This window comes from Bacillus chungangensis, from assembly GCF_030812995.1.
Taxonomy (GTDB): domain Bacteria; phylum Bacillota; class Bacilli; order Bacillales; family Bacillaceae_C; genus Bacillus_CF; species Bacillus_CF chungangensis.
In genome coordinates, this window is record NZ_JAUSTT010000001.1 from 115,343 (window position 1) to 346,028 (window position 230,686).

Sequence of the window (230,686 nt, forward strand, 5' to 3'; positions counted from 1 at the left end):
CAAATAATTGCCATTCTGAAACAGCGATATCCTTTAAAAAAATTTGTGGTTTTTTAATATTGTTCCATTCATTCACAGCTAATTCGCCAATGACGGAAGCTTTTGCTATCGGGGATAGATGGTCGGCATATTCCCCCATTCCAAAACCAACGGCGTCTAAAACATGATCATGTTGTTTCAACATTAGCTTTAAATGATTCCGATTACTGCCGATTTTGCGAATTTGGTCAAGGTGAAGCTGCTCAATGAAAAAGATTGGCTTTGGGTTATGCATTCCGAAAGGAGCAAGTAATTCTAGCTGCTGGATACTAGCTAAATCGATTTCTTCCAAATCAATCTTTGCATCTAGTTCTGCTATTGGCACATAGTCCTCTGCTTGCAATTGTGAAGCTGCTAGTTCATTTAGCTGCTCTCTTAGTGCATCAACATCTTTAATAGATAATGTCATGCCTGCCGCCATCGTATGCCCACCAAAATGGGGGAGTATTGACCGGCATTTTGATAGGTTAGCAAACATGTCAAAGCCCTTTATACTGCGAGCAGAACCTTTCGCAGTCTCTTCATCACGATTATAGCTAAGAATAATAGTAGGGCGATAATAGCGTTCTACTAGTTTAGAAGCTACGATTCCAATGACACCAGGATTCCATCCTTCTTTGCCAAGTACAATAACATGTTGTTCTTCCATTGCAAGTGATTCAACCATGTGAAACGCTTCATCAGCAATTGCTTGCACCATTTTTTGGCGTTCTTTATTCATTAAATCAAGATTCTCCGCTAAAGTCATTGTTGCTTCCACATTTGCTGCCATTAATAAATCAACAGCTGGAGCAGCATGATCTAAACGGCCAGGAGCATTCAAACGCGGACCAATCATAAATCCAATTGTATCTTCATTAATGTCTTCTATGTTTATCCCTATCACTTCACATAGCGCTTTCATGCCATGACAATCTGTCGTTTTTAATTTTTTCAGTCCCTTTTTCACGAGCAGACGATTCTCCCCATTCAATGGTACAAGATCCGCAATCGTTCCAATGGCAACCAATTCGGTCAATTGCTCAGGCTCTTTGCCAAGTAACGCATGTGCCAATTTATAAGCTACTCCAACACCTGCAAGCTCCTTAAACGGATATTGTCCGGCTGGATGCTTTGGATGAATAATAGCAAAGGCTTCTGGAAGCACTGGTCCAGGTTCATGATGATCAGTAATAATAAGATCAATCCCAAGCTCTTTAGCCACTGCCGCTTCATGAACAGCAGCAATTCCATTATCGACCGTAATAATCAAACGAAATCCTTGCTCCGCTGCTTTTCGAAAGGCTGCCTCATTTGGACCATACCCTTCAGAAAAACGATTAGGTATGTAAAAGTGAACATTTGCATGTAAGTATTGTAGAGCCTTCATCATCAGTGTTGTGCTTGTTACACCATCCGCATCATAATCGCCATAAATAAGAATCTCTTCTTCATTTTCAATCGCTTGTTTTATTCTTTTTACCGCCTTGTCCATATCAAAAAAAAGAAAAGGATCATGGACTTGTTGTTCCTCCATAAATAAAAAACGCCTTGCTTCTGAAGGCTCTTCAATGTTTCTATTTACTAATAGCTTGGCAATAAGCGGAGGAACTTGCAATTCATTTATTAATAACTCAACTTTTGCAGGCATTGCCGTTTGCACATTCCAGCGTGTCTTCGGCTTTAACATTTTCTCACCCCTCCATCACTTCATTATACAAAAGCCAAACGGCTGATTCAATCAATTGCATGAGAGGTTATTTTTCTTAAAATCTTGTAATCACTCGTTTATGTATGATAGCAGCCGCTTTCATTGTCATGCACTGCTTTTTTATCATGTAAGCTCAAATCAATCAGACATTTACTGATATAAGGAAGTGTGAAGTTAGAGTTGTGAAAAAGATACATTTCTTATTTCCCAACTCATAACTAAAGTGTTATTTATAGGATAAATACAAATTAAAAAAGGTATCTATACTTTCTGTTACAGCATCTTTATAGCGAACATCTCCTTATAGATTAGCTATCAAAGATAGTCTTTCTTTCATATTTAGGTTCACTTCTCCTCGGTATAAAAATTTTAACGATATACTGCTGAAATGTTTATTTAACGGTTGGCGGCTCTTCTATTGCTGATGGTTCTTCTTCCGTTTGCGGCAGTTTTTCAGCTTGACAATTCGCTAAATCTTTTGTTAATTGTTTTAGTGTTTTCTGCAAAGCATATATCCGTACTAAACCAACGGAGCCAATAATGATGCCTCCCATAAAAACGGATCCTAAGATGACAAGAATCAAAGGCCACTCTGCTTGTCCAAATAAATAGTTGACAGTAACAGGCTCAACGTTAATAACTGCAAAAATGGCTACGATTAACGCAAACAATATTCCAAATAACATCGTCCATTGAAACTTCATAATCATTCCCTTCCTTTCTACTTGATAGCTTATCGTTTTGACAGCATATGTTCAAATAATTCATCAATGCTTTGACAACTTTGCAATACGTGTCGTTCTTAGAAGCTTTGCTAGATCAACAAACTGATATAGTAAAGGAACCACAGTTCATCCTGTGGTTCCTTTACTTAGCGGCATCGAAAGTACGTCGTATTCGACAAAGTACTTATACTTGTGGTTCATCGGTCCATTTTTTCTTCTTCTTTTCCGTCTTAATCGGACCATGCTTTTTCAGCTGGCGATTTTTAAAGACGAGCCACAGTTGTGCTGCAATGAAAATAGAAGAGTATGCTCCTGCAGTCAATCCTACTAAAAGCGCGATTGAAAAGCTGCGGATCGATTCACTTCCGAAAATAAGCAATGCCACAACGGTGACAATGACAGTTAAAACTGTATTTATAGAACGAGTGAGTGTTTGTCTTAACCCTTGATTGACAACATCTGCGATATCCTGATACGTTTTAAAACGCCGTTTTTTCCGCATATTTTCACGGATTCTATCAAAAGTAACAATCGTATCATTAATGGAGTAACCAATAATTGTTAAAACCGCTGCAATAAATGTTAAATCAACCTCAATTCTTGTAGCACTGAAAAAGGCGATAATGGAAAAGGCAGCAAATAACAATGCAATAACAGCCGATAACCCCATATAAAACTCAAATCTAAAAGCGACATAAAGGATCAGGCCAATGGAAGCAATAGCAACTGCAAATAACGCATTCTTCGCTAATTCTTTCCCTACAGTTGGAGAAACGGTGCTAACATTTGGTTCAGATTCATATTTCTTAAGAAAATGAGATTTAAAGCCGGCAATTTCATCTTTTGTTAGCACGCCTTTATACGTGACAACAGCTACATCTTTATTGTTGCCAGATAAAATAATTTCGTCCGCATCCATATCAAGCGAGTCCAATTCACTTTTAATTTCTTCGGTCGTCAACTGTTTATTTGCCATAATCTCGACACGAGTTCCACTTGTAAAATCAATACTTAGATTCAAACGGAAAATCATTAGTAAAATACAACCAATGATCACGATGGCCGATGAAAGAATAAAGAATTTGTTTCGATGCTTTGCAAAATCAAAGCGATCCCAGCGTGTCGGAAGATCGTGGGTATCATAGTTCTCAGACAAGTCTTTTATGTCACTTTTCTTTACACCAAACCAGCCTGGTTTATTTTTAAATATACGGCTATTCACCCATAAACCTAAAAACAGTCTTGAGCCGAAAACTGCGGTCAAAAAGCTTAGTAAAATACTAACAATCAGCATGGTTGCAAACCCTTTTACAGAGCTTGTACCATACATAAATAACACAGCTCCAGCAAGCAAAGTTGTCACGTTCGCGTCTAAAATCGTTAAGAATGACGATTTATTTCCCGCATGGAATGCAGAGCGCAATGATTTTCCAACCTTTATCTCTTCTTTGATCCGCTCATAGGTGAGAATATTCGCATCAACGGCCATGCCAATCCCTAGTATAAGTGCGGCAATACCAGGTAGTGTAAGTACACCATTCATTAGGTCAAAAACAAGTAAAATGAGATAAATATAAATAGAAAGCGTGATGGTTGCAATAAACCCTGGGAAACGGTAGTAAACTAACATAAAGATAAAAATGATCGCAACACCAATGATCCCAGCAAAAATAGTTTTATCCAGCGCTTGCTCCCCAAACTTAGCACCAACAGAAGTAGAATAAATTTCATCTAACTTAACAGGGAGAGCTCCTGCATTTAACAGATTGGCAAGCTCTTTCGCTTCATTTACTGTAAAATTCCCTACGATGGAAACAGTTTCTTCGTGAAAAGCACGGTCAACATTGGCACTGGATATAAATTTAGGATTAGGGTTCTTTATTTCATTCACATAAGAATCTTTACCCTCTTCGAAATCAAGCCAAATCACCATTTGATTTTGTGGATACATACTAGCGATTTTTTGTGTTACATCGCGAAATTTGTCACGATCCTTTAATTTCAAAGAGATGCTTGGACGATTTTGATCATCAAAGGTTTGTTGTGCGCCACCTTCCACTAAATCAGAACCATTAAGCAGCAAGTTGTCGTTCACATCACGAAACGTCAGTTCTGCTTGCGTCGATAAGATCTCACGAGCTTGGTTTTGATCTTCAACACCAGCAAGCTGCACACGAATTCTGTTTTCTCCTTCAATTTGAAGGTTTGGTTCACTAACGCCAAGAACATTAATCCGCTTATCAAGTGCATCTTTAGTATTTAGCAGAATATCGTTGTTGATTTTTTGGCCATCTATTGGTTCAACTTCATAAAGCACTTCGAATCCGCCTTGAAGATCGAGGCCAAGCTTGATATCTTTTATAATCCCTTTGGTTGTTCCTCCCATCAAACTCGCAAATAAAATTACGATTAGAAAGAAGGCAAGTATTCGACTTCTTTTTACCATTATGTATGAAATCCTCCTTGCAAATTTAAACACGGAATGGCTTCGTTATTTAAAAAGAAACATCACCTTATTATGAATGACAAAAAAAAAGCTGTCAATTATTCTTAAAAAGAATGAATCACTTTCAGCTTAAAACAGTTTGCTTCAAAACTTGAAAGAAAGCAAAAGTGTAAGAAACGGAAATATTAATATATCTGATCTGCTCATTTTTGAGGGTTTAACAATTCTTGCATCTCTTCACTTTCAATATTAGCGAACAAATTGGGAGAGCGAAATGCTTCGACTGTTGCAAAATTCATATAATCTCCAATTTTAAGAGACAATATGTCCGCAACTAGCTGATAGAGCACAGGTGGGCAATCCATTTTTCTCCATTTTTTCTTCGTTAGATAGTCCCATAACTCTTCATGCTTCACTTTTCCATAACCTAAAAGTAAAAATTCCTCCGCTTTGCTGGCTAATGCAGGCTGCAGTAGTTCGTAAAATTCATCAGATGGATGTGTGCTTTCATGCTTCACAGTGTGCCACTCCTTCCCGATAAAATTCTTTCTAATAACTTTTGTTGATGAAGTAGTCTAATAACTTGTCATGCTTTGTCCTTCTTCATGCATATACTTTATTAAATAGCTTCGTTATCAGTTCATGTCTGTAGCGTTATTCATTTTCTCTAGCTGCATTGCCTATTTTACAAGCCCTTATAATAACATATTTCATTTCAATAAATTAATCATAGCACATGTTTTGACATTCAGCACGTCAAAAAATGTTGTTAATTGGGAGCCAATTGGTGCTAATCTTTCCAGTCTGCAAGCAGTAAACTCCTGTATATATAAAATAGTCAGCAAATGGAACAAAAAAGGGAGCTTGACGATAATGGGCTGATATGCTGTTTTTTTAAGCTGTTATATCAATGAGAGTAATGTTTGATTGTATATAGGTCTATTCTATTTTGAGAAGGCAGGGAATACAATGTCAAAGTTTTTAAAAGGAACGATGATATTAATTTTAGCAGGGTTGATTACACGTGTACTTGGTTTTATCAATCGCATTGTCCTTGCACGCATCATCGGAGAGGAAGGTGTTGGTCTATACATGATGGTTTTTCCAACGCTGATCCTTGTCATCACAATTACCCAGTTAGGCTTGCCAATCGCAATTTCTAAATGTGTAGCAGAAGCGGACGCAAAGGGTGATCAACAGAAAGTAAAAAAAATACTTGCAATTTCACTTGCCATCACCATCTCCCTTTCTATTATTTTTACACCAGTATTGATGGGAGCTGCGTCCATTTTGTCCAAAACTTTATTTACAGATCCAAGAACATATTATCCGCTCATCGCTATTACACCGATCATCCCAATCATTGCGATCTCTTCAGTTATTCGCGGCTATTTTCAAGGGAAACAGAATATGAAGCCTGCTGCATATTCACAAGTGTTAGAGCAATTAGTACGCATCGCACTTATTATTGTATTAACGAAATCCTTTCTGCCTTATGGTATTGAATTTGCTGCCGCAGGTGCGATGGGAGCCTCTGTCATAGGGGAGCTTGCTTCACTTCTTTATTTATTTACTGTTTTTAAAATCAAAAAAACATTTCGGGTGCGACGAAAATTTTTTAAGTCCTTGTACGGGGGAAAACGAATTTTACAAGAATTGATGACTGTTGCTTTGCCAGCAACAGGAGGGCGATTAATCGGTTCTATTTCTTGGTTTTTAGAACCAATTGTAGTCTCCCATAGTCTAGCGCTTGCTGGTTTGACTGCTGCCGCTGCTACTAAGCAATACGGTCTATTAACAGGATACGCTTTGCCGCTTTTAATGCTGCCATCATTTATTACACACTCATTATCCACTTCACTAGTCCCAGCTATTAGTGAAGCAAACTCACAAAAAAATGTTTACTTGGTAGAATACCGCTTACAACAAGCATTGAGATTTGCTTTATTAACTGGTGGTTTATCTGTAGTTGTTTTATACGTTTTTGCAGAACCATTAATGACTATCATGTATGGTTCTACAAACGGAGCACAATTCGTCAAGTTAATGGCTCCTTTTTTCATTTTTCATTATTATCAAGGACCGCTTCAAGCAGTATTACAAGCCCTTAACTTAGCACGTGCTGCAATGATAAACAGCTTAATTGGTGCAGCCGTGAAAATTGCCGTTATTCTTGCACTGGCTTCCCTTCCACAATTCGGTATAGAAGGAGCAGCGCTTGGAATTGTAACTGGAACATTACTCGTAACACTCTTACATTTTACAACCGTATTAAAACAGATTCAATTTACAGTTTACCTACTAGATTATGGGAAATTCTTTATAGCCATTTTGTTGACTGGATGGTTAGGACATATGTTTTTTACCCATTTTTACACAGAGCACTCGCTGATACTGCGATTACTTCATGCAATAATCTGGACAACACTGTTTTATCTTATTTTACTGTTTAGCTTTCGACTCATAAAAAAAGAGGACCTTTCAAGAATCCCCTTTTTAAAATCATTTTTTTAAAGAGAGAATTCCTGTTTCATATTAACAACCAATCCATTTATTATTTACTTTAGAATTGGCCTTATTTTTTAGACAAATGGACAAAAAACTTCCCATTTTCAAAACTACAAAACGAGATATCAGAAATTTGATGATAACCTAATTTCCTCAGTTCTCGTCTTAGCCATTGCTCTGTTTTATCTGTTAATTTCAAGTTATCATCTTGAATCCTTCCACCTAAAATAAGCGGCAGCGTATAGGATCCAGGTTTTCTTTTATTTCCTTTTTCAAAAACAGACAAATTACCAGTTGTTTCTAAAATTGCAAATTCGACATCACTGATATTTCGAATATTTTGTTGCCGCAATTGTGTGAGCAAGTCATCATAATTATAGCGCTGCTTTCGCATTTCTCTTTCATTAATTTTACCATTTCGGATAATGACGCTTGGCTTTCCGTCTACTAAGTAACGAAAAAATGTGCTTTTCAAAGATAAGTAAGCCATGCCAATTTGAATTAACAGTAGGACAATCATAGGAACAATTGTATTCAATAATGGATCGGTATGCTGTTCAATCGAAACGACAGCCATTTCACCTATCATAATAAATATGACTAAATCTAGAATACTGAGTTCTGCGATTTCTCGTTTTCCCATTAAACGAAAAATAATGAGTATAACGGCATATAGTAAAATAGTCCGAAAAATGATAATTAGAAATTTTTCCAACTTACTTCCTCCTAAAAAGTGTTGTTTATATGTAGTATGTGTAAAAAAAGAACGGTCAATAAGGTAAATTTTGTTATGAGCTTACAAAGTGCACTGTCCGTATCGTTTTAATGGTGGGGAAACATGAAAGAATCAGATAGAAATGTTTAGAATCCCCTTATTTTTTAAGGAAGTCGTTAGAAAAAAGAAAAAGATGCTTCTATATTGATCTACTGCTGCATATGCTTGGACAAAAGGGATAGAAGATAGCTCTAGTAGAGGTATTCGTAAAAGGGGGGGAAAATCATCGAGTCAAGAAATTTAGGAATCGCAATATTATACGGAATGGTGACTATTTTTGGTTTAATTATGATATCTAGTTTTATTTTTTCATTTATTCTGCGTTTTTCAAGTGTACAAGAAGATGCGATCCATTTGTTCGTCATGATTGCGGCCTTTGTAATAATGTTTGCAGGTGGCTTTATAGCCGGAGGGAAAGGAAAACAAAAAGGGTGGTTTCTTGGAGCAGCAACTGGCGTCATCTATACAGCGATTATTTTTCTTTTTCAATTCTTAGCGCATGACAGCCTCTTTTCTTTAGAACAGCTTTTATACCATGTCTGTTATATACTTACTATCATGATGGGAGCAATTCTAGGTGTAAATATACACGGGCATGAAAGAGGCTAAATTAGATGGTCTTACTGCAATTAGGATAAAAAAGAGCTCCAAGTGGATCACAGCAGCTTGCTCTACATCGCTGCCTCTATCGCTAGTATTTCTCGTCCCTCTTTAGTGTCTGGATGGTTGCTTTTAAGATTCAAATTTCGGGAAATTCAGGAGAGAGGCATTTGTTATTATATAATGAGAGATTCAAGTTCTTAGATAATGAAAAAATTACTTCGTTTAAATAAAGTGAAACTTCCATCAGTGGGAGTTTTCTCTCATCCCCTACTGATGAGAAGTAGAACAAAGGCTAAGATCGCAACGTCCTGTTGCAACGCCTTTGTGACCGACATCCTGTCGGCCCGAACCAATCGGACATTTACTGGCAGTATCCCCACCTAGAGTTCTTCGAGTCCTCTTACTCTGAAGGTGGGGGTCTTACTGCCAGTTAGATGTGGGATAAAAAGAAAAAGAAGCATGGTCACAAATTGTGAAATGCTTCTTTGCAATGTTTATTGAGTGCCTCCTGCTGATTCAAGGACATCGCGAATAGCAGCTCTATCATATGTAAGTCGAGTACTATCTCCGCATTTAATAACGACCTTGCCTTCATCTAAAGCGTCAACTAATCCGTGAAGTCCACCGATCGTGACAATTTTATCTCCTTTTTGCAAATTGCTTTGCATTTGCTGTACTGCTTTTTGACGTTTTTGATTCGGTCGAATAAGCAAGAAATAAAATAAAACAAACATCAATAAAATTGGTCCTAATGTTGCTAACATGCCATCCATTTATTTCCCTCCTTTGTATTTAGAAATTTTTTGCATTTGGCTTATTAAAACCATACTGCTCAAAAAAAGCTGCTTTGAAGTCACCGAGTCGATCTTCACGAATCGCTTGTCTGACTTGCTTCATTAATTTTAGCAGAAAATAAAGATTATGGTAAGTAGTAAGTCGAATTCCAAACGTTTCGTCACATTTAATTAAATGCCTAATGTAAGCTCTTGTATAGTTTCGGCATACGTAGCAATCGCAATTTTCATCAAGTGGACGAAAATCTCGAGCATAGGCAGCATTTTTTACTACTAGGCGCCCATTGCTTGTCATGAGTGTTCCATTTCTTGCAATGCGCGTTGGAAGTACACAATCAAACATGTCTACTCCAAGAATTGCGCCATCTATTAGGGAATCAGGCGAACCAACTCCCATTAAATATCGCGGCTTGTTTGTAGGTAGAAGCGGTGTTGTGTATGCAAGCACCTCATTCATCACATCTTTTGGCTCACCAACAGATAAACCGCCAATTGCATAGCCTGGAAAATCTAAAGAAGTTAAATCTTTTGCGCTTTGTATTCGTAAATCTTTATATGCACCGCCTTGAACAATACCAAACAGTCCCTGTTCTTTTGGCCTAGCATGTGCTTTTAAGCATCTTTCCGCCCAACGAGATGTTCGCTCGACCGATTCCTTCATATACGCATGTGTTGCTGGGTAAGGTGGACACTCATCGAACGCCATCATAATATCTGGACCCAGTGCATTTTGCACTTGCATTGATACTTCTGGAGATAAAAACAGCTTATCACCATTTAGATGATGACGAAAATAAACGCCTTCTTCTTCAATTTTTCTAAAATCACTTAAGCTAAAAACTTGAAAGCCACCTGAATCCGTTAAAATTGCTTGATCCCAGTTCATAAATGCATGAAGACCACCTGCCTCTTGTACAATTTCGTGACCTGGGCGAAGCCAAAGGTGATAAGTATTACTTAAAATAATACCAGCTCCAATTGCTTTTAGTTCTTCTGGAGACATTGTTTTGACAGTTGCAAGCGTCCCCACCGGCATAAACATTGGCGTTTCAAATGATCCATGTGGTGTATGAATCATTCCAAGTCTGGCGCCAGTCTGCTTACATGTTTTTATTAATTCATAAGTTATCGCAGCCAATTTATTCTCTCTGCTACTGAATGGACATCTGCTATTGACATACTTTACTGAAGCCGTGATGGAAAAAATTAACCTGATCATTAGGAAAAAGCTTCCTTACGCTCTTAACTCATAAAAAATACAATACATACAGATGCTTTATTATCTTCAGTAACAGATTCACCTCCTTATCAATTCTCATCATTTATTACGAAGAGGTTGTGTGAACTACTCACCACTTAATGACCTTGCGGTCTGATTGAAGTGGGAGCTTCTTGGGAACTAGATACTTTTGTTAGCTATCTATATTTACCAAGCTATAAGGGCAGTCCCTGCCCCTAGAGAAAATACCAACTACATGGCGAGTTTCAGCAAATTTTTACTTGCATTTACGTCTCTATCGTGATGGCTATTACATTTTGGACGAGTCCACTCACGAAGATTTAGGTTTTTTACTTCTTTATTTTGGTAGTCACATTCAGAACATAATTGACTACTTGCATCGTTTTTTGAGGTGGGGGTCTTCCTGCCAGTTAGATATGGGATAAAGCATCCAACATCCAAAGTTTATCCAATGTTTGTATTTTTCAACACTTATTAATAAATAAACATTGCATCTCCAAAGCTAAAAAAGCGATACTTCTCCTGAACAGCAATCTGATAAGCGTGCAGTACGTTCTCGCGCCCTGCAAAGGCACTGATCAGCATAATGAGCGTTGACATCGGCAGATGGAAATTTGTGATCATGCCATCAATCGCTTTAAATTCATAGCCAGGATAAATAAAAATCGACGTCCACCCACTTTGGGCGATAAATTTGCCTTCATGTTCAGAAGCAACCGTTTCTAGTGTTCTTGTAGAGGTTGTTCCTACGGTCACAATACGCCCGCCATTTACTTTAACGACATTTAGGGTTTGAGCAGCCTCTTCCGTCAGCTCATAGTACTCTGCATGCATCTCATGTTCTTCAACCTGTTCTGCACTTACAGGCCTAAAGGTTCCTAAGCCAACATGAAGCGTAATAAACACAATTTTAACACCTTTCTTCCGAAGCGTCTCTAACAATTCATCAGAAAAATGCAAGCCTGCCGTTGGCGCTGCAGCCGATCCCCGTTCTTTTGCGTAAACTGTTTGGTAACGGTCGCGATCTTCCAATTGGGCTTTTATATAGGGAGGAAGGGGCATTTCGCCCAATTTTTCTAGAACTTCATAAAAAATACCTTCATAGGAAAATGCCAATAGCCGTCCGCCACCTGCTTGTTCTTCCATACATGTGGCTTTTAGCTTTCCATCTCCAAAGATGATTGTCGCTCCTGGCTTTATCCTTTTTGCTGGTTTCACTAAAGTTTCCCATGTATCTTCATTTACTTGTTTTAAAAGCAGCACTTCTATTTTTGCTCCTGTATCCTGCTTTACTCCGAATAGTCGGGCAGGCAGCACTTTTGTATTATTTAAAACGAGGCAATCGCCTGCTTCTAAATAATTTGGAAGTGCTGAAAAACTTTCATGGGCAACAGCTCCTGTTTTCTTATCGAGCATCATTAAACGGCTGGCAGTTCTATTTTTCAGCGGTTTTTGTGCAATTAAATCTTGGGGCAAGTTAAAATCAAATAATTCGAGCTTCACGAGTGTCCACCTAACCATCCTTTATTATCATCTGTCACATTTCACTAGATTTTTTTAGATTAAAGTGACGGTATCCCATATCTGTGACCATTCTGCCGCGCGGCGTTCTCTGGAGAAAACCAATTTGTAGTAAATATGGTTCATATACATCTTCAATTGTTTCTGATTCTTCTCCGATGCTGGCGGCAATTGTATCAATGCCGACTGGTCCACCACTAAATTTTTCAATGATGCTTTTTATTAACTTATGGTCTATATGATCGAGTCCCAAGCGATCAACCTGCAATAGACCCAATGCTTCATCAGCTATCGTATGCGTAACAAAACCATCACTTCGGACCTGTGCAAAATCACGCACTCTTCTTAACAATCTATTGGCAATTCTAGGTGTTCCTCTTGAACGCCGAGCAATTTCAATCGCACCATTATTTTCAATTTCTGTTTCTAAAATGGCGGCCGTTCGAAATACAATATGAGTAAGCTGCTCTTCAGTATAATATTCTAATCTGCTTAAAACACCAAAGCGATCCCTTAAAGGTGCAGAAATAGCACCTGCCCTAGTTGTAGCGCCGATCAAAGTAAATGGCGGCAGATCAAGCCTTACAGAACGAGCGCTTGCTCCTTTTCCAATAACAATATCTAAACAAAAATCTTCCATCGCTGGATATAAAATCTCTTCAATTGTGCGATGCAAGCGGTGAATTTCATCAATAAACAGCACTTCACCAGGTTCGAGCGATGTTAAAATAGCTGCCAAGTCTCCTGGTCTCTCAATAGCCGGTCCTGATGTCGTTCGCAAATTAACCCCCATCTCATTAGCAATGACGGCTGCGAGGGTTGTCTTCCCTAGACCTGGAGGACCATATAAAAGTACATGATCCAATGTTTCTTCTCGCATTCTTGCTGCTTGAATGAAGATTTCTAAATTGCTTTTCACTTTGTCCTGACCGATATATTGTGTTAACGATTGGGGGCGTAGGCTATGTTCAAAAGAGAAATCATGCGTACTCGCTTCACTTGAGACGACTCTGTCTTCCACTTTTTCCCCTCCTCCCTCTTACTCAAAAGCAACATGACGGCAAAAATCAACTTTACTCAAACTTTTCTATGCAATGAAAATGAAGTAGATGTATCTGAACTTCCCTTTATGTAAGAGCTCATAGGTAATGCTTCTCTTGAGGCATTTATTATGTTAATAGTTTTTGCAATGCCCGTTTTATATATTGATCTGTTGTGGCAGTCTCTTTTTGCAGAGATGGCATTATTTTATTAATTTCTCTTTCTGAATATCCAAGTGCTTTCAATGCAAGGACGGCCTCCTCTAACTCCTTATGATTGTCATCCATTAGAAGCGATTCCTGTTTCGTTTTTTCCAGATTTTCACCATAAGCAGGGATAATATCTTGCAGCTTTCCCTTTAAGTCTAATATCATTTGGCGGGCAGTTTTTTTTCCGACACCTGGAAACTTCATTAGAAATGTTTCATCTTCAGTCTCGATTGCTTGAATTACTTGTCCAGGTTCTCCTGATGCTAAAATGGCTAATGCCCCTTTTGGCCCAATGCCAGAAACATGAAGCAGCTTTTTGAACATATTTTTTTCTTCTAGTGATTGAAAACCATAAAGCGCAAGCACATCTTCCCGAACGTGCTGATATGTATACACTTGAAGTGTTTCTCCTTCTTTACTTGAAAATACAAATGGATTAGGCGTTAATATTTGATAGCCTATTTGGTTGTTTTCTACCACAATATATTCTGGACAAACAAATGTAATCGTTCCCTTTATGTATTCGTACAACGTGTTTCTCCTCTCCTCCAGTCTTGCTAGCTTTCATTTTATCATATCAGGACTGTTTGGAGAAGAAACGAATGAAACATTTGTTCTTTTTTATAAGAAAGGAAGGGATCGCTCTGTTTTGGCGACCCCTCTTTCTGATTATTTTTTTGCATCTGGAAATGAATATGATTTCAAAGCCTCTAATACTTGATGATAGTCTGTCTTTGATTTTACTGGAATCCCTTTTTTAAGCTGTTCATAATTGCTGCCTTCTAGTTTTTTAACATCAATTTGAAAGAAAGACTGAATGATATGTGCTTTGTCAGGCGTTCCATTAAAAATAGATATTGTGCCATCCTCGCTTACTCCAAAATAGCCGTTCGTTTTCAATAATGGAGAAATATCATCTTCCATTCTGTGAAAAACAACCTCGGCTTCTCCCATCTCAACGAGCTGCCAGTCTACATACTTTTCCCAAAAATCCTCCATCGATAAAATCGTGTCTTCGATTACTTCTTCACTAGTCTCGCCATCAATATATTGTCTTTTTAATATTACTTTTACCTGTAATGGTGTGTTATCCGCTTCCTGTTTCATCATTGGCGATTGCTCCATTTTTGCCAAAGAAGGATGATAACAATAACTATAAGTGGAAACTAGCATCAAAACACCAGCAGCCATCCGCATTAATACTTTCATGTTTAGTCACCTCAAAAAGTGAATATATTGTCTATATTCATAGGTTGACCAATTTTTAACATGAGTATCCATTACTTTTTTATTGCTGCATTCGTGAATAGCATTCATAAAAGAAAAAACTACAGGGTTTTTATCTTCACAATTTTTACAAATAAGAATTATTCTTCCATATTATGAAAAGAGTCTTGAACATCATCATTATCATCTAGCATTTCGAGCATTTTTTCCATCTTCAAAGCCTGTTCACTACCCAATGCCACAGTGTTTTGCGGCACCATCGTTATTTCAGCAGTAATAAATTGAAAATCATTCTCTTCAAAATAAGTTTTCACTTCTAAAAAAGCATCTGGATCTGTATATATTTCAAATGCATCTTCGCTTGTTTCCAGTTCTTCAGCCCCTGCTTCAATCACTTCTAGTAGCATTTCATCTTCTTCGATTGAAAGATCCTCCCGAGAAATAACGAGGTATCCTTTGCGATCAAACATATAAGATACACAGCCAGTTTCGCCTAAATTACCGCCATTTTTAGAAAAGGCAAGTCTAACAGTCGAAGCCGTCCGGTTTTTATTATCTGTCAAACATGTAACCATTACTGCAGTACCGCCAGGACCATAACCTTCATAAGTTATTTCTTCATAGTTTTCCCCTGCTTGGTTTCCTGTCGCTTTTTCAATGGCTCTTTTTATATTATCATTTGGCATGTTTACTGCTTTTGCTTTATCGACAACAAGACGCAGAGACGGATTTGCGTCCAAGTCTACCCCACCTTGCTTTGCTGCCACATATATTTCTTTCGCTAATTTTTGAAAGACTTTTCCTCGTTTTGAATCCTGTGCATTTTTGCGTCTTTGGATGTTCTTCCATTTAGAATGTCCAGCCATTCTAATTCACCTCTCGTCTTTTTTCAATCCCAAATATATCATATAAATGGAGAAAGGAAAATATATCACGAGAAGATATTACAATGACTTCGAGATTGTTTTAAAAAACTGTTTTCGCTGTGCAAATTGTTGAAAGGTTAAGTTGCTTAGATAGTTCCAAATCAATTGTTGTTTTTTCTTTGAACTTTTTACAAAACGATTCCATTCACGAAAAATATCTGTTGGAAAAGCAAGTGCAATGAAAAACAGAGACGATTGCTCATAACGCTGAAATGCCTTATACGTCCATAATTCTTGTAAAGACCAATTCAAAAAAGGCAGCATGCGATTAGCAATTTGCAGCATATCTATCATTTCAGGCGCAATGCGAATTAAATCAAAATCGATCAAATATAAGCGCTGATCAGCTCCTAATAAAAAGTTATGATCTGCCAAGTCTCCATGAATCACACTTTGTTTTTCTTTTACAAGGTCGTCTTTCATCTGTTGCATTTTCTCCAAAGACCATTCAGCCCAATCTATGTATGTGAATAAATAATAACTGGGGAAATATGCTGTTATCATTGGAAGGTTTTGCTTAAACATGCTGAGCCGCTGCTGCCATTTATCCAGTTGATGAAAAGAAGACAGCTGGTTTTTGATTTTATCAAAAAAATGGCGTACCGTTTGATGATAATTTGTTAATAATAGCAGCGCTGCTGTCCGGTTTCTTTTTGTTTGATAATGAAAACTTTTTTTGTAATGAGGAGAAATATACTCGATTAAACCATAGCAAGTTCCTTCAAAAAAAACATTTACTCGCTGATGAATAGGATGAAATTGATAAGTATGATTAAAAGCAGAACTGCGAAGAAAATTCGTAAGCGTTACTTGGTTTTGTAAACTGCGGAGAGAGGAAAATGCTTTTAATATCCACTGCTGCTCTTCTCCCTCACAAAGCCAAACATTGTTTTTGAGTGGAACGATATTGGCAAATTTTTCGTCTGTCAGCTCATTTAAATAGAAGAGGAGACGACTGGTATGAACGTCTCCTCTTCCTTGACAATGGTCATTCATCGTTTTCCTCATCTTCAATCGGGAGTCGAAATGCTCCTTCAGGAGGTTCCATATTAGCATATGGTTGACCATATGGAGTTGTATAATAAGGTTGAGGAGTAGCTGGATATCCTTCCCGCATTGGCATCCCCATGCTTTGAGTTGGAAAATAAGGCATTGGTGCTCCTCCCATACCCGGCATCTGTGGTTGCATTGGCATCTGCTGTGGTTGCATTGGCATCTGTGGCTGCATTGGCATCTGTGGCTGCATTGGCATCTGTGGCTGCATTGGCATTGGTGCTTGCATTGGACCTCCTGGCATCAGATAAGGATTAGACGCCATTTCCCCAATCGGATTGCTCATCTCTGCATGCTGTTGGTGATGGTGATAATAAGGCATCGCCGGATAAGATGAGGATGAAGATTCATCCTCCCAATATGGTTGAGCACCATGATAACTTCCATCCATAGCAGCTGGCTGTACCTGCGGCATAACAGGTGAATACATCATTTGCTGTTGTGGTGCCATCGGTGCATACATCGCACCTTGCACCGATGGCATGCCAGGCTGCGGATACGGTGGGTACGGCATCGGCATGCAATAGCCAGATCCTGGCATGATTGGTGTTATTGGTGTACAGTGGCTCGGTTGTACCGGATACATCGGCTGCATTCCGACTTGCATGGGACTAACCATCTTACAAGAAGAGATGGAAGATTCTTCGCACTCCTCCTCTTTTTTCTCATACTTCGGCAACACATTTATCGGCTGTGGTTGATGGTGTGGCTGCATTTGTGGCTGCATTTGTGGTTGCATTTGCGACTGTACTTGCGCTTGCATATTGGCCATATTTATTGTGTTATAATTATTTATATCGATTTCTGGAATTACTGTCTGAGGCATTTTTGGTATAAATATTGGATGAGGTATTTCTTCCTTTTTATGTGCCTTCTTCATTTTTGGAGCTTCGGCAGGCTTATGGTGTTTATAGGGGTGTACAGCCTTGGGCATTTCTTTTTTATGATGCTTTACTGCACTTTCTTGTGGGCTGACTCCATGTTTTTTTACCACTCCTCCTGGCGCTGGTACTTTAATCTTCATTCCTGGCATAATCATATCGGGATTAGAAAGTTGAGCATTGAGCTTTTTTATTTCTTCGAATGAAACGTTATATTTCTTGGCAATTTTCCAAAGCGTATCGCCCTTTTGTACGATATGGATCTTCACTAATTTTCCCTCCTCAGGCATATGTCATTATCATTCTATGACAAAGTGGGCAATGTGCTAATGATCTACAGAAAAACTTATGTGAAATATGAATAAAATATGCCATTCCCTCGTGTAAATCTTTGCATATGGCCTGAAAGCAAAATGATCTGCTGCTTTCAGGCCATATGTCCCTAGTTTTGGCGCAGTTAAACTTTAAACATTCTTTCCAATGCAGTAATTGCTTCTTGTGCCGTCTTTTCATCTACTTGAATCCGATTAATTGGATCATTTAGCACTATTTTTTCTAAATTCCAAAGCAAATGCGGCAAATCGATGCGATTCATTGTTAAACACGGACACATATGAGGATTTAAGGAAATGATTTTTTTATCAGGGTGAGAAGCAATTAATCGATTGACAAGATTCATTTCCGTTCCTATAGCCCATTCACTTCCAGGAGGAGCTTGCTCGATAGTCTCAATAATATATTTCGTTGAACCATTATGATCAGCCAAAGCGACTACGTCGTGATGGCATTCAGGATGAACAATAACGCGCATGTTCGGATAATGCTGACGAACGGATTGAACGTTCTGGATTGTGAAATTTACATGAACAGAACAATGTCCTTTCCATAAAATTACTTTCACTTCATCTAAATTTCCTTCATACACCAACTCATCCTTGACCGGATCCCAAATTGCCATCTGAGATAACGGAATACCAAGATCAAAGGCAGTATTGCGGCCTAAGTGCTGATCGGGAAGAAACAAGATTCTCTCTTTTTGCCTGAATGCCCACTTGACCATTAAATGTGCATTCGATGAAGTAACAGTTGCTCCCTTATGTCTACCGACAAAAGCTTTAATTGCTGCAGTCGAATTCACATAAGTTAAAGGAATGATCGTATCATCAAAAAACTGCTGCAGATGATTCCATGCTCTTTCAGTTTGAAAAATATTTGCCATATCAGCCATTGAACAACCTGCACGCATATCTGGCAAATAAACATATTGCTTCACACCTGTTAAAATATCTGCTGTTTCAGCCATAAAATGAACACCACAGAAAACAATATGCTCTGCATCTTTGTTTTGAGCACAGATTTGTGCCAGCTGCAAAGAATCACCTGTTGCATCAGCAAATTTTATGACCTCATCCTTTTGGTAATGGTGACCTGGGATGAACAGCGCTTTTCCTAATGCAGCTTTTATCTCTCTAACTCTCTCTTCCATCTCTTCTATCTTTCTCCGTTTATAGCTTTCTGGTAAAAGTACATCTCTTCTCTCTTTTAGCATATATAGTCACCCCTCCTTATCCTGTTTGTTTGCTTTTACACTGATATCAAAAGCGGTTACAGAATGTGTGAGCGTTCCTAATGAGATATATTGTACTCCTGAAGCTGCATATTGATGCAAATTTTCAATTGTGATAGAACCAGAAGCTTCTGTAGTAATTTTTTTGGGAACGTACGTAATCCAATCTTTGATCTCATCAGGAGTCCTATTATCAAACATGATAATATCAGCTTGTGCTTCTACTGCTTCTTGAAGCTGTTCAAATGTTTCAATTTCTACTTCAATTTTTACAGTATGACCTAGCTTTGCTTTTACAGTCTCAACTGCATGTTTAATCGTTCCTGCAAAAGCAAGATGGTTATCCTTAAGCATAACTGCATCATACAGCCCCCCACGATGATTAAATCCGCCACCAGCTCGAACAGCATATTGATCAAGCATTCTTAGACCAGGCATCGTTTTTCTTGTATCACAAATTCTTGCCTTTGTTCCCGCAGCCTCCCTTACAGCTGCAGCAGTCATTGTTGCAATCCCACTCATTCGCTGCAGCAAATTTAAAATCACACGCTCGCCTTTCAATAAGCTTTGTACAGGACCTGAAGCAGCTGCCAGTACCATTCCACTTTCAACTTCCTCTCCATCACTAACAAAGCAAACAGTATCGACTTCACTGTCTAATACTTGGAAGCCTGTCTCCAATATATTTTTTCCACAAAATACCCCTGTCGCTCTTGCAATAAAAACGACTTCGCCAACTTCCTTTTTAGAAAATAATAACTCACTAGATAAATCACGCTCGCCAATATCTTCAATGAAAAACTGCTCAAGCATCGATTTTAACTTGAGGATATTCATTTTTGTTTCTCCCTCTTTCTAATAGTGCCCTTGTTTGGATTACATGCCGCTTCTCCCATTCCTGACTTGGAAACGGAAAATCTTCTCTAATATGAGCGCCTCTGCTTTCTTGACGGATAAGTGCAGCGTTTGCAACTAATAGTGCTGCTGTTAACATAAAAAAAGTTTGTATCTCATCAACAGACATTCTATCTAAATCAACTCTTTCATCAGCAGTTGGCATATACTGCTGCAGCCATCGTTGAAGCTGCAATAGTTTTAAATGTGACCGAACAATTCCAGCTGCCTGCATCATGCGTGCTTGAATCTCTTCCCTCTTAGGCAGCATCCATGTTCCCTGCTGTTTCGAAATATTAGCTGTTCTTATTTTTTTCATATTCATAGCCACTTTAGACGAAGAAGCATATTCATTTAAATATGCAGCAAGTTTCTTTCCAGCAAATAGGCCTTCAAGTAAGGAATTGCTGGAAAGGCGATTGGCGCCGTGAATGCCACTTGCAGCAGTCTCCCCTAGTGCAAACAATCCTTTTATTGATGTCTCGCCTACTTCGTTTACTGCAATACCTCCCATTAAAAAATGGCAGCCGGGAGCAACAGGAATTTTATTCGTTGATAATGAAATACTTTGCTGCTCACAAAACTTCGTAATTGTTGGAAATTTACTAGCAAACGACGTAATGCTGCTAATATCAAGATAAACCTCTTTACCTTGCAGCCGCTGCTCGTATATTTCTTTTGCCACAATATGGCGGGGAGCAAGTTCTTTCAATGGATGAATGTTTTCCATCACTCTTTTGCCATTATCATTAATGAGCTCTGCTCCTTCTCCTCTGACCGCTTCTGAAATAAGACCATGTGTTTCTCCTTTCCAATAAAGAAGTGTTGGATGAAATTGGATGAATTCCATATCTTTCAGCACTGCCCCTGCATGATAGGCCAAAGCAATGCCATCTCCTGTTACAGTTGGATCGTTTGATGTAAAGGAATATAAACCGCCAATTCCGCCAGTTGCAAGTACAATTGATCTGCCCATATATTGGTGGATTTGCCCATTAGCGGTCATTGCTTTTACACCGATGCAGCAATTGTTAATAGAATCAATTAGTAATTCATAGACAAAGGCATCTTCGATTATTTCTATCTGGGATGGAAGTTGTGCAATCAAATGGTTTATTAAATGTTTCCCTGTTTCATCGCCGCCGCAATGAAGTATACGCCTGCGGCTATGCGCCCCTTCCATTCCTAATAAGAGTTCTCCTTCCATTGTTGTGTCAAAGCGGATGCCAGCCTGCTGTAAATCACGGATAAGAAATGGCCCCTGTACTACAAGTTCATGCACAGTCTTTTCATGTTGAAAAAAACAACCTGCTTCTAAAGTATCTTGATAATGTATAGAATAATGATCATCTTTTCCAACAGCAGCAGCAATCCCTCCTTGAGCACGATAAGAATTACTATGATGTTTTTTTGACTTTGTGATAATTATCACATTAAGATCCTTTTTTAAGTTTCTAGCAAGCTGTAAGGCAGCGATTCCACTCCCTATAATAATAACATCATAAGTGATCAATCTACCTCCTCCTTTTTTACATGTGTCTTGACACCTATATTTACATATTCTTTTGTTTATGGCAAGATATTTTTAGAAGAATTATTTTTTATGCTCTTTTATTAAGAACTAAGATTTTCCATTTTAAATAGCAATTCATAAAGTGAAACTTCCATCAGTAGGGATTTTCTCTTATCTCCCACCCATAAGAAGTTGAACAAAAGCTAAGGTCGCGAGCATCCTCGAAAAAGAAACCGCTTTTTCTTCGAGCTGATTCAAGAAGCTTTCTTATCCTGTCGACCCGAACCAATCGGACATTTGACTTTCAGTTATCCCCCACATAGACTTCTTTGATTCCTCTTACTCTTGAGGTGGGGGGCTTACTGCCAGTTAGATGTGGGATAAACAAAAACGCTGCTGATCGGAAAGCAGAGCGCCTTGTAAAAATGGACAATTTTTTTGAAAGGAAGATCGAGATGAAGTATTTTGACTATGCAGCGACAACACCTATCAACTCTGATGCACTTCAAATGTATGCAGAGCTTTCTAAGCTTTGCTTTGGAAACACAAGCAGTTTGCATGATATTGGCAGCGAAGCAGCTCATTTTCTGAAGTCCTTTCGAAAAGAACTCGCAATGCAATTAGGAGTTGAAAGCGAAGGCATTTATTTTACCTCGGGAGGAACAGAAGGAAACTTACTTGCTCTTATTGCTTTAGCTCGTACGTATGCTAAAAAAGGGTTGCATATTATTACGTCTATGGGAGAGCATGCATCCGTTGACTCTGCGCTTTTATTTTTACAAAAAGAAGGGTTTGAAGTAACTGCTATTCCATTTACGAAAGATGGCTTCGTTGACCTTGACTTGTTAGAGAAGGCCATTCGGAAAGATACGATTTTAGTAAGTATACAGCATGTAAATCCAGAGATTGGAACAATCCAGCCTCTTGCTGACATTGCGAAAATCGTACAAAAACATCAAATTCTTTTTCATAGTGACTGTGTTCAATCTTTTGGTAAAATCTGTTTGAAAACAATTAGTTCTTTTGTTGACTGTCTTACTATTTCAAGCCACAAAGTCTATGGACCAAAAGGTGTCGGGGCTATATATCTTCGTCCTTCCAAATGGGTGCAGCCAGTCTTTCCAGGCTTTCATCATGAAAAAGGTTTTCGTGGGGGAACGATTAATGTACCAGCTATTGGCGCTTTTGTAACGGCAGCAAAAAAACAGCTGCAGAAACAATCAAGTCAACAGCTATATTATGAAAAATGCCGTGCTCTTTTCTTGGAAAACTTGTTTGAAACATTTGTCCCCTCCACTTCTTCCAAATGTAATAGCAGCGATCACATAATAATGAACACGATTCATTTTAGCTGTCCAACAAAAAATCATGTACAGTTAAAAAGAGAGAGATTGACCTGTCAACGGCCTGTATTTTCTCTTTATCAAGCAAAAGATGAGTCAAAGCAAGTGCCGCAAATTATTGGTCTTGGTCTTAAAGGTGTCGAAGGACAACTCACTATGTTAGAATGTAATCGCTATGGTTTTGCAATTTCTACTGGCAGTGCTTGCCAAGTAGGGCAGCAGAATGCTTCAAAAGCAATGCAGGCACTAAAAGTGAAAAAAAATCAGGCTAAAGAATTTATTAGAATTTCATTTGGAATGGATACATCGATAGAAGATACGATACAATTAGGAACATTATTAAAGGAAATCCAAGCTTCAAACAAATATAATGAAGACGGCATTCGGATTCCACCTAATGAATAGCTTGAGTGGGAGTGGAGGATTAAAATGAATAAGCCAAAGAAAATTCTTGGAGAAGAACGACGCCAATTATTGCTACATGTTTTAAAGGATTCAAAACAGCCTATCACTGGTGCTGAATTAGCAAAAATGACAAATGTAAGCCGTCAAGTCATCGTTGGAGATATTACTTTACTTAAAGCAAGAAATGAACCCATTATCGCCACGAGTCAAGGCTATTTATATATGCAGCAACAAGCAGCAACAGCTATCGAAAAAATAATCACTTGCTCTCATCCCCCTGAACAATCAGAGGAAGAGTTAAATATCCTTGTTGATCACGGCTTGACAGTAAAAGATGTAAAAATTGAACACCCAGTCTATGGGGACTTAACCGCTTCCATTATGGTTTCCAATCGCAAAGAAGTCCAGTTATTTATGGAAAACATTAAAAGGACAAACGCAGCATTTTTATCTGAATTAACAGATGGCATTCATCTCCATACGATTATTGCAAAAAACCAGCAAGAAATTACTGCTGCCGAAAATGCTTTAAAATCAGCAGGGATCCTCATTATTTGAACAAAAAAGCTGATCCTTTAAGAGGTCAGCTTTTTTACGATTTTATTATCCTTATTTTCTAGCCTTTTTTAAAGCCATTGCTCGGCGGCAAGGCATAAGAACAATAACTGCCCAGCACTTTAACAGTACAGCCAAGTGTCTCGATTTCCGTAATGGCATTTGGCAATAATACTTCATCCATTTTCTGATTAATATCGATGATGAAAAAATAATCTCCTAAACCTGTCTTTAATGGCCTTGATTCTATTTTGCTTAAATCGATGTTTCGCCAAGCAAAGGCTGAAAGCACTTGATGCAGCGCCCCTGATCGATTTTTTGGAAGGGTAAGCATCATTGTTGTTTTTTCTGTTTGAGCATCCAAAGCAATCTGGACATCTGTGGAAAGGTTGCTAAGGACAATGAAGCGAGTATGATTAAATGAATAATCATGAATATTCTTCTCGACAATGTCTAGTTGATATTTTTGAGCGGCGGCTTTATTGGCAATTGCAGCGATTTTCATTTCTGGATGTTCACTGACAAATTTAGCCGCGGCAGCTGTAGAAGTTGTTTGCTCCAATGTTGCATGTGGGAATTCCCGATGCAAATATTTATGACATTGGGCAATTGCATGAGAATGGGACAAAATCTTCTCTACTTGCTGCCAATTTAATGCATGATCACGATGAACCATTAAATGCTGTTGAATTGGAACAATGATTTCTGCAACGATCGGTAAATTTACTTCATGAAATAAATAGTCAATCGTTAAATTTACAGACCCTTCTAACGCATTTTCCAGTGGAACAACAGCAATATGTACTTCTTTGTTTTCAACAGCCCGCATACAATCCGGTATCGTCATATATGGCCGTGTCTCGATATACGGAAATGCAGATTGAACAGCCATATCAGTAAATGTAGCCTTTGGGCCTAAATAAGCAGCTTTCAAAATCCTTCCCCCTATTTTAAATAAGCCTCCATCGTAGACTCTAAACAACAAAATAGAACTACGTTTGTAAAACGCATTGTTCATTTATACGATGAATAAGCATCATCTTGCAAATATACTTAAACGGCAAACTCCTCTGCTCCAGAGATAGTTTAATAATTGTCTCTATAACAGTATAAGGAAAACCTATCCAGAAAACAATGCCCTAACGATTCCACTCTTGATGAACAGGTGAACTACTCACCACTTATCGACCTTGCGGTCTGATTGAAGTGGGAGAATTCTTTTCGGAAATCCAGTTAAAAGTCCAAATAATTCGCACTCATACAATGGGAAATGTTTCCATTCATAATTTTCTCTTATAATGCCAAACAAAGACTACAGTGCTTGAAACTTACGTCCTCAAAAGTCTAAATTTCTTTTCCAAAAATACCACACGCACATTTCCATGATCAGGATAAAATGAGCTTTCCATAGGAAATGTAGCTTCGGCGCTATCAGAAGAAGACTGGCCCCCCCCTAGTATAAATTCTAAGGGCTTAACTAATGAAACATAGCCTTTGAGAGATAGGGGATTGGCAGCATGAAAAATCATTGCTGCCGAAAATCTTAGACGCTATGCCAGCTAGCTGCTGGAGAAAACACGTCAGAGTGACGCAGGTGGAGACTTGTATAAGTTAAGTTGGTAAGATATGACCGGAAGTCATGCAGTTTTCATTTTTAATGGCGATGTCATTTAAGCGCCTGAACCTAAAACCTCCACTTTTTCAATAAATTCCATTCTTCTAAGTTTCGCTAACATTTCATCCATATTAATTTCCATATCGGTAACATCGACTGACAATGTGACGTTTGCACGTCCTTGAAGCGGGATCGTTTGGTGAATGGTTAATACATTACAGCGGAAAGTTGCTACTAATCGAAGCAATTCGGACAATGTTCCTGAGCGGTCTTCCAAATAGAAAAATAAAGAGATAATTTTTTCCTTCACAATGGTATGAAACGGAAAAACAGTATCACGATATTTGTAAAAAGCACTCCGACTAAGGTCAACTTGCTGGACAGCATCCCATACTGAAGAAGCTTTTCCTCGCTCCAACAACTCTTTTGCTGCCAACGTTTTTTGCATAGCTTCTGGTAAAATGTCCTCCCTAACTAGGTAAAACTTTTTATTTAATGGTTTTTTTCTTCCCAATTGGCCTCGCTCCTTTCTTAACATAACACTCCCATCAAAACCATTTTCCCTTTTATGCAACCATTCGGAGGCTTACCCTTTTCATCTTTTCAACGAATACTAATCCTGAAATAAGCATATAACAGCAGAAATCCATAAGTTGTTTATTACTGGTCAACAAATTCAAATTCATATTGGAGCAAACGTACTGTATCTCCGTCTTGAGCGCCTCGTTGTCGAAGTGCTTCATCAACTCCTAAGGAACGAAGCTGTCGAGCAAAACGTCGAATCGATTCTTCTCTTTCAAAGTTCGTCATCTTAAACAATCTTTCTACTTTGTCTCCACTTACTACAAAGGCTCCATCCGAATCACGAGTAATCGTAAAGGCTGCTTCTTGTTTTTCATGCTTGTACACAACTCGATTTACATCGTCTTGTTCTTCGATCGTATAAAGTTCGAATGTTTCTGTACAATCTAATTGATCAGCAATCGCAAAAAGCAATGCCTGTAACCCTTTTCTTGTTAAAGCTGAAATAGGAAAAATCGGAGCATCCACTGATAATTGCTGTTTAAACGCTTCTAAGTTCTCTTCTGCATCAGGCATGTCCATTTTGTTTGCCACAATTAACTGTGGACGCTCAGTTAAACGTAAATTATATTCACTTAGCTCGTTGTTTACTGTAAGATAGTCTTGATAAGGATCTCTGCCCTCTAATCCAGACATATCAATGACGTGAACAATGACCCGTGTTCTTTCAATATGGCGTAAAAACTGATGCCCTAAACCAACTCCTTGGTGTGCACCTTCAATTAACCCTGGCAAGTCTGCCATCACAAAGCTGCGGCTATCTTCCGTTTCCACAACTCCCAGATTAGGGACAATTGTTGTAAATGGATAAGCAGCAATTTTGGGTTTTGCTGCCGATACAACCGAAAGAAGTGTAGATTTCCCAACACTTGGAAATCCAACAAGCCCAACATCGGCAAGCACTTTCAATTCAAGCACTACATCTCTCTCTTGTCCCGGTTCACCATTTTCAGCTACTTCTGGAGCTGGATTAGCTGGAGTAACAAAACGATTATTGCCTCGTCCACCGCGTCCACCTTTCGCAATGACAGCTCTTTGCCCATGCTCTACTAAATCAGCAAGGATTTCTTCCGTTGCTGCATCGATTACTACTGTTCCCGGCGGCACTTTTACGATTAGATCCTCAGCCCCTCTACCGTGCTGGCTTTTTGACATCCCGTGTTCTCCTCGCGCCGCTTTAAAGTGGCGTTTATAACGGAAATCCATTAATGTTCTCAAACCTTCATCTACTTCAAAAATGACATCAGCACCCTTGCCGCCATCACCTCCTGCCGGTCCTCCTTTTGGCACGTATTTCTCACGGCGGAAAGCAACCATTCCATTTCCGCCATCGCCGCCTTTTACATAAACTTTAACCTGATCCACAAACATAATCTAAATCTCCTCACAAATTAGTCCTCGTTCATATAATTACATCAATAGCAAATTCAGTATCCTTCCATGATTTTATTAAAATGTTCTTCGCAAACTTTTCGCCTGTCCTATCAAGCCAAGCTTTTAATGATGCTTTCTCTTTCAGTTTGCCTTCAAATTCAAAAAAGAAACAGACTCCTTTTTCATGATGTGCAATTGATAAGAAAAGATGATTGTCAAACTTCGGCAAGACATTATTCTCTAATTGCTGAAAAAAAGCAGCTGTCCATTGATATAAAGCTATATCATCTACATTCTCTGGATGAAAATCATCTAAAATTTCATATTCCAAATAAAATGTGTGAGCTTCCCAATTAAACAACAGCAGCATTTTCGCAAATTGCGGAAGCTTTAAGTTACAGAGTCTGGACTCTTGCTGGGCTTCTAAAATAATGTCGTCAATGACTCGTTCTACTTGATCAATTTTACCTAAGGCAAGATTGCCTTTAATTAATTGTAAATTGTTCATCCAATCGTGACGTGCGTGCCTTAGTACTTCGACAATTGTCCAGTTTTCGTTCATTCCCGCACTCCTTCTTGCCAGTCAATATCTCTTTTCAGTATATCAGAAAATAACTTGTTTCATCATGAATACGTAAAAACAAAGGGAAAGTTTCACGTCTGTTCAATTTGATCTTCTTTCGTTCATCTATCAATACGTAAAAGAAAGGATTTAAAATTGAATATGTACTTCCTACTGAAATGAATCACTTCGACTTTCAGTATCAAAAGGAATGCTCAAACACAATACATCGCACGAAAAAAAAGGATTTACTTTTTCTTCGTGCGATGTATTGCTTCTTAAACCATTCATTACTTCTCTCTTGCCAATGATTGAGCAGAAAAAAACTCTAGCCGAAACTTCGGTTAGAGCTTTTCTTTGTTTATGCTTCTTGTGCTTCCGCATAAACACTTACTTTTTTCTTGTCACGGCCTAGTCGTTCAAAACGAACAACACCGTCCATTTTTGCGTAAAGTGTATCATCTTTGCCGCGGCCTACATTTTCACCTGGATGAATTTTTGTTCCACGTTGACGGTAAAGAATTGAACCACCTGTGACAAATTGACCGTCCGCACGTTTTGCACCAAGGCGTTTTGCAATTGAATCACGGCCGTTCTTTGTTGAGCCTACACCTTTCTTAGATGCAAAAAACTGAAGATCTAATCTTAGCATGTTATTCCACCTCCTATTGGAAAGTTATTTTTATATATTTACTATAATCCATTTCAATTGTTTGCAAAGATACGAACATACCTTGTAGCAGGAGTTGTACTTGATTATTGATCTCAAGTGGAAGATTGTCAGGAATGATACAGCGAAGATAACCGCCTTTCTTCCCTTGCTCTACTATTGGTTCGACCTTCGTTAATTCCATAATGGCATTAATCGTGCCGAAAACAACCGCAGATACGCCAGCACAAACGATATCTTTGCCTCTCTTATTGAAATCAGCATGTCCATCTAATGTGAATGAACAAATATCACCGTTTGCATGCTTATTAATTTCTACATGTATCATTGTCGCTAGCCTTATGCATTGATCTTCTCAATCGTTACTTTTGTGTACGGTTGACGATGACCTTGTTTTTTATGATAGTTTTTCTTAGGCTTATATTTAAAAACGACAACTTTCTTTTGACGTCCTTGCTTTTCGACTTTAGCTGTCACAGTAGCGCCTTCCACTAAAGGACTGCCAACTTTAACTTGGTCGCCACCAACGAAAAGTACTTTATCGAATGTAACAGTTTCACCTTCGGCAGCAGATAATTTTTCAATATAAACCTCTTGGCCTTCTTCCACCTTTAGCTGTTTTCCGCCTGTTTCAATAATTGCATACATTGCTTGCACCTCCTTCATTAACTCAGACTCGCCAAGGACAGGCGTTTTACGTATGTAAAAGCTTGCTACCTGCCATGTGCGGTTGTAGCACGGGTGCTACAAATACAACATAGAAATGTTATCACATTTGTATTGTTATGTCAACCCTCTTTTAGTCTTTGATATCCACTCATTTTATACAGTTGGTTTCTACTAAATATTATAGATCATCAAATCCGTTTAAATCGCTTGTTTTTGTATACTGACGACTTTTTTGTTCAAAGAAGTCTGTTTTATTGCCATCAAAGTTATCGACATACGCTCTAATCCATTTCATTGGATTTTCAATATGATCAGGATAAATTTCACTTAGCCCAAGCATTCGAAGCATTTTATTAGCGCGATATTTAACATATCCTTCCATTTCATACAAATCAATGCCATCGATATTAGCAAGCACGTAGCGACTCCAGCATGCTTCTTGTTCAACAGAGTAGCGGAACTGATCATATACCCAATCGGTTAGCTCTGTTGTATTTAAATGAGGGTTCTCAGCAAGAGTTGCACGAAATAATTCACTTATGAAACGACCATGCTGCAGTTCATCACGGTTAATGTAGGAAATCATCGTAGATGTACCAACCATTTTATTATGACGAGCTAAATTGTAGAAAAAAGCAAAGCCGCTGTAAAAGAAAAGTCCTTCGAGCAAAGCTGTGTAAATCATTACCTTCAATACATTCTCAATTGTAGGAAATGCCGCAAATTCATTATATACGTCCATTATCCGTTCATTTCGCTTTAGAAGCACTTCATCTTTCCGACCGGTTTCAAAAGATTCATTTTGCTTTGCAAGCGTTGTGACGGAGGAAAGAACATACGCATAACTATGATTATGTTCACTTTCTTGATCTGCAATTGTTGCCATAATCGACTTTACAGATGGATCTGTAGAGTAGTCTGATATTTTCGCAGCAATATCTGTTTGTGGACCGTCGAGCGTCGCCAACAAGCCAATGATCTTTAAGAAAGCGTCCTGTTCTCGTTCCGTCAGCGTGGGAAACTGTTTAATATCTTGCGTCATATCAATTTCACTCGCTCGCCAAAATAATGCACGAATTTGTTCACGATGGTCATAAAAGTGTGGATAGGCAATATCATTCCAATTAAGGATGCCGCTTGCTTTTCCACCAAATAACGCTGTCGATCTATTCGGATTTGCTGGTTCCAGCACTTTTGCTTTCGTTAATAAGTTCATCAATTTGTAAAACCTCTTTCGTCCATTTTCTTACTTTTTCTTCCTGTCCCCCACGTGGAGATTGTTCGATTTTCAAAACAGTATAAGGAGATTCATAAAAGACTGCAAGCCTGTCAACTGCTCGACAAAATAAATCATCGCCTCCAAATTGTGTATCTCCTGTTCCAAAAACAGCTATTTTTTCCGGCTTATATCCAACATCCGCAACAAAATTCTTCATAATCGCCGGTGTTACTCCTTTTCCCCAAGTAAAAGTACCCATCATGATCATATCGTATGGCGTTAAGTCGGGAGGCGGTGTGTTCCTATTAATCCGGTGCAGCACTGCGTCATGACCTAAATCAGCTAACGTTTGAGCAATTAACTCCGCCACTTCTTTCGTATTTCCACTAAAGCTTGCATAACAAATTATGATTGACACCATTCACAGTCCTCGACTGCCGTTGCCGTAGAACGGACATAGTAAGTCGTTTTCATTCTATTTTTCCATGCTTGCATATGCAGTTCTAGCAATACAGATGCACGAATAAAATTCGGTACATAAAAGTTGAAAGAAATGGCCTGATCAATATGTCTCTGTCTTGCCGCATTTTGTTTAATAGACCAAAATTGATCAATTTTATAAGCGGTTTTACGATATACGTCGTATGTTTCGTGAGATAAGTCAGGTGCTGTAACAGGAATGCGATAATCTTTCTTCTCTTCTGTATACATTACATCAAAAATTGGATCAATGCTCGCACTGCTGCCTGCAATAATAGAGGTGGAAGCGTTCGGAGCGATTGCTAATAAATAGCCATTCCGAATGCCTTCTTGCTGAATTGTATAGGCAAGTTGATGCCACCTTGTATTGTGTTCATTTTCTTTCCGTATTTCTTCTTTGCTGTTGATATACTGTCTAGAAACAAAATATTCTCCCGTCTGCCAATCACTTCCCGCAAACTTCGGATATGCGCCTTTTTCTTTAGCAAGGTCTACACTCGCCTTAATCGTTAAGTAGGCGATTTCTTCATACAGTTCATCAGCAAGCTGAACAGCTGCGTCCGATTCCCAAGCAATGCCCTTTAATGCAAGCAAATGATGCCAGCCAAATGTTCCGAGTCCAATCGCTCGATACTTGTTATTCGTTATTCTTGCTTGTTTTACATCAATTGTATTCAGGTCAATGACATTATCCAGCATTCGCACTTGGATTGGGATAAGCCGCTCCATCACATTGTCGGGAACAGCTCGTCCTAAATTAACTGATGAAAGATTGCATACAACGAAGTCGCCTGCCTTTTTGCGGATGATAATTTCATCCCCTTCGATCACTTCACTTAGCTGTTCAGTTGGTGTTTGGTTTTGGCTGATTTCTGTACAAAGATTTGAACAATAAACCATTCCTGCATGTTTGTTATTGTTTTTGCGGTTCACTTCATCACGATAGAACATAAATGGACCGCCTGTTTCCAGCTGTGAGCGCAGCAAGCGTTTCATAATATCGATTGCTGGCACCTTTGTTTTCTTTAAATCATTATTACGGACACATTCATCGTAGCGTTCACGGAAAGAGCCTTTGCCAATTTCTTCATCATAAAAGTCTTCCAAGGAGTAGCCCATCACACGTCTCACTTCATGAGGATCGAAGATATACCAATCTCCTCTTCGTTCCACTTGCTCCATAAACAAATCAGGAATACAGACGCCATGGAATAAATCGTGCGTTCTTTGGCGCTCGTCTCCATTATTTAATTTAACATCTAAGAATGACATGATATCTGCATGCCAAATGTCAAGGTAGACAGCAATTGCTCCTTTACGTGTTCCAAGCTGGTCAACGCTTACTGCCGTATTATTCAATTGTTTCATCCACGGAATCACACCAGATGAAGCTCCAACATACCCTTTTATTGCAGACCCACGAGCTCTTACTTTTCCTAGATAAACGCCGATTCCGCCGCCATCTTTGGATAAACGTGCTACATCGGTGTTGCTATTGTAAATGCCAATCAAGGAATCTTCGACAGTATCAATAAAACAGGATGATAATTGACCATGAGATTTTCCAGCATTCGCCAATGTCGGAGTAGCAACTGTCATATAGAGCTGCGACAATGCCCAATACGTTTCTTTTACTAAATCCAATCGTTTATTCTTCGGTTCATCTTGCATTAAATAAAGAGCAATAACTAGCCACCGCTCTTGAGGAAGTTCATATACGTGCTTATGATAATCTGTTGCCAAGTAACGGTCTGCTAAAGTGCGCAAACCAACGTATGTAAAGAGATGGTCGCATGAAGGATCGATAATTTTTGCCATTTCAACGATTTCTTCTCGAGAATATTTCGCAAGAATATTCGGTGAGTACACGCCTTTATCAGCAAGGATTTTCAACAATCCGTAAAAATCCCCATATTTTTTTGCTGCTTCATAGGCACGATTGCGGCTTGCTTGTTTGTATAGCGACTGCAAATAGACTTTTGCAGCAACATATGTCCAATCAGGGTCTGATATATCGATATTTTCAAGTGCTGTTAGAATAAGCAGGTTCGTGATTTCGGTTGCTTTATATTCTTCATACTGCGTTATCGTACGAACAATTTTAGCCTTATATGCATCCGTTTGAATATGCGGGAATGCAACAACTGCTGCGTCAATGAATTTCTCTAATCTTTTTTGATCAAATGGGAGTCGTCGTTTCCCTTCGTTTTTTGTGATAATTGTTGTCAATGCTAATCTCCTCCACTATAATTAAAATGAAACCTACACTAGCAAGGCTTCTTTCATTCCCCCTGCTAATGATAGATCCCAAGTAACCACTTGAGTAATTTACCCTCTCTCCGAGTTTAGAACTAATCGGAGTCTTAAAGCAGCTGCCCTATACAAACCATTTTTTGAGAAAGGTGCTGTCTGTCCATTTCTGGATTAAAAAACCGCTCAATCTTGAGCAGATCAAACGATAGCGTGAAAAACAAAGCAAAAAAAAAGCCAATACAATTTCAATCTATCATTTCATCTTCCCAATTCCTGAAGAATCTGAAACTACTGTAATGGAACAAAGATTTTTAACACCATCTATTTTGGATAGTATGTCAATGACAATAAAACGTTCCTGCACTGTAGGAATCTTTGTGAATAGTTTTTTCAGGTTTTCGATTCATCTTGACAAAAAAATTTGCATTCCCATTTCACAAATAACAATATATTGTGTTTTTTACAATAAACACTAACAATATGTTGTGTTTCATTCATCATAACATACTGTTTTTTGATTTTCAATCTCTATTTTTTTCACCTCAAACTATGAATAAAAACAATCAAAAACTAATTACTAAAGTCACAATAGGCAAAAAAATATCGGGCTCCGTTTAGAGCCCTTAGGTGAGGGATCACTTCCCGTCATTGCTCATGTCAACCTTCTTTCGAGCCGAATCTTACTATCCTATATTCAGGACGACAGGCATCAATTATATTAAGTTGAATGTTCATTTTAAGCATTTCTTCCCATTTTCGCAAATAACGATTATTTTCACCGCAAAATACATCTTTTACACTTTCCGTCATTTCGATTAGCACTTCCTCTTGATCTCGATGCATCCATTCCATTAATTCTCTTTCTAACCGAAATGCGATTGTTTCTGCGCTTTCAACTTTTCCCGTACCACTGCATACTGAACAATTGGTTAACATCGTTTCTATTAATGAATGCTTTGTTTTTTTTCGAGTAATTTGTAAAATACCCAAAGAAGTGAATCCGATGATTTTTGATTTCCGCTCATCTTTTATGAGTTCCTTCTCTAAACAATTGCTAACAAGTGCACGCTCATGTTCGTCTCGCATGTTGATAAAATCTATTAAAATGATTCCACTCAAATCACGTAATTTTATCTGTCTTCCAATTTCCTTAGCAGCCGCAAGATTAGTTTGTAAAACGGTTTCTTGTTGATTTTGTTTCCCAGTAAATTTACCTGTATTAACATCTATCACGATAAGAGCTTCGGTTTCTTCAATGAGAAAATAGGCGCCGTTATTAAGCCAAACAACCTTCTTGAGTGCTTTCATCAGCTCTTCCTCAAGATAAAGAGTTTGCTCATGCATCTCCCAATTCATTAAATCGTTTGCTGCCAATCTTTCTTTTATTTTTTTCATAGATGCGGGGTTATCAAAAAAAATTGTCCCAGAACCTAATTTTTTAACTGCTGCTAATAGGGCATCGTGGAAGTCCATCTTTTGAAGAAGAAGTGCAGGTGCTTTCATTCCTTGACATTTTATAAGCAATTGCTGATATTGTTGGCGAAGTAATGTGAATTCAGCCAACACATCTGCTTCTGAAGCCGAGAATGCTTCTGTCCGAACAATGACTCCTTCTCGTTCCTCTTTCACTGATGCTAACTTTTTTCTCCATCTCGTTCTTGTTTCATGATCACCCTTTTTCGAAACAGCACTATATCTGCCATCGGGAAGATAAACGAGATTATCGCCAGTGAGCTCAATTAGTGCTGTTAACAAAGCGCCTTTCAGCTCTGTCTCATCTTTTTTCACCTGTACCAAAATTTTCTCTCCTTCATGCAGAAAGCGAGTAAGCGGAAATAATTGTTTATTCTTCTCATCTGAATGAAGATAAGCAGGAATTTGATCACGATGCAAATAGCCATGCTTCCCAGCACCTAGATCAACAAAAGCAGCATCCATGCCGGTTTTCACTTGTGCAACCTTGCCTAAATAAATATTGCCAACTTTTGATTCACCTTCTGGACGCTGGATAAAAACTTCTGTTATTTGCTGATCTTGAAGAATGGCAAAACGTTTTTCCCTTGTTTTATCATGAACAATAATTTGATTCAAATCGTTCCCACCTGTCTGGAGTTTCTGTCTGTTATTTTAACACATTATAAATAATAACGTTACTTTTGCAGAGTGAACAACACGCCACCTTTATTACCCTTACATGCTTAACGTTTAGAGGTGGGTGCTTCTTGGGAACAGAGCACATACTCATTATAGTGGCGTACATTAGACAACAGCGGTTTCTCTTATAAACCAAGCTATCCCCTTAGTCCCTACGGTTCTTTTAGTTAGGATAATGTATGTATGTTTCAATAAGGAGAGAGAATATCTTTCACTTTTGCATGTAGGCGATTTTCAGCAAAACAGGCGAAAAGCAATTCATTTTCATCCAAAACACCTAGCTCTTTACCGTTTTCTGCAACAATAAGCGGGTGCTTATATCCACGGTGAAATTTCCTTACAACATCGTTGACTAATTCAAATGGGGCAACACGCAAAGGTTTCAAGTGTTGAAGTTCTGATTTTTTCCCATAATATCTTTCTAACAAAAATCTCATAAAAACGTAGTGCAGCTGTTTCCACTCCATCCAAAGAGAGATATATAAATATCCTAATACAATCCATATACTCAGTTGAAGTGGAGCCAAAATTAGCACGAACAAATGTAAACAAATTAAAAATATAAAAGAATACATCATGCTAAGTCGATATGCTTTTAAAAATGGAAAATAACAGGAAAATAAAAGATATAAAAGTTTTCCACCATCAAGCGGCCAAATAGGAAGAAGATTAAACAAAAGAACCATTAAATTGAATTCCATAAACATGTCGAAAGATGCTGCTGAAAGAAATGAAAATTGATGCAGAATAAAAGCAGCAGCAGCTAACAATAAATGCTGTAAAGGACCAGCCGCGACAACACATAATTCTTCTTTAAGCGGTCTATTTCCATGTTCGTCCATTTCTGCAACCCCGCCAAATGGTAGGATGATGATTTTATGGATGCGCCAAGAAAAAAGATGAGCTGCCATACTATGTCCCATCTCATGAATAAAGATGATGCAAAAAAGTGTGATCAGCTCGTAAAAGTATCCTGTCAAAACTGCCATTCCTGCAACAAGCCAAAAGAGTGGGTGAATACGCACTTTTTGCAAGAGTATCCAAAGATTATTCAAAGTTAATCACCTTATTCGGATCAATGAACTGATTATCTTGTTTAATTGCAAAATAAAAAGTTGGGGCCAAGTCTTTTTTATGATAAGAAGCAATTCCGATTTTTTCCCCAGCAGCCACTCGTTCATATTGCTTTACTGTCATTGTTTCTAAATATGCATACCAAGATTCAGATTGATCTGGATGCTGAATAATCACGGTGTTTCCAAGGTCCTCTTTTTGCCCTGTAAATATGACTGTTCCCTCTTTCATTGCTCCTACTACTGCATCATCTCCAGTTTCTATCAAAATACCGCGCTCATCTTTAGAAAAAGCTGTTAATACTTTTCCAGAAGCCGGAAGCACATAAGCATGATCCGTAAAAGAAGCATTTTTTTTCTCCTTGCTTGATGGCAAGATAGCCAACGGACTTCCAAATTGCCGCTCATACCAATCAGCAAGCATTGCAAATTGGAATTCTGACTCCATTGTTTTAACGATAAAAGCCCTTGAACTTTCAAAAGCTGTCGTTGGAGAGCGAAAAATAATAGCGGTCAATAGGACCAATACCGCGGATAATAATAATTTCAAAGTAAAAGCTTCACGATTTAAAAATCGTTGAGGATGATGTGATGTGGAGAAGGAATCATAAGTAATTTCTTCATTCGTTTCAAGTCCACTCCCCCCATATTCATGAAATAAACTTGCTTGTTTCTTTCTCTCGTAATCTCTCTGCTGTTTCCGCCTTGCCATCCTCCTCCGCAGCTCATCGGCACGATTTGTCATCACACACCAATCCCTTTTAAAGTTTGTATTCATTTTATGAATGGATTGAAACAATTATGACAAGCATGCGAAGATTCGCCTTCTGTATGCATCTCTCTCTTTTTAATTAAAAGAAAGGAAACATCAAGTTTTAAAATGTCATTTATAATTTCTACAGCTTACAAGAATATGTATTCCAACCTTAAAAAACTTTTGTAGCAAGAAGCGGAACGATCCAACAGCAATAAACAACAGGTGATAGATAGTCTCGTATTCCTTGAGGAAAATAATAAAACCTCCACTGATGGAGGCTTCATTTTATGCTTTTACACCAAAAAAGCGTTTCAATCGGGAAAACATCCCTGTTTTTTCATCTTCTAAAGATTGCAGCGGTACAGACTCGCCAAGAATACGCCTACAAATGTTGCGATAGGCAATAGATGCTTTACTGTTTGGATTCATTGCAATCGGCTCTCCTTGATTGGATGATTTAATCACCTCTTCGTCATCCATGACAATGCCAAGTAAATCTATAGATAAATGTGTCGTAATCTCATCAATATTTAACACATCACCGTTTTGCATCATTTGTTTACGAATTCTATTAATAATAAGCTTTGGCGGCTCTATTTTTTCTTTTTCCAGCAATCCAATGATGCGATCTGCATCTCGAACAGCGGAAATCTCCGGTGTTGTTACAACAATCGCTTTATCTGCTCCTGCTACGGCATTTTTATAGCCTTGCTCAATCCCTGCTGGGCAATCAATGATGACATAATCATAATCCTGCTTTAATTCGCCTACTAATTCTTTCATTTGTTCTGGATTGACAGCGGTTTTATCAGACGTCTGAGCTGCTGGAAGCAAATATAATAAATCCTCAAATCGTTTGTCTTTTACTAATGCTTGGTGAATTTTACAGCGTTTTTCAACAACATCTACTAGGTCGTAAATAATTCTATTTTCAAGTCCTAAGACAACATCAAGGTTCCTCAGCCCAATATCAGTATCCAACAAACATACTTTTTTGCCTTGCATTGCGAGAGCAGTCCCTAGATTTGCCGATGTGGTCGTTTTTCCTACTCCACCTTTTCCTGATGTAATGACAATAGCCTCCCCCATCGTTAGCGCCCCCCTTTAAATCTAGTAATATTAGGTCTAAGCTGTCTTAACACCTGCAATCGATCAATGACAATTTGCTCTGATTCATCTATGTAAGCACATTCCATTTCACGTTGTCCTTCTTTATCATAATAGTCTGGTGCCCGATTCATGTATTTGGCAATTCTAAGCTGGGATGGCGTCATGGAAGAAGCTACAATGACAGCATTGGTGTTGCCTTGATAACCTGCATGTGCGATTCCTTTTAACGCACCCATAATGAAAATGTTTCCATTTGCTCTCACAATGCCGCCAGGATTTACATCGCCAACAAGCAGCAAGTCTCCTGGCACTTCTAATATCTGGCCTGATCTAATAATAGCGGCTATCGAAGCAATTTCCCCTTCTTCCTTCCATCGTTTAGCTTCTTTCTTCGTTATAACATTCGAAGTGAATCCTTCCACAACAAGATTACTCTTCTTTTCGACCAAATCTTTTATCTCTTGTTCTTGACTTTCTGTCAGAAAGCGGTTATCCGATTGAATGCGAACAGAAATATGATGATCGTCACCATAACCGTTAGGATGAAGGGTAAGCTTTTCAAACAATTCTTCTTTCAATTCATTATAAGAGCATAAATCACTTAAATGGAGTGTTAAACCCTCTTTTGTGCCCTTAATAATCACATTTTGTTTTTTCTTCATGGCGGTCGTTCACCTCAATGGTTATAATTTCGACAATTGCCTAGTGTTTCCCTTTAAGAAAACTATTTTTACTGAGGATATCTCTTCAAAAAGCCCGTGAAAAATAACAGTGAAAGTCAGTATCGAATCGCTGCTGCATAACCACGAAGCATATAAATAGTACGTCCATATGAATCATTTGTCGGGCATCATGTGAACTACTCACCACTTATTGACCTTGCGGTCTGATTGAAGTGGGAGCTTCTTGGGAACTAGATACTTTTGTTAGCTATCTATAATTTACCAAGCTATAAGGGCAGTCCCTGCCCCTAGAGAAAATACCAACTACATGGCTAATTTCAGCAAGTTCTTACTTGCATTCACATCCCTGTCATCAACCTTTCATAGTGTATAGGTTGATTATAGAACAATATTTTGGCTTACACTAACCGAAAATTCATCTCCCACTTTCATTGGGCTATACCCTTCACATTTAGAAGTGGGAGAATTCTTTTCGGAAATCCAGTTAAACATGCCATTTGCTCCATGTTAGCTTGTTTCTTCTTTTTTCTTTAGAAATAGAAGTTGTTTTTTTATTGGATATGCAACAATGATAAAGAATACTAGATTCAATATCAAGGTTGGCCATAAGCGTAAATCTCCAAATTCTGTCCATTGCATTGGAACATTAAAAATAAGTTGATTCAGCTGGTATACCATCACTTCTATAAAAGCTATATTAATAATTGTTACAATAGAAACAATCAACAAATTCGACTGTAACATTTTCATTAATTTAGAAGTTAAATAGACAGATAAAGGAAAAAGACACAGATAAACGCCTAAAATCCCCGTATAATAAACATCGTAAAAAAGCCCAAAAAGAAAGGCTGCTGCGATCGTACGATTTCGAAAGTAATAAACGGTCATTAACAGCAAGACAACTAGCAAAAAATGGGGGACAATGATTCGATGTCCACTAAAAGCATCAAGAGAAAAATACTCTACAAATATGCTTTCACCAATAAAACAGCCAATCAAAAGAAGTGGGATTATCAGGCGCCTCATTTCGCCCCCACCTCTTTATCGGTTTCTTGATCTACTTCTACCATTGTCCGACTAACAATCATTACATGCTTAAGGCCATTAAAGTTTGCTGCTGGTTTCACATAAACTGTTTGTGTCAACCCATATTCCTCTGGTTCCGTTTCCTTAACCGTACCAATAGGCAAGCCGGCTGGAAATACACCGCCAAGACCAGAAGTGATGACTTTTTGCCCTGCTTTTAGCTCAGCCTCAATTGGAATTCTTTTTAAAATCAACATTTCCTTTTCCATGTCATAGCCTTCAATAATTCCTTTATCTATATCTTCAGCTTCCCCTTCTCCTTGAATAATAACGGATATCCTTGTTTTTGGATTATTTGCTGTTAATAGTTCTACCTTTGCAGTCATCGGCGCTGTTGATATAACCTTGCCAAGTAGCCCATTAGCCGTGATAACAGCCAAATTAGGTTTTATTCCAGCAACCTCGCCTTTATCAATCACGATATGCTCCTGCCAACGATCAGGATTTCTTGAAATGACAGTTGCTTGTACAGTCTCAAAGTCTCGCAAATCTTTTTCCTTGCCGCCGATGATAGCTCGGAGATCCTGATTGTCTTTTTTTAGATCATTTACTTCAATCTCCAACTTTGCTAATTCTTCAAGACGTTTTTTTAATTTTTTGTTCTCTTTATATGTATTTTTCAAATCAGCTACGTTCTCAAAGAAACCCGCTACACCGTTAGCGGGTTTAGAGACAAGGGATTGCCCGAAGCCGACGATATCCATAATAAATTTTTCTGGCCACGATATATTATCTTTGCCTTTAATAGAATATCCAATCAATGCCACTAATAGTATGATGCTGATTAATAAAATAATCAGACGCTTGTTCAGAAAAAATTGCGGCATGATTTACACCTCATTTCGCCGTTCCAGAAATATAGACAATGATGTGCACCTATTCACCTAAATGGATGCTTGCATCATTGGGGGTGTTTATCCCCTTTATAAAGGATTTCAAGCTAAGAACGCAGCAGTATGCTGCATTGCTTGAATACCAATGGCTGTAGAACTATACCAAACGCTAATTTAGTAAAATCTGCCGCTCACCTTTAAATTTTATAAACAATGCTTTTATGCCTGTAGGGTCATTGCTAAAGGTGGAGACTTTCTATGCAGGCAAAATTTACTTAGATATGAAGCAAAAAAATTTAAGTTTAAAACAACGTTAATCGAACGTCATAGAAATACTCAAAAATAGCCATTTATATTATCTTGTTTTGTTTTTGAAAAGGTGAATATGATCAAGTGCTTTGCCGGTTCCATTTGCTACACAATCAAGCGGGTCCTCCGCAATCAAGACAGGCATTTTTGTTTCATCACTAATTACCATATCTAGGTTGCGCAGCAGTGCACCACCGCCTGTTAACACGATTCCGCGATCCATAATATCAGCTGCAAGTTCTGGAGGGGTGCTTTCTAATGTATTTTTTACTGCATCGACAATAGCATTCACAGTATCACGAAGCGCCTCACAAATTTCGACTGCAGTAATCTCAATGGTTTTTGGCAAGCCTGTTAGTAAATCACGGCCTCGAATTTCCATTGATCCGATGTCTTCAGCATTACCAGCAGCACCAATCTCTACTTTAATCGTTTCGGCAGTTCGATCACCGATTAACAAATTATATTTCTTGCGTATATAATTAATAATGGCTTCATCAACATTATCACCAGCAATGCGAATAGAACGGCTTGTGACGATTCCACCTAAAGAAATAATCGCCACTTCGGTCGTTCCACCGCCGATATCTACCACCATGCTTCCCGTTGGCTCCCAAACAGGCAGGTTCGCACCAATTGCAGCTGCAAAAGGCTCTTCAATCGTGTAAGCATCCCGTGCTCCAGCTTGCCGTGTTGCATCAATCACCGCTCTTGCTTCTACAGCAGTAATTCCTGAAGGAACACAAATCATGACATAAGGCTTCCCGCCAAACATACCGCGATTTTTTAATGCTTGATTTATGTAATATTTCATCATTGTCGCAGTTATTTCATAATCGGCAATTACTCCTTCCTTCATTGGCCTCATTGCAACAATATTTCCTGGGGTTCTGCCGATCATGTTTTTTGCATCATTTCCTACAGCGACGATTTTTTTTATGTCGGTTTGCATCGCAACTACCGATGGTTCTCGTAAAACGATTCCTTTTCCTTTAACATATACAAGTGTATTTGCTGTGCCAAGGTCAATGCCAAGGTCTCTTGTGCCAATTCCGAACATGTTTTGTATCTCCCTTTCTGATACGAAGTACATTGCCAATGAATGTCCTACAAAGTAGACGTTATCTTTTGCTTTTTTGTTTCTGTATTTCCACAATAAATCTTTTCTGCCATTTTCAATATACAAAATTTGCATGTCTTTATAAAAATAGGAAGGAGTGCGAAATAAGTTGGTTCACTGCCTATTTTATATTCAATGCCCATTTGTTCATTCAAGACTTCTGCTTCATTAACAAAAGCTTTCAAATCTTTATCAAATCTTTTACAAAAACATAACCTTAATTATATCGTAATCTCGATTAAAATCATAGAGTCACATGTACCCTTTTTCTTTCAAACTTACAAATTGATTGTCACCAATAATAAGATGATCCAGTATTTCAATACCGATAATTCTCCCGCATTCAACAAGTCGTTTTGTCACCTCAATGTCCTCTCTTGAAGGCGTTGGGTCGCCGGAAGGATGATTGTGGCAACAAATAATGGAAGCAGCAGAGCGCCGAAATGCTTCTTTAAAGTAGGGTAAACAATTTCTATTCACTAGGTTTAAATTGCTCCCCTCCAAACCGTACATACTCCTCTCAAAGTATACGGCTTTCCATTTATCCGCCGTTTTCCATCCGTTTGGAGATTTCTACGCCTCCCGCATCTTCCATCGGATAAAAACGAGATAAACTACTCTCCTTTGCCATGTAATAGGCTTTCCCTATTTCAGACTACTACGAGAGTTCCGTTGCCATATTGGGGTTTTCAGCCAAATATTATCATATTCGGCTTTCCAACTTAGGCAATCCCCATTTAGCTAGGTAGAAAAAGCACTCTTTGGTATCGGATGTGACTTTCGCTCATTAATACTCACATAGAGATCGGCCAAGATGATACCACACGACACATCCCGAAGTATGAAGAATGCATCTCATCTTGCATAGCGAATCACTGCCTTAGCTATGGGTTCCACTCAACCACCTTGAGCTATCATTTAAGCAATCCAGCTTTCATCCTTGTCCATCGATTTCATTTCGCCCTTCTGTTGTGACTTGGCAGCTAGTCAACAGAATGACTTTACCAGCATGCTACACTCCCTAGTTGGTTTCCCTTCTAAATAAGCTGGTTTATGATAGGAGATCTGTGGTAATTTCCTACTGCTTTGCTAAAGCAGATTTCCTACCTTGCCTTATGGGCGCACTACTTCGCGTGGATGAACAATAGAGGCGTTTAGACTTCCGACAAAAACAGTTTGTTTGTGCAGCACTTGATTCTTGGTGCTGAGATAAAGGCATACGAAATTTTCTTGTGCTAAAAAGCGCATATCATTCATGACAAAGTTTGCACCATCTTCTGGACTTCGAATGACAAAGCGGTCATCATAAGAGAGGTTGGCGATTCGTCTGCCAATTTCAACTGCTGTCTTGATTTGTACAGCTTTTGCATATCCTATTCCTTTAATAGAGATGATTTCATCAATTGAAGCGTCTTTTAGAAGCATGAGTCCTTCAAAGTGTGCTAAGAGTCGATTAGCTAATTGAATAACCGATTCTGATTTTGTGCCAGTTCTTAATAAAATTGCTAAGAGCTCTTGGTTTGAAAGACTTTGAGGACCGTGTTGGATAAGTCTTTCTCGTGGGCGTTCATCAGTGGGGAAATCTTTCATCATCAATGATTTCATGCTTTTTTTCCTCCTTCAGGACATTTTGAAGAATCCCATGAGGAGAGAAATATTTTAAATCATCGTTTAAATGCCCATTTTCCGAAGCAGACGACGCAAGCGAGAAATAGGTAAGCCCATCACTGCATAATAATCCCCTGTAATTGATTTGACAAAAAAGGCTCCTATTCCTTGAATACCATATGCTCCAGCTTTGTCATAGGGCTCATCATTGTCTAAATATTCCTCCATTTCGTCATGTGATAACTTCCAAAATGTCACATCTGTTTTCTCGCAAAAAGTGTGGACGTCCTGCTCATGTATGATCGCAACACCTGTATAAACAGTATGGGTCTGATCAGAAAGCATCGTAAGCATTTCTTTTGCATGAGAGCGATCGGCAGGTTTCCCGAGGATGCTGTTCTGACATGCTACAATCGTATCAGCTCCAATGACAATCCGATTTGGATATTGCGCTGCAACAGCTCTAGCCTTTCTGATAGAAAGTTCGATAACAATTTTATCTGGAGCCATCGATTGATCAATTTCTTCTGTTGCTTCACTTGTGATTACTTCAAAAGGGATATTTAACTTTTCAAATAATTCTTTTCGACGAGGCGACTTGGAAGCTAATATAATTTCCGACATGTTTTCACCTACTTTTTATCATCAAGGGAGATACAAGGCTATCGTATCAAATACATCATTATTTTACAAGATTCCACGTATTGTTCCCCCTATCATGAGAGAAAAGCAAAGTTTTATTATAGAGATATAAGCTGTTTTAAATAGTTAAGCTGAGCTTGTTGAGCAGCAATCCACTCTGTTTCGGTTTTTGCTTCAAGATATTGTTTAAAGGCTTGATAGCTTTTCAGCTGTTCGGTTTGCAAGCTTTTTATTCCTTTATTTTTTATCTGATCAATGTTTTTAATTTTGTTGATTTTTTCTTCAATAGCTGTTAATTTTTCTTGATTTATAGGACGTTTGAAATAACCGGCTGTCTCCACTTCCAGCATTGTAAGAAACAAAGAATGAGTTAATTGAAGAAATTCCGCTTCCGCCTTCGTTTCTACTTGAATGTTTTTTTCTGCGATGGCGAGTTCCTTCGCATAAACTTCAACATTTTGTGCTGCTATTTTATCTCCTAATTCTTTTGCAGTCTCCAGATTTTCCGCACCAATCATGTACAAATAGTACTGGCCGTTCATTTCGACAACCATTGCTGGCAATCCTTTTCCCTTCACAACACTAGCAGTAGTTTCTGCCGCCTCTGCACTGCTAAAAACCCCCCCTTGCACAACGGCTACGCTCATCGATTGAATCGCCGCTGTTTGCTGCGGTGTAGGAGTACCATTTTCTTCTTTTTTATGCTGGACAACTTTTTCTTTCTTCACCGCTTGTTCTGCAAAAAAATCCCCAGGATATATAGCGATTTTAAGCATCACAAAACCAAATATTAGTCCGATCACAATTGCAGTAACTGCAGCTTTCCACGATAGAAGGAAACCTGTAAGCATTTCATGGCGATTTCCTAATAGAAAGTTTACCTTCTTTTTTTTTGGCGGAACGTAATGAATTCTCTTAAACGTCTCCAGCTTCTCATTAGAACTATCAGTACTTGCAGATGTAACAAATGGCTGCTCTAATAATTCTTCTTCAGCTGCTGCTGATTCTTTTTCTACTTGCCAATGATGAACTTTCATCTCCTCTGATATTGGCATTTCTTTTCCGCTAATTTTAATGGTGATGTTATCACAAGTTGTTTTCGAATGCTTGTCCATTGTCGAACCCCCTTGGTGCTTGATTTTGCTTTATGCTAACATAATCAAAAAAAAAAAGAACAAGACTTTTGTCGCCTCGTTCAAGAAGATTTCGTCAACATTTTTACTTTTAATAAAGTGAGATTTCTATTGATAGGGGGCTTCTCTTATTCATGTATACAGGACAAACTAAAAACTCGACGTCCCTTCGCCGCTAATTCCCTTCTACTGAGCGCTTCTAATGCTTCATGTTATTAAGTTTTACTAGAGTTAGATACGAGATAAAGTGAAACTTCCATCAGTGGGGGTTTTCTCTCATCCCCCACTGATGGTTAGTTGAACCAATCGGACATTTACTGGCAGTTATCCCCCACCTAGACTTCTTCGATCCCTCTTACTCTTGAGATGGGGGTCTTACTGCCAGTTAGATGTGGGATAAATTACCATGGTATTTCGTATCTAAAAATATCTATCTATGAAAAAAGAGAAATATACCAATTCATGATCTCCAGATGATAAAAGTAAGTGATTAAAGTACCAAGGCCGATAAAAGGGCCAAAAGCAATCGGTTTCTCTTTTTTTAAAAATCCACAAACAAGTCCTATAAGTCCAAAGAACGCGCCTAAAATAACCGATACAATAAAAGATAAGAGGACAAGCTTTGTACCGAGGACAAAGCCAATTAAAGCAAAAAGCTTCATATCTCCGCCCCCTAAGCCGCCATCACTTAAACGTTCTATTAAAAGCAACAAAACAAATGCACTAATAGCTCCAAGTAGTGAATCCCACCATGGCTGAAGGGGAAACAAGATTCTTTCTATTAAAAAAATGCCTCCAAAAAAAAGCAAAAGTTTATCGGGAATTAACAAATAGGTGATGTCAGATACAAAAATAATCATGAATAAAGAAATAAGCGTCCAAGCGATCATTAATTCTACATTCCAGCCAATCTGTAAAAAGGCAAACACAAATAAGAGTGGCGTCATCGTCTCAACGAGCAGATATAGTGGAGAGATAAGGGTTCGACAACCTCTGCATCTCCCATATTGTATCAGATATGAAAGAACTGGAATTAGCTCTCGTGGGGTTAAATTCCGCTGACAGTTAGGGCACGCTGATCGAGGTCCTGCAATAGACTGTTGGAGAGGAATCCTTAAACCGACGACATTAAAAAAGGAACCTAAAACAAGGCCAAAAATGATTACTACGTACATTTTTTCTCATTCCTTACTTCATTCTAATTTTGTATAAAACTGGCATATTAGCTGCTGTCTCAATCCGACATAAGGTGTTAGAATTCTAAGGTGAGAAAAAGACACTCCCCGTATCCAATCTTTACCTCAAAAAAATCTTAGCGCTTCTAATGAATTTTGAGTGGGAAAAAAGCTGTGAAACATTCTCGTAATGGGCAACGCGATTTCGCCCTGCTTGCTTCGCACCAATATACAATGCGCGATCAGCGTGGCGGATAAGTGCTATGCTATCTTCCCCATCCATTGGCGCTGTTGCTACACCAATGCTTACTGTTATATATATATCCAGCTCTCTGCTTTTAGAAGCTAAATCACGTTGAATTGCAAATGGATGTGCATATGCAGAGCTTTTTATCGAACAATGGGTTATAACTAGAAAGAGCAGCAACTACATGTACAAGTTCTTGATTTTTTGTCACAAAGTGTAAAAGTATATATAGGAAAATCGGAAATAGAAATGAACGGTTTCATACTGGATTTGTCCGCCACTAACGATGAATTCGCAAACAAAATGATGGAATTGATGAAATAGTGATATAAACGGGGCTTATCTAGCTTTCGTGATAATAATAAGCAAAGAATTGGCAGCTGAAAAAGGAGCATCTCAACAAATAGTCCATAAGATAGAAATGCGGGAATTGTTATCCAATGCAATAAGATACATGGCGTTCCATGGATGTAAATGGGGAGAAAAGTACAAATGAAAACAAACATAAAAAAAGGGAGAAGATCCCACATACTGTCGAAAAGCGGGTGAAAAACATAGTAAACACAACAATTGTAAAGGATAGTCCCGATCAGCAAAACTGGCAGCAGTTTTTGCATCACCTACTCCCCCTTTAGCAATAATAGCATTGTCATGTCTTATGCATATATTACCAAATTGTTCTTGTCATGTCACTTTATTTTTTTCTCCCCCTCATTCAAACATGCTGCATTTTCAATTTTAATCCGGACTGAGCTCCAATATATAGAAGAAGCCAAGCGGCACACTGTCCACCTGACTCCCATTTCAATCGATATGATGAATTAGATTCTTTAAAAATGGCTTGCATTGAGAAATAAAATAAAGTGATCCTGTCACAAGCAATACTTCGTTCTTTGCAAGGTTTTGATATAAGGCAGTAAGCAGGTCTTGCCAATTCTCATTTATTTTTGCTGTTTTTGTTTGAGTGAGCTGCAAAAGTGCTTCTGCTTTCGCAGCCCGCGGAAAATCAAACTGCGTAAAATACAAATCGCCGGGGAAGGTCTCTAATGAAGCTAGCATTTCACTCGCATCCTTATCAATAAGCGCAGCAAAGACTACTTTGATCGACTTTTTTGAATAGCGCCTATTAACTGTTTCTACAAGTGCTTTCATACCTTGTTCGTTGTGAGCACCATCTAAGATGACATAAGGTTCCTGACGAATGATCTCCAATCGCCCTGGCCAAAAAGCATGTTTTAATCCTTTTCTTACATGCTCTTCTTTTATTACATATGAACCTTGTTCCTGTAAAAGCTGAATGGCCATAATAGCTAAAGAGGCATTATCGATTTGGTGGCGGCCTAACATAGAAATTTCTACATCCTCAAAGACAGCAGCTTTCGAGGAAAGAGAAAAGCGCTCACCTGCCTCCAACGACTCTATCTCTCTCGTATGCCAGTCCTCTCCAAGAACCCAGATTTTCGCATGTTGTTCAGCAGCTTTTCGCTTAAAAATATCCCGTACTGTTTTCTGCTTAGCTGCTGTAATAAGTGGAACATGTTCTTTAATAATGCCTGCTTTTTCATTCGCTATCTCTTCAATCGTTTCACCAAGAATTTGCATATGATCCATTCCAATTGTTGTTATGACACTAATGATTGGCTGTAACACATTGGTAGAATCAAAACGCCCTCCTAGTCCTACTTCAAAAATAGCTATATCAACTGGTTGAATGCGGGCAAAATAGTAAATTGCCATCGCAGTGATTACTTCAAATTCAGTCGGTGAACCAAGCGGAGTTTTTTCCAATGCTTCTGCTAATGGTTCCATTAACCGTACAAGCTCCACTAACTCTTTATTAGTGATTGGCATTCCATTCAAACTGATTCTTTCATTAAAATGCTCAATATATGGAGATGTAAATGTACCAACTGTTAATCCAGCCTCATTTAAAATGGAACGGATATAAGTGACAGTCGAACCTTTGCCATTTGTTCCGCCAACATGAATGGCCTTCAAAGCTTTTTCCGGGTGATCGAGTTTCGCCATTAGCCATTCCATTCGTTTTAATCCTGGCTTGATCCCAAGTCTGAGTCGGCCATGTATCCAGCTTAACGCTTCATTATAGCTTTTAACCATCATCTCACCTCTTTATTTTTGCGATGGCAAGATAAAACACCTCATTTTGATCAGAAAATTGTATCGGCCTCGAGTCTCTGCCTCTATAGTAAGGCTTCTCCGATTCCACTCTCTCTTATGAAGCCACCCAATAATGGGAACATATAATTCTTAAAACAACGTAAAATTCTCATGCTCCCATTATAAGTGTGAGTTTAAACTTAACCTTTTAATTCCTTGATTCTTGCTTCCACTGTTGCACGTTTTTCGAGATAATCTTTTTCTTTAGCACGTTCTTCATCGACTACCTTTTTTGGAGCATTATTTACAAACTTTTCATTTTGAAGCTTTTGTTGAACTCGCTTCACTTCTTTCTCCCATTTTTCCCATTCTTTTTGGAGACGAGCCAACTCTTCCTCAATGTTAATTAGCCCTTCTAATGGCAAGATCAATTCCGCACCTGTTACTACCGCTGTCATTGCTTTGTCTGGAATTTGCATTTCTAAAGCCATTACAAGTTCCTCTGGGTTGCAAAAACGTTCAAGGTACGACTTATTTTTCTCCAAGACTGTAAGCGTTTCATCATCCTTTGCTTTCACTAGCAGCTTAATTTTTTTACTAAGCGGCGTCTGTACTTCCGCACGAATATTACGAACAGATCGGATGATTTCCATTAGCAGTTTCATCTCGCTTGCAGCTTTCTCATCACTTAGTGATTGATCAACTTGCGGCCATTGTGCAACAGTAATGGATTCTCCATTATGAGGAAGGTTTTGCCAAATTTCTTCTGTTAAAAATGGCATAAATGGATGTAATAAACGCATCGTTTGATCAAGTACATATGCTAAAACTGAACGCGTCGTTTTCTTTGCTTCCTCATTCTCTCCATATAGTGGAAGTTTTGCCATTTCTATATACCAGTCGCAAAAATCATCCCAAATGAAGTTGTAAAGGGCTCTGCCAACTTCTCCAAATTCATATTTATCAGCAAGCTTTGTTACTATAGCGATTGTTTCGTTTAGGCGTGTCAGAATCCATTTATCTGCTACAGATTTTTCGCCGCTCATGTCGATTTCATCATAACCCATCCCGGCCATGTTCATTAAAGCGAAGCGAGATGCGTTCCAAATTTTATTAGCGAAATTCCAAGTCGCCTCAATCTTTTCCATGCTAAAGCGCAAATCTTGGCCAGGTGCGCTTCCAGTTGCTAAGAAATAGCGTAAGGAATCGGCTCCATATTTGTCGATCACATCCATTGGATCAACGCCATTTCCAAGGGATTTACTCATTTTCCTGCCATCTTCTGCACGAATAAGACCATGAATTAATACATCTTTAAAAGGACGTTGGCCGGTAAATTCAACACCTTGAAAAATCATTCGTGAAATCCAGAAGAAAATAATATCGTAGCCTGTCACGAGGCAGTCTGTCGGATAATAACGCTTGAAGCTTTCCGACTCTTCTGGCCATCCCATCGTTGAAAACGGCCATAATGCAGAGCTGAACCAAGTATCCAGTACATCCTCATCTTGTTCCCAATTTTCAATATCGGTTGGCGGTTCATGATGGACGTATACCTCACCTGTTTCTTTATGGTACCAAGCTGGAATACGATGTCCCCACCAAAGCTGACGAGAAATACACCAATCGCGAATATTTTCCATCCAATGGAGATATGTTTTTTCAAAGCGTTCAGGAACAAATTGAACTTTTCCTTCCTGTTTCTGAAGCTGAATCGCTTCGTCGGCAAGCGGCTGCATTTTTACAAACCATTGTGTAGACAAATATGGTTCGACTACAGCCCCGCTTCGTTCCGAGTGGCCAACGGAGTGAAGATGATCTTCGATTTTGAACAGAATGCCTGCCGCTTGTAGATCTTTTACAATTTGCTTTCGACAAGCAAAACGATCCATTCCTTGATACTTGCCAGCATTTTCATTCATTGTTCCGTCTTCATTCATTACTAAAATACGCGTTAATTTGTGGCGATTGCCAATTTCGAAATCATTCGGGTCGTGAGCAGGTGTAATTTTAACTGCACCTGAACCAAATTCCATATCTACATAATCATCGGCAATAATCTCAATTTCTCGCCCGATAATTGGAAGAATGACTTTTTTCCCAATTAGATGTTTGTATCGATCATCATTAGGATGTACCGCTACCGCAGTATCCCCAAGCATTGTTTCTGGACGTGTTGTTGCAATTTCAATCGATCCAGATCCGTCTGCCAGCGGATAACGCATGTGGTAGAATGCACCTTGAACATCTTTATAAATCACTTCGATATCAGAAAGAGCGGTTTTCGTCGCAGGATCCCAGTTAATAATATATTCGCCTCTATAGATCAAGCCTTTATTATATAAATCAACAAACACCTTTTGCACCGCAGCTGATAGACCTTCATCTAGCGTAAAACGCTCGCGAGTATAGTCTAATCCAAGTCCTAACTTTGCCCACTGCTGGCGAATGAAATCGGCATATTCTTCTTTCCATTTCCATGCTTCCTTGACAAAGGCTTCTCGCCCTAAATCATAGCGTGATTTTCCTTCAGCACGAAGCTTTTCTTCCACCTTTGCTTGCGTAGCAATTCCCGCATGATCCATTCCAGGCAGCCAAAGAACATCATAGCCTTGCATTCTTTTCATACGAGTAATCATATCTTGCAGTGTTGTATCCCAAGCATGGCCAAGGTGCAGTCTGCCCGTTACATTTGGGGGTGGAATCACGATCGTGTAAGGTTCCTTATCTGTGTCAGGCTTCGCTTCAAAAAACTTTTTCTCTAACCACCATTTATAGCGATCCTTTTCTACTGTTTTTGGATCATATTTAGTAGGCATATTCAGATGTTCTGTTGCCATTTCAACTTCCTCCTTTATCTCTCAAAATCTGAGTTGTTTCTGGATCTCAGACTTTTTGACTACTTATATTCATTTTTTCCACTTAAAAAGCTCCTTCCATCAAAAGGACGAAAGGAGCGATTTCGCGGTACCACCTTTTTACCAAAAAAACAATCGTATTTTGGCTCTCAAGAAGCATTTAACGGTGCGGACCGGCTTTTGCTACTTTGCATTTGAGTTCACAAAAGCAGTTCAAGGGCGACTTCCAATACGCTCGAATAGAAAATTTTTCAGCTGTAAATTTTCCTCTCTTTAAAACGATGCTCATTGTACTATTCCCTATCATTACTAAAAGAATATCCTATATTTTCTTTTACACTTCCCTGAAGGAAGCATCAGTTTATTTACTCATATAGTATCCAAAAATACACCATTTCGTCAATCATTACTGTCTTTTTAAACGATTTTTTCGTAAAAAATGCAAAATAAACCGCTAATTGTCGCTTCATCATAACAATAAGCGATTTGCTTTAGGATAAAAGTGATGCTGCCATCTGTAGTCTATTCCTCTCCCCCCTAATGGTAATTAAACATTCGACATTTGCTTGGGGAAATACTTCCAGATAAAGTGAAACTTCCATCAGTGGGGGTTTTCTCTCATCCCCCACTGATGGTTAGTTGAACCAATCGGACATTTACTGGCAGTTATCCCCCACCTAGACTTCTTCGAATCCTCTTAACTCTTGAGGTGGGGGTCTTACTGCCAGTTAGATGTGGGATAAATGTTGGATAAACTTGAAGGTTATCATGACAGAAGAATTTAATGAAAGGAGGTTAACTACAAAACGTTTTATTGATGAGAATGAAGAATGCGATATACAGAAGTATATAGAGAGGAGTAATTTATTGATTTTAACAAAAGCAGCTGCTATCGCACCATCTCCCCACATTATACATACATATATAGAGGAGGAGGTGCGGTCAATGAAAAGAAAAATGAATCAACAAACTTTTCAATCATGGATTCGAACTGCAAAAGATATTGGAAAACAATTCATTATTCCTTTTGTCGTCTTTCAAGCTGTGAGAACAATACTGCTCCCTACTTCCTTTGATGTTCTCCTGCTTGCTATTTTTATTTTACTTGCGCTCGCATTTTACTTTGATTGGATTTAATAAATGGTTGGTTATTCTGGAAAAATACAATCTCATTCCAGCAAATTGAAGAAGTTATATGCTAGAAATTGATGCTGTCCCACCTACAACTTTGAGTTGTAAAAGATTTCGTTTGTTCTGTAATAAAACGATTATAATTGTTTCTCCTGCTATGATGTTTACGTATTTTACAAATATCGGCTATAACGAGGACTCATCCTGTGCATTATTTTTTGTTTGCTCGTATTCTGTTAATCTCATGATCATATATTCGGTGTTTTTTAACTGCCAATAATTTCTTTGCAATGCTTTACTATCTTTCAATTCATTTCGTTTCGGCTGTTGATAAAAATATTTTCTAACTGTTTGTGTGATGACGATTGGATATGCTAAATAACTTGTAAATAATAACATTTCATCCGCATTGAAAGGAAAATATCGTAAATATAACTGCATACCATCTAATAATTCATCAGCGTGTTTTGGGTAAGTGTCTAGACTTTTAGCTATAAATGGAAGCAGGTCATGGATTGGAGAGGAACGGCGCGCTCGCTCTAAATTTGTAAAATATCCATATCCTTGTTCATCATAAATAAAGTGATCAATAGATGTTTTCCCATGAATCATCACTGTCCGGGCTTTCGCCAACTCTTTAGAGTCTTCAAACCACTTATCAAACTTTTTTTGAGCAAATTGTAATGCTAGTTTTATGTCGTGGTAATACGTGCAAAAGAGCAGCTGAAATGGAGACATGTACCATTCTTTTTCGCATTCCTCTAAGAATTCGTCCAAAAATGCTTGATCTTGCTCCCATTGTGAAGTTGTTTCTTCATAATGTTCTTTTCGCTCTTCCTTTTCAATTTCTATTTCTTTTACTGAAATGGTATGAAGTCTAGATAGTTCTCGAAAAAAATGTTGATGCTTTTTTAAGCCATTCTCTTGTCCCTCATTGGCAAGCCAAGGCGTTAAATAAAATAGGGCATTTCCTTCCAAAACAGAAAATCTGCCATCAAGTGTTGGATAAATAGGTACAATGCGATTATAGCCTTGTTGATAGATCATTTTCATATTTTGAACAAAATCGATTCCATTTTGAGCATGTATTTTCTTTAAAGCGAAATTTCCTACATCTGAATATAATTTCGTTACTTTCCCAAACTGTTCCATATAATGGACTCGTATCCCATAATAGCTTGCTATTTTTTGTATGATGGACAGGTTTTTTTCCATTTCACCACCTGCTTCCAAAAAAGTAAAACTCTATTATCGATCCTCTCACCTATATAAAACAACCTTGAGTTCTATAGGCCAACAAAGAAATTAGAGATGAGAAATAACTTGCCCATTTCTCTCTTCAAGATTGTTGATATGGGACAAAAAATCACGAGAAGAGGTCGTCATATTGATCGACCCCTTGGCGATACAAACCAATTATTTTAGGGAAATCATATTGATCCTTTAAAATTTTTAATATGATGCCTTTTTTGTGGAATATAAATTACTTGTCCTTCTGACAAATCACTAACTGTCTCCATCCTGTTCACTCTTAAAATTTGCTGAACATGGACATCATATTTCTCAGCAATGAAGTCAAGCGTCTCTCCTTTTTGAATGATACATACTTTCATACTTGCTGCTTCATCTGGTTCTTTCCGAGCAAAAAATTCCGCTAGTGAAATTCCATCTTTTTTCTTTTTCTTTTCTTTTTCTACTATATGTGTATCTTTATGTTTTTTTTCCTTTATTTTTTCGTGTGAACTGCTTTCTTCTATTATGAGAGACGAAGATGATTCAACTGTTTCTTTTTCTAGAACACTACTGGAGGATTCAGCTTTATGTTGAAAAGGCATTTTTAAAAAATTTTTAAACCGCTCTTCTTGGATATCGCTATCGATTAACTCTGTACTGCTGTTTACTTGCTCGGTCTCTTCCTCTTCTTCACTTTTAGCCGTTCTTCTAACTTCTACTGTAAAACTTTCAATAAGTTCCTCTTCTTCTGGTTCTGGTTCTGCTTTCTCTCGTAGGTTTTCGGAAAATAATTTATTCGTTTCAAGGTCTTCTGAAGGTTCTTCTGATATTGCGGATTTTTCTGGAACAACCATTTCTTCTTTATCTGGTATTTCTAATCGGGTTTCCTCTGTTTCCTCCTCTTTCTCTTTTTCCTTCGTTTCTTCCTCCTCTTTTTCTCTTGTCTCTTGAATATTCTCTTGAGGCGATTCTCGTTGCTGCTGCTCTTCCGGTTTTTCATCTGCTGGCTCATAAATTCCTGTCATGATCAGCTCAGCAGTTAATTTTAAACACGACCTTTCAGGTAGAATATAATCGAATGATTCTACATACACATCAACATCATCCACATGTTTTAAGCGATTTCGAGGAACAGTTATATCAAGGGGAAAACAATGGCTGAATTCAGCTGTTCCATGTTCATGTATGTCAACTCTCTGTACATACTTTCTCCCTGTTTCGTCAAATTCAAGTTGATCCTCTTCTTTCTCATTAGGTTGATATTCTCCAGAAAGCTCCAAGTCCCCCCGAATTATTACAAGCTGATCTTCTTCATGGATGGTTATATTTGGATCTAATGATATAGAGATTAACTCTTCGACTTCCTGTCCGCTTTCAAACCAAATCGATTCCTCTAAAGGAAAGCGCAAAGACGTATGTCGAGTTTCAGACAAGGACTATTCCTCCTTTCGATCCAAAATGACTATGTCATTGAAAGCTTATGATAGGTTAAAATAGAATATGTTGTTTTTTTCAAATTCTTTCTATAACAAAAAAGAGGGCGCCATCATTTGGCGTACCTCTTTTTTGTTCATAGGTATTTCCAGTTTAATCCCGACAAGGTGAACATTCATGAAGAAGGAAATGATAAAAAGAACTGCCTGCTTAAGTGAAAGCTTACTAATAAAACAAAACCTGAAAATCAAACACGAAACGCTTTAATGACAGCTTGTAATTCTTCTGACATTTTTGATAGGTTGCGAGAAGAAGATGAAATTTCCTCCATAGCAGCCAGCTGCTGTTCAGAAGATGCAGCTACCTCCTCAGAAGCCGCTGCATTTTCACTTGAAATATTGGCTACCTCAGAGACTGTTGCTACTACTTGCTGTGTTCCAGCAGATATTTCTTGAACAGTCGCGGATATTTCTTCAATTTGAGGAGTAATATCCTTCATTCCTCTTAAAATTTCTGCAAATTTTACTGCTGTTTCTTTTGTCATTTCAAATCCACTTGCCACATTTTCAGTTACAGTTGCCATACCATCAACCGATCTTTGTGTACCTTGTTGAATCTTCGCAATAATTTCTCCAATTTGCTTCGTTGACTGTTGTGTTTGTTCTGCTAGTTTACGAACTTCATTGGCAACGACTGCAAACCCTTTCCCATGCTCTCCAGCCCGAGCCGCTTCAATGGCTGCGTTAAGTGCTAATAAATTGGTTTGATCGGCAATTCCTAATATAGCATCCGAAATGCTCCCGATATGTAAAGAGTGCTCATGCAGTTCCTTAATCGATGCATTCGATTGTTCCACCGCCTCATTAATGGAATCCATTTGTTCCAATGTTTGAGAAACGGTAGTCTCTCCATCCTCTGCTTGCTTTCTTGTATGTTGGGCAAGGTCTGAAACTGCATTACTGTTCTCAGCAATTCTTTGAATTCCTAAAGCGGTTTCTTCCAATGAATGGACACTTTCATTAATACTATTTGTTTGATTTTCTGCTCCACTCGCAACTTGCTGCACCGCTCTTGCAACTTGCTCTGCTGAAACAGAGGTTTGCTCAGCATTCGTATTTAGTTCTTCACTGGCAGCAGCAGCTTCTTTGGCATTTGTCGAGATTTTATGTACAAGATTGCGAAGTCCTTTCATCATATCATTAAAAGCATTTTCAACGTCTTTCATTTCATCCCTCGTATGAAATGATATATTTGTCGTTAAATCGCCTCCTGCGATATCTTTTGTAATTTTCTTCAATTGATTGACAACATGTTTTATCGATAAATAAAACCCAGTACATAAATAAACTATAAAAATAATAACGAGTGCGGTAGATACATATAATATCATTCGTACTGTTTGTAGATCTTTTACCTTATTATTCATTGTTTTCTCTAATTCATTAGAAAGCGTTTCATACATTAAAAAAGCGTTTTCAATTGTTGAACTACTATACTTTAAAAAATCATCGGTATTGATTACAATCGTTGAACCATCAATTAAGTTAACTGAAATATAAAAAAAGTATTGAACAATATCACTCGAAATGGTATTAAATTCTTCAAGCACCTTTTCAAAATATGGATCTTCTTCGGCAATAACCTCTAAGCTATACTTCATATCATTTAAACTTTTTTGCGAATCACTAATAAGTTTAATAAGCTGATCACGCTCTTGATTATAAATTTTTTCCCGATTGGTAATGTTCTGGCCGATAACACTCATTTGTCCTAATTTTTCTGAAAGAGATGGCATCGTAACGACAACGTTTTCCACCAAATAATTTCCAACTTTATTATCATTTAAGAATAGATCAGAATTATCTCCCACTTTATTCATAAAATTAATAATATCGTTAATATAGGCATTGTATACCTCTACCATGATCTCTCCATAGTTTTGTTCATACACAGATGATGATATGTTTTCCCATCGTTCCTTTAAGCGTTCCCAATTTTCAGTAGCATCCAGTTGCTTGGCCTTTTTATCAAAGTTCGTGATTTTTTCTATTTTTTCATTTATGTCGTCATTCACAGCATTTAATTCATTCTGCAGGCCCTCTTCGCCCTTTCCTATCTGCAGCATAAGAGAGCGGTGCATTTGAATATCTTTTAATAAATCATTTAAGAGTAAGTTATAAGTCATTCCTTGCTGGCGCATGTCTATTCTTTTTAAATTACTGTTGCTGTCTGAGATCGTGGTGGTGACTAAATATGCCAAATAAATCGCAATAAGACCTCCAATCAATGCAAATTTTTGTCCGTACTTAAGACGATTCATCAGCTGTATAATCGGATTAAATAGTTTCATTACTTCTTTCCTTTCTCAAGCTTTTTTAAGTAAACGTATTCAATTCTAATATTTTCGTTGCATGCATCCAAAGCATGAACTCGTCGATCGTGGATGGGCACATTGGGAGATAAGCAAAATGAAGTTGCTTTATTTATGAAAAATCTCATATACAAACAAAAGGGAAATCGGGTAGAGTAGGGCAGAGATGTAAAATATTTTTCACATGAGTATATTTTTTGTGATAAAGCGTATACAATCTATTCTACCATGGGAAAAAATTAGGATTCATGAAAATTATAGTATATTTATCCTATGATAAAATGTTTTTCTTTACATAAATTTCTGACAAAATATAAAATGTCGAAAATTTGTCACATTTAATCGTTTCTTTTGTCTATGATTATGGTAATTATTGTTTTTTAACCAGTTAATGTGGGTCTTTATCGTCATTTCCCTCAATTCATTTTATAAAACATTTAACCTATATCCACTTATTTTTATCCTTTCTCACAAAAAAGAACCGGATGTGTCACAAAAGGACACTTCCAGTTCTTTTTTGTTCGCTTATTGAGATATTGTAGCAAATGCTTTTTCCGCTGCTAGTATCGTTTTTTCAATATCATCATTTGTATGGGATGTCGATAAGAACAAGCCTTCAAATTGAGATGGCGGCAAGAATACGCCATTATTAGCCATTTCTCGATAATAAGCAGCAAATAGCTGCAAATCAGATGATTTTGCTGTTTCATAGTTCACAACTTGCTCGTTAGTAAAGAAAATCCCGATCATTGATCCCGCACGATTCACTGTATGAGGAATATGATATTTTTCAGCAGCATTTCGCAAGCCTGCTTCTAATTGATCTGCTTTCTTCATAAATGTTTGATATGTTTCAGGCGTTAATTGTTTTAATGTTTCATAACCAGCTGTCATAGCTAACGGATTGCCAGAGAGCGTACCTGCTTGATAAATCGATCCACTCGGTGCAACATGTTCCATGATCTCGGCTTTTCCACCATAAGCACCAACTGGCAAACCGCCTCCGATTACTTTTCCTAAACAGGTGATATCTGGCGTTATACCAAAATAACCTTGGGCACATTGGTAATCAACGCGAAAACCAGTCATCACCTCATCAAAGATTAATAAAGCTCCATATTGTGTTGTTACATCTCGCAAGCCTTGTAAAAATCCAGGCAATGGAGGAACTACTCCCATATTGCCGGCAACAGGTTCGACAATAACACCAGCAATATCATCGCCAAATTGTTCAAATGCATAGCGAACCTGTTCTAAATCATTGTAAGGTACAGTAATTGTATTTTTCGCTACACCTTCAGGAACACCCGGACTGTCCGGCAAACCTAGTGTGGCAACGCCCGAACCAGCTTTAATAAGCAAGGAATCGCCATGCCCATGGTAGCAGCCTTCAAATTTCAAGATCTTATTTCGGCCTGTATAGCCGCGGGCAAGACGCAATGCGCTCATCGTCGCTTCCGTTCCCGACGATACCATCCGAATGATGTCTATCGAAGGCACTCGCTCTTTCACAAGTTCAGCAAGTTTATTCTCTACTAACGTCGGTGCTCCAAAGCTTGTTCCCCGCGCTGCTACTTCTTGGATGCTTGCTACGACTTTTTCATTTGCATGCCCTAAAATAAGCGGTCCCCAAGAAAGCACATAATCAATATATTCATTGCCATCGATATCGTATATTTTAGACCCGTTTCCTTTATCCATAAAAATTGGATTCATATCAACAGATTTAAAAGCTCGCACAGGACTATTTACACCGCCTGGCATAAGCGTTACTGCTTCTTGAAAAGCTTTTTTTGAATTTTCATAGGAACGCATGATTTTTCCGCCTCCAATTTTGATCAAATGTAAATATCATCTTCCATCCACATCATGCAATGCTGCCATGCCTTATTTTGTTATATATCGAGCTGCATCTTTAGCAAAATAAGTGATAATGAGATCGGCTCCAGCTCTCTTCATACTTGTTAACATTTCTAAGACTAAAGCTTTTTCGTCAATCCAGCCATTTTGAGCAGCAGCTTTCACCATTGAATACTCACCGCTGACATTGTACGCAACAACTGGTAAATTAACGTTATTCTTTACATCACGAACAATGTCTAAATAGGATAAAGCCGGTTTGACAATAATAAAATCTGCCCCTTCTTCTACATCTGAATCAGCTTCACGCAATGCTTCCATCCTATTGGCATAATCCATCTGATATGTTTTTCGATCCCCAAACTGCGGTGCACTATTGGCAGCTTCACGGAACGGGCCATAAAACGCTGATGCATATTTGACAGCATATGACATAATTGGCACATGTTGAAAACCATTTTCATCTAAACCTTGTCTGATTGCAGTAACAAACCCATCCATCATATTTGAAGGTGCAATGATGTCTGCTCCTGCTTTTGCCTGACTGACAGCTGTCTTTACTAAAAGAGTAAGTGATGGATCATTTAATACTTCACCATCTTGAATGACACCACAATGTCCATGATCTGTATACTCACATAAGCAAGTATCTGCAATCACAATGATATCTGGATAATGCTTTTTTATGATTTTTGTTGCTGCTTGAATCAAGCCATGATCATGAAAAGCACCGCTTCCTTCCGCATCTTTCACATCAGGAACTCCGAAGAGTATCACGGATTTAATCCCTAATGAAACAATCTCAGCCATTTCGGCATGTAATTGATCTAGTGAAATTTGCTGTACACCTGGCATCGAGACTACTTCATTCCTTTTATTTTCTCCTTCTGCTATAAATAATGGATAGATGAAATCTTCGACATGAAGATGTGTTTCTCTCACAAGCGCCCGCATAGATGAGGATTGACGTAGACGACGATGACGTTTAAATTGTAGCTCTTTCATTTTTCTCCTCCTTATTCGTTATCGGTAAAATTCGCTGCTAATTCGTCCACCATTGCTTCCATTGTATAAGTGGCCGGAGATGCTGCCACAACAAATCCATGACTTTCAATCGCAGCTTTTGTTACTGGCCCAATGCAGACAACTTTCGGTTTTAATGCCTCTTTCATTAAGTGATATTCCTCTACTACTTGCAGAAAATGATGAAAGGTAGAAGGACTTGTAAATGTAATGATGTCTAGCTTTTTCTCTCTCAACAAAGACGCTAGCTTTAGTTTGCTAGGCTCAGGAAAAAATGTTTCATAAATAATCCATTCATCAACAGTTATATTCCGTTCTTGGAAGCTGTTTGCAATAGTAGCACTAGCTAAGTTGCCTTTTACTACTAATGGTTTTTTCGCTTTATGCAAGTGGAAAAATTCTTTTGTAAAGTCACGAGCAGTATAAAAAGTAGGCATAAACGCTGATGAGACAAGATATGCTTCTAATGCTTCTTTCGTTTTTTCGCCTACGACTGCAAAACGCCGGTCACTGCAAGAATGCGGAAAAGGGATGGAAAGGGCTTGAAGGCGTTCGAAAAAAAAGCGAACCCCATTTTTACTAGTAAAAATAATCCAGTCGTATTCATTAAGCTGTTTGATAAATTGCTCCTCTTGTTTGTCAACATGCAAGTTAAAATCTATCAATGGTACGATTACAGCACTGCCGCCATAGTGTTGAATTTTATCAGCAACTTGGCTGCCTCTTTCCCCACCTCTTGTAATTAACACATGCTTTCCACTAAGCGGTAATATCTGTTTCATATTTTATTCGAGCTCCTCTTTCACCTGCTCAATCAATGCTTTTCCCCCAAGCTGGATCAATGATTCTGCAGCAGCTTCTCCGACTTGTTGAGCATCTTTTCCACAAATTGTTTCTTTGTAAATTGTATTGCCATCAGGGGAAGCAACGAGCGCAGTCAAGCTAATTTTTCTATCTGCTGCAACCGTAGCAAACCCAGCAATTGGAACTTGACAGCCGCCATCCATTTTATGTAAAAAAGCACGTTCAGCTTGCACTGCCAATGCTGTATCAGGGCATGTAAGTTTATGCAATTGTTCTAATAATTCATCGTCATCAGCTCGGCATTCTATAGCCAACGCTCCTTGACCTACTGCTGGCAAGCATATGTCCGGCTCTAAGTATTCAGTTGCCACCTCTTTGCTCCAGCCCATCCGAGCAAGCCCAGCTGCCGCTAAAATAATAGCATCATAGTCCTCCGCCTTTAGCTTCGCAAGTCTCGTATCAATATTGCCGCGAATCCATTTAATGTTAATATCCGGTCTCATCGCCAACAATTGAGCAGCTCTCCGTAAACTGCTCGTACCAATAACCGCCCCTTTCGGCAGTTCACTTAATTTTCTATGTTCCTTTGAAATAAGGACATCACGATAATCTTCTCGTTTAGGAATACAGCCAATAGCTAATCCTGGAGGCAAAACTGCTGGCATATCTTTCATACTATGCACTGCCATATCAATTTTTTTATCGAGCATCGCCTGCTCAATTTCTTTTACGAACAAGCCCTTTCCTCCGACTTTGGAAAGCGTAACATCTAAAATCCGGTCTCCCTTTGTTACCATTTCTTCTACTTCGAATGAAAAAGGAACACCTAATTTCTCTAACTGATCCTTTACCCAATTTGTTTGAGTAAGCGCTAATTTGCTTCTTCTTGAACCGATCGTGATTTTTCTCATCGTGAAACCTCCCCTGCAATATTGCATCCATCACACGCCTCTTGCTGATTACGCTCTATCTTATATTCCTCTTCATCGATACCAAAAATGAAACAAAGATACTTGACTAATAAAGAAGAAGTTAACGAGTAAGAGTAAAAAAGCAGCGATATTAAATATAGCCAATGATTTTCCAAATATTTTTTTTCTAGTATAAAAGTAAAGAAAGATATTATAAACAATTAACAGTATAAAAGACCCGGTAATTTTAGGATCGTACCAATAGAAGTTTGAAAGTTTAATAAGTGCCCACTGCAATCCCAAGATTAAACTTAATAATAGCATCGGCACCCCAATTGCATTTAATACGTAAGACATTTTCCCGAGCTTTTCTAAATCGCTTAAGCGCCACAACCGCGGGCCCCACTTTTTTTCCTTCAGTAAATGGTATTGCAGCAAGTATAAACAAGAAAAAACAAATGAGAATGAAAACGCTGCATAAGATAAAAGTGCCATCATAATATGAATGAGGAGAAGTTCAGACACTAGTTTCTCGGCCATGGCAACGGTTGGCATTTGCGTTGGTGCGAAGGTGTGGATGGCCATAAAGATAAAACCGAGCATATTGATAAAAAATACAATAAAATCTATTTTAAGAACTCTATTGACAATAAGCGAAAAACTAATTAAAACCCAGGCATAAAAATATAACCCTTCAAAAAGGGTCAGTACAGGAAATCTTCCAGTGCGAACCATATAAAGAAATAAAAAGATTGTTTGTAAAATCCAAACAATCGCAAGAAGCCAGAAGGCAGAGCGATTAGCCTTCTGATTTTGATGCCAAAAATCAATGAAGTAAAGTAAAATACTAATTGAATAAAGGACGATCATGAGCTCATGCAGCCTTGTCATCAATAAATCAAACATATCCATCCATCCTCATTCATGATTGGAAAGATGCGCTCGCTGCAGTTACATAAGCTCTCTTTTCATTGATTTGATGTTCTTGTAGGTGCTGATGTGCCGGTTGATCAATATCAAAGATTTGCTTGAACAAATCTAGTTTTTCAGCAGCATCTGGTTGGCCAGCTAATTCTTTCGCTTGTAAAATCGGATTCTTTAGCATTTGATTAATAATGCTTTTTGTATGCTTGCTTAATACTTTTCGTTCCCGCTCTGTTAAGCCGGGAATTTTACGTTCAATACTCTTCATTGTTTCTGCTTGAATGCCAAGAGCTTTTTCTCTTAAAGCAGAAATAATTGGAACAACCCCAAGCATATGAATCCATTCGTTGAAAGCAACCAGTTCTTTTTCAATCATTAACAAGATTTTTTCAGCAGCTTTTTTTCGTTCGGCAACATTTTCAGCAACGATCCCTTCCAGATCATCGATATCATATAAGAAAACGCTCTCTAATTCTGAAATCGCAGGATCTAAATCACGTGGAACGGCAATATCTACCATAAATAAAGGACGGCCTTTGCGCATCCTTTCGACATCCATCATCATTTCCTTTGTCACTACATAAGATTTAGAACCAGTTGAACTAATGAGAATATCTGCTTCTAATAAAGCGCACTGTAGTTCTTGCAAATGCTTTGCGTGCCCTTCAAAACGATTTGCTAGCGTTTGCGCCTTTTCAAAAGTGCGGTTAATGACAGTTATTTTTGTTGCGCCGCTTCCGTGAAGATTTTCAATTGCAAGCTCTCCCATTTTCCCCGCGCCCACAATCAATACATGTTTATTGTGTATATTTCCGAACACTTTTTTCGCTAATTCTACTGCTGCGTAGCTTACTGAAACAGCATTTGCCCCTATGTCTGTTTCTGAGTGTGCTTTTTTAGCTAATGTTAAAGCCTGTTTAAACAATTGATGAAAGACTGTTCCTGTTGCACCCGATTCTTGGGCGAAAAGAAAGCTGCGGCGTACTTGCCCTAGTATCTGTGTTTCCCCCACGACCATCGAATTTAGTCCACAAACAACCTTAAATAGGTGCTCCACAGCCCCTTCTTGTTCATAAATAAATAAGTACGGTGTAAACTCAGCTTGATCCAGCTGAAACCACTCAGCAAGAAAAGCTTTTATATAATAACGCCCAGTGTGAAGTTGATCGACAACCGCATACACTTCTGTACGATTACATGTAGAAACGATCACATTTTCCAAAATGCTTTTTTTCTGCTGCAGCGCACGCATGGCGGCAGCTAAGTCTGCCTCACTGAAAGACAGCCGTTCTCGAATTTCTACAGGGGCTGTTTGATAATTTAATCCTACAACGATCGTATGCATGCCATGACACCCCCAAAATAAATTACTACTACTATTATACCATTTCTCTTTTTTAAATTTTTGTTAAAATGTGAACAGAAAATGAAAAGATGACCAGTACTGTGATAAAATAGAACGAATCATGTTAATATTTATTGAGAATAAAGTGAAACTTCTATGAGTGAGGGTTTTTTCTTATCCCCCACTCATAGTTAGTTGAACCAATCGGACATTTACTGGCAGTTATCCCCCACCTATACTTCTTCGATTCCTCTTACTCTCCGAGGTGGGGAGCTTACTGCCAGTTAGATGTGGGATAAATGCATACAGCAATTGCTTCCTTTTGTACCGTATCAAAAATGGAAAGCAGAATCAAGTTAATCGGCTGGAAGCGAGGATGACAATGAAAAAAAAATCACTTTTCTCCAGTATCATTCTAATTGGCTTTGGTCTTTACTTTTATTTAGATCACCTTCCATTTGCTTGGCTAAGGGAGCTATATCATTGGCCGACATTGTTCATGATTATTGGCTTGGCTTTTTTAGCTCAAGGCTATCTCGCAAAAGATCATGAGGCGATCTTACCAGGAACGATTCTTTTTGGCTTTGGCCTTCATTTTCATGTTGTTCAAAAATATGATATCTGGCCAGATCATATCGGAATTTTTCTTCTAATCATTGGACTCGGATTTCTCCTGCGCTATCAAAAAACCGGCGCTGGCCTGCTGCAAGGTTTCTTATTCTTAGTATTGTCCACTCTACTCTTATTTTATGACAACATAATCGAGTGGTTAGGTTTACTTGAACTGAATGCACTATCAACCTTAAATCTTTGGCCGCTCCTTTTTATTTTGATCGGTCTTTATTTGTTTATCGCTAGAAAAAAGTAAGGATGTTCATTGAAAAAGAGGCTGAAGCCAATAGCGGCATCAGCCTTTTACTATAAAGTGAAACTTCCATGAGTGAGGGTTTCTTTCATCCCCCACTCATGGTTAGTTGAACCAATCGGACATTTGACTTTCAGTTATCCCCCACCTAGCGCTTCTGATTCCTCTTACTCTTAAGGTGGGGGGGCTTACTGCCAGTTAGATGTGGGATAAATGTCTAAAGCTATATTTTGCTTTCAATTGCCGTCCATGCCGCGTCTTTTCCTTCTCCAGTCTCTGATGAGAAAATAATTGCTTCATCTGTAGGTAGGATTTGCAATGTTTCCTTGACGATACGCAAATGCTGCTGCCTTTTTCCCTTTGAAACTTTATCTGCTTTCGTAGCAATGACAATGCAAGGCGTTTCATAATGCTTCAAAAACTGGTACATTATCACGTCATCATTAGTAGGCGGATGACGTAAATCGACGATCAACAACGCCGCCTTTAAATCTTGCCGTTCGGTTAAGTACGTTTCGATCATTTCTCCCCATTTCATTCGTTCCCGCTTTGAAACCTTTGCAAATCCATAACCTGGAACATCTACGAAATAGAGCTCATTTTCGATCTTATAAAAGTTTAAAGTCTGAGTTTTTCCTGGCTTGGAGGAAGTACGGGCAATGCTTTTACGATTTAGCATTTTGTTAATAAAAGAAGATTTCCCCACATTGGAACGCCCTGCCAAGGCAAACTCTGGAAGGCCATCTTCCGGGTATTGATCCGGTTTCACCGCACTAATCACCATTTCTACTTCATTTACTTTCATGCTTGCTCCTCCAATAAGGCAGTCTTTAACACTTCATCCATATGGGTGACAGGAATAAACTCTAGTTCTTCCCTCACACTTTCAGGAATATCGTCAATATCCTTTTCATTCTCTTTTGGCATAATAATTGTTGTTAAGCCAGCTCGATGGGCACTCAGCGTTTTTTCTTTTAAGCCGCCGATCGGAAGTACTCGTCCTCTCAAGGTGATTTCACCTGTCATGCCAACTTCTTTCCTAATCGGTCGATTAGTTAGTGCAGAAACTAAAGCAGTTGCCATTGTAATCCCAGCTGAAGGTCCATCCTTAGGAACCGCCCCTTCCGGCACATGTACGTGGATGTCTACTTTTTCATGAAAATTTTTATCCAGCTTTAGCTCTTCTGCTTTTGAGCGTACAAAACTAAAGGCTGCTTGAGCTGATTCTTTCATTACGTCACCTAGTTTTCCAGTTAACACAAGCTTGCCTTTTCCAGGTGAAAGCGAAACTTCAATTTGAAGCGTGTCTCCTCCAACTGTTGTATAAGCAAGCCCAGTTGCTACACCAACCTGGTTCTCCATTTCCGCTTGTCCATAACGATATTTAGGTTTGCCCAGAAAATCGGCAAGATTCTTTTCAGTCATGATGACCCGTTTCTTTTCACCTGCGACCATAATTTTAGCTGTTTTTCGGCAAAGGGTAGCAATTTGTCTTTCCAATTCCCTTACACCGGCTTCTCTTGTATAATAACGAACTATTTTTTGAAAAGTCTGATCTCTAATTTGCAATTGTCGTTTTGTTAAACCATGATTTTTTAATTGTTTTTCCAATAAGTGATCTTTTGCAATTTTGATTTTTTCCAATTCCGTATATCCTGCAATCGTGATAATTTCCATCCGATCACGAAGCGGCCCTGGGATTGTTGCTAAATTATTTGCTGTCGCAATAAACATAACTTTAGATAAATCATACGTCTCTTCAATATAATGGTCGCTAAACGTATTGTTTTGCTCTGGATCTAGTACTTCTAACATAGCAGAAGAAGGATCGCCTCGAAAGTCGCTCGACATTTTATCTACTTCATCTAGCAAAAATACCGGATTAATAGTAGTCGCTTTTTTCATGCCTTGAATAATTCTTCCTGGCATTGCTCCTACATATGTTCTGCGATGCCCCCGAATTTCTGATTCATCTCGAACTCCCCCTAAGGAAATACGGACAAATTTTCGGCCTAAAGATTCTGCGATTGAGCGTGCAAGACTCGTTTTTCCAACGCCTGGAGGACCTGCGAGGCAAAGGATAGGGCCTTTTAGTGAATTCGTCAAATGTTGTACAGCCAAATATTCAAGCACACGCTCTTTCACTTTTTCAAGTCCATAGTGATCGCGATTTAAAATTTTCTCTGCTTTTTCAATATTTAGGTCATCCTTTGTTGCCTTCGTCCAAGGCAGCGAAGTCAGCCAATCTAAATAGTTTCGAATCACAGCACTTTCCGCAGAAGCGGATGGAACTTTTTCATAGCGATCCAGTTCTTTAAGCGCTGCTTTTTTTACGTGTTCCGGCATCTCCGCTTTTTCAATTTTTTCTGTCAGCTCAGCAATTTCACCGGTTTTTCCTTCTTTATCACCAAGTTCTTTTTGGATAGCTTTCATTTGCTCTCGCAAATAGTACTCTTTTTGTGTTCTTTCCATCGATTTCTTTACACGCTGGCCAATTTTCTTTTCTAAGCTTAATACTTCTTTTTCGTTGTGAATCATTTCAATCACACGAATCATTCTTGTTTTAATATGCACAGTTTCAAGTATTTCTTGCTTATCCTGAAGCTTTAATGGCAAGTGAGAAATGATCACATCTGCCATCCTTCCAGGTTCTTCTATATCTGCTACTGTTGCAAAAGCTTCAGCAGAAATTTTATTGGACAGTTTTATGTATTGCTCAAAATAATCGAGCATTGTTCTCATCAACGCTTCCATTTCTGTATCAACATTGTTGTCATCTTTAAAGATTTTCAGTTTTACATTATAATGATGATCTTCTTGAATAAATTTAACAATTTCAGCGCGCTTTAAGCCTTCCACTAAGACACGTATTGTGCCGTTTGGAAGCTTGAGCATTTGTTTGACCTTTGTAAAAGTTCCCATTTTGTAAATATCACTTTCATCAGGATCATCTATGGAAACATCCTTTTGTGTAGCCAAAAGAATTAAATTATCACCCATCATCGCTTGTTCCAACGCTTCAACAGACGCCTTTCTTCCTACATCTAAATGAAGCACCATCGTTGGATAAACAAGCATTCCTCTTAAAGGCAAAAGAGGAACAACTGGCTCATTATTCTGTGACATATCGTGCACCTCCCAGTACAACCTCGTAAGTAAAATTAAGTAACACTTTTATCGGAAGGAGGGCTTTCCCTCCATCCAGAGAATCTCTTTTCCCACACTAATCGGACATTTCGCTTCCGTTATCCCCTACCTAGATTTCCCTCATTCCTAAATTGTTTATAAGCAGCAGACATTCCCCAAAAAATCTTCATGCAGTGCTGATTTTATCGTTTGGCTAAATGTGGGTAACGTATAACCTCTATCAAGTGAAAGGAGCAATTCCCCTCATTATCACAACACTTCACAAAAAATACTTGTGACCTATGCCCTATAATCTTCTATGCAGATTGAGATTGCCTGAACGGGTAAATGATAAGGATTCCTTATCTTTGTACAATTCTAACCCATTTATAAAAACGTGTCTATTATCGCAGCATTCCGATGCTATTTTTTTCTGTTCTTCCTATTTTCGCTTTACTTTTAGAATGTATCAAGAAAAGCGCATTTCATAAAAAATCGACTTGGGATAAACCAAATCGATTTTATCTGATTTGTCAGGACGAAGTTAGTACACCCTTCCAAGTCGATTCACACTTCTTTCATCATTCTACATGCTTTCTTTCTGCTCAAATTTATTTACAAGCGCCACTTCATACACTTCTTCTAATTGTTTAACTGGAATAATTTGAATACCGCTTATTTTATGCAACATTGCTTGCATATTTTCAAAAGGAACAATCACTGTTTTTACACCAGCTTTTTTTGCAGCTTTCACCTTTGCTAAAATACCGCCAATTGGTTTTACACTTCCGTGGATGCTTATCTCTCCCGTCATCGCAACCTCATTATTTACTGGGATTCGATAAATAGCAGAATAGATGCCCGTTGCCATTGCTATGCCAGCAGAAGGTCCGTCAATCGGAATACCACCAGGGAAGTTAACATGAATATCATACTGCTCAGCTGGAACACCCATCGTACGCAGTACTGTAATGACATTTTCAACAGAGCCTTTCGCCATACTTTTTCGGCGAATAGATTTTCCTTGGCCGCCAATATTTTCTTCTTCGATAATACCAGTAATATTGATCGATCCTTTTTCCTTAGCAGGAATAACCGTCACTTCAATTTCTAACAGCATACCGCAATTAGGTCCAGTAATTGCAAGGCCATTTACTAGCCCAATTTTCGCTTTATCTGCAATTTTCTTCTCTGGTCTTGGCATTAATTGGCTTGATTGTACAATCCAATCAATGTCTTCATTCGTAATGTGATTTCTTCCTTCAGTTATAGCGAGCCCAGCTGCTATTTGCACAATATTAACAGCTTCACGGCCATTGCGAGCATGTGAGGCTAAATAATGAATTCCTTTTTCCGGAATGGACACTTCCATTTTATCACAGGCTTTTTTAGCAACAATCATTATCTCTTCTTGATCCAGTTCACGAAAAAAAACTTCCATGCATCGTGAACGAATTGCAGCTGGTATTTCGTTAGGTGTTCTTGTTGTGGCACCTATTAAGCGAAAGTCAGCAGGGAGCCCATTCTTAAAAATATCATGGATATGCAATGGGATTTGTGTATTTTCTTCACTATAATATGCACTTTCTAAAAATACTTTACGATCCTCTAACACTTTTAAAAGTTTGTTCATTTGAATCGAGTGCAATTCTCCGATTTCATCAATAAAAAGAACTCCTCCATGTGCATTCGTTACAGCACCTTGTTTCGGTTGTGGAATGCCTGCTTGCCCCATGGCACCTGCACCTTGATAGATAGGATCATGCACTGATCCTATGAGAGGATCCGCAATCCCACGCTCATCAAAGCGGGCTGTTGTTGCGTCCAATTCTACAAATACAGCATTTTGTTGGAAAGGAGATTTTTCTTGACGTTTTGCCTCTTCCAACACAAGGCGTGCAGCAGCTGTCTTGCCTACCCCAGGCGGCCCGTAAATAATGACGTGCTGAGGGTTAGGGCTGCAAAGTGCAGCTTTAAGAGATTTGATACCATCTTCCTGGCCAACAATATCTCCAAAGGATGCTGGTCTTACTCGTTCTGCTAACGGTTCTGTTAAAGAGATGGAGCGCAGCTTTCGCAATTGCGCCATTTCTTTTCTCGATTCACGATCGATGGATACTTTCTGTGTTCGTTGATTTTTAAGCAAACTCCAAAAATATAAACCGATAATCACACCAAAAAATAATTGAATCATTAATGCTATCCCTGTCCAATGCATGACATCAACCTCCAGCCTAACCTTTTTATCCGCATTCAATCGAATTGAAACACTTTTCTCATTAATTGTTTGTTCTTTAAAACGCTTGAGTAAAAGTGATTATAAAACGATCGAAAGCATTTTTGATCTCGTTTAATTAGTTATCTCACTAAAGGTTAGTATCTCCTGGATAGAGCGGGAATAAACTTTTTTTATTGCCTGAAAAATATCCAATTATCGGAATACAAAAGCAGCCTTGGCTTATCGATGTCCAAGGCTGCTTGCTATCTCTTGATTCCCGTGTGGCATGTAAGTATGAAAAATGATTTTCTCATTTCACTTAAGCATTACCACATCACGTAAGCGAATTTATTGTGTCGTCTTAGCTTAGCGCCAGAAAAGATTTACGCAGATGTTTTTGATTTTTTATCAGCATCTACAGGTGTACCATCTGAGAGCAGCAGTTTTGGCGGCTGCTGTTGATCAAGAACAGATTCTTTTGTGATAATGCATGTTTTTATATCATCACGAGAAGGCAGATCAAACATTACCTCAAGCATAATGCTTTCTATAATGGATCGTAGACCGCGTGCGCCTGTTTTTCTTTCAATTGCTTTTTTCGCTATTTCTTTAAGCGCTGATTCATCAAATTCCAATTCAACATCATCGAGCTCCAGCATTTTCTGATATTGCTTAACGAGTGCATTTTTTGGCTTTGTTAATATTTCAATGAGTGCTGATTCATCAAGCGGCTCTAAACTCGCAATTACAGGTAAACGCCCAATGAACTCTGGAATGAGTCCAAATTTCAATAAATCTTCTGGAACGACTTTTGTTAATAAAGATTTGCTGTCTTCTTCTTTCACTTTAGTTGGCTCAGAACCAAAACCAATCACTTTTTGTCCTAAGCGCCGTTTAATGATTTGTTCAATACCATCAAATGCGCCACCGCAAATGAACAAAATATTAGTTGTGTCAATTTGAATAAATTCTTGGTGAGGATGCTTTCTTCCACCTTGTGGCGGAACACTCGCAACCGTTCCCTCTAAAATTTTTAATAATGCTTGCTGCACACCTTCTCCAGAAACATCACGTGTAATAGATGGATTTTCCGATTTACGTGCTACCTTATCAATTTCATCAATATAGATAATCCCTTTTTCCGCTTTCTCAACGTCATAATCAGCAGCCTGGATCAGTTTTAACAAAATATTTTCAACATCTTCTCCAACATAGCCTGCTTCTGTTAATGACGTCGCATCAGCAATCGCAAACGGTACATTTAATATCCTTGCAAGCGTTTGTGCCAACAAGGTTTTACCGCTTCCAGTAGGTCCAATGAGCGCAATATTACTTTTCGCGAGCTCCACATCATCCACTTTGCTGTTGGAATTAATGCGCTTATAATGATTATAGACTGCAACAGCCAATGATTTTTTTGCTTGGTCTTGGCCAATGACATATTCTTGCAGAATTTCTCTAATTTCCCGAGGTTTTGGTACGTCCTTAAATTCTACTTCTTCTTCAGATCCTAATTCTTCCTCTACAATTTCTGTACAAAGCTCAATACACTCGTCACATATATATACACCTGGTCCGGCAACAAGCTTTCGGACCTGATCCTGTGTCTTTCCACAAAAAGAACATTTTAACTGTCCCTTTTCATCGTTGAATTTAAACAATGGTTTTCACCCCTTATAAAAACTGGTTTGAAGCGATCTATAACGTGAAGACCAAACAGTAGGCATGCATCCTAAAAGCTTGACTGAATGATCAAAAACAAAGAAAGCATTTTTCAAGAAAAAGCAATCATCACCTTTTATTTACATAATAGAGAAGCTTTAGCTAATCTTTGGTGCTACCTCCCTTATTATATAGCTTAATTATAGAGCTTTCCCTTTTACAAGTAGTAATAGTCTTCATAAAAAAGAATCACTCAAATAAAAAGGTTGGAAAATTCGTCATGAGTTTTCAACTTTAAAACATTGATGTATTGCATTGTATCATAATTAATCAAGGACAGGAACTAAAACACTTATCATCATTATGTAAAAATATTTCCAAATTATTTTCGCTAAAGATGTGTGTTCAAAAGAGGAGAAATAGTGCCAAGAAGTTTCAGGATTGAAAGCCTCAATGACCGGACTAGATGCGATGTTCTGACTATGTTTTCTGAAAATGTAAAATTCCGTAGATGTTATTACTATATGTGAGATCCGGAGAGAGTACCTCTTTTCCCCAGACTATTTGAACAATCTCTAACAGATTTATGTATGTATAAACTACCTTAGACGATTGTATAAAAGAAGGCACGAGTAATCCTTCGCGCCTTGTTCTATACAGTTTTGCTTTTTTATATTTTTATACTTTGCGATTAGTGAATCAACTTCCTGCCATGAATATCTTGTACTTGAACGCAGTCATTATTTCTTCAGTTATATGTCGCTTCAATATTATTATGCAACAATTTTACTGTTCTGTACAAGAAAATCAATCGCTTTACGAACTTTTAAATCTGTTTGAATGCCATCCAAATTTCCTAATGCTTTCTTTATTTCATCTACTTGCATTTGATACATGGATGCCATTTTCTCCAGCTCTTCATTCACTTCTTCTTCAGTCGGTTCTAAGTTTTCTTTCTGAGCAATTGCCTCTAGCGTTAAATTCATTCGAACACGCTTCTCTGCTTCTGGCTCCATTTGCGTTCTTAGAGCTGCTTCATCTTGTCCAGAATACTGAGTATAAAGTTCAAGATTCATTCCTTGCATGGATAGACGCTGAACGAATTCTTGCACCATGCGTTCTACTTCATTCTTAACCATCACTTCTGGTAAATCGATTTCTGCATTTTCTGTTGCTTTTTCGATCACAGTGTCTTCCGTTTTATGTTTTGCTTCATGCTCTTTTGACTCTTTTAGACGTTTTTTGATGCTTTCCTTTAGTTCATCCAATGATTCTGCTTCTTCATCTACATCTTTAGCAAATTCGTCGTCTAAAGCAGGCAATTCTTTTGTTTTCACTTCATGAACCTTTACTTTAAAAGTAGCTGGCTTTCCAGCTAATTCTGCTGCATGATATTCCTCTGGGAAAGAGACCTCAATATCTTTTTCTCCCCCTGCCTCTATGCCAATCATTTGTTCTTCAAAGCCAGGAATAAAAGTATTAGAACCTAAAACAATGGTGTAATTTTCTGCTTTGCCGCCTTCAAATGCTTCTCCATCTACAAAACCTTCAAAATCAATAACGACAGTGTCGCCTTCTTCAGCTTTTTCTCCTTCTTTAAGGATCAATTCTGCATATTTTTCTTGAAGTGTTTTCAGTTCATTGTCAATGTCTTCCTCTGTTACTTCTGTCTCTACTTTTTCAACTTCCAAACCTTTGTATTCGCCGAGCTTTACTTCAGGTTTAACCGTTACAGCAGCAGTAAAGATAAATGGTTTGCCTTTTTCAATTTGCACGACGTCAATTTCAGGCTGATCTACAGGGAATATTCCTGCTTTATCAACAGCTTCCGCATATGCTTCTGGAAGCATAAAATCTACTGCATCTGCATAAAGAGATTCCACACCAAATCTTTTTTCAAACATAGGACGTGGTATTTTTCCTTTACGAAAACCAGGGATATTTACTTTTTTTACCATTTTTTTAAAAGAAGCATCTAACCCTTTATTGACAGTTTCTACATCTACTTCAACCGTTAGAACACCTTTGTTCCCTTCTTTTTTTTCCCAATTTACTGACATTCACATTCCCTCCAACAACAGTTAAAATGAATCAGTGAGCTTAAACTGCAAGCATGTACACTGATAAAAAGGGGATCAACCCTAAAAAATCCCTGATAAATGAACAACAAGTTGTTCATTTTAATTTGTCATATTTTAAAATAAAGATAGGTGTTGAAAAAAGTTCATGATATAACCATTTTATTATAACATAGGTTTTTTTTGTTTCAAGTCTGTGTTTAAAAGTCATAAATAAGACAAAAGGGAAGAAGAAGTTTTTATTAGATGGCTTCCCCTTGCATTAAGAAAGAGTGTTATCATTCATAAAGTATCGAAATTCCCTCTAACGTTTCTACAAAAGCAAGTGCCGCCCGCAAGGCAGCTTCGTCCAAACAATAAAACTCACAATTTTTCTTTATATCTAGTGTCTGATCGTATAATACCTGTGCCCGTAATAGATAAGCAACAGACCAAAGCAGTGCATTATCCTCCTCTGGTTCAAATGGATAAAGTAAAAAAAAGTGGTGTTTCATCATGGCGGTGATCTGTTCGTATAAGGTAGGATCCTGTTGCTCTACGATTTTCTGAAGCGTGTCTAACATTTGCAAATATAGCGGTGTTTCTAACACGTTTGCTGTATGGGCAGGGATAAAAGTTCCCTTTAAATGAAGCTTCTGTACTTCAATTTCTTTTTCTATTCTATGTTCTTTTAAAACATGGAATAGAATAGCTTGAATAAATGGGTCTTTTTGAGCATCTTTTAAATAGACAATTAATTCTTCCATATAAGGATGAATATTTTTATGCGCCAATTGTGCTGCAAGAAATGATTGTTCTTTTAAATTCCCATTGTTAAACAATTTTTCTTGAATAACCGAATCACTCTGCTTTTCAACTATTTTTTCTGGTGAGCCCACAAGTGGTGTTTCTTTTGACATCCTGCTTTCACATAGCAGCAACAAATCTTGATAATATTCCAATTTATCATCTGGGATCTGCTGTTCCTCTATAAGCATCGTAATGGCATCTGTCACTTTGCTTTCTTCCTGTAAATGCAGCAAAACCATTAAATATATATCGAAAATTTCTATATAATCGCCGATTCCTTTGCTTAACATGTCATCACAATGAATCCTTGCTTTTTCAAAAGCGCCTGCCTCATAATAAGCTAACAAAAGCCCCATTCCAATTTCTTCATCTTCTGGATCATAATTCGCTGCTTCTGTAAAATAATGAATCGCTTTTTCATATTGACGATGTTCTAAAGATTCAAAACCTAAATGACGCAATCTATCTTCTAATCCAGGAAAAGGTATCAAATTATTAATGTGTTTCTTTCCACCTGGTTTTTCCATTTTCATCATCCTTCATAAACATGAAAATATAAAGTAAATTTTTCAGAAGTTTTTTCTTATTAGAAAGGCAAGGAACGCAACGTTTTCGAAAAAGGAATCCTTTTTCTTCGCCCATTGCTATGCAAAAAGCTTTCCTATTTACCAATTGGACTTTTGACTTTCAGTTATCCCCTACCTAGACTTCTTCTATTCCTTTAATCTTAATCCAGAGGCCTTACTTACCAGTAAATTGTGAGTAAAAATCAAATTTTCTTTGGCAGCCTCTATAAAAACTAAAAAAGTTTACCTTTTTTGGCAAACTTCTTTACACTTGATATTCGAACGTTTAAAAAACTCCATACGCTCTCTGTGTAAAATATGTTAATTTTATCTTTTTTAGGAGCTGCTTCTGGTCTTATATATAACGCTTATTTAAGTATAACGGTTGTAAAGAAATTATAAAAGTTCGAGATAATAAAAAATGACTAAAAATCAGAAAGAAAGTCTGCCAATATATTGCGCAATAAAGTAAAACTTCCATCAGTGGGGGTTTTCTCTCATCCCCCACTGATAAGAAGTAGAACAAAGGCTAAGATCGCAACGTCCTGTTGCAACGCCTTTGTGACCGACATCCTCAAAAAAGAAGAGCACTTTTTCTTCGTGCGATGCTGATTCAAGGAGCTTTCCTTGTCCTGTCGGCCCGAACCAATCGGACATTTACTGGCAGTTATCCCCCACATAGACTTCTTGATTACTCTAACTCTTGAGGTGGGGGTCTTACTGCCAGTTAGATGTGGGATAAACAAATGTAAGTAATATAAAATGAAACGAAATACGATAGGTCGTGCAGCTGTCTATAATGAAAAGAGTTACACTCGGATTATGTAAATTAGATGTTGAATGAATAAAAAATATCCGTAAAGGCCTTACCCTTACGGATACAATTGAGTGAATACAGTATTGAAATAAAATGTTCAGGCTAGAGAGAGACCAAAGCACTTACTGTTAATTCCCCGAGATATCGTCCTAAATTTGTATCATATCCAGGTGTGATTGGTGCTGTTACTGTTGCGTCTACTACAATTCGCGCACTATTGCCAACTAATACCCCAGCTGCAATTAAAGCTTCTCCTACAGCAATTTCAACGTTCTGAGGGTTTCCGTCATTTGAATCTGTAAATAATGGGATACTTAGTACAACCACTCCGAGTATATTTATAATTTCTAGCGTAGCAGTTACTGTTGCAGTTTCATTTGCTGCAAATGCATATGTGGCACTAACTGGCAACACTACACTAAGAATTGGAAGTCCTGGGACTGCAAAAGTACTTCGGAACGTAACCGTTTGCCCTGATGCATTATTTGGCGACCAAATATAATTGTTGTTCCCATCTATTGCAGGTGATGTTAATGCTGGTGGTTGAAAAACAGCGGGTGTAGGAAGCGTTCCTGGTGCCGCAGCAGTGTCAGCGATGACTAAAGTATTCGTTGGCGTTGTAAATTCTTGTAAAACTATAGGCATAAAAATGACCTCCTAACACTAAATTATTTGTCAATGTTAGTTGACGATAATATATTATGGTTTTCAAGTACTTTTGATTGGACAAACAGTATGGGAAAAACGAATATTTTTGATAGATGAAGAAAATAGGAGGTTCTTTCAGATAAAGAAGTATTTTAAATTTAAATTAACTGCTGTGTGTTGCACCCTTATCACACAGATGAGGAGGCTGCTGTTTGATTCATTATGTTTACTTGTGTTCTCTTATTAACGTCAAAGATTACTTCTTAAATCTTTTTAGGAAAAACGCCAGTCTTAACCGGAATTCTTTCTGAAGTATTCGGTTAGCTGGCTTTTTTTTCTTTTTTTGATGAAAGTCTCTTTGGCGTCGCACCTTTCATTATTAATCCAATACACAAAAAATTAGTAACTCTCTTTTAAAGGTCTAAAAAATACTTAAAAAACACATGATCATACATAAAGAAGATTTTTAAAAAGTTGACAAGCTAATAAATGGAACGATCCCAATACCGGATGAAACCTTTGAAAAGCATCTATTAACTATAAGGTTAAAAATATTGTTCTACAAAATGATGACAAAATAAAGTGAAACTTCCATCAGTGGGGGTTTTCTCTCCCCCCCCCACTGATAAGAAGTAGAACAAAGGCTAAGATCGCAACGTCCTGTTGCAACGCCTTTGTGACCGACATCCTGTCGGCCCGAACCAATCGGACATTTACTAGCAGTTATCCCCCACCTAGACTTCTTTTCTTTGATTCCTCTTACTCCCCGAGGTGGGGGTCTTACTGCCAGTTAGATGTGGGATAAACCATCATTCAAGTTTGAAAAAATGTTTTACATAGGAAATGATTAGAGTTACCATACTTACATAAAAAAATGAAAGCCGTTATTTTTTACTTTAATTGTTTCCATCAGCCAAATTACTTGTCTTAACACAAGTTTTCTTGAGGAGGGCATCTATGAATGACAAAACCAAACAATCAAATGAAGTTAACGGATGGCTAAAACCCAGTTCAAGCATTAGCTTGGAAGAAGTAAATAACTCCGTTCGAATTCCCAAAAATGTGGGGTTCTGGCGAAAATTTTTTGCTTTTGCAGGACCGGGATCATTGGTTGCTGTTGGGTATGTCGATCCTGGAAACTGGGCCACTTCGATTGCTGGTGGTGCCCGATTTGGTTATACGCTGCTGTCTATCATTTTGATTTCTAATTTAATTGCTATGCTACTTCAAGCTTTAGCTGCTAAGCTTGGAATTGTGACAGGACGGGATTTAGCACAGGCTACGCGAGATGCAACAGGTAAAAAAGCAGCGATGTTTCTTTGGATATTAACCGAGCTTGCGATTATCGCAACCGATCTTGCAGAAGTGATCGGTTCCGCTATCGCTTTGAATTTACTGTTTCAAATTCCTTTGCTGCTCGGTATTTTAATTACAACGCTTGATGTCTTGTTGTTACTTCTACTTCAGAAAAAAGGGTTTCGAATTATTGAATCAATTATTATCGTCCTCATGGCGACCATATTTGTTATTTTTACTTTTGAAGTCATTGTTTCGAAGCCGGATGTATCGGCGTTATTTAGTGGCTATATCCCGAAGGCTGAAATCATTGCAAATCCCGAAATGTTATTTATTTCACTTGGAATTCTAGGAGCAACCGTTATGCCGCATAATCTTTATCTTCATTCGTCAATCGTGCAAACGCGGCAGTATAAACGCAACAAGGAAGGTAAAAAAGAGGCAGTTAAATTTTCTGTATTGGATTCAACCATTTCATTAGGGGGGGCATTCTTCATTAATTCTGCCATTTTGATACTAGGTGCCGCCGCTTTCCATGGAACAGGGTTGGATGTTTCCGAAATTGAAGGGGCTTATCGATTACTAAGCCCTACAGTAGGTGTCGGAATTGCAAGTACATTATTTGCTGTCGCATTACTTGCCTCTGGGCAAAACTCAACAATCACTGGGACAATCTCCGGGCAAATCGTGATGGAAGGATTTATCAATTTAAAAATTGCACCATGGCTTCGCCGTCTGATTACCCGTTTAATTGCTGTTATCCCTGCGTTTATTGTAACTTGGATAGCGGGTTCAAGAGGAACAGGAGATTTGCTTCTATGGAGCCAAGTGGTATTGAGCTTACAGCTTCCATTTGCAGTCGTTCCACTGGTGATGTTTACAAATGATAAAAAGAAAATGGGCGAATTTGCAAACAGCTTATGGGTTAAAGTTCTAGCCTGGATTTGTACTGCTGTCATTATCATCTTGAATATTTTCTTAGTTGGATATATCATCGTGACAGGTCAAGACCTGGGCTAACATACTGAATTAGAGAATTATAAAAAAAGCAGGGAATTCCCTGCTTTTTTTATACAGAAACATTTCCCATTCAACTTAAATATAGTATGAAATAATAAATATTTATCGTTAAACGATAAATATTTATTGACTTAAAAGGTATTTCGGTTTATTGTATTGTTAGCTTGCTAAGAAAGGGAGATTTTTTATGAAACAGAAAGAATTATCAGCGTGGTTAAAAATGATCATTGTTATTTGTGGATTTTTTGGTCTGTTGTTGTGCATATATATTGGTCCTGAAATTGGAAGGGAAATGTTACTAGACTCAAAAAATTTGCAGGTGCTGTATACGCCCTTTGTTGCATTTATTTGGATTACAGGAATTCCATTTTTCATTGCCTTAGCATTAGGGTGGCAGATATGTTCGGATATTGGCTCTGATCAGGCTTTTACCATTAAAAATGCAAGTAGATTGAAGATAATAAGTGTTTTATCAATAATTGAAGGTGTTTTATACATTGGGGCATTACTTTATATTTTCGTAGTCGGAAGTTATTATATGAACATTTTATTTGTTTTTTTACTGATACTATTTTTCTCAGTCGTTATTTCCGTATTTACTTCCATGCTTTCTCATTTAGTTAGAAAAGCTAGTGAAATAAAGCAGGATAACGATTTAACGATATGAGGTGTTGAATGATGACTATCATAGTAAATCTTGATGTTATGTTGGCTAAAAGAAAAATGAGTGTTACAGAATTATCTGAAAAAATAGGGATTACAATGGCAAATGTATCAATTTTAAAAAATGGAAAAGCAAAAGCGATTAAATTTTCTACTTTAGAAAAAATTTGCGAAGTTCTAGAATGTCAACCAGGTGATATTCTAGAATATCAAAAAAATTAGATTAGGGTTAATTAAATGAAGGAGAGTATATGATGAAAAATAAATATCGATTAGCTTCCACACCAATATTTTTAGGGGTTTTATGTTTAGTTATCTATAGTATGATTGGTGCAAGATTGGAACCAGACGGTACTTTGGTTGAACCTTTCTTCTTGATTCCATTAAGTTATCTTTTTGTTTTTAGTGGGATTATTACATTATTGTTTGTGGCTATTATTTCGGTGTTCAATAAAAGCAAACATAAAAATTAAGGTTATTGTCACCTAAATAATAGTAAATAAATCAAAAAGGATAAAAAGCTGAGTGTGTATTAATAATTCATAGTTACGATAAAGGTCTCTGTCAAATAGAAGAAGACTTAGAAATGATACTACACGTTTTTTCTAGGGAAAGTAGAGATTATATAAAAAATGATAATGTAAAAATTGATTTTAAATAGACGTCCCGTTGGGCGTCTTTTTTTAAATTCTCGTCATAATATTTTCAGACAAGCCTAAAAGATATTTGTAGCTTTGAAATAAAGTTTAACCGTTTTACCCCTTTGAATATTTGATTATCTTAATGGGGTAAACATCATCCTTGATTTTTATTTATGTTGAAAATTATAATGAAAATGATTATCATTATAATCAGGATTAGTTGATGTAATACTTATGCTTATTTTTTTAGTAATGTTTGAAAGAATGGTGTTATAAGAAAAAACGCCCAAAACGTTGATAAATCAACATTTCAGACGTTTATTAAATCATTCTGTTTTGAGCGTTTTTTCTTAAAATACGTCCCAGGAGAGATTCGAACTCCCGACCGACCTGTAACGTGTTATGTGTTAACCGTTGATATAACGCTATTTGATACGCTCATTGATTCGGTCATTTACCGAACTTTCGACCGATTTCATTATAGCACGTCGTATTATAGAAGAAAAGCGTTAACGGTATTCGAATCTGTTTCCGTTATGTTAAACTAAAAACCAAGGGTATTGTGAGGTTTAAGTAATTAAAATATCTTCGATGAGTAGGTGCTACTATGGGTGTTAAGAAAGTTACTCTTGTTATTCGCAATGGAGAAGCAATCGATATCCGAACATCTGATCTTATTAAATTTGAGATTTCCGTCTTAAAGGAAAATCATAAATTGATAAATGACGGGAAGATATTAATAGATGAAATCGAAAGATTGTGCGATGAATTTCGGCTAGAAATGAAATATAATCCTAGCTTAGAACGAATGCTTCGAGATGACATCGAAAAAATTATCTTGCACAGGCAAAAAGAAAAAACAATATATTGTATTGATTTCCGAGTACAACAACAAGCTGGTCATGACAATGTGCTGTGGGTGTCTGGGTGGCAATAACTCCTCTTTTTAGGGGAGTTTTTTGTTTGGGCAAAAATAATTTTAAAAAAGTCTTGCGTAGTATACTTAAGTTTAGTATACTTAAGTTAATCAAAACAAAGGGGGAAGTAACGATGAAGAAAATCGTCATGACGAAGGCTTGGCAAATTGCCAGAAAAGGTTTTTCTAAATTTGGTGGAAAGATTAAAGATTATTTTGCAGAAGCTCTTCGCATGGCGTGGGCAATCGTGTTAAAGGGAATGGAAAGTAAGATTGGATTTTGTGAATTACCAAAAGGCATAAACGGTTCTTGCTACTTTGTTATAAATGATGACAAAGGCATTCAAGTATCTCTTCTTTCAAAAGAAAAATCATGGAGAGGAAAAGAATATATCAAACGTAATCCAATTGAAAGATACAGAACTGGAAAGAATAAATTAACAGGCGCTCCAATCCGAATGTACCACTACGCTAAGAACTGTGGAGACATCGAAATTCGTCTTAATGATGAGGTTATTGTGATTGAAAACCACATCGATCCAAAATGGCTTTAATTATAGAGGGTTCTTCCCTCATACATATAAAAGGAGGAAATAAAAAAAATGGCTGTAAAAGAATTATTTAAAGGGTTAGAAGATGCTCGCAAGGAATTTAACGGTTGGCAAGGGAATGCGGTTATTTTTATCGATTTTGAAGATATGTCAGCGTGGACACAAGTGTTTGATATACCGACCTATCACAGCGATTCGATCGTTACATTGATAAGCAAAGACGATCTTTACGGCAGAAATGACAGATACAATTATAGGGTTTTAGAAAAATTAGCTAAAGCTAAACACAAAGACTACAAAGAAGGCTTTGCACATTGGCAAATCGAAGATGATTATCGATACGCAGAAATATTCTACTAAGAAGGTGTTAAAAAATGCAAGAAGCAAAACGAGCTATAGAATTTCTACTTTTTGAGTCAAATGTATCTAACTATAAAATATCCCAAGAGACGGGCATTAGCCAGCCTGTCCTTGCAAAATACTCGAAAGGTGTATCGGATATTGAAAATATGACGTTTGGCAATGCTATAAAACTGTACGATTGTTATTTGAAACTCAAGGGGGAAAAGGTGTTGGGTAATAAAGATAGAGACATGCTATTTGGAAAGTTATTTGCCACAGCAGATGTGTTTGGTAGTGGTGTTTTTGAAAAAGATAAATACTCTGTACAAAATAAATACATGGAAAAATTTCAGAAAAAGCCGATGTCTACTTTTGTTAAAATCCATGAAGATTTGATGAATTACACGCACAAATTTGGGAGAAAAGAAGATATATTGATGAAACAATTTGATGAAATAGTAGACGAGATAGGATTGGAATCTTATGACGACAGACCATTGGGAGATAAGTGGCTACTTGGTTTTTACAAGCAAAGGCATGATCTAGAGAATATTTAAATTTAAGCATCTCCTCTCTGTGGGAAGGGCTATTTTTTAATTGACAAAAAATTTGAAAAAGGTAAAATTAAAGTAGTGTTGGGTTTTAGTGTACCTAATCGAGACCCTTGGATGGTCATATTGGGTAAATAAGGCATCCAAGGGTTGTTTTATTTATTTTACTTCTTATAAATTAGTGGCAGCAAATTGTTTCTCAATCTATTCACAACAACAGCCATTTCCTCACGAGTGATGTTGTCTTGTGGACGTGTGCCGTCAAAATATCCATTAGCGACAGCTTCGTCCCAATCTTTCTTCGCCCATGCAGATGGTTTATTTTTATCCACTGAAGATTCCTCCTTTGGCACTGTAGGGGCTACGACGCCACTCTTCTTTTTTAGTCCAAACTGTTTCGCCAAACCGGAAACAATCGCTTGGGCACACTTGCGCCGATAACTGTCCGACTTCAATAACGCTAATTCTGCCGGATTATCCATAAAGCCACATTCGACTAGAATTGCGTCCATTTTCGTCTCGCGGAGCACGTGGAAATTGGCCACCTTTACGCCTCGATCACGAAGTCCGGTCGAAGCTATTAGCGCAGCCTGCACCTTCGTCGCGAGGGCGACAGCGCCCGCTGGCTTAGACGTATATACATAAGTCTCGATGCCGTTCGCATTGCTCCACGCAGAGCCTACCGCATTAGCGTGAATAGATACGAAGGCATCGGCGCCCCATCGGTTTGCTTTGTCCGTTCGTTCTTTTAGTGGGATATCGCGAATGCCTGAAGGGTCATGTGTAATTTCGACGAGCACGCCTTGATATGTCCGAAGTTCTTCGACTACATATTTTGCCACAACGCTATTAAAATGAAACTCTCGCATACTATCGTCTGGCGCACGTTTTCCCGGAGTATTATTACCGTGTCCTGCATCGATTGCTATACGCAAATCTAAATCGACTCCTTTCGTATTAACATCATATTTCGTTAGATTATTCGTTTCTATTACGCCTATCAACTTTTCGGCGTACTTAGGATCAGTCGCATAGCCAGCGTTTTTAACTGCCCACGCTGCCTTTCGATAATCCTTTTCGCCAACAACCGCCCTGTACAAGTCCTTATTCCATGACACACCGTTTACGTATTTGTCGGTCAGGTCACGAATTGATTCAAGCCATGACGGGTACTTACGGAAGGCGGCGTTTACCTTGATTTCTTTTCCGTTCACGAATTCCGAAGTAATAATCATAACGGATTGCCCTTTGTATTCGCCTTTTATACCAAATAGATTCTTTCCTTTTTGCGCTAATTCCGATGTCCCCCAAGCCGACTCAAGTACGGCCTGTGCGAGTATTAGTGACGCTAGGACATCCGACTCCGCCGCTGCTTTCCGTGCGTGAGGGGCGATCTCTTCGATGAAACTCATTATTTAGAACCGTCCTTAGTCGTTACATTCTTGCCGAAACTATATAGGCCACTCGCAGCGAGTCCCATAGCAAGGCCGATAATCAGGCCGTCTTTTAGGCCGTCGGCTACGTAAAATATGCCGAATAGTAAGCCGAACACAACCGCTACTATTGGCGAATATTTAGTCGGCAAGCCAAGCCGTTTGGCCAATTCGACCACGCCAAGAATTAATGGAATTAATGCGATATCGTAAATTTCGAACATATAAACGCCTCCTGTTTTTCCTATTTTGTTTTATTGCCGAGGGGGTAAACGATCTTTCATCTTTCGAATCTCTTCCGCAATGTCGTCGTACTTCGCTGTCATCGCTTCGAGTAGGTTTTGATAGCGTAATTCCCGCGCTTCGGACGACTTCATTTGGTGGATAAAAAGCCACACAAAAAGGACCGCAAAGGGTCCTTGTGTTAAGAAATATTGCATTACATCTTCCATCATTAACTCCTTTCGAAAAATAAAAATACGCCCTATTCGGCGTTTTCTTCTTCGTAAGTTTCACCTGTGATTTTTTTGAAATCTTCGGATGTGATTTCTTTGTACAGCACAACTAGTCTAAGCTGATCAATAGAACACCATCCCCATCCGTAAGCTAGCTCCCAATAACTCATTGTTTAGCCTCCCCTTTCAGTGCAAGAACCTCGATTTTTAATTGCGTAACTTCCTGCCCCAGTTGTGATAACATCGCATCTTTCTGAGCATTCTTTATTTTTTCTTCTGTCAAGGCAAAACCAAGCTGCTGTAGCTGTTTATCCTTGTCTTCTAACTCCTTTTCTTTCTCACGCAAAACTTGCAAAGGCGTTACGGTAATTGCTTTCAATGTGATTCCCTCCCTTAATCGAACGAGAAGCCAAGCCCGCGCATCTCGATAGCTCCCAATGAATCGTTCGCCAAGAATGTAACACGAATATCTAACGCGTATTGCTGCGCTGTTTTTGTCGTATTGGAAAACGTGAAGTAATCCGCATTTTGATAGGCGGCTGTCGCATCCTCCCACATTGGATTAGTGTCCAATGCGTTATTTGTAACTTCGATTTTCATGGTCGCCTTGTTTATGCCATCTTGCGCCATGTAGTAGTCGGCAGCAATTAATATTCTTCGTGCTGCGGTATTACCTGTTTCAATTGGTCTTTTCAGCTTAAATTGCAACGTATTTCCACAACGAATACACCTAGTGTTTGACCACTTGCCGCGGGCTTTGGTGTTGGCATCAATCGCAGCAAGGCGCCAGTAGTAAGTACGGCCTTCGTCTAAGTCCACTTGCAGAGTATAGCGAACGCCTTTACCCTCGTAACTATTGTCCACGCCTTCCTCCGGCAGATCATACCACTGAGAGCCATCGGACACTTGCCAGCCTTTTCGGTCATTCATGGATGACAATTCAAGCACGTGTTTCTCGAATTTTTCGTCCTGCGAAATCTGGATGATAAAGTGTTGAGGATCGTTTTCTTTATCCGATCCAATAAGTCCCTCGAAAGTCGGTCGCAAGCCCGTCCGATAGGTATTTGCTGGATTCGTAAGCGTTGGCGGCGTAGGTGTAGAGTTCGTCACAAAATACGCTTTTTCACTGTCCTTATCCAAGCCGAACGGATCCCATACCGTCACAACGGCATAATAAATAGTCCCTTCAGTCAATATGCCTTCGGGGATTTTGTGCATATTTATTGTTTTCTCGATTCTTCCCGAATCATATATAAGGACATCTTTTGTGTCGTAAATTCTAAGCTGATATGCGGCCTGCGCTTGTTGATCTAAATCCTCGAACGTCCAGCTGAACTCTGGCGCTGTTCCCGTGCCTGCTGGTTCTTCAACGTTGGGGCTTCCTGGCATCACGTCCGTTACGTTTGGCGGTCGTTTTGGTAGAAAAAACTGATACGAAGAATATTCGCTCGCTAAGTCGTATTTGTCCCATACTCTTGCTTTCCATTTGTACCTCGTTGCCCACTTTAAGTCGGGAACAATATAGAAAGATTGAGAGGATGCTATTTTCCCGCTGTTGTGGGCTACTTTATTGGTAGCATTTTCTACAATAAAAACTTGATACGACGATTGAGCGTCCCCTAGGTCGGTGTCTTCGAACCTCCAAACTAAGACTGGGTTGATTGTGTCAACGATGGCGATTTTAGCAAGGTCGCCTTTTGGTTCGACTGGAACGGCTCTCGGCGGAACATTATTCATTACCGTATATTTAGAAGATACTATTGCTCGTGAGACGTAATTTAGCGTATTTTCTACCCATGCTCTAAACTGAATCGACGTTGTGCCAGACGGAATAGTGTAACTATGGCTGCTTGAGCCGCTTGACGTATTCTTCGTTGCAACAGATGACCAACTGCCGCCATTTCTCTGTACTTCCAAGAAATGTTTTGTAATCTTATCTCCGGGATCGGATGCCCCAGACCAACTGACAGTTATAGTGTCTCCCACTCGTAAACCGCTTGTTTTCGATAAAGTGATAGATGTTGGTGGATTTGGCCCTTCATACATATTACCTCTAACATACCAATAACCGTCAGTGTGTTTGCCGTCAGTTGGGTAAGCGTTGTATTCAGCTAGAATGTTAGATTGTACCAAGCTTCCTCTTTCTTCTCTATATTTAGTATCGATATAGTTGACACTAAAATATATTCCATAAATATCACTGTTCCCTCTAAAAAATAAATAATCTCCTTGATCGCTATTACGGTCCGGTTCTCTCCAATTGTTACCAAACATATAATACATCCATGGAGTCTCTTGTAGGAGGTGTGATTCCTTTTCACCTCGCGCATGAAACTTTCCATTGTGTATTTCATATTTTTGCCATGAATCATATATTGGCCGTTGATCAATACTACCGCTGTCCAAACTGGCATATTCTATATACGTTTCACCTTTAACTTTTTGATCATATCCAATCACTTTTGAGTCAATTCTATATTTATTATAATAATACATAGCTATCTTATTCCCTCCTTATCGTAAATAAATTTTTCTATCCTCTACATCGTGTGAGCCATGCGTCAAGTCGATATCCTCAAGTGAATCAAAATTCTCGACAAAGATGTTACTTGTCAATCCACTTGTCACAGACGCTTTCAACAACAAAAATTCCAATCGAAGATTCTTCTGAACATGTGTCATGTCTTCGAGATAGGCAATGATGTTATTTAATCTTAAATGTGCAAGCTGCGTTCCTTTTTCTAAGTTGTTCCCCCTACGAGCTGTCCATGGTGTACCCGGATGGGATAGGTCACCCTCAGGGTCATCTATTTTATCTCGCCATTCGGTCGGGATATATTGGAATATCTCAGCTAACAAATCCGGCAATTCAATCCTTTCTTCCGCCAACGTTACCAACCTCGCTTTCGTCTTTGATTTCGATCACAAGCTTAAATGAAATAATCCAGCCATCTTGGCCTTTTTCTAAGTTTGGTTCTTGGATTATTAGCTCACGTCCGTACTGATCAACTAGTACCGCACGTTCGATCAAGCCGCTAGGCTCGTCTTCGATATAGACGTATTTTTTTATGATGTTATCTCGGATGATAGTTTCGTAAATTTCATATTCTTGTTCGATGCCGTTAATCGTTACTTTCGCTTTATTAAAATGACGATTTAGGTCTTGCTGAATAAGACTGGTTAATAAAGGTGTGATCATGAAATCTCCTCCCCGCAATAAAAATCGCCACAAATCGGATATGTGACGTTAACGGTGTAGCTATTATCTTTTGTTATCGATCTGAAATGACTATTTTTAACTTGCGCTTGTGGCGGTTGCATTTCGCCACAGATCGGATATTCCACAGCAAAATCATAAGTTTGATCGATGCTGACTGTCTTTTCCTTTTTTAAACTGCTAACCTTCGTTTCGCTTACTTCGTATTCAACGCTGAAATCGTAAGAACCTTCTGTGACGCGCATTTCGTCTTCTTCTATAGAGACATGAGCTTCACTCGGTGGCATGTCACCGCAAATTGGGTATTGGACGTGAAAGTCGTAGGTGTTGTCAATAAAACTTAATAAGATCGCATAAAACTCGCCAATAAAAATTGCTTCAAGGTGTGCTGGCTTTACTTCTGATAACGCATTTTTTATTTCAGCCAACCTATTAAGGCTTTCTATCGGCATTAGCACTTCAAACCAGTACTCTTCGTTATGTTCGATAATTTGTCCGGTCTTATTTTCAACAAACAAATTTAAGATGTCGGTCATGTAGCGCACAGTCGCCGGGGCATTTCCGTTTAGCTTTGCCAAAATGCGTTCACGTCGAGCGTCTAGTGAGGCGTGTTTCATTGGCGGCAAGTCGAGTACGCGTTCCCAGTCGGAAAGTCCCCACGTTGCCGTTCTAACGAACATCTGATCGAGAGTGTCCCGCATCAATGCACGTATACGATCAATTTCGGCCGAGGCAATGTCCGTTAATGCGGTCAATTCGGGCGAATGATCGTAATATGGCGGCATGTATTCGTGCAAATTTCGCTTGGTTTGGCTTATCATACGAAATCAACCTCGCCAACGACAGCAACGGAGTCAAGTGCTATCGGAATGTTTGCCGTTCCTCCGTTAACTAATAAGTCTTCATAATCGATCACATGTTTCGTTTCGATGATCGCATTGGCAATTTTGGCATACCTAATAATCCGAGTTTCTTCTACTATATATGCAGTTATAGAATCGATAATATCTTGCTTGACATCGTCCGCTTTTAGGTCGCCCGCAAGCGTTAGTTTTGCCGAAATTGATAACGGTACTTCCGAGATACCTACGACAGTAACTGTTGCGCCGATCGGCCGTTCCCGTTCGATATGCTCGGTTACGGCATCCATGACGACGGCGTCAGGCGCTTTTCCATCACGACCGATCACCACAACTTTTACCGTGCCGGGACCGTCCCATATTGGAAAGACACGCGCTGCCGCAACGCCCTCGATGTCAGTTGCCCATTTTTCGTAGTGATACACGTTTCCGGACGTTATCGGCTTACGAACTTTAAACAAATAACGGCCGAGCAACTCCTCGTCGGTCTCTGCGTTCACACCACCGGCAAATTCAGTCTCATTCGCTACGGCGTCGATGCCGCCCACGATTTGCTCATAGCCGACGATTTCTCCAATCCCGATATTACCTGCCGAGCCAGCTTCGACGGCCTCGACTGGCACGGACGCTTTACCATCGATAATCTTTGCGTTTTCGGTCGTTACAAAATATAAAGGCGTAGTATTGTTAGTAAATACTCGCAAGCCTTTAGGTATTTCGGCGCCGTTGCTGCCCGTGAAAACGACTTGCCCGACAGCCTTCGTTGCAGGCTTTCTTGTTATACCAAGTTCAGCCGTTCGTCGTTCGAGATATTCATGTTCAGACGTGTCGGCAAATCCGAGTAGACGCGTAGCATGGTTTTCCCATTCAAGCATTTCGACTTCGTAGGCTAGTGCTGCCGATACATCCCAGACGATCTCACCTTTTCGTTTACTAACGTCATCGCGAATGTTATTTAATAAGCTTTCTAAAATTTCCGACTGAGTCCGTACGCTCACAAGACCACCCCCTCGTCAATATCACCGAAAATGGAAATTACCGTGAATTGAATGAACACCGAATCATTTTTGCGTGTAACAACGATATTTGTAACGTCCTCGATTCGATCGTCGTACACAAGCGCCTCGCGAACCATCCGAGGAATTTCCGACTGCAAATAACCATCTGTTACGTCCTCACCAAGTAGACCCGGAATCTCACAACCGTAATCGTCGTCGTAAATCAGATAACGACTCCGCCTCGTAATAAGAGCTTTCCGAATGAATTGTTTCAGCGCTTCCATTTCGTCAACTACACCACTAATCCGACCTGTTTCGAAATCAAAACGATAGGCCAACGATGGTTCAGGCTTTGGTGCGTCCGCTAGTTCGACGTTGTCGATATAGTCATCCAGTGCTTTCGAGCTATGCTTCGGAGTCAGCGCCATCAGTACATCACCGCCCGATCTAGTACGACGAATTTCATTTGATCATCGAGACATACGACTGACACACGGTCGCCCGGCTTCAGGACGTCTTCAAATCGCAATATTATGTTTTTATGTTCGTAAGTATCGGGTACGATAGCCGGTATGCCGTTGTCTATTCGATCGTCTTCTACGGTATTGTCGCCAAGATCACGTTCGGCTTCCTGCTCATGCATTAGCGTTACTACACGTTCGTGTCTCGTTAAATGCTCAAGTATTATTAAGTCATCCTTGTCAAGCTCAATAGGCGAACTGTCTAGCCGAATTTTAATATCCGGAGGAGCCGAAACAACTACGCCAGTTTCGCAGTCAATCGGTTTATTTTCTCCATGCTTACGCATTAGCTGCACGATCTGCGAATACGGACTACCTTCCACGCTTAGGTTTTTCTGCATCCTCGTCTACCTCCCCGTCAATTTCTGCTAAATCTAACGTTCGTGATAATTTCAAAGACATCGTATATACGTTATTCGCTTCAAACTTATGGGAATCGTTTGAAACGAAAAAAGCACCCGAAAGTCCCGTAACACTGTCGCGTACTACTATAGATTCGCCCGATTTTATACGGATGTCACCCAACGCACTTACGTCGAAATCCTGCTGCGTTTTGTTTAATTCCGCTAACAATTGCGTCGCTAACTGATTTAGCTTATTAGCGTCCTTGACTTCGCCGTTATGTTCGTAATGCTGCATGATACCGTACTTTGCGATACCTGCATCGCTCTTCACAACCGCCGTTACCGCCGGTTTCTTCTCGTCACCACCGGTTAACTTTACTTGGGTACGGCGATCTTCGATTGATTCGGAAAAAGTCGCATTGGTTAAGTTTCGGCCACTTTCGATTACGATGCGAGTGTCCTTCGTTAATACTTCGATTAATTCGAGAGCACCTTCAGTGTTGCGCAACATAAAGCGTCGTCCGTTTTTCTTTCGTGTCTCCGTTAGCGCTAGGACTACGATATCGTAGAGCGTTTTTCCTCGTTGGATAAAACGTTTGAAAACATAACCCGTGTCAGCAATCTTTCCCGTTTTTATGCCGTATTTGGAGCACAATTCACTAAGGATTTGCGATGCTTTTTTATTCGTAAATTTTACCGTGTCACTATTTTTAGATAAGTAGACGTTAGAATCATAAGCTGTTAAGGATTGTTCTCCCTTTTCATTTATATCCGTTTGGAAAACGATACCTCGGAAAACCTCAGACTTTTCGTAAAGGACACGAATCTCCCCACCATTCTCAAAAGGGTACAGCTTCTTACGGCCATCTTGTGTATTATTTAAAGAGACATTACAAGTGCGCGCTTCTTTTGCTATATCGCCGGAAATATTTACCGATTTAACTAAACCATCTAATGTATATATCTTCCCATTATGAAAATAAATTACACGCATAGTCACGGTATCACCAGCTTTTTATCAGGATAAATCAGATTCGGATTTGCTCCGATAACATCCTTATTAGCTTCATAAATTTTTCGCCAATCGTTGGCGTTCCCATAGACTTCCTTAGCAATTTTTGATAAGTTATCGCCCTTTTTTATTGTGTACGATTTATTAGCCGGTCCCGCCGAACCGTCGTTTACAACGGGCGGTCTTTGTTTTTCCGCTGGCTTCGTAGTTTCTTCGACTTTCGTTTTCAAGAAACGATATTCTTTAAGTGCAAGCGTATAATATATATCGCCAGCAGCGCCGGCGCGTTCGATCTCCCGCTCAAACTCTCGAATTGTGACAGCGTAGTTTATTTGTGTGCCGGTCACTAAAAAACGGATAGGGCGCCGCGTATCTCGCCAACGTTCGATAATTGCTACAAATTCATTTGGTGATAAAAAGCCGGAGTATTCGCAGTAGCTCGCATTATATCGTGATGGAAAAAAGGAATGAAAAGAAAATTCAGCTAGACCCCGTTCACCGATTACTGTAAATTCGCCAAGCTGTGCGACTTCGATGTCGGTGTTACTAAACGGGGTTTTCATTTCCAGTGTCGGAGGATTGACGGGCAGCCGAATTTTCTCCGCACCATTATTGAACGAAAGCCAAAATTCAATTCGATTGTTCATGCCCCCAATTCCCCCGCTTCGTAAATTTTTCGTGCCAGTTGATTAGCAATACGGTCGATGTCCGCTTCTTCTCGGATTACTAATGTCTCTGCCAATTTTTCGACAACCACATCACCTAATGATTTACCTCCACCAGTCGTTGCCGAACTACTTTGACCGTTTCCACCGTTAGACTTTGACGCTGTGCCACCTGCCGCCGAAACGGATGAATACATAACATTGTCGAATGCGTCCGCCTGTTTTCGATTCAGAATTCTTTCACCTTTATGCATTCGTGCGACGTAACCGTCGTAGGGCACTCGTTCCAAGCCGTGGTAGTGCGAACCGTTAACAGCCTTTTTACCTTTGCCGAACCCATCCGAGAAAGAACTTCCCGCCTTTTTACCCATATCGGTAAAGTTTGAAATGCCTGCCGACAGCTTATCGATCGCCCAACTGGCCGCGCCACTGATTGCCTTTTTAGCTCCGTTGAATCCTTCGGCGATTGCCTTTGGAATAGCCGCGCCGAGTTCCTTAAACTTCGCCCATACAGCGCTAATTGCGCCGCCAACAGCGCCCGGAATTGCGGAGACAAACCCGCCAATTTTTTCCGGTAACTGCGAAACCCACTCAACCGCATTGTCGTAAGCCTTCATAAACCATTCACCGAAGCTAGCCGCTATACTTGAAAGCCAAGACACGGCGCTATCCCACGTGTTGGATAAAAATTCACCGACCTTGCCCGGCAACTGACCGAGCCATTCGGCTGTGTTCGTATATGCTTGCGACATAAATTCAGCAAACTTGCCCGGAAATTGCGAAAGCCATTCGACCGCAACCCCGAACATAAAGCCGAGCCACTCCGCGACCTTGCTCGGAAGTTCCGAAAAGAACGTAACAACGTTTTCGATAGCGCTCGAAACTTTCTCTTTCATTGTTTCTTTTAATTTTCCGAACCACTCGACGGCTGACAAATACATACCGACAACTTTTTCGGTCGCCACCGTCTTCATTTCGCCCCATTTCGTCTTTAGCCATTCGCCCATTTTGCCGAATATTTCTTTCGTTTTACCCCATAGCTCTACGGCTTTGGCTTTAACCGTGTCCCAGTTACGATACAAAAGCACGCCTGCTGCGACAAGACCTGCGATGCCTGCGACTATCCATGTAATTGGACTCGCCCAAAAAGCCGCGTTTAGGCCGAGTTGAGCAATCGTCGCTGCCATCGTTGCCGTGCGCCAACCTTGCATTAACATTGTAACGGTCTTAATCATCTTTAGGCCAAGCATTGCGGTTTTAAACGTTCCCACTGCGACGGCTGCTGTAATTAAACCGTCTTTTATTTTCGGCCAAAGCTTTATGAAAGCGTCGAATTTAGCCGGCAATTTGCCCGCAAATTCCGTGGCCTTTTCTACGAGTCGTGTAAGCGCCGGTGCAATCTGTTCGTATATGTGCAATGCGACACCGGACATAGCCGACTTAAATAGTTCGAATTTGCCCGGTAAATTATCGAGCATATCGGCAGCCATCTTTTCAGCAGCACCATCCGCATTTTCAAGCTGTGTCGTCATGTTCGCTAGTTCGTCTGAGCCACGTTCGAGTAGTATTGCCCAATGTTTATAGGCTTGCGCGCCGAATAACGTAGTCAGGACGGAAGATCGCTGTTCTTGTGTCATCTTCGCTGTGGCTCGCTCGACTTGCCCGACTACTTCAGGCAAAGATTTCATGTTACCTTGTGCGTCGAAAAACTCGATTCCAAGCTTTTTCATAACCACGTTCATTTGTTTTGTCGGCTTTGCGAGTCGCGCCAACGAGGTAGCAAATGCTTGACCAGCCATCGAACCTTTCAAACCGGAATCACCGAACGTCATAAGTGCGGCCGAAGATTCCTCAAGACCCCAGCCGAGCGCATTCGCGATTGGTGCTAGGTAGTTCATTGCGTCCCCCATTTGCTGTACGTTTGTATTTGCGTTTGCTTGTGCGTAGGCAAATACGTCAGCAACGTGAGTTGCTTTTTCTGCTGAAATACCGAAAGCTTGCATAGTGTCGGAGGTTATATCAGCCGCCTGACCGAGATCGAGCGCACCAGCCGCGGCGAGGTTTAACATACCAGGCATTCCCGCAATGATTTCGTTAACTTTCCAACCTGCCAAAGCGAGGTATTCCATACCTTCACCGGCTTGAGTTGCTGTAAATACCGTGGTCTCCCCGAGATGTTTCGCCGTTGCTCGCATTTTCTCGAACTCTTCGTCGGTAGCTTGCGAAAATGCTTTTACACGGGACATCTGTCCGTCAAAGGCAGCGCCTATGCCGATGATAGACTTGGCAACTGCGGCAGCGCCTAGAGTGACGCCAAACCCTGCGAGTACGCCCGAAAACTTTTCCGCAGCGCTTGTTGATTTTTTCGTTTGCTTTTCGAAACCACTTAGTCCCGCCGTCGCTCTTTTTAAGCCAGCAGTCATGCGATCACGCAATGTTAACTTCGCAACTAAATCAATCGCCACCTAAACGCCTCCTCTCCGCCTATTTCGTTTTGCTGCCCGCTCTTGTCGTTTGGCCTCCTCGGCCTCTTCTTCGATTACAATCATTTCGGAAGCGACCATAAATTGCCTATGTCGAAAATGTTTCGAGTAAAATTCGTCGGGCGTTACGCCGTGCAATTGAAAAAGGCGATGCAGGATGTATGCTTTCCCGCCCGCCTTTATGAGTTTTTTACGTCTTCGATCTCGTCTTCGTCTTCGTCCGCAGTAAATCCGGATAGTTCCAAAATGGCTTGGTGTAGCTCGAAAATCTCACCGGCAAGTAGCGCTTTTTTTACGCATTCGCCCGCCGTGGGCGCTCCAAATTTTTCAAGCACTCGTGGGTCGGCAAAGTCGGGGTCGGCACAACCCGCCGCGATCGTTAGATAGCCGAGCTTATCGCCATCGACGACCTTTTGTTTCTTCTTGCCGCGCCCTTCAAAGTCCGAAGCTTCTTCCCGAATCTTATTCAAGGTATCACCGTCAATCGCTTTGATGGTGAAGTAAGTGTCTAAACGTTTTACGAAGTATTTTTCCTCTACGTTTACGTCCGAATTTAGTAACGCATCGATTGCGCTTAATTCCGCCATGCTATCGTCTCCTTATCGTTTTTATAGGTATTCGACTCCGCCAAATGTAAAGTTGTATTCCTCCTCAACTATAGAATTAGCTTCAGCATTTATAATAGGGGCTGCCTCAAACTGTACTTCTTTTAGCCGTATGAATGCTTTCGATTGCGGCGACTCTGGATCGTTGACTTCTATAAGTAGTTCCGTGATATAGGGCGAACTTTTATCGTCTCCCACAACGGAAATTAGTTTCGCAAAATCATGAGTCATCTTAAAGCCAGACATAGAACCTTCCCCGGATACGCCCATAGCCTTCTTACCGACCCACCTAGTGCCAGATCGTGCTATATCCTCGTAGTCAACGTTCATTGTTGCTTCGAGTGAGTTGACAAACGTTAACCATCGTCCTTCATGATAAACTTTACAGAAAGCCCCGTTAATTACCGTCTCTGCCTTTAAAACCATCCGTTAACACCTCCAATTTATCGTTATTCTTTTGCGTCAATCGTTACAAAGAATCGTTCCGCTGAATCTACTTCGATGTAGGAAATTAAAAGAAATACCGCATCGCCCTTTGAGGGTCGTTCAGGGTCAAGCTGTACGGTTGGTTCTGCGAGAACATTCTCGGTTTCCAGCATTTCTAAATACGCCTTAACCGCGCTTATTAACGACGCTTGACCCGCTTCGTTATTGTCAATCTTTCCGATGTAGTGATCACAAGCAGTTGCGGTAATGTCCGTTTGAATCGCCTGCCGAGCGCGCATGATGCGAATTTTCCCTCGTTTACCTGCGTCTGATTGCGTCACGATTCCTTGCATAACCTTCACTTTTCGCCCGTCGTGAAAAAGAACGAGCGAACCGCTAGTGAGCGCTTTGTTGACTTCACTATTTTTTAAGCGTCTAGTAACGTCTACGACCGGAATATCCCGATACGTAATCGCTTGGTTAATCGGAGTGCCTGCAATTAAACCCGCGATGTACGGCGCAAATTGCCCGGAACTCAATTCTGTGCCGGAGCCGCTAATTACTCCCGAAATTAGATTTACTGCATAGTCGTCAGCCAATCGAATTGAGCGAGCATTTCCGACCTCGGGGTCTTGGTCCTCTGTGAGTGTGCCACCATATACGACCATGAAGTGCTTACCCTCTTTGCGGTTTCGTTTGCACCACGCTAACGATGCGTCTTGCTCCGTTGCTTCTACAGCATCGGGGTACACAAACACGTTAAAATGCTGTGCTTCGTACTTATCCCGTACACTGAAAAACGCTTCTTCTTTGTCGCTCGACTCTAGATCGTCTATTTGTGACATAGCATATACAAGGACTTCTTTCGCTCCGCCTTGCAATACCCGAATAACTGGCCTAGCGTAATCCATGCCGAAAAGTTCGATCGCCTCGGCTTCCCGTTCGATCGTATAAAATTTTCCAATGTCAGCCGTACCTTCGTGTTCGAACAAAGGCATAGCCACGATTCCGCGCGCACCGCCCGAAATTTGCGCTAAGGCTGCGTCTCGAAATCGTATATACATTCCGGGCTGAATCGGTAAGGACGTCGGGTCCCAAGTTCCACCTGCCATCTATTTCCGCCTCCCACATTCTGTTTTCGTTTTATCGCCATTTGTTTCAACTTCAACAACGCCAATTTTTTCGTATTTTTCTTGTGGTCTTGCCTGTCGAAGCTCTACCTGCAAAGTTGCAAGCATACAAAAAGCGCCACCCTCCGTTTTAAACGGCTGTGACGCACCAAAACTTTTAGGAATAACTCGATAATCTGTCGTTTTAAATTGCAGCGTGTTTCCGAATACTTCCTCGATAAGTTCGAATTTACGCAAGCAATCTACTTCGCTTTGTCCGTAATATAACAACCGAAAAGTTCGATCAATTCGATAATGATACGCCGTTTCTGTCGTATTGCTGCTTTCCACGTATTGGATAACCGCAAGTCCAAGCGTTGGCTTTTCCGGCAAATGCTGATATTTAATAGTAGCGTCCGGTAAGGTTCCTGAAATAATCGCCCCGATCGCTTCTATTTCGTCGGTTATTTTCGCCATCTACCAGCCGCTCCTTTTAAGCGCAGCTTTTATATCGGACTCAAGCCACTGCTGCCACGCCGTTTCCCGCTTATCTGCGGATACGTCAAGGAATTTCTTTTCAGTGCCCGCGTGACGAAGCGACTTACCACCGGCATCTAGTTCGTGAATATAATACGCATAATTAAAACGACCGCCGGAATCAGTCGTAGCATTCGCCGTTACCACAACTTCGGCTGTATCTGATTCCCCTGTTATCTGATCACGTAAGTTACGTTTATCCATCGGTGCAACATCGCGAGCTTCACGAATCCAGTCGTCTTTAATGTCACCTAATGCTTGCGTTGCACCCCGTTTTACTGCTCGGGGCGAAGTCCGAATGGCTCGTTTAAATTTTTTTAAATCGAGATGAAACTCTTTCGCCACCTTACCGCCCTCCTTTATACATAAACGATTGTCAGCGTCGGCTTTCCACTAAGCATTCGGACCGGCTCGATCTTAATAGGCCTAGCTTTCGTTGTAATTCCTCGTTCATCTGTGTATTCGAATGCGTCGTCATAACGAACGTCGGGGAATTTATCGAACCACATTTCCGCACCGCTGACGACCTCTTCGCCCGCTACGTTTTTTACTATTTGCGTTCGTTCGTCAATACGGCACTTCATTTCGTTAGATGTCGTTTTTTCTTCGCCCCACTTATTCTTTTCGACAACTCGATGCACTGTCACGATTTGCTTTAATGGGACTATAGCCATTTACAGCACCGTCCATTTCGCAATTCGGCCTTTAGGCGCACCTATCATTTCGTATACTTCCTCGGGGATAAGATCGTCCAGCCCCTTCTTAGCCCAATCCTTAAACGTAAACGCGATTCCTCGCACTGAAAACGACGCAACGCCTTGCTGCTGGTATTTGTTCGTATCGTTATACGCTGCTCCGAGCACCGCAGCGAAAATGTACACGGCTTGTGTCGGTATAATGTATCCGTCAAATTTTCGGTTGAGCGTTCGGTACGCTACGTTAAGCAGCGCGTATTTTCGCTCGTCTTCAGCTTCGAGAAAATCTTCGTTATCGAGCGTGTTCATTTGAATGTAGTCCGTTGCATCGTCGAGATACCATTCGATTGACATAAACCCACCCCCGCTTCTATTTTTTGGCGGAGGCTTTCGGTTTAGGTTTAGGTTTCGTTGCCTTTGGCTTCTCCGCTGGCTCTGATTTTTCTTCGGTTTTTAGCTTCTCCGCCTTTTCTAAGCACGTTAAATAGCGAGGACAAAGCTCCATTAACGCCCTGATCTCGCCATCGTCTTCTGTTTCATATATGCCGTCCAATCCGAACGTTAAGCTTTTGTCACCATAACGGACCGAGTAAAACGGCGTCGCTTTAAACTTCGCCAATCACTACACCCCCGTTATTTTACTTTTTTACTTACGTTCTCAAGCACAGCGATTTTTTCTTTAGCATTCATAATTTTTATGCCATATTCTCCGCGAATTTGGCGAGCGACAAAGTCGGCACCGTTCGGAGTTGCATCTAAGTCATGTAGTGCACGATTTTGCAACGGATGGAAAGATAAAATTGATCGGTCGAATAGGATGATTTTATCTTTCGGCATATTTTTATCTACAACGACTGTTACCACGTCACCACCAACGATATCAGACACGAATGTAGCTACGTAGTTTCCGCGTGCTGTGTCTTGCCTTTCGATCGTGATTTTATCGTTTAGTAGTTTAGATAATTGACGAGAACCCGGCGTATTGGTAAGAATAGTGTTTACACTGCCGCCACGTTGAAACACTTTTTCAAGCGCTTCGTTGATTACCTTCGCTGAAAGCTCTCCCCCGCTAAGGTTCTCCTTCACGGAATTTTTAATCTGTGCGAAGTGCAATAGACCTCCTGTCATACGTGGCTGCCCTACACTTCCCGCATTTCTACGTCCATAGATCAATTGATCGTTAAATTCGCGCGCAAGCTCTTTTAGACGCAGTTGGACTTGATAATTTAATTCGTCTGAGACGTTGTGTGTTCGCACTGCCTGTTGTGTTTTCGATACAGCCGCATATCTTTCGAAAATTTGCGTGTAATTAAAGTCAACATAACGGTCGTGTGACTCGTCCTGTCCCGGCATAGCCGCTTCTAGCTGTGGTCTTGCGACAATCCGAATTTCGGAGTCTTCCGTATCTTTCGCGTGTGCCGTTTTTGCAGTATCGTCAAACCCTCGAATGACTGTAATTTTGTCCTCATTTACAGAAACGACTTTCATGTATTCGTCTTCGATTACAATTACTGCATTCACTCGGAATTTCTCGCCATCACCTGCTACAACATCGATTTCGGTTTGCGAGTCGTCAATGTCTCCGGCAAGATTCGCCCGATTTGAATTTAGGTGATCGGACATCCATTCGTATTTTGTTTGAAAAAGCGTTTCGCCGCTTAGTCCGATCGTGCTAAGTAAAGTCGGTTCATCCTCAATAATTAGGGAAATTCCTGCTTCGAGCTGTCGTACCTGATCTTGAAAATCATAAGATTGCATAACCATTTACATCCGTCTCCTTTTTAACTATTGTTCTAGTAATTTATTCGATAACTCTACGACCTTGGCAAAATCCTTGTTCTGTCTCGCTTCAGCTAATTGTGCTTCTAATGTTTTGGTATCCTTAGTTTTACCACCGTTCGTACTCACGCCTATTGGCTCTTTCGGTTGTGTTGCCGATTCAGTCAAGGCTAAGAAAGGATATTGTTCGACCAAGCCACCGAGAATATTGTCTAGCCCATCGATTTTGTTATCTTCCGTAATTGTAGCCGCTGTGATATCGGCTAGTTTTAGTGCAGCACCTAACCGTTCCGTTGGAATATTGTAGTTTGGCGCTTCTTTGATAAATTCGTTGATGACTTGTTGTCGTTGTGCTTTTGAAGATAGTTCCTCGATCTTCTTCGTTAGTGTTTGCTCAACGTTTGATTTTTCGGCAAGTTGTTTTTGTAGTCGCTCTATTTCTGTCAATTCAGCGTCTTTTCGCTCCTGTTCAGCCGCTTCAAATCCGGACAGTTTTGCTTTTAAATCATCGTAATCAGCATACTTTTTCTCTACACGAGCGAGGCTTTTCGTAATAATTTCGTTAACTTGCTCCTCCGTAAACGTCTTTTCTTCTGTCGTTACTTCTTCCTTCTGTTGCTGTTGTTGTTCTTCTGACATTCGTATACCTCCCCGTTTTAAGGCCGTCGCCTATAAGTGGCCGAAAGTTTTACGCCATTTCGTAAGGCAATTCGTTTAATTCGAGCAAGTCCGTTGGAAGACGATCTGGACGCCTAACTGGACTGATCGTGTGCTTACAACATGGATGAAAAATTTCATTCCGTGGCAGGTCTTCGAAAGCAGGAAAATTTCCCGGAGCTTCTGGCGTCAACTTAATTAACTTACCCTCGTATGCTCGGCAGTCATCTTTAGCGTTATGTCGGCTGATAACGCCATATATAACGTCGCGCCCGATCGCTTCGTTTATTGTCGATTCTAGATGTGCTTCCATCATTTTTGTACGTCCTAGCATTTCCGTATAGTGACTTAGTCGCCATCGTCGGCCGGCCGCATCGATAATAGCCGTATCTACTTCGTCGCCAAGTCGTTTCTTCAACTCGCGGGCAATGTCCTTATTAAGTGATTTTATATCGTTTATACCTTGCGTTGCCTTAGTGCGCATGACAAGCGCAGACGTTCGGCGGATAGCTGTTTTTGTACGCCTTTCTACGTTTTCAGTAACCGCTAATAAATCAGACTGCGTGTCAGCCACGATCGCCTCGATCATCGCCTTATTTAGCTTATTAAAGGTGGCAATTTTTTTAGCTTCCTCGAAAGTGACGGCCAATCCCATCGAATATAACGTAGATGCAACGCCATCTCTCGCTGATTTTGTGATCGCCTCGCTAGCCCATTTACCAGCGTTTGCGCCGAGTTTCTTTAAGATTTCGATGATTTCCGCTTCAACCGCAAGAATTTGTGCGCGTTTAAAATCCGTAAGAAAAAGCGAATTTAGCTCTTTTCGGATTGCTTTAAGTGCCTGCTCGTACTGCCGAACTAGTCGTTGAGCATCGTAATCGTAATTTGGTCGAGGAGATTCACGAAATTCACGCTTCGTCATCTTCGATTACCTCAACCTTTTCGTTGAAAACCGTAGAATTTACGGTACCAGTTTCGCGATCCTCGTCCTCGTTGATTCGACGAATTATTTCTGTTGCTTTTTTATCTCCAACGTCATCGAGTGATTTTATAGCCGTGTGGACATCGAGCGTAGGCTTGCCACCAGTCCTTATGCTTGCGATTTCAGCTTCTTCTTTTTCGTTTTTCGGAAGGCCATCTTGCCATCGAATAGTAGGGTACACCGCTTCTCCTTCATACGTGCCGAATTTCTGATCGAATAGATAGCAGGTATACAGGGCGTCACGTATTGCACGCTCGTACTGCGCCCGAATACGTTTTACCTTCGACAAAATCGGCATAAAGCGTGCTTTTGTAGTGCTGCTATCCGTATGCGACGTACCGGTACCGCCTTTTTGATCGCCTGCCATTACCGTACCGAAAAGCCATTGCGGAGTTTCTGCGATTATAAAGATAGACGATATTAATATGTCAAGTTCACGAAAGGCAGACTCTAGTTGCGCCTCCCACGTCATGTAGCCGGGCGTTGCGTCTTCTTTCGTAATCGGTATATATTTACCGCCGAAACGAACTGCGCCTTCCGAGTTGCCAGTTAAGTCCGGTCCATACGCTGTTGGGTCAGCGTGTTTCCACAAGATGTAGTCGATTTGCACCAGCCGATCGTTGATGGCTGTAAACGTGGACTCCATCTTTTCTAACCCTCCGATGCCTTCCCATCGATCATCGATCGACTTGTATGGAATATGGAAAACGGGCATATAAGAAAGCCCCGTTTCGACTATATCGGTAGCCCTGCCGGTCGGCACTTCCTTTTCAATATAAAATGTCTGAATCGGTGCGCCCCAGTACGTATCCACAGACGTGGAAATTAGCCGAAAACGTTTATATTGAATATAGCCCGGTATGTGCCTTTCGACGTTAAGGTACGGTATTTCGTTCTTTTTTGTCTCGACCCATTCGACCGTTGCAATGTTTATCGCTTTAAACTTTTTGATATTTCCGTTCGAAGTCTCCGGAAAAACACAAGTAGCGTCAACGTGCTCAACGATTGGCTCCATTTCGATGCCGTCCGGCAACGGTAGTCCAGCCGACAGAACTTCCGAATAATCCTCCTGATAGTCCCAACGAACCTTTATCCAAGCGTCAGCGCGATACCCATTTGCGATTGCAGATTCATATATTAGATGATTCAGGTCGTTTTCTTCAATGTACTTATTTAGCGCAATCTGTTCGGGAGAATCGTCGTCCTCGCCGCTCTCAAATGTCGGAGGGTCGCCTATAAGTAAGTCTGCCGGCTTTGTCGCTATAATGTCAGCCAAGTTTACAGCGATATAGAGTTTCTCGATTTGTGCAGCCGCTGGCGTCCCTTTCAATACTTCCGTTGCTCGCTCATATATTTCCGCTTGCTTGCCGTCGAATAGCTTACGCATTCGTTCGTAGCGCGCCAAACGTTCTAGGTCTTCTTGTGGCGGAAACTGTGCGCCCTTAACGAATAGAGTCATTCGGCATCGTCCTCCAACAACGCATCTATGTCCTTCAAACCTTTTTCTAGATTATTTGTAGAGCGCTTTTCGTCACTACTGTCAGACTGCGTAATTTGTCTTTCGGTGAGTAGTCCGAAACGACGCAGGAATAAGTCGATAGCCCTTACGGAAGGCTGATTGCTGTTTATTAATTTCATCAATTGGCCGTATACTTGGTCCCTTTTGTCCGATAAGAAATCGTCTGCTATCTCGTTCTTATATTCGATAAAATTACGATTCTTCGTACGCCACTCCCACATTGTCTTGTGGTGTACACCGACTTCCGCAGCAATTTCTTTCATAGTTCGCCGTTCTTCTGTGCCAAGCATTTCGTTTTCAACTAGCAAATACGCTGCCGTTCGTTGCCTTGCGTCTAATTTTGCACCAAGTTCTCTTTTTCGATCGCTCATATCATCGCCTCCTTTTATAACCAATCCGGCTTTGTTGTGACAACCGCCCTCGGCCTTTGCACCGAAGTAACCGCCATATTTAAGGCGTCAGGACCATCATCGTGCCACTTAGCTCCATATCGCTCGAACTGCTCAAGTAACCTTTCGTGTTCATGAGAAAAAACGATGGTCCCGCTTTCTATGTCCGGTAACATCGCTTCTATACGAAGTTCTTTTCGTTGTCGTTGTTGGATTTTTTTAACTCGACTGTGCGCTGGATATCCGATGTACTGTAATGACTCTTTTAGTTTATCGACGAAAAATTCCTGAGCCATTTGCGCTTCCGCTCCGATTACGTCCGGCTGATATTTCCGCACGCGCTTGACGATTACATCGAGAAACTTGTCAGGATGTACTCGTTCAATATAGGCGTCGATGACGTAAATCTTTTTTGTTATCTTATGTTTTGCTACCGTCACGAGCGCTGAATAGTCACCTTTTTGTTTCCCCATAGCAAAGTCCATGCCCATCGCAATATAATAATCTTTGTGGGAGAATTCATTTGTTCCGTCGTGGTATTGAAAACGTTCCGGCTTAAATAGCTGCGAATCCTCGTCGATAGGATTATTCATAAATTCGGTATTGAAAGCCTTAGTACCACCGTTAATCTTTTCGAGTATTAGGCTAGATAGAGGGAACCTTTCCGGCCATAGTACCTTTGCGCCCCTGTCCATTTCTTCTCGATGTTTCTCATAAAAACCTAGCGCTGCCCGTGCGCTTGGCGTTGGCGTTTCTTCTGTTGCTTCTTCCATTTCCGCCATCTCTTCATCCGACGGCTCATACTCTTTGTAAATTCGCTCAAATTCCGACCACAAGTCCATCCGTTCAGGCCATTCGATAATGGCCGGAAATTGATTCGTAATAAAATCCCGACGCTCTTTAAGTACATAATTTAACAAAGAATCGTGGTGTACTAACGTTCCCATGAATATGACGGCAGTCTGCGTCGGGTCGTAAGCTGGCATTAAATCTTGATTAAGCCAATCTTTTGCTTTTTGTCGCAGTTCTGGCGTGTTATTAGAGTCGCGAGATTCTAAGTCATCGAGGATGATTAGATCAGGTCGTTGATTTCCGTTACGGAACCCTCGGATTTGCATTCCGAGTGACGTAGCTTCCATTTTAATCCCGGTTGTCGTTAGAAACGCTTCTTCGGAATCCTTTGTATTTCTCGTCTTTTGTTCGTGTAATAAGACTCCGAAATCTTCGCGTAACTTTAGATTATATTTAAGCTGGTCGCTAACCCATTTGATAAACTTTTTAGACCCTGCGTTTGTTTCCGAGATTATAAGAATCATTTTTCGTTTTCGATAGACGATTTCATGCGTAGGAAAAGCGTTCGATAGGTAAGCTGACTTTGCGTGCCCTCGGCTGGCTGCCCACGCAATACGCGCTGTACGATTTCGATTAGATACCGAATCGAGAATACGTGACAATTTGACGTGAAAGTCAGGCGCATTGTCTATATCAACGTTGATATCAGGAACTAAATTGTCGGGATTGCCAGGATTACGAGCTTCCGAAAAATATTCATAGAAAAAGTACAACATGTCGACTTCAGCCCGATGTATTCGTTTTAATCGAACTAATTCTTCTTTGTCGCGAAAGAACATGTCGACATAATAGTCGTTTGCACGGCCGGCTTTAATTGCCTCCGCTAACTTACGTACTCTCTGAACGAGAATGTCGATTCTTTTTTGCCGCGCGGCTCGGTCTAACCACTCACCGTTTACATACGCCAATCAAACGCCCTCCTTTCGCTTAAAATTCCCGTGAAAATATCGTATTGGTTTACATCGAATACAAATACCTTACTTAGCGCTTAAAACAGCTCTTAGGCTTCGTTAGTAAGGCGTTAGCTAGGTGAAATACTTTCGAAATACATACGTCATGCACCCCGAGTTAGAAAAATTGTGCGCTAATTTCGAACAGCAGTCGTGGGGTCTAGCGCCGTGCCCTTGGGGGTTTGGTCGTTAATGACGCTGCTCAACGGTTTTTTATTCGTAATTCAAACGTATTTATTCATCGTTTTAATTTCTTTTATTCATTTCGTTGAATTTCGTATGCAATTTTAGTTTACATAATCACAGTTTCAGGAAGTTGATCGTTGTCATAAACGTTGTTGTTATGCGCTTTATAAAACGTTTGAAATTATCGATTATGCACGTTTTTATACATCGTTGATATGGCGCTGTTTGTGTGGCGCGTGCTGCGCGTAAAACTAACGCTGATTGCATAAGGTACGACCATCGAAATAGTTAGGGCTATGCATAAGTTATGCAAACGTTGTATATGAACCCCTCGAGTTTGGAAGGCGTCTGTCCTCCGGAAGGACTTAGCGGATGTAGCCGTCACCCACACCGAAAAAGGTACGCCCCTCCCCGAAATCATACGTCCCACTCCCCCGTTTTCTTTTACGTTTACTCACTTGGGCTAAACGTATATAGCCGTATTCCTTCCTACTTATATAGCTAACGTACTGACAACGTAATCCCCACTAAATTATGCTTGGGTCAAGCGTGTATCTTACCGTCTCTCGCGTAGTTGCTTCGTCAACGATCGAACGTGTATCTATTGACCAATCGGGGACTCTCGCAACATCAGCTACGAAAATAGTGGTTTCAAACAACGGATTTCCTTCAAAATAGACGCCATATTTATCGCCATTCTTTTCGAACACATAAACGACCTCCCTTCGCTAACCAACGATATCGATTATGAAAAAATTGCCCTTAAGACTTTTTCCGAAAGCGTACGCATCATCGTAAGTGTTAAACTTTAAATGCTGGCCGTTTTTGTCAAGAACGACTTTCCAAGTGTCAAAGCCTTCTTTTCCGACCCATAATGTCGTAGGTATTACGATAAGATAATACGGCTTTCTTTTCGCTTTCCACCGCCAAATTTTAAGCGAAAAATATAGCTTTAGAATAAATCTTTTAATCTCCGTCAGCCTCCCTTCGAATAAATTGCCCGAATCCCATCCGTAGGAATCGGCGGAATCATCTTTGTCTTTTTCTTTTTAAAGACCTACCGAATATACCCCCACACTACATAGAAGGCGACTGAAGGTCGCTATGTTTATTGTTTTTAATTCGTTGTTATTACGTTGTTATTATTAGTATCCCATCGACAGGAATCGGCGGAATCCCATCCGTAGGAATCGGCCGTATCCTATCAACAGGAATCGGGGGATTTTCGCTCATAAAGCGGCATGTACATTTTCTTTAAGTGACCGCGATACGAAACCATTTTCGAAATAAGCACGCCTTCCTTTTCGAGGATATCTACTAGCGGCTTAATTCGATCTTTATGGATTCCCGTATCTGAACTAATCTGCTTGACGCTAGGGTACGCCCACATATACGTAGTACTGCTGTTTTGGCCGTTCACATAAGCCTGTAAATATCCGTATAGCAACACACAGTCCCGCGCGGTCATGCCGTCATATTTTGCCTTTAGTTCCGGCAATAATTTGCGATAAATATCGTGAGGAATCGGCGTATATCCGACATCGTTGCCCGACAGCAAGCATTCCTTTTGACGTAAGACTTCGCGCTGTTCTTTGGTCAATTTATTCATTTAAGTTCGTCCCCTTTGATTTATAGGTATTTAAAATAAAAGCAATCTACTTATTCGGATTATTTTCGGTGTATTCCGATAGCAGCGTATTCAAGACTTCGGTGCGGCGATATTGCCAAAATTTGCGTAGTGTTTTTTCGTTTAATCCTACGCAAATATATCGTTCGCCTTTCTGTTGTAAGAACGAATGTAAATTAGTCGAGTAGCAATAGAAAAACTCGTTCAAGTGGATTACCTCCGTTTGACTTAAATTTTATAAAATCGGCATTTTGTCCGAATAAGGTCACACTTGTTTCGCCTTCCAGCGTAATAATAGCGGCAATGACCATTCGAAAATGTAGCCGGCCCGTGCAAGTGCGATGTAATCTTCGGAAGTCAGTCTTCGCTTAATAGTCAAGTTTCCTAGCGTATTAAATAGACGATAGATTCCGCGAGGTACTTCGAAACGAAGAGCGCCCCCGAATATGAATATGTAGGCTGTTGCTCCTATCGCAAGCCAACCGTATATTTCAACGAATTTATTTAGCATAAAAGCAAAGCCTCCTCCAACGAAAAAATACCGCAGCGCTCGAAAGCATCTGCGGTTTAGTCGTCCTATAACGTATAGGCAACTGAAAGCGTAAAATATAAGTAAGTAGCTCCTTATTTCGACGTAATATGTGTAAGTCCTTCTGAAATATCGACGGTAGTAGATGGCGTTATGTCTGGCGCAATCAATACGCTAGTGCCGTCGTCGGACACCGGCGCTTCGCTGATTGCTTGGCCGTTTTTCAGTTCGACGTATAGTTCCCATCTTCCGCTCTTATCCTCAACATATTCGATTCTATAATTGCTGTTTTCCTTGCTGCCGGCTTTTCCAATTTGATATGCTGCGGTGTTTGAAAGAATCAAAACACACAATACAATAGCTAATAATTTAATATTTTTCATATCCATACCCCTATCTTAAATATGCTTTGAACCGATTGTTTGCCCAATCGAGTAACCAAGAATAAACACAAAATCTGCGTGATGTATAAATAATTGTACGTTATCAATTTTCAACCCATCTTCAAATTTTCGTTCAAGTCTTTTCAACTCTTCGGTAAATTTTTCATCCACCAACTGTAACGGTGATTTTTTAGATGGCAACTTTATTCACTCCCCTTTAAAGTATTATAGATACATTCGACCTGCATACGGTTCAAAGTCGTTTCTATTTTCCCTCCAAGCATCTTTGACTTGCTCGGATGTCGGGCTTGTAACTTCTCCTTTTACGTTCTTTTCAACCGACCAAGTACAGGCATATTGATAGCCTTTTCTCGTCTCCACAATGCAAAGTTTATGAGTATTTGAAAAATCTGCAATGTTAACTTTCATATCGTTCCCCCACTTTCTCCTTCTGAATTTCGAAACTTAATTACGTTTAACGTAATCTATAACTCTATAATAATTACGTTTAGCGTAATTGTCAACATAAAAATTACATTTTACGTAATTTATTTCTTGAGAAGATGTATAATTAAGTTTATAAATAAGAAAATCGGAGGGTTGTGTACCAAAATGGATTTAGTAATCGAGGTTAAACTTAAAAAGTTGTTAAAAGATCGAGGGTTAGATCAAAAGCAATTAGCGAAGATGTCAGGATTAACAGAACGAACTATTAGCGAACTGGCAAACGGAAAAATGAAACGTTATCCTAAAGAAGTTCTCGAAAAGATTATCGGGACTTTAGATATTAGAGACATTCGAGAATTAATCGACTTAGTACCGAAAGAAGACATTGACACGTGTAATTGATGCGTGTTATAATGTATTTAGGAAGGGGGTAAGGGATTGGGGAAACAAATAACGGTCAGAAAAGTCCTTCAAATTCTAAAGAAAGAAGGATTCGTCAAATCGCCTAACCATAAAGGTGGGGGAAGTCATCAGCGATATATACATGAAAAAGACCCCACGAGATATGCTGACATAAGCTTTCATAACAGCGGTCAGGTGATTCCGATAGGGACATTAAAAAATATAGAGAAAACTACGGGGGTTAAATTCTAACCCCTTGTCCCTAACCTAATTCCCCTTATCTCCAATAAACGTTAAGGAGTGATTAAACTTGGCTTACAAAACCCATTACATCTACCCTGTAGTCGTTGAAAAAGCCGAAGATGGTGGGATAGGCATGTACTTCCCCGATTTTCCCGGTACAGCAATCCTTGCAAAAGGCCTGATCGACGGGATACAAAAAGCTAAAGAGATGCTCGCACATCTTATATTGGACAAAGAAGAGCAGGGAGAAGTTATACCCGAGCCTTCAGACCCGGACAAAATTGAATTGTTTAGCTCAAGTGACCGTGTAGTTTTTATTGAAGTATACATGCCACCCTTTCGAGATGAGGCGGCGTTTAAGTCAGTTACTAAAAACTGCACGTTGCCTAGATGGCTTCGTGATGCGGGCGAAGAGGCCGGTTTGAATTTTTCCCACTTGTTACAGGCCTCGATTAAAGATGCGTTGAATATAAATTCTTACGATGATAGGCGGCCTTAATGGTCGATAAAAAGACGTAAAAGGGCCGCGCAGCTAAGGCGCGGTTTCTTTTCGTTTATTTCAGTATTCTTCGATTGAGTCTCGTTGGCAATCGATAGTCCCTGCCGTCTGTCGCCACTTCTTCGGCCAATTTAAACGAACGCTCTCCTGAGTGCCTCCGACCCTGCTGCGACGGACTAAGCAGCGGATATTCGGCACGCGACATCTTGTCCGGGTGCATGTCGGTCAGCTCTTCGCGTAAAATCAACGTTGCTAAACGGTCGAGCTGTGCGCCAGCAGGTCGTTTGCCCGTAGCTTGCACGTAGTCATTAATCAGTTGATCGACAGTTTCTATTCGTTTTTGCCGATCGGCAATAGGATTTTCGTACAACTCATCGACGTAACGCTGAAAATCTTCCGTATATTTATCCGTAAATGTAAAACTAGTCATCCGGCATCCTCCAAGCTTGACCAATCGTCATATATTCGTTGTATCTTCACAATGGCGGAATCGATTGCTAGGCTGACCGCCGGTTGTGTCGTATTCATTCGCTCCCCCACGTCTTCTTGCGTTAAATCAGCGCCATAAATCCATGCTAACGCTTCCTGCTGACGCTCCGTTAAGTCCGCCAATGTAATAGCCCTCCGAAGGTCTACGAGCGCACATACGGCGTTATAATCGCCTTTATATTGACGTGCGTGCAATGCGTGGTACTCTCGCAATAATGTACGAACATTCAAGTTAACGCCTCCTTTTTGGGTACATATGCCTTTATTTCGTAGTGCGTTTCCGGCATCTTACGTACTTTCATCGCTGCCCTCGCTCGACCGTGCGAAGTATAAACGAGAAGCTTCCGTGGCTCATTTAGACTAAAGGTTTGCGCTTCTTTTCCCGTTTCTTTGCACACGATTACGTAAATTTCGCTCATGATTTCGTCCCCTTTCGCTTGACTTTCGTTTAATACGCTTGTATAATTGCCGTAAAATTACAACAGATTCGGGGTGTTTTTATGTCACTAGATTGGATTTCCGCAGGGCCAGCCGCCTATATTTCGATCGATTCTTACCTTCGACTATACATTTCATCGGGCGCATGTACGGTTCTAAACGTCCCCGAAAATGGCGAATTTCGTTTGGTAGCCGGTTTTGATCACGCAAACAAACGTATCGTTTTAGCAAAGCCGGAAATTGTACGAGTACCTAACGTACAGCCGTTTAAGTTCGATAAACGACGTTACGGCCACGCGAAACGTATCGTAGCAAAGGCGGGCTTTGCTGAGGCGGATTTGCCGTTACGTTTCGCTTACGTCGGCATAGATTACGCCGAATATCCCGACGGAGCGTTCGCTTTTCAACTCGAAACGCACGAGGCGCCGGATAAATAAGGCAATAGACGTTCGGCTATCGCTTCCACTACGTTGACAGTCACGGCGTTTCCGGCCATTTTGTAGCGTTGAGTATCGGAAATGCCCGCGGCCTTTACGGCTTCGTGTGCCACGTCAGAAAAACCTTGCAGACGCCAGCATTCGAGTGGTGTAAGTTTTCGGATACGGAAATTTTGTATAACTGCATTTTGCTTTTGATTTCGATTAAGACCCCGCCAATCGCTGGCGGAAAGACAAAGTGCAATATCTCGTTCTTTACCGATTCCTTCTTTACGCGAATACTCAATAGCTATCTTCGGCTCTGTATTCCCTCCACCCATTGTCGTAAGAGTCGGACTGATGCCCGTAGTGCTGTATACACGCTTATTAGAGTCGTGGCCTTTTATGCCGATGTTCCCAACCATATGCGGCTCAATAACGCCGTGCCTATCCCGACTTGTTAACGTAGGCATCGGATCGCCACTCGGCTTTATTCTGCTTCCGTTTTGATTTTTCGATATAATTTCGGGAGAGTAAATCGCATTAATGTCATGCTCTTCCCGTTCTTCTAACAAACGTAACTCCCTGTCACGTAATTGTGCAATCAGTTTCGACGTCTTTTCCTCGCTTAAGTAGTATTTTTCATCGACTTCATTTTCGAGAACATCGAGAAGTCTCGTTGTGACTTCGTTCTCTGTAGGCCAATCGAAGTTAAATGTTTTCACACCTTCGTACGTACTTAATCTTCGCTTGCCCTTTGGCACTACGGTGGTTCCTTTGACATGTGCCCAAGGCTCACGGGCGACTAAATCATCTCGTACAGCAACAATAAATATCCGTTCTCTATTTTGCGGAACTCCGAAGTATTTCGAATTGAGCACGTTAAAATCGAACGTATATCCGAAATCATTTAGCGTTTGAACAATCGTATCTAACGTACGCCCCTTGTCGTGTCCGACAAGACCTTTTACATTTTCAATCCAAATAACTTTTGGACGCTTTTCTTTAGCAATCCTAGCAACATCAAAGAATAAAGTCCCGCGAGTATCCTCGAACCCCCTTCGTTTTCCAGCTACACTGAACGCCTGACAAGGTATTCCCGCCACAATTAATTCATGATTAGGTATGTTTGATTCTTTTATCTTTGTTATGTCTCCGTATAAATGATTATCACTGTACAGAGTTGCATAAGCCTGCTTTGCAAACTTGTCAATTTCTGAAGCAAAGACGCACTCGCCACCTAGCTTATCAAGCGCCTGTCGAAATCCTCCGATACCGGCAAATAATTCGATATACGTAAATTTACTCATTAGCAACACACTCCTTAAAAGGTTTTTTGACATACTGATTACTTCCGGTGCTAAATATCCGAGCGTGTTCGCTTTTTGAATAGAGTTCGAGATTACTAATATCGTTGTTTCCTCTGTCTCGATCAACGTGGTGTATATCATGATCAGGAGGGATTTCTCCGTTATACTTCTCCCAAACGTATCGATGCATTAACTGACGGTCTCCTGTAGTAGCTGCATAATAGCCGTTATTTCTAAGGGTGAATTTTATATCGTCGAGTGTTTGGTATGGTCGTTTATTTTTCGACCTTAAATCGTACCCACGTCGTTTAAAACCGCAGTAAACCGATTGTCGCGTTATTCCGTACATCTTCCCAACCTCTGCTAACGAGTAGCCATCGCAGTAGACTTTGTACATCTCGCTATAAAGGTCGTTTTTAGTCAATTTATCGTCTCCATTTCGTTTAATTTTCCAGCAATCTACTAAACTACCTGACGCCTGCCTACGGTACAATTAAAAGACATATTCCGTAGGACGGTGTTTAACGTGTTTATTTCGCCAATGCTATTACGTAAATCCGAAGAGCCTTTCGATGACTCTCGCTATTTAACCGAATTAAAACTGGACGGCATCCGTTTTATATATTCGGTCGGGGAAGACGGCAAAGTTCGAATGTATACTCGGCACAAAAACGAAGTTACCACGAGATTTCCCGAACTTAAAGCACTCAGCCTGCCGCCGGGTACCGTGCTTGATGGCGAGCTTATTGCAACTGATAACGAAGGCAAGCCGGACTTTGAGGCGGTCATGAGTCGTTTTATGTCACGCAAGTCAGTAACTCCGGTGAGTTACGTTGTGTTTGACGTCTTGCAGTACGAAGGCAAATTGACTATTCAGCTACCGTTGCTCGTGCGTAAGGAACTGCTAGCCGAAATAGTACCGACTGACACACCGTTGTTATCGAAAGTTCAATTCATCGAAGGCAACGGCTCGGCTTATTACGACGCCGTAAAAGAACAAGCCCTCGAAGGCATCGTGCTAAAACGTAAGGACTCGCGCTATGAAATCGGCAAACGCAGTGCCAATTGGCTGAAAGTCGTTAATTATCAGTTTGCTGACGTGCTCGTGACGGGCTGGCGCAAGGCCGAGTTCGGCTGGTCGTTGAAGTTTGCCGACTCAGGCGAATATGCTGGTGCGATGGAACTCGGCGTGCCCGCGGAAGCTAAACGTCGTGTGTATTCGTTGACCGTCGCTTATGAAACGAAAGACTTCGCGTACTTAGAACAGCCGTTTGCTGTACGAGTGAAATATCGAAATTTAACAAAGGCGGGCTTATTGCGTTTGCCTTCGTTCGTTAGCTGGGCTGACCCGCACTAGCTAACATTAGTGCGCCCATAAATTCGTCAACTTGCGTCTTTAATTTGTCTAATGTGCCGTCGTTTATAATTTCGAAATCAACATCGAAACTATCGACGTGGCTTTCCGTGTCGTGCTGTAAGTCAGCTTCGTCGAATTGGTCGCCTGCCAACTTAGCGCGTTCAAGACGGACTTCCTCCGGTGCGGACACACGAATGATTGAAAAGCCTTGCTCACGAAGCCATGCGTACTCATTCGGCTGGCGGCAATCGGTGACCAAAACGTTGATTTCTTCGTCACCGCGGCGTGTCATTATGTCGATGTGGCTATCTATTAACGCTGCTACCGAGTTAACCCAAACATTGGGGTCGTATTTGCGCATTAGTTGGCCGTACTCTTGCAATAACCTACGAGGCTTTTGCTCGGCGTACATTATTTGCGGCAATGCGATGGTAAGCGTATTTTTTAAAGCGTCGCCGAAAGCAAATCGGTTAAATCCATAGTGTAAACCTAATATACGTGCCACTTCATCCTTGCCCGCACGGGCTTTTCCCGTAAGAGCTATTTTCGTTATGGTTATACGTTTATTGACGTTCACTTCGTGCCGCATACAAGCGCCTCCCCTAATTTTTCTACCATCAGTTTCGCAACATTTTCGAAGTCTAGCGTAATTTTAGTATCTACCTGCGCTACTTTAAACGCTAAGTCGGCCTTTTCGTCTTCAATAGTCTGTAACTTACGCTCGAGCTTTGCGACTCTGTCCGTCAGATTTGCGATTACGTCGTGAACATCGCGAGGGCTGGTTGTATTGGATTTTGCGGGAATTTCAAGTACATAGTAGCCTTTAGTGTAAAGATGAGGGTATGAACCGTCAGTAACAAGTATACGGTCACCTATATCAGCCTTACGTTTGACGAGCCGATAAATAATACCGTCGATACGGACGTTCCCAGTCGGCTCAAGAACTGCGTAGTCCTCGTATTCCTTATTAATAAATGTGTAACCAACGTCGTCAATGTTTTTCTTTACTCGAATAGAGCCGTCGTGACAACTAGTTTTTGTACACGTTAAAATGTCGCCAACCTTCGCGTACTCGCCATATCCGACATGCTCGTATTTAGTCAGTACAACCAACTCGCCAATATTTGCGTCTCGCTCAACTGCGTTATATTCTCGCTCAACGCCGCCTAGCGATTCATCAGCCACATAATACTTCACACTACCGTCCCCTTTACGATTTATTTTCGTACCTTAGTCATCGCTACCCTCATCCCACACGACCTCGTAACCTAAGTGCTCCAACACAGCTTCCAATGCATCTTCGGGCGATTCGTCACTAAGGTCAACACCTTCGACTCGCTCATCATTAATGTATAAATCCGCCCCGAAGTCGAAGCAGCATCCATCTCCGCAATTGTGATACCAATCTTCCCGAGTAAGTACTAGTTTAGGTTTTTCCATCTAAACGCCCTCCTTCATTCGTATGCTTACCGCCTGCCTGCCGAACTGTTTCGCAGTGTCTTCGTTTTCCACAAGAACGTCAATTATTCGTCCTTTGATTAGCCCACCGATATCTTGTGCGGTCGCCTTAAATTGCGTGCCGTTGGCCAACTGTACTTCTAATGTCGAGCCTAACGGAATTATTCTCGGGTCAACTGCGACTATACGCTTGTCTTCGTAATATTCCGTGTCCTTAACGTTGATGCCCGTCTTGGTGATGCCGATACAGCCCATACAGTCGGCCGTATATGCCGTTGCTTCAAACGGATACCAACCGGCGTTTTCAATTTCGGCCTGTAGTAAAGCGATTTCAGCCTGTAATTGCTCGTTTTCTAAACGTAAAGCCTCGATCTCTCGCTTTCGTTCCTCCGCCTGCTGACGCCAAATTTGTGCGTTAGGAGCGACCGACCGGGCTAGTTCGGCAGCTTCTATGGAAGGCGGTGCCGAAAGTAGTTGCACCGCCAATGTTACCGACGTAATTATTCCGATAAGTCGCCACCTGCTCCCACTTCGAGCCAGTCAAGCCACTCTTCTAATACCTTTTCGAGTGTCGCTAATTCCTCGACTGATACCGGCTTGCTTGAGTAACGGACAATCTCATTAGTTACGTGTAATTTTCGATCTTCCGAGAAAAATACAACTGGAATCCAGTAACGATCTAGTGACAATAGACTACCGTCTCCTCGAACTGTATATTTAGCCGGCGCTTTTAAGCCTGTAGCTCCAATCCTGAGCGTTAGTTCCCGTTGTGCTCTACGCCACAACTTCCGTTCGATTTCATTAAAATTCATTCGACCTCGTATCCTTCCTTTTCGCTTGTTCCTGCTTGGCGGGCGTGATTCTCCGCATTCTTTTCCGTATATTGAGTATAAATCTTTTCAGGCGTCAGACCAACAACGCGCGACAACGATAAGAGAAAGTGCCACAAGTCAATTACCTCGCCTTGAAGCGCAGGAAGGTCGACTTCTTTCGGATTCTTCCACCACTTCCAGTTTACTTCGCGCCGAATTTCATCGATTTCGCTTTCCATGGCGATCGTTAGTCCGGCTACCCACTCGTCAAGTGTCTTATCGATGTCGCGTTCGTCAATAATACGTTCGTCCAACGTGGCTTGTAAGGCAAATAACGTTTCGAGTTTACGGACAGATCGGATATGCCCTTCGACATTGTCGCCCAACTTTTCATACGTTTTGTGGAAAATTTCGGGCTTACAAGGGTAGAACTCGCCCTCTACGCCTTTTATGATGTAATCGCCTTCGTTCGCCACCATTACGCCTTCTAGCGTCTCTATTTCTACGAAAGGTACCGGATATCCACGGAGCACTTGGATTTGTTTTTTCATGAAATCGGCTAATTCACGAATCCTTTCGGGCGTGTCTTCGAACTTTATCGCTTCGACAACAACCGGCTTTTTAAGATACATAACCATCAAACATACCCCTTTTCGAATAATTGTTCCGCCCAAGGCTCGACCCCAACGACGGCACTTTTTAAACGCTCCGCTAACACAGTAATTTCGTGCTGCGCGCCCATCCCTTTACGTCGTTTTGAATAAAAGTCGAGCAAAGAACGTAAATTTGCGGTCAAGACGAGATTGCACGCTGCAGCATTCGGTAATACTGCGCGCGCATCTTCGGGCGGTATGCCAATTTCACGTAAGACGTCGTAATGTTCTTGTGCGTCTCGCATCGCTGTTTCAAAAAACGCTTTTCCGGCTGGCTTTTCTTTTATGCTTTCAGGCAAGACGTAATCGAAACCGCCCGTCTTATCCGAAGTGCCCATCCGAACGTACCTTTGCGACTGGACACTAAAACTAAAGCCAACACGATGTCGTGTTAATTGCGCCAGTAGTGCGCGACTAACACCTTCGATTGCGAAAGTAAACGTTAGATGTTCAAGTGTTGACGTATGGCCTGACGCAACAATCAACCGAATCAGTCGATCAGTTTCCGTTCCTGCCTTACCGTCAGTTGCTTTAGAGCCGAAATAACGTTCGCCTTCCTTGGCGACAATCTCGCTCGGCTTGTTCGGACTGTAGCACGATCGGATTGCCGTGAGCGCTGCGGCCTGACCGGACGTGTATTCGGCCATACTTTCGAGCAGATCACTTGGAATAGCGTCATCTTTGAATAGCTGCTCGATAAATTCCATGCTTAGTTGCGTATGCGCTAAAAGACACACGCCCATTTGAGTTTCCGCCATCAAACGCCCTCACTTTCGTCGATAATTTCATGAGAGAAACCTTCTCCGTCCCGACCTGCTTGATAAGCCAAACGCATTAAATCGACAATGTTGTAACAGTCGTTGAAATCTCTCATTAACAAACGATCTTCAGGTTCTCCGTCAAACACGTTGAATAGAGTTTTTCCGTTAACTTGAATCGTAAGTGCTTCCCGCATCTCATCCTCGTCAATCGTGTTATGAATCTCGATTACTTCCATTGATTTAACCTCCGGTTTTTATAATTTCATATAATTTCCCTCTTTGCCCAATGATCTTATATCCCTGATCTCGTACCTCATTAATGTCCGTGATTATTGCATCATAGGTTATGATCGGCCCCTGTGCTATTCCACCGATTCCCAATAGCGAAATAATTAATAGCACTACGATTGCAAGCACAGCAGGAAAATCAAAACTAAACCATTCTAAAGTATCTTTGATAAAACATATCATACAAAAAATCGATAGAAGTGTAAGGATAATTATGGCCACATAATAGAACCAATCAACGTTCTTAGCTACGATTTCCACGCGAATCACTCCCTATTGCGAAAAAGCATAACGATATTAATAAGAGATTAAGGCTTATCGCCAACGGAGTAGGCTCATAAACACCGGCAACGTGGAAAATAAAATACAATAAGTACCCAATCGCAACTACATATGCCATCATATCTTGGACTCCCTCACATTGCCTTTTGCGTCATAATAAAAACCATTACGTCTTGCCAGCGCTTCGACTTCGGCGTAGTCCGGTTCACTCGCAGAAGCAACGATTTCAAGCAGCCGTTTCACGTCTCGTTTAATTCGCTGATTTCGAATTTTTAAAGGTCGCATAAATACCCCTCCTAAAGTTCATCAAATCCGTTCAAGTCGCTAGTTTTCGTGTACTGGCGGCTTTTTTGTTCGAAAAAGTCCGTTTTGTTGCCGTCGAAATTATCCACATACGCTTCAATCCACGGCATAGTATTTTTGGTATGTTCCGGGTAAATTTCGCTTAGTCCCATAAGGCGAAGCATTTTATTAGCGCGGTACTTAACGTAGCCTTCCATCTCGACTAGGTCAATGCCGTCAATGCCCGCGAGTATATAGCGTGACCATTCCGACTCTAGTTCGACCGATACTCGAAACTGTTCGTATACCCAATCCGCAAAACCTTCCGTGTTTAAGTGCGGATTTTCGGCTAAGGTTGCGCGGAATAGCTCGCTTATGAAACGTCCGTGTTGTAGTTCCTCTCGATTGATATAACTAATCATCGTCGATGTCCCGACCATAAGCTGCTGTCGGGCGAGGTTGTAAAAGAACGCGAATCCACTGTAGAAAAACAGCCCTTCAAGCAAAGCTGTATAAACTATCGTTTTCAAAACGTTTTCTATCGTTGGCTTTTCGACAAATGTATTATAAACGTCCATAATTCGTTGATTCCGTTTCAATAGCACGAGGTCTTTCCGTCCTGTTTCAAAGGACTCGTTTTGTTCTGCCAAAGAAACAACCGACGAAAGTACATACGCATAGCTGTGATTATGCTCGCTTTCTTGGTCGGCAATAGTCGCCATAATCGACTGTACCGACGGGTCAGTAGCATATTGGCTGATTGCGTGTGCGATTCGAGTCTGCGGTCCGTCGAGTGTCGCCAACAAGCCGATGATCTTTAAAAAAGCGTTTTTGGTTCGTTCGGGCAATTCGGGAAACTGTTTGACGTCCTGTGTCATATCGACTTCGCTCGCCCGCCAAAATAGTGCGCGAATTTGCTCGCGGTGCTTATAGAAATGCGGATACGCAATGTCGTTCCAGTTAAGGATGCCCGACGCTTTGCCGCCGAATAGTTTAGTAGATTTATTCGGATTGGTCGGATTTAATACGTGTGCTTTTCTTAAGATTTCCGCCATTGAATCGTCCTTTCTTTACATGTTCTCTACAAATTCTACACCTAGAAACTTACAAAGCTCTTCTTTAAAAGTATTTCCTGACCATTTGTCTTCCCCAAACGTTCCATTTAAAAGCCTGTTCTCTAATTCTTCTAGAATGACCTCTTCAGGAAACCACTGATCTTCAAGGCCGTAACAGGAGCAATGGCTCCCATTCACTTCGAATAATTTCCCTTCCTTTTCAAATAAAACCCAAGCATCACCCGTGTAATTATCTTGACCATAGGAAGCAAATAAAATGTTCACTTCGCGGTATTTTTCGATTGCTCTCCTCATTTTATCCTTGTTCTTTAACCAATAAGATTCGTTTGGATGCGGGGATTCAGTAGCTTCGTATTCTGCTTTAGTCATATAAATACATTCAAAGTCTCCAATAACATCAATTTTATGTGTCCATTCGTTTATAAAAACGGGTTCTTGGTTAATAATCTCTTCTAGGGATTTAATGATAGACTCCTCCTTACCCATTCTCGCACCTTTTCTTCTTGCGAACCTCGCGGACTCTGTTCGATCTTCAACGGCTCGGCAGGCGAATTATAAAAGCGCGCCAACTTGACCGCAGCTTTACAGAAAAGGTCGTCGCCGCCGAATTGAGTATCACCCGTACCGAACACGTAAACAGGTTCGGGCTTGTATCCGATATCTGCCACGAAATCTTTTACCTCGTCGGGAGTAGCGCCTTTGCCCCAAGTGTACGAGCCAAGAAACAATACGTTGTAGTCGGAAGGGTCGGGCGGGCTTGCGCCGTCCCATATCCGATAATAGTCAACGCTATGGCCTGCCTTCGTCAGTTCTACGCCTATTAAGTGCGCAACTTCTTCTGTATTACCCGATAGACTCGCATAAGCTATGAAAACTTTGACCATAATTCATCCGCCCAGTCACACGAAATGCCTACAAGCAGCGAAAGCACGAGAAGCGCAAGAATAGCCCCTGTTACGCTTCCGATAAATCCAATTCCGACCAAAATAAAAGGCAATAGTGTTAGCACAAGTAAGCATAACCAAGCACACACGAAAATTATTCCCAATAACCACGCTTGAAAGAACTTTAGTATTTTAATAGCTTTCCCCTCCATCACGAACTGCACCACTCACATTCATCTACTTCGTTCGCAGTTGACCGTAGGTAATACGTAGTTTTTAACCCTGCACGCCAAGCTGTTAGGTGCAGGTCGAGCAGTACTTTCGCGGGAATTGTATTCGGTACGTAAAGATTAAATGAAATCGCTTGATCAACGTGTTTTTGTCGCGCTGCATTTTGTTTAATAGACCAAAACTGATCGAGCATGTACGCTGACTTCCGATAGACTGCATACGTTTTATGTGTTAGATCGGGCGCAGTAACAGGAATACGGTAGTCTTTCTTTTCTTCGGTGTACTCAACTGCAAATATCGGGTCAATGCTTGCGCTGCTGCCGGCAATTATCGAGGTTGAAGCGTTCGGCGCTACGGCCATGAGATAGCCGTTTCTAATGCCGTGCTTTCTAATTCTCGCACTCAGTTCCGTCCAAGCCGGAGCCATTGGACTTTCAAAATAACCCCTCTTCTCGAAATACTCGCCGGTCTGCCATTCGCTACCTATAAACATAGGATATGCGCCCTTTTCCTCCGCCAAGTCAGCCGAAGCTTTAATCGTATAATAAGCTATCTCTTCGTATATCTCATCTGCAAGTTCAACCGCACGTTCTGACTCCCATGATATGTCGTATTTCGCTAGTAAATGATGCCAGCCGAATGTTCCTAACCCAACTGCTCGATACTTTTGGTTCGTGATTTGCGCTTGCTTTACATCGATTGTATTTAGGTCGATTACGTTATCCAACATTCGAATTTGAATCCGGATTAGTCGACCGAGTGCATTACCGCAAATGGCTCGAGCTAAGCTAATTGACGATAAATTACATACAACGAAGTCGCCTGCTTGCTTTCGTATGACGATTTGGTCGCCCTCGATTGTCTCGCTAAACTGTTCGGTCGGTGACATATTTTGGCTTATTTCCGTGCATAGATTCGAGCAGTAGATCATGCCCGCATGCTTATTCGGATTCTTCCGATTCACTTCGTCCCTGTAAAACATGAACGGACCGCCTGTTTCGAGTTGTGACCGCAGCAAACGTTTCATAACGTCAATTGCTGCAACTTTCGTTTTCTTTAAGGCATTGTTACGGACGCATTCGTCATAGCGCTCTCGGAATGTACCGGCGCCCTTTTCTTCGTCGTAAAAGTCCTCCAGAGAATAGCCCATTACCCGTCGCACTTCGTGAGGGTCGAATAGGTACCAATCGCCGCGCTTTTCGACTTGTTCCATAAACAAATCAGGCAAACAAACGCCGGTGAAAATATCGTGTGCACGTAATCGATCGTCACCGTTATTTAACTTAACGTCTAGGAACGACATGATATCTGCGTGCCAAACGTCGAGGTAAACAGCAATAGCTCCTTTACGTGTGCCCAGTTGGTCAACGCTAACCGCCGTATTATTAAGCTGTTTTATCCACGGAATAACGCCGGAAGATGCGCCCACAAAGCCTTTTATTGCCGAACCTTTTGCACGTACTTTGCCGAGATAAACGCCGATGCCACCGCCGTCTTTCGAAAGCCTTGCCACATCGGTATTGCTGTTATAGATGCCAATAAGAGAGTCTTCGACTGTATCGATAAAGCAAGACGATAATTGCCCATGTGCTTTCCCTGCGTTGGCCAATGTCGGCGTTGCGACGGTCATGTATAAGTTCGATAACGCCCAGTACACTTCAGCTACGTATTGTGTACGTTTAGCCGACACTTCGTCTTGCATAAGGTACATAGCGATTATTAACCAGCGTTCTTGCGGAAGTTCGTATAATTGCCCTTCATGGTCGGTCGCTAGGTACCGATCGGCTAACGTTTTGAGTCCGATATACGTAAATAGATAGTCGCGTTCTGGGTCGATTATTGCAGACAGCATTTCGATTTCTTCTCGGCTGTATTTTTCGAGTATAGCCGCCGAATAAATGCCTTTACCAGCTAGCGTTTTTAAAAGACCGTAAAAATCACCGTATCGCTTTTCCGAGTCATAACTACGGTTACGCGCGGCTTGCTTGTATAAAGAACGAAGCAGAATACGAGCAGCTACGAAAGTCCAATCGGGAGACTCCATTCTGACGTTTTCCAGCGCTAGTAACGTCAGCAAGCGTGTTATTTCGGTTGCTTTGTACTGCTCATGCGCTTCGATGGAGCGAATTACCTTCGCTTTATATTCGTCCGCTTCAAGGTTCGGATAGTCAACGAAGCACGCATCGATAAAGCTATCTAGTCGCACACGGTCGAACGGTAGCTTTCGAAGGCCGTCGTCTTTCGTGATTATTGTTTCCGACACTCTAACGCCTCCTTTTCGTTTATTAACTTCCTAAGTTCGCTTATTCCTTCCGAAATACTGGCCAACTCATCCTCAAGTTCGGATTTTCTATTTTCGATATTATCGTATTCTCGTAGCGCTTGGTTACGATCATATTCGAGATCAATTAGAAGTCTTTTATAAGTTTCGATTAATGAGGTCCGCACTTTTTCATCTCCCTCATGAGTATCGGAACTGATTTTACGAGATTATTTGCGGCGGCCAATATACCGTTAACTATAGCGATTACCATATAGTTGATGTCTGCGCTGAATATCGCATTAATAACTAACGTCAATCCTAATGCGACTAATATCATTATTAAAACGTCATATATTAGTTGTGCTATAAAAGCCAAAATTAGATTTCTCAATTAATTACCTCCCACCCCAAGCACGAGGAGAGTCGCCACAATAGCGGCTAAAATCGATATCGCCGCCCTCTCGTATGTTATATCTAGTAATTCAGACGTACCTATTATGGCGAAGAGCATAAACAATAAAACCATTAGGGACTTTGTTATAAGCAACACCCCTACCCCTCCGCCCTCAATACGTCAATTTTTCTGTCTAACTCGGCGCGTTCTTGAAGCAATCGAAGCAATTTTTCTCGTTTCTCTATTCGATCGATGGTATCTCTTATTATTGGTAGACCTGCCATATTTCCTGATATTGTCATATGGAACTCACCACCGGTATTACATACAAAAGATTCCATAAAAAGTTCGGGTAAATTATTCTTATCAAAGAAACTTAAAATACCGGCTTGTATTTCTTTAAACGCTTTTCGTTCGTAGTCAATCCCTATGTTCACATAAAAATAGCCGCCAATATCGCTCGTGATAAACAAATCGCCATGTCCATCCTTTTCGATGACGTAAAGGCTCCCCATTGTAAAGTGGTGATCACTCTTAACTGCTTCTAGAACATCGCCCTCCTCTAGCTTTTTCAACTTTTCGATTATTTCCTGTTTACTCGTTGAAATGTCGTATTCGATGTAGCCGTCTCGTATTGAGAGTTCGACGCATTCATCCATACCTCCGCGATAAACATGTCGACAGTCATATCCTGCTTCGTCTTTGTGGCACACAAAACCGTACACGTTTTTAAGTTCGTACCACTTGCCGACCTCCGTATCGCTGTCAAAATGTTCGTTATTCGTAAGTCTAAAACGTTTGGCCTTCCGAATCTGCTCAACTGTATACATTACCATTACGCAAGCACTCCTTTTTTAATTAAATAGGCGAGGCCGACCGCAACCGCGTCAGATTCGTCATCGCTTTTAAACGTAAAGTCGTCCGGCAGTCCGAGCCTTTTTCTAACGCCAGCTTCGACTTCGGCCTTATCGGCGTTTCCACTACCACTCGCTGCCTTTTTGACTTCAGACGGCGTTAGTTCCGCGACCACTTCGTAACCGTACTTGTTTAACGCTGCGTCTATCGCTGCCCACGCGCCGAATACCGTCTGCGTTGAGCGCTTATTTCGTCCTTTTGTGAAATGTTCGCGCAAAACAACGTCGAAAGGTCCGTGTTCGTGAATAACTTTTACCGCGAAAGCCTCGATGTAGGCGTAACGTTGGGCGTCTGTATGTGCGGTCGATGTCTTTATGCTGTCGACGTGTTTTAGCTCGACTTTAATGCCGGACTTTAACTTTTTAACTTCGAGAACAGCGACGCCGGGATTTGTGCTGATATCGAACGCTAATATTCGTTTATTCATCTTCGTTAAACTCCGCAGCGATTCTATTGTATAGCCCTTGCAAATACTTAATAAGAAGTTCGGCATCGGGATATGATTTTTCTAACCGTTCTAGCGCTAAGTCCCTCTGTTTTTTAGACATATTGGCAGGGACGGGAAACAGATCGTCTATATCTCCTATATTTTCGTATAAAAAGCGACGTATCGCTGACACCAAAACGAGTATATCTTCGTTATTAAGCGCTATACTTTGCTCCAATTTCGCTAGATAGTCGTGAGCTTTTTCGACCTCTTCGTTGGACATACCGATAACCTCTTTAGGGTCACTTGGCATAGCGCCGAGTGCGTCCCACATCGAATTAACCCACTTAGAAAATACCTCTTTATCGTTTGACACTAAATCACCTCCGTAACTTTAACGTATTTTCCATCGAATCTTTCATAACCAACGCCGAAAGCCTCCTTGTATGTTTTCGGCTTTTTACCGTTGTACTGCGGAACAAATTTTGCTCCATTCTTTCGTGCTTCTTGTCTTCGTTCTCTGCGTGATTTCATACGGGCACCCCTTCCTCTTTCTTTCGAACACTTTCAATAAATTGAAACGCTTCGACGTACTCCTCTTTTTTCTTAAGGGAAAGCCCTGAGCGAAGAACACGCTGGACTTGCGTTTTTAGTGCCGCCACTTCTTCGTCTGATAAATCGAGTGCGCACGCCGTTTTGTAATTGTTAAACGTCCATTTTGACAAATCGAGAGGCATCGGTTCAGACGTTCGTATTGACTTACTAATTTCAGCGAGTTCATCGAACAGCACAGTACGTTGAGCGTCCGTGATATGCAAGCAGAAGGCGCGAATGTCGGGCGTTTTGGCGTATTGCTCTTCCGTCAAAGACCAACCTTGCTTTGCGGCGTTTACGTATAAAATTACGTAATAGTCGCAGCCGAACATATGCGAATAAGCTATCGTTTGCTTTACGTGTGATTCGTCAGGATTTCGCATTGAATGCAAGGACGTTCGGGCAGGCGTTGTTTGCTTCGATTTGATTTCGAGTCCGACGCGAATTGCCTCGCCTTCGTCCGTTACGTACTCCATAATGCCATCGGGCGCGCCGTACAGATAAAACGATTCGCCTGCATGTTCGACTAGCGTATTTGTCTTCGCAAAGTCCTCGAACATCGGCTGGCCTGCGACGTTACGCTCGAACTTGAACCGAGACTTGTTGCCCGTCTTAGCTTCGAAATGCTTTTCGATAAAGAGCAAGTCGCGCTGTATTATATCGCCGATATTCGTTCCGATACGTTGCCAGCGCGCCTGATGCGGCTGACGTCGAAAGTTATCCTTCTTAGCGCCCTTCGCCTTTACGTAAAGCTCGCGAGGACACGAATTAGTCGAAGATGGTGAAAAATACGGTTTTTTGGGAAATACTTTCGGCGGATTCGAGTACCACCGATGTATTTGCGCATCCAGTCCGTTGTCCCACACTTCAGGCAACGAATGCCATTCGTCCAATAACGCTAAAAAGTCGCCTTCTATTTGTGTGACTAGTTCGTTTGTGTTCGTCAAATTATCGATCTCCTTTTCGTTTTATATCAACGCTAATTTTTAGAGCACCCGTCGCTAGACCCACCGTAAACAATCCGATAAATATAACGCTAGTAATTCCGATAATTTCAAACATTTTGCCACCCGCCCCTTAATTTTTCGATGTACTCACTAACTTTTTTATATTCTTCGGCAGTTAGCGCGATTTTGTATGGCGAATAATCTTCGATAACTCTTTTTACATTTTCATAAACCTCTGAGATGTGCTTAGATAACTCTTCCTGATAGTCCTCTTCTTCGATATAATCTTCAAAAACATACGTATCGTAGTCCGCGTTTAAATCGAAAACAACTTCGGCAACATCCGTAATACTATTAATATTTTTAACTATTAAATCGCCTTCAACCTCTGAATGCTTTCCGTCTAATTCACAAAAGGTCTTAAATCCGAAAACATTTGTAAGTTCTTCTTTATATTTTTCGTAATAGTCTCTACGTACGAAAACACCCTCGCAAGCATGTGCACCGCTATAGTAGCCGTGAGCTTCTGCGCCTACAAATACTAAGTCAAACATTTAATCGACCTCCTTCAACGATTTTAAGTCGGAAATAAACTGTTTTATTGCGTCATATTCCGCATAAATACCACCATGTTCGTCGCCTAGTGCGTATGCATCGTCGTAATTGGCACCACAAGCGTCGATGACGTCGAAATCATCGCCATACCTTTCGTTTATTTCATCGATGCTTCCTTGTAAAAGAACAAGCCTTTCTTCGTAATGCCTAATTAGATCATCGATTTTCATTCCTCGCCATCCCCTTTCGATTTGACCACTGCCCACTCCTTAACAACTACCTCGCGCTGTTCTACTTCATAGACTGCGGCATCGTTCCAATCTTCGTACTCCCAATCAGTAAACGGTGAGCCACTTCGAGTTACATACGAGAGGTAATGTTTTTTGCCGTCCGTAAATATTAAATGTGCTGTCTGGTATTTGACGCCCTGCTCGAAATCTCCTTCCTCGACGGTCTTATATTTAGCGCCGTTTACTTCGATTTCACCTTCGAAAAATAATTCATTAATTTGTTCCTGCGTTATTTTCATATTTGAAACCACTCCCCTATATTTTTTCCTTCGCCCCATCTACGGCTAATTTCGATATCAGTTTTGTTAGGAACGGATAGTTTAACGGTGTGCAACATAATGTTTTCGAAATCTCGCACATCTGATATCGTCAGGCTTTCCGGTGCATACACCGCCACTTCGTCGTGTACCGAGAAAGCCATCGTCCATCCTTTAGCGCGGCATAGCTTCTGTAAGGAAAGCATAGTTAACTTAGTTTGTATGGCCGCCGAGCCTTGGATAATTGCATTCGTTGCTTGGCGCATAGCACGAAATTGCTCGTACCGATCTCGCGACTTTGCTTCAGGTAATCTACGTTTTCTTCCCATGAACATCTTTACGTATCCTTTGCGTTTGGCAAATAATTCATTGCTATCTATCCACGCCTTTACTTTCGGATATTTGGCGTAAAACTGTTCGATAAACTCTCGGGCTTCTTTTTCAGTAATGTCAAGCTGTGCGGCTAATGTTTTCGGTCCGGTGCCGTACATAACCGCGAGAATGCCCGTTTTCATCATCTTTCTATACACAGAACCGTCGCCGCATTCTTCGATAGGTTTTCCGAATAGTTCTGCGGCTGCGGTTGAATATAGATCGCGACCCTCTCGATAAGCATTAACGAGGACTTCTTCGCCTGTGTAATGAGCGAGCCAACGTGGCTCTTGCTGGCTAAAGTCCCCCGAAAGAATTACTTGACCCGGCGGTGCCACGAATAATTGGCGTGCAAAATACGGCTGGTTTTGTAGATTAGGAGAATTGGCAGAAAAACGTCCTGTTACGGTTCCCATCTGATTAAAATTACCGTGTATTCTGCCGTCATCCCGCACCTGTTTCGGAAGGGCATCGATATATGTGCCGAGAAGTTTTGTTTTTTCCCGATATTGTAAAAGTATTCGAATGCCCTCATGATGTGGAGCTAGTATTTCGAGCGTCTTAACATCCGTTGATTTTTTCGTACCTTTTGGCAGATGGCGTCCTAAACGTAAATCTTCATAAAACTTCCTACTTAGTTGTGTCGGACTATTGAAATTGATATCTCCGAAATGTTTCCGTAATTCTTGCTCAACTTCCGCCAACTCGTTTGAAAGTTGCTTTGACAAAGCTTTTGCCCTTTCGATATCCAACACAAAGCCCGCCTGCTCCATTTCGATAGAAACTCCGATTGTTGGGTTTTCAACCTGTTCGTAATACTTTAATAAATCGATTTTATCGAGATGGCGTCGCTGAAAATTACGTAGTTTTAACGTTACGTCTCCGTCCTTGGCCGCATAAGCAAGCGCTATGTCTAATTCGATTTCATGAAAGCCCTTTTTTCCGAATAGTTGGCCGTATGTTTTCGAAGGGATTCCGAGGTACTTCGATACTAACTCTTTAAGCTGGTACGAACCGCCGTTAAAACGCTCATTTTCGTTTAATACATGCATGGCGACTTGTGTATCCCATGTTAACCCTCGAAGTATTATGCCTTCATTTCGTAGCATGTGTATATCAAACTTCGCATTATGCGCGATTTTACCGATGGAACTATCTTCGTAAATCGGTTTTAATCGTTCGTTTACTAAATCGTTTGACAATTGTTTATTATTCGTTTTGTGTTTCGTAGGGATATACGCGTGAATGTCTGCCTTAACTGAGGTGATAACGTGCCCTACGATGTAGTCGCTGTATATGTCAGTCCCCGTTGTTTCTACGTCAAATACGATTTCTTTTTCGGTCTCCAAGATCGATAAGAATTTTGCCAATTTCGTCTCGTCAGTGATCAGCCAGTAATTGTCAGGCGTTTCCTCGACCATTTGACGAAGTACTTCGGCCTGCCTTTTTTCTTCTAGTTGCCGCCAAATTCGTAAAGCCTCGGCCTTGCTAAATCGTTTGTCCACTGAAGCAGGTTCACGCCCGATTTGTCCGTCAGCCATCGCCTGCCTAACTTCAACTAGCTTTCGATGGTCCGGGGCGGTATTCTTCATTTCGAATATCCGCGCCCATGCTTCTTCCAACGTTTCAGTAGCCGCCTTCTTTCGTTTAATTGCCGCCTGTATTCGTTCAGTAGGTTCCGTAGGCTGTCGAATGTTAAGTGTAAGCTTCGGTGTGATTATTCGTCGCTCCCTTCTTTGTCGATGTCCACGCGCTGTTCTACGGGAGCAACGAGTTCCACACGTTTTCTACGAATAACGTAGACATTGCCTCTATAGTCGCGCACATAATCGTTTCCTATAGCTTTGACCTCGAAAATCGTCCCGACTGGAAGAGCATTGGGCGACTCAATTACACGTACAATATCGCCCTTTTTATATTCGTTCGGTCGTCTCGAAACAGCTGCCCATCGTTTTGCTTCTTCGACTTCTTCGGCCGAAACTGGTAGTAAATTTTCTTCGTTAGTGTATCCGTATAAAGGTCCGGCCAGTAGTTTTACTTTGAAGTCTGAAGCTCCCACTTCGTTGTATCTAAGCTCGACGATATCTTCGGCTCTAAAACCTGCCACGTTCCCGACCGTATTTTTAAGTTTTGCGTAATCGCCCACTTGAAGCCGCTTGGTTTCGTCACTAACCTTTTGGAGTTGCGACGGCTTTGCGTAGCCATGCGGGACATCCCCGCCCACCAGCTCGATTAATCCGTCATTCGGCGCCGCGTCTGGCCAACAATTATTATTCGTATATACCTCTCCATTGCGATATCCGCAAAGTGGTGCATCCCCACCGCCTGACAAAAGGCGTACCCTATCCCCGATTTTAAATTGAGCGAATACTTCGTTTTCCGTCGCTTTTGTCACGATATTATCAGAGTACCAACCTGCGTATGTTCCGTCTAAATGTTCGACCTTATATGGAAAAATTGAACGGTCGACTGCAACGACTTTCAATATGTCGCCTTTTTCGGAGTAACTATTTCCGTTGAGCACTTTCACAAAATCCCCGACTTTCAATTCAACTTCTTCGAATATCTCAAAGTCAGTACCGCCTGTATCGTAGTAATCACCGAGGTCATCCATAACAAAGGCATCGCCGTATTCGTCAATATCAACCACTTTGTAATGTTTCCCAGGAGTCAACCGTGTGAGCAGAGCCTTTTCGTACAGGATATAGTCACCAATTCGGGGTTCTCTTTCGACCTTAACGTAATTTTTCGCCATATTAACGTCCTCCTTCGGATTATAAAAATTCCTTACTGACGTTCATTTTTCGATAAAACTGGACTATCTTTTCGTGATTGTCCGCGCACCAGTCGCGAAAGCAGCCGCCGGAACAAAAATGCTGCTCTTCGTAGTCGTCGTAATAAGCCGTCGTGCTTTCGCGTATTGGCGCGTCACAACTTGCACAAAAGTCGATGATGGGCGAAATCATTTAATGTCAAACCTATCCGAAGCCTTTGCGATCAGTTCGACTGCTTCGGCTTCATCTACTCTTTCGGGTTTTTTAGTTAATACACTTACGTGATCGTCGACCCACGAAACTTCCCCGATCATGCCTTTACGTCCGTGATGAATCCCTACAATTCGGACGATATCCCCAACTTCATATTTCGGAATTTCAACGTCGTCATTTACGATTACTAGTTCGGATGGGTCTCCGTACCATTTCCCATTGCAAGGAAAGTCTACAACGATTTTTTTCTCGCCTAAGCGCCCTACTACTACTCTACGAACCTCACCGATTACCCCGTTTTCCACATAACCCCAACCGTATCGAGGACGTTTCCCTTCCGGTATATTTAGCCGCACTTTCGTTCCCGGATTAAAAATTTCTTCTTCGGTCGCATGGCGGAAATATCTTTCCTCAACATAAGCTGTATAGCCTTTTTCGCGCTTGTTTTCGTGATTTAAAACCTCTACTTCTATACGTTTATTTGACATAATACGTTTAACAACTCCGAGTTTCATTTCCGTATTGGTAATTCTGTATCTCCCGTTTGTCTCCGGCAATGGAACGATGTAGTCACCAACTTTAAATTTCGGCTTATTCGGCTTATCGACAACCTTTTCGAACACTTCGAAGTCATCGTGTTCGAACATCGCTATGTTTTCGTCTCCTACGTCATCGATAAACTCTAAGTCACCGTCTTCGTCAATGCCGATAATTTCATAGTATACGCCGGCCGACGCATCCCAGCAGTCTTCGTTAAATTTCACATAGTCACCAACGGCAGGTTTGCGGTCAATCTTTCGAAACTGGGAATCGCCTACTTTGCGGAAAATATAGAAATAGTCTCCTTGTTGTTCCTTGACCCACCCGTGAAGCCCGTTTCTATCGTCGGACACTCGCACATAGTCGTCTAATTTCTCGACTTTGTAAAAGGCGTCTGCTGTACGTGTTGATGTTCCCCGTACTTCCAGCATTACGTCGCCAACCTGTGCTGGTGCCGATGTCTTAACGTAAACATGGCCGTCATACTCAATTTTCTTAACTTCACCGTCAACCATATCTAAAACTTTTACGTCATAAAGCTTCGCCATAAAATCGTCCCCTTTTCGTTTTAATTGACTTGCAGTTGAATCCATCGGCGCGATACCGTCTGTTCTGTCGACCAATATTCTTTTTGACCCTCGCATTCGAACATAAAAGCACGATCATTGTCAATTCCGATAATATAGTCGACCTCGTCCTTAGTGTATGGCTCTCCGTTTCCTTTTCGAGCGTATACGACGAGAGACCTACGATCTTCGCGGAAGTGCATTGTCTTAACTTGGACGCGATAAACACGTCCATTTGCAGGGTCCCGCGCTAAGAAATCGTAGACCTCCGGCACTACCGGCTTACTGACTTCCCAACCGCAACCCCGCATCATGGCGATGGCAGCGGTCAGTTCGCTTATTGCGCCTACTACTTGTGTTTCGTGTGCTATCTTGGCCGCCTCCTAAAATTCGAATTGTTCGTCTAAGACTTTCTTGTCGATCGCTTCGTCCGATGCCTCCTTCAGCAATTCGACGAGGTCTTTTTCCTCTCGAAAGTTTGCGAGTTCTTCGTATTTAAAATCGAAACCAATGTACGCTTTTGCTGCTTCGATTGCTTCGTCCGGCGCATCGCCACTTTCAAGAGAATACGTTTTGTCGACTTGACTAATATGAACAGCGTCACCTACGAGCGTGTAGTCTTTCGAAAACTTCTTCGCTGCCTTTTCGAGTTTGTCATAGTCGGCTATAAGATTATTAACATGAAATTCCGCCGTATCTATGACTCTATACGTCTTATATTCGAGATCATAAACCGGAATAATAGCGAACATTTTGCGTTTTCCGCCGGCTTTACACGTTAAGCACTCGTCTTTCCCCGGCTTGAAGTATGTCATTAGATCGGCATTTATGTCCTTTGGCGAATGTAGGCACGTGTGTTTTCTTAGCTTATAGTCGTACCCCTTGCCGTTGTATTCTTTATCCTCGTGAACGAAGTAAAAGAACCAATCGTCAGGCTTTGCAAGCATTATAAATGTTCTACCTTCGGCATTTACCTCGCCGTGCCTGCCCATTCGTACGTAGCGTGTAACCCCATCAGGAAACTCGCTATCTCCGCCTTGTGCCGCTTTGTCACGCGCCTCTTCACGTTGCTTTAAAATGTCACGAATATTGCTCATTCGTTTACCCCTTTCGGTTCTATTGTCCGAGCGCAGGTTGCGCTAACTTTTCGCTGTCAAAACGGTGACTGCGAAAAAATCACGTCCACATACAAGGTTCGTCCCGACTTTGCTCGCAAGCTACGCCGTATTAGGTCGCCTAAGCGTTTCCTATGGGCATGCATATGGTCGTTAGTCTTTCCTGCGCTCGTTATTTCGGGTCAGCCGTCCGCGGATACGACCGCGCCCGTCACCGCCCACGTAATCGACATATGCAGTGACCGACGCAGACGTTTATTCCGTCCGGTCGTCGTCTTCCCCGAGAATCATCGAAGACACACACAATATGATAACCACGCCGAAAAATGTTGTGAGAAACTCCATAGGTCAACCTCCAACTAACGAAAGCACCCGACAATGATTTTCGTATTCATCTTTTGCCCGTGCAATGTCCGTCTTACATTCGTTTATTTTCGCTTCTATTTCGTTTATTCTTTCTTGGATAAGCGCACGTGTTTTCGGATTACGTGCGCGGGCTTTATTTAGTGTCTGCTCGCCTTTTTCGATTAGCAGATGCGCCATTTCAAGTTCAAGCGCTCGCGTTGTTTTCGTTAGCAGACGTTTTGCTTTTCGTCGTTCCCTCTCGAAGATTGGCTGAAGAAACGCAGCGTCTGCCGTAGGTCTAACAGTGATTATTTTTCGTTCGTCAACATTGACAACGAACGTTTTTCCTTCGTTTTCGTAGATAATTTTATTACTCCCCTGCGAGCTAATGTACTTTGCTCGTCGTAGTTCTTCCCGAAACCAAGTTTCCGCATTTTCTAAAGCAACCCCAAATCGCAAATGTGCCCGTTCTATTGCGTGTAATGTCGCTGTGTAACGTTTGGTCATGCGATACGAACCGCCTTAATTTCGCTACTTTCGAAAGTTTCGTCAGTAATTTCAAATATTTCGTATAAATCGTGAAACCTTTCATTTTGTTCGTCCGTATATAACATTGTGAACGCCTCCTGTCGATTTATGTTTGACATAATTGTAATAATTTGCTATATTTATTTCGTGTGTAAACGTTGAATATGTGAACAAGTGTACGCTATAATGTACTTTGGGTAACGTTTACTCTACCCCACAAAGCGTGTAGGTACGGTAAAATAGTCGTGGTAGCTACCAAAACGATTGGCGTCGTATTGGCGTGCTATTCGTCTAATTCGTTTCTTCATCGCTTTGTGACAAGAGAGTCCGACTTGCTTGGCGGCTTGTCGGTATGAATTTGTCTGTACGAAGGCTGATATCGATGTGAGAGTCTGTTCATCGGCCTTCCGCAAAAGTTCTGCGACTAGTTGGCGCTGGTCGCGGTTTTTTTGTAAATTTACTATAAACTCGTCATCGGTTGTTGGCGCAACCGAAACGACTTCGAATATTTCTAAATCGTCACCATCCTCGTCTACAAGGTAATTGTCTGCGAGGTAACTATTCTCTCGGCTCATTTTCCTGATTAAATCCAAACACCCATTCTTTACAGCTACAGCCATTTCTTTCTTAAAATTCCCTATTGCAATATCTAGGTTTTCAACAACTTTCATTAACTTATCATTGATCATTGACTCTATATCAGCCTCATCTATTTTGTATTTAGCTGACAACTTCTCAACAATTCTTTTGTTATCACTATAATAAGTGAAGTAAATCTCCGAAAAAACTAAATCGCTTCTTGTTTTTTGATATTCGGATATTAAGTTTTTCATGTTCTCCATCCTCCTATACTATTAACAACGTATAAAAATATTTGTTGGGGTGTGTTTTAAGAAAATCTTTTTATTTTTGTGTTGTTGTGTTATATTATACATATATGATTTAGTTTTGTAAATCATTTTTGAAATATTTAACTAAATGGAGATGGTGCAATGATTTCGTATAAACCTTTATTACAACAATTAAAATTAAGAAAAATATCTATGAGGCAGCTACAGCGAGACCTTAGCATTTCTAGTGCGACAACAACTAAATTATCGAACAATCAATCAGTCACGATGTCCACTATTGAAAAAATTTGCCTGTATCTCGACGTTCCGATCGAACAGGTCGTTCGTATTGTGCCAAACGAATCAGACAAGCAGTAAGCGCTTTAATTTCATATTATTGAAACTCGATTCGCGTTTCTACACGTTTCAATCGACACGTTTCGACTTCCGGCCGAGGAAAATCCATACAAACGTTGTAATGGCGCACTTTCCCTTCGACAAAACTGGTCGATTTTACCACGTTAAAAACTGGTATTTTACCGTCTCAGCGCGCCATTCCAACGTTTTTAATACGTCAGCGCCGCAAGCGTTGGCGTCTTTTTTATCTCCATAACACACTGAAAATAAGTCTACATGCCTACGTAATTTCTCCTTCACTAGTTCGTTTAATCGACGGCCTGCTGCGTCATTATCTCCGCCGAGGACTAACTTTTCGATTGGGCTTCGTTTGATTATATCGGCTTGTTCATCCGAAAAATTTACGCCTCCTACAGCGATGCCCGCTACACCAGCCGAAGCCCAAGTTAATGCATCAATTGGCGCTTCGACCAGCACGGCGGTTTTGGCCTGCGACTGGTGTATAACGTCAATTCCCCAAACTAAATTCCGTATTGGCCAGCCGTGGGCATAAAAGAAATACTTACCTCGCACAGATCGGTACATTATATTCGCTAACTGGCCGTCCGGAGTACGCCACGGAATCGCGACAAAGCCTCGTTGTTGCCCTCGACCTATGCCATATTTTTGCTGTGTCTCTGCGTCAATGCCCCGCGAAAGTAAATATTTACTCGTTGCTTTGGTTACGGCTATTTCCGGCAACGGTCGAAATCTTTCGGGTAGCTTCAAATTCGGCATTCTTATTCGCAGTTCTGACTCATCGTTGCCCGTGCGCCCGTATTCCGAAAGTAGATATTCGGCAGTTTCTTCCCACGTTTCGCCTCGCAGAAACGACAGCAATTTAACGAAACCGCCCGAACGCCAGTTGTCATCAAACGCGCCTAAGTCACCCCATGTGCCAGCGTATTCTCCGTCAAGATTGACAAAGAAGGACGGCGTTTGATCATCCCGAAAGGGGCTTGCTGCGTTTAGTTTGTCGTCGCTCCAACTAGCGCGGTGTCCCCAATCGAATTGTTCAAGTTCAGCCCGGATATCGACATCGATCTTTTGTCCGCGTATTTTTAGTTCTGGCATTAGTAGTCACCTCCTAAAAATCGAATTGTGAAACGGCAGCTTCGCCAGTTTCTAGTTGCTTCACAACACCAACTTGCGGGATATAAAGTATTTCTACGGCTAAGCCCTCGCCTCCATCACGTCCTTTATTTATGCCGACAAGACCACGACCTTGCTTATAATCGGTATCGACGCCGATAAGCAAATATGCGTCTTGGATTAATTGTGTAGTTTTCTTAACATCCTTTCGCTCTGGCAGAACAATTTCCCGATTGCCGTCTTCGGCCTTCTCTTCCTTCGTCTCATCTGCTTGCGTAATTGCAAAAATAACAGTTTGCGTTCTTCCAGCCAAGTGTCGCAATTTCATCGACGTTGCTGCCGCATCTCCGCCCGCCGTTTTCGATGTGTTCTTCTCGTAATCTAAGTAATAAAATGGGTCAAGAACAACGACATCTGCTTTCGTGGCTTCTATGTCGGCTTCAAGTGCTCGTAAACTCCTATTATCGAAATCAGTGTCGTCTACTGCCCGCACCGTTATATTTCCCTCGATTTGGTCGTTCACGGTTGCTATAAAATTCCGAAATGCTTCTTCGAAATCTTTATCCAACTTACCATAACGAATTTCGCTGGAATCGAATCCGGCGGTTAAATCAAATCCGTGCAGGTGAGCAGTTGTTACGCCTTGCTTTGCGGATATAAAAACGAATATCCGAACCCAAACCTCGAACCACCCCATTTCCATCGCCCAGATCAACACGTTCGCGCCCTGTGTGGCAGCCTCGATTGCTTCCATAAGTGTTATTACGGATTTTCCTCGGCCGGGCTTTCCGTATACAACATACACGTTCGAAGAAATGTATCCACCGATAGTTTCGTTGATTTCTGGCAAAAATGATTTCCACACACGGAATGATTCCCCTATCTTACGTCGATCATATTCGGAAAGAAACTTTTCGGTCACGTTCGTAAAGTTTGTTCCCACTTTATTACGAACGCTTGTTCTCATTTTAATAGATTCCGTTTCCGTTTGCAACCAGTCGAGAAAACTTTCTCCACTCAATTCGCGGTATTTCTGTTCGAATGTCTTTGTAACGAAAAGCTCTTCGACTGCTTGCTTCGCCGAGTACGATTTAATTTTTCTAGCCAAATAGTCGTAGCTGTCCGAAACTTCCGGCACATAGAAGAAACCGTCGACCTCGGCAACTACAGTCGCATACGACGGGGCTTGCCCCCGATTTTCCTCGGCGTAGTCAACGATGAATCGATAAGCTGCTTTTTCGGCTTTGGTCGGCATATCTAATTCCGCGATGTTAAACCGATCTAGTGCTTTCGGATCGTTTGTGTCGATAACCTTCGAAAGAAAATACGATGCGTATTGCACTAACGTCGCCCCCTTTTTGACTCGCCGGAAAACTTCAAATCGGCGCATTGATCTCGCATTCTATCAAATAGACGCACGTCAAATATTCGCTGCATTTTTTCGATTGATAGATTTGACGTGTAAACCGTCGGCAAGCCGTTTGCACATCGATAATTAATTATGGTGTGCAGTAACGCCCGAAAGGCTTCAGTCGCTGACCTTACGCCGATGTCGTCAAGAACCGCAAATTGTACGTGTTTCGTTCGTTCGACTACCCGCTTGGTAGCTTCGAGTCCCTTTTCATCTTTAGTCATGGCAGCGAGATTATATTCGGTCTGCCATTCGTTTACGTCGAGAAATAAAGCCGGCTGCTGCTGTGGTTGTAGACTTCGCTTCAGGCTGCCGAGGTAATGCCGTATAAGCCATTCGTTTAACAACGCCACTGCTGTCGTAGTCTTGCCTGTGCCGGGCGATTCCGACCATAAATATAGTGACTTTATTCGGTCAGCGTCCGATTCAAATTGCCTATCGAATGTTTCGACGTGTTGCGTTAGAAAAGCGTAATATTTCGCTTGGTCTTTGCCTGCGGGCGAGTTTTCGAGCGTTAATAGCCGATAGTCAGACGGTACACCCGCCGCACCTGCCCGACCGCCTGTGCCTGACATACCGTGTAAAGCTATGAAACTCGGGCAAGTATTTACGCATTTGTAGCCGGCGGCTAGTCGGCATTTTGATGCGAGTAAACATCGTTTTTCATTCGTCTTTGCCAATCTTACATCTCCTTCCAAATTATTTCATCAATTTTTCGATTTCCTCCCATAAAGACCCGTATTCTTTCTTTGCCTTATTGAATTTTTCTATCGCTTCAGGACTAGGTGGTTGGCTTTTTATCTGTTCAAGCTTTTCTTTGTATTCCTTAGTAAAGCATTCTTTCATTATCGTTTCGAAGGGTACGCCCATAATCGTTAACGCAAGAATGTCTTTTCTTCCTAATTTTTTAAGCCAATTCATATACAAATCGATTTTTATAAACATCTTGTCATTTTCTAATTTACTTATCACACTCGTGTCATAATTTAATATCTCTGCCATATCGGATTGTGTAAGCCCCGAATCTTCTCTTACTTTTCTTAATAGTTTTCCTCCATCAGCGTTAGTTACCACCATTAAAACCTCTTTTCGTTTTCTTTGAGGTTAGTATAGCATCGTTTATTCGATATTTTAATACAATGTGCGGAATTGGCATATTATTCGTTGATTTCGCCAGTTTAATTAACAATTACCGTCCCACTCTTCGAACTCTTTAATTCTGTATTGTTTCATCATAAGTTGAATATGTTTGTACCTTTCCCCTTGCTCATAATTATTTACAGCACTAATGGCCATCGCCGTATAGTCGTATTGTCGTGCTTCTTCATCAAAAGGAATCTCGAATAACTTTCTCGAAAAGAACTTTCCTTTTCTATAAACCTTCACATCTACCGAATCTTCAAAGTACGAACTTTCGCTTATTTTCACTAAATACTCATTGCCTGACCCGGACGTAACCGGAAATTTTTTCAACATACTTCTTTCGTCCCCTTTCCGTCATAGATTCGTTCCCCTAAGATTACTAATCTTCCATCACAACATTTAGTCCTATATTTTTGCGGTTTCTCTGCGACCCTCTTGGTAAAAGCTTCGTAGTTGACTCCGCACACTTCGCACTTATATTCGACAGCCATTCCGACACAATACCTGCCCGAACTTGCGACGCCTAATCGTAGCAACTCTTGCTCAAACGTAGCGTCGCCATCGCTATGTGGAAGTCCTTTAACGAACATCACGTAATGGATTAATTCATGCTTTAGGATATCGATTATTACCTGAGTAGCACCATATTTTATTAAATCGCCACTTAATTCAATCTTGACGATCTCATTTCCTACGATTAAACATCGTCCTAAAGTTCGCTTTAGTCGATTGTTAATTTTAATAGGTATCGTTCTACACATTCCGTATTCCTTCGCCAGGAAATCGTCGGCATGTCGCATTAATTCTTCGTTGGTCATTTGTGATCAACTCCAATCATCGATAACTTTTAGTAATTCTCTGTACGCCTTAGTCATCCCTTTATAATAATCAGCACTATGCCAACTTTCATCACCTTCTGCACGAGCTCTATTTTCTTCTGCTCTCAATAAACGATTAACTATTACACTTCTGAATTTCGTTTTATCAATAGTCATTCGCGGTCATCTCCTTTTGAATCGTCGATAATTTCACAATCTCCCTCTCCTACCCATCCCGAAGACTCTTTAGTCCATATCGCCCCATCTTCGTCCACCCCACAAACGGTTTCGATTCTTCCGTCAAAGGTGTGGTCCGGCGCAATAAATTTAATTTTATCGCCCTCACGTACTTTCTTCGGCTGCGGTACGTTTAAATATTTGCCCGGCACTTCTAGTCCTAACGCACGATGCAATGCGATAACCTTTCCGATGTGTTTATTAAAGCAGTCATCCGGGGCACACTTGGCGATTCCTTTCGCCCATACCTTACCGGCTACATATTTTATTAACGCAACGACTGTCCGCTTTTCCCTGTTTATAACAAATTCTACTTCATCCCTCGGGTAGGTACAGTTGGGATAAAATGATTCGAGTTCTCCGCAGAGATTTGGCACCATTCTTATTCGGCTTTCTCCCAATAAACGTTTTACATCTTGTTTTGCCTGTTCGATAATAAGATCACGCTTTTCCTGCGGCAATTCCTTCGGTCCCTTCGGCGCAACAGTAGCTACCCTTTCCATTTCCGCATCGAATTTGCCTTGCGCGTAACCTTCCGCATATGCGGCTTGGCGTAGGACTTCAATCGCTTTTTCTGCGTTCTTTATCGCTTCGTCATATGTTATTTCGGGCATTTCGTATTTAATGCTCAGCCCCCTGCAACCGAAGATAGCTTTACGTCCGTCCTTCGTTGCAACTACGTAGAGAACGCCATTGTCATCTGGATGCCTTCCTCTGACTAATAAGTTTACATCTTCGCCGTTATTTATCAGTTCGGTTCTGTTAACTGCATCGGGATGACCAGCTGCACCAGCGAAAGAGCTAAAGTTCGGATAAGAATGCCCTATGTCTATCACAGTCGCCTTACCGTTCACCTTTGTAATATCGAATTTGTTCGTCATATTATCGTCTCCCCTTCTCCGTTTTAATTATTTCGATTTATCCAGTGCCCGTTAATCTTCTGCATAGAATATCCATCGGCATTCGTTCGATATTCCGGACTAACTTCTATTCCTTCGGAGTTAACGAAAATTCTAACCGCCACCGCGTCCGGAAAATTACTTTTTATCATTTCGTGTAAAGTTCTCACTTTCTTTTCCATTTCGAAATCCCTCCGCTCAAAGCCATTCGGCCAGTTCCTTCAAATCCTCTTGTGTCGTCTCGGTACGCTCTATTTTCGTCTGTTTCGCTTTGTCCGCCAAAATTCGCTGCCATAACGCCTTTCTATACGTCCACATGAATGAAAAGTTGATTCCAGCGTATTTCTCCGATGGTGTAAATGTCGAAAAGCATTCGTCAATGAAACGTTTCAACGTCGGAGCATCATGCGTTCCCTTTCGTTTAGTCGTACCGATTATATTTGCGATCTGCCCTTGTTCACGTCTCCACGAAGCGTATGGTACGTACTCAACCCCGAATAACCGTTGATGCTCTTCGCATAAATAGTCCGTAAAGTGACGTGTGTTCCACTTTTCGACTGGAACTTCTGTATAATGTTTCGCCATCCTAGCGACCCCTCCTTAGCTTTAATCCATAATAAACACAGTATAGAAAATGTATATTAATACGAAATACAAAAGCGTAACTATGCTCGCTGCTATAACGTGTATTGTAGAAAATGCCCACGAAATAATTGCGACAGTCATCACGCCAAAAGCGCCTAGAACGAGTGATAGTAATATTTTTTCGATAATGTTCACCGTATGGACCCCCTCTCGTTATTATTCTGAAATTCGTAACACACGCGTTAATATCTTTTTATTTTCGATTACAGCAACTCCCAAAGATTTATTCTCCCTGACTAATCGCTCGTTTTCCTCCTTTAGCGTCTCTATTTCGCGGAACATTGCTAGGACTAAATTATCTCCGACAAGGTTACGCCAAGTTTCTCCGTGCCGAAGCGCGTAAAAACCTTTACCATCGTCAAGTTCGTTTACAACCGTATATTTACCACCATCAAGTTCGATTTTACTCATTCGTCATCGCCTCCATAATCAAAACAGTTTCGACAAATTGGCGTTCCTTCTACGTTTTCCCAACCCTCGGCAAGCTGATTTCCGCATCCTACACAAGACATCTGCCAAGAAATTATTTCCCTCAACCGTTTAATTTCCTGCTGCTGTTCCTTTACTCGCTCATCCTGCGAAAAATGTTCATTAACAAAGTTCTATAATTCTAATCTGTTATCTAGCAAATCATCTACTATTTTATCAATTTCTTCCAACTGTTCCTGTTCGGTCATACTGATTCTCCTTTCAGGGCTTGACGAGCTTTTTCTCCTTTGTCAATCATAACTGTTGGTTCTATTCTTTGTAGGGCAATAAAGTCTATATAGCTACTCTCATCCGCATAAAATCCCAACGCCTGCCTCAACCGTTCAATCTCCGCCTGTTGCTGATCTACTAGCGAAAGTAAATCCGGAACATCTTCGCGGGCTTCTGCAATGAATTCTGCGTCATATAATGGTGACAAGCACGCAGAAAAGTCGTACTTACTATTCCCTACGTTGTAATTCGTTTCGTACCGCGATTCTTCGATTATCCAAGGTCCCGGCGTAGCCTTTTCGACTCGCTCGCGAATAGCCGCTAATTCTACGTTAGACAAACGTTTATTCATTCCATTAGCCCCACTTCGCATTTAATCGCCTTCCTTTCGCCTTCCTTTCGCTGTCCATTCATCGTTTTTATTTCGTCTGAATGCAATAGCCCTCCGTATTTAAAACTTCGCTTATTTCACGCTTAATTTCCTTGATTTCCGCCAGCAGTTCCGCCATACTTTCGGCCTCGCTTTCTCGTACTTTCTGCTGCAATATCGATCGCATAGCTTGCTCTATCGTGGTGTGGTACGTGGATTCCCGCCATTCTTCGCGAAGCTCTGGCGACCTGCCCTCGGCTTTTAGTTTCGGCCAATTTGGCGCCTTCGTTGGGTCGATTATACGTCGCCGCAAAACCGTAATACACATGGATTCAGAAACTATACGGAAATCTTCGCCTATTTTAATGTCCATTTGCCTTCCTCCTGCTTTGTATTTGACGTTTATATTTCGCCTGAATGTAATAACATTCGTGGCGTTTAAAACCCATAATCTTGCGTGCTAATACCTTCGACAGTAATTCCGAGTATTTCCAATGTGTTCCTTATTCCCTCACATACCCCAAGACTGTACATCGTCCCCGAGTCATCTTCGCACATCCACATGTTCTTGTAGTATGCGAGCAATTTTTCTTCGGGCGTCTTTTCGATTTCATATCCGTTAACCATTGCGGCCATTAGCGTTTGCAGATCGATCTTATTCAATGGCATTAAAGATGGATTACCCTTGTATTTATATCCTTCGGCTTTCTTTCGAATAACATCTTCCATAATTCCTTGCGTCTCTACGTAAGCTAACGAGTCTGCAACGTCTGTTGTTACTGTTGGTCTGTACATTTCGTTTCCTCCTTTAATATCCCCAGAATGTAATCAAGATACTGTCGTACATGTCCGTTAACAATAACAGCAGCCAATAACGTGCTCATCGTAGTTCCATCGCTCCTTCTGACTGTCATTTTAGTGTACGGCTTAATTCCATAGATTCTGAAAAACTTTCTATATCTACCATAGTTCGTAAATTGCTCCTTAGACTTGCCACTCACTTTCGCCAATTTTATAAGAAATTCACTAATGGCTTCGTAAACCGCCAAACCCTGTGGTGTAATCTCTGCGTTCTTATAGCGAGCATTCTCCTTGTAAAGAGGTAGATCATTAACAAGATATTTAGCCATCGTACTTTCTAATCTAACTCTTATTGCTCGATATTGACGTTGTTTCTTTTCCTCTTGTGTTTTACCTTCGATAGCTTTTACGACTTCTTTCGGCGATCCATTTATAGCAATCTTTTTAATCTCCGCAAGCTCATCTTCAAAGTTCTTTGATATCTTGTTAATTTCTATAGTCAGTCTCGTCTCCATCATTTCTAAGCTTGACTGTATCCCCCGTACTAACTCGAACATACTCGCTTGCTGCCCCGTTACTTCCCCAATCGCCCCAATTACTTCGTCATTCCTGCCGAATACTTTACTTAAGAAATTTTGTGATGCCACGTTTATCCCCTCCGTACACTAATTAATAATTTCGTAATCTGCTTCGAATATCTCAACACCATTTTGCCGATCTATAGCAACGCTCATCTGCCGCCAAAACTCATCTAAGCGTTTAAACTCTCTCTGAAAATTTGGGTCAGCTTCCGCAAGTCTGGCGAAATCTCCTACGTTCGTGATTATCCAGGAATATTTCTTTTGCCACTCGGATAGTTCTTCGAGTGCCGAGTACATTTCTACGCCGAGTTTTACGCCGTATGGGCGTTCGCTTGTCGTTGTTGTTTCCAAAGCCTGCCGAGCTAGGTCTGCATCACGTTGTGCCATTCGCTCTCGTTGCTCGGCTTGTTCAGCGCGCTTCTTCGCCGCTTCTGCTTCTGCCAATGCCTTTTCTTTTTCCGCTATAGCCTTTCGCTCTCTTCGTTTAAATTCTTCGATTTCCCTACGAGACATTTCCGTCAGCTTTTTTGTAGAACCGTCAGGCATTTCGCGAGGCTTTTCGAGTTCTTCGTCAGTGAATTCCGCTAAAGTTGTTAAAACGGTTATCGATGAGGGTAGTCGGGACCCCGGGGTTCCCGATTTTTCTGCGAACCTTTCGTAAACCTTAATGAACCTGTTTGCGTGTCGTCGTGTAATGTTTAAACTCTTAGAGCACCAATGCTCCCAACCCTGATACCCTTCGAATCCATACTCTTTCGGATTGTCTCGAACCCACTTCAGTCTTCTTCCTATCTCGAATATTGCTTCGCCTGCAACACGTTGGTAGGCGTTGATTTCTGCGGTCATTACGTTCAGGTCTTTCGATAGTTCAGCAATACCGTTCGAAATTTCCGTCATGGCTCTCTCCTTTCTAATTCCTCATAATGGCCATCTAACAAATTCCAAACCCAATCTTTAAACTCTTCTTCTACTTCTTCCTCCGATAAGTCAGATGGCAATTCGACGATCTCTTCTTGTGTGCACCCAGCAAATCCAGTATGAAGAAAGAACTTATACGTTTTCATTCCGTTCACTCCCCTTAACAGCGGCCGGCGCCACCTTTTCTTTTTTATTTTAATTTTTTCTTTTGGAACTAAGACCCCCTTCGAATAGATACCTCTACGAACACATTCGTTTTCTTATATAGATACGTTCCGACAAAACTTGTTTTTGGCGGTATGTTTTATCTAGTTAAATACGATGGTTCTCGTTTAATACTCGTTATTGTTAGTGTGACGTATAACCATATATGGCTACGTACCACATGGCGTCAACGTCACATGGTTAGAATATTCCGAGGTTACTTATGGGCTTTATCGTATATCTAGCGTTTTCCCAAATGCCGCCTTTTTGCCTTGCGCGAACCTTTTCGACTAAAGGACTGCCGTTCCAACGATAATCACACAACGCCCTTATTCGTCTGTTGGCCGTTTCTCTCGTAACTTTAAGCCGGTTAGCTATGAGTTCTTGCGAGGGAAAGCAGTTGCCATCCGCATCCATGAACGCTGCCAAGACGCAAAGTGTCTGCCATCTTTCGGCGCCCATATCGGCTATTAGACCGCTGTGAACCGCATCGACGTACATCTTAACGAAGATACGCGTCTCGGCCTTGCCGGAAGTTATGGAATATTCTCGCTGTGATTCAACGCTGAGCAATTTCGATCGCCTCCTTTACTTTTAATAACGAAAAATGACAACGCAGTGGGGTGTGTTTCTCAAAAATATTTTTCGTCCTTACTTATAAACAGGGCCACGGCACTTGCAAATTGCACCATTTTCCCGAAAATAATTTTTTCGCCTTCACTTAAGACTGGGAAGCGTGCGCCAGAAAACGCACCAAATTTACAAATATATTTTTTCCACCTACTTATAAACAGGAACCGCTATATTCAAAAGTGCACCATACTTTCGAAATTATTTTTGCTACAGTAAACGACAGGAATATATGGTAAAATGTACTTGTACAAAACATAAGGGGGTTATCGTGTGGCTAAAAAGAAGGAAAAGAAGAAAAAGCCGTTTTATAGGCGGTGGTGGTTTATTGTAATCGCAATATTTTTTATCTTATTTATGATAGGCAGCATGGCCGACCCACCGGAAGAATCGGCGGAGAAGGCGGAGGATAAGCCAAAAGTCGAGGCAAAAAAGGAAGACAAGGCTGAAGTGGCGAAGGCTGAAAAGAAAGAAGCCAAGGAAGTAGCGAAGGTAGACAAAGCCGACAAGAAGGAAGAGACGAAATCGAAAGAAGATAAAAAAGAAGTAGCGAAGACGAACGAGAAAAAATCGGAAGAAGTAAAAGCTAATGAAGTTAAGCCGAAAGAAGAAAAGAAAAAGCCCGAAGCTAAGCCTAAGCAACCAGCATCTTTAGACGACAAAATAAAGAAAACGATTGCAAAAGTCGATACCAAAGAAACATTGTCCGATCTGCAAGTTAACGATAACTATGGCGTTGACATCGAGGGCGCAAAACTCGCAATCGTAACCTTTAAGGACGAAGTTGGCCTTAGCGCCAAAATGACGAAAAAGATATTTTTAAGTGACTCCGCGAAATTATTCGAAAGACTGTTCGAAAAGCACTCGGAACTACATAGCGTTACGCTCAAATGGGAACTTCCGCTCACCGATGCGTATGGAAATTCGGAGCACAGCGAAGTGCTCCGAATAGAATTAGATCGTGCAACAGCCGAAAAGATAAACTGGGCGGCTTTCGATACGAAAAATTACGAAACCGTTGCGATGCAATATTTCGAGCATCCAGCGTTCAATAGATAAGAAGAGACCCCGCCGAAAATGACGGGGTTTTTATTTTTCAGGTGTTAAATCAGCTTATAAATACTTTCGTAAATTTTCCGCTACTTCTTCTTTATCCAAGTGCAAATACTGACTCGTTACTGCGAGATTGCTATGACCTAATGCACGAGATATGTCCGTTATTTTCGCACCTTTTTCCAAAAGTGATTTTGCGAACCCTCTCCGTAATGCGTGCGGATTTATGTTTTTTAAACCGTACTGCTTCGCATACTTATTCAAACGTTTTTGAATATTGTTATTCGACGGGCTTGTCGCTATAATCCCGCCTTGCTTTGTGATGAAAACGTAGGTATTATCCTTCCTATATTCACGCCTAATTAAGTCGTTTTGTTTTATCAAGACAGTTAGCAGACGATGTAACACGTCATCGAATGGCAATAATAATTGTTCGTGATTCTTCATTATTGCGCCGTCAAGCCGTAGTAACTTTTCCTCGAAATCGATGTGTTTGTTTTCAAGTTGCGCAATCGTTTTTATTCGAATCCCTGTTCGGTACATCAATAACGCTGCCGTCGCATCCCGTAACTGTACGAAATCCCCTAAATCTAAAACAGAAAGCAAAGCGTTTATGTTATTTTCAGTCGCGCCCTCCTTGACGTTGCTGTCGACCTTTACCTTAACAGTTTTCCAAAAACGTACTGTAATCCAGCCATTATCGAAACAACGCGACAAGAACGCCTTTAAACACTTTACGCGCGTTAATTTCGTTTGCGGACTGACGTCCATACTCGCAAGCCAGTCGTAAATTGAGTCGTTGGTAATTTCGTCTATGTAGTCGATTTTTAACGTTTTTCTGAAATGCTTTACGTACACATTATAGTCGCTAATCGTTCTTTCCCGATAACCGCTAATCTCCATCTGACGTGTAACAGTCGCTAATGCTTTTTCGATAGTCAATCGGTCAGATTCCGGTCTAGACGTTTTGGGAATGGCGAATATATCGGATAAATCTTCGTTGACAGTTAAAATCTGTTTCTTTTTCGTCAAATAAAAAACCTCCTATATCGTTAAATTTGGTCGAGTCAATTTCGGGGCGATTAGCCATTTGACCGATACATTGACCGTTTCATTTAACGTTATAGAAGGTTGTTACGACGGTGTTTTCCGTCCATTTCACTGACGTCCCAGGAGAGATTCGAACTCCCGACCGACGGCTTAGAAGGCCGTTGCTCTATCCAGCTGAGCTACTGGGACACAACATTTATCTCAGAAGACATAATTAATTATAGTAAGTCTATTGATGAATGTCAATAGCTATTTTTAAAAAGATTTGCTATTGTGGTATTTCTCGCCAAGCCACAATAGCAATACATATTTACAGTAAAAATTGTTGTCGTAAAGCAAACAATTCTTTGTGTTCATGTGTATAAAAAGAAACGTCGATTTTCTTGGCGTCTTTCTCGACAATTGCATAAGTTCGTTCAACACGTCCACGAGGCAAAAAAATGCTGCCTGGATTTAATAATAACGTACCTTCATCCATGATCGCACTTAAATAATGAGAATGACCATAAAATACAAAGTCAGCACCAACTTCTTTCGCTTTATATGCAAGATTCGTCCATGTCATTTTAACATTGTAATAATGTCCATGAGTTACAAAAATGCGATGATTATCTATCTCATGAAGGAGCTCAAGTGGAAATCGGCCATCATGATCACAATTTCCACGGACAGTTAGAAAACCATTTAACTCTTCTTGATCAGCTAAAAGTTGGGAATCACCGCAATGAAACATAGCGTCTACTCGATTTTGATATAATGTCTGCAGTTCTTTTAATTCTTTTGTTTGTCCATGACTGTCACTAACTACTAATAATTTCATTTTATTCACCCAAAATCGTTTCTAACACTTTTTTTAGTTTTCTCATTGCATTTGCTCGATGGCTAATTTGATTTTTTTCTTCTGGTGAAAGCTCTGCCATAGATTTTCCTTTCTCTTCAACATAGAAAATGGGATCATAACCAAATCCATTCGTTCCTTTTCTCGAGAAAAGAATTTTCCCTTCACAGCTGCCAGAGATCCATTCTAATTCTTTCTCGGGTACAGATAGTGCAAGTACACACAAAAATCTAGCAGTCCGCTTTTCGGAAGGAATATGTTTCATCTCATCTAGGACTTTATCTATATTTGCTTCATCATCCTTGTCTTCACCAGCATATCGTGCAGAATAAACACCTGGTCTTCCATCAAGTGCATCAATGACAAGACCAGAATCATCCGCAATGACGATTGCATCGTATTTCTTGGCAATCGCCTCTGCTTTTAAAGCTGCATTTTCAGCAAAGGTTGTCCCAGTTTCCTCAATATCGCTTTCCTCTGGCAAGTCTAACAATGTCAGCACTTCAAATTTTAAGTCTGCAAACATTTCGGCAAATTCTCTTGCTTTCCCTCTATTTTTAGTTGCAATGATGACTCGATTTTTCATGTTAAGATTCTCACCTATTTTTCTGTTCTGCAATTTTATTTCCTATTTCTCCAAGCACTTGCCGCTGGATATCAAAAATCGTATTTATTCCCTCTTGTGCAAGATTTACAAGTTCCTGAAGCTGTGTATAGCTAAATGTTGATTCTTCACCTGTTCCCTGCAACTCGACAAATTCTCCCGCACCTGTCATTACGATATTCATATCAACTAGTGCATTCCGATCTTCTTCATAATTTAAATCTAAAACAGTTCCATGTTCATTTACGATTCCAACGCTTGTAGCAGCAAGAAAATCTTTGATCGGGAAAGTTTGCAATTCTTTTTCTTGATTAAGTGTTTCAATCGCTTGAACTAATGCAACGAATGCACCAGTAATCGCTGCTGTTCGTGTGCCACCATCCGCTTGAATAACATCACAATCAATCCAAATTGTACGTTCTCCGAGGGCCTTTAAATCAACCACCGCTCTCAGTGCTCTGCCAATCAGTCTTTGAATTTCCATCGTTCTTCCTGATATTTTTCCTCGTGCCGCCTCCCGTATCGTCCGCTGTTCTGTCGCCCGCGGTAACATGGAATATTCAGCCGTAATCCATCCTTTGCCTTCGCCACGCATAAAAGGTGGCACTCTTTCCTCTATACTTGCTGTACAAATGACTTTCGTATCTCCGACAGTGATGAAAACAGAACCTTCTGCATGCTTTACATAATTGGTTTCCATTGCTATCGGCCGTAATTGCCCAATTCTTCTACCATCAATTCTCAAGTGATGCTCCCCCTTCACCAGTCATCAATAAATTGTAATCTGACATAAATAATCTACTCAGAGATGAATATGCCGCAAGAACGCCCAATAGAGAAAACGATAAAAGAGGTGGCCTGCCACCTCCAAACTCTATATGAGGCGGTTCAAAAAGCAGTTAACTGTTCCAATATGCCGCAACTTTTTGAACGTGCACCTATAGTATAACAAATAATGCTCTTTTAAAAACGATCAGCATTTATTTTAGTTGGGCGAGTGACTGGTTCTGTTAACGGCTCTCCGTCCCCGCTTACCAGCTCTGTACTGCCATCCACCTTTACCGCAACACTTTCAATCCCTTGCTGTTCAGTTAAAGTTAAAACGAGTGACTGCAACAAATGATTAGATATCATTTTCTTTTCATAGCTTCCCAAAACAGCGTCATTAAAATTCAAAGTAACCTGCCCATTTTCAAGTTTCGGGGTTTCCAATAATTTCACATCTGGGAGAAAACCACTTACTAGTTCCGATTCGTAGCCTGGGCCAGCAATTAATTGATTAACAGCCGCAGTTACTCGATCAGTTTCTGTATTTGAGGCTCGTTTTGTAACAGGAACATAATAATAATCATCGTCATTTTGCGCTATAAAATAAACAATCACTGGATGGGTGTTTGTAATATCGGCTACAGCCTCTGTCTCTATATTAATACCTTGATTTCTTGTTAATCCAGTCGAGGCAAGCACAGTTCCATTCACGGGCATTTCTGTGAGCGTCTCTCCATTCATACGCATCTCCACACTGTCAACACCATCAAATTGCGTCAACGTCCATGTGACAGCTTGAACAATTTTTTCTTCATCTTCTGCTTGATAATTTTTAAATTCTGAGGAAAAATCTGCAATTGCTTTTCCATCTTCAATATTGACACCATGAATCATCGTATCAGGAGGCAATACAGCACGAAAACCATTAGGAAGCATACTCTCCACTGGCCCCTCACTGACCAAATATTGTAAAGCCTGTTTTGCTACACTTTCCGTATTTGGAAGCATCATGGTTTTCGAAGCGACAAAATCATTTTTGTCAATTAAAAAAAGCTCTGTCATTACCGCTGCTTCTTTTTCTGACTGGTTATCTGCCTGCAAAGCTTTATCTTCCTCTTCTGTTATCGTTGTACTTTCATCTTCTTTCAAATATGAAACATCTTGTGGCGGATCTATTTTCTTTTTTTCGCCGCTAGTTAAACTGCACCCTGATAATATGAGGCTGAATGTAAGCAGTGACAAAATAATTAATTTAGTGCGATTGGATATCATTGTACCCCTCCTATAGAAAGTTTGTACTATGTATACGAGCCTCTGTTTTAAATTAGACCTCTTCAAATAAAAAACCATTCTGTTAGGCAAACTTTCAATTACCTAACAGAATGGTTTTCACTTTAACTTCTTCCAATTGCAACCAGTCAGAGACGATATTAGCGAAAAGTTGATGAGAGCCAGTCGTTAAAAAAACATGATCAGGACGGCAGACAGCAGGTTGCAATAAATCATGAAACGATAAAATTGCACTAATCTCTCTTGCAGTCTCTTCCCCTGAACTGATAACCTTAACAGCTTGTCCAACTTCATGTTGAATAATTGGCTCAAGCAATGGATAATGGGTGCAGCCAAGAATGAGCGTATCCAATTCGCTTTCTTTTAAAGGAAGTAAAGCATCTGCCACGATTTTTCTCGCAATAGATGCCCTATATTCTCCGCTTTCAACAAGAGGAACGAATGTCGGACAAGCAAGGCTTGTAACTTTCACTCGACTGTTAATATTTCTAAGTGCAATGTCATAAGCATTGCTTCGAATCGTTCCTTCTGTCCCTATTACACCTATATGCAGGTTTTTTGTTAAGTTCAATGCTGCTCTCGCACCCGGCTGAATGACGCCAATGACGGGAATAGGCAGTTGACTTGTCATCTCATCTAAGACAGCAGCAGTGGCAGTGTTACAGGCTATCACTAATAGCTTTAGATCAAGAGACAACAAATAATTGACCATTTCCCAAGTAAATTGCCGAACTTCTTCTTGCTTCCGCGGCCCATATGGACAACGGGCAGTGTCTCCAAGGTAGTAAATTTTCTCATGCGGCAACTGCCTCATGATTTCTTTTGCAACTGTTAGTCCTCCAACTCCCGAATCAATAACTCCAATAGCCTTATCTTTATTCATGCTGTTTTATTCTTTCCTCATTTCATGGTGTAATTTCATTAAATTCTTTTGCAGTTGGATAACTTCATCTGCAGAAAAATTTTTTAAGATATCTTGTAAGTAATTTTGACGTTTATAAATGACTTCTTCAATCATTTTTTCGCCTTCACTTAACAGATGTATCCTTACGACTCGACGATCTTTTGGATCTTTCACTCTAACGACTAATTTATTTTTTTCCATGCGATCGACTAGATCAGTAGTTGTACTGCATGCTAGATACATTTTACTGGACAATTCTCCAATAGTCATATCACCGTCTTCTAATAACCATTGAAGAGCGACGAATTGAGGAGGTGTAATCGTATAATTACTAAGAAGCTCACGACCCTTTTGCTTTACAAGTGCAGATATATATCGCAAATCCTTCTCGATCCCAGCGACTATTGTCGTTTCATGCTTATTTTCATTTAATGTTTGTTCCATGTCATTCCCCCCCCATTTTAAACAAAGTTGACCGCGTTGACCATTATTTTTTTCATTTTCTTACTTAAAGTTATGTTCTTCCATTTAGAAAGACAAAAAACGAATGATGAAAACATCCACTTATCTTACTGGATTTATGATCGATAAAAAAATGTAGAAATGGTAGATGCTAATACTTGCATTGTCGCCTTTTTTCGCTAAAATTTCAAGAATATATCACTTTAAAAAGAAATACCGGCTTACCTATGGCAGCCGGCATTTCTTTATAATTTTAATTCTCCCATACGTAGAAGCTCTACGACAGCCTGTGAACGTCCTTTAACACCAAGTTTTTGCATCGCATTTGAAATATGTAGTCTTTGCAAACAATCATGAGAACATGGGTGATTCCGATATTGATTGGAAAGAAGGGATTTGAATCAATGATATGCTACTGTTAGTTGAACGAGTGGAATAAATAGATGCAGGGAGGAAAGCGTGATTGATCAATATTTCTGAATAACATATTATTTAAAGGAATAATGAATATCTATTTTCCCATCTGGATGTACCATAATGGATTGAATAAGCTCCTTCATCGCATGATGAAGGTCCTTTTCGTACCTTTCTAACTGCTTGAATGCTTCTTCAACACTTTCAACATCAATACTGTTTTCTTCTTCGTGCTGCAAAACGATTATCTTATTTCTAATTTCTTCTATCTCTGATGCATATGCCTGTCTCTGCTTTTGAAATTCTACTTTTGAAATGAGTTTATCCAAATATAAATCAATTAATCCAGCGCTTTTTTCTTTCAGATTTATCATTTTATTTTCCAACGTTCGAATCTCTTTCTGTTTCTGTTTGTAGAGGGTGTTCTCAAAATGAACATGTACACGACGTCCTAGTCGAAGCAGTCTTTTTATCATGACACTTCTCGCATTTTCATAAGTAATCGGCGTATGATTCACGCATAATGTTTTACCGCCGCGTCGGTAGGCGCTGCACTTCAAATACTTCCATTCCTTTATAGAACCGTCCTTCTTTTTTTTGGAGGACTGGAGAATTACCATGTTGCTGCCGCATTCTGAACATTTCATAAGGCTCCTTAACTCATTCCACGGTGTTATCTTAGTTCGGTAATTTGGAAACTTTCGTTTGTTCGCTTTTTTCCATTGTTCAACCGATACAATAGCTGGATGATGATTTTCATAAATGTTCCATTTTTCAGGCGGATTTTGAATTTGTTTTTTGCGGCCGCCTATTTTAATTTTGGTGTATCGATTATGAATAAAAATACCTGCATAGGCAGGATTTTTTATAATCGATCGGACTGTCGTCAACTGCCATTTATTTGACCTTTTCGGCGGAACAACATTCCCTTTTTCAAGCTCATCATTCAGTTTGTGTACAATTAATTTAAAACCCAATCCAGTATGATTGTACCAATAAAAAATTTTCCTAATGGTTGGAGCAATCTCTTCATCTATCACTAGTTTCTTATTCTTGCTTTTAAATCCATATGGGATTTGACCAAGATGCTCCCCACGGCGAACTTTAGCAGCCAACGCTCCGGATATAGATACTGACAGCGTTTTAGGATACTGAGCAGCGAACATCGAGAACATTTCAAATTTCATGTCATTCTTGCCCTCATACAAGCTATCATATCCTTCTTCGATTGTGACGAGTCTAACGCTATGTGCAATGAGCGTCTCTTTAATCTCAAGCGCATCGCGCATATCACGAGCCAATCGGTGAATGGATTTAAAGACAACCATCTTTATTTCCCTGCTGCGCGCTTTTTCTAGCACTAACTGCATTGCTGGCCGATCGAGAAGAACTGTGCCGCTGATGCCATCATCAAAAACGATTGCTTCTTTGTTCCACTCAAAGTCATTTTTTTCAAGCCAATTTCGGCAAATATCGACCTGATTCTGGGGAGAAGACACCTGTTCATCTTTGTCAGTTGATACTCTCACATACACTAAATATGGAAACTCATGATAAGTATGGACGGCCTCCTCGTTTCCCTTTTGAAAAAACATCTCTTATCCCCCTCTTCATTTTTTCAATATGCAAAGGGCATTTATCTTTCATTATATGGTTCTTTTAAGCGTACATTCTTTATAAAGTAACAAAATCAAAAGCAATGAATAGGAGGTGTTCATTATGAATGCAAACGAATTAAGAAGCAAAATTGCAAAAGCCTGTGAATGATATGACAGTTTGTATGCACAATTAGTGAAGCCAATAAACCAATTGTTAATGGATATCAATGCCTCTATCTCTGTAGAAACTGGAAATCAAATCATTGAAAATTTGGAGTCGTTCTATAATGGGGATAAACAAATTGCTGATTGTCATTTAGATGAAAGCAAGAATTTCATGAAAGATGGCATCCAACTTTTAAAACAAGGACACCTTTCTAATGGAGCATTACAAATGTTTGGTTCGGAATTAAATTTTGCGAGTTATGCTGCGAAAGTTGCTGCTAATAAAAACGCGGACAAACATGAACAATTAGCAGACGCATTTAAATTAATTTCCAATTCTTTTAAATAGCATATTTCAGTAGAGAATATTGCCTACAGTCTCTATAGGCACTAAAAATATAGAAATAAGCATAATCCAACTTCCTGCCACGCATTCAGGTTTAAATAGTCTATTTATTTCCAACCGAATAAAAATCTCAAGCAATCCAAATAGCAGCTTGATTGCTTGAGATTTTTTAACGAAGGATCACTTTCAGCTTATTTTTCCAAATTTATTTCTTGTTTAAAAATAGTCGAAAGGTAGCAAGAACGGGCTTATAGAGATTTCTTCTTATTCAATAGATCACTTGTTATTTACCAAATATGCAAAATGAAAATGGTCAAAAGCATGTAAATCGTCTTCCCTGTTTTTAAAATATAATTCCTCAATATTTGCAGGAGAAAGATTTTCATATAATAACATATGATAATCTTGTAATTCGATATCCAATTGAAACGGATCAAAACCAGTAATTATTGGTTCGCCTGTTTGAGCAGCAATTTGTCTCATTTGAATGATTTTTTTTGACGCTAACTGATGATTAAAAGCTGTATCATCAAGATAATCAAATATAAACGAACTGCCATTTGGAGACATATCAGAAACAAGGGTTAAGAGATTAAAAAAATCTTTTTTATCTAAATACATGACTACTCCTAACAAGCTAAAAAAACTTAACATATCTTCATTAAACCCTACTGCTTTTAGTTCATTGCGTAGAGTATTTTTTGTTAAATCGACGGGAACAAACTTTAAATGATCTGGTATTTTAATGCCTGCTTCTTGTAGTCGCTTTATTTTAAAAGTTTGTGTGAAAGGATGGTCAATTTCATATATAATAAAATCTTTCGGTAAATTTTTTTGCCTTAACGCATAGGTATCTAAACCTGCACCTAAAATAACATACTGCTTAACCCCTCGTTCAATGGCAGACAAGAGCCTATCTTCAGCATATCTTGCTCTGCTTACTAGTTGAGGGATGCATTGTGTATTCATTACCCACGCTAATTTTTCATCATTATTTTTAAATGCTTCACTTTTTTCTTTATCAAAGAACGCGCATGCATTTTCCCAGTTCGCTGCAATTAATCTTTTTTCCTCTTCTGTTAATAATGAATGGGCGATTATATCATTAAAAATGGGATTATTGCTGTGCATCGCATGATAGCCTCTCGCAAAGCTGCTTACTAACGCTGTTAAACTTCCCCTATTATTTTCCACATAAAACGCCACCTTTGAATCAATTTGTTGATGCAATCATTTTATCCTTCTGCAGAAAAGAAAAAACTCCTAGCAAATGAGCTATAGAGTTTATATTAAAGGTGATATATTTATTTGTCAATAAAATATTTATTATAACATATATTATTAATAAAGTCAATGATTTTTTATTTTTTATCTCTATATTTTTAAGATGAATCGTCGTCTTCTCACCGTATCATAGCTTGACACTATAACAACGCATTGATTTCGGGATTCCTTTCAATTGAAGCACTCCATGATAAATTAAATGTCTTATTCTATATTCTAAAAAGAAAGGTTGAATCAATTGGTTCTTCTCTATTGATATTATTTCCCCGATCACTTCTCCCGCCTTGATAAAAGCTTTGTCTGCTTGTTCCTTATGCAATTTTTCAATTGTATTCATAATGAGTGGATCATAATAATGTTCAGGTACACTTTTGATTCGATTGTTCATCCAGATACGCAAGACTTCCTTTGTTTGTGAGAGTGTTTCCCATTCTTTTTCAAATTGCATTCTCTCTTTACATGATAACGGCTTTGTCATTTTACTTTTTTGAAAAATTAATCTTAAATGATCTGGTTGAATATTTCCTGTGTGAAGAATAGTCTGATCTTCAAGCCGAGGAGTGACGTATGTATGATAGAGTTTAGGAGAGTTTATCAAAATAACCTCATTGGATTTATGACGTAATAAATAAAGGATAAACCGGACTCCTATTTGTTCTTCTACATTATCCGCATACCAAATGTTAATAGAAATATGCGCTGGAATATCCTCTACCTCTCGAATCGTATTTGCCAATTTATTTTCATATTCAAAATCTTCCTCTTCTAAATTAATATGTTCGCTCAGCCATTCATTTCGCGATATTCGCCCAATCTTTCCCTCCAATTTCCATAGCGGTCCAATAGAAAATATTTCTGGAAATCCAATGACTAATTTAGGAGGTTTCAATGCTACTCTTAAAGTTCCAGCTGCATATTCTGAGCAAACGATATGAACTGGAGAAAAATCCTTATTTATTAAGCGAGACTTTCGACAGCTTTGTATTTGTTGATTGATTTTTTTTTCTACCATCAAGTTCAAAATGTGTTGATCTACAACATGTCCTCGACCCACAGGAGGTTTATGTTCTTTATGATCAAACGCAGCAAAGTCATCTCCATCATCAAGTTCATATGTTTTCCACCCCTGACTATGCAACAAGTCATGCACTGTTACATATCTTTGCATTTCGATTTCATAGACAAAAACCACATTTGGCTCTATAAGAAAATAAATGAATGGATATTCCACTCTTGTTTCGATGATAATCACTTCCCTTTTTAAACTAAAACTTACTTTTTTTTCTTGATTATATATTGAGATCTCCTTACCTCGATACTGTTTTTGTTTTGTTTAAATTTGTCTAAAGATCCTAATCAACATTTTACACTGAAAATCTATAACAAGTAATAATTCATTGAATTTCTTTTACTTTTTTGTAAAAGAAAAGTAAATAAACATTAAAATAACAAGACCAACAATGATAAAAAAAGGTTCTAATATTATTCGAAGGTCTTCAAAAATCATTTCCAACGGTTCATTATGAAAAACTTGGCGATCAAAAATAAAATAATGAGTATTATTAACAAGTTTCTCATTCGATTATCCCCTAATTTATTGTTAATGAAGCACATTTATATATTTTTAAATTCAAAACATATACACCCTAAGCTTCGGGATGAATTCTGCAGCTTCAGTTACAACAACCAGTTTAATAAACAACTAATAAGTATTAATTTTAGAATACACCTTAGTTAAAAAAGATTGAATATCAAAAATATTTATGTAATTTTAATGAAAACTTGTTGTACCATTTGTCCCCTTTAAGTCGGAGCATATTAATTTACTGAAGAATATCATTGTAATTCAGCGAAAAAGGTCTCTTTAGAGTTCTTTAAAAACTTACTTAACATTGTTAATAACGGGGTAATCGTGAGAAAAATATCAACGTTGTAAATCCGCATTTTCCTGACGTCCCCCCTATTATGCTTCCAAATGAATTTGGACATTTAGAGAAAATTATACAATACCAAGGGGGTCGTCGCTATGAGTTAAAATTACAAGTTATTAAGGAAGGTTATTCGCTCGGCGATATGAACTCATTCAAACATGATTTTTTAACTTGTTATGATCTACCGCAGTTTTATTCTTAAAGTTTCCGGTCAATTATAATATCATTAAAACAATGTTTGTTGAAAATGGCCATGTTGAAAAGCTACTGGATTGATCCAAAGGACTTCTTCTCTAATGGCTCCCGCTTCTGCTTTCACTCTTTTCATTTCTTTTTGCCAATGTTTTAAACGTTCATCATATAAACGATTATCATATCCAGATAAAAGAACTGGGCCGGGATGGTTATCAAGTGCTTCAATTAGTTGTATATGATCTTCATCCGTCATTTCGTATCGATAACTAGTAGTTGTCCGTGTTGAAAGTACGTATGGTGGATCTGCATAAATTAACACATTTGGGCGTTGATATCGCTTTATTAATTGTAAAGCAGGCTGATTTTCAATCTGAACACCTAAAAGTCTTTCCGATACAGCGATAATCTTTTCTGGGAACTGAAGCCATTCTTTTCCCGGCAACGATCCATTTGCTTCAATCATACTTCGCCAACCTGTTTTTATCGATGTTTTTCCTCCTCTACCTTGCCAAAAACGAACAATGAATCTTCTTGCTCTCTCAAGCTTGTCCGTTGTATGCTCATAACTCTTGTTGTATTCTTCTCTACTATGGGGAGTCCAACGAATCACATATGCCAGTTCTTCTGGTTGCTCTCGAATCACTTGAAACAAATTCACAATATCTCCATCAATATCATTAACCGTCTCCAATTGGCTTCTTTGTTTCGTGAAAAATACAGAACCGCTGCCAAAAAAAGGTTCAAGATATGTTTCATGGACTGGCATATGGCTTATGATCCATCTTGCCATAGACCATTTACTCCCTGGATAGTGCATGATTCTATAGGTCATCATGATGATCTCCTCTCAGTTGCACCATTTTCTATGTATACCATTCATTAATATTATTATCTAACATCCTATTATAGATTTCCTCTTGTCGCTTGAATAGCTTCTTTAGTCACTTTCATCAATATAACCGATTAGATAATAAAGTGAACTTCCATAAGTGGGGGTTTTCTCTTATCCCCCATTGATGGGAAATAGAACAAAGGCTAAAGTCGCAACGTCCTCGAAAAAGAAAACCGCTTTTTCTTCGTGCGATGTGTCACTGCCGAAGCTTTCCTTATCCCTTCTTTGCCCAACCAATCGGACATATGACTTTCAGTTATCCCCACCTATCGCTTCTGATTCCTCTTACTCTTGACTGCCATTTAGAGATTAAAAATTCAACTAAAATATTGCTTTTTTAAAAACCTTTTTGGTTTCCATTTCATACATTAACAAAAAGACATAGGTATTTGTCTCACTGTATGACAATACCGAAAAATAATATACAAGGAGCATTATTGATGAAAATACCTATTACTGGTTTCTTGGTTCATTCAGATGATTCAAATTCAATCCATTCTCATAGCCTCTATATAAGTACTTGGGATGGAAAACCAATGCATGTTCATCAATTTTCTGGAGTCACCTCTTTTGATGTTGGCCATACACATCAATATGCTGGAACTACAGAACCCGCACCAAGTGGTGTACAGCATACTCATAGGTATTTTACTTTTACCACTTTTAACGATGGACACAAGCATGAGATAAGGGGAGTAACTGGTCTAGCAATCTTCCTTCCTAATGGTCGTCACTATCATGAATTTAGCGGTACGACGACTGTAAATGGAGCAATTCCACATAAACACATGTATAGCGGCAACACAAGTATGTAATTACGCCCCCCTCAGCCTTCTACAATGAGGTGGAGATGTTCTTCCCACCTCATTTAGTCTCCGATCCTCATGCTTTGTATTTTCATCCCTATGTAATTTATTAAAATAGTTGTTTCTTGCAGATTGTCATGAATCATTTATAGCTGTCAACATTCAGATTTGGTCCACTTGAATGGAGATGGAGATGCGGGCATATTTGAAAATACAGCCTTTAGTAAAGATAAGCAGAAATTGAATTATCATGCTCTTTTTAAAAAAAGATGAGCTGTCCAATAAGTCAATACGACTAATGGACAGCTCATATAATCTTATACTCTCGTATAGCACTTTATTCTTATAATCTCTGCAACTTTACTCTTTGCAGTCTAAGCGCGTTAAGAACAACCGATACAGAACTAAATGCCATCGCTGCACCAGCTAGCCATGGTGCTAGGAAGCCGACTGCAGCAACCGGAATGCCTAGGCTATTATAAGCAAGCGCCCAGAAAAGGTTTTGTTTAATATTGGTGATCGTCTTTTTACTCATGTAAATGGCATCGGCAATACTATTTAAATCACCTCGAATGAGGGTAATATCTGCAGCTTCCATTGCGACATCTGCACCAGTTCCAATTGCCATTCCAATATCTGCTGTCGCTAGTGCAGGAGCATCGTTGATTCCATCTCCTACCATAGCCACTTTTTTGCCAGTTTTCTGCAGCTTTTTCACTTCTTCAGCTTTTCCTTCTGGCAAAACTTCTGCAATGACATGCTTAATACCAACTTGATCAGCAATCGCTTTAGCCGTTTGGGTATTGTCGCCTGTAATCATGACGACTTCCAAGTCCATGTTTTGCAAACGGGCAATGGCTTCTTTTGATGTTTCCTTGATTGTGTCTGCTACAGCAACAATCCCTGCATAATCTCCATCAATGGCTACTAACATGGCTGTTTTGCCTTGCTTCTCTAAATCTTCCATTCTTGATAATACGTGTTGTACAGAAATGTTATTTTTAGCCATGAGTCTGCGTGTACCGATTAATAATGTTTTCTCATTCACTTTCGCTTCGATTCCAAAACCTGGGATAGCTTCAAAAGCATCAGATGACCCTAGCTCAATTCCTTTTTCCTTTACTCCTTCAACAAGGGCTTCAGCAAGAGGGTGTTCTGAGTTTCTTTCAGCAGTGCCAACGAGCTGAAGAAACTCCATTTTATCCATTCCTTTTGCTACAATAACGTCCGTTAAGGATGGTTTGCCATTTGTCACGGTACCTGTTTTATCAAGAACAATCGTATCTAAACGATGCGTCGTTTCTAAATGTTCTCCACCTTTAAATAAAATGCCATATTCAGCAGCACGGCCGGAGCCTGCCATAATTGAAGTAGGCGTTGCTAAACCAAGTGCACAAGGACAAGCGATAACTAAGACGGCAATGAATTTTTCAAGGGCAACTGCAAACTCTCCAGGACTCACTGCAAAATACCACACAAGAAAGGTGATTAGCGCTATTCCTACAACAATCGGAACGAATATACCTGAGATAACGTCAGCTAAACGTTGAATCGGTGCTTTAGAACCTTGAGCTTCTTCGACAACCTTCACAATCTGAGCTAATGCTGTATCTTTACCGACTTTTGTTGCTCTTATTTTTAAGAAGCCATTTTTATTCATTGTTGATCCAATAACAATATCTCCTATTGTCTTATCGACCGGAATGCTTTCTCCAGTTAACATAGATTCATCAAGAGCTGATTGGCCTTCTATTATTTTTCCGTCTACCGGTACTTTTTCACCTGGTTTCACATATACAATATCACCTGCCAACACTTCTTCGATTGGAATCATCATTTCTTGGCCATCGCGGACAACTGTTGCATTTTTCGCTTGCAATCCCATCAATTTTCTAATCGCATCAGATGACCGGCCTTTTGCCTTCGCTTCAAACAATTTTCCTAATATGATTAAAGTGATGAGAACAGCACTCGTTTCATAATATAGATCTACCATATGAGCATTTGAACCAATCGACTTAATACTTAGATAAAGACTATAGAAATAAGCAGCCGATGTACCTAATGCAACAAGTACATCCATGTTTGCACTCTTATTTCTTAAAGCCTTAAAAGCTCCAACATAAAACTGTCTGCCGATGATAAATTGAACGGGTGTCGCTAGTGCAAATTGCATCCATGGGTTCATAAAAATATCTGGCAGCCAAATAAAGCGTGTAAATGTAAAGTGGCTGACCATCGCCCACAACAACGGAAATGATAAGATGAGAGAGAAAAGAAACTTCCTCTGTTGTTTTTCAATTTCTTTTTGTCGATGATCGACTTGCTCTCCCGCTTTTTCTTGTTTTTGTTCTAATGTATATCCTAATTTTTTAATCGCTTCTTTCATATCAGAAATAGAAACTTGATCAGGATGATATTCTACAAGAACCGATTCTAAAGCAAAGTTAACAGCAGCTTGTTCAATTCCATCTAATTTGTTTAAGCGTCTTTCAATTTTATTGGCACAGGCGGCACAAGTCATTCCTGTAATTTGAAACTCCACTTTATCACTTACCACGTTATACCCTAAAGATTGGACTTTCTCTTTCATTTTCTTAACGTCTGTTTGATCTGGGTTATAAATTATTTGTGTTTTTTCAAGTGCAAAATTAACGTTTGCCTCTTCAACACCTTCGATCTTTTTCAATCCTTTTTCAATTCTTGTTGCACAAGCTGCACACGTCATTCCTGATATTTGCAGGGTTGCTTCTTTTTGAGTCATGTTTTTCACTCCTAACCATATATACGATATGGGGGTATACTATATTTCAAAAGAAATCGTGCTGAAAAACAGCACGATCTTTTTTGATTTTTTCTAAGATTTACGCTACATCATAACCCTGATCTTCAATCACATCGGTAATTTCTTTCAAGCTTACAACATTGGAATCAAATGCAACATCGACTTTTCCTTCTTTAAGATGTACTTTGACAGATTCAACCCCACTTAGTTTGCCTACATTACCTTCAATTGAACTAACGCAATGTCCACAAGACATTCCTTGTACATGAAGTGTTGCTTGTTGCATGATGCATTCCTCCTAAATATTTTGTTTCTATATTTATTATACTACTATACCCTGGTATGGTAGTCAATGTAGAAATTTTTATTTTCCTTTATTAAAGATTTCCATCTGATTGCATCTTTATCAATTAGTTTTTCTCGATCTTATCATTTTATTCTTATTTTCTATCTTGCTTCCAATTACGTTTTTTCTTTTAAACAAAACTTTACTATACCTCCGCAATGTATTTAAAGAATGAAAATAAAGTGCCAGCATAACTGGCTTTGTACTTTAAGACTTTGAAAAACGTTCAAAAACTTCCATTAATTCCTGTATCGCTTCTTCGCCTTCTCCATTCTTAATAGCGTCAGACACACAATGATGAGTATGCCTTTCTAATAAATGAAGGCTTACTTTCTTTAATGCTGCGTTAATCGCTGAGATTTGGACAAGAATATCTACACAATAACGATCGTCTTCAATCATCTTTTGAATACCGCGAACTTGGCCTTCAATCCGTTTTAACCGATTAATTAATTGATCTTTTTCTTTCGTTGATCTATGTGAAATTTTTGCACCTTCAGATTGGTTCGTCATGTTATCACTTCGCCTCCTAAAAGTTTTTTATCCATCAAATACTTAACTGGGGTATGATACAATGATACCACACAATCCGCTAAAATTTTTTACTTGTTTTTATTAATATAAATAAATGCTAACACTTACATTTAGAAATGTCATTGTTTTATTCTAGCTGCGATTTTCTAAGCGGTTTAAATGAATGACTAAATAAAGCATTTCTTCAGCTGTTAAATCAGTGTAGTATTCTTTATAAATATACTCTGCGATTTTCTTCGCGCAAGTATAAGCTTTCGCATATTTTACTTTAATCAAGTTGTATAATTCCTGGTCTTCATTCGTAAGCATCGTTCCATTTAAAAGACGTTGTACAAAGAATTTTAGATGCGTCAAAAAGCGATAGAAATTAATGGAGTCCTCATCAAATTTAATGCCCATTTGATATTGGACAATCTTCAAAATCGAGGTTATTTCTTTTGTAATGTTTACTGTACTATTCATATCCTCATTCAATTCGGCATTAATAATATGCATTGCAATAAAACCAGCCTCGTCTTTTGGCAACTTTATATTTAGACGTTCTTCTAACAACTTCAATGCATCTATAGCAATTTCATATTCTTTTTTATATAGACGTTTTATTTCCCATAATAGTGAATTTGAAATATGTTGTCCTTTGTCTTGACGTTTAATCGCATGGTAAATATGATCGGTTAGCGAAACATGCAAACTCTCATTTAATTTCTGATTTAATACTTTTTTCGCATTTTTAATAATTTCTTGAGCCGCTTCAATAATTTCAAACGGAACTTCTTGCAGCAGCGATTTAAAATGCTCATGCAAATGATGATCTTTCAAATAAAAAATTTTATCTACCTTAGCTATATCTAATTCTTCCCCTACATTTTTCTTAAAACCAATCCCCCTCCCCATCATCACTTGTTCAATATTGTTTTCATCAATCATGACAATAACATTATTATTTAAGATCTTATGTATTTTCATGTTGAAATCCTCCATCGCTCCAAAAAAGCTTCTTGTTGAATAGTGTTTCTAGGTTAAGTGTATACGCTACAATACCAATAAAGTCAAGGGATTTCTTTGTTTAACATGAGTAAATATTTTATCCTTCATTTAAGAAGATGAGAAATACTTGATTCAACTTTATATAACGATGTTATTGTCAATAAAAAAAGAAAAGCACAATGCATCAACATTCTGCTTTTCCAAAGTTTTTGTCTTCAAAAGCTTTTCCTTTGTTGAAATAGGGTGCAAGTGCGTGTTTAAAAGCTTCTTCTCTTGGTTTAACCCCATATATTTCCTTTCCTATATAAGGTACTGTTTTCTTTTTCGGTCTTTTAATTGTCATAAGATCACCTCGTTGTATCTTATGTTAGATGGACAATTGGACTGCCCTTTTCTCATTTGCTATTTAATAAAGATTTTCTTGAAGAAATTAGAAAATAGCATTAGAAAGTATGAAAAATCGTGATCTTCGTCTTTAATGAACTGCTAAGTATAGCCAATAAGTTTGAATCTGGATAAAAGAGCTGAATGAAATAAAAATGCCATTTATGTATTTAAAAGAAGTTAACGCTAAACAGGAAGCTTTTACTATGAAAGTCATGGAGACGAAATGTATATAGATTAGAATATTGATTATACTTCTTTTCACAATCTGTTTCCTTATAGAAATATTTATAATCGGGATAAAATTTTTCGGTAAACATTCAAATAAGCATAGAACATAATAATAATATATAAAGATTTCAATATTCGGAATTTATTAATTGCTAATAATGTGTGTCTAAAGGATTCGGGGTTTATATTACTGGATGTCATTCCATTTGCAATGGGGTCATATTGCATTTGAAATATGATTTCGAACTGTTTTTTCACTGATGAAAAGAGCATTCGCTATTTCTTTTGTTGTCATATCCTGCACTAACAGTTCAAAAACTTCTTTTTCTCTTTTTGTGAGCAGCGGTTTATGAGTGAATTTATTCTCCTTCAACTATTGTAACCCTCCTTGCCTTCGCCTGCTTAAACTCGGGGATGGGTAATTTGGTTGTCAAGTTATCATATGTGAGGAAAATAAGTAGAGTGACATAACAAAGGCAAGGAAATCATGATTTTAACAAAAATGTGCTTTGGCACATCTAGCTTTCTTATCGCCTTTACTCCATCAGTTTTGTTTTTGTTGTGGACGACCATGGGACTGCTTTTCCAGTTTCTCGTGATATTTGCACCATAGTGCCTCGACCAACAAAACAAAGGCGATGATCTTCTTTCTTAGCCATATAGTGAAGGTCTATAGATGATGTTCCTATTTTCGCTATTTTTACATATACCTTTAAGCGCTCATCGAAATACACTTGAGTGAGAAAATCGCATTGTAAGTCCGCAACTACCGGAATCGTGATGCTATCGCTGCCAACCCATTCTTCCATCAATCCTTTATGCTGTAAAAACGCAATTCTCGCTTCTTCAAAATATGTAAATGGAACGGTATTGTTTAAATGGCCAAACATATCTGTTTCAGAAAATCTTACTTTGATTGGCTGATAAAAAGAAAATGCATCCTGCCAATTTTCAAGTTGCTCAATATAAGAAATATTCCTCAACTCATCCACTCCTTATGAAAAAATTTTACTTAGACATCTTTCAATCCATTAAGGTGCAGAAGTATCATTGTGTTAGAGCGAGAATTGTGTGTCTATCACATTCATTTTCAACGAATAAATGCTGCAGCTTGATTTTGAAGAGCATCTTCCAACCATTTTGGATGCATCGTCAACAGGTTATCAGGAAGAGCATCAATGGGGAAAAATTGAACATCAAGCGATTCAGATGAATGACTTGAAAGCGCCCCATCAACGATCCGCGCTTGGAAGCATGTCGTAATAAAATGAACGATTTTTCCGTTAGGGTAGTGAAAAATTTGTGAGTCTGGATCAGAATAAACACCAATTAATTTTTCAATTGTAACGTGTAAGCCTGTTTCTTCTTTTACTTCCCTAACAGCAGCCATTTGAACAGTTTCACCGGGCTCTACATGTCCAGAAGGAATTCCCCACAGTCCAACGTCCGCACGCTTTTGCAGTAGAACATGATGATCATCATTAAAAACAATGATAGCAACTCCTGGATGAATTTTATCAATTTTACTCATATTTACTCATATCCTTTTCATATCATTTATTTAAAACGAACTAATGTGATGTGGATAAGATAAGAAGCTTCCAATCAAAGATCAGAAGCTTCCTCATGTTCAGATGTTAATCAACCATATGGTCGCTGCCAAAGAAGTTTTTAAACATTTGCAAACTTGTTGAACGGTTTAATGCGGCAATCGATGTCGTTAATGGAATGCCCTTAGGACAAGATTGTACACAGTTTTGTGAGTTGCCGCAGCCTTCTATTCCGCCTTCTCCCATCAGTGCTTCTAAACGCTCATCTTTATTCATTGCCCCTGTAGGATGTGTATTGAATAAGCGTACTTGTGAAATTGGCGCCGGTCCAATGAAATTCGACTTGTCATTAACGTTTGGACATGCTTCTAGACATACACCACAAGTCATACATTTGGACAGCTCGTAAGCCCACTGTCTCTTTTTCTCTGGCATTCGCGGGCCGGGCCCTAAATCATAAGTACCGTCAATTGGAATCCAAGCTTTTACTCGTTTCAAAGCATCAAACATACGACTGCGATCAATTTGCAGGTCACGAATAACTGGGAATGTCTTCATTGGTTTAAGACGAATCGGCTGCTCTAATTGGTCAACTAAAGCGGTACAGGATTGCCGAGGTTTGCCATTAATAATCATTGAGCAAGCTCCACAAACTTCTTCCAAACAGTTCATATCCCATGTTACTGGAGTTGTCTTTTCCCCATTGGCATTTACAGGATTACGGCGAATTTCCATCAACGCGGAAATGACATTCATATTTGGTCGATATGGCAGTACAAACTTTTCATCATACGGTGCAGATTCAGGATTATCTTGACGAGTTATAATAAATTCTACAGTTTTCTTTTCACTCATCCCTAATTCTCCTCTTTCTTTTTGGTATAGTCACGTTTACGAGGCTTAATAAGGGAAACATCGACTTCCTCATAGCTAAATTCCGGTGTATTTGTAGCTGAATTATATTTTGCAATGGTTGTTTTCAACCATTCATCATCGTTACGGTTCGGGAAGTCTGGTTTGTAATGAGCCCCACGACTTTCATTACGGTTATACGCACCAATTGTAATTACTCGTGCCAGCTGCAGCATGTGCTGTAATTGGCGAGTAAATGGTGCGGCTTGGTTGCTCCACTTTGCAGAATCACTGACGTTGATTTTTTTCCAGCGTTCCATTAATTCCTGGATTTTTTCGTCAGTTTGCAATAGTTTATCATTATGTCTAACTACAGTAACATTATCTGTCATCCATTCACCAAGCTCTTTATGAAGAACGTAAGCATTTTCATTGCCATCTAATGAAAGAATTTCTTTCCATTTCTCTTCCTCTTGTTTTACAGCGCTATCAAAAAGAGAAGAAGGAAGGTCGTCAGCGCTTTTTTCTAGGCCATCAATGTATTTAACTGCATTTGGTCCAGCAATCATCCCGCCATAGATAGCAGATAACAATGAGTTTGCACCAAGCCGGTTAGCACCATGCTGTGAATAATCACATTCTCCTGCTGCAAATAAACCAGGAATGTTTGTATGCTGATCATAATCAACCCATATTCCACCCATCGAGTAGTGAACAGCAGGGAATATTTTCATCGGTACTTTACGTGGATTATCTCCAGTAAATTTCTCGTAAATTTCGATAATACCGCCAAGTTTTACATCAAGTTCATGTGGATCTTTATGGGACAGATCAAGATAAACCATATTTTCGCCATTAATTCCTAGTTTTTGATTTACACAGACATCAAAAATTTCACGTGTTGCAATGTCTCGAGGAACGAGATTTCCATATGCTGGATATTTCTCTTCTAAGAAATACCATGGTTTACCATCTTTATACGTCCAAACACGTCCACCCTCACCACGAGCTGACTCACTCATTAGACGAAGCTTATCGTCTCCCGGTATAGCAGTAGGATGAATTTGAATAAATTCTCCATTGGCATAATGTGCACCTTGTTGGTAAACAATAGAGGCTGCAGAACCTGTATTAATGACAGAATTTGTCGATTTTCCAAAAATAATGCCAGGGCCGCCAGTAGCCATAATAACTGCATCAGCAGAAAACGATTTTATTTCCATTGTTCTTAAATCCTGGGCCGTAATTCCTCGACAAGCACCATTTTCATCTAAAATAATACCTAAGAATTCCCAACCTTCATATTTATTTACAAGTCCTGCAACTTCATGACGACGAACTTGCTCATCAAGTGCATACAATAATTGTTGTCCAGTTGTTGCTCCAGCAAAAGCAGTCCGGTGATGCTGCGTTCCACCAAAGCGTCTAAAATCAAGCAAACCTTCAGGAGTCCGACTAAACATTACTCCCATTCGATCTAGTAAATTTATAATTCCAGGGGCCGCTTCACACATTGCTTTAACTGGAGGCTGATTCGCCAAAAAGTCTCCGCCGTAAACGGTATCATCAAAATGAATCATTGGTGAGTCGCCTTCACCTTTTGTATTAACCGCACCATTTATACCGCCTTGAGCACAAACAGAATGTGAGCGTTTCACAGGTACGATGGAAAACAAATCTACTTGTTTGCCTTGTTCTGCGATTTTTATCGTTGCCATCAAGCCAGCCAATCCTCCGCCAACTACGATGATCTTTCCTTTACTCATTGTGTGACTCACTCCTTTAACTTGTCTTCCATTAAAAATCTGACTTTCGTTGATTAGAGGCTGTTCAAAAAATAGAGATTATTTTTAGCAAACTTCTATTCTAGCTAACTTTACTCTTCTACATTTCCTTTTTGAACACTCATGATTAGGTAAACAGTCCAGGATGTGAGAAAGCTAATAATGCTCTAATTCCCACAACTGATAATAGAACAAAAATGATCATAACAACATAGCTTGAAATCTTTTGGGATGTCGGAGATTGGGTAATTCCCCAAGAAACCATAAATGACCAGAGCCCATTAGAAAAGTGGAAAATGGCAGCAATCACTCCCACTATGTAAAATGCCAACATATAAGGACTAGAGAGAGCATCATACATCATTTGGTAATTAACTTCCTGTCCTAACGCTGCTTGGATTCGCGTTTCATATACATGCCATGCAATAAAAATTAGCACGATGACTCCGCTGATCCGTTGAAGCCGAAACATCCAGTTGCGGAAATAGCTGAGAGTCGATGTATTGTTCTTCGCCGTATATGCAATATACAAACCGTAGATTGCATGAAAAATTAATGGTAGATAGATAACTCCAAATTCTAGAACAATAAGGAAAGGAAGATTTCCCATAAATCCTACTGCTGAATTAAATGCTTCTTCTCCACGTGTCGCAAAATGATTCAGAAATAAGTGCTGCACCAAAAATAATCCTACTGGGATTACGCCTAGCAATGAATGCAATTTGCGGTTTAAAAATTCACGTTTGCTTACCACAATTTACCCCCCTTAAATAGTAAAAAAGCTTTTGTGCCATATGTTCCCATTCCAAATAACCCCTTTTCTAAGAGAAAAATGGCAAAAAAAAGAATAAACAATTAAGTTGTGACATGTTCATTCTACTCCCAAGTCACTAAATCGTCAAGAATACGAACCTTTTAAAAATAGGTACAAGGAAATGCCATCCAGCTATTTTTACCTTTTTCACTCTATAATTGTCACAATAAAAGATATAGTGAAATATTTAACATTAGAACAAACATCTTTTTAGTTAAATTGTGAAATTTTCATTCTAAAATGAATTGCTTTCTGTATATAATAAGCATATAGAAAGAGGGGAGAAAGTTGAAATCTATAACCTACCATGAACAACAGGACACCAAAAACACAGATATCAATGTCCCAATTTTTGGTTATGAGCTTATTCGCGACATTTTAATTCCCGATATTCTCGGAAAAGATACGCCAGATATTTTGTATTGGGCCGGAAAAAGCTTGGCAAGAAATTTTCCATTAGTAACGACGGAAGAAATAAATGCTTTTTTTACTGAAGCTGGATGGGGAAGTCTAGAATTAGCTGTAATGACAAAAAAAGAAATGAAATTTGAATTATCAGGGCCTATCATTGCAAGAAGAATAGATATGAAAAATGAAGATTCTTTTAAACTAGAGGCTGGTTTTTTAGCAGAACAAATTCAGAACCAAAAGAAAGTCATAACAGAAACGATTGAGGAAGTCCATAAAAAGCAAAAAAAAGTCACTTTTTTATTGCGATGGGATCAAAAAGATACTGTGTAAGGCTTTCAATTGAGTATACAGAAAATGTTTTTTAACCAGACACTAAGCCCACTTTTGTGAAAAACAGGTCATTTCCTTCGATGAACAAAAAACCAAGCAAACTGCTTTTTAACAGTCTTCTTGGTTTTTTTCCTTTTTATGATGGCTGTATACTCAACCCTTTTTCATATATCTTATTACTTAGTCCGAATGCTTCATGCAATACATTCGCAGCTTTCAGCATTTCATTTGCTTCTACAACAGCTGAAATTTTTATTTCCGAAGTACTTACCATTTTCATTTGAATGTGATTACGATCAATAATCTGGAACATTTCTGCTGCTACACCTGGATTTGAAATCATCCCTGAACCAACTATTGATACTTTTGCTAATCCTGTCTCAAACTCCATTTCTTCAAAACCTAATAATGCTTTGTTTTCTTCTAAAACCTGCAATGTCTCTTTTAAGTCATTGTTTTTGATGGAGAAAGATAAATTCGTTCTATCGTGGTTTGTCAAACTTTGAATAATAATATCAACATTGACATGATGAGCAGCAAGCATTGAAAATATAGAAGCTAGATTCATGGATTTATGAGACTTCCAGAATACCGAAATTCTAGTAATATCTTCTTCAAATGCGACTCCACGAACAACTAAATTTTTCTCCATTGATACTTCCTCCTCAATCAAAGTTCCCGGAATATTTTCCATACTTGAGCATACTTCCAGTGGGATAAGATAGTTTTTAGCAAATTCGACTGCACGCGGGTGAAGCACACTCGCTCCAAGATTTGCCAACTCCAGCATTTCATCGTAAGAAACAGAATCTAGTTTGCGAGCTTTTTCAATATAACGAGGATCTGAGGTGAATACACCTGGTACATCCGTACAAATCAAACATTTACTCGCCTTAAATGCCGCAGCAAGTGCAACTGCTGTCGTATCAGAACCGCCTCTTCCAAGTGTTGTAATTTCACCATCCTCCGTCATCCCTTGAAAACCAGCAACGATCACGACCTTATCAAGAGCTAATTGCTCAGCAATTTTTTGTTTCCTCACATCAATGATACGTGCATTGCCATGAATATTTTCGGTCAAAATTCCAGCTTGCCATCCAGTGTAGGAAACGGTTTTGCAGCCTTTTTCCCTTAGAGCAATCGAAAGTAATGAGATAGTTACTTGCTCTCCTGTTGATAGCAGCATATCCATGTCTCGTTTATTAGGAGATTCACTAAGTTCATTTGCTAATGATACTAGCTGATCAGTTGTTTTCCCCATTGCTGAAACAACCGCGATTACTCGGTGCCCATTGTTTTTCGCATCCATAATTTTTTCTGCAGTACGGTTTATTTTTGCAATTGTGCTTACAGAACTTCCTCCAAATTTCATTACTAACAAATCCACTAGCTTGCCCCCTTCTTTTGCAGCACCATCTCAACAAAAATCAAAAAAGCAATGAGATATCATCTCATTGCTGTGAAAACGTAATATAATTACGAAAGACACATTCGTGAGATAGCACTCCAAGACTTGAAACTTGTCTTGACAATCATATACTTTTTCAGCATATGACCAGCAAAAAATGGCATGAGACCATTTTTACTTCGGCGAACATTCCCTTTCAAAGCTCTTCCTAGAAGCTCATTCTTCTCCAAACTTTTACTGATGAAGTTCGCACCTCTACCACCACTTTAACACTCTAAAGTGATTTAATAACTTGGTTATTGAGTTTGAAACAGTATATCATAGAGTTTTTATCTGTGCAATATCAAGATTGTAATCTTTCAAAAAGGGTCTCGGATACTTTTTTTGGTATTCCAAGGGCTTGAAATTCCTCCACTGATGCTGCTTTTAATTTTTTTAAGGAGCCAAAGTGTTTTAATAACTGTTTCTTGCGCTTTGGTCCTATCCCTGGAATATCATCTAAAGTAGAACGGTAAACGCTCTTTCCATGCAGTTGACGATGAAAAGTAATCGCAAATCTGTGTACTTCATCTTGCATCCGCTGCAATAAATAAAAGGCTTGACTGTTGCGTGCCAATGGAATAACCTGCAGCGGATCGCCAAATAAAAGCTGAGAAGTGCGATGCTTTTCATCCTTCGCCAGCCCCGCAACAGGAATATCTAAGCCAAGTTCATTCTCAAGCACATCTTTGGCAGCATCTATTTGTCCTTTGCCGCCATCAATGAGGATTAGGTCTGGAAACGGCAATTTCTCCTGCAGCACCCTTAGGTATCGTCTTCTAATGACTTCACGCATAGATGCGTAATCATCTGGACCAACTACGGTTTTAATTTTATATTTCCGGTACTCTTTTTTCTCCGGTTTCCCATCGATAAATACGACCATAGCTGATACAGGATTTACTCCTTGAATATGAGAGTTATCAAAAATCTCTATTCGATAAGGTGGATAAATAGACAGTACTTCTCCAAGTTTTTCAACAGCTTTAATTGTCCGTTCTTCATCCTTTTCGATTAAAGAAAACTTTTCTGTTAATGCAATATTTGCGTTTTTTTCAGCTAGGCGTACCAATTCTTTTTTTTGTCCAATCTTTGGCTTTACTATTTTTGTTTTTAATAATTGTTCAGCCAATTGTTCATCGGCAGCTTCCGGCAATAAAACTTCCCTCGGTTTAAAATGATTCGCTTGAGAATAAAATTGTCCTAGAAAAGTTAAAAATTCTTCATCTGGTTCTCGATATATTGGGAAAAAGGACACATCTCTTTCAATTAGTTTTCCTTGTCGAATAAAGAAAACTTGCACACACATCCAGCCTTTGTCAATAGCATAGCCAAATACATCTCTATCCGTAAAATCAGTTGATGTCATTGTTTGTTTTTCCATGACTGTTTCAATATGAATGATTTGATCGCGATATTCTTTCGCTTTTTCAAATTCCAACTGGGCAGATGCTTCCTCCATTTTTTTTAATAATGCTTTTTTGATATCTTTGTAGCCGCCGTTTAAAAAGCGCGTAATCTCCTCTAGAATCGTTTTATATGTTTCTGGATTGACTTCATTGATGCATGGTGCTAAACATTGTCCAAGATGATAATAAAGACATACCCGGTCTGGAAGAGCCCTGCATTTCCGTAATGGATATATTCTATCCAGCAGCTTTTTCGTTTCATTCGCCGCTTGAACATTCGGATAAGGGCCAAAATACTTGCCTTTATCTTTTTTTACCGTTCTTGTGATAATAAGTCGGGGATGTCGTTCATTTGTTAATTTAATAAATGGATAACTTTTATCATCCTTCATCATTACATTGTATTTTGGATCGTGTTTTTTTATTAAATTCATTTCTAATATAAGCGCTTCAATATTAGAAGATGTCACAATATATTCAAAATCGGTTATTTCACCAACAAGCCGCTGTGTTTTCCCATCATGTGTTCCTGAAAAATAGGAACGGACTCGATTTCTTAAATTTTTTGCTTTACCTACATAAATAATCGTACCTTGACGATCTTTCATTAAATAACAACCTGGTTGAACAGGCAGCAAGGAGAGCTTCTTTTTGATCATCTCTTTCATTCTCATTACCTCTACCTTTCTTTCCTATCTTCCTGCCTAAAGGGAGCATCTACTTCCTCTTATTATATAACTGGATCGATGCTAGACTCAATGAGAGGCTTTCATTGACTTCCCACCACTTACTTGCTTTAGGAACGTTTGAAGCAGAACAACTTCAGTGATGAGGAAATGAATGAATGATATTATTCGAAGACTTTTCTTTACCAATAATAATTTCTATTTTTATTATACAATTTTATTAAAATAAACAAAAACATTTGTTCTGTTTAGTTGAAGAGAATTCTAGGCAAAACAATTATCAACTATAGGAGAAAACTGCAAATGTTCTTCTTTTTCTTTTCATCAGCTTGTCTCACAATCCGTTTTTTTACTCAAAAAATCCGAGTCAAAAATGACCCGGATTAGATTTTTTTCTATAACGTACTTTAGCTTACATATGTTTCTTCAACAGTTCTGCTAATGCCTCTTTCGGCTGGAAGCCAATTACTTTGTCAACTTCTTTGCCATCTTTCATCACAACTAAAGTCGGGATGCTCATTACACCAAATTTACTAGCGGATTCTTGGTTCTCGTCTACATCCACTTTTACAATCTTCACTTTATCGCCCATTTCTGCTTCTAATTCTTCAAGCACAGGCGCCACCATTTTACAAGGTCCACACCAAGGAGCCCAGAAATCTGTTAATACTAAACCTTTACTTGTTTCAGATTCAAAGCTTTGATCTGTAGCATTTACAATTGCCATATTCACATTCCTCCTAAAAATACTATACATACTACCGACAGTATATCATCGGCAGTTCAATCATGCTAATAATTTGTTTCACTCCATACGATGCCCATTTCTTCGCTCGTTATCACTTTATCTATGTAAAAAAACGACTATAAAGCCGCTCTTTAGGTTATATCATGATCCTTGTGAACTTACTCACCACTTATTGACCTTGCGGTCTGATTGAAGTGGGAGCTTCTTGGGAACTAGATACTTTTGTTAGCTATCTATATTTACCAAGCTATAAGGGCAGTCCCTGCCCCTAGAGAAAATACCAACTACATGGCTAGTTTCAGCAAGTTCATACTTGCATTCACATCCCTGCCAATACAAAATGGTAATGCAAGAGAAAGACTGAGTGTTTGTTACTATCTAATTTCATAGTGCTATCAACTCTCTATTGTATAGACTGATTATAGAACAATATTTTGGCTTACGCCAACCGAAAATTCATCTCCCACTTTCATTGGGCTATACCCTTCACATTTAGAAGTGGGAGAATTCTTTTCGGAAATCAAGTTAAATTTCTCAACTCTTCTGTTAATAATGGCACAACTTCAAATAAATCACCGACAATTCCATAGTCTGCTACATTAAAAATATTTGCCTCTGGGTCTTTATTGATAGCGACAATCACTTTTGAATTTGACATCCCTGCTAGATGTTGAATAGCTCCTGAAATGCCGCATGCAATGTAAAGATCTGGTGTAACAACTTTACCTGTTTGGCCTATTTGCAAAGAATAATCACAATAATCAGCATCACAAGCCCCTCTCGAAGCGCCGATCGCTCCTCCAAGTACAGCAGCAAGCTCTTTTAGAGGTTCAAATCCTTCTGCGCTTTTGACGCCGCGGCCGCCAGCAATAACAACCTTTGCTTCTGATAAGTCAACTCCCTCACTTGCCTTGCGTACAACATCTTTAATGATAGTTCGCAAATCTTTAATATCAACAGATAACGAGCCGATGCCCCCTGTTCGCGATCCATCCTTTTCAAGCGATGCAATGTTATTTGGACGGACAGTTGCAAAAATCGTTCCATCAGCAATCGTATTTTTTTCAAACGCCTTCCCAGAATAAATCGGTCTTGTAAAGATAATCTGTCCATTTGTATTTTCAATTGCAACAGCATCAGAAATTAAGCCTACGTTTAATTTACTGGCAATCTTAGGAGATAGGTCTTTTCCTAATGCAGTATGGCCAAAAATGATTCCATCTGGATTTTCAGAATGAACAACGGCCATAAAAGCTTGGGAAAATCCATCAGAAGTATATTGCTCGAGCTTCTCATTCTCCACTATCACGATGCGATCTGCACCGTAATGAATCATTTCTTCAGCTAAATGAGCTACTTGTTTTCCAATTAATACTCCAACCACTTCTCCATCTTCTGCAACTGTTTTTCCTGCAGCAATCGCTTCAAAAGAAACATTGCGGTGGACTCCATCGCGGATTTCTCCTAACACTAATACTTTTCTTGCCATCGAAATGACCTCCTTATGTGTGTCTTTGTATAGTGTTTTAATATTTAGTGAACTACTCACCACTTAATGACCTTGCGGTCTGATTGAAGTGGGAACTGCTTGGGAACTAGATACTTTTGTTAGCTATCTATATTTACCAAGCTATAAGGGCAGTCCCTGCCCCTAGAGAAGTGTAATGTTATAGGATTACACTTTTCTTACAAACATATCTTTTTTGTAGTTTGATATTGCTTCATCAAACACTTGTCTACGATATTTTACTATCAATACAAGATGGTAATTGTAAGAGAAAGACTGAGTGTTACTATCTAATTTCATAGGGTTATACCCTTCACATTTAGAAGTAGGAGAATTCTTTTCGGAAATCCAGTTAATAAGTAAATTTTTTAATTAATCAACACTTTCTAATGTTATGAAAATAAAGAAGAAAAATAGCTGATATAATGTAATTTAAAAACGATTATCAACGTATATACATTGTTTTATAATACTTTCGCTTCTTTATGCAAAAGCGCTACCAACTCTTTTACTTGTTCTCCAGCCTCGCCTTCCAAGATTCTCCCAGCTTCTTTTTTCGGAGGCATAAATATAGAAACTGTTTTCGTTTTTGCTTCCACTTCTTCTTCTTCTAAATCAAGATCATCAAGTTCTAATTCATCGAGTGGTTTTTTCTTCGCTTTCATGATTCCTGGCAAAGATGGATAGCGTGGTTCATTCAAACCTTGCTGTGCTGTAACCAACAATGGCAAAGAGGTATCAATCGTTTCAGAATCTCCTTCTACATCACGAACAACAGTGGCGCTGCTTCCAGTTATTTTTAAATCTGTAATCGTCGTAACATAAGGAATATCTAGAAGGTCAGCAACACGCGGGCCTACTTGTCCTGAGCCGCCATCAATTGCTACATTTCCTGCAATAATCAAGTCTGCTGCTTGATCTTTTAAATAAGCAGCTAATATTTTTGCAGACGTATATTGATCTCCATCTTCGATGTCATCTTCCGTATTAATAAGAACTGCTTTATCTGCTCCCATCGCAAGCGCTGTTCGAAGTTGCTTTTCTGCTTCTTCATCTCCAACTGAAACAACCGTCACTTCTCCACCATGCTCATCTCTTTGCTGAATAGCCTCTTCGACTGCATATTCATCATAAGGATTAATAATGAATTCAGCGCCATCTTCATTAATTTTGCCATTTTCCACGCTGATCTTTTCTTCAGTATCGAAAGTTCTTTTCATTAAAACAAAAATCTTCATGCTGTTGTCCTCCTGTTCTTAATAAAGTATCCTTTCTAGTTGGGTTTCCAAGGATTTAGGGCTACATCACATCCCCGAAAGAAAATAACTTTTTCTTCATGCATTTTGCAGCCGATATTCTATCGTTCTAGCGAATTAAGTTTTTAATAGCAAATCTTATCCTCTTTTTCAAACGATGAAACTGATCGCCCGCTCAGTTTTAAGATATGGTGATTTTTCGAGGGCTTTCCTCATCCTCCATCGTCCTTGCAATAGATATTCATTTTTTCTTCGTGTGCTGCTGATTCAGAAAACTTTGTTATCCTATTGATTAGAACAAATTGGATTTACTAGGTATAAAAGCTAAAGGAGAGAATAAACCTCCCTTTCGACCTCTCATTATTCTTTCTAGAAAAAAATATTTCTTCGATTATCTTCCTTTTGGGGAGAGGAGTTTGACTTGCAAGTTAGCCCTATGATAAAACGTTTTCAAATTAGCTACCAACAAAATTTGGCGATCTTTTTTCAATAAATGCTTGAATGCCCTCTTTTGCGTCTTCAGAAAGAAAAACTTCTCCAAATAGTTGCATTTCTCGATTCATTCCTTGATAAAATGAATTTGATTTTCCATAGTTTAGCAGTTCAATAACAGCTCGCAAGGAAGCTGGACTTTTTTCAGCGATTCGATTGGCAAGCATTTTTGCTTTTTCCATTAATACTTCTTCTGGATAAGCATGATTGACCAATCCCCACTGTACTGCTTGTTTTCCTGTTATCGGTTCACCTGTAAACATCATCTCAGCCGCTTTGGCGCTGCCTACATACCTCGGAAGCCTTTGCGTTCCGCCAAATCCTGGGATGAGTCCTAGCTGTAGTTCCGGAAGCCCTAATTGGGCATTCTCACTTGCCAAACGAAGATGACAACTCATCGCAAGTTCTAAACCGCCGCCTAAAGCCGCACCATGTATGACAGCAATAACAGGTTTCGGAAATGTTTCAATGCGTTCAAAAAGCTTTTGGCCCTTTTCAGACATAGAAGAAGAATCACCGCTATTTTGAATGGATGTAAATTCTTTAATATCTGCACCTGCGGAAAAGAACTTTCCTTCTCCATACAGAAGTACAACTCGAATGTCTTTAGCGGTTTCAACTTGATCAAGCGCATCCGACAGCGCTGTCAATAAATCATTTGACAGCGCATTAGCCGGTGGACGCTGCAGCGAAATTAAGCCAACTTTCTTTTCATTTGCTACTGTTAAAGAAGTCATTTTGCTGCTTCCCTCCTGCATATTTCCTTTATTTCTTTCCACATCCATTAATGAGCAAATGATGAACAGCAGGCGCTAGGGATACTAAATCATACTTTTGTTCATTCATTACCCAGCTTGTTACGGTCTCATCAATGGTTCCAAAGATCATTTGCCTCGTAAGACGGATATCTAACTGAGAGGCGAATTCTCCTCTTTTAATCCCATAACGTATGATTTCGTCGATTAAAATTAAATATCCTTTTAACACTTCATTAATTTTTAAACGCAATTGTTTATTCGATTGTCTTAACTCTAACTGTGTTACAATGGCCAAATGACGATCGTTGGAAAATGTAAAGAAATGATTTTGCACTAAGATGAACAATTTCTCTGCTGCCGTCTCTTTTTGTTCAATCGCCTTGGCTAGCTTCTTAATGAAAGCTCCCATTTTCTCTTGAAACAACGAAATCAAAATATCTTCTTTATTTTTAAAATAGAGATAGATTGTTCCATCAGCAACACCAGCTTGTTTAGCAATTTTCGCTACTTGTGCTTGATGATAGCCATTTTCAGCAATAATAATGACGGCTGCATCAATAATCTGTCCATACTTTGGTCTATTTCTCTTCAATGGGCTACCACCTACCAGTTTCACTTCTGAAATGAATGATTGTTCATTCATATCTCTATCATATAGATTATATTTTTTTCTGTCAAGATGGAAGTTTTTTTCTAGCCAAGCCTTTGTCTTTCTTCTTCCACTAGTGTGCGGCGAAGAATTTTTCCAACAGCTGTTTTCGGCAATTCATCCCGAAATTCGTATATCCTTGGGATTTTATATGCTGCTAAATATTTGCGTGTATATGCTTCAAGCTCTTTTTCTGTAACGCTTGCATTCTTTTTTAAAACGATATAGGCTTTCACGGTCTCTCCCCTATATGGATCAGGCACTCCTGCAACAACAGCCTCTTGAATCGCTTCATGCTCATAGAGAACTTCTTCAATCTCCCGTGGATAAATGTTGAAGCCGCCCGCAATAATCATGTCCTTCTTGCGATCAACAATATAAAAATAGCCATTTTCGTCCATATATCCTAGGTCACCTGTTCGCAGCCAGCCATCCTTTAATACCTCTTCCGTATCTTTAGGACGATTCCAATATCCGCGCATGACTTGCGGCCCTTTAACTGCCAGTTCTCCAATTTCTCCAGACGGCAAAGGTTCACCAGTTTCTAAGGAAAGAATCTGAGCATCGGTATCGGGCCAAGGAACACCAATACTTCCTTTCACGCTTTCTTTATCCCAAAGAAAATTAGCGTGCGTAACCGGCGATGATTCTGTAAGTCCATAGCCCTCCACTAATTTGCCCCCGGTTAGTTTTTCAAATTTTTGCTGCACCTCAACAGGCAGCGAAGCAGATCCACTAATGCATGATGCAACAGAAGATAGATCATATTTGTGGACATCGGGATGATTAATCAAGCCAATATAAATAGTAGGCGCACCTGGAAATACTGTTGGGCGTTTTTTATGAATCACTTTCAGTGTTGTCTCGGCATCAAATTTTGGCAGCAATATCATCTTATATCCTTGCATCACAGATAAAATGAGAACAGCTGTCATTCCGTAAACATGGAACAGTGGAAGCAGCCCTAATACGACTTCTTCACCTTTTTTGCACCTATAAAGCCAAGCATCGCACATTGTTGCATTGGCCACTAAATTTTTATGAGAAAGCATAACGCCTTTTGGAAATCCCGTCGTTCCTCCTGTATACTGCAGCAAGGCAATATCTTCTTCAAAGTTGAAATCAATCACTGGTTGTTTCGCATCGGATGTTTCCATAATCGTTTTGAAGCGATGGTTCTCTCCCTCATGTTTCACTTGAACAACAATTCCTGTTTGTTTCTTTTGAACAAAGGGATAGATAAGGTTTTTTGGGAAAGGTAAATAATCTTTGATAGCGGTTACAATGATGTGTTTTAATGATGTTTTTCCTTTGACTTTAGATACTCTCGGATAGAGAACATCAAGTGTTACGATAACTTTTGTACCAGAGTCACTCATTTGATATTCAAGCTCTCGCTCTGTATAAAGTGGATTAGTTTGTACGACAGTGCCTCCAGCATATAAAGTGCCATAATAGCTAATAACTGCTTGCGGTGAGTTGGGCAACATAATTGCTACACGATCGCCTTTTTTAATACCCAAGCTTTTAAGATAATTGGCAAATTTTAATGCAGATTGATATAATGCTTGATAAGTAATTTCCTTATCCATAAAATCAATGGCGCATTTTTGCGGATATTTCTCAGCTGCTTCGGTTAAAAAAGATTGTACTGGTTTTGCTTCATAATTCATTGCAACAGGAATAGTTTCTGGATATTGTGATATCCATGGTCTGGCCTTCATAGAATCCCCCTTTCCATGCTGGAACTATTAAAAAAATTTCCACTTCTTCCACTATTATATTATATTGTTTGTTTTGTTACAATCTGAAAAGTTTTTAATATTAAATCGATACTTTTATTGAAGGTTTTTCAAATTGATATAAGAAGATCTTGAGTGATGTGTCCTCGAAAAAGAAAACATTTTTTCTTCGTACGATAAAGCTTCATTATTCAGTCGACTCCAAATAATCGGACATATACTATTGAGAGGTAAAGGATCAAAGAAAAGATAGACTTGCAATGAGATGTAGGATAAAAAGAGGCAGGATTGATATCTCCTGCCTGCCAAATGTTTTAAGTGAAAAAAAACATATAAATAGTACCAACAAGTACAAATAAAATGCTAAATGCAATTAACCACTTTGCTAATTTTTCCACAATCATCTCTCCCTATGCAATTCCAGCGCCAATTACATATGACAATCCGACAGAAATGACTAAAGAAATAAAACCAACAGCACGATTGTCATTTTCAATTTCAACATCAATTTTAAACTTAGGGGTTAAAAACTCGAAAGTAAAATAACCGATCAAAAGCAAAATAAATCCAAACACACCCCAGCCAATCATTGTAAGTAGCGTATCATGGTGCATGATAGAATGTCTAAAAATATTAGCAATCCCAAAAATCTTCCCGCCTGTAGCCATAGCAACAGCAAGATTGCCATTTTTTATTTCATCCCAGTTCCGATATTTTGTTACAATTTCAAAAACAACGAGAAAGACGATGATGCATAATATAACGACACTGTAATATCCAGCTGTTTGTACAAATGGGTTTTCCCAAAAAGCATCCATCTTTATCCTACTCCTTTGCAAAGAATTTCTCTTAGCCCTGTGAAGGCATCGCTTCATCCTAACAACAAGCTTTTTTGATCCAGTTTCATAGTCCAATAAAGAAGCAGAGTCTTTATTGTAGGTGATTCATTATCGTTCAAGAATCGAGTTTCTGAATCTAAGCTCTTCCAATCAGGTGCCCGTTCACTCGGAGCAAAAACGGACGATATATTTCCGCTTTTCAGATAGCCCATGCTTTTTTAGTGAACCATTTGAATGAAAAAGGTTACTCCAAAATGGCAGCCTTACGAGGCCTCGATGCCCAAATTATTTTTATGCTCGGAAAACATACTACTTGAATTCAACAACAGTAACGCCACTTCCACCTTCCCCAGCTTCGCCAAGCCGAGTTCTTTTCACGGCACGATGCTTTTTCAAGTATTCATGCACCCCTTGTCTTAATGCGCCTGTTCCTTTTCCATGAATAATAGAAACGCGGGGATAGCCTGCGAGTAGAGCGTCATCAATATACTTTTCAACCCTTAAAATTGCATCTTCATATCTTTCTCCACGTAAATCAAGTTCAAGATTAACATGATAATTCTTTCCTTTAACGGTTGTTAGCGGCTTTGGCTCCAATTTTCTCTCTGTTTGTAAAAAGGAAAGATCTGATTCCTTTACTTTCACTTTCATCATCCCAATTTGCACTTGCCATTCGTCGCTTCCCACTTTTTCAAGCAATTGTCCCTTTTGATCCAGTGTGCTTACCTTTACTTCATCTCCAGGCTGCAGTACACGTTGTTTAGCCGGTTGACGAATAACTGTCTTTTTTAAATGATAGTCAGGAACCGCTTCGTTCAGACGATGCTTTGCATCAATCAACTCATGTTCTTTAACATTTACTCTTTTTTCTATTTGCATTTTCCGCAGCTCTCGTATAATATCATCCGCTTCTACTTTGGCATTTTCAATTACTGATGCTGCTTTTTGCTTTGCCTTTGCCAATAATGCTTCTTCGTGTTCATAAAATTGCTGCATTTTTTGCTGAAGGTCTTTATGCAATTGTTCAGCCTGTTTGCGAAATGCACGTGCATCAGCAAATTCTCTTTCAGCAGAACGTTTGTTTTTCTCTAATGAAGCAATTAATTGGTCAACTTCATTGCTTTTTATACCAATATGTGCTTTTGCCCGTTCAATTACTGTTTCTCCAAGACCAAGGCGCTTGGAAATCTCAAACGCATTACTCCTCCCTGGCACACCAATTAAAAGTTTGTATGTTGGACTTAACGTTTCTACATCAAATTCAACGCTGGCATTCGTTACACCTTCACGATGATATCCATATGCCTTCAATTCAGGATAATGTGTAGTAGCAATAATCCGCGCACCGCGCTGATGGACTTCGTCTAGTATTGCAATCGCAAGCGCTGCTCCTTCCTGAGGATCAGTTCCTGCTCCCAATTCGTCAAATAGTACTAAGCTTTCGTGATCGACAGCTTGTAAAATATCAACAATGGTTACCATATGTGAGGAGAAAGTACTTAAACTTTGCTCAATTGATTGTTCATCGCCTATATCAGCAAATACTTGCTTAAAAACAGCCAGCTCTGAACCGTCTAATGCAGGGATTTGCAGGCCTGCTTGAGCCATTAATGTACAAAGCCCAAGCGTTTTAAGTGTAATAGTCTTTCCTCCAGTATTTGGACCAGTAATAACAAGCGTTGTAAATTCGTCTCCCAACATCATATCATTTGCTACAGCTTTATCAATAGGGAGCAAAGGGTGGCGTGCTTTATTTAAACGAATAACTCCTTTATTATTCATTATTGGTTTAGAGGCTTTTAAAGCTTTTCCGTAGCGTGCTTTTGCAAATATAAAATCAAGAGAACCGAGCGTTTCTACGATCAGCAGTAAATCATCGGCAGATTCAGCTACATATCCTGAAAGCACAATGAGAATTCTTTCAATCTCTTCTCTTTCTTTTAAATGATAAGCTCGCAATTGATTGTTTAAATCAACTACAGCTTGCGGTTCGATAAAAAGAGTTTGGCCAGAAGAAGATTGGTCGTGTATAATCCCACCATAATGAGCTCGGTATTCTTGTTTAACCGGAATAACATAACGGTCGTTTCGAATCGTTATGATTGCATCTGACAACATTTTCTGGGCATTTTTCCCTCTCATAAAGCTCTCTAGCTTCTCTCTTACTCTTGCCTCACTCGTACGTAGCTGTTGGCGTATTTGCCGAAGGGCATCACTTGCATGATCAGATACTTCACAGTTTTCATGAATCGCATTCATAATTTGCTGTTCTAATGAAGAGAGGGATGCGAGCTGTTCCGCTTTCTTTTGTAAAATTGGCAAAGTTGCTTCCGCTTCTAACAAACGCTCAATAAATCGCTTCATTGTGCGCGAAGTACGAAGGGTGGAAGATATTTCGTTCAATTCATTTGGATTCAATACACCGCCGATAAGCGATCGTTTAATATGCGCCCGAATATCGAAAATGCCGCTGAGAGGAGCAGTCCCTTTTAAACGGATTACATGAGCAGCTTCATCTGTTTCTGCTTGCCAATGGACAGCATCTTCGAAGCTAGCCGACGGCTGAAGCGCTTGTACTTTATCTGCTCCAAGTGTTGAAGTAGTATATTGTTTTAATTGTTCTTTAATTTTATCAAATTCTAATGTTTTTAACACATTGTCTAGCATCTGTATTGTTTTTCAGCTCCTTTTGGGCTTGTTTCTGTTTAAAAAAGCGAACAATGCAGATGGCGGCATCGCATTTAAGACATATTTTTTTTGGAGCCACCCTTTTCGAGCTGCACTGACGCCGATCCCCATTAAAGAGAGGCTTTTCATATGATGTGCATCTGTATTAATTGCAATATAAACGCCGGCCTCCTGTGCTTTCTTAATATTGTCGGCTGCTAAATCAAGCCGGTTCGGATTCGCATTTAATTCGAGTGCTGTATTCGTTTCTTTTGCCAGCTTTATCAGCAAATCTATGTCAACATCATAGCCATCTCTTCGGCCAAGCAAACGGCCTGTAGGATGTGCAATCATATCAACGTAAGGATTTTTTAACGCATTTGTTAAACGTTCCATTATTTTAGCTTGCGGCTGAGAAAAACTTGAATGGATTGATGCGATGACAAAATCCATTTCTTGTAAAAGTTCATCATCATAATCTAGCGATCCATCAGGCAAAATATCCATCTCTATCCCAGAAAGGATGAATATATCGTCATATTTTTCATTTAGCTCTTTAATGACGTCATTTTGTTTTCGAAGCCGTTCTTCCGTTAATCCATTTGCAACCTTTAAGTATTGGGAATGATCGGTAATGGCCATATATTGATAGCCTTTTTTTCGACATGCCTCCACCATTTCCTCTAAAGAATGGGCTCCATCTGACCAAGTCGTATGCATATGGAGATCCCCTTTAATATCGTCTAGTGCAATCAAATCAACTTCCTTATGAGAGATGAAAAAATCAACTTCTTTTCCATCTTCCCTTATCTCAGCTGGAATAAATGGCAGACCAAAATGATGGAAGAAATCAGTTTCCGTATCAAACGTTAATATTTCACCTGTATCTTGTACTTCGACCCCATATTCACTTATTTTTTCCCCGCGTTCTTTCGCTAGCTGTCTTATTCTGACGTTATGATCCTTTGATCCAGTAAAATGATGTAAAGCAGTAGCAAATTCATGCGGTTTCACGAGCCTAAAATCGACTGAGACAGCATTTGGATCATCAAGTGTGATCGTAATTTTTGTGTTTCCGCTTGCAACAGCTGCTTTTGTTCCATTTAGTTTTAACAAATGCTCCTTCACAACACTAGGATGATTTGTTGCAATCATGTAATCAAGATCCTTCATTGTCTCGCGCAATCTCCGCAAGCTGCCAGCGCGTGAAAAATTCGTAATTTCTTTGCTTAAAGCTAGATGTGCTTCAATTGTTTCAGCGATGGAAAGCATATAAGCAACTGGCAGACGTTCTGGCCGTACGCCAAGCTGTTGGATGGAACGGAGAATATTTTCTTGTGTTTTGCTGCCAAAGCCTTTTAATGTAGCTACTTTCCCCATTTCACATGCCTCTTGCAAAGAAGCAACATCTTTCACTCCTAATGATTGATACAGCTTAGCAATTTTTTTGCCGCCAAGTCCTGGCAACTGTAAAAGCGGGATCAATCCTTTAGGGACTTCCTGCTGAAGTTCTTGCAGCACAGTAGATGTGCCTTTATCTATAAATTCTATCATCACAGCATTGGTGCCCTTTCCAATACCAGGAATTTCTGTAAACGATTCTATTTCACTTAAGCTGCGATCATCCCTTTCTAAAGCAGCAGCTGCTTTCCGAAAAGCAGCAATCTTAAAGGGATTCTCTCCTTTTAACTCCATATAAATTGCTATTTGTTCTAATAAACGAATAATGTCTTTCTTATGAATATCCATTTCCCCCACCAATCTGCCCTTTTTAGCAATTAGCACGCTCGTTATCAATAGTTTTAACCGCATTCAGATAGATATCCACTGCTAAATGTGAAGTCTATTTATTTTATTTAATGTACTGAAAAAACCTCCCTTTAGCGTTCTAGTTAAGAAATAGCTTCTTGATCCAATGTTTTTTGGACACGAACTTTACTAAAGAGAGGTTCGTTAAGAGGCAACATAATCAACCCACCAATCTTTTACTTTATCTGAAATAATTGGTGTGTGCTTAATGATTCCTTCGGCAACAAATGATTTATCTAGTGCTGCCTGAATAGATTCTACTGGCAGCAAAGCGGCAATATATAATACAATAAATAGTAAGATATAGATTTCTAGAAAAGCCAATATGCCTCCCATTAATCCATTTACTTGTTTGAGAACTGGAATATGTGCAACAAAATCAAGCATGGAGCCGATAAGATGAAGAATTATTTTAACAGCGAAAAAAATAATCGCGAAGGCAATTGCACGGTAAAATGCTTCATCCAAATTAGCACCATTAATGATCATAGAAAAGGTTGAGTTTTGATCCATAGCTGGGTAAGGAATCCAGAGCCGCAATTTTGGCGCTAACTCATCGTAATACAGATAGGCAGCTGTAAAAGCAATGATAAATCCTGTTAAATAAATAAATTGAAGAATAAAACCTCGTTTTAACCCAACGAGGAAACCAATAATAAAAATAATGATAATCGCTATATCTAGCATACATGCTTCAGTCCTTTAATTTCTTAAATTCACTTTCAAGCAGATCATACTGCTCCTTTAGTTTTATATAGTCATTGACAGCATTAACAGCTGTTAATACTGCTAGTTTGCTAATATCCAATGCAGGATTCTTAGCACTTATTTGGCGCATTTTTTCATCAACTGATGCAGCGACCCGTCGAATATGCTCATTTGATTCTGTCCCTATAATGATATACTGTTGGCCATATATCCCAACAGATGTACGTCTTTTATTTTCATCCGACACTCAGCGAGCCCCCTGTCCTAATGAATCCTACACCATATAATATCACGAATAAAAGGGGATGGAAAGTGATTGCATATAAAGCAAATAGAAGAGAAGCGCCGAAAAGAGGAGACTTCCGCGATCAATATCATATGATATAAAAACCTGCTGCAACAGAGAATTCCCCACTAATTCCCTCTCCAAAAAATTATTTTATTGAAATAAGAATACCAGTTCAACTTTTTAACTTAACATTAAAAAAGAATCAGATGGAAGCTCTTTTCCACCTGATGAGAAGCAATTACCTAAAATCACATACTAACATTTAGCTTTCATTCGCCGCAGCGTATCTTACCAATTCCATTCAGCAAGCGAAGCATACTGTTCACTTATATACGCTGCCTTTTGCAGCCAAACTTCCAACTCTAATGTATGTATGTCCAATTGTCCTATTTCCTCATAAAAGCGATAAAGCGACTTTATATCATCTAGCTGCTCATTGGAAATCGGTATTCTCTTCTCTCTTTCTTTTTGCATCTTTGTAAAAGCGGACATGCTATTCGCCATTATTTTATCCGCTGTTTCCTCATCTTCTTCATATTGTTGATACGCAATTGCAATTGCTTTTAATTCTGTATAAGCAGTATAAATTTGATCGGTGCTAGCAATCAACTGTTCTAATTGATCTTTTGATAATGCTTTATCATCAACCATTTCCTCTATAGGAACTTTGGTTAAAATTGTTTGTATGCCTACTGATAAAGCAGTCTGATAGCTTTTCACTTTTTGTTCTGGGTAATGCTGCTTCATACTTGTTTTTTGATAGAAAAAAATCGCTCCTACAGCGAACGCAAATAAGAGCGAGTAAATCTTTAAACGATTTTTTTTCATCTGTTTTCCTCCGAAGTTTCCGTAAACAACAAATTACTTGCGATCAAATCCGCTTTTTTCATATATTTCAGCTGCAGAAATGACTGTCCATTCTTCTGGTGTCAGGTTAGGCTCCTTTTCTAAAAATGCTTGTACCATTTTGTAGCCTTCGCTATAGCCAAAATGTTTGGGCAGTCCATTGCCTCCCAATAGAATTTCACGTTGTCTTTCAGGATCGCTTAATTCTAAATCTGGTTTAATCATCTCCCACTTGTCTGGATGATCTTCTTGATCAATGGATAAATAGTTTGCATCTGGGTAAACAAGTTTTTCAAATGTTATTGCTTTTCCTTCTAAGACAAGATGATCTAAAATGGTGGATGGTCCTGATTCACCTGCTAGCTTTTCTCCCCAGACACTATGATAATATCCATGAGCAGTACCAGCCTTTAAAATATTCTCGTCTACTAAACGATCAAAAAAGATGATTATTTTTCCTGTATCCAGCGTTAAAAAAGATTTTTCAGCTTTTTCTGGAACTGGAAAAATACAAACTGTCGTTTTACCTTCAGCCGGCAACTTCTCAGCTGATGTAAGCAAAGCTTCTTTGACGATTGCTTCGGTGTCTATACGATTGATTTTCTTTATGACCTCTTTAATGCCAATATCATTATTTGGTGCATTTTGAAGAAATGAATCAGCTAAATGGAGGTACTGGGCATCTTTAAAACAAGCGTCATAGTTTGGATCAATGATGTCTTTTTTGAAATTTTCTTGACGTTTTTCCTTATCGTCGAAATGTTCAAAATAATCATCGTATTGTTTATAAGCAGCAATTATTTCAAATTCTTGTTTTGTATCAGGGTGTTGAAATGATAGAGAATTTGTTTTTTCTTCTGGTGAATTCTTCGTGTCTGACTGATTACATGCCGTCAACATTACAACAGCAGCAAAAACCAATATTCTTCTTAATAATGCCTTCTTCTTTGTCCAACTTTTTTTCTGACGGAAGCAAGTATTCTTTCTCATTTTACTCCTCCTTCTTCATTTTTCTTTATCATAACAAAAAAAGGAGTATTCTCCTATACATTTTTTTATAAAAAAAGAAGGCTGCCTCTATAGGCAAGCCTGTTATTCCCGTAATACAGCAGCTGCTTTTTCTTTCACAGCTTGCAGCACTTTATCATGAATAGCAACCACTTCTTCATCTGTCAACGTTTTTTCTGGGTTGTAGTAGTTTAATGTAAAGGCGATTGATTTCTTCCCTGCTTCTAAATGTTCACCTTCATAGAGATCAAATACTTCAACAGTCTTCAACAGCGAGCCGCCAGCATCTTGAATAATTTCTTTCAGCTTGCCTGCGGCAACCGAACGATCAACGACTAAGGCAATATCTCGAGAAACTGCTGGGTATCGAGGAATAGCCTGATAACGAAGAGGAGAAACTGGATAAGCGAAAATCGGCCTTGTCTTCAGTTCAAAGACATAAGTTTCTTTTAAATCAAGGCGCTTTTGCACATTTGGATGGATTTGTCCAACAAATCCTATTACCTCATCGTCAAGAAGTATTTCTGCGGTTCGTCCAGGATGCATCCCATCTATCACAGCTGCTCGATAATGAATCGCTTCGTTCACGCCAAGCTTAGTGAATAGGCCTTCTAATAATCCTTTTGCAACATAAAAATCAACTTGTTTCTTTTCTCCTTGCCAGTCATGGGATTGCCATAAGCCAGTCATTGCCATTGCCAAATGCTCCTGCTCTTCTACCTGTTCTTTCTTATCATACTGTAAAAAGACAGATCCCATTTCATATAATGCAATGTGAGTATTTTTACGAGCAAGATTGTATGATAGTGATTCAAGCAGCTCCGGAACTAGACTTAAACGCAAGTGGCTTCTTTCTTCGCTCATTGGCATCGCGATTTTAACTGGAACACAATCATCCAGTGCATATGCGATCGCTTTTTCATCGCTTGTTAATGAGTAAGTAAGTGCTTGATATAGACCAGCACCCTCCATAAATCTTCTCGTTATCCGGCGCTTTCTCTGTTCATTTGTTAAATATCCCGGTGTAGTGGCACCTGTTGGCAGCGTTATTGGCAAACAATCGTATCCATAGATCCTAGCTACTTCCTCAATTAAATCCTCTTCTATCGTAATATCGCCCCGTCGTGTCGGGACTGTTACTTTCAGCATATTCCCTTCTTTTTTAACGTCAAATTGCAATCGCTGGAAGATCGCCTCTACTTCCGACATTTGGATCGCAGTGCCAAGGACAGAATTGATTTTCTCTACTGTAATGGAAATGACAGCAGGTTGTCTATCAAGGTAATTTTTCTCAACTGATCCTGATAACACTTCGGCATCAGCATATTTCGCCATTAACGCAGCAGCCCGCTCTGCAGCAGCCCGTACACGATTAGGATCAATACCTTTTTCAAATCGAATGCTCGCTTCACTTCTCAAGTGATGATCTTTAGAAGCTTTTCTCACTGTTTTCCCAGTAAAATAAGCTGATTCGAGCAAAACAGTCGTCGTATCATGTTGTACTTCAGAATCTGCACCACCCATCACACCTGCCAATGCAACAGGTACTTTTCCATTCGTAATCACTAAATGATCTTCAGTTAATGTTCTTTCTGCTCCATCAAGTGTAAGGATTTTTTCATTCTGATGTGCATGGCGAATGACGATTTCTTTAGAACCAAAGCGATCATAATCAAAAGCATGGAGCGGCTGGCCATATTCTAAAAGAATATAATTAGTAATATCAACAACATTGTTATGCGGACGAATGCCAGCAGCCATTAAGTAGCCTTGAAGCCATAACGGCGATGGTTTAATTTTGACATTTTTAATGACTTTTGCCACATATAATGGGTTCGCATCCTGCGCCTCGATTTGCACAGATATATAGCTTGCAGCCTCTTCTGAAGAAGGTGTCATTTTTGCCTCTGGCAAGGATACTTTCTGATCAAGAATAGCAGCTACTTCATAAGCAGTGCCAATCATACTTAGACAGTCAGAACGATTTGGTGTTAAATCAAATTCAAGCACTTCGTCGTCTAAATTTAATAATGAAAGCACATCTTCACCAATTTCAACATCTTCAGGAAATACAAAAATGCCATCAGCAAAATCTTTAGGTACAAGCTTTGCTTCCACCCCAAGCTCCTGTAATGAACAGATCATGCCATAGGATTCTTCTCCACGGAGTTTGGCGCGTTTAATTTTAAAATTTCCTGGAAGAACAGCTCCAACCTTTGCAACAGCAACTTTCTGTCCGGCTGCTACATTAGGAGCGCCACAAATAATTTGAACAGGCTCAGCTTCTCCAATATCAACAAGACATTTATTTAATGTATCTGCATTCGGATGTCGTTCACATGTTAAAACCTGACCAACGACAACTCCTTTTACACCTTTACTTATTTGTTTTACACCATCTACTTCGATTCCACTTCTCGTTATTTTTTCAGCCAATGCTTCTGCACTAATCCCATTTAGGTCAACATATTCTTTTAGCCATTTATAAGAAACTAACATTTTCTTCCTCCTCTATCATTCATGAAGTCCAAATTGCTTTAAGAACCGAACATCGTTTGTATAGAAATGACGAATATCATCCACTCCGTACTTCAACATTGCAATCCTTTCCGCTCCCATTCCAAAGGCAAATCCTGTATATTTTTCTGGATCAAACCCTGACATTTTTAGGACATTTGGATGTACCATTCCAGCACCTAAAATCTCTATCCAGCCCGTTTGTTTACAGACGTTGCATCCTTCACCTTCACAAATCATACAAGAGATATCCATTTCTACAGACGGTTCTGTAAATGGGAAAAAACTTGGGCGCAAACGAATTTCGCGATTCTCCCCAAACATTTTTTTAGCAAAAACCTCTAATGTTCCTTTTAAATCAGCCATTGTAATATTTTCTGCTACTGCAAGACCTTCAATTTGCATAAATTGATGAGAATGGGTCGCATCATCGTGATCACGGCGGTATACTTTGCCAGGGCATATAATCTTAACAGGCCCTTTGCCATTGTACTTTTCCATCGTTCGAACTTGTACTGGCGATGTTTGAGTGCGAAGCAGCATTTCTTCTGTGATATAGAAAGAGTCTTGCATATCACGCGCAGGGTGGTCTTTCGGCAAATTTAATGCTTCAAAATTATAGTAATCTTGTTCTACTTCTGGACCTTCTGCTACGGTATATCCCATCCCAATAAAAAGATCTTCTATTTCTTCGACCGTTTTCGTTAATGGATGATGATTGCCGACTCTAATTGGTCTGCCTGGAAGTGTAACATCAATCGTTTCCGCTGCTAATTGCTTTGCTACTGCAGCTTCTTCAAGCACTTTTTGTTTCTCAGCAAGCTTCTCCGTAATAGCACTTCTTACATCATTGCCAAGCGCCCCCATTTTAGGTCGCTCTTCTGCAGAAAGTTTGCCCATTCCACGCAGTACTTCAGTTATTGGTCCTTTTTTACCAAGATACGCAATCCTGATTTCATTTAATACTTTTAAATCAGCTGCTTTTTCAATTTTTTCTAGTGCCTCAATTTGTAGTTGTTTCAATTGTGATTCCACATTATTTCCTCCTCACATTGTGTTTATATTTTCATCGTCAGCTTTGATGGCAGAATGTTTGAAAAAGATTCATCCCCCCCTTAATTTTGAGACTTCCATTGGAGCGGTAAGGGGACGTCCTGTTTTTAACAAATTAAAAAACCTCGTTCCAGAAAGGGACGAGGTTTGATCGCGGTACCACCCTAATAAACAGATTATTTATCTGTTCACTTCATTATGATAACGGCTCTTACACCGGGGCATCTTTACGTTTTTTGTTGCGAAAAACGGTCCTGATGTCAACTCTGGAGGTGAACTTCATTTACATACAGCGATAAAAATGCTTGCAGTCAACGGCATCTTCTCCCTGAAAAGTGTATGTAAACTACTTTTCTCCGTCATTGTATTTATCTCGATATACTCCCGCCTTTACAGGCGGCCTTTGAATCATGTGGAGTAGAGCCAACTCATTCACTCTTTTGATGAAAGATCGATTCAAAAGTCCTTTTGAATATTTGAATAATCTTTATTATAGTACTTTGTAAACAATAATTCAAATTTCTTTTTAATTGCCTTATTACACCACCTGGCGACTTGTCGCCAATACGTTAAAAACTTGAGGAACAGTTCGTTATAACTATGGAGTCTTCGCATATTTACGATCAATTAGCATCTTTCAAATGGTAAAGTAAAATACCTGTTGCTACAGCAACATTTAAAGATTCACTCTTTCCATAAAGAGGTATATAAAGATTACTGGTGGTAAGACTCAAGTGTGTTTTTGCAACACCATTGCCTTCATTTCCAACGAGTAAAGCAAAAGAGGTGGAAGACTGAACAGTTTTATATGAGACTCCCCCTTCTAGTGCAGTGCCATAGACAGGTATTTGTTGATTTTGAAGTTTTTGTATCCATTCTGGCAATTGTCCTGTCAAGATAGGAAGATGAAAGTGACTTCCTTGTGCAGCGCGAATAACTTTTGAATTATACACATCTACTGTCCCCTCTCCAAGAATAACAGCATCTATTCCAGCCGCATCTGCCGTTCTAATCATTGTTCCCAAATTTCCTGGATCCTGGATAGCATCTAATAATAGAAATGTGCTTCCCTTTAGTGTAGAGACATTAAACTTTGGTATACGACAAATAGCAAATACACCTTGAGACGTTTCTGTAGATGACAAATGAGCGCTTACCTCTGCAGTAATTGTCGTTGTTGGAAAAGCCTGTAAATCCCAATGTAATGGGATATCCACATTTTCATCAATCATTAATGAAACGATCTCTTGGCGACTTTGTAGTGCTTCTTCTACGAGATGAAAACCTTCTATGATGTAAGTGCCTGTCCGATCACGGCCTTTTTTTGTTAATAATTTTCTCCATTCTTTTACTTGTTGATTTTTTACTGATTGAATATAAGTCAAATCAAATTCCTCCATAAAGAATAAAGTGAAACTTCCATCAGTGGGGTTTCCTACAAAGGATCTAAAAGCTAAAACGCGACGTCCTCGAAAAAGAAGTTCACTTTTTCTTCGTGCGATGTTGATTCAAGAAGCTTTCCTTTTCCTGTAAGCCCGAACCAATCGGACATTTAACTTTCAGTTATCCCTCACCTAGCGCTTCTGATTCCTCTTCTCCCTAAGGTGGGAGTCTTGACTCGCCAGTTAGATGTGGGATAAACTTCCTCATTTCTCACCGATGGTAAAGTTAGTATGGAACGGATTTCTTATATACCATACCATAATGAAACATATATCGTATAGAATACAAATACAAAGGAGATTGCTGACTTTGAATCTGAGCTTTGAAAAAGGATGGATACATAAATCTCTATTTGTTAAGACATGCTAAAACTATGTGTTCAATATGTTCATCAATATTTTATAGAAGGGAGCAGATTCAATGAACTTAAATCTCCGTAATGCGATTATTCACAATGTATCAGGGAATAATCAACAACAATTAGAGGATACAATCGTTGATGCAATTCACAGAGGAGAAGAAAAAATGCTGCCAGGCCTAGGCGTCCTCTTTGAAGTGATTTGGCAGCATGCAGATGAACAAGAAAAGCAAATGATGCTTCAAACACTAGAAGACGGGTTGAATAAAACACAATAAAGTTCATTATTCCCCTATTTTTTTGTAGAAAGTGAGGGGGCACCCACTTTAGTGACTGCCCCTTCGTATAAACCTCATATATCCAGTTAATATATACTTTTTTCCAAGCTCCATATACTAATTAGGAATAAAAATTAGAACTGTCCAATTCATTTTGGGATTATCGAGTCAATTAACTTTAAAAATATGTAAATACTGTTTATTTAGTAAAATTTTTTACTATAATTATATATTGTAAGTAATATAAAATAATTTACAACAGCTAACAGTGAAAAAGAAAATCCAGTTCAGCAGCGAACTGGATTAAAATAATGTCCTTTCTTATCCTCATCTGAAGAAAAACTGCTGTTTAATCTGCCAGTTTCCCTTACTAATCAAAAATAATCTTGTCTACTGCAGCTTTGTCCAACCGTTTTATCACCTCGATTAAGAGCTTAACCGTATGCTCATAATCATCTCGATGCAAAATGGCTGCATGCGTATGAATATATCTAGTTGCAAGCCCAATTGCTAAAGCTGGAACGCCGTTGGCAGTTAAATGAATCGCTCCTGCATCAGTTCCGCCGCCAGGGATTGCTTCATACTGATAAGGGATCTTTAACTCGTCCGCAATATTGATAACGAAATCACGCAAGCCTTTATGGGAAACCATTGAAGCATCATAAATAATGATTTGCGGCCCTGCCCCCATTTTACCCATCGCTTCTTTTTCTGTTACGCCAGGCGTATCGCCTGCTATTCCGACATCAACAGCAAATCCTATATCTGGGTTTACTTTAACTGCCGCTGTTTTCGCCCCGCGAAGACCGATCTCCTCTTGGACAGTACCGACTCCATACACGATATTCGGATGCTTGCTCCCTTTTAAGCCTTTTAAAACGTCAATGGCAATTGCGCATCCTATGCGATTATCCCAAGCTTTTGCCATAAGCATTTTTTCATTGTTCATCACGGTAAATTCAAAGTACGGTACAATCATGTCGCCTGGACGCACTCCCCACGCTGTTGCTTCTTCATCGTTACTGGCACCGATGTCAATGAACATATCCTTTATTTCGACTGGTTTCTTACGTGCCTCTGGGGATAAAATATGCGGCGGTTTAGAACCGATAACACCAGTAATGTCTCCTTTTGCCGTTACAATCGTCACACGCTGGGCTAACATTACTTGAGACCACCAGCCGCCAACTGTTTGAAAACGCAGAAAGCCTTTTTCATCGATTTGAGTAACCATGAAGCCGACCTCATCTAAATGACCAGCAACCATTACCTTTGGGCCATTCGGATCACCAACTTTTTTTGCAATTAAACTTCCTAACCCATCTGTTTCCATTTCATCTGCAAATGGTTCTATGTATTTTTTCATTACTGCACGAGGTTCCTTTTCATTCCCAGGAATTCCTCTTGCACCTGTTAGGTCTTTCAACATCACTAATGTTTCGTCAAGCTTCTTCATCTGTACAACCTCCCATGATAGTGTTAACCTCATTCTAATCGTAAACAGGCAACACTATTTACAGTCTCTCACTGACCCTAATGATTAATAGCCAGTCTGTTGTCTTTCATAGTTTACTTCATTTTTTTCTTTATATGCTTTTTGAACTTCTTCTAATGAAAAACCTAAGCTCCTCCCTAAAAGGAAATATTGTTGAAAAAGTGTTTCGTAGTCATCAAATGACATCGACTCAGAAAATCTCTGTATACAAGCGTATGTTTCTAAAAACAAATATGTAAGATCTGCTTGTTTTTGCTCTTCTGTCTGTATACTTAATATTTTTTTATCATAACCTAAAGCAAGTCCTAATGATAAAATAAAATGAACTCCGTCTACGAACTCTTCTAAAATAATTGCTTTAGACGCAGGCGACTTTTTACTCCAAAATTTGAAGCATCTTGTTTCATTTGCTAATTCGCTCAACTCAACTAGCAATGCCAATGTCCTTTGTTTTAACAGGGATTTATTTTCCAGCCCATGTTGTGATTCAATATAATGATCTAGTTGTCTTTGCATATCAAACCATTCTAATAATTCCATTATGATACCGCCTTTTTTATTTTTTGATAGTTAAAATTCTGGAACCTGTCTAAACGACATTCTCTTTACACAAACACCAAAATTTGATTCTATCAACCATCACCCTGTTGATCTCGTCCTAATAGGATATTGCAAACGAAAGAGTTGCTTGAAAAATGAAAGGTGATCCTGCTTTGCTTTTTTATAACCAAATCTGTTAATCACTTCGAAAATTGGGCCGATTTAGTTATAATAAGTTCACAACGTTAGCGTCATACAATAATCGTATATTTGTCCTCCTTTTTTTTTAAAAAAAATGTTTAAAAATGAAACCCTTCCCACAGCTTAATCGTAGAGATATAAGAATATGGAACGGAGGCTGTTAAAAATGATTGTTTTATTATCACGTTTAGCAATCCTAACTCTTATTATTTACATCATTTATCGAATCGTCAAATATATTATTGATCCGAAGCGAAAATTAGAGCACGCTCATGAACAAAAACAATTTTATTTTTACGATCATCCTGACAACGTTAGAAAAAATTTCCTCGTTACGTATCAAGGTGTATTATTTGAAGGAGAGAAATATTTAGGAACAACAGATAACGCTTTTGATGTTGTTTCTATATTTGTTTTCCCACGTAATGCTAATTCGCTGCAAGGGCTGTCTTACGATGATTTCATGCATTTGGAAAAAGAAATGAACCTCCGTTATCCAAACGCAAAAATTGATTGGAAAAGTCCAATTAAAGAATTTTTAACGAAAAAACGCCATGATTGAGTACGGCTGCTGCAGCCTTATAACAGAAAGAACTTTTTAAAAAACTCGGCACAGCTGTGTAGTGTTTATGGTTCATATCCTTCTTCAAAGGAAAACTGTGCCGATATTTTTTGACCCGTTGTCAGCTGAGCATGATGATAGATAAAAGCAGTAGAGTAGGGAAGGAAGAAAGAAACAAATAAAGGGATTACCACTAAGATTTACGATCGTTTTCACTTTTCTTGTCCATCATCATTTTCTATCCTTCTAGTTGCTGCATGAACAAAGAAGGTGCTGGGAATGTGAAAATGTCTGTTCCGTTGAAGTCATCCTAAAAGCAGCATTATAAGGCTATATCCAATCAGCTCTATTGCTGCTAGAATTGGAAGCCCCCATTTAAAAGCAGCGTGCTTGGTCTTATGGCGATACATCTTCATACCAACTGTCATACCAAGAGCGCCCCCAGCAAATGCAGCTTTCCATAATGTCGCTTCTCGTGTTCTTCTTTTTCTATATACTGCTAAATATTTATCACGCTTCATCATCTGAATGGCAATTACATTAATAGACATTCCATAAATCGTTAATAACCCTTTTACAATCTCCATCATGTTTTATCCTCAAATCGTATTTTCTTCCTTATTGAAAGTACATTTATTCCTTTTATTCTTCGTATTGTGTTACCGCCATTAAGAGTAAACAAGAATTTGCAATGCAGAAGTCTAGAAAATTTCCTTTTCCTGAGCTTCCACGATTCATCGGACATGTACTAATTTTAAATGAAGTTTTGATGAGTCAGGAGTGCAAGAAAGGTTCTGCCTACTTCCAGCTTCTCACGTCTAAATGAATAAAATATCGATAAAAAAAGCCATTCCCAGCAAAATGTGAATGACTTTTTCGATATAATTGTTTATTTTAATTGTGCTTTTGCTTTGTTTGCTAGTTCTGCAAAACCATTTAAATCATGAACAGCTAGATCAGCAAGCATTTTTCGGTTCACTTCGATGCCTGCAAGCTTGAGGCCATGCATCAAGCGGCTGTAAGAAAGATCGTTCATACGTGCTGCCGCATTAATACGTGTAATCCAAAGTTTACGGAAATCACGTTTTTTCTGACGACGGTCACGATATGCGTACATATAAGATTTCATTACTTGTTGATTGGCAACTTTAAATAATCTATGTTTAGATCCATAATAACCTTTTGCTAATTTTAGAACTTTTTTACGACGTCTGCGGGTCACTGCCCCACCTTTTACACGTGGCATAATATTTCCCTCCTAATTGATCATCACAATTATTTAATGTTATCTAACATATGGCGAATGCGTTTAAAGTCACCTTTAGAAACGATCGCTGATTTACGAAGTTTACGTTTTTGTTTTGTAGATTTGTTAGCAAATAAGTGACTTGTATATGCATGTGAACGTTTAAGTTTACCAGAACCTGTCTTTTTGAAACGCTTAGCAGAGCCGCGGTGTGTTTTCATTTTTGGCATCTTGGTATTCCTCCTATAACATTACTTTTCATTAATGGGTGCTAAAATTAAGAACATGCTGCGTCCGTCCATCTTTGGCCTTGATTCGATGGTGCTGACATCTTTACATTCTTCAGCGAAACGATTTAGTACACGCTGGCCAATTTCTTTATGTGTAATGGCACGGCCTTTAAATCGAATAGAAGCTTTTACTTTATCGCCTTTTTCAAGGAATTTACGTCCATTGCGAAGCTTCGTATTGAAGTCATGTTCATCGATTGTTGGACTTAAGCGCACTTCTTTTACATTGATAACTTTTTGTTTCTTTCTTGTTTCTTTATCTTTCTTTTGTTGTTCAAAACGATATTTACCATAATCCATAATTCGAGCTACTGGGGGTTTTGCGTTTGGAGCAACAAGTACAACATCAAGATTAACTCGCGAAGCTATGTCGATTGCTTCATTTCGTGTTTTAACTCCAAGCTGCTCGCCGTTTTGGTCGATAAGACGAACTTCACGAGCACGAATTCCATCGTTTACCAACATGTCTTTGCTAATGGTTAGCCACCTCCAAGAATTTTTAAACACATCAGTAGTAAATCTGTCAGTAATCTTTCGGATTTTAGACTTCCGCTTCCAAAGCTAAGCTCTTTCAATCAGTTGAATAGAATCTCCATCTAAATTCCCCTTGAGTTCACTGATACTACTATCTTCTTAAGCGTACTATTGTACACTGTTAGAATACAAGGTTTGGGTCATCATTTGATCCTCATAGCAAAGGAGCAAAACACTGTACAGAGATTTTCATTCTCTCATCACTTTTTATAAAAATTTAAACAGAAAAAAAGCACCGGTTGAAGAACCCGCACTACATTCACAATCATTAATCATAGAATGGCATTCATCATGGCCTGTAAACAGCAAATGTGCGTCAAGCAGGCGAGAAGCGGGTGCTTCTTCTTTCCCAAAAAGTTGTATTCAGTTGACCTTAGATAATATACCATAAGGCAGATAATCTGTCAATTAACTTCGTTGATTTTAACAAAAATCAGTTCTTCTTGCAATTGTTTTTTCAACCTGCTTTTTTTAAGGCTAAAAAATACAGAAAGAGAGCCATCGCTCCCTTCCTGCTTCAATTAAATTTCAGCTTCTTTTTGCAATCGATCCATAAAATCTTGAAATGCAATTGTTTCTGATTTTTGCTCGCCATATTTACGAACATTGACAGCTTGATTTTCAACTTCCTGGTCTCCAACTACGAGCATGTAAGGGATTTTTTGCATTTGTGCTTCACGGATTTTGTAGCCAATCTTCTCATCACGAACATCCATTTCAACTCGGAAACCAGCAGCGCGAAGTTTCTCTTCAATCTGTTTTGCATAGTCATGATGAACCTCAGGAGATACAGGAATAATTTGTACTTGCACTGGTGCAAGCCAAGTAGGGAAAGCTCCAGCATAATGTTCTATCAAAATGCCGAAAAAGCGATCAATCGAACCATAAATAGCGCGATGAATAACAACTGGACGTACTTTCTTATTATGTTCATCAATATAAGTAAGATCAAATTTCTCAGGCATTTGAAAGTCTAATTGGATTGTTGCACATTGGTGGCTCCGACCTAAAGCATCTTTAATATGGAAGTCAATTTTAGGTCCATAGAATGCCCCATCCCCTTCGTTTAAGTGGAAATCTACTTCTAGATCTTTGAGCACTTTTTCCAGTGATTGCTCTGCATGCTCCCAAAGGCTGTCATCGCCCATGGAATCTTCAGGTCTTGTTGAAAGCTCCACTGTGTAAGAGAAATTGAAGAGGCGATAAATTTTATCTACAAGTTTAAAAACTTGTTTAATTTCACTTTCGATTTGATCAGGTCTAACGAAAATATGAGCATCGTCTTGACAAAAAGTACGGACACGGAACATGCCATTTAATGCACCGCTGAATTCGTGACGATGAACTTGGCCAAATTCTGCCATTCGAATCGGCAAATCACGATAAGAATGTAAATCGTTTTTAAAAATGAGCATGTGGCCTGGGCAATTCATCGGTTTCATTGCAAAGCGAGTATGATCTACTTCTGAAAAATACATATTTTCATGATAATGATCCCAATGTCCTGATTGCTCCCATAGACGCTGGTTCATCATAAATGGCGTACGAACTTCTTCATAATCTGCTTCTCGCTGCAATTTACGAGAAATATTTTCAAGTTCTGTACGAATGATTTGGCCTTTTGGCAAATAAAATGGCATTCCCGGTGCTTCTTCTGAGAACATGAACAACCCTAGTTCTTTACCGAGTTTCCGATGATCGCGCTTTTTTGCTTCTTCCAAAAACTGAAGATGTGCATCTAAATCCGCTTTTTTAAAAAATGCAGTTCCATAAATGCGTTGAAGCATTTTATTATTGCTATCACCGCGCCAATAAGCACCTGCAACATTTAATAATTGGAATGCTTTAATTTTGTTTGTTGATGGGACATGAACGCCACGACAAAGATCAAAAAATTCACCTTGCTTATAGATAGTTACTTTTTCATCTTCGGGTATAGCAGTAATTAATTCTTGTTTATAAGGATCATCACCGAATAGTTTTTTTGCTTCTTCACGGCTTACTTCCTTACGAATAACTTCCAAATTTTCACTGACAATCTTTTTCATTTCTTTTTCGATTTTCTTTAAATGATCAGGCGTAATTGCTTCTTCGACATCGATATCATAATAAAAGCCGGCTTCTATTACAGGTCCAACACCAAGCTTGACATTTGGATAAAGGCGCTTAACAGCTTGCGCCATTAAATGAGCGGTGCTATGACGTAAAATTTCCAATGCCTCTTCACTATCTGAAGTTATAATTTCCACTTTTCCATCTGCTGAAATTGGAGTTCGTAAATCAAGCAGTTGGTTATTCCATTTGCCAGCCAATGCTTTCTTTTTTAATCCAGGACTGATCGAAGCAGCAATATCCTCTGTTGTAACAGGTGATGGAAATTCCTTTACAGCACCATCTGGAAAAGTAATCTTCACGACTTCTGACATTTCCTTCACTTCCTTTTTATACTATTTATCCCACATCTAACTGGCAGTAAGACCCCCACCTTAAGAGTAAGAGGAATCAGTGGGGAATAAGAGAAAACCCCCACTGATAAGTTTCACTTTATCTATCCACGGATGCATGGAAACACAAAAAAGCCCATCCCTAAAAAGGGACGAGCTTGTTGCACGCGGTTCCACCCTCATTTTCATACTGCTAAAATTTCACACAGCATGACTTCGGTTCAGATAACGGCTGCATCCGTCAACCGCTCACAATATGTTCACGGTTGAAGTTCAAAGGCGGTAAATATTCTATCCGTATTAGGAAGATTTCAGCCATGCCTTCCCTCTCTTTAAATCGTAATAGACTATTCTTGTCCTTCTCATTACTGATAGATAATATGAGATGATTTTGAACCTATTATAGTAGGTTATGACAAAAAAAGCAAGGTTCGCTTTTCGTTATCTTTTAAAAAATCACATCTCCCTGAAACTGCAGAAAACGTGAGGTAAAGTAACTTCCATCAGTGGGGGATTCTCTCATCCCTCACTGATGGTTGGTAACACAAAGGCTTAGGCAAAACATTTAATCCAATAGTGAAATGTTTTTGGATCAATTCCTAGCTTTAAAGCAAACGAACGGTAGCCTTTTGTTCCATTCAAATAATATGGAACAGCCCCAATCTTTTGTGTCGCAGTAAATTTAACCACTAATTTACACCTCCATTGTTAGATCTGTGTCTAACAATTGAGGTGCAGTTTATTACTCTAACTCTTAAGGTGGGGGTCTTACTACCAGTAGATGTGGGATAAATGATTTTCCTCTTCTTTGTTTTTAAGAAGAGGATTCCCCGCTTTTCAACAATGATCTTCCCTCTAAAAAGGTGGATTTCGGGTAGATGGCAACTCGTTCTTCGAAAATGTTTTTAATGGTTCTGATTAATCCTTGCTCTGGGTGATCCGTATATAATATAATAGCTGCTGGTGCTATAGACAATAGTGGGGCAATAGTATTAGAATCTACATAAATCGGGTGGTTGATTAACAATCGACGGTCTAAATAACGATTAAGCACTTCATCTGAGATTTGTTCAAAATCACCGTCATAAAAAACACGATGATTAGAAAAATAAATGCGTACAATCTCTCTTTTCGGAGCTTTTCCCTGTAAGTAATCTCGAAGCATTTGAATATATACTTGATAATCTTGTTCCATTTTATATTCATCAATCGCAATCTCTACATAACTAATGAGATCTTCATAATAATTTTTTAATCGAAATGTTAAAAAAGAATCAAAAGAAATACGTGCTGATTGCTCAAAAAGTGGGCGAACTGCTTGTTCAATCGTATTCATATCATTTGTTTTATTTAATAATGCCGTTAACTCCTGGCGCTTGCCATTTAACATTTCGGAGACAATTTCTCCAATTTGGATTCTCTCGAATTCCTCCTCGTAAAAGAAATGGTTTTTTAGAATCTCTTGTATCCAATCATTTCGTTTTTTTCTTTTAATAAAATCAATAAAAGCTTTCTCAAGATGGTTCAATGAAATTTTGTTCATATCAATTTTTAAAACAAATTGCTTTTGATTCTGTATAGATGTTTCACAATAATGGGATGCTTTTGTCATTTTATATAAATGCTCATGAAGCCAAATAGCATCATGAAAGCTTTTAAAAGTAAACTCCAATGTCAATCTCCCCTTTTTCGTAAGTGTTCAAAAGGAGGCGAAAAAACCGAGAAGTTTAAAGAACGTAGTTTAACCGCGGCTGTTACAAGACTACGGAGCGTCTCTTATTGTATTAAATATGCTTATAACGCTTTAAACTTAACCGTTGTTTTCCCAGACTTTTTGAACAACCTTTCATATAGAAAATCTCTTTTTCCTATATATATGGGGAGCTTGCCTATTTTAGAAGCCCAATCATGCAGGTTGGATCTTAATTGCTGCGGCGATTATAGCCGTCCACTTTTATTGGCTCTGCTAAAGATTTAATTCGTTCGATCATTCGTGCTGCTTTCATTTTCTCTTCTTCGCCCCGCTGCGAATAAGTTAAATGATGTTCCAATTCCTTTAGATTAAAATTGGAGGTGAAAAACGTTGGCAAATGTTCATGCATACGAAATTGGAGAATGGTTCCTAATACTTCATCACGTGTCCAACTTGACATCACTTCTGCACCTATATCATCCAACATCAAAATTGGCGCTTTTTTTACTGTATCAATTTTTTCCGCCAAAGTTTGATCACCAATCGACTGCTTCATTTCCCTTAAAAACTCTGGAACATAAACGAGTAGAGATGAAATTTGTTTCTCTGCCAATTGATTGGCTAATGCACCTAATAAATAAGATTTTCCGACTCCAAAGCTTCCATGAAGGTATAATCCTTTCATTTTCTTGCCTTGCTGATAAGAAGCTGCAAAAGCTTCTATTCGTTCAAAAGCAAGCATTCTGCCCTTGCTGTCTAGTGTAAAATGAGCTAGCGATGCTTGAAGAATTTCAGTCGGAACAAAGATGCTTTGAATCAGCTTTTCTGTTTCTCTCCGCTTTTCATCGATTATTTTTCGTTTGCAGCGATGATAGTCAATATCGATTACACCTCCTCTTATAACTAAAGCTGGTTCAAATCCTTGGATTAAATTAACACAGTCATTCAAATTTGGGCATGCATGACAGTTAGTTGTTTGTGAGATGTATTCATATAGCTTCCCTAAACTAATATGGAGCATTTTTTCCGTGATCTGTCCCTCATGCTTATTTATAAATGCTTGAATATCAGGATGAGCTAGTATTTCTCTTTTCATTTCTTTATATCGCTTTTGAAAATCTGAATTAGCTATTACATTTTTCATTGTATGATGAATCTTTTTCACCACGTTTCACCTCCTATTTTCGATATTTATTTTGAATTGCTGTTAATTTACGCCGCTTTTCTTCAAGTTCATTTGCTTCCACTTTTCCGGGTTCAACCCTCTCTTTTTCTAATTCTTGCTCTTTTAACCAATCTGGAAGTTTTTCAGTTCTTATTGGTTTTTTTCGTTTTTGCTGCTGATTTTGTTTCCCTGCCGCCCATTCTTGATACTGTCGATGTTCTGCCTTGGCTAATGCCATTGCATCAGGAACAGTTTTTATTTTTTTACGGGACCAGTGCGAAGCAATTTTCTCCAAATAATTTTTTGAAAGCTTCATATCTGTTTTTAACATCACATAATGAATAAGTACATTAATAACTCCAGCAGGCAGCTGCTGATGAAAAGCTACCTCTTCGATCGCAGCCAAATCACTTTTAGATGGCTGTACACCATCAGCGATGTCAATCAATAACTGTCTAGGGGACGTTGTTTCTAAATAATGAATGAGCTGCTGTTCTTTTGTTTGCGGAGCTGCAATTATTTTACGTTCATTCACTGGCTGAATATGGTCTACTAGTTTCGGAAGTGCGTCTGCATGCTCCATTTGATACCAATCACGGGCTGCTTTTCGAAGCTCTTCTATATCAATTTGCTGTTCAGCTGTAATAGCACTTAATATGATATTTTTCATTTCTATCGCATTGATGTTATACAAATAAGCAAGTTTTACAATCGCATCCTTAACCTGTGCAGTTAGAGCACGATGCGGAACAATGGCCTCTTGCAGTCCTGCCATCAAGAGAGGAAAATCAAAGTTTTCAGCTGTAAATACCATACCTTCATTATCATGGCGAGCATAATATTGCTGGCCGGAGGCAGCTTGACTTGCTATTTCGCCATCACCATCTAGAAGATCACGATGATCGGCTGTAGCAAACACATCTTGAAAAGATCTAGTGATTTCTGTATACGCTTGCCTTTCGATGGTCTTATCAGAAAAGAACCTTTTTAATCGAGTAAAATGAGTATGTCCAATTTTTCGATATAGATAAATATTCAACATGCCATCGGTAAAAAATTGTTCCGGAGATAATGGAGCTTGTAATTCATAAATAAAACAGCGCTCCTCTGCATCGGTTTTAATAAATGTTTTTAATAGTCCGATTCCTTCTAGTTTTAAGCGAGCTTCATAAATATCACGTATATTTACAGATAGGAAATCCATCAAATGATAATGTGTCCACTCTTCGGACCAAAGCCTATTTTCCTCTACTTTACTCCAGAATGTCATATATAAGCTAAAACAAGCGGTTCCAATTAATGGCTGATATAAAAAAGTAACCACTTTGCGATCGAAATCATGCAATATCCCATTGGCTTTCACTTGATAGCGATCAACTGGTTGAATCTCATTCCAATAAAGCTTCATTTATGTGCGTCTCCTTATCGATACGAAAAAACTTTATAAGAATTTTTCTATTTCTTTTTCATTTCTTATTTTGACTTTAAGTTTCATGATTCTTTTTTAATCAATTCTTTTAATTCATCAAGGAAGACATTGATATCTTTGAATTGGCGATAGACAGAAGCAAATCGTACATACGCAACCTCATCTGTTTTTGCTAGCTTATCCATCACTATTTCACCGATCACATCTGAACTTACCTCTGCATATCCATTGCTTCGGAGCTCTTTTTCGATTTCGGCTGTAATATTTTCTAATTGGCCTAGCGTAACAGGACGTTTTTCACAAGCTTTTATTAATCCACGAAGGATTTTCTCTTTGCTAAATTCTTCACGTGTCCCTTCTTTTTTCACGATAATTAATGGTGTTTCTTCTATTTTTTCAAATGTCGTAAAGCGATATGCACACGCCTCACACTCACGCCTTCTTCTAATCGAACGGCCTTCATCAGCTGGTCTAGAATCTACGACACGTGATCCATGATGCTGACATGACGGGCATTTCATTTTAATCAGCTCCGTTCCTTTTGTCTTATTATCATCATATATAAAAGTCAAGAAATCCACAAGAATCTTCCTTTTTTCGACGAAAAACGTACGTCTTTGTATAAACTGTAAGTAAAGGGAAATTCCCATTTAGCGAACTGTAGTTACACTGAATCGTTGGAAAATTGGATAAGCTATTCAAAATAGGAAAGATGAAAAAAGAGACATGACGGAAAACCCGTATTGTCTCTTTTGAATGTTTTCATCATTATTGAACTACTTGCTTCACTCGTACTGGTCCCATTCCTCGAGGCAACTCCATTTTTTCTTGCGTTTCAGCACTCAAGGCAACAGCAATATAGTCTGCAGCAATATTGGGATCTAGATCCCCGCAAGTGTACACATCAATACTGGCATAACCATGCTCTGGAAAGCTGTGTATCGTTAAATGCGATTCTGAAATAATAACAACACCGCTAACGCCTTGGGGAGCAAATTTATGAAAAACCACTTCGCGAATTTCAGCTCCTGAATGTAAAGCTGCTTCTACAAATATCCGCTCAATGTACTCCATATTATTAAGCTTGTTAACATCACAACCCCATAATTCTGCAATGACGTGACGACCTATTGTTTCCATTGATCGTATCCCCCTTTAACTCTTCATCATTTTTTCGATCACAAAAACAATTCCGATAACATACTTAACTACCACGGGGGAAAGTTAGTCCAAAGAGGTCCTAACCCTTTCAGTAGCTATTTTAAAACAAGGTATTGAAGTTGTTTTTCAACCCTGTACTTCTTATTATGAAGTACACGAATCATAGTATACTTTGTTTATGTTTATTTTTCAATACATCCTTTTTAATTTTTTGTAGAAAAATTCCTGCACATTTTTATAGAAAAAAAAGAAAGTATGGATGAAAAATAAAGTGCTTTTCCTCCATACTTTCTATCGTATTTTAAAAGTTATTACCCAGCTTTTACTTGCTTGGTTGTGTTCATTTCCATTGCAACATAATTGACAAGATCAACCACACGGCAAGAGTAGCCCCATTCATTATCATACCATGCCAATACTTTGATTTTTTTCCCATCCATTACGATTGTAGAAAGTCCATCAACAATGGAAGAATGTGGATTAGTATTGAAGTCAACAGAAACGAGCGGTTCCATCGTAAAATCTAAAATTCCTTTTAACGAACCTTTAGCAGCCTCTTGAAAAGCTTCATTGACTTCTTTAACCGTTACTTGCTTCTTGACATCTACTACCAAGTCCACTAAGGACACATTAATAGTTGGAACTCGAAGCGCCATTCCGTGGATTTTGCCTTTTAATTGTGGTAAGACAAGCGCTAATGCTTTTGCTGCTCCTGTTGTTGTCGGAATAATCGATTGGGCGCACGCACGTGCTCTCCGTAAATCTTTATGTGGATTGTCTATATTTCTTTGATCATTTGTATATGCATGGACTGTTGTCATTAAACCATTTTCAATTCCAAACTTCTCATCCAATACTTTAGCAACTGGTGCTAGGCAGTTTGTTGTACAAGAAGCATTCGAGATAACATCATGATGGTTGATATTCAATTGATCTTCATTTACACCCATGACAATCGTGACATCTTCATTTTTTCCAGGAGCAGTCAGAATCACTTTTTTTGCTCCAGCCTTTAAATGAAGCGCTGCTTTTTCACGATCATTAAACTTTCCAGTTGCTTCAATGACAATATCAATCCCCAAATCTTTCCAAGGCAATTGTAAAGGATCGCGATTTTGAAGAAGTTGAATACGCTTTCCATTTACAACGATCATGTCATCGCTTTCAATTTTAATATCTCCATCAAATTTCCCATGTGTTGTATCATATTTAATTAAGTGTACTAATGTTTCAGCAGGATAGGTGGCATTAATGGCAACAATATTCAAATTCCCCTCTGTAATTGCCTTTCTAAATACCATCCGGCCAATTCGACCAAAACCAGTAATTGCTATCTTCGCCTTCATGCGTTGGTTCCCCCTACATAAGTGTTATACTTTTAAATAGTTATGATGTAATAAGTATAACATATTAACACTTAAATAAGTTCATCATTTTGTCATTCTTTTGATATCTTATTATTCGGAAAAATAATGCTAAAGCGAAACTTCCTTCAATGAGGATTTCTCACATCTTTCCATACAAATATTTTTTAAGTAATAACGATTGGTTCCTTAAAAAAGAATCTTCTCTTTTTTCATGAGAAGTGTTACGTCGAAGCTTTTCTTATTTGTAAACTTCAAACCAATCGGACATTTACTGGTACTTCAAAAAGTTTAATGTAAGATAAAAACCTTGAGAGCAGCGGCTTTCAAGGTTTTAAATTCCATTTCTTAATTAATTCATCCAACTGAATTTCTGTTTCTTTTATCGTCCGATTATTATTAATAACAGCATCAGCCATTGTTTTCTTTTCCTGCAGCGGGAGCTGGGAGGAAATACGCGCTTCTGCGTCTGCTTTAGATAATTGATTCCGATCCATTAGTCTTTGTAATTGTATATGCTCATCCACATATACAACAATTGTACGATCTACCATATCAGTGAGTTTGCTTTCATATAACAAAGGTATGTCCATTAAGACTGTCTGTTTACCGTTTGCCAGTGCTGCTGTCTTGCTGTCATTCATCTGTTTTCTCACTGCGGGATGAACAATGCTATTTAAAAGCAGGCGTTTTTCCTTATCATGAAAAATAATGGCGCCAAGTTTCTTTCTATCTATCGCACCATCAGCCTGTAAGATTTCCTTGCCAAAATGATCGACAATTTTCTCATATGCTTCCTTGCCAACTTCTACTACTTTTCGAGCAGCATCATCGGCATCAATCATTGTAAATCCTCGTTTTTGAAACAGAGCTGATACTGTACTCTTGCCACTTGCAATTCCACCTGTTAAGCCAATGATCATTGCTGCCATCCGTTTAGCCTGCCGCAAAAATTACCCAATGGCAAGCATTGAGCAATTTTCCAAGCAGTATGTCACCTCCTCCTGTTTTTTCAAGAAACTGTCATCTAAGCATTTGGCATTGTGGACAAAAATGAGTTCCTCGTCCAGCTGAAACGATTTTTTCAATGTTTTCTCCACACTGCAGGCACTCTTCTCCTTTCCGTCCATAAACAAATAACGATTGCTGAAATTTCCCAAGTTCTCCATTACTATTAACATATGAGCGAATCGAGCTCCCGCCTTTTTCAAGCGCTTCCTGCAGCGTATTCATTATTTCTTTTTTCAAGTTCAATAGCTCGTCCATTGTTAACGAATTTGCTTTGCGCTCAGGATGGATGGCCGCTCGAAATAAAGCTTCATCAACATAAATATTACCAAGACCAACGACCACTGTTTGATCCAGCAGGACTGCTTTTATTTTCCGCTGTGTTTTTTGGCATCTTTCTTTAAGCAGTGCTGTTGAAAAATCTTTTGAGAAAGGCTCAGGGCCAAGCTGGGAGAGAGGAAGTGAGGCGTTTTCTTCCCCTTTTGCAAATAAATGCATTGTACCAAATTTGCGAACGTCTTTATACCTTAATTCTGTTTGGTCTTCAAAATGAAAAATAATATGAGTATGCGGCTCCACTTCTGTGTGACTTTCATACAATCCATAGCGTCCTTCCATTCGCAAATGTGAAACAAGTACGAGCTTATCTAAATAAAATAATAAAAACTTCCCTCTTCTTCCAATATCTTGAATAGTTTGCCCTTTTAAAGCATCGGGAAATTGTTCGACAATTGTAGGTAGTTTAATGATTTTTGGCCACTTAACTGTCACATTGTTAATTTTTTTCCCGACTACTAATTCCTGCAAATTTTTACGAATCGTCTCTACTTCTGGTAATTCTGGCATTTTTCCTTCTCTCCTATTGTCTTGCTATTTTGCATCATACCATGTTGGACCGTAAGCATAATCAACCTTTAGAGGAACAGATAATGCTACCGCGCTTTCCATGACTTCTGGAACTAAATGCTTTAGTTTTTCTATTTCAGCCTGCGGCGCTTCAAAAATCAGTTCGTCATGGACTTGTAAGAGCAAACGAGTTTGCAGTTTCTCTTTTTGCAGCATTTCCGCAATATTGATCATCGCTTTCTTAATAATATCAGCTGCACTACCTTGAATTGGTGTATTCATTGCTGTCCGTTCTGCAAAACTACGAAGATTAAAATTACGGCTTGTAATCTCTGGAATATAACGGCGGCGATGGAGCAGCGTCTCTACATAACCTTTTTCCTTAGCTTCTCGTACAATCTCCGTCATATAATCTTTTACACCTGGGAAGCTAACAAAATAACGCTCAATAAATTCCCCTGCGGCTTTTCTTGTTATTCCAAGGTTTTGCGATAAACCATAGTCACTAATCCCATATACGATTCCGAAATTAACTGCCTTTGCTTGTCTTCGCATCTCTGCAGTTACTTCTGTCTCATCCACATGAAAAACATCCATCGCTGTTTTTGTATGAATATCCATATCCTTTTTAAAAGCGGCTATTAAGTTTTCATCTTGTGCAATATGAGCGAGTACACGAAGTTCTACTTGGGAGTAATCCGCTGCAAAAATTACCCAGTCCTGCTTTGATGGAATAAATGCTTGTCTAATTTTTCGACCTTCTTCTAATCGAATCGGGATGTTCTGAAGGTTCGGATCTGTAGAGCTTAGTCTTCCTGTCTGTGTTAATGCTTGATTGAACCTTGTATGCACTTTCTGTGATTCACCATGTACCACCTTTAAAAGTCCTTCAATATAGGTAGATTGCAGCTTCCCTAGTTGACGATAATGGAGAATTTCCGTAATGATTTCATGCTCAGGCTCTAGCTTCTCTAATACATCCGCAGAAGTGGAGTAACCGGTTTTTGTTTTCTTGATTACTGGTAGTCCTAAATGTTCAAATAAAACAACTCCAAGCTGCTTTGGTGAATTAATGTTGAAGGTTTCACCAGCAATGTTAAATATCTTTTTTTCAATCGCTTCTAATCGAGCAGCGATTTCCTTTTTCATCTCTTGTAAACGATCGACATCAACGTGTACACCGAATGCTTCCATCCTTGCCAAAATGAGGGCTAAAGGCAATTCCAATTCATAAAAAAGGGAGATCTGTTTATTTTTTTCCAATTCCTGCAAACATGGTTCAACAAGGGCAGATAACCCTGCTGCTTTTCTGACAAGATGCTCTGCTAAAATTTCTTCTTCAGGCAGCTTCAATTTTGCACCTTTCCCATAGATCGCTTCATCCGTATGAATCTGTTGATAGCCGTGGCGTTTTGCAACACCAGCAAAATCAGTCGTTGCTTCTGATGGATTCAAGAGATAGGAGGCTATCAATAAATCAAAGGAAATGCCACACAAGTCGATGCCATGACGTTTTAAAGCTACAATGGATCGCTTTGCATCATATACATATTTAATGTTTGTTTCATCTTCTAGCCACTTTTTAAAAATAGAAGATTGCAGCGCTGTTTCTGCTGGCAGAAAAAAAAGGCCTTTATCGGTTTTCAAACTAAAACCATTAATTGGAGAAGTATGATAGTTTTCTTCTATTACTTCAACATAAAGGGCTGCTTTATGAGCAAAGATATCTTCAGTAATATCCGTTACTGTTTCATAGGGGATATCTTCCATCGATTCCGTTGGCTCATCAAAATCCGTTTCTCCAAGCTTCGCCAAAAGGGAATGAAATTCAAGTTCTTGAAATAGAGAGCTTACTTTTTTAACGTCATAACCGTTATACGGAAGATCTTTTATAGACACACTAATCGGTGCTTCCTTTGTTATCGTTGCAAGTTCCTTGCTCATCACAGCTTGTTCATGATATTGTGTTAAATTTTCTTTTAGCTTTTTACCGCTAACTATATCTATGGAATCAAGAAGCTTCTCAACAGAACCAAACTGCTTTAAGAGTTTGATCGCTGTTTTTTCTCCTATCCCTGGCACACCTGGAATATTATCGGATTGATCACCCATCAAGCCTTTCATATCAATAATTTGCTGTGGAGTTAACCCATATTTATCTTCGATATGAGACGGCGTATAAACCTCCATATCAGTAATCCCTTTTCGGGTAATATAAACAGTCGTTTTATCTGTACTTAATTGTGTTAAGTCTTTGTCACCAGAAATAATGATCACTTCAAAGTCATCATGCTCCGCTTGCAGTGCCAAGGTTCCAATAATATCATCTGCTTCATAATCTTCCAATTCGTAATGTTTAATCCCATATGCATCTAGAAGCTCCCGAATAAAAGGCAGCTGCTCTGACAACTCTGGAGGGGTTTTTTGCCGTCCTCCTTTATACGATTGATATGTTTTATGACGAAAGGTTGTTTTACCAGCATCGAAGGCAACCAGTGCGTGCGTCGGCTTCTCTTCTTCCATTATTTTCATCAACATCATCGTAAACCCATATATAGCGTTTGTATGGATTCCCTTCTCATTATTCAAAAGCGGGAGTGCAAAAAAGGCACGATAAGCAATACTATTTCCGTCTATTAACATTAACTTTTTCGGCAAATTCAGATCCTCCTCATCTGTTGGGGACTATTCACTTTTAGTGAAGGTTTTCGATTCCTTACTTAAATCATCTTCTCTTTATTTTAACATGTTTTAGACAACCCTGTTTTAATATTTGTTTATTGTCCCTATTGATATTATCAGAATGAACGACATTTGAATATGAAAAAGCTGCCTCAATAATCGAGGGCAGCCTGTTCAATGTTCATAGAGAATACAAAAAGCTCGTTTAAGGTGGTTCAACTATTTTGTGTTGCCTGTTAGCAACCGTGCATAAGGAGAGTCGGAAGGAAGTACGATAACTGTTTTGTCTCCAATTGTCTTTTGGTATGAATCTAATGTTTTAAATAGACTATAAAATTCAGGATCCTTTGAGAAAGCTTCGTTGTATATTCTAGCTGCTTCTCCTTCTCCTTCAGAACGAATGACTTCTGCATCTGCATTGGCTTTCGAAAGCAGTTCTCTTACTTCACGGTCGGTTTTAGCCGTAATAACATTTTTGTCTGCATCACCTTTTGATAAATACTCTTGTGCTTTTGATTCACGTTCAGAAATCATTCTCGTATAAACAGAATTTTCATTTTCTTGCGGTAAATCTGTGCGTTTCATCCTAACATCAGTCACTACAATCCCATAATTATCTTTGGCGAGTAATTCATTTACCATGTCTGTCACTTTGTCATTTAAGCTTCCACGAGAAGATTTTTCATCGTTAATGATTTCGTCATAATCCAAATGACCTAGTTCTGCTCGAACGACAGAATAAATAAATTCTTCCATTCTTGACTCAGCATTTACAACAGAACGGGCGTTTGTAATCATTTTTTTCGGATCATCAATTTTCCAAATTGCATAGTTGTCGATCAACATCCGCTTTTTGTCCTTTGTATTAATTTCAGCAGAAGACACATCGTATCGCATTTGATATTTTGGCAATGTTGTTATGCTTTGAACAAATGGCACTTTAAAACCTAAGCCAGGTTTACTTTTAATTCTTACTACTTCACCGAATTGGCGGATTACCTTATACTCTCCTTCTTTTACAATGAACGTATTCGCAAGCAAAATACCTAGCAATACAATAATAATGACAAAGAAAATTCCAGCTTTTGAATACTTCTTCCATTCCAATTCAAGTTTCTTTTTATCATTCATATCAATAACATTATCTTTACTCATTTTGTTGGGCTCCCTTCTCTTCTTCCTTTGGAGCTTCCGTTTTTGGCGCCTCATTTTCTAATGGGCGTATCGGAAAGTATTTCATCGTATTCCCATCATCATTCATAATGTAAATTTCAGCGTTTGGCAATACTTGTTCCAACGTTTCTAAGATTAATCTTTCTTTCGTAACTGCAGGGCTTTTTTGATACTCTTCATAAAGTTTATTAAAAACAGCTACGTCCCCACGAGCTCTTTCGATCCTGGCAGCTTTTTCACCAGTAGCTTTTAAAATAATCGCATCTTTTTCGCCTGTTGCTTCGTTTAAGCGCTTGTTGCGATATTTTTCCGCTTCATTTTTTTTCGTATTCATCGTCTCTCGAGCATCTGTAACTGCTGTGAAGGCACTGCGAACATCTTCATTTGGCAATTCAACATCTTGAAGTTTAACAGCAAGAATAGAAATGCCTATATCATATTTTTCTATTAACGTTGTTAATAGCTCTCTTACACCTGCTTCAATTTCTACTTTCCCTGATGTTAAAGCGTCATCAATCTTCGAACTGCCGATGATGCTTCTTAAAGAGGCAGAAGTAGCGTCATACAAAATTTCCTTTGGATTCTCAGAATGAAATAAGTATTTCTTCGGATTTGTAATTTTCCATTGGACAACGAGGTCAGCAATAACAATATTCTCATCGCCAGTAATCATTTTAGAGTCTTCTCTTGCCCTTTTCATTTTTCCTTTTTGATCATCGGTTCCGATATGAAGACTAAATGTTTCCTTTGACAGCTTTTCGACATGCTGAATCGGCCATGGCAATTTAAAATGCAAACCTGGTTCTTGAACAGCCTCTTCAACCTTTCCAAATGTAATGATAACTGCTTGATCAGATTCATCAACCGTGTACCAAGATGTCACCAAAACAACTCCTAAAACGAGTGCTGCGATGACCATACCAGTTATTGTATAGATTCTCTTCAGACTCATCTCTCTCTTCCTTTCTCCTCCAGCTTTCTATTCTCTATATACGCCCAGCAGCCCAAAAAGTTTCATTTCTCCTAAAGAATATCAATCTTAACCGACCCTTTTAATGACTAATGAAGCAAAAATGAATGCTCATTAAAAACCGCCTTTTTGATCTCATGTATCAGATAGGCGGAGATAAGAGGCGATTTAAAGAAAATAACATTTACGCTATTTTCACTATAAATAGATTAAAAATTATCAAGTACACTACTTTGGAAAAATTCTAATTCATGTGGAGGAACAACTGTCATTCTTCCTTGTGCCATTAAATCGTCTTCTTCATTCGTTACCGCCACTTGAATAGTGACCGTATGATTTTCCCTATCGATCTCGATTATTTCAAATAAAAACTGAACGGTTTCATAGTGATAGATAGGCATTAAGAATTCAAAGTCTTGTTTTGTAATGTGTGAACCTGGCCCAGGAAGATACTTTGAAATTGCTGATGTCATAATGCCTGTTAGCATAACAGGTGGAACAATCGGTTTTTTAAATGGTGTTTGAGAGGCATAATCATGCTGAATATAAAGCGGATTAGAATCATTTGTAAGACCAAGATATAGAAGCAAATCCTTGTCTTCCATTTTTTCTGTTAATGTTAGTTTCTCTCCCTCCTTCATTTCTTCTATTCTTCTGCCTATCCTATGTTTTTTTCCCAATAACATCTAATTGCACCTCCATTGATGTTAAAACTTCTCACATTATTTCTCTAGGATGGATTGTCTTTTTTAGCTTTTCCGTAAAGTAATAAATAAGTCCTTCTAAGTATGAATGTCTACTGGTTTGTCATTTTCATACGAATGAAGCTTCAATACTCTTTTCATATTTATAACACTTTTCTGCCTTTTAGTATAGGAAAAAGGGGGTACGCTGCCTTTTTAGGCTCCCCCTTTTTCCTAACATTGTCTATATTTTGGAGCTGCCAATCCATTCTATTAGAACGACAAAGGGGATGAAAGTGTCATTTCTCGACTTATACGTCGCCCTCCATCCCGCTTGTGTCATTATTTTATTATGCTAATACACTCATCACATGACGAACAGATTCTGCAGATTTGTCTAAAGCTGTTTTTTCTTCTGGTAGTAATTCTAATTCGATCACTTTTTCAAGACCATCAGCACCTAATACTGTTGGCACGCCTAAATAAATTCCATCATAGCCATATTCACCTTCAAGATATGCAATCGCTGGCAAAACACGACGTTGATCTTTGATGATTGCCTCAACCATTTCGACTAAGGAAGCCGCAGGAGCATAGTATGCACTGCCATTACCTAATAAATTAACTATCTCCCCGCCGCCTTTGCGAGTACGCTCTACAATTGCGTCTAAGCGATCTTTAGGTATAAGCGTTTCAAGCGGAATCCCGCCAGCATAAGAGTAGCGAACGAGCGGTACCATGTCGTCTCCATGGCCGCCTAGCACGAAGCCTGTAACATCTTTAACAGAAAAATTTAATTCCTGTGCTATAAACGTACGGAAACGAGCTGTATCAAGAACGCCAGATTGTCCGATTACACGGTTTTTCGGGAAGCCAGATTCCTTATAAACCGTATAAGTCATTGCATCGACAGGATTTGTTAGGACAATAATGTAACAATTTGGAGAGTATTTCACGATCTCTTGTGTGACACTTGTCATTATTTTTTGGTTCGTTTGTACAAGATCGTCGCGACTCATGCCAGGCTTGCGTGCAATACCAGCTGTAATGACGACAATATCAGAATCCTTTGTATCTTCATAATTTGCAGTTCCAGTAATATTAGCGTCAAAACCTTGTACTGGGCTTGCTTCTAACATGTCTAAAGCTTTTCCTTTTGTTGGGTTTTCCATTTGAGGAATATCAACTAAAACAACATCTGCCAGCTCTTTTTGACCAATTAAAAAGGCTGTTGTTGCACCAGTAAAACCACCGCCAATAACAGAAACTTTTTTACGTTTCATTGTCATGAGATTTCCGCCTCTTTTCAATATAAAGTAATGTGCGTCCTTCTTCGCTATCTAATCAACCATCAACCATTCGCCAATCTTTGTTGGCTAAGCAATACTCGTTATCTAGTGAACTACTCACCACTTATCGACCTTACGGTCTGATTGAAGTAGGAGCTTCTTGGGAACTAGATACTTTTGTTAGCTATCTATATTTACCAAGCTATAAGGGTAGTCCCTGCCCCTAGAGAAAATACCGACTACATGGCTAGTTTCAGCAAGTTCTTACTTGCATTCACATCCCTGTCATCAACCTTCCATAGTGTATATGTTGATTATAGAACAATATTTTGGCTTACACTAACCGAAAAATCATCTCCTACTTTCATTGGGCTATGCCCTTCACATTTAGAAGTGGGAGAATTCTTTTCGGAAATCCAGTTAAAATAAGTTTTTCTAGCTATATCAGATGGAGCAAATAAAATATCCTCCACCTGATTTAGCTGCAAAATATTTTGGAAAATATTAGTATTTTACACTACACTCACTGTAAAAATGCGATTATTTGCTCATATTTTTAATGAGTTCAGCCGCAAATTCAGAGCATTTCACTTCCGTTGCACCATCCATTAATCGAGCAAAATCATAAGTAACAACTTTAGATTCAATTGTTTTCTCCATTGAATTTGTGATCAGTGCAGCTGCTTCAGTCCATCCAAGGTGTTCAAGCATCAGAACCCCAGAAAGAATAACAGAAGATGGATTTACTTTATCCAGGCCTGCATATTTTGGTGCAGTACCATGTGTCGCTTCAAATATCGCATGACCTGTGTCATAGTTGATGTTTGCTCCAGGTGCTATTCCAATTCCACCTACTTGTGCAGCTAACGCGTCAGAAATATAATCACCATTTAAGTTCATTGTTGCAACAACATCAAACTCACGCGGACGAGTTAAGATTTGCTGTAGGAAAATATCAGCAATTGAATCTTTAATAATAATTTTGCCAGCTGCTTCAGCGTCTGACTGCGCTTTGTTTGCAGCATCTGTTCCTTGTTCTTCTTTAATCTTATCGTATTGAGCCCATGTAAACACTTTATCGCCAAATTCCTTTTCAGCTACTTCATAACCCCAATTTTTGAAGGCACCTTCTGTAAATTTCATAATATTTCCTTTATGTACAAGGGTAACAGATTTTCTACCTTCCTTGATTGCATAATTGATTGCAGCACGAACAAGGCGTTTCGTTCCTTCCGCTGAAACAGGCTTAATGCCTATGCCAGAAGTTTCAGGGAAACGAATTTTATCGACACCCATTTCATTTTGTAAGAAGTTTATTAACTTTCTCACATCATCAGTGCCCTCTTTATATTCGATCCCAGCATAAATATCTTCCGTATTTTCTCGAAAAATGACCATATCTGTATCTTCTGGACGCTTAACAGGGGATGGCACGCCTGTAAAATAACGTACAGGACGCAAACAGACATACAAATCTAGTTCTTGTCGAAGCGCCACGTTTAATGAACGAATTCCTCCGCCAATTGGAGTAGTTAAAGGGCCTTTTATTGCAATTAAGTATTCCTGAATATCTTTTAAAGTTTCTGCTGGAAGCCATTCTCCTGTTTTATTAAAAGCTTTTTCACCAGCATAAACTTCTTTCCAGACAATTTTCTTTTCGCCTTTATATGCTTTTTCAACAGCCGCATCTAAGACTTGAGAAGCGGCAGCCCAAATGTCAGGACCTGTTCCATCCCCTTCAATAAACGGAATAATTGGATTGTTTGGTGTATGAAGAACACCATTTTCGACAGTAATTTTTTCACCTTTTGACATCTTTTTCCCTCCAGATTTCAATCTTCTTAAAGGTTAGAAATTTCTTGCATCTAAATTTCTATTAACCTTTTTTTCACAATAATATGACATTAGTAGCGTCATGATTAGCGGTTTTCAAGAGGAATGTATGATTGCTTTCCTGGTCCTGTATATTCTGCACGAGGACGAATTAAACGATTGTTTTCATACTGCTCTAAAATATGTGCTAACCATCCTGAAACACGACTAACAGCAAATATTGGCGTAAATAAATCATGATCGACACCTAAACTATGATAAACTGAAGCTGAATAAAAATCGACATTTGGCGGCAAACCTTTTTCTGATGTCACGATTTGTGCGATTTTGGTTGACATCTCAAACCAATGCGGTTCTCCTGTCAAATCTGTCAATTTTTGCGACATTTCTTTGAGATGTTTAGCTCGTGGATCTCCTTTTCTATACACACGGTGCCCAAATCCCATTATTTTTTCTTTGTTCTCCAATTTATCATAAACATATGAATCAACTTTTTCAAGAGAGCCTATTTCACTTAACATTTTCATGACTTGTTCATTTGCCCCGCCATGCAATGGACCTTTTAAAGCTCCAATAGCTGAAGTAATACCTGAATAGATGTCAGACAATGTTGCTACACAAACTCGCGCTGTAAAGGTAGATGCATTTAACTCATGGTCGGCATGAAGCACAAGTGCTTTATCAAATGCTTCAACAGCAATTGCATTTGGTTCTTCCCCTTTTAACAAATAAAGAAAATTTTCCGCAAAACTAAAATCCTTGCGTGGCGAAACCGGCTCAAGCCCTTTTCTTATACGTGCATAAGCAGCCACGATCGCTGGCATCTTAGCTTGTAAGCGGATTGCTTTCTCATAATTTGCCTTTTCCTCCATTACCTCTGCTTCATCATCATATAATCCCAGTTGAGAAACAGCGGTTCGTAAAACTGCCATTGGATGAGCGTTTTTCGGGAACGCTTTAAGGCCCTCAATTAAACCTTGCGGCAAATCCATATTGTCGGCAAGCTGCTGCTTTAATACTGCAAGCTGTTCTTTATTCGGTAGCTTCAAATGCCATAATAAATAAATGACCTCTTCGAAGCACGCGTTTTCTGCAAGATCATCGATATCGTACCCTACATAAGTTAACGTATCATCGATAATAGAACTAATTGATGAAGTTGTCGCAACGACACCCTCAAGACCGCGAGTAGCTGTCATGATAATCTCTCCTTCGACTTTAATTTTCCCTTTTGTTTTTTCAAGTCCTTTCAAATAAAAAATTGTCACATTTTTGAGCAGCGGCTCAGTGTTTGTACATAAATAAAGCGATTGCACTTTCTATTATAATATAATATAAAAACTTGTCTATCGCTCTTTCATATACACGATACCCACTCACATTTCCTATTATAAACAATTATGCAAGTATTGTGAATGGATACGCTTCATGAATTCCATGGTTATTATGATTTTACAATACTTTTATTCTTACGTTTGCAATAGTTGATTCTTTGTTATCCGCCTTTTTTCTGATTAATGAAGAATTTTCTTGCTTAACTGACATAGACAAAATAAAATACTATGATTGGAATAATTCAAATCCTTTCATCGCGTAATAAGCAATCCCTGCTCCAATTACTGGTCCGACTGCCACACCTTTGAAAAGTGCAACTGCAATAATTGTTCCTAAAACAAGTGCTGTTGTAATATGAGGATCTGAAGCCAAAAGAATAATACCATTTTTTGCAAGGATTGCGACTAATACTCCTGATGCCAAAGCAATCCATGCATATGGAGATTTTAACGCAGCAAGCAAATCCTTAAATCCAATTGCCCCGCTCGCGATTGGAGCCAAAACAGCAATCGTAATGATGGTTACTCCCCAGTTTATCCCTTTTGATTGCAGCATCGTAAACACTTTTTGATCAACACTTATCACTTTTAAAATAATTAACACCAAAGCGGCAATAATTAAAGATTGATTTTTGGCAATGAATCCTATTGCTAACAAAAGCAATAAAAATATTAGTGCTTGATTCAAGATTTTTCTCCCTTTCTACAGGTTCTTGTCAGCAGCAGCTTATCCACTTTCTTACTAGAGTTTAAAGCTAAAACATTGAATTAGGTAATATACAATGTTTGTCTCCTTACTTGTCCAAGCTTTTCGTACTATATTGCAAAATAAATGAATAAAATTGAAGTATACCCTTTTTTGAAAAAGTGAAACTTCCACAACAAGGAATGAGAGATAAGAAAATAAGTTTTCTTTACTTTCCACCTCCTCTTCTCTTGCCCAGCTAAATGTGGAAAAGAGGCAGGTATTAGCAATGATAAACGATCAATAGCTTACCTCCTTAAAGAGCTATTGATGCCAGCTTAAGCTAAATCTTAGTTGGAGGAGAAATCATTTGAATGAACATACATTGTATCAAATAATGCGTTTTATATTCGTCCTAGTCATGATTGCTGTAAGCATCACATTTCTTTACTTTCTAGCAAAAGCAGCTTATCCATTCTTTATCGCTTTTGGTATTGCGTTTTTGATCAATCCGATTGTTCGTTTTCTTGAAAAAACAATCAAACTTCCAAGGTTATTGGCAGTTTTAACTTCTCTCCTGCTGCTCATCGGCGTATTTATCGGTCTTATGACGTTATTAATTGTAGAAATTGTTGCAGGTGCAAATTATTTGGCAAACGTTGTTCCAGAACATGTGGCAACTCTCGTACATAGTTTGGAAACGATTGTTGCTGAAAAGGTGATTCCTCTTTACAACCGCCTTATTGGACTTATTTCTCGGCTAGAAAGTGGACAACAAGATGCTATTTTAAAACAAATTCAATTAGCAGGTGAAGCTTTATCCGCAAGTATCGGTAATTTTGTGCAGCATTTCTTGTTAAAATTGCCAAGCATCGTTTCGTGGATACCAAATACAGCTACTGTGCTGTTATTTTCTCTCATTGCAACATTTCTTATTAGCAAAGATTGGGATGATCTTACTAGAAAAATGAGTCAATTTATTCCGGAGACAATAAAGCATAGGTGGATCGCACTTTCAGGAATAGTAAGGCAGGCATTATTCGGTTATCTATTTGCACAACTTACTTTTATGTCCATTACCTTTCTTCTTGTAATAAGTGGCTTGCTTTTTTTAAAAGTTCACTATGCTCTAACGATTGCATTAGTATGTGCATTTGTGGACTTGCTTCCTTATGTTGGAACAGGCATCATTTTTATTCCATGGATCATGTATGCAATGGCAACAGGTGATGAAAGCCTTGTAGTTGGTCTTATCGTTTTGTATTTAATTATCGTAGTCCAACGCCAGTTAACGGAGCCGAAAATTCTTTCTTCAAGTATCGGTTTAAATCCATTAGCGACTTTAATTGCATTATTTATTGGCTTTCAATATTTTGGTTTTATCGGTTTTATTTTAGGTCCTGTTTTACTTGTGTTCTTAACAGCTTTATATAAAGCGAATGTGTTTCGAGATATATGGTCATACATAAAAGGAAAAACATATTAAAAGGTTATTTCCAAATAATAATCCGTTTTTGATTGACCCATTTATTCGTTATTTTTCTGAACAGTGGCTTAAATAAATGACGAGTTTGCGGCAGCAAAAGCAAAAAGCCACAAGCATCTGTTAAAAAGCCTGGAGTTATAAGGAGCAGGGCGCCAATAAAAATACAGAGTGCAGAAAATATTTCATCACCTGGATATTCTCCATGATGAATCTTTCCCTGTAATCTTTTTATCGTTTCCAGTCCTTGCTGCTTTGCAAAATATGTGCCGAGCAGTGCGGTAAAAATAATGAAGACAATTGTCCACAATAGACCAATTGTTTGACCAGCATAAATGAATAAGCCAATTTCTAAAGCAGGTATGAGAATAAATATAATAAACAAATATCTCATTGTTTTGTCCCCCACGTTTTTTCATTATAACATACACATTGTTCCAAAAAATATTCAACTAACAATGCCAAGAAAGTTCAATTTGAATATAATAAGGCCGACTCAAAGCAATGAATCTACAATGCTGAGTCAGCCGCCGTTTGTGTCCGGGAACCATTTACCGCTCTTTCATCAGTAGCTTTCTCTCATCCCGTTATTGATAGGCACAACCTAGCTTTAGCAACGGCTTTCCCCTAAAATCAAGCTAGAAAAGCGCTTGTTGTCCTCCAGCTTAAAAATCCGATCAGATGTTACGATTAGAAGTAAGATTCATCTAAACGCATGGGAGGTTTTTTTCCATTTATCTCCTCTAATACACTTGGCATTTTTTGTTCTAAGCTCTATGTTTATAAAACACTTGCATGGCCGCGATAAATAACCCCTCTGCTGGCATCAACTGTGATTTCTTCGCCATTTTGAACGAGTTTTGTTGCATCTTTTACCCCGACAATAACAGGGATGCCTAGGTTAATGCCAATAACTGCAGCATGGCTTGTTAATCCGCCTTCTTCAGTAATTAACGCACTGCATTTTTCCAATGCCGGCATCATTTCCTTATCCGTTCCAACAGTGATCAAAATTGCTCCTTGCTCCATTCTTTCATTAGCTTCCTTAGCATTGGCAGCAATGATTGCTCTGCCATAACTTGAGCTCCTGCCAATACCTTGGCCTTTTGCAAGAATATCGCCAACAACATGGATCTTCATTAAATTCGTTGTTCCTGTTTCTCCAACTGGCACTCCAGCTGTAATGACGATTAAATCCCCATGCTTTACAAGAGTAGAATTTAAGCTTTCTTGTACAGCTAATTCGAGCATTTCATCTGTAGTCGTCACTTTTCTTCCTTGCTGTGGATGCACCCCCCAAACAAGTGTTAACCGCCGTGAGACGGATTCACTGAAAGTAACGGCAACAATATGGGCTTTAGGGCGATATTTTGAGATCATTCTTGCAGTATGACCGCTTTCTGTAGGCGTGACGATCGCTTCAACATCTAAATTGATTGCCGTATGAGCAACAGACTGGCCAATTGCATCTGTCATATTATGGCTGCTGCTTTTTCGGCGCATTGAGAGAATATCCTTATGCCGCAATGATTGTTCTGCACGTATCGCTATGTTATACATCGTTTGCACCGCTTCTAAAGGATAGAGGCCTGCAGCTGTCTCACCGGAAAGCATGATTGCATCTGTACCATCAAAAATTGCATTGGCGACATCACTCGCCTCCGCCCTTGTTGGTCTTGGATTTCGCTGCATTGAATCGAGCATTTGCGTAGCCGTGATGACTGGTTTTCCTAAATCATTACATTTTTTAATGAGCATTTTTTGAACGAGAGGTACTTCTTCTTCAGGAATTTCAACACCTAAATCTCCGCGTGCAACCATTAATCCGTCGGACACCTTAAGAATATCATCGATGTTATCGACGCCTTCCTGGTTTTCGATTTTAGGAATAATATGTATATGTTCGGCCTGATTTTCCTCTAACAGCTTTCTAATTTCAAGGACATCTGAAGCGCGGCGGACAAAGGATGCTGCAATATAATCGATGTCTTGTTCAATACCGAAAAGAATGTCTTTCGCATCTTTTTCCGTAATACCTGGAAAGTTAACAGAAACGCCTGGAACATTAACCCCTTTATTGTTTTTTAATTTCCCACCATTTAATACTTTCGTAAGGATTTCTTTTTTATCTTTATCTAGTGAAATGACTTCCAATGCAATTAAACCGTCATCTAATAAAATTCTCGCACCAATTTCAACATTATCGATTAGCTCTGGATAAGTGATAGAAAATTTCTCATCTGTTCCTAGTACTTCTTCCATCGCAACAATAACTGTGTTGCCCCCGATTAACTCAATAACCCCATCCTGCATTGTATGGGTACGAATTTCTGGGCCTTTCGTATCGAGAAGGATGCCGATCGTTTTCCCTGTTTTTTTCGCGGCTTCTCGTATACGTTTAATACGTGTTGCATGCTCCTGATGATTGCCGTGGGAAAAATTTAACCTCGCAACATTCATTCCAGCTTCCATCAATTTTTCTAACGTTTCAACACTTTCACTAGCAGGCCCAATGGTGCAAACAATTTTTGTTTTTTTCATTTTGTAATACCCTCCTAAGATTCAGGTGTTTAGTAAAAAGCAGGGAATTCTCTCAATTAAATGGAGAGCTCCTTCGACAAATCATACAATTTTAAATTTAATTGATGTTCGCTAGTTAATGCTTCCACTATGTCATAGTCAATGAGATGGTTTTCCTTGATCCCGACAGCCCTGCCTCCTTTGCCGTCAAGAAGCAGCTCTACAGCACGAGCTCCGAAACGACTTGCTAGCACCCGATCTGCAGCAGTTGGAGAACCTCCTCTTTGCATGTGGCCAAGCACAGAAGCCCTTGTCTCAAAATTGGTTTCTGCTTGAACCTTAGATGCGAATTCCACACCACTCATGACACCTTCAGCAACAATAATGATACTGTGTTTTTTGCCGCGTTCATTCCCCTTCTTTAAACGATCTACAATATCTTTCATCTCAAATTTTTCTTCAGGAATAATGATCGTTTCAGCGCCTCCGGCTAGGCCAGTCCATAGTGCTAGATCACCAGCGCCGCGGCCCATCACTTCAATTACAAATGTTCTTTCATGTGAAGTAGCTGTATCTCGAATTTTATCGATAACATCCAAGACTGTGTTCATAGCAGTATCAAAACCAATAGTAAAATCAGTTCCAGGTATATCATTATCAATCGTTCCAGGAATACCGATACATGGAAAACCTAATTCTGTCAATGCCTTTGCTCCACGATAAGAGCCGTCTCCACCAATTACAACTAAGCCCTCAATCTGGTGCGCTCTTAGCTGCTCGATCCCTTGCTGCTGTCCGGCTTTCGTTTTAAATTCATCACAACGGGCTGATTGAAGAATCGTGCCTCCACGATGAATAATATCCCCAACTGATCCTAATTCCAATTTCTCGATTTTCCCATTCATTAATCCTTGATAGCCTTGATATATACCAAAAACTTCAATATCGTGAAAGATTGCTTTCCTGACAACTGCACGAACAGCAGCATTCATGCCAGGAGCATCTCCTCCACTTGTTAAAACACCTATTCTTTTCATTTCCTCTCACCTCAATATTAGTTTATAAAGATACAAGTAGATTCGCTGGAGGAACTTCTTTTTATTATAACACTTTCTACTTATTTAAAACTTTATACTTAGGGCAAGTTTTTTACATTATAGAATTAAATACAAATGAAAACGGATGACTTACAGGCAGTACCTCTTTTCCTTTAGAGGATACTGCCTGATAAGAATATGACGCCCATTAATTGGTTAAAGTGCTTTAGACAATCTATATTTTCATGCTGCTCTGAAGTAAACTAGTATACTTCCCAATCCTTTTGAATTTTTCATAGCGTTTTTCTACTAATTCTTCAGGAGATAAAACAGAAAGTTCCTGCAATGATCTTTTTAAGACTGCATCAATCGCCTCTGCTTGCTTCTCAACATCTTGATGTGCTCCGCCTCTTACTTCAGGAATAATATCATCAATAATATCTAACGCTTTTAGGTCTGGAGCAGTGATCTTCATTGTTTCAGCGGCACGCTTTGCTAATGATGCATCTTTCCACAATATAGCAGCCGCACCCTCTGGTGAAATAACCGATAAAGTGCCGTTTTCAAGCATATGGATATGATTTCCGACTCCAAGCGCTAATGCACCGCCACTTCCTCCTTCACCAATAACAATACTGACAATAGGGACTTTCAGCCCAGCCATTTCAAAAAGATTCCTGGCAATCGCTTCACTTTGGCCTCTTTCTTCAGCAGCTTTTCCTGGCTCTGCCCCCTTTGTATCGATAAAACAAATAACTGGGCGATTAAATTTTTCAGCTTGCTTCATTAAGCGCAAAGCCTTTCGATAGCCTTCTGGATGCGGCATCCCAAAATTACGCATAATGTTTTCTTTTGTATTTTTGCCTCGTTGCTGCCCAATTACTGTTACCGGAATTCCACGATATTTAGCAATACCGCTAACGATCGCTCGGTCGTCTCCAAATAAACGATCTCCATGCAGCTCAAAAAAATCAGTAAATAAAAATTCTATATAGTCCAGTGTTGTTGGCCGGTCTGGATGACGCGCCATTTGTACACGATCCCATGGTTTCATGTTTTCATAAATATCGACTTGCAGCTTTTCCAGCCGCGCCTCTAATTTTTCAATTTCAACCGATAAATCTACATCAGAGCTCTTAGTAAATTCTTTTAGCTCATTGATTTTTTCACGCAATTCAACAATCGGTTTCTCAAAGCCAAGTACATTTTTCATATCAGCTCACCGCCTTGCTGATGAAGATCAAGGACTTTAGCTAGCGTTTCTTTCAGTTCAAGACGAGGAATGATCGCGTCCAACTGGCCATGTTTTAATAAAAACTCTGCTGTTTGAAAATCCTCCGGTAATTCCTCACGAGTCGTTTGTTCAATAATTCTTCTGCCTGCAAAACCGATTAACGCCCCGGGCTCTGCGAAATTATAATCTCCTAGAGAAGCAAAGCTGGCGGAAACTCCCCCTGTTGTAGGATCTGTCATAATGGAAATAAATAATCCTCCATTAGAACTAAACTTTTTTAGTGCAGCACTTGTTTTTGCCATTTGCATTAAGGACAAAACGCCCTCTTGCATGCGTGCCCCTCCCGAAGCTGTAAAGATAATAAAAGGAACTCCTGTCCGATCAGCCTCTTCAATAGCGCGAGTAATTTTTTCTCCGACAACTGATCCCATACTGCCCATTCGGAAATTAGCATCCATCACAGCAATAATGATCTCATACCCATTAATAGAAGCAGATCCTGTTAACACCGCTTCATTTAATTTCGTTTTCTGACGGTCTTTCTCAACTTTCTCTATATAATCAGGAAAATGCAATGGGTTTTCTGTTGTGAGGTCTGCATCCAGTTCAGTAAAACTCCCCTCATCAACTAAACTGTCTATTCGTTCAAATGCATTCATTCTGTGATGAAAGGAGCAATGAAGACAAACCTTTAAATTTTGGTTTAATTCTTTTGTGTACATTATTTTTTTACATTGTGGGCATTTTGTCATAATCCCTTCTGGTACATCTTGCTTTGCAGATTCAGAAGGAATCGTTGCGTATTTTTTCTTTTTAGGTTTTGGTTTTGAAAATAAGTCTTTTAGCAAGGTGAAACCTCCTTGTAAATAACTGTAACGAGTGCCAATTTTTCATAATAGGAACTCATGCTAAGCTTGCAACAAACTAGTTGCTCGGCATGAGTGAAATAGCTTGTCCCTATTGTAGCAGTTATTTACTATGAAAAATGTAAAAAAACGTCGACCATCCACTTTCATGATGGAATATTTGTTATTCAAACAAACGAAGCAAATGAAAATCAGCGAAATGTTCTTTACTCTTTACCAATCACTGCTAATTCCTCTGTCCGCTTGCGAACGTCCTCTGGATTTATTTTCAAACGAGCTACCCCTGTTTCCATTGCCGTCTTCGCTACAGCTGCTGCAACTGCTGGTGCTACTCGTGGATCAAATGGACGCGGGATTACATAATCTGATGCTAGTTCCTCTTCTGTTATTAGATCAGCGATTGCTTCTACGGCTGCTTGTTT

The 230,686-nt window shown here is 39.5% G+C and carries 243 protein-coding genes, 1 tRNA gene, 6 pseudogenes, 1 riboswitch and 5 other annotated features (2 of these 256 cut by a window edge); of the genes and pseudogenes, 27 read left to right on the forward strand and 223 right to left on the reverse strand.

The window, feature by feature from the left end; translation table 11 throughout:
- From recJ to J2S08_RS00595, 4 genes are all read right to left on the reverse strand, one after another.
- Positions 1–1,708 carry the 5' portion of a single-stranded-DNA-specific exonuclease RecJ gene (gene recJ, locus J2S08_RS00580; protein ID WP_307225631.1) on the reverse strand. Its footprint begins 659 nt before the window's first position, so only the first 1,708 of its 2,367 coding nucleotides appear in the window; it begins with the start codon at positions 1,706–1,708; its stop codon lies beyond the left edge, outside the window.
- 413 nt (positions 1,709–2,121) lie between these two features.
- Positions 2,122–2,433 (reverse strand): LapA family protein, encoded by a 312-nt coding sequence (locus J2S08_RS00585; protein ID WP_307225633.1) that lies wholly within the window; start codon positions 2,431–2,433, stop codon positions 2,122–2,124.
- Between the two features lie 205 nt (positions 2,434–2,638).
- Positions 2,639–4,900 carry a protein translocase subunit SecDF gene (gene secDF / locus J2S08_RS00590; RefSeq protein ID WP_307225635.1) on the reverse strand — a complete coding sequence of 754 codons (2,262 nt, stop codon included), beginning with the start codon at positions 4,898–4,900 and terminating at the stop codon, positions 2,639–2,641.
- 203 nt (positions 4,901–5,103) lie between these two features.
- Complete coding sequence (locus J2S08_RS00595) at positions 5,104–5,418, reverse strand: post-transcriptional regulator (RefSeq protein ID WP_307225637.1); 315 nt, start codon at positions 5,416–5,418, stop codon at positions 5,104–5,106.
- Positions 5,419–5,869: 451 nt separating this feature from the next.
- Here J2S08_RS00595 and spoVB point away from each other — a divergent pair, with 451 nt between their 5' ends.
- Positions 5,870–7,414 carry a stage V sporulation protein B gene (gene spoVB, locus J2S08_RS00600; RefSeq protein WP_307225640.1) on the forward strand — a complete coding sequence of 515 codons (1,545 nt, stop codon included), beginning with the start codon at positions 5,870–5,872 and terminating at the stop codon, positions 7,412–7,414.
- A 61-nt stretch (positions 7,415–7,475) separates the two neighbouring features.
- Here spoVB and J2S08_RS00605 read toward each other — a convergent pair whose 3' ends face one another.
- Complete coding sequence (locus tag J2S08_RS00605) at positions 7,476–8,123, reverse strand: DUF421 domain-containing protein (protein ID WP_307225642.1); 648 nt, start codon at positions 8,121–8,123, stop codon at positions 7,476–7,478.
- 312 nt (positions 8,124–8,435) lie between these two features.
- Between J2S08_RS00605 and J2S08_RS00610 the strand changes: the two genes are divergently transcribed.
- Complete coding sequence (locus J2S08_RS00610) at positions 8,436–8,792, forward strand: TIGR04086 family membrane protein (RefSeq protein WP_307226134.1); 357 nt, start codon at positions 8,436–8,438, stop codon at positions 8,790–8,792.
- Between the two features lie 488 nt (positions 8,793–9,280).
- Here J2S08_RS00610 and yajC read toward each other — a convergent pair whose 3' ends face one another.
- From yajC to nadB, 13 genes and pseudogenes are all read right to left on the reverse strand, one after another.
- Positions 9,281–9,559: a preprotein translocase subunit YajC gene (yajC, locus tag J2S08_RS00615; RefSeq protein WP_307225644.1), complete on the reverse strand. Its 279-nt coding sequence runs from the start codon at positions 9,557–9,559 to the stop codon at positions 9,281–9,283.
- A 19-nt stretch (positions 9,560–9,578) separates the two neighbouring features.
- A complete protein-coding gene (gene tgt / locus J2S08_RS00620) occupies positions 9,579–10,718 on the reverse strand; it encodes a tRNA guanosine(34) transglycosylase Tgt (RefSeq protein WP_307226135.1) in 1,140 nt (379 codons plus the stop codon).
- A gap of 333 nt (positions 10,719–11,051) precedes the next feature.
- Positions 11,052–11,210 (reverse strand): annotated as a pseudogene (locus J2S08_RS00625) (zinc ribbon domain-containing protein); the annotation flags it as partial.
- 84 nt (positions 11,211–11,294) lie between these two features.
- A complete protein-coding gene (gene queA, locus J2S08_RS00630; protein WP_307225646.1) occupies positions 11,295–12,323 on the reverse strand; it encodes a tRNA preQ1(34) S-adenosylmethionine ribosyltransferase-isomerase QueA in 1,029 nt (342 codons plus the stop codon).
- Between the two features lie 34 nt (positions 12,324–12,357).
- Complete coding sequence (ruvB, locus tag J2S08_RS00635) at positions 12,358–13,362, reverse strand: Holliday junction branch migration DNA helicase RuvB (RefSeq protein WP_307225647.1); 1,005 nt, start codon at positions 13,360–13,362, stop codon at positions 12,358–12,360.
- 148 nt (positions 13,363–13,510) lie between these two features.
- Complete coding sequence (ruvA, locus tag J2S08_RS00640) at positions 13,511–14,122, reverse strand: Holliday junction branch migration protein RuvA (protein WP_307225649.1); 612 nt, start codon at positions 14,120–14,122, stop codon at positions 13,511–13,513.
- A gap of 138 nt (positions 14,123–14,260) precedes the next feature.
- Entirely contained in the window at positions 14,261–14,800 is a 540-nt protein-coding gene (locus J2S08_RS00645; RefSeq protein ID WP_307225651.1) for a BofC C-terminal domain-containing protein, read from the reverse strand.
- A 158-nt stretch (positions 14,801–14,958) separates the two neighbouring features.
- Positions 14,959–15,684 (reverse strand): YebC/PmpR family DNA-binding transcriptional regulator, encoded by a 726-nt coding sequence (locus J2S08_RS00650; RefSeq protein ID WP_307225653.1) that lies wholly within the window; start codon positions 15,682–15,684, stop codon positions 14,959–14,961.
- Between the two features lie 78 nt (positions 15,685–15,762).
- Positions 15,763–16,740 carry a phosphotransferase gene (locus tag J2S08_RS00655; protein WP_307225655.1) on the reverse strand — a complete coding sequence of 326 codons (978 nt, stop codon included), beginning with the start codon at positions 16,738–16,740 and terminating at the stop codon, positions 15,763–15,765.
- Positions 16,733–17,947 carry a SafA/ExsA family spore coat assembly protein gene (gene safA / locus J2S08_RS00660; protein ID WP_307225657.1) on the reverse strand — a complete coding sequence of 405 codons (1,215 nt, stop codon included), beginning with the start codon at positions 17,945–17,947 and terminating at the stop codon, positions 16,733–16,735. Before safA ends, J2S08_RS00655 begins: the two co-directional genes overlap by 8 nt.
- Positions 17,948–18,135: 188 nt before the next feature.
- Positions 18,136–19,227, reverse strand: a complete 1,092-nt coding sequence (gene nadA / locus J2S08_RS00665) for a quinolinate synthase NadA (RefSeq protein WP_307225660.1) — start codon at positions 19,225–19,227, stop codon at positions 18,136–18,138.
- Positions 19,228–19,233: 6 nt separating this feature from the next.
- Positions 19,234–20,082 carry a carboxylating nicotinate-nucleotide diphosphorylase gene (gene nadC, locus J2S08_RS00670; RefSeq protein WP_307225662.1) on the reverse strand — a complete coding sequence of 283 codons (849 nt, stop codon included), beginning with the start codon at positions 20,080–20,082 and terminating at the stop codon, positions 19,234–19,236.
- On the reverse strand, positions 20,051–21,652 hold the full coding sequence (gene nadB / locus J2S08_RS00675; protein WP_307225665.1) for an L-aspartate oxidase: 1,602 nt from the start codon (positions 21,650–21,652) through the stop codon (positions 20,051–20,053). The genes nadC and nadB overlap by 32 nt, the downstream gene beginning before the upstream one ends.
- Positions 21,653–22,107: 455 nt before the next feature.
- Here nadB and J2S08_RS00680 point away from each other — a divergent pair, with 455 nt between their 5' ends.
- Positions 22,108–23,400, forward strand: coding sequence for an IscS subfamily cysteine desulfurase (locus tag J2S08_RS00680; protein ID WP_307225667.1), 1,293 nt, complete (start codon positions 22,108–22,110; stop codon positions 23,398–23,400).
- Positions 23,401–23,424: 24 nt separating this feature from the next.
- Positions 23,425–23,958 carry a transcription repressor NadR gene (locus J2S08_RS00685; RefSeq protein ID WP_307225669.1) on the forward strand — a complete coding sequence of 178 codons (534 nt, stop codon included), beginning with the start codon at positions 23,425–23,427 and terminating at the stop codon, positions 23,956–23,958.
- Positions 23,959–24,016: 58 nt separating this feature from the next.
- Here the strand turns inward: J2S08_RS00685 and pheA are convergent, their stop codons facing one another.
- The 26 genes and pseudogenes from pheA to J2S08_RS00815 form a co-directional block, all read right to left on the reverse strand.
- The gene (gene pheA / locus J2S08_RS00690) at positions 24,017–24,889 is read right to left on the reverse strand and encodes a prephenate dehydratase (protein ID WP_307225670.1); all 873 of its coding nucleotides are present in this window, start codon (positions 24,887–24,889) and stop codon (positions 24,017–24,019) included.
- A gap of 736 nt (positions 24,890–25,625) precedes the next feature.
- Complete coding sequence (locus tag J2S08_RS00695) at positions 25,626–26,084, reverse strand: ACT domain-containing protein (RefSeq protein WP_307225672.1); 459 nt, start codon at positions 26,082–26,084, stop codon at positions 25,626–25,628.
- A 146-nt stretch (positions 26,085–26,230) separates the two neighbouring features.
- Positions 26,231–27,523: a GTPase ObgE gene (gene obgE / locus J2S08_RS00700; RefSeq protein WP_307225673.1), complete on the reverse strand. Its 1,293-nt coding sequence runs from the start codon at positions 27,521–27,523 to the stop codon at positions 26,231–26,233.
- Between the two features lie 31 nt (positions 27,524–27,554).
- Positions 27,555–28,088 (reverse strand): Spo0B C-terminal domain-containing protein, encoded by a 534-nt coding sequence (locus J2S08_RS00705; RefSeq protein WP_307225675.1) that lies wholly within the window; start codon positions 28,086–28,088, stop codon positions 27,555–27,557.
- Between the two features lie 361 nt (positions 28,089–28,449).
- The gene (gene rpmA / locus J2S08_RS00710; protein WP_307225677.1) at positions 28,450–28,740 is read right to left on the reverse strand and encodes a 50S ribosomal protein L27; all 291 of its coding nucleotides are present in this window, start codon (positions 28,738–28,740) and stop codon (positions 28,450–28,452) included.
- Between the two features lie 13 nt (positions 28,741–28,753).
- Complete coding sequence (locus J2S08_RS00715; protein WP_307225678.1) at positions 28,754–29,086, reverse strand: ribosomal-processing cysteine protease Prp; 333 nt, start codon at positions 29,084–29,086, stop codon at positions 28,754–28,756.
- A gap of 11 nt (positions 29,087–29,097) precedes the next feature.
- On the reverse strand, positions 29,098–29,406 hold the full coding sequence (rplU, locus tag J2S08_RS00720) for a 50S ribosomal protein L21 (protein WP_307225680.1): 309 nt from the start codon (positions 29,404–29,406) through the stop codon (positions 29,098–29,100).
- A 14-nt stretch (positions 29,407–29,420) separates the two neighbouring features.
- Positions 29,421–29,500: a sequence feature (ribosomal protein L21 leader region), on the reverse strand.
- A 105-nt stretch (positions 29,501–29,605) separates the two neighbouring features.
- Entirely contained in the window at positions 29,606–30,643 is a 1,038-nt protein-coding gene (locus J2S08_RS00725; protein WP_307226137.1) for a ribonucleotide-diphosphate reductase subunit beta, read from the reverse strand.
- A complete protein-coding gene (locus J2S08_RS00730; protein ID WP_307225682.1) occupies positions 30,594–31,067 on the reverse strand; it encodes a flavodoxin in 474 nt (157 codons plus the stop codon). Before J2S08_RS00730 ends, J2S08_RS00725 begins: the two co-directional genes overlap by 50 nt.
- On the reverse strand, positions 31,052–33,355 hold the full coding sequence (locus tag J2S08_RS00735) for a ribonucleoside-diphosphate reductase subunit alpha (protein ID WP_307225684.1): 2,304 nt from the start codon (positions 33,353–33,355) through the stop codon (positions 31,052–31,054). Before J2S08_RS00735 ends, J2S08_RS00730 begins: the two co-directional genes overlap by 16 nt.
- A 681-nt stretch (positions 33,356–34,036) precedes the next feature.
- Positions 34,037–35,470, reverse strand: coding sequence for an Rne/Rng family ribonuclease (locus J2S08_RS00740; RefSeq protein WP_307225686.1), 1,434 nt, complete (start codon positions 35,468–35,470; stop codon positions 34,037–34,039).
- 251 nt (positions 35,471–35,721) lie between these two features.
- Positions 35,722–36,588, reverse strand: a complete 867-nt coding sequence (locus J2S08_RS00745) for a M50 family metallopeptidase (RefSeq protein ID WP_307225687.1) — start codon at positions 36,586–36,588, stop codon at positions 35,722–35,724.
- Positions 36,581–37,351 carry a M23 family metallopeptidase gene (locus tag J2S08_RS00750; RefSeq protein ID WP_307225689.1) on the reverse strand — a complete coding sequence of 257 codons (771 nt, stop codon included), beginning with the start codon at positions 37,349–37,351 and terminating at the stop codon, positions 36,581–36,583. Before J2S08_RS00750 ends, J2S08_RS00745 begins: the two co-directional genes overlap by 8 nt.
- Positions 37,352–37,648: 297 nt before the next feature.
- Positions 37,649–38,452: a septum site-determining protein MinD gene (gene minD, locus J2S08_RS00755; protein ID WP_307225691.1), complete on the reverse strand. Its 804-nt coding sequence runs from the start codon at positions 38,450–38,452 to the stop codon at positions 37,649–37,651.
- Positions 38,453–38,454: 2 nt separating this feature from the next.
- Positions 38,455–39,135, reverse strand: a complete 681-nt coding sequence (gene minC / locus J2S08_RS00760) for a septum site-determining protein MinC (RefSeq protein WP_307225693.1) — start codon at positions 39,133–39,135, stop codon at positions 38,455–38,457.
- A gap of 528 nt (positions 39,136–39,663) precedes the next feature.
- Positions 39,664–40,182, reverse strand: coding sequence for a rod shape-determining protein MreD (mreD, locus tag J2S08_RS00765; RefSeq protein WP_307225695.1), 519 nt, complete (start codon positions 40,180–40,182; stop codon positions 39,664–39,666).
- Entirely contained in the window at positions 40,179–41,069 is an 891-nt protein-coding gene (gene mreC, locus J2S08_RS00770) for a rod shape-determining protein MreC (RefSeq protein ID WP_307225697.1), read from the reverse strand. The genes mreD and mreC overlap by 4 nt, the downstream gene beginning before the upstream one ends.
- A 361-nt stretch (positions 41,070–41,430) precedes the next feature.
- Positions 41,431–42,444, reverse strand: a complete 1,014-nt coding sequence (locus tag J2S08_RS00775; RefSeq protein ID WP_307225699.1) for a rod shape-determining protein — start codon at positions 42,442–42,444, stop codon at positions 41,431–41,433.
- A gap of 312 nt (positions 42,445–42,756) precedes the next feature.
- Positions 42,757–42,960: pseudogene (locus tag J2S08_RS00780) on the reverse strand (JAB domain-containing protein); the annotation flags it as partial.
- A 663-nt stretch (positions 42,961–43,623) separates the two neighbouring features.
- Positions 43,624–44,109, reverse strand: a pseudogene (gene radC / locus J2S08_RS00785) (RadC family protein); the annotation flags it as partial.
- A 66-nt stretch (positions 44,110–44,175) separates the two neighbouring features.
- Entirely contained in the window at positions 44,176–44,736 is a 561-nt protein-coding gene (locus tag J2S08_RS00790) for a Maf family protein (RefSeq protein ID WP_307225701.1), read from the reverse strand.
- A gap of 116 nt (positions 44,737–44,852) precedes the next feature.
- Positions 44,853–45,869, reverse strand: coding sequence for a hypothetical protein (locus tag J2S08_RS00795; protein ID WP_307225703.1), 1,017 nt, complete (start codon positions 45,867–45,869; stop codon positions 44,853–44,855).
- Between the two features lie 452 nt (positions 45,870–46,321).
- Positions 46,322–47,062 carry a prepilin peptidase gene (locus J2S08_RS00800; protein ID WP_307225705.1) on the reverse strand — a complete coding sequence of 247 codons (741 nt, stop codon included), beginning with the start codon at positions 47,060–47,062 and terminating at the stop codon, positions 46,322–46,324.
- 121 nt (positions 47,063–47,183) lie between these two features.
- Entirely contained in the window at positions 47,184–47,489 is a 306-nt protein-coding gene (locus tag J2S08_RS00805) for a diguanylate cyclase domain-containing protein (protein WP_307225707.1), read from the reverse strand.
- Positions 47,490–48,113: 624 nt separating this feature from the next.
- On the reverse strand, positions 48,114–49,427 hold the full coding sequence (locus tag J2S08_RS00810) for a bifunctional folylpolyglutamate synthase/dihydrofolate synthase (RefSeq protein WP_307225708.1): 1,314 nt from the start codon (positions 49,425–49,427) through the stop codon (positions 48,114–48,116).
- Between the two features lie 200 nt (positions 49,428–49,627).
- A complete protein-coding gene (locus J2S08_RS00815) occupies positions 49,628–52,267 on the reverse strand; it encodes a valine--tRNA ligase (protein ID WP_307225710.1) in 2,640 nt (879 codons plus the stop codon).
- Between the two features lie 100 nt (positions 52,268–52,367).
- Positions 52,368–52,601 (reverse strand) — a binding site (T-box leader).
- Between the two features lie 629 nt (positions 52,602–53,230).
- Between J2S08_RS00815 and J2S08_RS00820 the strand changes: the two genes are divergently transcribed.
- Complete coding sequence (locus tag J2S08_RS00820; RefSeq protein ID WP_307225712.1) at positions 53,231–53,422, forward strand: hypothetical protein; 192 nt, start codon at positions 53,231–53,233, stop codon at positions 53,420–53,422.
- Positions 53,423–53,602: 180 nt separating this feature from the next.
- Here J2S08_RS00820 and ysxE read toward each other — a convergent pair whose 3' ends face one another.
- The 9 genes from ysxE to hemA all read right to left on the reverse strand — a co-directional run bounded on the left by ysxE (position 53,603) and on the right by hemA (position 65,321).
- A complete protein-coding gene (gene ysxE / locus J2S08_RS00825; RefSeq protein ID WP_307225714.1) occupies positions 53,603–54,631 on the reverse strand; it encodes a spore coat protein YsxE in 1,029 nt (342 codons plus the stop codon).
- A 215-nt stretch (positions 54,632–54,846) separates the two neighbouring features.
- Positions 54,847–56,082, reverse strand: a complete 1,236-nt coding sequence (gene spoVID / locus J2S08_RS00830; protein ID WP_307225716.1) for a stage VI sporulation protein D — start codon at positions 56,080–56,082, stop codon at positions 54,847–54,849.
- Positions 56,083–56,330: 248 nt separating this feature from the next.
- Positions 56,331–58,433, reverse strand: a complete 2,103-nt coding sequence (locus J2S08_RS00835; protein WP_307225718.1) for a methyl-accepting chemotaxis protein — start codon at positions 58,431–58,433, stop codon at positions 56,331–56,333.
- A gap of 546 nt (positions 58,434–58,979) precedes the next feature.
- Complete coding sequence (hemL, locus tag J2S08_RS00840; RefSeq protein ID WP_307225720.1) at positions 58,980–60,269, reverse strand: glutamate-1-semialdehyde 2,1-aminomutase; 1,290 nt, start codon at positions 60,267–60,269, stop codon at positions 58,980–58,982.
- Between the two features lie 72 nt (positions 60,270–60,341).
- On the reverse strand, positions 60,342–61,319 hold the full coding sequence (gene hemB / locus J2S08_RS00845) for a porphobilinogen synthase (protein WP_307225723.1): 978 nt from the start codon (positions 61,317–61,319) through the stop codon (positions 60,342–60,344).
- Between the two features lie 11 nt (positions 61,320–61,330).
- Entirely contained in the window at positions 61,331–62,119 is a 789-nt protein-coding gene (locus tag J2S08_RS00850) for a uroporphyrinogen-III synthase (protein ID WP_307225725.1), read from the reverse strand.
- A gap of 3 nt (positions 62,120–62,122) precedes the next feature.
- A complete protein-coding gene (gene hemC, locus J2S08_RS00855) occupies positions 62,123–63,052 on the reverse strand; it encodes a hydroxymethylbilane synthase (protein WP_307225727.1) in 930 nt (309 codons plus the stop codon).
- Positions 63,053–63,124: 72 nt separating this feature from the next.
- Entirely contained in the window at positions 63,125–63,958 is an 834-nt protein-coding gene (gene ccsA, locus J2S08_RS00860) for a cytochrome c biogenesis protein CcsA (protein WP_307225729.1), read from the reverse strand.
- Positions 63,959–63,974: 16 nt separating this feature from the next.
- On the reverse strand, positions 63,975–65,321 hold the full coding sequence (hemA, locus tag J2S08_RS00865) for a glutamyl-tRNA reductase (RefSeq protein ID WP_307225731.1): 1,347 nt from the start codon (positions 65,319–65,321) through the stop codon (positions 63,975–63,977).
- A gap of 382 nt (positions 65,322–65,703) precedes the next feature.
- Between hemA and J2S08_RS00870 the strand changes: the two genes are divergently transcribed.
- Positions 65,704–66,189 (forward strand): LiaI-LiaF-like domain-containing protein, encoded by a 486-nt coding sequence (locus J2S08_RS00870; RefSeq protein ID WP_307225733.1) that lies wholly within the window; start codon positions 65,704–65,706, stop codon positions 66,187–66,189.
- A gap of 220 nt (positions 66,190–66,409) precedes the next feature.
- On the opposite strand, the gene yihA is transcribed toward J2S08_RS00870, so the two are convergent.
- The 8 genes from yihA to J2S08_RS00910 all read right to left on the reverse strand — a co-directional run bounded on the left by yihA (position 66,410) and on the right by J2S08_RS00910 (position 78,087).
- On the reverse strand, positions 66,410–66,991 hold the full coding sequence (gene yihA / locus J2S08_RS00875; RefSeq protein WP_307225735.1) for a ribosome biogenesis GTP-binding protein YihA/YsxC: 582 nt from the start codon (positions 66,989–66,991) through the stop codon (positions 66,410–66,412).
- A complete protein-coding gene (gene lon / locus J2S08_RS00880) occupies positions 66,988–69,312 on the reverse strand; it encodes an endopeptidase La (RefSeq protein WP_307225737.1) in 2,325 nt (774 codons plus the stop codon). The genes yihA and lon overlap by 4 nt, the downstream gene beginning before the upstream one ends.
- 586 nt (positions 69,313–69,898) lie before the next feature.
- Entirely contained in the window at positions 69,899–71,530 is a 1,632-nt protein-coding gene (gene lonB / locus J2S08_RS00885) for an ATP-dependent protease LonB (RefSeq protein ID WP_307225739.1), read from the reverse strand.
- Between the two features lie 383 nt (positions 71,531–71,913).
- The gene (gene clpX / locus J2S08_RS00890) at positions 71,914–73,191 is read right to left on the reverse strand and encodes an ATP-dependent protease ATP-binding subunit ClpX (protein ID WP_307225741.1); all 1,278 of its coding nucleotides are present in this window, start codon (positions 73,189–73,191) and stop codon (positions 71,914–71,916) included.
- A gap of 774 nt (positions 73,192–73,965) precedes the next feature.
- A complete protein-coding gene (gene tig / locus J2S08_RS00895; protein WP_307225743.1) occupies positions 73,966–75,252 on the reverse strand; it encodes a trigger factor in 1,287 nt (428 codons plus the stop codon).
- A gap of 296 nt (positions 75,253–75,548) precedes the next feature.
- On the reverse strand, positions 75,549–76,586 hold the full coding sequence (locus J2S08_RS00900) for a tetratricopeptide repeat protein (protein ID WP_307225745.1): 1,038 nt from the start codon (positions 76,584–76,586) through the stop codon (positions 75,549–75,551).
- A 519-nt stretch (positions 76,587–77,105) separates the two neighbouring features.
- Positions 77,106–77,282: a hypothetical protein gene (locus J2S08_RS00905; RefSeq protein WP_307225747.1), complete on the reverse strand. Its 177-nt coding sequence runs from the start codon at positions 77,280–77,282 to the stop codon at positions 77,106–77,108.
- A 262-nt stretch (positions 77,283–77,544) separates the two neighbouring features.
- Positions 77,545–78,087 (reverse strand): hypothetical protein, encoded by a 543-nt coding sequence (locus tag J2S08_RS00910; RefSeq protein WP_307225749.1) that lies wholly within the window; start codon positions 78,085–78,087, stop codon positions 77,545–77,547.
- A 960-nt stretch (positions 78,088–79,047) separates the two neighbouring features.
- On the opposite strand from J2S08_RS00910, the gene J2S08_RS00915 reads away from it, so the two are divergent.
- The 8 genes from J2S08_RS00915 to J2S08_RS00950 all read left to right on the forward strand — a co-directional run bounded on the left by J2S08_RS00915 (position 79,048) and on the right by J2S08_RS00950 (position 84,076).
- Complete coding sequence (locus J2S08_RS00915) at positions 79,048–80,406, forward strand: Nramp family divalent metal transporter (protein ID WP_307225751.1); 1,359 nt, start codon at positions 79,048–79,050, stop codon at positions 80,404–80,406.
- Between the two features lie 187 nt (positions 80,407–80,593).
- Entirely contained in the window at positions 80,594–81,073 is a 480-nt protein-coding gene (locus tag J2S08_RS00920; RefSeq protein ID WP_307225753.1) for a DUF2975 domain-containing protein, read from the forward strand.
- An 11-nt stretch (positions 81,074–81,084) separates the two neighbouring features.
- Positions 81,085–81,291: a helix-turn-helix domain-containing protein gene (locus tag J2S08_RS00925; RefSeq protein ID WP_307225755.1), complete on the forward strand. Its 207-nt coding sequence runs from the start codon at positions 81,085–81,087 to the stop codon at positions 81,289–81,291.
- Positions 81,292–81,323: 32 nt separating this feature from the next.
- On the forward strand, positions 81,324–81,542 hold the full coding sequence (locus J2S08_RS00930; RefSeq protein WP_307225757.1) for a DUF3955 domain-containing protein: 219 nt from the start codon (positions 81,324–81,326) through the stop codon (positions 81,540–81,542).
- 775 nt (positions 81,543–82,317) lie between these two features.
- Positions 82,318–82,647 (forward strand): hypothetical protein, encoded by a 330-nt coding sequence (locus J2S08_RS00935; RefSeq protein WP_307225758.1) that lies wholly within the window; start codon positions 82,318–82,320, stop codon positions 82,645–82,647.
- Positions 82,648–82,760: 113 nt separating this feature from the next.
- On the forward strand, positions 82,761–83,180 hold the full coding sequence (locus J2S08_RS00940; protein WP_307225760.1) for a hypothetical protein: 420 nt from the start codon (positions 82,761–82,763) through the stop codon (positions 83,178–83,180).
- A 48-nt stretch (positions 83,181–83,228) separates the two neighbouring features.
- Positions 83,229–83,537, forward strand: coding sequence for a hypothetical protein (locus J2S08_RS00945; protein ID WP_307225761.1), 309 nt, complete (start codon positions 83,229–83,231; stop codon positions 83,535–83,537).
- 14 nt (positions 83,538–83,551) lie between these two features.
- Complete coding sequence (locus J2S08_RS00950; RefSeq protein ID WP_307225763.1) at positions 83,552–84,076, forward strand: type I-C CRISPR-associated protein Cas8c/Csd1; 525 nt, start codon at positions 83,552–83,554, stop codon at positions 84,074–84,076.
- A 158-nt stretch (positions 84,077–84,234) separates the two neighbouring features.
- Here the strand turns inward: J2S08_RS00950 and J2S08_RS22340 are convergent, their stop codons facing one another.
- The 34 genes from J2S08_RS22340 to J2S08_RS01125 all read right to left on the reverse strand — a co-directional run bounded on the left by J2S08_RS22340 (position 84,235) and on the right by J2S08_RS01125 (position 109,712).
- Positions 84,235–85,482 carry an N-acetylmuramoyl-L-alanine amidase gene (locus tag J2S08_RS22340; RefSeq protein WP_370875611.1) on the reverse strand — a complete coding sequence of 416 codons (1,248 nt, stop codon included), beginning with the start codon at positions 85,480–85,482 and terminating at the stop codon, positions 84,235–84,237.
- The gene (locus J2S08_RS00965) at positions 85,482–85,727 is read right to left on the reverse strand and encodes a hypothetical protein (protein ID WP_307225765.1); all 246 of its coding nucleotides are present in this window, start codon (positions 85,725–85,727) and stop codon (positions 85,482–85,484) included. The genes J2S08_RS22340 and J2S08_RS00965 overlap by 1 nt, the downstream gene beginning before the upstream one ends.
- Before the next feature lie 30 nt (positions 85,728–85,757).
- Positions 85,758–85,955, reverse strand: coding sequence for a BhlA/UviB family holin-like peptide (locus tag J2S08_RS00970; protein ID WP_307225768.1), 198 nt, complete (start codon positions 85,953–85,955; stop codon positions 85,758–85,760).
- A gap of 32 nt (positions 85,956–85,987) precedes the next feature.
- Entirely contained in the window at positions 85,988–86,128 is a 141-nt protein-coding gene (locus J2S08_RS00975; RefSeq protein WP_307225770.1) for an XkdX family protein, read from the reverse strand.
- Positions 86,125–86,337 (reverse strand): hypothetical protein, encoded by a 213-nt coding sequence (locus J2S08_RS00980; RefSeq protein ID WP_307225772.1) that lies wholly within the window; start codon positions 86,335–86,337, stop codon positions 86,125–86,127. Before J2S08_RS00980 ends, J2S08_RS00975 begins: the two co-directional genes overlap by 4 nt.
- Positions 86,338–86,351: 14 nt before the next feature.
- Entirely contained in the window at positions 86,352–88,454 is a 2,103-nt protein-coding gene (locus tag J2S08_RS00985) for a glycoside hydrolase family 78 protein (protein WP_307225774.1), read from the reverse strand.
- Positions 88,455–88,472: 18 nt separating this feature from the next.
- Positions 88,473–88,847, reverse strand: a complete 375-nt coding sequence (locus tag J2S08_RS00990) for a hypothetical protein (RefSeq protein WP_307225776.1) — start codon at positions 88,845–88,847, stop codon at positions 88,473–88,475.
- Positions 88,828–89,157 (reverse strand): hypothetical protein, encoded by a 330-nt coding sequence (locus J2S08_RS00995; protein WP_307225778.1) that lies wholly within the window; start codon positions 89,155–89,157, stop codon positions 88,828–88,830. The genes J2S08_RS00990 and J2S08_RS00995 overlap by 20 nt, the downstream gene beginning before the upstream one ends.
- Complete coding sequence (locus J2S08_RS01000) at positions 89,154–89,996, reverse strand: YmfQ family protein (RefSeq protein ID WP_307225780.1); 843 nt, start codon at positions 89,994–89,996, stop codon at positions 89,154–89,156. The genes J2S08_RS00995 and J2S08_RS01000 overlap by 4 nt, the downstream gene beginning before the upstream one ends.
- A complete protein-coding gene (locus tag J2S08_RS01005) occupies positions 89,993–91,033 on the reverse strand; it encodes a baseplate J/gp47 family protein (protein ID WP_307225781.1) in 1,041 nt (346 codons plus the stop codon). Before J2S08_RS01005 ends, J2S08_RS01000 begins: the two co-directional genes overlap by 4 nt.
- Positions 91,030–91,461, reverse strand: a complete 432-nt coding sequence (locus J2S08_RS01010; protein ID WP_307225783.1) for a DUF2634 domain-containing protein — start codon at positions 91,459–91,461, stop codon at positions 91,030–91,032. Before J2S08_RS01010 ends, J2S08_RS01005 begins: the two co-directional genes overlap by 4 nt.
- Positions 91,461–91,895: a DUF2577 domain-containing protein gene (locus tag J2S08_RS01015; protein ID WP_307225784.1), complete on the reverse strand. Its 435-nt coding sequence runs from the start codon at positions 91,893–91,895 to the stop codon at positions 91,461–91,463. The genes J2S08_RS01010 and J2S08_RS01015 overlap by 1 nt, the downstream gene beginning before the upstream one ends.
- A complete protein-coding gene (locus tag J2S08_RS01020) occupies positions 91,867–92,892 on the reverse strand; it encodes an XkdQ/YqbQ family protein (RefSeq protein WP_307225786.1) in 1,026 nt (341 codons plus the stop codon). The genes J2S08_RS01015 and J2S08_RS01020 overlap by 29 nt, the downstream gene beginning before the upstream one ends.
- Positions 92,893–92,894: 2 nt before the next feature.
- Positions 92,895–93,557, reverse strand: a complete 663-nt coding sequence (locus J2S08_RS01025; RefSeq protein ID WP_307225788.1) for a LysM peptidoglycan-binding domain-containing protein — start codon at positions 93,555–93,557, stop codon at positions 92,895–92,897.
- A complete protein-coding gene (locus J2S08_RS01030) occupies positions 93,554–96,040 on the reverse strand; it encodes a phage tail tape measure protein (protein ID WP_307225790.1) in 2,487 nt (828 codons plus the stop codon). Before J2S08_RS01030 ends, J2S08_RS01025 begins: the two co-directional genes overlap by 4 nt.
- A 197-nt stretch (positions 96,041–96,237) precedes the next feature.
- Complete coding sequence (locus tag J2S08_RS01035) at positions 96,238–96,645, reverse strand: phage tail assembly chaperone (protein WP_307225792.1); 408 nt, start codon at positions 96,643–96,645, stop codon at positions 96,238–96,240.
- A 21-nt stretch (positions 96,646–96,666) separates the two neighbouring features.
- Complete coding sequence (locus J2S08_RS01040; RefSeq protein ID WP_307225794.1) at positions 96,667–97,089, reverse strand: phage tail tube protein; 423 nt, start codon at positions 97,087–97,089, stop codon at positions 96,667–96,669.
- A gap of 23 nt (positions 97,090–97,112) precedes the next feature.
- On the reverse strand, positions 97,113–98,201 hold the full coding sequence (locus J2S08_RS01045) for a phage tail sheath subtilisin-like domain-containing protein (RefSeq protein WP_307225796.1): 1,089 nt from the start codon (positions 98,199–98,201) through the stop codon (positions 97,113–97,115).
- Positions 98,202–98,675, reverse strand: coding sequence for a hypothetical protein (locus J2S08_RS01050; RefSeq protein ID WP_307225798.1), 474 nt, complete (start codon positions 98,673–98,675; stop codon positions 98,202–98,204).
- A complete protein-coding gene (locus J2S08_RS01055; RefSeq protein WP_307225800.1) occupies positions 98,676–99,080 on the reverse strand; it encodes a hypothetical protein in 405 nt (134 codons plus the stop codon).
- A gap of 14 nt (positions 99,081–99,094) precedes the next feature.
- Positions 99,095–99,409 carry a hypothetical protein gene (locus J2S08_RS01060; RefSeq protein WP_307225802.1) on the reverse strand — a complete coding sequence of 105 codons (315 nt, stop codon included), beginning with the start codon at positions 99,407–99,409 and terminating at the stop codon, positions 99,095–99,097.
- Complete coding sequence (locus J2S08_RS01065) at positions 99,410–99,784, reverse strand: hypothetical protein (RefSeq protein WP_307225804.1); 375 nt, start codon at positions 99,782–99,784, stop codon at positions 99,410–99,412.
- Positions 99,785–99,800: 16 nt separating this feature from the next.
- A complete protein-coding gene (locus J2S08_RS01070; RefSeq protein ID WP_307225806.1) occupies positions 99,801–100,049 on the reverse strand; it encodes a hypothetical protein in 249 nt (82 codons plus the stop codon).
- A 14-nt stretch (positions 100,050–100,063) separates the two neighbouring features.
- A complete protein-coding gene (locus J2S08_RS01075; RefSeq protein WP_307225807.1) occupies positions 100,064–101,194 on the reverse strand; it encodes an SU10 major capsid protein in 1,131 nt (376 codons plus the stop codon).
- Positions 101,195–101,215: 21 nt separating this feature from the next.
- On the reverse strand, positions 101,216–101,848 hold the full coding sequence (locus J2S08_RS01080) for a phage scaffolding protein (protein ID WP_307225809.1): 633 nt from the start codon (positions 101,846–101,848) through the stop codon (positions 101,216–101,218).
- Positions 101,849–101,897: 49 nt separating this feature from the next.
- Entirely contained in the window at positions 101,898–102,788 is an 891-nt protein-coding gene (locus J2S08_RS01085) for a structural protein (protein ID WP_307225811.1), read from the reverse strand.
- The gene (locus tag J2S08_RS01090) at positions 102,775–104,307 is read right to left on the reverse strand and encodes a phage portal protein (RefSeq protein ID WP_307225813.1); all 1,533 of its coding nucleotides are present in this window, start codon (positions 104,305–104,307) and stop codon (positions 102,775–102,777) included. Before J2S08_RS01090 ends, J2S08_RS01085 begins: the two co-directional genes overlap by 14 nt.
- Positions 104,304–104,738, reverse strand: coding sequence for a phBC6A51 family helix-turn-helix protein (locus tag J2S08_RS01095; protein ID WP_307225816.1), 435 nt, complete (start codon positions 104,736–104,738; stop codon positions 104,304–104,306). The genes J2S08_RS01090 and J2S08_RS01095 overlap by 4 nt, the downstream gene beginning before the upstream one ends.
- A 14-nt stretch (positions 104,739–104,752) precedes the next feature.
- On the reverse strand, positions 104,753–106,516 hold the full coding sequence (gene terL / locus J2S08_RS01100) for a phage terminase large subunit (protein ID WP_307225818.1): 1,764 nt from the start codon (positions 106,514–106,516) through the stop codon (positions 104,753–104,755).
- A gap of 1,432 nt (positions 106,517–107,948) precedes the next feature.
- Positions 107,949–108,353, reverse strand: coding sequence for a helix-turn-helix domain-containing protein (locus tag J2S08_RS01105; RefSeq protein ID WP_307225820.1), 405 nt, complete (start codon positions 108,351–108,353; stop codon positions 107,949–107,951).
- A 283-nt stretch (positions 108,354–108,636) separates the two neighbouring features.
- The gene (locus J2S08_RS01110) at positions 108,637–108,882 is read right to left on the reverse strand and encodes a hypothetical protein (protein WP_307225822.1); all 246 of its coding nucleotides are present in this window, start codon (positions 108,880–108,882) and stop codon (positions 108,637–108,639) included.
- 113 nt (positions 108,883–108,995) lie between these two features.
- A complete protein-coding gene (locus J2S08_RS01115; RefSeq protein ID WP_307225824.1) occupies positions 108,996–109,283 on the reverse strand; it encodes a hypothetical protein in 288 nt (95 codons plus the stop codon).
- Positions 109,284–109,298: 15 nt separating this feature from the next.
- A complete protein-coding gene (locus tag J2S08_RS01120; protein ID WP_307225826.1) occupies positions 109,299–109,484 on the reverse strand; it encodes a hypothetical protein in 186 nt (61 codons plus the stop codon).
- Positions 109,485–109,508: 24 nt separating this feature from the next.
- Positions 109,509–109,712 carry a DUF4028 family protein gene (locus J2S08_RS01125; protein ID WP_307225828.1) on the reverse strand — a complete coding sequence of 68 codons (204 nt, stop codon included), beginning with the start codon at positions 109,710–109,712 and terminating at the stop codon, positions 109,509–109,511.
- A gap of 183 nt (positions 109,713–109,895) precedes the next feature.
- Between J2S08_RS01125 and J2S08_RS01130 the strand changes: the two genes are divergently transcribed.
- Genes J2S08_RS01130 through J2S08_RS01140 form a run of 3 tightly spaced genes read left to right on the forward strand, consistent with a single transcriptional unit; the run spans position 109,896 to position 110,874 of the window.
- Positions 109,896–110,132 (forward strand): helix-turn-helix domain-containing protein, encoded by a 237-nt coding sequence (locus J2S08_RS01130; protein WP_307225830.1) that lies wholly within the window; start codon positions 109,896–109,898, stop codon positions 110,130–110,132.
- A gap of 36 nt (positions 110,133–110,168) precedes the next feature.
- On the forward strand, positions 110,169–110,384 hold the full coding sequence (locus tag J2S08_RS01135; RefSeq protein ID WP_307225832.1) for a type II toxin-antitoxin system HicA family toxin: 216 nt from the start codon (positions 110,169–110,171) through the stop codon (positions 110,382–110,384).
- A 58-nt stretch (positions 110,385–110,442) separates the two neighbouring features.
- Positions 110,443–110,874: a type II toxin-antitoxin system HicB family antitoxin gene (locus J2S08_RS01140; RefSeq protein ID WP_307225834.1), complete on the forward strand. Its 432-nt coding sequence runs from the start codon at positions 110,443–110,445 to the stop codon at positions 110,872–110,874.
- 55 nt (positions 110,875–110,929) lie between these two features.
- Here J2S08_RS01140 and J2S08_RS01145 read toward each other — a convergent pair whose 3' ends face one another.
- From J2S08_RS01145 to J2S08_RS01155, 3 genes are read right to left on the reverse strand one after another with little or no spacing between them, the layout of a single operon-like run.
- The gene (locus J2S08_RS01145; protein ID WP_307225836.1) at positions 110,930–111,304 is read right to left on the reverse strand and encodes a hypothetical protein; all 375 of its coding nucleotides are present in this window, start codon (positions 111,302–111,304) and stop codon (positions 110,930–110,932) included.
- Positions 111,301–111,594 carry a sigma factor-like helix-turn-helix DNA-binding protein gene (locus tag J2S08_RS01150; protein WP_307225838.1) on the reverse strand — a complete coding sequence of 98 codons (294 nt, stop codon included), beginning with the start codon at positions 111,592–111,594 and terminating at the stop codon, positions 111,301–111,303. The genes J2S08_RS01145 and J2S08_RS01150 overlap by 4 nt, the downstream gene beginning before the upstream one ends.
- Complete coding sequence (locus tag J2S08_RS01155; RefSeq protein WP_307225840.1) at positions 111,591–111,782, reverse strand: hypothetical protein; 192 nt, start codon at positions 111,780–111,782, stop codon at positions 111,591–111,593. Before J2S08_RS01155 ends, J2S08_RS01150 begins: the two co-directional genes overlap by 4 nt.
- An 81-nt stretch (positions 111,783–111,863) precedes the next feature.
- Here J2S08_RS01155 and J2S08_RS01160 point away from each other — a divergent pair, with 81 nt between their 5' ends.
- Positions 111,864–112,238, forward strand: a complete 375-nt coding sequence (locus J2S08_RS01160; RefSeq protein ID WP_307225842.1) for a hypothetical protein — start codon at positions 111,864–111,866, stop codon at positions 112,236–112,238.
- On the opposite strand, the gene dcm is transcribed toward J2S08_RS01160, so the two are convergent.
- On the reverse strand, positions 112,205–113,527 hold the full coding sequence (dcm, locus tag J2S08_RS01165) for a DNA (cytosine-5-)-methyltransferase (protein ID WP_307225844.1): 1,323 nt from the start codon (positions 113,525–113,527) through the stop codon (positions 112,205–112,207). The genes J2S08_RS01160 and dcm overlap by 34 nt on opposite strands.
- Positions 113,520–113,876 (reverse strand): HNH endonuclease signature motif containing protein, encoded by a 357-nt coding sequence (locus tag J2S08_RS01170; RefSeq protein ID WP_307225846.1) that lies wholly within the window; start codon positions 113,874–113,876, stop codon positions 113,520–113,522. The genes dcm and J2S08_RS01170 overlap by 8 nt, the downstream gene beginning before the upstream one ends.
- A gap of 177 nt (positions 113,877–114,053) precedes the next feature.
- Here J2S08_RS01170 and J2S08_RS01175 point away from each other — a divergent pair, with 177 nt between their 5' ends.
- On the forward strand, positions 114,054–114,884 hold the full coding sequence (locus J2S08_RS01175) for an ATP-dependent DNA ligase (protein WP_307225848.1): 831 nt from the start codon (positions 114,054–114,056) through the stop codon (positions 114,882–114,884).
- Here J2S08_RS01175 and J2S08_RS01180 read toward each other — a convergent pair.
- The 31 genes and pseudogenes from J2S08_RS01180 to J2S08_RS01325 all read right to left on the reverse strand — a co-directional run bounded on the left by J2S08_RS01180 (position 114,862) and on the right by J2S08_RS01325 (position 135,539).
- Positions 114,862–115,473 carry a deoxynucleotide monophosphate kinase family protein gene (locus J2S08_RS01180; RefSeq protein ID WP_307225850.1) on the reverse strand — a complete coding sequence of 204 codons (612 nt, stop codon included), beginning with the start codon at positions 115,471–115,473 and terminating at the stop codon, positions 114,862–114,864. The two genes, J2S08_RS01175 and J2S08_RS01180, sit on opposite strands and share 23 nt — an antisense overlap.
- Entirely contained in the window at positions 115,458–116,081 is a 624-nt protein-coding gene (locus tag J2S08_RS01185) for a hypothetical protein (protein WP_307225852.1), read from the reverse strand. Before J2S08_RS01185 ends, J2S08_RS01180 begins: the two co-directional genes overlap by 16 nt.
- Before the next feature lie 33 nt (positions 116,082–116,114).
- Complete coding sequence (locus J2S08_RS01190) at positions 116,115–116,324, reverse strand: hypothetical protein (protein ID WP_307225854.1); 210 nt, start codon at positions 116,322–116,324, stop codon at positions 116,115–116,117.
- Positions 116,325–116,822 carry a 3D domain-containing protein gene (locus J2S08_RS01195; RefSeq protein WP_307226140.1) on the reverse strand — a complete coding sequence of 166 codons (498 nt, stop codon included), beginning with the start codon at positions 116,820–116,822 and terminating at the stop codon, positions 116,325–116,327.
- A gap of 20 nt (positions 116,823–116,842) precedes the next feature.
- Entirely contained in the window at positions 116,843–117,031 is a 189-nt protein-coding gene (locus J2S08_RS01200; RefSeq protein ID WP_307225855.1) for a hypothetical protein, read from the reverse strand.
- 119 nt (positions 117,032–117,150) lie between these two features.
- Positions 117,151–117,540 carry a dUTPase gene (locus J2S08_RS22345; protein WP_370875612.1) on the reverse strand — a complete coding sequence of 130 codons (390 nt, stop codon included), beginning with the start codon at positions 117,538–117,540 and terminating at the stop codon, positions 117,151–117,153.
- Positions 117,532–117,792 (reverse strand): annotated as a pseudogene (locus J2S08_RS22350) (hypothetical protein); the annotation flags it as partial. The gene J2S08_RS22345 and the pseudogene J2S08_RS22350, both read right to left, overlap by 9 nt.
- Positions 117,792–118,550, reverse strand: a complete 759-nt coding sequence (thyX, locus tag J2S08_RS01210) for an FAD-dependent thymidylate synthase (protein ID WP_307226142.1) — start codon at positions 118,548–118,550, stop codon at positions 117,792–117,794. The pseudogene J2S08_RS22350 and the gene thyX, both read right to left, overlap by 1 nt.
- 14 nt (positions 118,551–118,564) lie before the next feature.
- A complete protein-coding gene (locus tag J2S08_RS01215; protein WP_307225859.1) occupies positions 118,565–118,804 on the reverse strand; it encodes a hypothetical protein in 240 nt (79 codons plus the stop codon).
- Positions 118,805–118,808: 4 nt separating this feature from the next.
- A complete protein-coding gene (locus J2S08_RS01220) occupies positions 118,809–119,117 on the reverse strand; it encodes a hypothetical protein (protein WP_307225861.1) in 309 nt (102 codons plus the stop codon).
- Positions 119,118–119,255: 138 nt separating this feature from the next.
- Complete coding sequence (locus J2S08_RS01225) at positions 119,256–119,423, reverse strand: hypothetical protein (protein ID WP_307225862.1); 168 nt, start codon at positions 119,421–119,423, stop codon at positions 119,256–119,258.
- 11 nt (positions 119,424–119,434) lie between these two features.
- Positions 119,435–120,475 carry a ribonucleotide-diphosphate reductase subunit beta gene (locus J2S08_RS01230; RefSeq protein ID WP_307225864.1) on the reverse strand — a complete coding sequence of 347 codons (1,041 nt, stop codon included), beginning with the start codon at positions 120,473–120,475 and terminating at the stop codon, positions 119,435–119,437.
- 15 nt (positions 120,476–120,490) lie between these two features.
- Positions 120,491–120,982 (reverse strand): hypothetical protein, encoded by a 492-nt coding sequence (locus J2S08_RS01235; RefSeq protein ID WP_307225866.1) that lies wholly within the window; start codon positions 120,980–120,982, stop codon positions 120,491–120,493.
- On the reverse strand, positions 120,949–121,380 hold the full coding sequence (locus tag J2S08_RS01240) for a flavodoxin (protein ID WP_307225868.1): 432 nt from the start codon (positions 121,378–121,380) through the stop codon (positions 120,949–120,951). Before J2S08_RS01240 ends, J2S08_RS01235 begins: the two co-directional genes overlap by 34 nt.
- Positions 121,381–121,591: 211 nt before the next feature.
- Entirely contained in the window at positions 121,592–123,874 is a 2,283-nt protein-coding gene (locus J2S08_RS01245) for a ribonucleoside-diphosphate reductase subunit alpha (protein ID WP_307225870.1), read from the reverse strand.
- Entirely contained in the window at positions 123,859–124,059 is a 201-nt protein-coding gene (locus J2S08_RS01250) for a hypothetical protein (RefSeq protein WP_307225872.1), read from the reverse strand. Before J2S08_RS01250 ends, J2S08_RS01245 begins: the two co-directional genes overlap by 16 nt.
- Positions 124,060–124,426: 367 nt before the next feature.
- Entirely contained in the window at positions 124,427–125,104 is a 678-nt protein-coding gene (locus tag J2S08_RS01255; RefSeq protein WP_307225874.1) for a hypothetical protein, read from the reverse strand.
- Positions 125,104–125,610: a crossover junction endodeoxyribonuclease RuvC gene (locus J2S08_RS01260; RefSeq protein ID WP_307225876.1), complete on the reverse strand. Its 507-nt coding sequence runs from the start codon at positions 125,608–125,610 to the stop codon at positions 125,104–125,106. Before J2S08_RS01260 ends, J2S08_RS01255 begins: the two co-directional genes overlap by 1 nt.
- Positions 125,603–125,986 (reverse strand): hypothetical protein, encoded by a 384-nt coding sequence (locus tag J2S08_RS01265; protein WP_307225878.1) that lies wholly within the window; start codon positions 125,984–125,986, stop codon positions 125,603–125,605. The genes J2S08_RS01260 and J2S08_RS01265 overlap by 8 nt, the downstream gene beginning before the upstream one ends.
- Complete coding sequence (locus J2S08_RS01270) at positions 125,986–126,144, reverse strand: hypothetical protein (RefSeq protein WP_307225880.1); 159 nt, start codon at positions 126,142–126,144, stop codon at positions 125,986–125,988. Before J2S08_RS01270 ends, J2S08_RS01265 begins: the two co-directional genes overlap by 1 nt.
- Complete coding sequence (locus J2S08_RS01275; RefSeq protein WP_307225882.1) at positions 126,141–127,151, reverse strand: hypothetical protein; 1,011 nt, start codon at positions 127,149–127,151, stop codon at positions 126,141–126,143. The genes J2S08_RS01270 and J2S08_RS01275 overlap by 4 nt, the downstream gene beginning before the upstream one ends.
- 107 nt (positions 127,152–127,258) lie before the next feature.
- The gene (locus tag J2S08_RS01280) at positions 127,259–127,705 is read right to left on the reverse strand and encodes a hypothetical protein (RefSeq protein ID WP_307225883.1); all 447 of its coding nucleotides are present in this window, start codon (positions 127,703–127,705) and stop codon (positions 127,259–127,261) included.
- The gene (locus J2S08_RS01285; protein ID WP_307225885.1) at positions 127,706–127,936 is read right to left on the reverse strand and encodes a hypothetical protein; all 231 of its coding nucleotides are present in this window, start codon (positions 127,934–127,936) and stop codon (positions 127,706–127,708) included.
- The gene (locus J2S08_RS01290) at positions 127,933–128,235 is read right to left on the reverse strand and encodes a hypothetical protein (protein ID WP_307225886.1); all 303 of its coding nucleotides are present in this window, start codon (positions 128,233–128,235) and stop codon (positions 127,933–127,935) included. The genes J2S08_RS01285 and J2S08_RS01290 overlap by 4 nt, the downstream gene beginning before the upstream one ends.
- Positions 128,232–130,247 carry a DNA polymerase gene (locus J2S08_RS01295; RefSeq protein ID WP_307225888.1) on the reverse strand — a complete coding sequence of 672 codons (2,016 nt, stop codon included), beginning with the start codon at positions 130,245–130,247 and terminating at the stop codon, positions 128,232–128,234. The genes J2S08_RS01290 and J2S08_RS01295 overlap by 4 nt, the downstream gene beginning before the upstream one ends.
- 95 nt (positions 130,248–130,342) lie before the next feature.
- Positions 130,343–131,380: a hypothetical protein gene (locus J2S08_RS01300; RefSeq protein ID WP_307225890.1), complete on the reverse strand. Its 1,038-nt coding sequence runs from the start codon at positions 131,378–131,380 to the stop codon at positions 130,343–130,345.
- Between the two features lie 207 nt (positions 131,381–131,587).
- Positions 131,588–132,700, reverse strand: a complete 1,113-nt coding sequence (locus J2S08_RS01305; protein ID WP_307225892.1) for a hypothetical protein — start codon at positions 132,698–132,700, stop codon at positions 131,588–131,590.
- A 20-nt stretch (positions 132,701–132,720) separates the two neighbouring features.
- Positions 132,721–133,089 carry a group I intron-associated PD-(D/E)XK endonuclease gene (locus J2S08_RS01310; protein ID WP_307226143.1) on the reverse strand — a complete coding sequence of 123 codons (369 nt, stop codon included), beginning with the start codon at positions 133,087–133,089 and terminating at the stop codon, positions 132,721–132,723.
- 12 nt (positions 133,090–133,101) lie between these two features.
- Complete coding sequence (locus tag J2S08_RS01315) at positions 133,102–133,815, reverse strand: single-stranded DNA-binding protein (RefSeq protein WP_307225895.1); 714 nt, start codon at positions 133,813–133,815, stop codon at positions 133,102–133,104.
- A gap of 366 nt (positions 133,816–134,181) precedes the next feature.
- Positions 134,182–134,685, reverse strand: coding sequence for a hypothetical protein (locus J2S08_RS01320; RefSeq protein ID WP_307225897.1), 504 nt, complete (start codon positions 134,683–134,685; stop codon positions 134,182–134,184).
- A 230-nt stretch (positions 134,686–134,915) separates the two neighbouring features.
- Complete coding sequence (locus J2S08_RS01325; protein ID WP_307225900.1) at positions 134,916–135,539, reverse strand: sigma-70 RNA polymerase sigma factor region 4 domain-containing protein; 624 nt, start codon at positions 135,537–135,539, stop codon at positions 134,916–134,918.
- A gap of 159 nt (positions 135,540–135,698) precedes the next feature.
- On the opposite strand from J2S08_RS01325, the gene J2S08_RS01330 reads away from it, so the two are divergent.
- Entirely contained in the window at positions 135,699–135,914 is a 216-nt protein-coding gene (locus J2S08_RS01330; RefSeq protein ID WP_307225902.1) for a helix-turn-helix domain-containing protein, read from the forward strand.
- Between the two features lie 135 nt (positions 135,915–136,049).
- Here J2S08_RS01330 and J2S08_RS01335 read toward each other — a convergent pair whose 3' ends face one another.
- The 19 genes from J2S08_RS01335 to J2S08_RS01425 all read right to left on the reverse strand — a co-directional run bounded on the left by J2S08_RS01335 (position 136,050) and on the right by J2S08_RS01425 (position 146,323).
- The gene (locus tag J2S08_RS01335; RefSeq protein WP_307225904.1) at positions 136,050–137,006 is read right to left on the reverse strand and encodes a toprim domain-containing protein; all 957 of its coding nucleotides are present in this window, start codon (positions 137,004–137,006) and stop codon (positions 136,050–136,052) included.
- 13 nt (positions 137,007–137,019) lie between these two features.
- A complete protein-coding gene (locus tag J2S08_RS01340) occupies positions 137,020–138,162 on the reverse strand; it encodes a DnaB-like helicase C-terminal domain-containing protein (protein WP_307225906.1) in 1,143 nt (380 codons plus the stop codon).
- Between the two features lie 203 nt (positions 138,163–138,365).
- Entirely contained in the window at positions 138,366–139,115 is a 750-nt protein-coding gene (locus tag J2S08_RS01345) for a P-loop NTPase family protein (RefSeq protein ID WP_307225907.1), read from the reverse strand.
- Between the two features lie 19 nt (positions 139,116–139,134).
- A complete protein-coding gene (locus J2S08_RS01350) occupies positions 139,135–139,509 on the reverse strand; it encodes a helix-turn-helix domain-containing protein (protein WP_307225910.1) in 375 nt (124 codons plus the stop codon).
- 108 nt (positions 139,510–139,617) lie between these two features.
- Complete coding sequence (locus tag J2S08_RS01355; RefSeq protein ID WP_307225912.1) at positions 139,618–139,911, reverse strand: hypothetical protein; 294 nt, start codon at positions 139,909–139,911, stop codon at positions 139,618–139,620.
- On the reverse strand, positions 139,905–140,396 hold the full coding sequence (locus tag J2S08_RS01360) for a SprT-like domain-containing protein (protein ID WP_307225914.1): 492 nt from the start codon (positions 140,394–140,396) through the stop codon (positions 139,905–139,907). The genes J2S08_RS01355 and J2S08_RS01360 overlap by 7 nt, the downstream gene beginning before the upstream one ends.
- Positions 140,397–140,402: 6 nt before the next feature.
- A complete protein-coding gene (locus J2S08_RS01365) occupies positions 140,403–140,573 on the reverse strand; it encodes a hypothetical protein (protein WP_307225916.1) in 171 nt (56 codons plus the stop codon).
- Positions 140,570–141,514 carry a hypothetical protein gene (locus tag J2S08_RS01370; RefSeq protein ID WP_307225918.1) on the reverse strand — a complete coding sequence of 315 codons (945 nt, stop codon included), beginning with the start codon at positions 141,512–141,514 and terminating at the stop codon, positions 140,570–140,572. The genes J2S08_RS01365 and J2S08_RS01370 overlap by 4 nt, the downstream gene beginning before the upstream one ends.
- Before the next feature lie 23 nt (positions 141,515–141,537).
- Positions 141,538–141,714, reverse strand: coding sequence for a hypothetical protein (locus J2S08_RS01375; protein ID WP_307225919.1), 177 nt, complete (start codon positions 141,712–141,714; stop codon positions 141,538–141,540).
- A gap of 16 nt (positions 141,715–141,730) precedes the next feature.
- Positions 141,731–142,117 (reverse strand): hypothetical protein, encoded by a 387-nt coding sequence (locus J2S08_RS01380; RefSeq protein WP_307225921.1) that lies wholly within the window; start codon positions 142,115–142,117, stop codon positions 141,731–141,733.
- A gap of 216 nt (positions 142,118–142,333) precedes the next feature.
- The gene (locus J2S08_RS01385; RefSeq protein WP_307225923.1) at positions 142,334–142,588 is read right to left on the reverse strand and encodes a hypothetical protein; all 255 of its coding nucleotides are present in this window, start codon (positions 142,586–142,588) and stop codon (positions 142,334–142,336) included.
- Positions 142,585–142,713 carry a hypothetical protein gene (locus J2S08_RS01390; protein ID WP_307225925.1) on the reverse strand — a complete coding sequence of 43 codons (129 nt, stop codon included), beginning with the start codon at positions 142,711–142,713 and terminating at the stop codon, positions 142,585–142,587. Before J2S08_RS01390 ends, J2S08_RS01385 begins: the two co-directional genes overlap by 4 nt.
- 137 nt (positions 142,714–142,850) lie before the next feature.
- On the reverse strand, positions 142,851–143,249 hold the full coding sequence (locus J2S08_RS01395; protein WP_307225927.1) for an ead/Ea22-like family protein: 399 nt from the start codon (positions 143,247–143,249) through the stop codon (positions 142,851–142,853).
- Positions 143,250–143,295: 46 nt separating this feature from the next.
- On the reverse strand, positions 143,296–143,619 hold the full coding sequence (locus J2S08_RS01400) for a hypothetical protein (protein ID WP_307225929.1): 324 nt from the start codon (positions 143,617–143,619) through the stop codon (positions 143,296–143,298).
- 65 nt (positions 143,620–143,684) lie between these two features.
- The gene (locus J2S08_RS01405; protein WP_307225931.1) at positions 143,685–144,041 is read right to left on the reverse strand and encodes a hypothetical protein; all 357 of its coding nucleotides are present in this window, start codon (positions 144,039–144,041) and stop codon (positions 143,685–143,687) included.
- A complete protein-coding gene (locus J2S08_RS01410) occupies positions 144,023–144,694 on the reverse strand; it encodes a hypothetical protein (RefSeq protein WP_307225933.1) in 672 nt (223 codons plus the stop codon). The genes J2S08_RS01405 and J2S08_RS01410 overlap by 19 nt, the downstream gene beginning before the upstream one ends.
- 18 nt (positions 144,695–144,712) lie before the next feature.
- On the reverse strand, positions 144,713–145,525 hold the full coding sequence (locus J2S08_RS01415; RefSeq protein ID WP_307225934.1) for a hypothetical protein: 813 nt from the start codon (positions 145,523–145,525) through the stop codon (positions 144,713–144,715).
- A complete protein-coding gene (locus J2S08_RS01420; RefSeq protein ID WP_307225936.1) occupies positions 145,522–145,692 on the reverse strand; it encodes a DUF7167 family protein in 171 nt (56 codons plus the stop codon). The genes J2S08_RS01415 and J2S08_RS01420 overlap by 4 nt, the downstream gene beginning before the upstream one ends.
- A gap of 259 nt (positions 145,693–145,951) precedes the next feature.
- On the reverse strand, positions 145,952–146,323 hold the full coding sequence (locus J2S08_RS01425) for a helix-turn-helix domain-containing protein (protein ID WP_307225938.1): 372 nt from the start codon (positions 146,321–146,323) through the stop codon (positions 145,952–145,954).
- 330 nt (positions 146,324–146,653) lie between these two features.
- On the opposite strand from J2S08_RS01425, the gene J2S08_RS01430 reads away from it, so the two are divergent.
- Positions 146,654–147,439 (forward strand): hypothetical protein, encoded by a 786-nt coding sequence (locus J2S08_RS01430; RefSeq protein ID WP_307225940.1) that lies wholly within the window; start codon positions 146,654–146,656, stop codon positions 147,437–147,439.
- A gap of 54 nt (positions 147,440–147,493) precedes the next feature.
- On the opposite strand, the gene J2S08_RS01435 is transcribed toward J2S08_RS01430, so the two are convergent.
- The 10 genes and pseudogenes from J2S08_RS01435 to J2S08_RS01480 all read right to left on the reverse strand — a co-directional run bounded on the left by J2S08_RS01435 (position 147,494) and on the right by J2S08_RS01480 (position 155,358).
- Complete coding sequence (locus J2S08_RS01435) at positions 147,494–148,465, reverse strand: tyrosine-type recombinase/integrase (protein WP_307225943.1); 972 nt, start codon at positions 148,463–148,465, stop codon at positions 147,494–147,496.
- A 133-nt stretch (positions 148,466–148,598) separates the two neighbouring features.
- Positions 148,599–148,672: transfer RNA gene (locus J2S08_RS01440), tRNA-Arg, on the reverse strand.
- A gap of 121 nt (positions 148,673–148,793) precedes the next feature.
- Positions 148,794–149,303 carry a metallophosphoesterase gene (locus tag J2S08_RS01445; protein WP_307225945.1) on the reverse strand — a complete coding sequence of 170 codons (510 nt, stop codon included), beginning with the start codon at positions 149,301–149,303 and terminating at the stop codon, positions 148,794–148,796.
- 1 nt (position 149,304) lies between these two features.
- On the reverse strand, positions 149,305–149,907 hold the full coding sequence (locus tag J2S08_RS01450) for an XTP/dITP diphosphatase (RefSeq protein WP_307225947.1): 603 nt from the start codon (positions 149,905–149,907) through the stop codon (positions 149,305–149,307).
- A 10-nt stretch (positions 149,908–149,917) separates the two neighbouring features.
- Entirely contained in the window at positions 149,918–150,670 is a 753-nt protein-coding gene (gene rph / locus J2S08_RS01455; RefSeq protein ID WP_307225949.1) for a ribonuclease PH, read from the reverse strand.
- Positions 150,671–150,888: 218 nt separating this feature from the next.
- Entirely contained in the window at positions 150,889–151,965 is a 1,077-nt protein-coding gene (locus tag J2S08_RS01460) for a GerMN domain-containing protein (protein ID WP_307225951.1), read from the reverse strand.
- A 94-nt stretch (positions 151,966–152,059) separates the two neighbouring features.
- On the reverse strand, positions 152,060–152,866 hold the full coding sequence (gene racE, locus J2S08_RS01465; protein ID WP_307225952.1) for a glutamate racemase: 807 nt from the start codon (positions 152,864–152,866) through the stop codon (positions 152,060–152,062).
- A 6-nt stretch (positions 152,867–152,872) separates the two neighbouring features.
- Positions 152,873–153,331 (reverse strand): MarR family winged helix-turn-helix transcriptional regulator, encoded by a 459-nt coding sequence (locus J2S08_RS01470; RefSeq protein ID WP_307225954.1) that lies wholly within the window; start codon positions 153,329–153,331, stop codon positions 152,873–152,875.
- 263 nt (positions 153,332–153,594) lie between these two features.
- Positions 153,595–153,690: pseudogene (locus J2S08_RS01475) on the reverse strand (helix-turn-helix transcriptional regulator); the annotation flags it as partial.
- 147 nt (positions 153,691–153,837) lie between these two features.
- Positions 153,838–155,358 carry a recombinase family protein gene (locus J2S08_RS01480; RefSeq protein ID WP_307225957.1) on the reverse strand — a complete coding sequence of 507 codons (1,521 nt, stop codon included), beginning with the start codon at positions 155,356–155,358 and terminating at the stop codon, positions 153,838–153,840.
- A gap of 181 nt (positions 155,359–155,539) precedes the next feature.
- Between J2S08_RS01480 and J2S08_RS01485 the strand changes: the two genes are divergently transcribed.
- Entirely contained in the window at positions 155,540–155,875 is a 336-nt protein-coding gene (locus J2S08_RS01485) for a hypothetical protein (protein ID WP_307225959.1), read from the forward strand.
- Positions 155,876–156,148: 273 nt separating this feature from the next.
- On the opposite strand, the gene J2S08_RS01490 is transcribed toward J2S08_RS01485, so the two are convergent.
- The 3 genes from J2S08_RS01490 to J2S08_RS01500 form a co-directional block, all read right to left on the reverse strand.
- Positions 156,149–157,066, reverse strand: a complete 918-nt coding sequence (locus J2S08_RS01490) for a class I SAM-dependent methyltransferase (protein ID WP_307225960.1) — start codon at positions 157,064–157,066, stop codon at positions 156,149–156,151.
- Between the two features lie 217 nt (positions 157,067–157,283).
- Positions 157,284–158,408 carry a DUF1835 domain-containing protein gene (locus J2S08_RS01495; RefSeq protein ID WP_307225962.1) on the reverse strand — a complete coding sequence of 375 codons (1,125 nt, stop codon included), beginning with the start codon at positions 158,406–158,408 and terminating at the stop codon, positions 157,284–157,286.
- A 905-nt stretch (positions 158,409–159,313) separates the two neighbouring features.
- Positions 159,314–160,117: a DNA adenine methylase gene (locus tag J2S08_RS01500; RefSeq protein ID WP_307225964.1), complete on the reverse strand. Its 804-nt coding sequence runs from the start codon at positions 160,115–160,117 to the stop codon at positions 159,314–159,316.
- 497 nt (positions 160,118–160,614) lie between these two features.
- Here J2S08_RS01500 and J2S08_RS01505 point away from each other — a divergent pair, with 497 nt between their 5' ends.
- Complete coding sequence (locus J2S08_RS01505) at positions 160,615–160,989, forward strand: YmaF family protein (RefSeq protein WP_307225966.1); 375 nt, start codon at positions 160,615–160,617, stop codon at positions 160,987–160,989.
- Between the two features lie 334 nt (positions 160,990–161,323).
- Here J2S08_RS01505 and J2S08_RS01510 read toward each other — a convergent pair whose 3' ends face one another.
- The 11 genes from J2S08_RS01510 to J2S08_RS01560 form a co-directional block, all read right to left on the reverse strand.
- Positions 161,324–163,744 (reverse strand): heavy metal translocating P-type ATPase, encoded by a 2,421-nt coding sequence (locus J2S08_RS01510; RefSeq protein ID WP_307225968.1) that lies wholly within the window; start codon positions 163,742–163,744, stop codon positions 161,324–161,326.
- A 100-nt stretch (positions 163,745–163,844) separates the two neighbouring features.
- A complete protein-coding gene (copZ, locus tag J2S08_RS01515) occupies positions 163,845–164,051 on the reverse strand; it encodes a copper chaperone CopZ (protein ID WP_307225970.1) in 207 nt (68 codons plus the stop codon).
- 267 nt (positions 164,052–164,318) lie between these two features.
- Positions 164,319–164,624: a metal-sensing transcriptional repressor gene (locus J2S08_RS01520; RefSeq protein WP_307225972.1), complete on the reverse strand. Its 306-nt coding sequence runs from the start codon at positions 164,622–164,624 to the stop codon at positions 164,319–164,321.
- A gap of 153 nt (positions 164,625–164,777) precedes the next feature.
- A complete protein-coding gene (gene licT, locus J2S08_RS01525) occupies positions 164,778–165,611 on the reverse strand; it encodes a BglG family transcription antiterminator LicT (protein ID WP_307225974.1) in 834 nt (277 codons plus the stop codon).
- Positions 165,612–165,816: 205 nt separating this feature from the next.
- Entirely contained in the window at positions 165,817–165,975 is a 159-nt protein-coding gene (locus tag J2S08_RS01530; RefSeq protein WP_307225976.1) for a hypothetical protein, read from the reverse strand.
- Positions 165,976–166,464: 489 nt separating this feature from the next.
- On the reverse strand, positions 166,465–166,620 hold the full coding sequence (locus J2S08_RS01535; RefSeq protein ID WP_307225977.1) for a helix-turn-helix domain-containing protein: 156 nt from the start codon (positions 166,618–166,620) through the stop codon (positions 166,465–166,467).
- Between the two features lie 163 nt (positions 166,621–166,783).
- Positions 166,784–167,230 carry an acyl-CoA thioesterase gene (locus J2S08_RS01540; RefSeq protein ID WP_307225978.1) on the reverse strand — a complete coding sequence of 149 codons (447 nt, stop codon included), beginning with the start codon at positions 167,228–167,230 and terminating at the stop codon, positions 166,784–166,786.
- Between the two features lie 107 nt (positions 167,231–167,337).
- A complete protein-coding gene (locus J2S08_RS01545) occupies positions 167,338–167,778 on the reverse strand; it encodes an NUDIX domain-containing protein (RefSeq protein ID WP_307225980.1) in 441 nt (146 codons plus the stop codon).
- Positions 167,779–167,884: 106 nt separating this feature from the next.
- Positions 167,885–168,652, reverse strand: coding sequence for a succinate dehydrogenase iron-sulfur subunit (gene sdhB / locus J2S08_RS01550; protein ID WP_307225982.1), 768 nt, complete (start codon positions 168,650–168,652; stop codon positions 167,885–167,887).
- A 2-nt stretch (positions 168,653–168,654) separates the two neighbouring features.
- Positions 168,655–170,415, reverse strand: coding sequence for a succinate dehydrogenase flavoprotein subunit (sdhA, locus tag J2S08_RS01555; protein WP_307225984.1), 1,761 nt, complete (start codon positions 170,413–170,415; stop codon positions 168,655–168,657).
- A 145-nt stretch (positions 170,416–170,560) separates the two neighbouring features.
- Positions 170,561–171,187 (reverse strand): succinate dehydrogenase cytochrome b558 subunit, encoded by a 627-nt coding sequence (locus tag J2S08_RS01560; RefSeq protein WP_307225986.1) that lies wholly within the window; start codon positions 171,185–171,187, stop codon positions 170,561–170,563.
- A gap of 348 nt (positions 171,188–171,535) precedes the next feature.
- Between J2S08_RS01560 and J2S08_RS01565 the strand changes: the two genes are divergently transcribed.
- Positions 171,536–171,988, forward strand: coding sequence for a YslB family protein (locus J2S08_RS01565; protein ID WP_307225988.1), 453 nt, complete (start codon positions 171,536–171,538; stop codon positions 171,986–171,988).
- 136 nt (positions 171,989–172,124) lie between these two features.
- Here J2S08_RS01565 and J2S08_RS01570 read toward each other — a convergent pair whose 3' ends face one another.
- The 19 genes and pseudogenes from J2S08_RS01570 to J2S08_RS01660 form a co-directional block, all read right to left on the reverse strand.
- Positions 172,125–173,375, reverse strand: coding sequence for an aspartate kinase (locus tag J2S08_RS01570; RefSeq protein WP_307225990.1), 1,251 nt, complete (start codon positions 173,373–173,375; stop codon positions 172,125–172,127).
- Between the two features lie 104 nt (positions 173,376–173,479).
- Positions 173,480–173,662: riboswitch (Lysine riboswitch) on the reverse strand.
- Between the two features lie 77 nt (positions 173,663–173,739).
- Positions 173,740–175,512: an excinuclease ABC subunit UvrC gene (gene uvrC / locus J2S08_RS01575; protein ID WP_307225992.1), complete on the reverse strand. Its 1,773-nt coding sequence runs from the start codon at positions 175,510–175,512 to the stop codon at positions 173,740–173,742.
- 430 nt (positions 175,513–175,942) lie between these two features.
- Positions 175,943–176,257 (reverse strand): thioredoxin, encoded by a 315-nt coding sequence (trxA, locus tag J2S08_RS01580; protein WP_307225994.1) that lies wholly within the window; start codon positions 176,255–176,257, stop codon positions 175,943–175,945.
- Between the two features lie 541 nt (positions 176,258–176,798).
- Entirely contained in the window at positions 176,799–177,767 is a 969-nt protein-coding gene (locus J2S08_RS01585; RefSeq protein WP_307225996.1) for an electron transfer flavoprotein subunit alpha/FixB family protein, read from the reverse strand.
- A 189-nt stretch (positions 177,768–177,956) separates the two neighbouring features.
- Positions 177,957–178,085: pseudogene (locus tag J2S08_RS01590) on the reverse strand (transposase); the annotation flags it as partial.
- A 164-nt stretch (positions 178,086–178,249) separates the two neighbouring features.
- Positions 178,250–179,023 (reverse strand): electron transfer flavoprotein subunit beta/FixA family protein, encoded by a 774-nt coding sequence (locus J2S08_RS01595; RefSeq protein ID WP_307225998.1) that lies wholly within the window; start codon positions 179,021–179,023, stop codon positions 178,250–178,252.
- A 473-nt stretch (positions 179,024–179,496) separates the two neighbouring features.
- Entirely contained in the window at positions 179,497–180,270 is a 774-nt protein-coding gene (locus J2S08_RS01600) for an enoyl-CoA hydratase (RefSeq protein WP_307226000.1), read from the reverse strand.
- Positions 180,271–180,298: 28 nt separating this feature from the next.
- On the reverse strand, positions 180,299–180,883 hold the full coding sequence (locus J2S08_RS01605) for a TetR/AcrR family transcriptional regulator (RefSeq protein ID WP_307226002.1): 585 nt from the start codon (positions 180,881–180,883) through the stop codon (positions 180,299–180,301).
- Between the two features lie 101 nt (positions 180,884–180,984).
- On the reverse strand, positions 180,985–182,664 hold the full coding sequence (locus J2S08_RS01610) for a long-chain-fatty-acid--CoA ligase (RefSeq protein ID WP_307226004.1): 1,680 nt from the start codon (positions 182,662–182,664) through the stop codon (positions 180,985–180,987).
- Between the two features lie 428 nt (positions 182,665–183,092).
- Positions 183,093–183,500, reverse strand: a complete 408-nt coding sequence (locus tag J2S08_RS01615) for a DUF350 domain-containing protein (RefSeq protein ID WP_307226007.1) — start codon at positions 183,498–183,500, stop codon at positions 183,093–183,095.
- A 330-nt stretch (positions 183,501–183,830) separates the two neighbouring features.
- Positions 183,831–186,188, reverse strand: a complete 2,358-nt coding sequence (locus tag J2S08_RS01620; RefSeq protein WP_307226009.1) for an endonuclease MutS2 — start codon at positions 186,186–186,188, stop codon at positions 183,831–183,833.
- 12 nt (positions 186,189–186,200) lie between these two features.
- Positions 186,201–187,937, reverse strand: a complete 1,737-nt coding sequence (polX, locus tag J2S08_RS01625) for a DNA polymerase/3'-5' exonuclease PolX (protein WP_307226145.1) — start codon at positions 187,935–187,937, stop codon at positions 186,201–186,203.
- A gap of 204 nt (positions 187,938–188,141) precedes the next feature.
- Positions 188,142–188,684, reverse strand: coding sequence for a CvpA family protein (locus tag J2S08_RS01630; RefSeq protein ID WP_307226011.1), 543 nt, complete (start codon positions 188,682–188,684; stop codon positions 188,142–188,144).
- A 7-nt stretch (positions 188,685–188,691) separates the two neighbouring features.
- Positions 188,692–188,952 (reverse strand): cell division protein ZapA, encoded by a 261-nt coding sequence (zapA, locus tag J2S08_RS01635; protein ID WP_307226013.1) that lies wholly within the window; start codon positions 188,950–188,952, stop codon positions 188,692–188,694.
- Positions 188,953–189,282: 330 nt separating this feature from the next.
- A complete protein-coding gene (locus J2S08_RS01640) occupies positions 189,283–189,822 on the reverse strand; it encodes a hypothetical protein (RefSeq protein ID WP_307226015.1) in 540 nt (179 codons plus the stop codon).
- A gap of 33 nt (positions 189,823–189,855) precedes the next feature.
- Positions 189,856–190,830 carry a DUF2268 domain-containing putative Zn-dependent protease gene (locus J2S08_RS01645; protein ID WP_307226017.1) on the reverse strand — a complete coding sequence of 325 codons (975 nt, stop codon included), beginning with the start codon at positions 190,828–190,830 and terminating at the stop codon, positions 189,856–189,858.
- Between the two features lie 102 nt (positions 190,831–190,932).
- Positions 190,933–193,347 carry a phenylalanine--tRNA ligase subunit beta gene (gene pheT, locus J2S08_RS01650; RefSeq protein WP_307226019.1) on the reverse strand — a complete coding sequence of 805 codons (2,415 nt, stop codon included), beginning with the start codon at positions 193,345–193,347 and terminating at the stop codon, positions 190,933–190,935.
- 15 nt (positions 193,348–193,362) lie between these two features.
- The gene (pheS, locus tag J2S08_RS01655) at positions 193,363–194,400 is read right to left on the reverse strand and encodes a phenylalanine--tRNA ligase subunit alpha (protein WP_307226021.1); all 1,038 of its coding nucleotides are present in this window, start codon (positions 194,398–194,400) and stop codon (positions 193,363–193,365) included.
- A 151-nt stretch (positions 194,401–194,551) separates the two neighbouring features.
- Positions 194,552–194,790 (reverse strand) — a binding site (T-box leader).
- A gap of 251 nt (positions 194,791–195,041) precedes the next feature.
- A complete protein-coding gene (locus J2S08_RS01660) occupies positions 195,042–195,803 on the reverse strand; it encodes a TrmH family RNA methyltransferase (RefSeq protein ID WP_307226022.1) in 762 nt (253 codons plus the stop codon).
- A 478-nt stretch (positions 195,804–196,281) separates the two neighbouring features.
- Between J2S08_RS01660 and sspI the strand changes: the two genes are divergently transcribed.
- Positions 196,282–196,497: a small acid-soluble spore protein SspI gene (gene sspI / locus J2S08_RS01665; protein WP_307226024.1), complete on the forward strand. Its 216-nt coding sequence runs from the start codon at positions 196,282–196,284 to the stop codon at positions 196,495–196,497.
- 370 nt (positions 196,498–196,867) lie between these two features.
- Here sspI and J2S08_RS01670 read toward each other — a convergent pair whose 3' ends face one another.
- Together J2S08_RS01670 and J2S08_RS01675 are read right to left on the reverse strand one after the other, a co-directional pair.
- On the reverse strand, positions 196,868–197,953 hold the full coding sequence (locus J2S08_RS01670; protein WP_307226026.1) for a M42 family metallopeptidase: 1,086 nt from the start codon (positions 197,951–197,953) through the stop codon (positions 196,868–196,870).
- Positions 197,954–198,037: 84 nt separating this feature from the next.
- Positions 198,038–198,532 (reverse strand): dUTP diphosphatase, encoded by a 495-nt coding sequence (locus J2S08_RS01675; protein WP_307226028.1) that lies wholly within the window; start codon positions 198,530–198,532, stop codon positions 198,038–198,040.
- Positions 198,533–198,902: 370 nt separating this feature from the next.
- On the opposite strand from J2S08_RS01675, the gene J2S08_RS01680 reads away from it, so the two are divergent.
- Positions 198,903–199,295 (forward strand): sigma-w pathway protein ysdB, encoded by a 393-nt coding sequence (locus J2S08_RS01680; protein WP_370875613.1) that lies wholly within the window; start codon positions 198,903–198,905, stop codon positions 199,293–199,295.
- Positions 199,296–199,600: 305 nt separating this feature from the next.
- On the opposite strand, the gene J2S08_RS01685 is transcribed toward J2S08_RS01680, so the two are convergent.
- The 22 genes from J2S08_RS01685 to J2S08_RS01790 form a co-directional block, all read right to left on the reverse strand.
- Positions 199,601–199,882 (reverse strand): DUF1294 domain-containing protein, encoded by a 282-nt coding sequence (locus tag J2S08_RS01685; RefSeq protein WP_307226031.1) that lies wholly within the window; start codon positions 199,880–199,882, stop codon positions 199,601–199,603.
- A gap of 302 nt (positions 199,883–200,184) precedes the next feature.
- The gene (gene rplT / locus J2S08_RS01690; RefSeq protein ID WP_307226033.1) at positions 200,185–200,541 is read right to left on the reverse strand and encodes a 50S ribosomal protein L20; all 357 of its coding nucleotides are present in this window, start codon (positions 200,539–200,541) and stop codon (positions 200,185–200,187) included.
- 29 nt (positions 200,542–200,570) lie between these two features.
- Positions 200,571–200,771 (reverse strand): 50S ribosomal protein L35, encoded by a 201-nt coding sequence (rpmI, locus tag J2S08_RS01695; RefSeq protein ID WP_307226035.1) that lies wholly within the window; start codon positions 200,769–200,771, stop codon positions 200,571–200,573.
- Between the two features lie 21 nt (positions 200,772–200,792).
- Positions 200,793–201,296 (reverse strand): translation initiation factor IF-3, encoded by a 504-nt coding sequence (gene infC / locus J2S08_RS01700; protein WP_307226037.1) that lies wholly within the window; start codon positions 201,294–201,296, stop codon positions 200,793–200,795.
- A gap of 289 nt (positions 201,297–201,585) precedes the next feature.
- Positions 201,586–201,718, reverse strand: a sequence feature (ribosomal protein L20 leader region).
- A 168-nt stretch (positions 201,719–201,886) separates the two neighbouring features.
- A complete protein-coding gene (thrS, locus tag J2S08_RS01705) occupies positions 201,887–203,791 on the reverse strand; it encodes a threonine--tRNA ligase (protein ID WP_307226039.1) in 1,905 nt (634 codons plus the stop codon).
- Between the two features lie 163 nt (positions 203,792–203,954).
- Positions 203,955–204,184 (reverse strand) — a binding site (T-box leader).
- A 177-nt stretch (positions 204,185–204,361) separates the two neighbouring features.
- A complete protein-coding gene (locus J2S08_RS01710) occupies positions 204,362–204,499 on the reverse strand; it encodes a helix-turn-helix domain-containing protein (RefSeq protein WP_307226041.1) in 138 nt (45 codons plus the stop codon).
- A 124-nt stretch (positions 204,500–204,623) separates the two neighbouring features.
- On the reverse strand, positions 204,624–205,481 hold the full coding sequence (gene ytxC / locus J2S08_RS01715; protein WP_307226043.1) for a sporulation protein YtxC: 858 nt from the start codon (positions 205,479–205,481) through the stop codon (positions 204,624–204,626).
- A gap of 250 nt (positions 205,482–205,731) precedes the next feature.
- A complete protein-coding gene (gene dnaI, locus J2S08_RS01720; RefSeq protein WP_307226147.1) occupies positions 205,732–206,667 on the reverse strand; it encodes a primosomal protein DnaI in 936 nt (311 codons plus the stop codon).
- Positions 206,668–206,680: 13 nt separating this feature from the next.
- The gene (locus J2S08_RS01725) at positions 206,681–208,075 is read right to left on the reverse strand and encodes a replication initiation and membrane attachment family protein (protein WP_307226044.1); all 1,395 of its coding nucleotides are present in this window, start codon (positions 208,073–208,075) and stop codon (positions 206,681–206,683) included.
- Between the two features lie 83 nt (positions 208,076–208,158).
- Positions 208,159–208,617 carry a transcriptional regulator NrdR gene (gene nrdR / locus J2S08_RS01730; RefSeq protein ID WP_307226149.1) on the reverse strand — a complete coding sequence of 153 codons (459 nt, stop codon included), beginning with the start codon at positions 208,615–208,617 and terminating at the stop codon, positions 208,159–208,161.
- Between the two features lie 247 nt (positions 208,618–208,864).
- Positions 208,865–209,236: an adenosylmethionine decarboxylase gene (speD, locus tag J2S08_RS01735; RefSeq protein WP_307226046.1), complete on the reverse strand. Its 372-nt coding sequence runs from the start codon at positions 209,234–209,236 to the stop codon at positions 208,865–208,867.
- 332 nt (positions 209,237–209,568) lie between these two features.
- Positions 209,569–210,603 carry a glyceraldehyde-3-phosphate dehydrogenase gene (locus tag J2S08_RS01740; protein WP_307226048.1) on the reverse strand — a complete coding sequence of 345 codons (1,035 nt, stop codon included), beginning with the start codon at positions 210,601–210,603 and terminating at the stop codon, positions 209,569–209,571.
- 344 nt (positions 210,604–210,947) lie between these two features.
- Positions 210,948–211,553, reverse strand: a complete 606-nt coding sequence (gene coaE, locus J2S08_RS01745; RefSeq protein ID WP_307226050.1) for a dephospho-CoA kinase — start codon at positions 211,551–211,553, stop codon at positions 210,948–210,950.
- 91 nt (positions 211,554–211,644) lie between these two features.
- Complete coding sequence (gene mutM / locus J2S08_RS01750) at positions 211,645–212,475, reverse strand: DNA-formamidopyrimidine glycosylase (protein WP_307226052.1); 831 nt, start codon at positions 212,473–212,475, stop codon at positions 211,645–211,647.
- Between the two features lie 24 nt (positions 212,476–212,499).
- Positions 212,500–215,118, reverse strand: coding sequence for a DNA polymerase I (polA, locus tag J2S08_RS01755; RefSeq protein ID WP_370875614.1), 2,619 nt, complete (start codon positions 215,116–215,118; stop codon positions 212,500–212,502).
- 258 nt (positions 215,119–215,376) lie between these two features.
- Positions 215,377–216,312 carry a protease modulator HflC gene (hflC, locus tag J2S08_RS01760; RefSeq protein WP_307226055.1) on the reverse strand — a complete coding sequence of 312 codons (936 nt, stop codon included), beginning with the start codon at positions 216,310–216,312 and terminating at the stop codon, positions 215,377–215,379.
- Positions 216,305–217,282 (reverse strand): FtsH protease activity modulator HflK, encoded by a 978-nt coding sequence (gene hflK, locus J2S08_RS01765; RefSeq protein ID WP_307226057.1) that lies wholly within the window; start codon positions 217,280–217,282, stop codon positions 216,305–216,307. Before hflK ends, hflC begins: the two co-directional genes overlap by 8 nt.
- Before the next feature lie 227 nt (positions 217,283–217,509).
- Positions 217,510–217,986 (reverse strand): MaoC family dehydratase, encoded by a 477-nt coding sequence (locus J2S08_RS01770; protein ID WP_307226059.1) that lies wholly within the window; start codon positions 217,984–217,986, stop codon positions 217,510–217,512.
- Positions 217,987–218,333: 347 nt separating this feature from the next.
- A complete protein-coding gene (gene mdh, locus J2S08_RS01775) occupies positions 218,334–219,272 on the reverse strand; it encodes a malate dehydrogenase (protein ID WP_307226060.1) in 939 nt (312 codons plus the stop codon).
- 540 nt (positions 219,273–219,812) lie between these two features.
- Positions 219,813–221,087: an NADP-dependent isocitrate dehydrogenase gene (gene icd / locus J2S08_RS01780; protein WP_307226063.1), complete on the reverse strand. Its 1,275-nt coding sequence runs from the start codon at positions 221,085–221,087 to the stop codon at positions 219,813–219,815.
- Between the two features lie 104 nt (positions 221,088–221,191).
- Positions 221,192–222,304, reverse strand: coding sequence for a citrate synthase (citZ, locus tag J2S08_RS01785; protein ID WP_307226064.1), 1,113 nt, complete (start codon positions 222,302–222,304; stop codon positions 221,192–221,194).
- 361 nt (positions 222,305–222,665) lie between these two features.
- Entirely contained in the window at positions 222,666–223,130 is a 465-nt protein-coding gene (locus J2S08_RS01790; protein ID WP_370875615.1) for a DUF441 domain-containing protein, read from the reverse strand.
- A gap of 364 nt (positions 223,131–223,494) precedes the next feature.
- Here J2S08_RS01790 and ytvI point away from each other — a divergent pair, with 364 nt between their 5' ends.
- Positions 223,495–224,610, forward strand: a complete 1,116-nt coding sequence (ytvI, locus tag J2S08_RS01795) for a sporulation integral membrane protein YtvI (protein WP_307226067.1) — start codon at positions 223,495–223,497, stop codon at positions 224,608–224,610.
- Between the two features lie 4 nt (positions 224,611–224,614).
- Here ytvI and J2S08_RS01800 read toward each other — a convergent pair whose 3' ends face one another.
- From J2S08_RS01800 to J2S08_RS01825, 6 genes are all read right to left on the reverse strand, one after another.
- Positions 224,615–225,001 carry an FxsA family protein gene (locus tag J2S08_RS01800; protein WP_307226069.1) on the reverse strand — a complete coding sequence of 129 codons (387 nt, stop codon included), beginning with the start codon at positions 224,999–225,001 and terminating at the stop codon, positions 224,615–224,617.
- Between the two features lie 386 nt (positions 225,002–225,387).
- Complete coding sequence (gene pyk, locus J2S08_RS01805; protein WP_307226071.1) at positions 225,388–227,148, reverse strand: pyruvate kinase; 1,761 nt, start codon at positions 227,146–227,148, stop codon at positions 225,388–225,390.
- A 56-nt stretch (positions 227,149–227,204) separates the two neighbouring features.
- Positions 227,205–228,164 carry a 6-phosphofructokinase gene (gene pfkA, locus J2S08_RS01810; RefSeq protein ID WP_307226073.1) on the reverse strand — a complete coding sequence of 320 codons (960 nt, stop codon included), beginning with the start codon at positions 228,162–228,164 and terminating at the stop codon, positions 227,205–227,207.
- Positions 228,165–228,399: 235 nt separating this feature from the next.
- The gene (accA, locus tag J2S08_RS01815) at positions 228,400–229,377 is read right to left on the reverse strand and encodes an acetyl-CoA carboxylase carboxyl transferase subunit alpha (protein WP_307226074.1); all 978 of its coding nucleotides are present in this window, start codon (positions 229,375–229,377) and stop codon (positions 228,400–228,402) included.
- Positions 229,374–230,246, reverse strand: a complete 873-nt coding sequence (accD, locus tag J2S08_RS01820; RefSeq protein WP_307226076.1) for an acetyl-CoA carboxylase, carboxyltransferase subunit beta — start codon at positions 230,244–230,246, stop codon at positions 229,374–229,376. The genes accA and accD overlap by 4 nt, the downstream gene beginning before the upstream one ends.
- A gap of 224 nt (positions 230,247–230,470) precedes the next feature.
- Positions 230,471–230,686 carry the 3' portion of an NAD(P)-dependent malic enzyme gene (locus tag J2S08_RS01825; RefSeq protein ID WP_307226078.1) on the reverse strand. It continues 1,020 nt past the right edge of the window, so 216 of the gene's 1,236 nt are visible here — the last part of the coding sequence; its start codon lies beyond the right edge, outside the window; it ends in the stop codon at positions 230,471–230,473.

Bases quoted from the DNA above. Each gene is read 5' to 3' on its own strand.
- J2S08_RS01285 (WP_307225885.1), bottom strand. From the start codon at position 127,936: ATGAAAATCGATGATCTAATTAGGCATTACGAAGAAAGGCTTGTTCTT.
- J2S08_RS01300 (WP_307225890.1), bottom strand. From the start codon at position 131,380: ATGGCGAAAAATTACGTTAAGGTCGAAAGAGAACCCCGAATTGGTGAC.
- J2S08_RS00925 (WP_307225755.1), top strand. From the start codon at position 81,085: ATGACTATCATAGTAAATCTTGATGTTATGTTGGCTAAAAGAAAAATG.
- J2S08_RS00965 (WP_307225765.1), bottom strand. From the start codon at position 85,727: ATGTTCGAAATTTACGATATCGCATTAATTCCATTAATTCTTGGCGTG.
- J2S08_RS01095 (WP_307225816.1), bottom strand. From the start codon at position 104,738: ATGAGCGATCGAAAAAGAGAACTTGGTGCAAAATTAGACGCAAGGCAA.
- J2S08_RS01225 (WP_307225862.1), bottom strand. From the start codon at position 119,423: ATGCGACCTTTAAAAATTCGAAATCAGCGAATTAAACGAGACGTGAAA.
- J2S08_RS01610 (WP_307226004.1), bottom strand. From the start codon at position 182,664: ATGAAGGCCAGACCATGGATATCACAATATCCAGAAACTATTCCTGTT.
- J2S08_RS00920 (WP_307225753.1), top strand. From the start codon at position 80,594: ATGAAACAGAAAGAATTATCAGCGTGGTTAAAAATGATCATTGTTATT.
- rplU (WP_307225680.1), bottom strand. From the start codon at position 29,406: ATGTATGCAATTATTGAAACAGGCGGAAAACAGCTAAAGGTGGAAGAA.
- J2S08_RS01155 (WP_307225840.1), bottom strand. From the start codon at position 111,782: ATGAGCGAAATTTACGTAATCGTGTGCAAAGAAACGGGAAAAGAAGCG.
- coaE (WP_307226050.1), bottom strand. From the start codon at position 211,553: ATGGCAGCAATGATCATTGGCTTAACAGGTGGAATTGCAAGTGGCAAG.
- rpmA (WP_307225677.1), bottom strand. From the start codon at position 28,740: ATGCTAAGATTAGATCTTCAGTTTTTTGCATCTAAGAAAGGTGTAGGC.
- J2S08_RS00945 (WP_307225761.1), top strand. From the start codon at position 83,229: ATGGCTGTAAAAGAATTATTTAAAGGGTTAGAAGATGCTCGCAAGGAA.
- J2S08_RS01315 (WP_307225895.1), bottom strand. From the start codon at position 133,815: ATGAGCAATATTCGTGACATTTTAAAGCAACGTGAAGAGGCGCGTGAC.
- J2S08_RS01330 (WP_307225902.1), top strand. From the start codon at position 135,699: ATGATTTCGTATAAACCTTTATTACAACAATTAAAATTAAGAAAAATA.
- J2S08_RS01530 (WP_307225976.1), bottom strand. From the start codon at position 165,975: ATGACAATTAAAAGACCGAAAAAGAAAACAGTACCTTATATAGGAAAG.
- J2S08_RS01400 (WP_307225929.1), bottom strand. From the start codon at position 143,619: ATGGACATTAAAATAGGCGAAGATTTCCGTATAGTTTCTGAATCCATG.
- J2S08_RS00680 (WP_307225667.1), top strand. From the start codon at position 22,108: ATGAAGTATTTTGACTATGCAGCGACAACACCTATCAACTCTGATGCA.
- J2S08_RS01630 (WP_307226011.1), bottom strand. From the start codon at position 188,684: ATGCTAGATATAGCGATTATCATTATTTTTATTATTGGTTTCCTCGTT.
- J2S08_RS01145 (WP_307225836.1), bottom strand. From the start codon at position 111,304: ATGACTAGTTTTACATTTACGGATAAATATACGGAAGATTTTCAGCGT.
- J2S08_RS00655 (WP_307225655.1), bottom strand. From the start codon at position 16,740: ATGAATGACCATTGTCAAGGAAGAGGAGACGTTCATACCAGTCGTCTC.
- J2S08_RS01480 (WP_307225957.1), bottom strand. From the start codon at position 155,358: ATGTTTTTTCAAAAGGGAAACGAGGAGGCCGTCCATACTTATCATGAG.
- J2S08_RS01125 (WP_307225828.1), bottom strand. From the start codon at position 109,712: ATGAAAGTTAACATTGCAGATTTTTCAAATACTCATAAACTTTGCATT.
- J2S08_RS00930 (WP_307225757.1), top strand. From the start codon at position 81,324: ATGAAAAATAAATATCGATTAGCTTCCACACCAATATTTTTAGGGGTT.
- J2S08_RS01355 (WP_307225912.1), bottom strand. From the start codon at position 139,911: ATGTTGAAAAAATTTCCGGTTACGTCCGGGTCAGGCAATGAGTATTTA.
- J2S08_RS01385 (WP_307225923.1), bottom strand. From the start codon at position 142,588: ATGAGTAAAATCGAACTTGATGGTGGTAAATATACGGTTGTAAACGAA.
- J2S08_RS00910 (WP_307225749.1), bottom strand. From the start codon at position 78,087: ATGCCTATAGTTTTACAAGAATTTACAACGCCAACGAATACTTTAGTC.
- lon (WP_307225737.1), bottom strand. From the start codon at position 69,312: ATGTCACAGAATAATGAGCCAGTTGTTCCTCTTTTGCCTTTAAGAGGA.
- citZ (WP_307226064.1), bottom strand. From the start codon at position 222,304: ATGACAGCTACTCGCGGTCTTGAGGGTGTCGTTGCGACAACTTCATCA.
- J2S08_RS00730 (WP_307225682.1), bottom strand. From the start codon at position 31,067: ATGGTGTCAATCATAATTTGTTATGCAAGCTTTAGTGGAAATACGAAA.
- J2S08_RS01235 (WP_307225866.1), bottom strand. From the start codon at position 120,982: ATGGGTAAGGAGGAGTCTATCATTAAATCCCTAGAAGAGATTATTAAC.
- nadC (WP_307225662.1), bottom strand. From the start codon at position 20,082: ATGAATATCCTCAAGTTAAAATCGATGCTTGAGCAGTTTTTCATTGAA.
- J2S08_RS01640 (WP_307226015.1), bottom strand. From the start codon at position 189,822: ATGAAAAAAAATCGTTTAAAGATTTACTCGCTCTTATTTGCGTTCGCT.
- J2S08_RS01510 (WP_307225968.1), bottom strand. From the start codon at position 163,744: ATGACTCAAAAAGAAGCAACCCTGCAAATATCAGGAATGACGTGTGCA.
- J2S08_RS01670 (WP_307226026.1), bottom strand. From the start codon at position 197,953: ATGAAGAAGCTTGACGAAACATTAGTGATGTTGAAAGACCTAACAGGT.
- racE (WP_307225952.1), bottom strand. From the start codon at position 152,866: ATGAATAAAGATAAGGCTATTGGAGTTATTGATTCGGGAGTTGGAGGA.
- J2S08_RS01110 (WP_307225822.1), bottom strand. From the start codon at position 108,882: ATGCTAAATAAATTCGTTGAAATATACGGTTGGCTTGCGATAGGAGCA.
- J2S08_RS01685 (WP_307226031.1), bottom strand. From the start codon at position 199,882: ATGGAGATTGTAAAAGGGTTATTAACGATTTATGGAATGTCTATTAAT.
- J2S08_RS00810 (WP_307225708.1), bottom strand. From the start codon at position 49,427: ATGGTTAAAAGCTATAATGAAGCGTTAAGCTGGATACATGGCCGACTC.
- J2S08_RS01645 (WP_307226017.1), bottom strand. From the start codon at position 190,830: ATGAGAAAGAATACTTGCTTCCGTCAGAAAAAAAGTTGGACAAAGAAG.
- J2S08_RS01000 (WP_307225780.1), bottom strand. From the start codon at position 89,996: ATGATAAGCCAAACCAAGCGAAATTTGCACGAATACATGCCGCCATAT.
- nrdR (WP_307226149.1), bottom strand. From the start codon at position 208,617: ATGAAATGCCCGTCATGTCAGCATCATGGATCACGTGTCGTAGATTCT.
- thrS (WP_307226039.1), bottom strand. From the start codon at position 203,791: ATGTCAGAAGTCGTGAAGATTACTTTTCCAGATGGTGCTGTAAAGGAA.
- J2S08_RS00870 (WP_307225733.1), top strand. From the start codon at position 65,704: ATGAAAAAAAAATCACTTTTCTCCAGTATCATTCTAATTGGCTTTGGT.
- J2S08_RS01335 (WP_307225904.1), bottom strand. From the start codon at position 137,006: ATGCCAGAACTAAAAATACGCGGACAAAAGATCGATGTCGATATCCGG.
- J2S08_RS01085 (WP_307225811.1), bottom strand. From the start codon at position 102,788: ATGACGAAGCGTGAATTTCGTGAATCTCCTCGACCAAATTACGATTAC.
- J2S08_RS00685 (WP_307225669.1), top strand. From the start codon at position 23,425: ATGAATAAGCCAAAGAAAATTCTTGGAGAAGAACGACGCCAATTATTG.
- J2S08_RS00705 (WP_307225675.1), bottom strand. From the start codon at position 28,088: ATGAACGAAAACTGGACAATTGTCGAAGTACTAAGGCACGCACGTCAC.
- sdhB (WP_307225982.1), bottom strand. From the start codon at position 168,652: ATGAGTGAAAAGAAAACTGTAGAATTTATTATAACTCGTCAAGATAAT.
- minD (WP_307225691.1), bottom strand. From the start codon at position 38,452: ATGGGGGAGGCTATTGTCATTACATCAGGAAAAGGTGGAGTAGGAAAA.
- pyk (WP_307226071.1), bottom strand. From the start codon at position 227,148: ATGAAAAAAACAAAAATTGTTTGCACCATTGGGCCTGCTAGTGAAAGT.
- J2S08_RS01620 (WP_307226009.1), bottom strand. From the start codon at position 186,188: ATGCTAGACAATGTGTTAAAAACATTAGAATTTGATAAAATTAAAGAA.
- J2S08_RS00820 (WP_307225712.1), top strand. From the start codon at position 53,231: ATGAAAAGAAAAATGAATCAACAAACTTTTCAATCATGGATTCGAACT.
- J2S08_RS00905 (WP_307225747.1), bottom strand. From the start codon at position 77,282: ATGTCCGATTGGTTCGGGCCGACAGGACAAGGAAAGCTCCTTGAATCA.
- J2S08_RS01615 (WP_307226007.1), bottom strand. From the start codon at position 183,500: ATGGATGCTTTTTGGGAAAACCCATTTGTACAAACAGCTGGATATTAC.
- pfkA (WP_307226073.1), bottom strand. From the start codon at position 228,164: ATGAAAAGAATAGGTGTTTTAACAAGTGGAGGAGATGCTCCTGGCATG.
- J2S08_RS00775 (WP_307225699.1), bottom strand. From the start codon at position 42,444: ATGTTCGGAATTGGCACAAGAGACCTTGGCATTGACCTTGGCACAGCA.
- J2S08_RS00790 (WP_307225701.1), bottom strand. From the start codon at position 44,736: ATGTCGGAAATTATATTAGCTTCCAAGTCGCCTCGTCGAAAAGAATTA.
- minC (WP_307225693.1), bottom strand. From the start codon at position 39,135: ATGAAGAAAAAACAAAATGTGATTATTAAGGGCACAAAAGAGGGTTTA.
- J2S08_RS01080 (WP_307225809.1), bottom strand. From the start codon at position 101,848: ATGTCAGAAGAACAACAACAGCAACAGAAGGAAGAAGTAACGACAGAA.
- lonB (WP_307225739.1), bottom strand. From the start codon at position 71,530: ATGCATTGGACAGGGATAGCATTAATGATTCAATTATTTTTTGGTGTG.
- J2S08_RS01050 (WP_307225798.1), bottom strand. From the start codon at position 98,675: ATGGCGAAAATAACCGACGAAATAGAAGCGATCGGGGCGATTATTTCA.
- J2S08_RS01290 (WP_307225886.1), bottom strand. From the start codon at position 128,235: ATGAAAATAACGCAGGAACAAATTAATGAATTATTTTTCGAAGGTGAA.
- yihA (WP_307225735.1), bottom strand. From the start codon at position 66,991: ATGAAAGTAAATGAAGTAGAAATGGTGATTAGTGCGGTGAAACCGGAT.
- rpmI (WP_307226035.1), bottom strand. From the start codon at position 200,771: ATGCCAAAAATGAAAACACACCGCGGCTCTGCTAAGCGTTTCAAAAAG.
- J2S08_RS00795 (WP_307225703.1), bottom strand. From the start codon at position 45,869: ATGGACAAGCATTCGAAAACAACTTGTGATAACATCACCATTAAAATT.
- J2S08_RS01260 (WP_307225876.1), bottom strand. From the start codon at position 125,610: ATGAATAAACGAATATTAGCGTTCGATATCAGCACAAATCCCGGCGTC.
- J2S08_RS01585 (WP_307225996.1), bottom strand. From the start codon at position 177,767: ATGGCAAGAAAAGTATTAGTGTTAGGAGAAATCCGCGATGGAGTCCAC.
- tig (WP_307225743.1), bottom strand. From the start codon at position 75,252: ATGTCAGTAAATTGGGAAAAAAAAGAAGGGAACAAAGGTGTTCTAACG.
- J2S08_RS01105 (WP_307225820.1), bottom strand. From the start codon at position 108,353: ATGAATAAATTGACCAAAGAACAGCGCGAAGTCTTACGTCAAAAGGAA.
- J2S08_RS01420 (WP_307225936.1), bottom strand. From the start codon at position 145,692: ATGAAAACGTATAAGTTCTTTCTTCATACTGGATTTGCTGGGTGCACA.
- J2S08_RS01115 (WP_307225824.1), bottom strand. From the start codon at position 109,283: ATGAAAAATATTAAATTATTAGCTATTGTATTGTGTGTTTTGATTCTT.
- J2S08_RS01270 (WP_307225880.1), bottom strand. From the start codon at position 126,144: ATGAAATCACGCAGAGAACGAAGACAAGAAGCACGAAAGAATGGAGCA.
- hemC (WP_307225727.1), bottom strand. From the start codon at position 63,052: ATGAGAAAAATCACGATCGGTTCAAGAAGAAGCAAATTAGCGCTTACT.
- J2S08_RS01675 (WP_307226028.1), bottom strand. From the start codon at position 198,532: ATGGAATTATTAGAATGGTTTGATATGCAAAGACAACTAGATCATTAT.
- ccsA (WP_307225729.1), bottom strand. From the start codon at position 63,958: ATGTTTGATTTATTGATGACAAGGCTGCATGAGCTCATGATCGTCCTT.
- J2S08_RS01725 (WP_307226044.1), bottom strand. From the start codon at position 208,075: ATGAAGCTTTATTGGAATGAGATTCAACCAGTTGATCGCTATCAAGTG.
- sdhA (WP_307225984.1), bottom strand. From the start codon at position 170,415: ATGAGTAAAGGAAAGATCATCGTAGTTGGCGGAGGATTGGCTGGCTTG.
- J2S08_RS01130 (WP_307225830.1), top strand. From the start codon at position 109,896: ATGGATTTAGTAATCGAGGTTAAACTTAAAAAGTTGTTAAAAGATCGA.
- J2S08_RS00975 (WP_307225770.1), bottom strand. From the start codon at position 86,128: ATGAGTTATTGGGAGCTAGCTTACGGATGGGGATGGTGTTCTATTGAT.
- J2S08_RS00645 (WP_307225651.1), bottom strand. From the start codon at position 14,800: ATGAAAGTATTAATGCGGATGGCTGCTGGTGTTTTGATGCTAGTTTCC.
- infC (WP_307226037.1), bottom strand. From the start codon at position 201,296: ATGTTGGTAAACGATGGAATTCGTGCTCGTGAAGTTCGTCTTATCGAC.
- J2S08_RS01395 (WP_307225927.1), bottom strand. From the start codon at position 143,249: ATGCGAAGTGGGGCTAATGGAATGAATAAACGTTTGTCTAACGTAGAA.
- sspI (WP_307226024.1), top strand. From the start codon at position 196,282: ATGAACTTAAATCTCCGTAATGCGATTATTCACAATGTATCAGGGAAT.
- J2S08_RS22340 (WP_370875611.1), bottom strand. From the start codon at position 85,482: ATGAGTTTCATCGAAGAGATCGCCCCTCACGCACGGAAAGCAGCGGCG.
- licT (WP_307225974.1), bottom strand. From the start codon at position 165,611: ATGAAAATACATAAGATCTTAAATAATAATGTTATTGTCATGATTGAT.
- J2S08_RS01460 (WP_307225951.1), bottom strand. From the start codon at position 151,965: ATGATATCCAATCGCACTAAATTAATTATTTTGTCACTGCTTACATTC.
- J2S08_RS00800 (WP_307225705.1), bottom strand. From the start codon at position 47,062: ATGTACGTAGTAATCATTTTTGGCCTTGTTTTAGGTTCCTTTTTTAAT.
- J2S08_RS00650 (WP_307225653.1), bottom strand. From the start codon at position 15,684: ATGGCTGGACATTCTAAATGGAAGAACATCCAAAGACGCAAAAATGCA.
- J2S08_RS00970 (WP_307225768.1), bottom strand. From the start codon at position 85,955: ATGGAAGATGTAATGCAATATTTCTTAACACAAGGACCCTTTGCGGTC.
- mdh (WP_307226060.1), bottom strand. From the start codon at position 219,272: ATGACAATGAAACGTAAAAAAGTTTCTGTTATTGGCGGTGGTTTTACT.
- J2S08_RS00715 (WP_307225678.1), bottom strand. From the start codon at position 29,086: ATGATACATGTAGAAATTAATAAGCATGCAAACGGTGATATTTGTTCA.
- J2S08_RS00750 (WP_307225689.1), bottom strand. From the start codon at position 37,351: ATGACAAATCGTGCCGATGAGCTGCGGAGGAGGATGGCAAGGCGGAAA.
- J2S08_RS01230 (WP_307225864.1), bottom strand. From the start codon at position 120,475: ATGGCGGAAATCTTAAGAAAAGCACACGTATTAAATCCGACCAATCCG.
- J2S08_RS00940 (WP_307225760.1), top strand. From the start codon at position 82,761: ATGAAGAAAATCGTCATGACGAAGGCTTGGCAAATTGCCAGAAAAGGT.
- secDF (WP_307225635.1), bottom strand. From the start codon at position 4,900: ATGGTAAAAAGAAGTCGAATACTTGCCTTCTTTCTAATCGTAATTTTA.
- J2S08_RS00585 (WP_307225633.1), bottom strand. From the start codon at position 2,433: ATGAAGTTTCAATGGACGATGTTATTTGGAATATTGTTTGCGTTAATC.
- J2S08_RS01405 (WP_307225931.1), bottom strand. From the start codon at position 144,041: ATGTACAGACCAACAGTAACAACAGACGTTGCAGACTCGTTAGCTTAC.
- J2S08_RS01375 (WP_307225919.1), bottom strand. From the start codon at position 141,714: ATGGAAAAGAAAGTGAGAACTTTACACGAAATGATAAAAAGTAATTTT.
- J2S08_RS01255 (WP_307225874.1), bottom strand. From the start codon at position 125,104: ATGGTAATGTATACAGTTGAGCAGATTCGGAAGGCCAAACGTTTTAGA.
- J2S08_RS01170 (WP_307225846.1), bottom strand. From the start codon at position 113,876: ATGTACGGAATAACGCGACAATCGGTTTACTGCGGTTTTAAACGACGT.
- J2S08_RS01060 (WP_307225802.1), bottom strand. From the start codon at position 99,409: ATGGCTATAGTCCCATTAAAGCAAATCGTGACAGTGCATCGAGTTGTC.
- hflC (WP_307226055.1), bottom strand. From the start codon at position 216,312: ATGAGTAAAGATAATGTTATTGATATGAATGATAAAAAGAAACTTGAA.
- nadA (WP_307225660.1), bottom strand. From the start codon at position 19,227: ATGCTAAAAGAGAGAAGAGATGTACTTTTACCAGAAAGCTATAAACGG.
- J2S08_RS00815 (WP_307225710.1), bottom strand. From the start codon at position 52,267: ATGGCAACAGAACATCTGAATATGCCTACTAAATATGATCCAAAAACA.
- J2S08_RS01015 (WP_307225784.1), bottom strand. From the start codon at position 91,895: ATGCAGAAAAACCTAAGCGTGGAAGGTAGTCCGTATTCGCAGATCGTG.
- J2S08_RS01450 (WP_307225947.1), bottom strand. From the start codon at position 149,907: ATGAAAAATCGAGTCATCATTGCAACTAAAAATAGAGGGAAAGCAAGA.
- copZ (WP_307225970.1), bottom strand. From the start codon at position 164,051: ATGCAACAAGCAACACTTCATGTACAAGGAATGTCTTGTGGACATTGC.
- J2S08_RS01365 (WP_307225916.1), bottom strand. From the start codon at position 140,573: ATGACTATTGATAAAACGAAATTCAGAAGTGTAATAGTTAATCGTTTA.
- J2S08_RS01325 (WP_307225900.1), bottom strand. From the start codon at position 135,539: ATGAAAAACTTAATATCCGAATATCAAAAAACAAGAAGCGATTTAGTT.
- J2S08_RS01065 (WP_307225804.1), bottom strand. From the start codon at position 99,784: ATGTCAATCGAATGGTATCTCGACGATGCAACGGACTACATTCAAATG.
- dcm (WP_307225844.1), bottom strand. From the start codon at position 113,527: ATGAGTAAATTTACGTATATCGAATTATTTGCCGGTATCGGAGGATTT.
- J2S08_RS01025 (WP_307225788.1), bottom strand. From the start codon at position 93,557: ATGAACAATCGAATTGAATTTTGGCTTTCGTTCAATAATGGTGCGGAG.
- J2S08_RS00985 (WP_307225774.1), bottom strand. From the start codon at position 88,454: ATGTATTATTATAATAAATATAGAATTGACTCAAAAGTGATTGGATAT.
- J2S08_RS01075 (WP_307225807.1), bottom strand. From the start codon at position 101,194: ATGGTTATGCAATCTTATGATTTTCAAGATCAGGTACGACAGCTCGAA.
- J2S08_RS00900 (WP_307225745.1), bottom strand. From the start codon at position 76,586: ATGGAAAAACCAGGTGGAAAGAAACACATTAATAATTTGATACCTTTT.
- obgE (WP_307225673.1), bottom strand. From the start codon at position 27,523: ATGTTTGTGGATCAGGTTAAAGTTTATGTAAAAGGCGGCGATGGCGGA.
- hemB (WP_307225723.1), bottom strand. From the start codon at position 61,319: ATGAAAGAGCTACAATTTAAACGTCATCGTCGTCTACGTCAATCCTCA.
- J2S08_RS01545 (WP_307225980.1), bottom strand. From the start codon at position 167,778: ATGAGTAAAATTGATAAAATTCATCCAGGAGTTGCTATCATTGTTTTT.
- hflK (WP_307226057.1), bottom strand. From the start codon at position 217,282: ATGAGTCTGAAGAGAATCTATACAATAACTGGTATGGTCATCGCAGCA.
- hemL (WP_307225720.1), bottom strand. From the start codon at position 60,269: ATGCGTTCCTATGAAAATTCAAAAAAAGCTTTTCAAGAAGCAGTAACG.
- rplT (WP_307226033.1), bottom strand. From the start codon at position 200,541: ATGCCACGTGTAAAAGGTGGGGCAGTGACCCGCAGACGTCGTAAAAAA.
- J2S08_RS00950 (WP_307225763.1), top strand. From the start codon at position 83,552: ATGCAAGAAGCAAAACGAGCTATAGAATTTCTACTTTTTGAGTCAAAT.
- trxA (WP_307225994.1), bottom strand. From the start codon at position 176,257: ATGGCAATTGTAAATGCTACAGATCAAAGCTTTGAATCTGAAACAAGT.
- J2S08_RS00835 (WP_307225718.1), bottom strand. From the start codon at position 58,433: ATGAAACTATTTAATCCGATTATACAGCTGATGAATCGTCTTAAGTAC.
- J2S08_RS01470 (WP_307225954.1), bottom strand. From the start codon at position 153,331: ATGGAACAAACATTAAATGAAAATAAGCATGAAACGACAATAGTCGCT.
- J2S08_RS01370 (WP_307225918.1), bottom strand. From the start codon at position 141,514: ATGACGAACAAATTCGATATTACAAAGGTGAACGGTAAGGCGACTGTG.
- J2S08_RS00995 (WP_307225778.1), bottom strand. From the start codon at position 89,157: ATGATCACACCTTTATTAACCAGTCTTATTCAGCAAGACCTAAATCGT.
- J2S08_RS01090 (WP_307225813.1), bottom strand. From the start codon at position 104,307: ATGACTCTATTCGTTAAGGGCGCACAGTTTCCGCCACAAGAAGACCTA.
- ysxE (WP_307225714.1), bottom strand. From the start codon at position 54,631: ATGGAAAAAAACCTGTCCATCATACAAAAAATAGCAAGCTATTATGGG.
- spoVB (WP_307225640.1), top strand. From the start codon at position 5,870: ATGTCAAAGTTTTTAAAAGGAACGATGATATTAATTTTAGCAGGGTTG.
- speD (WP_307226046.1), bottom strand. From the start codon at position 209,236: ATGGAAACAATAGGTCGTCACGTCATTGCAGAATTATGGGGTTGTGAT.
- J2S08_RS01520 (WP_307225972.1), bottom strand. From the start codon at position 164,624: ATGACGAACCAATCTGAAGGTGCAAAAATTTCACATAGATCAACGAAA.
- J2S08_RS01595 (WP_307225998.1), bottom strand. From the start codon at position 179,023: ATGAAGATTTTTGTTTTAATGAAAAGAACTTTCGATACTGAAGAAAAG.
- J2S08_RS01215 (WP_307225859.1), bottom strand. From the start codon at position 118,804: ATGGAAGTAATCGAGATTCATAACACGATTGACGAGGATGAGATGCGG.
- J2S08_RS01180 (WP_307225850.1), bottom strand. From the start codon at position 115,473: ATGCGGCACGAAGTGAACGTCAATAAACGTATAACCATAACGAAAATA.
- J2S08_RS01045 (WP_307225796.1), bottom strand. From the start codon at position 98,201: ATGGCAGGTGGAACTTGGGACCCGACGTCCTTACCGATTCAGCCCGGA.
- J2S08_RS01280 (WP_307225883.1), bottom strand. From the start codon at position 127,705: ATGTTTGACTTAGTATTTGTAGGCGCAGAAGCTCACGGCTACTATAGC.
- J2S08_RS01360 (WP_307225914.1), bottom strand. From the start codon at position 140,396: ATGACCAACGAAGAATTAATGCGACATGCCGACGATTTCCTGGCGAAG.
- polX (WP_307226145.1), bottom strand. From the start codon at position 187,937: ATGGATATTCATAAGAAAGACATTATTCGTTTATTAGAACAAATAGCA.
- uvrC (WP_307225992.1), bottom strand. From the start codon at position 175,512: ATGAAAGAGATGATCAAAAAGAAGCTCTCCTTGCTGCCTGTTCAACCA.
- thyX (WP_307226142.1), bottom strand. From the start codon at position 118,550: ATGGGCGTGTGTCTTTTAGCGCATACGCAACTAAGCATGGAATTTATC.
- J2S08_RS01190 (WP_307225854.1), bottom strand. From the start codon at position 116,324: ATGGAAAAACCTAAACTAGTACTTACTCGGGAAGATTGGTATCACAAT.
- J2S08_RS01320 (WP_307225897.1), bottom strand. From the start codon at position 134,685: ATGACCAAACGTTACACAGCGACATTACACGCAATAGAACGGGCACAT.
- J2S08_RS00725 (WP_307226137.1), bottom strand. From the start codon at position 30,643: ATGAACTTATTAACGAAAGCAAAAGTGCTGGAACCAGCAAATCCGAAT.
- J2S08_RS01505 (WP_307225966.1), top strand. From the start codon at position 160,615: ATGAAAATACCTATTACTGGTTTCTTGGTTCATTCAGATGATTCAAAT.
- J2S08_RS00915 (WP_307225751.1), top strand. From the start codon at position 79,048: ATGAATGACAAAACCAAACAATCAAATGAAGTTAACGGATGGCTAAAA.
- mreD (WP_307225695.1), bottom strand. From the start codon at position 40,182: ATGAGGCGCCTGATAATCCCACTTCTTTTGATTGGCTGTTTTATTGGT.
- J2S08_RS01240 (WP_307225868.1), bottom strand. From the start codon at position 121,380: ATGGTCAAAGTTTTCATAGCTTATGCGAGTCTATCGGGTAATACAGAA.
- J2S08_RS01600 (WP_307226000.1), bottom strand. From the start codon at position 180,270: ATGACTTCTTTAACAGTAGCAAATGAAAAGAAAGTTGGCTTAATTTCG.
- J2S08_RS01305 (WP_307225892.1), bottom strand. From the start codon at position 132,700: ATGGCGAAGCTTTATGACGTAAAAGTTTTAGATATGGTTGACGGTGAA.
- yajC (WP_307225644.1), bottom strand. From the start codon at position 9,559: ATGGATGGCATGTTAGCAACATTAGGACCAATTTTATTGATGTTTGTT.
- J2S08_RS01445 (WP_307225945.1), bottom strand. From the start codon at position 149,303: ATGAAATTATTAGTAGTTAGTGACAGTCATGGACAAACAAAAGAATTA.
- hemA (WP_307225731.1), bottom strand. From the start codon at position 65,321: ATGCATACGATCGTTGTAGGATTAAATTATCAAACAGCCCCTGTAGAA.
- mreC (WP_307225697.1), bottom strand. From the start codon at position 41,069: ATGCCGCAATTTTTTCTGAACAAGCGTCTGATTATTTTATTAATCAGC.
- J2S08_RS01770 (WP_307226059.1), bottom strand. From the start codon at position 217,986: ATGTTATTGGGAAAAAAACATAGGATAGGCAGAAGAATAGAAGAAATG.
- J2S08_RS01010 (WP_307225783.1), bottom strand. From the start codon at position 91,461: ATGGCGCTGACTCCGAAGCATAGCTCGAAAGCACTGGATGACTATATC.
- J2S08_RS01160 (WP_307225842.1), top strand. From the start codon at position 111,864: ATGTCACTAGATTGGATTTCCGCAGGGCCAGCCGCCTATATTTCGATC.
- J2S08_RS01740 (WP_307226048.1), bottom strand. From the start codon at position 210,603: ATGAAGGCGAAGATAGCAATTACTGGTTTTGGTCGAATTGGCCGGATG.
- J2S08_RS00935 (WP_307225758.1), top strand. From the start codon at position 82,318: ATGGGTGTTAAGAAAGTTACTCTTGTTATTCGCAATGGAGAAGCAATC.
- mutM (WP_307226052.1), bottom strand. From the start codon at position 212,475: ATGCCAGAATTACCAGAAGTAGAGACGATTCGTAAAAATTTGCAGGAA.
- J2S08_RS01020 (WP_307225786.1), bottom strand. From the start codon at position 92,892: ATGCGTGTAATTTATTTTCATAATGGGAAGATATATACATTAGATGGT.
- J2S08_RS00850 (WP_307225725.1), bottom strand. From the start codon at position 62,119: ATGAAACAGATATTACCGCTTAGTGGAAAGCATGTGTTAATTACAAGA.
- J2S08_RS01035 (WP_307225792.1), bottom strand. From the start codon at position 96,645: ATGGCGGAATTAAGCGCAATCGATGCGTTACTAAATTCGGACGTAAAC.
- icd (WP_307226063.1), bottom strand. From the start codon at position 221,087: ATGTCAAAAGGTGAAAAAATTACTGTCGAAAATGGTGTTCTTCATACA.
- J2S08_RS01040 (WP_307225794.1), bottom strand. From the start codon at position 97,089: ATGGTTTTAAAGGCAGAGACGGTAATTAACGGGGCTTTCTGTAAAGTT.
- polA (WP_370875614.1), bottom strand. From the start codon at position 215,118: ATGTTAATAGACGGAAATAGTATTGCTTATCGTGCCTTTTTTGCACTC.
- J2S08_RS01415 (WP_307225934.1), bottom strand. From the start codon at position 145,525: ATGACGGAAATTTCGAACGGTATTGCTGAACTATCGAAAGACCTGAAC.
- accA (WP_307226074.1), bottom strand. From the start codon at position 229,377: ATGAAAAATGTACTTGGCTTTGAGAAACCGATTGTTGAATTGCGTGAA.
- J2S08_RS01380 (WP_307225921.1), bottom strand. From the start codon at position 142,117: ATGGCGAAACATTATACAGAAGTTCCAGTCGAAAAGTGGAACACACGT.
- J2S08_RS01500 (WP_307225964.1), bottom strand. From the start codon at position 160,117: ATGATGACCTATAGAATCATGCACTATCCAGGGAGTAAATGGTCTATG.
- J2S08_RS01800 (WP_307226069.1), bottom strand. From the start codon at position 225,001: ATGAGATATTTGTTTATTATATTTATTCTCATACCTGCTTTAGAAATT.
- pheT (WP_307226019.1), bottom strand. From the start codon at position 193,347: ATGTTAGTTTCTTATAAATGGCTAAAAGAATATGTTGACCTAAATGGG.